This window comes from Dysgonomonadaceae bacterium zrk40 (assembly GCA_016916535.1).
Lineage (GTDB): Bacteria > Bacteroidota > Bacteroidia > Bacteroidales > Dysgonomonadaceae > Proteiniphilum.
Genome location: CP070276.1, coordinates 115,343 through 346,028 on the forward strand (window position 1 = coordinate 115,343; position 230,686 = coordinate 346,028).

The window sequence follows — 230,686 nt, forward strand, 5'->3', positions numbered from 1 at the left end:
ACTGGTATTGGTGAAGCAATCAGAGATTCAGCTCCTTTTCCACTTCTTCCATTTCTTTCGATTTGTCTACCCCCATGCTGCTAAGATTGTAATAGACATTTCTCAGTTTCAGCAGCGCCGATTCGATGTCATGTGCAGGCGCTTCACGTCCTTTAAGCAACTCCGCAAATTTTTCGAGCGAAGGTAACGCTTTCTGATAAAGTTCGACTGTTTTTTTGTCGTTTTCCATCTGCTGCTGTCTGTCGCTCATCATGGCTGTTTTTTCTTTCAAATCCTGAGCCTGGAGGATAAAGTTTACCGCGATGGCTTCGAGAGCCCTTTCACAGTTGGGATCCTGGGCCAATGCTTTCCTGTATTCTGCTTCGGCTGCATCGTAGTTACCTTGTTCAGCCAGGAGAGCTCCCTTCACGCTGTTCAGGTCGCAACTGTTTTGCGGAGTGTTCTCAATTGCTTTATCCAGATATTGCATCGCTTTTTCAGTGTTCCCTTCGCGGATGAAAACATTCACCAAATTAGGGAGGAAATAGTTGCTGGAGGGGAATTTTTCCGCTCCATCGTAAAGGATCTCGAGGAACTTGGCAGAGTCTCCCAATTGAATATATTCACTGGCCATCAATTCATAGATGTCGCTTTCCTTGTAGGCGCTGTTTTCAATGAAAGGTTCTTTGGCAGCGCGTTGCAGCATGGCAAGTGCACGCTTGTGATCTTCACCCTGAATGGCGGTGATGATGGCATAATATTTGATGGTCTGGAACGTGCTGTCGAGCACGAAAGCATCCTTCTCTCCTTCAAACATCGGCAAACTGGGAATATTCCAGTATACCTCGAAGAAGTCGGTTGCTTTTTTATAGTCACCCTGGTCGTTGTAATAAACACCACCGTTAATGTAGAAGGGATGATTGGCACGAAGGATACCACTAATATCTTTCCGTACTCTGTTTTTCACCCTCCCCTTTGCGTCTGGTAACTCAGCCAGTGAGTCAGCCTTCACATAAGGAGCGTAAGACTCCATCAATCCGTCGTACATCACTTTGTCGTTTGCACTTTTGCCAAGCATGGCATTGGTGCGTTGGAGGTCGAATGCCTTGTTCCCGATATCCCCCCAAATCTTCCAGGTTTCAGGATCGGTTGCAGTTTCAGGATGTTCGGCAGCCTGTTTGATCATTGTTCTGGCTTCATGCAGATCATCACGGCCCAATGCTCTTTTGGCATCCTTCAATGCCGATTTCTGTGCAAAGATGCTTCCGCTGGTCAGAACAGCCATCATAGTAAGGAATAGGATCTTTCTCATGTTGTTCAATTTTTATATGTGTGATTGTTGCAATTGATTGTCACTTTTTCTGTTGTACGTTTTTTGACTGAAAAAAAGCAAAAAGTTTAATCAGTTGTGTCATTCTTCCGGTTCCGGTATCATCGGATCATCAGAAATATTCTCAACAACAGCATCATCCTCAACCGATTCTTCTTCCATCCTATTCACCTTGCAAACCGATGCAATCTGATCACTTCGCTTTTCCAAATTGATGAGTCGTACCCCTTGCGTGGCACGCCCCATGGTGCGAATATCGGAAATATTCAGGCGAATGGTGATGCCTGACTTGTTAATAATCATTAAATCGTTCTCATCCGATACACTCTTAATGGCAACCAGTTTGCCGGTCTTATCGGTGACATTCAGCGTCTTCACGCCCTTGCCGCCACGGTTGGTGATACGGTATACCGGTTCACCACTCTCATCGTCGAGAAAAGTACGTTTTCCGTAACCCTGTTCTGAAACAACCAGGATGGTGTTTTCACTGCCTGGATCCATACAGATCATACCGATCACCTCATCCTGTCCATCTTCGTCGAGCGTCATACCCCTGACACCGGTGGCTGTTCGACCCATCGGACGAACTGCTTCCTCTTCAAACCGGATGGCTCTACCGTTCTTGTTTGCCAGTATCACATGCTTCTTCCCATCGGTTAGACGCACTGAAATTACCTGGTCATCCTCGCGGATGGTGATGCCGTTCACTCCGTTTTGCCGCGGACGTGAGTAGGCCTCAAGTGAGGTCTTCTTGATTACCCCCTGACGGGTACAGAAGAGCAGATAATGGGAGTTGATGTACTCCTGATCGCTCAGCGTTTCAACCCTGACAAAAGCAGTGACTGCATCATCCGGATCAATGTTCAGTAGATTCTGAATGGCCCTGCCCTTCGAATTCTTTGTGCCTTCGGGTATTTCGTAGACGCGCAGCCAGTAACATTTACCCTTTTGCGTAAAGAAGAGCATGTAGTTGTGTGTGGTGGCAGGATAGATATACTCCACGAAGTCCTCCTCACGGGTGTCGGAACCTCTCGCCCCTACCCCTCCCCTGTTCTGGGTGTGGAAATTGACCAATGGTGTCCGTTTGATGTACCCCAGGTGAGATATGGTGATTACCATCTCATCGTCGGCATAGAAATCTTCAGGATTCATCTCTTCCGAGGCGAAGATGATCTCCGAACGGCGTACATCCCCATATTTATTGCGAATTTCGATCAACTCATCCTTAATCACCTCCATGCGTAGTTCCTCATTGTTGAGAATCTCATTGAGGTGAGCAATCAGCTTCTGTATCTCCTCATACTCGGCGCGCAATTTGTCCTGTTCCAGACCGGTTAATTGCCGCAGACGCATCTCCACGATGGCGCGCGATTGGATGTCACTCAACTCGAATCGCTCCATTAACCGCTGAATTGCCTCCTGCGGTGTTGATGAGCTACGAATGATGGCAATCACCTCGTCGATGTTGTCGGAGGCAATGATCAGCCCCTCTAGGATGTGGGCCCGTTCTTCGGCTTTGCGTAATTCATAGCGGGTGCGTCGAATCACCACGTCGATGCGGTGCTCCACGAAAAGCTCGATCATTCGCTTAAGGGTCAGCAATTCAGGCCGGCCCTTCACCAGTGCGATGTTGTTCACGCTGAAAGAGGATTGTAGCGCCGTGAGCTTATAGAGCTTGTTGAGCACCACGTTGGCGTTCCCATCCCGTTTGATATCCACCACGATGCGCATCCCGTCCCGGTCGCTCTCATCGTTGATGTTGGAGATGCCTTCAATTTTTTTATCTGACACCAGGTCCGCAATATGTTTGATCATATCCGCCTTGTTGACCAGGTAAGGTATCTCGGTGATGATGATCTTGTCGTGGGTCTTTCCTGACTCAATCTCGGCACGACCACGCATCACGATGCGACCCCTTCCGGTTTCAAATGCCTCTTCCACACCTTTATATCCATAAATAAAGGATCCGGTGGGGAAATCGGGTGCCTTGATGTGTTCCATCAATCCTTTGATATCGATCTCCCGGTCGTCGATGTAGGCGATTATGCCGTTGATGCATTCTGTCAGGTTGTGTGGGGCAATGTTGGTAGCCATACCCACCGCAATTCCGGAAGAGCCGTTGATCAGCAGGTTGGGAATACGGGTTGGCAACACGGAGGGTTCCAGCAGCGTGTCATCGAAGTTGAGCTGAAAGTCTACAGTCTCCTTGTCTATGTCACGCAGCATCTCTTCTGCCAGCCTATTCAGGCGTGCCTCCGTATAACGCATGGCGGCGGGGCTGTCACCATCAACACTCCCCATATTTCCCTGACCATCTACCAGTGTATATCGCATGCTCCACACCTGTGCAAGACGCACCATCGCATTGTATACTGACGAGTCACCATGGGGATGGTACTTACCCAGCACCTCACCCACAATCCTGGCGGATTTCTTGTGTGGTTTATCGGGGGTGTTCCCCAACTCCGACATCCCGAAAAGGATGCGTCGGTGTACCGGTTTGAACCCGTCGCGCACGTCGGGCAAGGCGCGTGAAACAATCACAGACATCGAGTAATCGATGTATGACGATTTCATTTCATCTTCGATATTGATCTTGATGATTCTGTCTTCCTGATCCATCATATGAAAAAACGTGATTTTTCTCTTTTTTAAAAAAGTGTATGTAGTTTAATATCAAACGGTTCTGATTTCTACAAACAGTCCCCGTTTCAATAGACTAAGATACAACTTTTCCCGCTATTAACAAAAAAAACAGGGAGTTTATTGCCCCCTGTTTTTTTAATTGTTACTGTTTTCTTCTCACTCTTTGCCGTGACAATTTTTGTATTTCTTGCCACTACCACAGGGACAGGGTTCATTCCTGCCCACCTTCTTCTCCACCCGCACAGGTGCCAGCTTTTGTGGCTGCCGTGGCTGTGGGGTAGCACCTCCTCCCTCACCGGAAGCTGCCATGTTACCGCTCTCATCTTTCTGGGTGCGGTACTTGCTGTAATCGGTCTTCTGTTCCGGAGCAGCCTGCTTTACGTGAGCAGGATCCTGGATCGGTATCTGCCCCCTCATCAGCACCGACACCGCCTTCGAGTTGATGTCGCTTACCATGGTGCGGAAGAGATTGAACGACTCCAGCTTGTAGATCAACAACGGGTCTTTCTGTTCGTAGCTGGCGTTCTGCACCGAGTGACGCAGCTCATCCATCTCACGAAGGTGCTCTTTCCAGTCCTCGTCGATGGTATGCAGCAGAATCGTTTTCTCAAACGCTTTCACCAACGCTTTCGAGCCGGACTCATAAGCCTCTTTAAGGTTGCAGGAGACATTGTAAACCTTCTTGCCGTCGGTGATGGGAATCAGTATGTTCTGGTACATTGCTCCCTGGTTTTCGTAGACCTGTTTTATCACCGGGTTGGCAACCTCGGCCAGTCGCTCGGTTTTGCGCTTGAAGGTCTCAAATGCCTTGCGTGTGACCACGTCCATCATCTCGCTCTCCTTCATTCCTTTTGTCTCTTCCTCTTTGAAGGGGATGTCGAGGGCCATCACACGCAGGAGATCAAGTTTCATCGATTGATAATCATCCTCGTTGAGCTCCACAATGTTTTTTACCGTATCGGTAATCATGTTGGCCACGTCGTTCTCGATCCGCTCACCCATCAGTGCGTGGCGACGACGTTTGTAAATCAGCTCTCGCTGTGAGTTCATCACGTCGTCGTACTCCAACAGTCGTTTACGGATGCCGAAGTTATTCTCTTCCACCTTCTTCTGCGCACGCTCAACAGACTTGCTTAACATATTGTGTTCCAGTACATCACCCTCCTGGAATCCCATCCGGTCCATCAGTCCTGCAATCCGTTCAGTCGCAAAGAGACGCATCAGGTCATCTTCAAGCGATACAAAGAAGACCGATGAGCCGGGGTCACCCTGACGGCCGGCACGACCACGCAGCTGGCGGTCCACACGGCGTGATTCATGACGCTCTGTACCAATGATGGCGAGACCACCAGCCTTCTTCACATCGGGTGATAGCTTGATGTCGGTACCACGACCGGCCATGTTGGTGGCAATAGTCACTACCCCACTCTGCCCGGCATTTGCCACAATCTCGGCTTCCCGCTGGTGAAGTTTGGCATTCAGTACGTTGTGATTTATTTTGCGCAGCGTGAGCATGCGGCTCAGCAGTTCAGAGATCTCAACCGAAGTGGTACCCACCAACACAGGGCGCCCCCCATTGATTAGCTTTTCAATCTCTTCAATCACCGCGGTATATTTTTCCCGTTTGGTCTTGTAGATGCGATCGTTCTGGTCGTCACGTACAATCGGTCTGTTGGTGGGAATCACCACCACGTCGAGTTTATAGATATCCCACAACTCACCTGCTTCGGTCTCGGCCGTACCTGTCATACCGGCCAGCTTGCTGTACATGCGGAAGTAGTTCTGCAGGGTGATGGTGGCAAAGGTCTGGGTGGCCGCTTCCACCTTCACATGCTCCTTCGCCTCAATGGCCTGGTGCAGCCCGTCGGAATAGCGTCGACCCTCCATGACGCGGCCGGTCTGTTCATCTACAATCTTCACCTTGTTGTCAATCACCACATACTCATCGTCACGCTCAAAAAGCGTGTAGGCTTTGAGCAACTGATTGACGGTATGCACACGTTCCGACTTGATGGCATAGTTCTGCAGCAACTCATCTTTTTTGGTCGCTTTCTCTTCGTCTGTTTGCGATGAGTTCTCAAGCTCCGACAACTGTGAGGCAATGTCGGGCAGTATGAAGAAGTGAGGGTCATCCGACTTGCCGGTAAGCAGGTCGATTCCTTTATCGGTGAGCTCGATGCTGTTCATTTTCTCATCGTTCACGAAGTAGAGCGGGTCGGTGACGACGTGCATGTTACGCATTTGCTCCTGCATGTAGAATGCTTCAATCTTAAGCATTGCTGCCTTCACCCCCTGTTCGCTGAGGAACTTGATCAACGGTTTGTTCTTCGGCATCGCCTTATAGGAACGGAACAGTTGCAAGGCTCCCTCCTCTTGCACCTTGGGATCGTCGGACCCCATCTTCTGCTTTGCTTCCGCAAGAAGATGCGTGGCCAATTCCCGCTGTGCCTTCACGATCACTTCCACGCGGGGACGAAACTGGTCATAGAGTTGGTCATCTCCCTTTGGCACCGGACCGGAGATGATAAGAGGCGTACGGGCGTCATCGATCAGCACCGAATCCACCTCATCCACGATGGCATAATTGTGTTTTCGCTGCACTAGGTCTTTCGGCGATACCGCCATGTTGTCACGCAGGTAGTCGAAACCGAACTCATTGTTGGTGCCGAAGGTGATGTCGGCTTCGTAGGCCTTGCGGCGGGCATCAGAGTTGGGTTCATGCTTGTCAATACAATCCACCGAAAGTCCATGGAACATGTACATTGGCCCCATCCACTCCGAGTCACGCTTGGAGAGATAATCATTCACCGTTACCAAATGTACCCCCTGGTGGGTCAACGCGTTGAGGAAGACTGGCAGTGTGGCCACCAATGTCTTACCTTCACCGGTAGCCATCTCGGCTATCTTGCCCTTGTGGAGTACCACCCCCCCGAAGAGCTGTACATCATAGTGTACCATGTCCCAGGTGATTTCATTGCCCCCCGTAATCCAATGGTTCTGATAGATGGCTTTGTCGCCCTCTATGCGCACGAAATCGTGTGTGGCAGAAAGGTCACGGTCAAAATCTGTAGCTGTCACCACAATCTCGCTGTTCTCCGAAAATCGGCGTGCCGTATCCTTCATGATGGAGAATGCTTCCGGCAGCACCTCTTCAAGGATCTTTTCATATTTGTCTGTAATCTCCTTCTCAAGCTTATCAATCTGGTTCCAAATAGACTCCCGCTGATCCAAGTCTATTTCCTCCATACCGGTTTTCAACCGTTCGATCTCCGCCTGCTCATTGGCGACATAATCCTTTATGCGCTTTTCTATCTCCTTTGTTCTGTTTCGCAACTCATCGTTCGAGAGCTTTGCGATATCGGTATAGGCTTCCTGAACCCTTTTCACGTACGGGTTCACCTCTTTCAGGTCTCGTTGTGCCTTGTTTCCGAATATCTTCGATATGATATCGTTCAATCCCATAATTCAAATTTTGTTTATTGTGTAGCTGACCTGTTCACCGCCAATAGATTGGGAAGAGTCAGTTCTCCTATTATCTTATAAGTGTGATGTAATATCTTAATAGAGTTCTTCAAGTATCATGCCGGCGGCAGCGTTGGGTGCACGTATACGCAGGCGATAGGAGACCGAGGGTGCTATCGCAGTAGCATCAATGGTACGATTGATCTTCTGTGGTTTAATGTCGTTGCCGAAAAAGATGACAGGAGCAATGACAGCATTGCTACGCTCACGCACCTGCAGATCCGATCCGGGTTCAACAACCCTCCAGCCGGGTTTAAGTTCCAGCATCAGGTCTCCTGAGATCCCGGGGTAATAACCGTTTCGCAGAAAAAGGGTCTGTTCATTGTGACCTGCCTGTGTCATTTGGTTCGCAGTGATTACCTGCTGAATGCCGGCCGACTGTACCAGAAAGGCTGCCGCTTTCTCCTGAAAGTCAGCAAAATCAATCTTGTGGTCTTCCACCAACTTGCGATCGAAGAAGATATGACGGCCGTGATACTTTTTGATCCACTGCTCATGACCGTAGAGTGCCATCAGGTACATGTTGAGGAGTGCCTGACTCCTGTCGGGATGAAAATCGCCACCTGCAGGCAGCATCCCCTCGGGAATGATTTCCTGTTCATTGAAATAACCGGTGGAGACCAGGTAGACAAGGGTATGTTTCAAGCCAACAGTTGCTTCAATGGCATCCAACAATCGACCGATCTCCTGGTCGAGACGGTAGTAGGTATCCTGTATCTCTACTGAGTAGTTCTTGTCGAGCGCTTTTTCATAATTACCGGCGTAGAAAGTGACCGCCAGAAAGTCGGGATTCATCCGTTTCCCCAGCTGGCTACTCTCCAGCACCTTGATCGCCATGTTATTCACCTCACTGTTCACGTAGGGTGACTGCTTGAAAAGCTCGTAGCTATCCTTTTTGTCGTTACCAAAGTAATGCTGAAAACGGTATCTGTTCTTTGTATAAGGAAAAGCATCGTAGCTCTCTATCTCCCGCGAGGGACGCCATGTAATGCTGCCAATGGTGTAGGTGAGTGACTCGTCACTACGGTTTTGTTGGTCCACTGCCGGCTGTTTGTTTTTGTAGAAGGTGCTGGTGGCCCACTTGCCTTTGCTTTCCTCAATCCAGTAGGCACCGCTGGCTGCATGTCCACCCGAAGCGAACGCTTGTGAGGCGTAGGGAGCAAAAGCGTAAACATCTGATTGTCCCCCCGAGGCTATTTTGAGCTCATCAGCGAGGGTGGAGACCCTTATGGGTCGGGGTGAGAGCTTCTCGGTAGTGTAGTTACCCAGGTAACGGTCGTCGGAAAAGGAGGAGATTTCCTGTCCCGTTTCTAACTGATACCTCTTTTCACCTGTAATGCCATGGTAGGAGGGATAGGCTCCGGTAAAAAGTGTAGTGATGGCCGAAGCTCTGTCGGGATTGGGGTAGTTGTATCGTATATTGCTATATACAAGACCATTGCTTATCAGCCTATTGAACCCTTTGTTGTCAAAGCTGTGGCGGAACATCTCCAGATAGTCACCCCGCAATTGGTCCACAGTGATGGCAACCACCAGCTTGGGCACCTCTCCCGAACGGGTTTGTGCAGCGAGTGGTGCAATAGCAAAAAATGCAACCAACGAAGAAAGTATGCGAATCATATTGTTACCGCTCATCAGAATAATATTATTGCCCCCATGCTGCCTTCATCTCCCGGCTGGATGTGAAACGTCTGCTTTTCAGTTTCAGCCTCCTGACCACAAAGAGGTTTGTCGCCGAACGAATCCAGAGACTCATGGAAAAGGGTATGGTTGCCACCGGTAGTTGTTGTGGTATAAACCACCAACAGAGCAAGAACAGCGTTAAGAGTACAAAGTTAATAAAATGATAGACATAAACACCCCTTCGGGCTGATTTCACCCAAAAGAAAAGAGCGGCCAGCAGCGCAACAGGATGCAGCCACACAAGGTTCCAGTTTGGGTTCGTAGCGGGATGTGAAGAGAAGTACATCAGGAAAAAGATGATCACTCCTCCCAACCCGGCAACACCGAAGAGAAGGGTATCATAGATCCTGGAAAAGCGACTCCCGCGCATCTTGAAAACTTGCATCAGTGAGATTATCAGCGTAAAGAGCAATAATAAGAGTGCCGTCACAAGCGGCGTAAAAAGGCTCTGCTTCGCGACACCGTTGCGCACATGGTCCTGTGTGATGATCACCTCAGAATGAGCTACCAGTGGTATTGTGAGTGAATCGTTCTTTCTGATGGTTGCTTCTTCAAAGGAATCCATCAGATAGGAAGGAATGAACATCTTTTCCCGCACGCCAATGGTACTGTCCGATTCCGTACCTATCAGAAGATCAACGCCAAAACTATACCATGGATAGTGTACCAGCGATTCATGTACCAGATCACGATAAGACTGTGGTTTCCTGGTCGGGGGATAGTGAACCACTCCCTCCATATATTTCTCAACCATGTCGCGTGGACGGGTTGCACAGTTATCGTAAAAGTAATTGTAGCGATATCCTCTGTTCTCAGGGAGAGCATTCTCATAAAGGGCGTTGTAGAGCAGCTGTTTCTCCTGCTGTGAGAGGTTCAGTTGTTGTTCCACCACCTGTTGTCCCTTTGCGTTGTATTCATAGAGGAAATCAGCAAAAGAGGTTATCCCAAGGATATAATCGGTTCTACCCCTCACGAAATTATAGATGAATCCCGGTTGTGAGGAATCGAAAAAGCCATAGTTGAAAACTGCATCTATCCCGGTAGAGTCATCCTGTACCCTGATAGCAGTATGACCGAACAGGGCATAGAGGGCCCCGTTCCAGGGAGAGGCGGTAAGCAGGCTAACCGATGCACTGTCATTCAACTGCACCTGTGCATTCAGCGACTGGCTCATCAGTAGCAGGCAAACTGAAAAGAGTGGTATGAAGATTCTATTTCGGGTAAAAAGTGTTGTAACTGCTTGTTTCATCTTTCTCTGTTTGTTCTTTTCAACAATCACAGTTGCAAAAATAGGCAAAAAAAACGGCGGTCTCAACAGATCGCCGTGCAAATTCCGTTCCCAGAATCTATTTTTACTTCTTCTTGTTACGGTTTCCGTAACGGTTCATGAACTTGTCGACACGTCCTGCTGTATCAACCAGTTTCTGCTTACCGGTGTAGAACGGATGCGATGCGCTGGTGATTTCAAGTTTCACCAACGGATAGGTAACGCCATCTATTTCAATAGTTTCCTTTGCGTTGATGGTTGAACGAGAGATGAAGATCTCTTCGTTTGACATATCCTTGAAAACTACCGGACGGTAATTGTTAGGGTGAATTTCTTTTTTCATTATATCCTCTGTTTTATGTGATTCTCTTTTTTCGGATGGCAAAGATAGTACAATCTTCCAAAATAAAAAAATAAATGCTGCTCTTTTTTACCTTGATTGTCAGCACCTCTATTTCGTTGGGGTAGTAGTGGAAGCTACTATGTATCTCTATGCACAATTGCCTCTTCTACTCAATATCCTTTGGTCCGTTGGAGTGAACAAAGAGAATGTTGCCAAGTTCACCATATCCTTCAAAGAGATCGGTGTTGCCATTCCTGAAGTTATTCTCATTGAAACCAATCATGGTGAGTGCCGCATCCCGGGAGTGCTGGTTGATTACCTCTTTCACAGAAAGATTCTCCTGCCGGATGATCACCTCCACGTTATTGGGTGTGATGGGCAATCGCCCTGTTTCCACCAGTTCCCTCATCTGCTTTCTCACCTTTGGAGCATCCTCCTCCGTACAGATGTTAAAGAGCTTGATGTTTGCCCTCTTCCAGTCGGGATGGCCCAGGATAATGAAGCCAAGCAGGATCATCAGGTTGCTGTTCTCGGTATCAAAGCTTCTCACCCAAATGTGGATGCCATTGCGACAAATCAGCGGTTTTCTGCTGGAAGCCAGGATGCAGACGTCGAAACCACCGGCAGTCACCATCCGGATGTTATCGATGATATCGTGTATCTCATCCGGCTCACTCTTGGAAAATTCAAAGATCACCATGTTATTCTCCATCCCCGAGATACCCGGTATCTGTATCGACTGTGCGAAAGCGGAAGTGGTAGAGGGTGAGATGATGGTGTCGATGTAAACATGGCTGGATGTATCCAATCTGCTGAGCAGCCGTTGCAGTTCCTCTTCGGCACGAAGGTTGGTTTCCCTCGAGAAATAACCGTCGATAAGGTGGAGGTAGGTGCCGAAGCCATACTTGTATGAGATCCAGTCCAGCAGCTTCAGTGCGTTGTTGCGCCGGAAGGTGTGGCGGGAGATGCAGATCGCGCTGGGTCTCCATTCCTCCTTGATGGTTGCCCTCCCACCCTTCTTCTGAAGATAGATCTGCAGGTTTCGGTTCATCTGGAAGAGGGTGTTGGCAAAAAGGGCGGCAAAGCCACGCCGGTTGCTGTGGTAGTTGTCCAGGTAGAGGTACAGCAGGATCATGGTGGTAAAGGCAATCAGTGTGTAAAGGAGGCTGATCTGAAACATCACCCATACCGCAGCAATAAAACCGAGCAGTGAGATGTACCATCTGGAGCGGAAAGAGGGTCGATAGGATGGTGATGAGCCGAAGTGGTTCAGGAAGGAGATGAGGCAGAGCGTACCATAGGTGACCAGAAAAAACATGGTGATGATCTGCGCCACAACGTCAACTCCACCAATGGTCACAAAAACCAGTGCGATGATGCAGGTGATCACCGAAGCATTCACCGGCTCATGATCCCTGCCACGCATCTTGCTGACCCACCGGTTCGCTGATCGTATCGGGAGGGAGTTGTCCAAGGCAATCGCCTGAAGGGTACGTGGTCCCACCATCACCGATCCCAGTGCCGAGGAAAAGGTTGATGCAGCCAGTCCCAGTGGTACGATGATGCTGCCGAAAAGGGCAATGTCTCCCATGATCAGTTGGTTGGCCGACAGCTGGTCACTGGAGGCTGAAATTGATAGCTTCCAGGCGATGAAAAAATAGATTACAAAGCTGGTGAGGGTGCCTGCAATGGTGCCGAAGGGGATTGACTTGCTCGGTTTCTTCAGATCTCCTGACAACCCCACGCCGGCGGTCATCCCGGTGAAGGCAGGGAAGATGATGGCAAAGATGAGAAAGAGCTGGTCGCTGTTCTTCAGCATGGCGTTGGAGGCAAAGTAACCCACCTGATCACCCGGAACAGGCTTGCCGAGAAAAAAGAGAATCACCACCAGGATGAGCAGCCCCACCACCACGTAAAGTGCTTTCAATCCCATGTTGGCACCTTTGCTGATCACCAGTGCCGAGAGTAGCAGCATCACCGGTATGCTCACCACCTGTCGTGGCAGATCCATGCCATGCTGCAGGGACATATACTGGAAGAAGAAATCGAAAGCCTCAGTGAAGGCGATCACGTAAAAGGCGACGCTGATGGTCTGAGAGAGGTAGAGCATGATGCCGAGCGTCCCGCCGATGTTGAGTCCGAAGGAGCGGGAGATGAGAAAATATTCGCCTCCACCCTCCACCCGTTTGTTGGTGGCCAGCTCGGAGATAGCCAGTGCCGTGGGGATGGTTACCATGTTACCCACGATAATCAGGATGAAAACACCCCACAATCCCACGGTACCCACCGCATATCCGAAGCGTAGAAAAAGGATGGCACCGAAAAGAGTAGCGATGGCAGTGAAATAGACCGCCGGGGTGCCGAATTTCTTCGCAGGTTCACTCGTAACTGAATTTCTCATGATTCAAAGATATCTTTTTTTGCAATAAAAAACCGATTGATAGCAAAAAAAATGATTATGTAAATGATTATCCCTTAATTTGCACTTCATTTAAAGAAAGTGAGATGAAGATTGAAATTATCACCATTGGTGATGAACTGCTGATAGGGCAAATCACCGACACCAACTCAGCGTGGATGGCGAAGGAGCTGACGGCAGAAGGATTCACGGTAGGTGCCATCACCACAGTGGGCGATGCAGCTGACGACCTTCTCAAGGCACTCAACATTGCCTTTTCACGAGCCGATATCCTGCTGCTTACCGGCGGTGTGGGCCCAACCCGCGACGACCGTACCAAGGAGACCCTCTGCAACTATTTCGGTTGCGGGCTCATTCTTAACAATGAAGTGTTGCAACATATTGAAAACTTGTTCCTTCGCCGCAAAGCCACTCTCAACCCGCTGACACGCGACCAGGCGTTGGTGCCTGAACTGGCAACGGTGATTCCCAACAGCGTGGGTACCGCACCACTGCTCTGGTTCCGAAAGGGAGAACAGCTGCTGATATCGATGCCGGGGGTGCCTTCGGAGATGCGTACAGCCATGCGGGAGGAGATCATTCCCCGTTTAAAGAAACAATTTCAGGTGAACAGCTACCTGCGTCGTGACTACCTGGTGGCAGGCTTTACCGAGTCGGCACTGGCTTCCCATCTGGCTTTGTTTGAAGATCAGCTCCCGGCGCCTTTTTCACTTGCCTACCTACCCTCCTACGGCGGTATCAGGCTGCGCCTCTCAGCATGGGGTAAGGAGCATGCTTCAGCAATGGATCAGCAGGGCAGTAAACTTCTCGGGCTGCTCGGCAACAGCTGCATCACAGAAGGCAACAGAAAAGCAGAGGAGCTGCTTGGTGAGTTGCTCAGAGAGAAACAGCTTACCATTGCCACCGCGGAGAGCTGTACCGGTGGGTACGTAGCTCATCTGATCACCTCTCTTCCGGGGGCCTCCTCGTGGTACATGGGGAGTGTGATCGTATACAACAACAGCATTAAGGAGAAGTTACTGCTGGTAAAACAAGAGACACTGGCAAAGCATGGTGCGGTAAGTCACGAGGTAGCGGAGCAGATGGTAAGAGGAGTGGCAGCGGCAACAGGAACCAACTGCGCCATCGCAGTCACCGGCATCATGGGCCCCGAGGGTGGCACAAAGGAAAAGCCGGTGGGCACCGTGTGGATTGCCACCCTTTGCAGACAACAAATAATTACACACGAATACAGGGTAGGCAGCAGTCGTGCGCAAAACATTGAGCGCACGGCAGGGATTGCCATCTTACAGCTACTGGGAATGGTGCAGGAAGATTCTCTTAGTTGATTAGATCAAATCCGCAGTAAGGCACCAGCACCTCGGGGATGCGGATACCGTCGGCTGTCTGGTTGTTCTCCAACAAGGCAGCCATGATGCGGGGAAGGGCCAGGGCGCTACCGTTCAATGTGTGGCAGAGCTGTGTCTTGCGGTCCGCATCACGATAACGGCACTTGAGCCGGTTGGCTTGGTAGCTCTCGAAGTTGGAGACAGAACTCACCTCCAGCCAGCGTTGCTGTGCTGCAGAGTATACCTCGAAATCGAAGGTGAGAGCCGAGGTGAAGCTCATGTCGCCACCACAAAGACGCAAGATGCGCCAGGGCAACCCCAGTCTCTCCACGAGTGTCTGTACGTATGCCACCATCTCATCGAGCCGCGCATAGGAGTTCTCAGGTTTGTCAATACATACGATCTCCACCTTGTCGAACTGGTGCAGTCGATTCAACCCCCTCACATCTTTTCCATAGGAGCCAGCTTCACGGCGGAAGCATGCAGAATAGGCGGTATTTTTGACCGGGAGTTGTTTTTCATCGAGGATCACATCCCGATAGAGGTTCGTTACGGGCACCTCCGCTGTGGGAATCAGATAGAGGTCGTCGAGCCCCACGTGATACATCTGCCCCTCCTTGTCGGGTAGCTGGCCCGTACCAAAGCCGGAATCACTATTCACCACGTAAGGGGGTTGTACCTCCAGGTAACCCGCATCGCGGGCACTGTCGAGGAAGAAGTTGATCAGGGAGCGTTGCAACCGGGCTCCCTTACCCTTATAGACAGGGAAGCCGGCACCGGCAATCTTCACACCCAGTTCAAAATCAATCAGGTCATATTTCTTTGCCAGTTCCCAGTGAGGCAGTGCACCTTCGGGCAGGTGAGGCATCGCTCCCCCACTCTGTTCCATTAGATTGTCGTCCGCTCCTTTGCCTTCCGGTACGGTGATATGAGGCAGGTTGGGTATGGTAACCAGCAGGCTTTCAATCTTCTCCTGTGCCGCGCGAAGGGTCTCTTCGAGCTCTTTGGACGATTCCTTCAATCGGTTCACCTCTGCACGTGCTTCGTTGGCCTCCTCTTTCCGGCCCTCCTTCATCAAGGCACCTATGGAGCGTGAAAGGGTGTTGACTTCATTCAACACTGCATCGAGTGAGGTCTGCGTACTGCGTCTCAAATCATCCTGTGCGATGATTTCATCAATTACCGCATTGCCATCGAAATTTTTACGTGCGAGGCGATCCAGCACCTCATCCCTGTTTTCTCTGATTACCTTGAGTGTGAGCATAACAAATGGTTCAACTGTTTTCAGGATGCAAAGATATAAAAAATAGGTGCATTGAAACAGCCGGACCGGAAATTATCTGCCAAACGATGTAGTGGGATCAGAACAACTGAAAATGGAGTGTCTCACGCAATTCTTTCTCTTTTTGTTTCTTCTGTCTGTAATAGCGTGAGATATAATAGGCAAAACCGGCGAAGGTGCCCAACAGGACAATGTCTTTGATTGTATTGGTTTTCATCTGTATCTTTTATTGTTTTGAGTTAATAACAACGAATCTGCAATAAGAGTTCTATTTGTAAGACGGATTAACCGCAAAAACGTTGCATTCCAGGCCAAAATCTTTTCAACATCTTGCATTTTTCAAACGTTTTCGGGACATAGCTTAATCTGCAAACCCCTTTTCGTCTTTTCGGTGACCCGAAAACGGTTGTCGGGCCGCTCCCCCACAACCCAGACCAGATCTTCACCCGACAGCAGTACCCACACCTCTTCTTTGTCGCGCAGGTTCATCTTGCGATCTGTAAAAAAGTCACTTAGCTTCTTTCTTCCCTTCATCCCAAAGGGTATGAACCAGTCGCCCGCCTGCCAACGCCGCAAAAGCAACGGAAAGCATAACAGATCACGGTCAACCGTAAGAGTTGATTTATTTTTTTCAATCGCCACCGGCATCTCCAAAGAGCGGATCTCCATCCTCAATGGCTTTGTCAATGATGTTGTATCCTCTTCAATTGTATAAATACAGGTATTATCAGTTTCAGGAAGCGGCGTTACCAGAAAGGCTTCCCGGTCTTTGATCACTCGGTAACGGTCTCCCAGAAACTGTTTGCCCGGAGTAGCATTGAGACTTTCAGCAATGTCCCCGATCACCGAAGAGTTGAATCCAAGCGGCGTGAGGATCTCGTAGAGGAGGGAGCTTGGAGAGGGGTTCCTTTTCAACGCATCGATGTTGATTTCTTCCCCTTGAAAGAGTGACGCCGTCTGTTCGTTGATCGCGGAGGTGTAAACCTTCTCTGCCTCCGTCAGATGTTGCGAGGTGCGGTGGATGGCCTCCTTCACTGAGGGGTTGAGCTGCTCCAGCAGGGGGATTACCCGTAACCTGATGGCGTTGCGCAAAAAACGGTCATCGTTGTTGCTGCTGTCAAAGATTGCGGGAATGCCCCGTTCATCCAGGTACTGTTCAATCTCACTGCGCGTGACGCAGAGCAGAGGCCGTATCAGCCGCCCGTTCTTTGGACTGATGCCGGTAAGTCCCCTGATGCCGGTTCCACGTATCAGGTTGAGCAAGAGGGTCTCTACCGAGTCATCCTTGTGGTGTGCCACTGCAATCGCTTCGGCATTCTCCTGTTGTCGGATCACCTCAAACCAGTCGTACCGCAGTTCCCGTGCAGCCATCTCAATGGAGATCTTCCTGTCGGCGGCATATTGATGCGTATCAAAATCGACAGATCGATAAGGCACATCGATATCCTTGCACCAACGTCGCACAAAATCGGCATCCCGTTGCGATTCATCTCCCCGCAAATGAAAGTTGCAGTGTGCCGCCACACAATGATATCCCAGCAATGTGAGCAGGTCGAGCAATGCCATTGAGTCAGCACCGCCGCTCAGCCCCACGATGACCCTGCAACCCTTTGTGAGTAGCTCATTTTTCTCAATGTATCTCTGTACGGTTTCCAACATGACAATTCTTCTCTTTCATGACAAATGTACAAATTTACCGGCTGCATTCCATCCTCTCACAACAAATCTTTCCCTGAAATATGGGACAAATAGCGGGAAAAAATGTAATTTTGTGCTGTTTACAGAATCATAAGTGAAGATACAATATGCAAGAAAAGATAGAAGCGCTGCTCACCGAGATTGAACAACTGAAAGCGACCACCGCCGAAGAGGTTGAATCGATCCGCATCAAATACCTGAGCAAAAAAGGAATCATCTCCTCTCTGATGGATGAGTTCCGGAACATTCCGGCCGACCAGAAGAGAGAGGTAGGCATGAAGATAAATGCACTGAAGCAAGCTGCCGGTGATCGGTTGCAACAGCTTAAAGAAATGTTCGCACAGAACGGAACAGCTGATGTGCGGGATGACCTCTCACGAACGGCCTATCCCGTAGCGCTGGGCACACGCCACCCACTCTCGATTGTGCGTGAGGAAATTTGCGACATCTTCAAGCGTCTTGGCTTCACCATCGCCGAAGGTCCGGAGGTGGAGGACGACTGGCATGTATTCTCGTCGCTCAACTTTGCCGACGACCACCCGGCACGTGACATGCAAGACACCTTCTTCATTCAGCACGACCCACAGGTGGTGCTGCGTACCCACACCTCCTCCGTACAGACGAGGGTGATGGAACAGACAGAACCGCCCATCCGCATCATCTGCCCGGGAAGGGTTTACCGTAACGAGGCGATCTCCTACCGTGCCCACTGTTTCTTTCACCAGGTGGAAGCACTTTACATCGACAAGGATGTTTCGTTTGCCGATCTGAAGCAGGCACTGCTCTTCTTTGCCAGAGAGATGTTCGGTGCCGATACGAAAATCAGGCTCCGCCCCTCCTACTTTCCGTTCACCGAGCCTAGTGCGGAGATGGATATCTCCTGCAACATCTGCGGTGGAGAAGGATGTCCCTTCTGCAAGCAGACCGGTTGGGTGGAAATACTGGGGTGCGGCATGGTCGATCCCAACGTGCTGGAGAACTGTGGCATCGACAGCAAAGAATACACCGGTTATGCCTTGGGAATGGGTATCGAGCGCATCACCAACCTGAAGTACCAGGTGAAAGATCTGCGTATGTTCTCCGAGAACGACCTCCGTTTCCTGGAGCAGTTCAGGTCGGCACATTGATTTTAATCACAAACCAACAAGTAAACCATATGAAAAGAGCAAACACTACATTCCTGCTGATGCTGATGGTGACCTGCAGCAGCCTCTATGCACAGAAGACAATCCGTGTGAATGCTGTCAGGGCAAACGACTATGGTGTGGTTTACACCCTTCCGAAGAGTACATTTGAGATCACCCTGCTGGTAAAAAAAACAACCTACCAGCGGGGCGATTTTTACACATATGCACAGCCCTACCTGGGAATCAGTGACCCGATCACCGAGAACCAAGCGCGCTACACGCTGGAAGATCTTTCCGTTGTGAACAAGGGAATTGCCGACAAGGCTCAATCATACATGATTGAGTTCAAGGACAAGAGTTTTGAACCCTACGTCACGCTGCGTGAGGATGGCGTGATTGTAGCCGTGAACAGTGAGGGGGAGCTGAAAGGTGACAGCGAGACAACGCTTCCCGACAGTGAGACACCCGATCTCAACCCACGTCGTTTTTTTACACAGGAAACGCTGATGGCTGGTTCCACAGCCAAGCAGGCTGAACTGGTAGCACGTCAGATTCTCGACTTGCGTCGCAGCCGTACCGATATCCTCACCGGCGAAGCGGAGAGCATGCCCCCCGATGGCACCGCCTACAAGGTGGTGATGGATCAGATCGATCTCCAGGAGAAAGCGCTTACCGGTCTCTTCACCGGCACTACAGCCGTTGAGTACATGTCAGTGAGCTATAATGTGGTACCCGATTCAAACGATATCGACCGTCGCGTTGTGGCACGCTTTTCAGAACGACTGGGACCGGTGGATGCCGACAACCTGGCCGGTGAACCTATTTACCTCTCTTTAACAAACAAGACACCCAGGGTTGAGCTGATTCTCTCTGAACGGGAGCTGAAAAAACTGGAGGATAAGTTGAGCAGCGGGCTTGTGTACAATGTTCCCGGGAAGGCAGCACTGGTGATTGAGTTCGGTCACGAGAAGATCTTCGAAAATGAGGTGGATGTAGTACAATACGGTACCAAGGAGGTCCTGGCAAAACGAATGTTCGGAAACATGAAACAACCCATCAGCGTACTGTTCTATCCTGAGTTAGGTGCAATTAAACAGATCATACAATAACCCCCGATGATGCAGAAACAACAGTTCCTCTTTTTCAGCCTATCGGTGGCAGCTCTCCTGCTTATCAGTTCCTGCAATGAGATCCGCTTCGAAACGATGGTGGTGAACGAACATATTCCCCTTCTGGCGGAGAATGATACAACCCTCCCCCATGCGGAGCTGACGCTCTCCTTCACTTATCCGGAGAAGTTCCGGGACGAAGCCTCCCTGAGGCGTCTGCAGCAGATCTTCAACGGCACCTTCTTTGGTGACATTCAATATGACGCCCTTTCACCGAAGGAAGCAATCACCCTCTACACCGAGGCCTATCGTGAACGCTACCGTGCGCTCTCCAACAATTTCTACGAAGAGAAAGCAATGATGGATGGGGAGATGCCGGTATGGTACTGGCATACGCTCGATATCCGGAACGAGCTGTTGCATGTGAGCGACTCACTGATGAGCTACAGCGTCTCATACAGCGATTACGAGGGGGGAGCACATGGATCGCACAGGGTCACCTACACCAACATCGACCTGAATCGACTCACCACCCTCTCGGAAGAAGATCTCTTCCTGCCGGGTTATTACCGACCCCTTACAGAGAAGATCGTGGTGCAGCTGATGAAAGACAACGAGGTTACAGAGCCCGATTCTCTGCAGATGAAAGGATTCTTCACCGTTGAGGATATCCAGCCCAACAACAACTTCTGGCTGAGCGACAGCGCCATACACTACGCGTTCAACCAGTATGAGATTGCCCCCTACGCCATGGGAGTCATCGATGTGACGATCCCTTACAGTGAGCTTACCGAACTGCTTTCTCCCGGGGGAGTGATCACCCGTTACTTCACCACGAAATAAAAAAAGTGGCCGTCTCATGTCATATCATGGGACGGCCTCTTTTCTGATAGCAGGTTCAGCCTTGATCTTATACCGGCCGACTTGCTTTACAGTACGGCACTCTTGAACTCGAGATAGAGTGTGATCATCACCTCCTTGCCAATGCCCAATCCATCGGGGTCATAAGCCACATTGTAATCGAGTCGGTTGATGGTAGTTTTGGCAATGAAGCCTGCCGTCTCACCACCATCCTGACCCTTCACCACGCCACCGTAGATCACATCGAAGGTGACATCCTTGGTGACATCCTTAATCTGTAGCTTGCCATTGAGCTTGTACTTCTTGTCATCCACCTTCTCAACGCTGGTGCTTTCGAAAGACATGGAGGGATACTTCTCTGCATCAAAGAAATCGGCACTGCGCAGATGGTTGTCACGCATCTCGACACTCGTGTTGATGCTTCCCACCTCCACGTTGAAGAATACCCTTGCCTCCTCCATCTTGTCGAGGCTGCCGATGATGCCACCGTCGAACTTCTCGAATTTTCCATTCACAAAGGTGATGCCACTGTGCTTCACTTTAAAGTTCACCGAGGTGTGGGCAGGATCAACCTTGTAGTGCGACTGTGCCGTAACGGCGAATGCAGCAAAGAGGGTGATCAGTAGAAAGAGTCCTTTTTTCATATTGTTTGTTGCTTTAAAATGTTAAATGAGGTTGCGCTTGATTTTCTGAATGAAAAAGAGCGAACCAATTTCTTTGAAATTTGTCGATTCTTCTATCTAACAGTAGCGGAGATACATTTGTTCAACTGCCGGTATGACCATCGGTGATTGATTTAATTGATGAAAAAGGATTATCTTTGTACAACAAAAACAACCTGTTGGTTGTTACTACAAGTCGGGTGGCACCAACCGCCCTGCTTATTCATGCCGGTCGTAACGACCCGAAAATTTCACGATAACTATGCAAGAACTGGATCAGGATCAGATATTAAACGAATTAACGTCACAGGAATATAAATTTGGTTTCACAACAGATGTAGAAACCGAAGTGATTGAAAAAGGACTCAGCGAAGATGTCATCCGACTGATATCTTCAAAGAAGGAGGAACCCGAGTGGATGTTGGAATTCAGGTTAAAAGCTTACCGCCACTGGCTCACGATGGAGCAGCCGGAGTGGGCACACCTGAAGATACCTGCCATCAATTTTCAGGATATCATCTACTACGCCGATCCCACCAAACGCAAAACCCCCCAGAGCCTCGACGAGGTGGATCCGGAGCTCCTTAAAACATTTGAGCGACTCGGCATTCCACTGGAAGAACAGAAGCAGCTCACCGGTGTAGCGGTCGATGCGGTTATGGACAGCGTCTCTGTAAAAACCACTTTCAAGGAGGTGCTCGCCGAAAAAGGGATCATCTTCAGTTCCTTCAGTGAGGCGGTGAAACATCACCCCGACCTGGTGAGAAAGTATATGGGCTCCGTGGTCCCCTACAAGGACAATTACTATGCTGCCCTCAACTCGGCAGTCTTCAGCGACGGCTCCTTTGTTTACATCCCGAAGGGTGTGCGCTGCCCGATGGAACTCTCCACCTATTTCCGAATCAACACGGCCAACACGGGTCAGTTTGAACGTACCCTGATCGTGGCCGATGACGACTCTTACGTGAGTTACCTGGAGGGTTGCACCGCGCCGATGCGCGATGAGAACCAATTGCATGCCGCCATCGTGGAGATCGTGACACTCGAAAACGCGGAGGTGAAATATTCTACCGTGCAGAACTGGTACCCCGGCGACAAGAATGGTAAGGGTGGTGTCTACAACTTCGTGACCAAACGGGGAATCTGCAAGGGCAACCACTCCAAAATCTCCTGGACACAGGTGGAGACTGGCTCAGCCATCACCTGGAAGTACCCCTCCTGCATCCTCGCCGGCGACTACTCGGTGGGTGAATTCTACTCTGTGGCGGTGACCAATAACTTCCAGCAGGCTGATACGGGTACCAAGATGATCCACCTGGGCAAGAACACCCGCAGCCGCATCGTCTCCAAGGGCATCTCGGCCGGCAGCAGCAACAACAGCTACCGGGGACTGGTAAAAGTGACCAAGAAGGCTGAAAACGCCCGCAACCACTCACAGTGCGACAGTCTGTTGCTTACCGATCATTGCGGTGCACACACTTTCCCCTATACCGATATCCAGAACCCGACAGCCATTCTCGAACACGAGGCAACCACCTCCAAGATCAGCGAAGATCAGATCTTCTACTGCAACCAGCGTGGCTTGGGCGAAGAGGAGGCCATCGGTCTGATCGTGAACGGTTACGTGAAAGAGGTGGTGAACAAGCTCCCGATGGAGTTTGCAGTGGAAGCGCAAAAACTGCTTCAAATCAGTCTTGAAGGTAGTGTGGGATAATTGCTACACATTCCACTACCAGACAATCGGCTCTTTTCCATGAGCCGTGAGATAGGCGTTTGCGCTGCTGAAATGGTTGTTACCAAAAAAACCGCGGTGTGCAGATAGTGGCGAAGGATGCGGTGACTTTAAAACAAGATGCCTATTCGCATCAATACCCTCCCCTTTTCGTTGTGCATATGCTCCCCAAAGTATAAAGACAAGGTTTTCCCTTTCTTTTGCCAGCCGTTCAATAACCCTGTCGGTGAATCGTTCCCATCCCTTGCCCTGGTGTGAACCTGCGCGGTTGGCCTCAACCGTGAGGGTTGCATTGAGCAGCAGCACCCCCTGCGTGGCCCACTTTTCAAGATTGCCGGAAGCAGCGGGTGGTTTTCCTATGTCATTCTGCAGCTCCTTGTAGATATTCAGCAGAGAGGGAGGCAGCGCAATTCCGTCGTTCACCGAGAAACAGAGCCCGTGGGCTTGCCCCGGCTGGTGATAGGGATCTTGCCCCACGATGACCACCTTCACCCGCTCAAAGGGGCAGCGGTCGAAAGCCTGAAAAATCAACTTCGCCGGGGGATAGACTGTTCCTGAGCGGTATGCCTCCCGTACGAAACGGGTCAGCTCTTCGAAATAGGGCTGTTCAAACTCATTCTTTAACAGTTCCTTCCAACTCTCTTCAATTTTCACTTCCATAACAAGCAGATTAGGGATGACGAAAATACAAAATCATCTTCAGTATAAAAAGAAAAGAGTCTGTCTCAATATACAAATGAGATGTTTTTTTTATCCCATCCACTAAGAATCGCCTTAGTTGGCTTTTTACAGCGTATAAACTCACTCGTAACTGACTCTAATCTCAGTCGAATCTATTAGAACGAGATTAGAACCATATTAGAACCATATTAGAACGAGATTAGAACCAGTAACGAACGAGATAGGCTGTTTCTTCCTGAAATAGGGTCATCAAACAGTCACGTTTAAACAGAAAAAAAGCGGTCTCATCACATCAGATGAGACCGCCTCTATTATTCTATTAAGGGTAATGAGCTGAGTCAGATCAGAAATACACCCTGTTCTTTTGCTTCTTCACGCATCTGCCGGGGCCAAAGGCTTGCCTGAATCTCTCCAATGTGAGCCTTGCGCAGGTAGTACATGCAGAGGCGCGACTGGCCGATGCCGCCTCCAATGGAAAGTGGCAATTCATTGTTCATCAGTCGCCGGTGAAAGTAGAGCGAGTGACGCTCCTCCTTGCCTCGAGCCTTCAGCTGAGAGGCCAGTGCGGTGGCATCGACACGTATCCCCATGGAGGAGAGCTCCACCGATTTCTTCAGAACAGGATTCCATACAAGGAGATCACCGTTCAGGCCGGGGTAACCATCCGCAGCGATTGTGCTCCAGTCGTCGTAATCGGGTGCACGTCCGTCATGCGGCTCACCGTTACTCAGGGGAGCTCCGATCCCGATGATGAAGACAGCGCCAAATTCTTTCGTGATGGCATCTTCCCGCTGTTTGGCATCCATATCGGGATAGCGCTGCAGGAGCTCTTCAGCATGGATGAAGGTGATCTCTGAGGGAAGCTGCGGTGTGATGGAGGGAAAGAGTTCAAATACCAGGTATTCAGTGCGGAGCATGGCGGCGTAGATTCTCCTGACAACGTTCTTAAGAAATTCCACGGTTCTCTCCTTTTCACTGATCACCAGCTCCCAGTCCCACTGATCCACATAAAGTGAATGAAGGTTATCCAGCTCTTCATCGGCCCGTATGGCATTCATATCGGTATAGATGCCAAAACCCTCTTCAATTTCATAGTCGGCCAGGGTCAACCGCTTCCATTTGGCCAGGGAGTGTACGATCTCGGCATGCTTGTCGTTCATGTCCTTGATGGGAAAACGAACCGGACGCTCCACGCCGTTCAGGTCGTCATTGATCCCGGTTCCGCTCTCCACGAAAAGTGGTGCGGTCACCCTTCTCAGACGAAGCTCGGATGAGAGATTGACCTGAAAGAAATCCTTGATGCTTTTGATTCCCAACTCGGTCTGTTTGAGATTCAAGAGCGGTATGTAACCATCTGGGATTTGCAATTTTGACATATGATCTATCTAATTTAAATCAATTTGAATCGGCAAAGATAGTATAATTTTTCATTTTGTCAAAGATAATCCCAAATAAAAGTACAATTTGATATTAATGATCATGCTGTTTCCATCGCACCCACCAGGTCGGTCACCGATGCGATGTTGTGTCGTTGTAGGTAGGCCTCAATGCCCTCCACAATCTTCACCGATACCGAGGGGTCGATGAAGTTGCAGGTGCCCACCTGAATGGCGGTAGCGCCGGCCAGGATGAACTCTATGGCATCCTCCCAGTTACAGATGCCACCCATGCCGATTACCGGTATGTTGACTGCATGAAAGACCTGCCATACCATTCTCAGGGCGATGGGTTTGATGCAGGGACCGGAGAGTCCTCCCGTCACGGTGGAGAGTTTCGGCCGTCTGCTCTCGGCATCGATGGCCATTCCCAGGAAGGTGTTTACCAGAGAGACCGAATCGGCTCCCTCTGCCTCCACCGAGCGTGCAATCTCCGCAATGTCGGTGACGTTGGGAGAGAGTTTGACAATCAAAGTGCCGGGATAGACCCTGCGTACCGCTCTGGTAACCTGTGCTGCCGAGGCACAGGTGGTACCGAAAGCCATCCCTCCCTCCTTCACATTGGGGCAGGAGATGTTGAGTTCGATGGCGGGAATTTTTTCAAGACCCACCAGCTTCTCGGTGCAGGCCACATAATCTTCCACGGTGGAACCGGAAACGTTGACGATCATCCGGGTGTCGTAATCCTTTATCACCGGGTAGATCTGCTCAACGAAATAATCGACCCCCTTGTTATGTAGTCCCACCGCATTGAGCATGCCGGAAGGCGTCTCCGCCATCCTGGGGTAGTCGTTCCCCTGGCGCGGTTCCAGGGTGGTACCCTTCACGAAGATGCCGCCGAGACGACCCAGATCCATGAAATCGGTATATTCGGTACCGTAGCCGAAGGTGCCCGAGGCGGTCATCACCGGGTTGCGCAGCAGCATACTGCCTATTGTTACTTCTAATCGAGCCATGTCAATTCATTTATGTCAAATACGGGCCCCTCGGTGCAGGCACAGAGATTGCCACGGGTTGTTTTTTCCACGCAGCAGAGGCAGGCACCGAATCCACACGCCATCAGGTTCTCGAGCGATGCCTCACAAACGATCCCCCTTTCATGGGCATAGCGTGCCACCGCCACCATCATTGGCTTGGGACCACAGGTGAAGATGAAGTCATATTTCTTGTGCTGCAGCACCGGGTGATGTGTAACGTATCCCTTCTCACCGAGTGATCCATCTTCGGTAGTGCAGTAGAGCGTACCATACGCTGTGAAGTCGGATCGCTGCAGGATGTTTTTTTCCGAAGCTCCTCCCAGTAGGAAATCGCACGCTATGCCTCTCTCATGCAGCTTCTTTCCCAGGAACAGGAGGGGAGCCGTCCCCACGCCGCCACCCACCAGCAGGTAGCTTCCGGGGTTGGAGGGGATGGTGAAGCTGTTGCCCAGTGGAACCAGCATGTTGAGTCGCCCCCCGACAGCCATCTCACATAGCTTTTGGGTACCTTCACCCACTGATTGCACCAGTAGCCAAATCTCGTTCCTTTCCGGTACAATGTTATTGATGGAGATGGGTCGTCGCAGGAAGGTATGTTGCGCATTTTCAACCAAAATCTGTACAAACTGACCGGGAAGCATCTCCGGCAGCTGTTCATTGTCGCTGGGGACAACCTTTAACAGATGGTTCTGGTCGTTCAGTTTATCATTTGAGCGAACGGTGAAATCGAGTTGTTTCATCGGAATCATATCTTTGTTCGCTACAAAAGTACATCATAAATTTCAGATACAACGAATAGAAATCAAAATTGACGCTCACCCAACTTCATCTCAACCGATATGAGTGAACTACCATCTTGATTGGTTTAGCTCCTAGTGAATGGGCGGTATAAATGTCTCAAACGTGCTGTCGTCGTAGTAGATGATTATCTGTGTGATATTCTTTTCACGTTCCCTTTGCGGCGTAACTCTCTTTTCACCAGATTCTTTCATCTCAAAAGGGAGTTCCTTAAAGGCCATTTCCTGCGCATGATTTGTTTCACCCTTGCTCTTACCTTGTTCTGCGTTATCCTGGTGAAATAAATCGGGCTCTTTTGCGATGGCGTCGGGATCAATGCCCTCTTTAAAGATGGAACCGTTCCCATTGAGCAGCCAATCCGGATTGATGTAGTTCATTTCACCCAATATCTTTGTCACTACGTCCAGACTTGGATTGTTCCTGCCATTTAGTATATGGGAGATGACAGCACGGTTGATTTGCAATCTGTCGGCAAACTGTGTTGGCGACAAATGTTCGATTTCCATGATTTTTTTGATGCGATCTTTCATAGCGTCACTGTATGGGGTTGCATGAATATTTATACACCTCTCCGAGTGGTTCACAAATGTATGAATTTTATTTTACAAATGGTAAACAATGCTGTATGGATTTGTAGTTTACAAAAGAATAAATGTTGTGGTACATTTGTATCGGCACAAATCTACTTAACCACATCAAAGCCTGAACAGGTGATAAGTATAACTTAATAATATTTACTCATATAATTGATATATAAGATATTAATAACCTAAAATGATTCGTATTTAACAAATAAATGCCGTGATGAACTCCATCTCCCGATACAATCTAATCCAAAACTTGAAATAACTTATATGATGCTCTTATTGATAAGAAGTTGTTTGTTCAACCTACTCTGTCGCATTGATTGTTAAAGGACAAATATAAGAATTGTATCCTATTATGGAATTGTAACAGGCAACCGGTTCGACAAATGTATCGCGTTTTTATCATCACATTTGTAAATCGCGTTTTTATTTTACTCCATTGGGACAGCTGTGTAATTATTGAATTGTCGTTGCATAGATAACCGGGTGTTTGCTTTCGGGGAATCAATTCACTCCAGAAATATGCGTTGGGCTCGTTGCAATGAGCTCAATTCCTCCTGAGGGGCCTCTTTCCCCATACTTCCCTTGTCAGTGACACTTTATTCTGCTCCTGAGCCTTTAAAATATTCCTATCTGTATGATATTCCGTAAAATAGTATCGTTTTATCATGTTTGGAATTTCACATCAGAAAAGTGAGAAGGAAGCTGAACCCTACAGCAGCAACATTTGTTATAGTTCAATGATGATCTGCTGTTGCAATGAGACTTTAATCTCCCGACAGGTCAGATCATGCTAACAATTAAACAGAACATAGTATGGAAAAGAGATGGGGCGGCATGATGATTGCACTCCTTTTAATAATCATCACACCGGGATGCAATGGTCAGAACAGACAGCAACAGGCAGCAAAAGAGGTGACGACAGATTTACCCGGCATTGAGAGCCGAAATTCCAAAAGTACGCTGCACGACTTCAAGGTGACAGACATCGACGGGAATGAATTCGACCTGGCTACGCTGAAAGGTAAAAAGGTGTTGGTGGTGAACGTCGCCTCCCGTTGCGGATTGACTCCCCAGTATGAGGATTTGCAGAAACTATACAGCACCTATCAGGATAAGAATTTCACAATCATTGGATTCCCGGCGAACAACTTCAATGATCAGGAACCCGGCACGAATCAGGAGATCAAAGAGTTCTGCACCGGCAATTATGGGGTCACCTTCCCAATGATGGATAAGATCAGCGTGAAGGGCGATGAGATAGCACCGCTCTACAGCTGGCTCACCCAAAAGGCTGAGAACGGTGTGTTGGACCAGGAGGTGACCTGGAATTTTCAGAAATACATGATTGATGAGCAGGGACACCTGGTGGATGTGGTGATGCCCCGTGAGAGTCCCCTGAGCGATAAGATTATCGACTGGATCCGGCAGGACTAATGCATGATACGATAGACCAGTTCGCGCAGCAGTTCATACTGCGTGGCGGAAACGTTGTCCACCCCTTTTGAGGCGGCATCGAAACGTCGCAAGTAAGAGATGATCTCCATCACCTTGGCTGCACTGTAATGCCTCAGTCCGGTCATGTAATCGCGTGCAAAAAAGCTGCTCCTGATCTGCAATGCAGCCATCACCGACTGTTCATCCCTGCTCGGGAGCCAGTAGCACTCCAACAGGTTGCTGAAGTAATTGAAGAGGACAGCCACTGTAGCCATCATCGGGTATTCCTTAGGGTTTTTGCCGAAGTGATCCACAATGCGGTTTGCCGTCAGCAGATCCTTGCGGATGATTGCCTTCTGCAGTTCGAAGGTATTGAAGTCCTTGCTGATGCCCACATTTTGTTCTACCAGTTCAGCGGTCACCCTCTTGTTGCCGGCAGGAAGTGATACCATCAGTTTTTCCAGCTGGGGGATTAGTTTGCTGATGTCGTTACCCACATAATCGGTAAGCATCTGTGCCGACTTCTCGTCGATGGTGATCGACTGTTCCCTGAACCAGGAGACAATGAACGGGGGAATTTGATTGTCGTACAGTTTTTTCGATTCAAAAACCACCCCAATCCTCTCTATGTTTTTCACCAATGCCTTCCGTTTGTCTACCTTGCCGTGGCGGTAGTTGATCACCATCACGGTTGATGGCATTGGATTGCTGACATAATGATCCAGTTCCTCAAACTTAGGAAGATTCTGGGCCTCTTTCACCACGATCAGCTGATGTTCTGCCATCATGGGATATCTGCGCGCCGCCGCGATGATGGTATGCACATCGGAATCCACACCGTAAAAGGTGAGCATGTTGAAATCCTTCTCCGTTTCGGTGAGCACCTTTTCTTCCAGCAGATCGGTGAGACGGTCAATGAAGTAACCCTCATCCCCCATCAACAGGTAGACCGGATGAAAGTGTCCCTGCAGGATATCGGCACGGATGGCCTCGTAGCTGTTTTTGGTTGATGCTGCCATTGTTCAGGATTTGTAGTGGAGGTCACCAGTCGAAACGGAGGTGCTTGATGGTGGATCCGTTGTTCATGATGGAGGAGAGCGATTTGATACCTATCTTCACATGCTCTTCCACGAAGTTCTCGGTGACATGCTGGTCACTCTTCTCTGTTTTCACGCCGGTGGAGATCAATGGTTGGTCGGAGACCAACAACAGTGCTCCGGTGGAGATATGGTTGGCAAAACCACAGGTGAAGATCGTGGCGGTCTCCATATCAACTGCCAGGGCACGTACCTGCCGGAGGTATCCCTTGAAGTCATCGTCGTACTCCCACACACGGCGGTTGGTGGTGTAGACGGTCCCGGTCCAGTAGTCCCTCCCGAAGTCGCGGATGTTGGATGAGACTGCACGCAGGAGGCTGAATGCCGGTAGTGAGGGTACTTCTGGTGGGAAGTAGTCATTGGAGGTTCCCTCGCCTCTGATGGCAGCAATGGGTAGGATGTAATCCCCCAGCTCACTGCGTGCTTTCAGGCCGCCGCACTTGCCCAGGAAGAGGACTGCCGTAGGCTTCACGGCGCTCAGCAGATCCATCACCGTGGCTGCATTGGCACTGCCCATTCCGAAGTTGATGATGGTGATTCCCTCGGCGGAGGCGTTTGGCATGTTGGCATCGGCACCCAAAATGGGCACCTTGAAGTGCTCCGCGAAGATCTCCACATACTTCTGAAAGTTGGTCAGCAGGATAAAGCCGGTGAAATCGGCAAGAGCTCTTTTGGTGTACCTGGGAAGCCAGTTCTCCACGATTTCTTGTTTCGTTCTCATAAAAAAACGCTATTTTTGTTCAGAGCGAACCCTGTTATACAAACAAAGATACAATATGTACCCGTTAAATTTGCCATCCTACGATGCAAAAATCAGAAAAAAGGGCGAGTCGCAGGAGATATTTGATCCTCTGCGCAGGAAGTATGTGGTGCTGACACCTGAGGAGTGGGTTCGCCAACATTTCGTGAACTACCTGGTTCAGGTGAAAGGTTATCCTGCCTCACGCATCGCCAATGAAACTGCCATACGGCTCAATTCGCTCTCTCGCAGATGCGATACGGTAGTATATGACAAGCAGTTGGAACCGCTGATGATCCTGGAATACAAGGAACCAAGGGTGACAATCACCCAGCAGGTATTCGACCAGGTGGCGCGCTACAACAGCGTGCTGCGGGTGCCTTACATTGTAGTTTCAAACGGCATCAGTCACTTCTGTTACCGGATCGATTTCACCACGCTTGCCTACCAGTTTCTGACCGATATACCGTTCTACAGTGAGTTGTCAGAATTGAACCTTGAACTATGAAATTCAAACTTACTAACCTGCCAACTAGTAAGACTCCTTTTCTGAGGGGAAATCAGCCGTTTTAACGTCCTTAATGTAGTTTTGTACGGCAATGGTTATCTCTTCGAATAAATTGGCGTAGCGGCGCAGGAAACGGGGTGAAAAGCCCTTGTTCAGCCCCAGCATGTCGTGCATCACCAATACCTGACCATCCACATGGTGGCCGGCGCCGATACCGATGACCGGTATTGTCAGCTCATCCGCAACTTTTTTTGCCAGCATAGAAGGTATCTTCTCCAGCACCAATGAGCAGCAACCCGCCTCTTGCAGCAGGTGGGCATCGTCCACCAGTCTCATTGCTTCCACTTCATCTTCAGCTCTTACTGCATAGGTGCCATACTTGTTGATCGACTGGGGCATCAGTCCCAGGTGACCCATGATGGGGATGCCGGCGCTGAGAATCAGCTTCACCGATTCCATGATCTCCCTGCCCCCTTCCAGCTTGAGGCAATCGGCTCCCGTCTCCTTCATGATCCGTACCGCGTTGGCCACCGCTTCCCGGGGGTTTCCCTGGTAGCTTCCGAAAGGCATGTCGATCACCACCATGGCTCTCTTCACACCGTTCATCACTGACTTACCGTGGTAAATCATCTGCTCTACGGTCATGGGCAGCGTGGTGGTATTGCCCACCATCACGTTCGATGCCGAGTCGCCCACCAGGATCACATCCATCCCGGCCTGGTCGATCACAGTCGCCATTGAGTAATCGTATGCCGTAAGCATCGATATTTTCTCACCCCGTTGTTTCATTTCCATCAGACGGTGGGTGGTCACTTTTCTTTTGTCGTCTGTGGTTAGATAACCTTTCTGCTGTTCCATAGGGATACTTGTATAATTGTATTGTAAGCTGCAAAGGTACTATTTTTCGCAATACAGGTAATTCAAGTTTCGCATGTTTCTCTCTTGACGGTTTATGCGATTATTTTGATTGAAGTATTGCTTGTGAAACCTGAAAAGGTAAAAAAAAGCCGGGAGTTGAATTCCCGGCTTTTGATATTTTTTGTCAGCTTGTTCAAAACTTGTATCCCAATGTGATCAAACCTTTCAGGCTGTTGTTGTTCATCTTAAAAGGCGATGCATCAACAGAGAGTGTTGCCCCATCGTAATAGTTGGGGAAGGGATAGAGATCATCGGTCTGAGTGCTGTATACCACGGCCATATCGAGGAAGAAATTCCTGTTGAAGCGATAACCGAGTCCCCCTGTCAGGTAGTTGGTGTCTCCCTCCATCCGGTAGATGGTGTTTGATCCAACGATGGCTGCATCACCGAACTCAACCAGGTCACTGTCGTAGGGGTTTTGCATCCAGGCATAGCCGAGACGACCGGAGAACTGCTGTGTGAAGCGATATTCCATACCTGCACGGATGGTCGATGCCGGCCGGAAATCCATCGCGATATACTCATTGTCCTCTTCATACCAATCCTCCTCATCGTTGGCTCCGGAGGGGAGCGCAAGCTTCATTTTAGAGTAGTCCGTCATCTCGTAGTCGAGACTTGCAATGAAACGGCTTCCCAATACTGTAGCGATGCTGGCCACCAGCTTGCCGGGCGTTTTCAGGTCGTAATCGTTGATAAATGACTTCGAGCTGGTTACTGCCGGTTGATAATCGGGATCTGTAATATATGCTCCCATGTCGTCATCAATCTGCGCTTCATAGGTCTCGGTCAGAGCGTACCATGTAGGAGTATGGTAAGCCAGCCCCAGACGCAGCTCGTTCACCGGGCGGTAAATGGCTCCTATCTTGGCACTGACACCGGCACCGCTGGTGGTTAGCCAATTGGTTAGGGTGTAACCGCCATTGTTGAAATCTTCCAGATAATCGGATGTCAGGCTATAGGATATATCCTTGATAGAGAGTGCAAAGCCCAGGTTGAGTACGTTACCAATGGTGGTTCCCACGGTGAAGTCGTAGTTGTCAATGTATCCTCTTTCACGAAGACGGATCTCATTGATCGGACCGGGCTCTGTTGTCACCGGTTCATATTTATATTTTTTTTCTTCATCATCATACACCGGGTCAATCAACCAGGAGTTGTAGCCGAGCACTGTCAGCCAGGGCATATCATTCGAAAATGGATCGGGGAGATTGTCTCCCATCTCCAGGTAGAGGGGGTCATATCCGGCGCTGTTCCTGGCCATGTAATCGATCAACGTACCCTTGGCGGTGCCAATCGCAGAGACATTCCTGTCGAACGACTGCAGCTTGTTGTAGGAGAAGCCGAAGTTTACCACCGGCATCATGTCGTTGCGCAGCGGGAAGTAACCTACAAAGCCGAGGTTGTCCATGTTGAAGCGGGTTTTACTGGCTGTCTGTCCCCCCACAACAGATTGGTTGTTGGAGAGATTGAAAGTACCCACCACCTCTGAAGTGCGATACACCCCGATGCCGGCAGGATTGATGGCCAGGGCGCTCTGGTCGCCCCCCAGCGCACCGAAGGCACCGCCCATTGACATGGCGCGTGCCGTGCCGTAAAGTCCCTCACGTGAGAAGCGCAAGGCATCCACCTCTCCCTGTGCGAAGAGAGAGGAGGACAAGATGAGCAAAGAACTGACAAGATATGTGATTTTATTCATATTGTGCTGACATTATGTTTATTCGAAACGATTCTATTCGTACGTTACTCCTGTTTACCTACGTCCGCCACCGGAGCTGCGACCGGATGATCCGGAGCTGCGACTGGATGAACCGGAGCTGCGACTGGATGAACCGGAGCTGGATGATGAGCTGCGGCTGGGAGCCGAGTAAGTAGAACTACTTCTCGTGGAACTGTTGCTCCTCGATGGGGTGCTGTATGTTGAAGAGCGGTTCGACTGTGTACTACGGGAGGGAGCGGTGTAACTCCTGTTCCGGGTAGTGGTGGTAGAACGCTGATAGGTTGATCCACTTCTGCCGGTGGTAGTTGAACTACGTTGGTATGTTCTTTCGCTGCTGCTTCTGCCGGTTGAATAGCTTCCGGTGCGGCTGCTGGGAGCAGTACCGTAAATCGATCTGTTGCGGGTAGTCCCACTCCGATCAATGACCCTTCCTGTTCTGGAATCAAGAACCCTGCCATTGTTGTCGATGATGCGTGTTCTGGGTGTGCCTGCCACACTGCGGTTGGTTGACGTGGCATTTCTACCGGAGAGGGTGCTGCGCGTATTGCTGCTGGCACTTCTACCGGAAAGGGTTGAACGTGTTGATGCTGATGAGCGGCTTGCGAGGCCGGTTGTGCTTGCGCTGCTCCTGTTGGCTGAGCTTCTTCTGTATATCCCGCTGCTACGACCGGATCTGTTCTGTGTCAAACTGCTGTAATAGCCGTCATTAAAACCATGTGAGTAGCCGCCTCCATAACCGTAGTAGCCGTAATAGCCACCATAGCCGTAATAGCTGCCGTAACCGTAATACCATGGATCATACCATCCACCGTAGTACCAGGGGCTGTGCCAGCGACTGTAATACCAGGGACTGTGCCAGCGACTCCATCCATAGTAGGATCCGAAGCCATACCAGGGATCGTACCAGCCGCTGTAATACCAGGGATCATACCAGGGATAGTAACCCATTCCCCAGCCCATGCCGTAGTAATAATTTGATTCCCATCCGCGGTTGTTGTAGTTCTCGTAGAGATCATCCCCCACGTAAACAATCACCTCATCGGCACCGGTAATCTTGATGCTCGATTCAGGATCGTGGAAACGGACAATACGATCTGTATACTGATAATCCTCATATTCGAGTGAATCATTTTCATATGCCTCGTCACCGGCAGGTAGATCATTTGTGCTCCTCCGGTTGTATTCATCCACATCTCTGCCGTTGGCCTGTATCTCCATGCCTGTGGCATCACCCTGTACGATGACTACCTTTTTCTTCTGCGGTTCTTGCTGTTTCACCTCTGCTTTCACCCTCTCCTTTTGAGTTGGATCTGCATAGATATCATCCCATTCCTGGGCGAAACCGAAGAAAGGTATGGCTGTCAACATAACTGCCAGTAAAATTTTATTCGTTTTCATTGTTTCTCCCCATTTATTTGTGTTTACGATCTGTTTTATCTTTATTCTCTGACACCAATCAATTGAGATAGTTTAATGGTGCATCCTTTTTTTTACGTTACAACATCACCTGATCTCAGGATAGCAGGATAGGAAGTCCATTGAAAAGACGTTAGCGGCCACCAAACGCTGCGTTTCTTTTGGTTAAAAAAACAAAAATAGACAGCTCAGAGATTGATTTCCAAACCGTCATACGCCGGGTAAACACCGGCAGGAAGCTCTTCCATCAGGTCGGCATGCAACCCCATCTCATGGCTGAAATGGGTGAGATATGCGTTTGTAGGACCAATTTTTTCAATGATCTGTAACGACTCTGTGAGAGAAAGGTGTGAGATGTGTTCTGTCTTGCGAAGTGAACTGATGACCAGTGTATCCAGATCACGCAGCTTCGCATATTCCGTTTCGGGAATGCTCTTCACGTCGGTAAGGTAGGCGAAGTTGCCGATGCGGAACCCCAATATCGGAAGCTTGTAGTGTAGCACCCTGATCGGGATCACCTCCCTCTCACCTATCAGAAATGGATGGTGTGAGTCGATGCGTTGAATCCGGATATTGGGTATACCGCCGTACCTCTTTTCGGCAAAGCAATAGGGAAGCCTCTTCTTCACCGCATCTTCCAGACGCACCTCCATATAAAGATCCACAGCTCCGAACTGTGAATAGGGACGCAGGTCGTCTATGCCGCCGGTATGGTCGTAGTGCTCATGGGTAAAAAGGATACCGTTGATCTTCCGGAAGGGCAACATGAGTGCCTGCTGACGGAAGTCGGGCGAGCAATCAATCAAGATCTGCTGCTGCCCCTCTGTGATCGCCACCGAGCATCGCAGTCTCCTGTCCCGCGTGTCAACCGATTGGCAGACAGGGCAACTGCACCCAATCTGTGGTATACCGGTCGAGGTACCTGTACCCAAAAATCGTATCTTCATAGTCATCCCGTTCAAAAAAAGCTGCCGCATTGCAGACAACGGGCAGCTTTTCTAATATTTGTTCACCTCACAGGGTGAACGTGAAAGAAGTACAACCGTTCAACGGTTAATATTGTCTTTCAAGAATCCATAGATCGTTAAACGGTACCCCGTAGGTTTGTCTCAGGTAATCGGTATTGCCTTTTGCGGAATAGTTGTTGTATATCTCTTCACGCTTTGCAGCAGCAGCATCCTTTTCGTCATAACTGGCAATGATGACCCGATACATCCCCTGTTCGTTCTCTGCCAGGATTACATTATGACCCTCGTTCATCATGCGTGTCTTAAGCGATTCCGCATTCAGTTTCACACTCAGTGAGGCAATCACCACGCTGTATTTCTTCAATCCTGAAGCGTCGGTAGGATAAACCGGTTCAACCTTTTCCTTGCGCACGGAGACCTCTACGGGAGGCAGTGGGCTGGCATCCTTCACCACAGTGGTGGGTTGAGAGGCAGTTTGTTGCATCTCTCTCTCCTTGGCTGCTTCGTATACCTGTTTGTATGCACTCTGCTTCGGCTTACAAGAGGTGCCGATAACCAGCAGTGTTGCTAAAATTAGTGCAAAATGGAATTTTTTCATCAGTGTGATATTGTTAAATAGTTTTGATTCGCTTGTAAATGGCAATCATTCATGCAAAGATAATAAAGAAGCGAATCCCTTCACGATTGCAGATGTGAAATTTAATTAAATCCTCTATTGCAGCTGCAAACGTATGGGTTTGGGGGTGATCTCGGTGACCCTGCCCTGCCGGATGGTGTCAGAGAGGAAGATGGTATCACGGTACCCAGACTCCGGATTGGCAAACAGATGCACCTTCCATGCTCCCTCCTCAAGACCGGGAAAGAGGAACATCCCTTCGCTTCCCTCGGGAAGGGAGAAGAGTGAGTCCCCTTCACGGGTGATCAGTACAACCGGTGATGCCTCTATCGGGGTCACATAACCTCTCAATGAGCCTCCATAGGTCTCAGGGTAGGCTCTGGCGCGGGGGGCGAGATAATAGTTGCCATTCAAATCGTAGACAGAGAGTGCCGCATTGATATCGATCACGATGCTTACAATGAAGTTTGCAGGGAGAGCTGCGTTTACATTGTCGATGATCAGATGCTCAATCACGTTGGGCGATTTTTGAAGCGGGATAGGCTTGTCGGTGACTGTCACCATCCTGTTGTTGTTTCCCAGCGCCAGCCGAATCTTGTCGATCTTCCCTCCCGCGGGGAAGTACTGATCAGTAAGCTGCACCGTTTTACCGTTCATCAGCTTGAGCAGGTTGTACTCACCTCCGTTGAAATCAAGGGTAACCCACTCACCCTCCACCCCGGCACTGTCAACAGGCAGTACGTCGATTGTTTCTATGTGAAGATACATCTCCTTCAGCATTGGGGCTGCCGCATCGGTCAGCTTGATCCGTAGGCGGGCTGCATTCTCACTAACATCCTCTTTTCCGCAAGAGTGGAATAGCAGGGACATCAGGCCGAACAGTAGGACAGAAAGGATATATTTACCATGCATGCGATAAGCAGTTTTGATCGAACGATTCTTCTTACAGGGACTCATCAAAGCTCGCAGAGGCAGGATACCAGGTTCCTGTCGCCATGGGCATTGTCCACCCTTGCAACGTTCACCCAGAACTTGTTTTCTGCAACGAACGGCAACGGATAGAGAGCCTTGCTGCGCGGATAGGCATGCTTCCACTCGTCCGCCACAGCCTCATATTCGGGGTGAGGCGCGTTGATGAGTACATTGTCTTCGCGACTGAATGTTCCGCGTGACACCTCGATGATCTCCTCGTGAATCTGATCCATCACCGCCACGAAACGATCCAGCTCCGCCAGGCTCTCGCTTTCGGTGGGTTCTACCATCAGGGTACCATGTACCGGGAAGGAGAGTGTCGGAGCATGATAGCCATAGTCGATCAGTCGCTTGGCGATATCGGTTTCGGTAATTCCGGAGACCTCTTTCAGGCCGCGACAATCCAGGATCAGCTCATGACCTACCCTGCCGTCAGCACCCCGATAGAGGATTCCGTAAGAATTGTTCAACTTCTCTGCCAGGTAATTGGCATTGAGGATAGCTGCTTCTGTTGCTTCTTTCAATCCGTCGGCACCCATCATGCGGATATAGCCGTAAGTGATCGGGAGCACCCCTGCACTGCCGTAAGCGGCAGCTGCCACGGTGTTCGTATCCGTTGCAAGCGAAACAGGATGTCCGGGCAGGAAAGGCACCAGGTGCTCCGCCACGCAGATCGGCCCCACGCCGGGACCTCCGCCACCGTGGGGGATGGCAAAGGTCTTGTGCAGGTTGAGATGGCACACATCGGCTCCGATGGTACCGGGGTTGGTCACCCCTACCTGGGCATTCATGTTGGCCCCATCCATGTAAACCTGCCCTCCTGTCTCATGTATCAGGCGGCACATCTCACGGATCTCCGTTTCAAAGATGCCATGCGTGGAGGGATAGGTGATCATGAAGGCTGCCAGTTCATCCCGATACTGCTCCACCTTGTTGCGCAGATCATCCATGTCTACGTTGCCACGGGCATCACTGGCCACCGTCACCGGTGTATAACCTGCCTGTACGGCACTGGCAGGATTGGTGCCGTGTGCCGATGCTGGGATGAGTACCACTTTTCGTGATCCCTGCCCGATACTTTCCTGATATGCGGCAATGGTGATCAGCCCCGCATATTCACCTGCGGCACCCGAGTTGGGTTGCAGGCTGGTGGCAGCCAGCCCGGTAATCACAGACAACATCTCCTCCAGTTCATCGATCATCTCCTTGTATCCTTCCGTCTGATCTTCCGGTGCAAAGGGGTGTATGCGCTGGAAGCCTGTCAGTCCGAGCGGCAGCAGTTCCGAAGCGGCATTCAGCTTCATGGTGCAGGAGCCCAGTGAGATGATGGAGTGCGCCAGTGAGATATCCTTCCGTTCCAGTCGCTTGATGTAACGCATCAGCTCCGTCTCGGTGTGGTAACGTTGAAAGGTGGGGTGTGTCAGAAAATCGCTTTTCCTCAGTTGCTCCTCCTGCAAGGTGCTCTTTTCGGGAAGATCATCAATCATGAATACCTTGGAGCTTCCGGCAGCCATAGCAAAGAGAGCCAGCAGCTCATGCACGCGATAGTCGTTGGTAGTCTCGTCGAGACTGATGCCTATTCGTCCATCTGAATGATAACGGAGATTTATTTCGCGCATCTCGGCATGGTTGCGGATATCCTCAACGGAAATGCTTTCAGGTAGGGCTATGGTGAGGGTATCGAAGAAGCTTTCATTTAGTTGCCGGTATCCCATCGCTTGCAGCTCATCACTGACGTGTGAGGCTAGCGAGTGGATGCGGCGGGCGATACTTTTGAGCCCTTCCGGTCCATGATATACGGCATAGAAGGATGACATCGTAGCCAGCAATGCCTGCGCGGTGCAGATGTTGGAGGTGGCCTTTTCCCGTTTGATATGCTGTTCGCGCGTCTGCAGTGCCATACGTAGTGCTTCTTTTCCATAAGCATCTTTCGAGATGCCGATAATACGGCCTGGCATGGAACGCTTGTACTCGTCGCGGGTCGCGAAAAAGGCAGCAGAGGGTCCACCGAAGAACATGGGGATACCAAAACGTTGACTGCTGCCAAAGGCGATGTCGGCTCCCCACTCTCCCGGCGGAGTGAGCAGCACCAGCGCCATCAAGTCGGTTGCCACTGCCACTTTGCAGTCCACCGCATGAGCTTTCTCTGTGAAGGAGCGATAATCCTCCACGCTACCGTTGCTGTTGGGATATTGCACGATTGCACCGAAGCAGGGGGTCTCAAAAGTGAAGCTGTTGTAGTCGCCAACAACAATCTCAATTCCGGTATGCCGCATTCGTGTACGGAGCACGGCAAGTGTCTGTGGAAAGAGATGCCGGTCTACAAAGAGGGTTTCTACCTGCTGCTTCACCTGATCACGACTGCGCAGGCCATACATCATGGTGGCGGCCTCCGCCGCGGCAGTGGCCTCGTCGAGCAATGAGCTGTTGGCGAGCGGCAACGCAGTCAGTTCGCTCACCACGGTCTGGAAGTTGAGAAGTGCCTCCAACCGGCCTTGTGATATCTCTGCCTGATAGGGTGTGTAGGAGGTATACCAGACAGGGTTCTCAAACACGTTTCGGTAGATAGGGGCTGGAGTAATGGTGTCATACCATCCCATTCCGATGTAGGAAGCATGGATCCTGTTGCGAGCGGCGATGCGGGCAATCTCCTCGGCATACTCTTGTTCGGTAAGTGCTGCAGGCAACGTGAGGGGCTTTGACAGCCGTATGTCACCCGGGATGGTCTGTTCGATCAACTCATCCATGCTGTTCACTCCCAAGGTCTCGAGCATCACTTTCTTGTCTGCTTCGCTGATGCCGATGTGGCGGTATTTAAAATGTTCCATTGCTATGAATAGGCTTTAGTTGGGTTCTTTCATTGTTGATTCATGTTGACAAACGGGTTGTGCCGTTTCTCATCACCGATGGTGGTATAAGGTCCGTGACCGGGGTAGACACGTGTCTCCTCCGGCAGCAGATATAACTTGTTGCGGATGCTGGTGTTGAGTGTCTCATAACTGCCACGGGGCAGATCGGTACGTCCGATGCCGGAATTGAAAAGAGCATCACCGCACATCACTACAGCAGCTTCGGCCTCATAGAATGCGATGCTGCCGGGAGAGTGTCCCGGGACATGCAAGATTTGAAGTGTATGGTTTCCGAAGGATACCCTATCACCCTCCTTCAGGTATGCGCTCCTCACCGGTTTGTAATCGGCATGGTGGGAGGGGAATCCGAAGAGTCCCATCTGACTGGGAATATCCTCCAGCAGAAACGCATCGTCGGGATGGTACAGCAGGGGAAGATCAAACCTGTTTGCCAGCAGGTTCACTCCGAAGAGATGGTCGAAGTGGAGATGGGTGTTGATCAGATGCTTCACCACGAAGTCGTGATCCAGAAGGTAATTGAGCAAAAGTTCCTGTTCGTAGGCATAATAACATGCAGCATCAATCACCACACACTCCCCGGTTTCGTCAGAGAGTACATACGTATTGACTCCCAGAGGATTGAATTCAAAAGTCTTTATCTTCATGCCGTTCTCATTTATTTTCATCGTTCAGCCCAGGGGCACATAAACCAGTTTCTTTGTCCCGAAGAAGGGGTCGGTGAAGTAATTGGTCAGTGACACCACATCGGCCACCTGCCGGAAAGGATGAAGCTCTGCGGTCAGGTCACCCCCCTTCAGGCAGATAACACCGTTGGTCAATGAATTGATCTGTTCCTTCGCGATGTTCTTACGAATGATGCGGATCAACTCCGGTAGGGGCATCACCGCACGGCTCACCACGAAGTGAAACGTACGTTTCTCCTCTTCGGCACGTGAATGAATTGCCTCCACATTGGTCAAGCCAATGGCATCAGCCACCTCACGCACAACCCTGATCTTTTTCCCGATGCTGTCGAGCAGCAGGAAACGGCTCTCCGGAAAGAGGATCGCCAGCGGGATCCCAGGGAAGCCTCCACCGGTACCCACATCCATGACGCTGGTGCCGGGAGTGAAAGAGACATACCTGGCAATCGCCAATGAATGAAGTACATGATGCAGGTATAAGTTGTCGATATCCTTTCGGGAAATGACATTGATCTTGCTGTTCCACTCCCTGTAGAGGTCACCCAGTGCCTCAAACTGCTTTACCTGCTGTTCCGTCAGTGCGGGGAAATAATGTTTGATCTCTTTCACTTCAGGTCGGCCAGTTTAGATGCAACGCTATTTTCTCTCAACAGAGAGCGTATAGTGCCGTAGGGGATCATGATCTCCTGCGCATCAAGTTGATAAGCGGAATACTCTCCCTTGTTGAAGGTATAGACAATCCCTTTGCCATTGAGCAGGAAGTTCTTGTTGGGCAGGATCTCACGGATGCCGAAGAATCCCAATTCTTCCAGCTCCTCGATGCTCTTCACGCCATTCTGTTCCAGCAGGGAGGCGATGAGGATGTTGCGCAGCGCAGTATCATAACCGGCTTTGAAGAGCTCGTTCTCAGTGACGGGAGCTTCTTGTCTCAAGTTGAAGACATGGTTGCGGCAGAGCTGGTAGGAAGTTGCTCCCCCCTTGTTGTTCGATTGTCTCACCTGAAAGGAGAGGATGCCATGCTGGTTGTAAAAGATCGTATCAGAGATGCTTTCGTAATAGGAATAGAAGCTTTCAGCGGTGGAAAGACCCTCGTGGTCATGGTCCAGCACTTCATCCTGCATCATTTCATCGGGTGTCACAGTTGAGCCCGCATTCTCGCGATAGATGGCAGCATCACGGCTGTAGTTCTCCTCATAGTTTCTGACATACTCCTCTATGGCCGCCGTCGGTTTCAGATTGTGGTAGGCCGGTCCGAAAAGCGCCGTTACGAAGTAACGCTGCAGGGTATCCAGGTTTGTCCCTTCGCTGTCAATGGGATAGATCACATGGAGACGGATGTCACAGTAGGGATTGGCTGTGTCCCCCCCCAGGTGGCGGCGCGATTCGATGTGGATGGTGTCCAACGTCAGTTTATTGGCCGTCCGGTTCAACCCATTTCCACCTTCACCACAGGAGCTTATGAGAAACGTTGCGGCTATCATTAGTGAGCTGATCAGCAGCAGAAAAAATCTTCTCTCCATATAAGAACGATGTTATATTCTTTTGCAAAATTACACTTTATTATCGACATCAGCCCTTTTTCCAGCCGAAAATGAACTGCAGAAACAAAAAGGGGGGGCATGTAAATGCACCCCACCCTCTTGAATCATTTTGCAGTGAGCCTAATAGGCATGTCCGTCGTTGTTCAGATCATCAAGGCTTAGTTTCTTTCGCTCCAGTGCCCTCCAGGCATAGAAGATATAAGCAGCCACCACCGGTACAAGCAGTGACACCACCGCCATGGTCGAGAGTGTGAACTCGCTTGAAGATGAATTCTGCAGGGTAAGCGAACTCTGTAAATCAACCGACGAAGGGTAATAAGCGGTGTTGTTGTAACCGGCAATCAGCAATAACATGGTCACCGTGACGATAGTACCTGCACCGGCGTACCAGATCCCATTCTTAAACTCAGCACTGAATACTGTTCGTATGATACCATAAAGCACGGCAACCACCCCCAGGAGGAAGAGCACCATCACCAGCGGCATCTCGATGAAGTTGTTCAGGTATTTCATCTTCTCCAGGTATACATCTTTGGTGAGGGGATCCACGGCATAACCTTCGGAAAAGAGTGTCCAGATGAGGAAAATGAGGAAGAATACCACGAAGGGCAGTCCGTTGTACAGCACAAACTTACGGGAGCGCTTCTCCAGCACCTCATGGCTGAGCCTGTTTACGAAGAAGAGGCTGGCCTGGGTACGTGCCAGGAAGAATACGGCAAATCCAAGTGTCAGGTTGCGCAGGTTCCCCAGCAGCTCCAATCCGTGCAGCGGGTTCTGCCACTGGCTGATTATCGGTCCTGCCGTACCCAGTCCCGCGATGTTACCCTTGCCCACGGTGAACTCCGATCCGGTAAAGAAGGTAGCCACCACCACTCCCAGCAGGAAGGTGCCGAGCAGTCCGTTAATGAAGAGGAACATGCGGTAGGTTGTAGCCCCGAAGATGTTACCCGGCTTCGACTGGAACTCATAGGATACCGCCTGCAGCACAAAGCAGAAGAGCAGGATCATCCATGCCCAGTAGGCGCCGCCGAAGCTGGTGGAATAGAAGAGCGGGAAAGATGCGAAGAAGGCCCCCCCGAAAGTGACCAGCGTGGTGAAGGTATATTCCCATTTTCTGCCGAGAGCATTTACCAGCAGCCTCTTCTCATCCTCTTTCCGTGAGAGGGAGTGGAGCATCGATTGACCTCCCTGCACAAAGAGCAGGAACACCAGCAGGCCACCCAACAGTGACATGATGAACCACCAATATTGTTGTAGAAATTCGTAAGTGATCATAATATTTATCTTTAAATCCGTTCAACCTTGATACAATCACGCTTTCAGCCCTTCACTGTCGGGTCCCTTTTTGATCTGCTTCACTATGATGGTCACCTCGGCAATCAGCAAACCGGTGAACAGCACCGCGAAGAGGATGAAGGTGGTGGCCACGTTATTTGCCGAGATGGCTGAGGAGGCAGCCTGTACCGGCAGGATATCCTGGATGGTCCAGGGTTGTCGTCCCACCTCGGCAACCACCCACCCCAGCTCGGAGGCAATGTAGGCCAACGGGAGGCTCCAGAGGGCCACATATTGCAGCCAGCGGTTTGTGACCATATCTTTTTTATACAGGAAATAAAGCATCACCATGAAGAAGAGAATGAAATACATCCCAATCATCACCATCAGGTGAAAGCTGTAGAAGGTAAGCGGTATGTTGGGGATGAGATCTTCCTCTGTTTCGAGGTAGCCATATCCGAAGTGGGCATAGTTCTCGCGCAGGATGGTCTCATGGTTGGCAGCATCTGCATCACGTCCCTCCTCCTTGGCCACCTGGTAGTCGGCCAGCGCCTGAATGGCCTTGAGTCCTCTCTCCCGGCGTTCCTGAAAGGAGAGCGCCGTGGTGCCGTCTTGAAGGGTGTAGCCACCCTCTACGATGTCCATGATGCCCGGCACAAAGGCGTTGATATCCCTGTATCCCAGAAGGGAGAGCAGCTTGGGCAGCTCTATCTTGAAGATGTAGGGATCCACCTCATCGTTGTAGTTTTTCCGTGCAGGGTTGAGCATCCCCACAGCCACCAGACCGGCACCCTCTGTGCCTTCATAAAGGCCCTCCATGGCTGCCAGCTTCATCGGCTGCTTCTGTGCCACGTGGTATGCCGAACCGTCGCCGGTAACCGCCAGCATGACGAAAGCCACCAGACCGACCAGTGAACCAATCTTCATGCTCTTCACCGCAAAATCGGTATGTCTCTTTTTCAGCAGGTACCATCCGGAGATGGCCACCACGAAGGCGGCACCCACGGCCCAGCAGGAGAAGGTGGTGTGCAGGAACTTGTTGTAGGCTACCGGTGAGAAAGCCACCGCCCAGAAGTCAACCATCTCATTGCGGACCGACTCGGGGTTGAACTCCATACCGATGGGATACTGCATCCAGGCGTTGGCCACCAGGATCCAGAAGGCAGAGAGAGAAGCACCCACAAATACCAGCCAGGTGGAAGCCAGGTGCATTTTTTTGCTGACCCTGTTCCAACCGAAAAACATGATAGAGACAAAGGTGGCTTCCATGAAGAAGGCCAGAATTCCTTCAATGGCGAGAGGAGCTCCAAAGATATCGCCCACGAACCAGCTGTAGTTCGACCAGTTGGTGCCGAACTGAAACTCGAGGATGATGCCTGTAGCTATACCGATGGCGAAATTGATGCCGAAGATCTTCTGCCAGAACTTGGTGGCATTCTTCCATTTCTCATCTCCTGTTTTGACGTAGAGACTCTCCATTATGGCCATGATGAGTCCCAGTCCAATGGTGAGCGGGACGAACAGCCAGTGATAGCTGGCCGTCAGCGCAAATTGCGCTCTCGACCAATTTACTGCAGATGCACTTAAAAGATCCATAGATGTTGGTTTATTTAGTTTTTTTATATTTGATTGGGTTCATTCGGATGCCGGCACTTTTTCATAAAGTTCCGTGCGGACATGTTCAGCCTTGTCGGCATCATTGTCGTAGTTGGTTTCCAAAACGTTCGGAAAAAAGAAGGGTTTGAGGATGAAAAACATGATCACCAGCTTCACGATTGCCACGATCCAGAGTGTTTTGCTCATGCGGCTCATGCTGGTGAAACCTGACCAGAACATGGTAAACCAGTTGTATTTTTTTGCTGTGATGTCTTTTTCCTTTTCCATAATTGCTGTGAGATGTGACGAAATGGTCAGCTTCACGCCTGCCCTATACCACCGATGGGTGGCAGAAAGCCGGGATCACTTTGAATGCGAATGGGACCGTTTTGTTGTTCAAACTTGTCGATGTTTTCTTTCAGGGCATGCAACAACCGTTTCGCATGTTCAGGTGTCAATATGATCCTTGACTTCACTTTTGCTTTCTGCATGCCGGGCACCATGCGGATGAAATCGACCACGAACTCCGATGCGGAGTGAGAGATGACGGCCAGGTTGGAGTATGTTCCCTGTGCAACCTCTTCGCTCAGTTCAATTTGTATCTGGGTCTCCTTGTTGTAATCTTCCATTGCGATGCTGTGATTCTGACGCTGTATAAAAATAATCTAAATAAGGCAAACAAAGAAAAATAATTTTTCCTTATCTGCAAAGGAAAAAGGGATAATCTTTCCCGATTGATCCCTTTTTCCGTGCCTCTCTGCAGCATCCCGGTAAAAACAGGATGCAGCCATGAAGATCGCTTACCAGTGAAGCTCCCTGTAAGGCAGATTGAGTGAATCGGCCACGCTCTTGTAGACCACCTCCCCGTCGAGGATGTTGAGTCCCTGCCTAAGGTCTTCAAATCGTTTGCATGCTTCTTCCCACCCATACTCTGCGAGCCTTATCACGTAGGGCATTGTGGCATTGGTCAAAGCACGCGTGGAGGTGATGGGTACCGCACCGGGTATGTTGGCCACACAATAGTGAATGATGCCATCAACCTCGAATATTGGGTCGGCGTGTGTCGTTGGCCGCGTTGTTTCGAAGCAACCACCCTGATCGACAGAGACATCAATCATCACCGTGCCGGGAGTCATTTCCTTGAGCATCTCACGCGACACCAGGTGGGGAGCCTTGGCTCCTACAATCAGTGTGGCCCCGATCACGAGATCGGCACTCCTGAGTGATTCTCTGATCGACATCTCGGTGGAATAAAGGGTCTTCACGTTGGCAGGCATCACCTCGGAGAGATAGCGCAGGCGGTTCAGGTTGATGTCCAGCATCTTCACGTTCGCACCAAGGCCGGCAGCCATCAGTGCTGCATTGTGACCCACCACACCGGCACCGATGATCATCACTTCGGCCGGATTGACACCCGGCACACCTCCCAGCAGCACACCTTTGCCTCCCTGTGGCTTTTCAAGGTATTTTGCCCCCTGCTGTACCGAGAGCCTTCCGGCCACCTCACTCATGGGGGTAAGCAACGGGAGTGCTTCCAGCTTGTCCATCACGGTCTCATAGGCGATGCAAACAGCTCCGCTGTCAATCATTGCCTGTGTCAACTGCTTGTTGGATGCGAAATGAAAGTAGGTAAACAAAATCTGACCTTTACGAATCAGGTTGTACTCTCTTTCCAGTGGTTCCTTCACCTTCACGATCATCTCTGCCGTGGCATATACATCTTCCATGGTGTCGAGGATCACTGCTCCTGCCATTTGGTAGCGCTCATCGGGCAGATTGCTCCCCACGCCGGCACCCTTCTGCAGGTAAACAGTATGTCCTCTGCGGGTCAGCTCCATCACCCCTGCGGGTGTCATGGCTACCCTACCCTCCAATACTTTGATCTCTTTCGGTATTCCAATAATCATAATAAAAAAATGTAAAGTGTTTGAAATTAATAATATTAGCTAAGGCGACTCATTCCGGCACCAGTATGCTCATTGCGGAAATCAGAGAGCGGTTAATGACCGTAGAGTACAAAAATAGAAAAAAAATAAAAAAAACAATCGGTTTGGATGATTTTATCGACTCCTTTTTTTACCGGTTATTTCGCTCACTGCAGACATCTTTTAGCACTCTTTGGGGAAATAATTTCATAAATTGCATTTTTAATCGTATTTTTGTGATATTATTTAGGTTTAAACTCCAATTTAAAAACAATAAGATCATGGTAAGTTATAAAGAACTGGGTCTCGTGAACTCAAAAGAGTTGTTCAAGAAAGCAGTAGACGGTGGTTATGCCATCCCCGCTTTCAACTTCAACAACATGGAACAGCTGCAGGCAATCGTATCAGCCTGTGTGGAAACCAAATCGCCCGTCATCCTGCAGGTATCGAGCGGTGCCCGCAAATATGCCAACCAAACGCTGCTGCGCTACATGGCACAGGGAGCCGTACAATATGCCAAGGAACTGGGTTATGAAATCCCCATCGTTTTGCACCTTGACCATGGTGACAGCTTTGAACTTTGCAAGGATTGCATCGACAGTGGCTTCTCATCGGTGATGATCGATGGTTCGCACCTTCCCTACGAAGAAAATATAGCCCTCACCAAAAAGGTGGTGGAATATGCACATCAGCACGATGTGACAGTAGAGGGTGAGCTGGGTGTACTGGCCGGCATCGAAGATGATGTAGTGGCTGAACACCACACCTATACCGAACCCGACGAAGTGGTAGACTTCGTATCACGTACCGGTGTTGACTCACTGGCTATCTCCATCGGCACCTCACACGGTGCGTTCAAGTTCACTCCCGAGCAGTGCACCCGCAATGAAGAAGGAGTGCTGGTACCACCACCATTGCGTTTCGACATCCTCGAAGAGATTGAAAAACGAATCCCCGGCTTCCCCATCGTGCTGCATGGCTCCTCTTCTGTGCCAATGCAATATGTTGAGACCATTAACAAGTATGGCGGAAAGCTAAGTGACTCCATCGGTATCCCCGAAGAGCAGTTACGCAAAGCAGCCAAGTCGGCTGTCTGCAAGATCAACATCGACTCAGACGGTCGTCTGGCAATGACCGCTGCCGTACGTGAAGTGTTTGCCAACAGCCCTGCAGAGTTCGACCCGCGTAAGTACCTGGGACCGGCACGTGAGGAGTTGAAAAAGCTCTACAAGCACAAGACAGAAAAGGTGTTGGGCAGTGCCGGAAAGGCATAACCCTCATCTCACTACATAAAGAAAGCGGCCTTCCCAAATGGGAGGGCCGCACTTTTTTGTGGTTTTCTCAAATAACTAGATAGATGTTTACATCCTGTTGCTCATCGCGGCAACCTCTTCGTTGAACGATGTCTCCCTGAGCAGCTCTTCAATGGAGAGATGCATCCGGTAGCGCCAGTAATGCTCAGGGTTTGCCGGGATGTTGATTCGTTCGGCCGAAGCATCGGGATTGCGGAGTGCGGCATCGAGCGACATCCAATCCTGCCAGGGCAGAATCACCCACATGGCCGATGAGTGGAGGTGTGAGGTGATGATCTTGTTGCATATCGCAATGGTACATTCATCCGGAGCAGCCCCATCCTGGTGGAGCACTTCGTTGTAATATCGTTGTGTCAACTCCCGGTTTTCGCCCCACCATTGGCGTATCGGTGACATGTCATGTGTAGAGGTGGTGCAGACTGAGTGATAAGGCAACCACTGCAGGTCGGTAAAAAGCACCTTGGGATCCTTGGGCATCCGCTGTATCTCCAGGCTGAGCATCTGCAACTCATGCATCACCGAGGGAACACAATCGGGCACCATTCCCAGGTCCTCCCCACAAACCAACATAGAGGTTGAAGCTATCAGCACCGGCAATTTACGCATCGCCTGTTCACGCCAGAAGTAGTTGTGGCGGTGATAGAAAAAGTCATCATAAAGACGATTGAACGCCTCTTTTACATGATCGTCCAGGTAGCGGTAAGAATAGGAATATTGAGCCGTGATGCGGGGGTGAAAACGATGCTGATCGAGCGGATCACGTACGAAGAGCACCTCCGTGCAAAGGGAATAAAGCCCGTCGCGCACCCGTACCGACTTCTCATCCTGCTCACCTTCAAATATTTGTTTAATTTTTCGTTGGGTATCGCAACACTCCTTCAAACGGAACAGCTGCCACCCTTTCACCTCGAGGTATTTCTCCTTTACCTCATCGGCATAGGGGCCAAAAATCTCCGGCAGAAACTGTTCGTGAATGAATGGCTGCACCATACGTTCCTCATCGAAGTGGATGCCTGCGCGGTTCAGTTCTTCCGGCCAGTAGGGCAAGGCAGGACTGAAATGTCCCAGCAGCCCCTGTACGGCATCCAGCGGAATCTCCCAGATACGAAAGAAACCAAGTATATGGTCTATGCGGTAGGCATCAAAATAGTCGGCCATCTTTCGAAAGCGGTTGATCCACCAGGCAAAGCCCTCTTTCTCCATCGCAACCCAATTGTAGGTAGGAAACCCCCAGTTCTGACCAAAAAAGGAGAAGTCATCCGGAGGAGCCCCGCTTTGGGTATCCATGTTGAACAGATGGGGTGAAGTCCAGGCGTCGATGCTGTCACGATTGATCCCGATGGGGATGTCCCCCTTCAGGCTGATCCCGAACTGATGCGCGTAGGCTTTCACTGCTGAGAACTGCTTGTGCAGCAGATATTGTACGAAATACCAGTAGTTTGTTTCATCTGTCGCTGCAGCATCAGCCTCCAGCAACGCTCTCAGCTGTGACTCGCTGTAGGTGGCGTACCCGTTCCAATCCCTGAAATTGGCAGTTCCGTTCCTGTCGCGCAAGGTGCAATAGCAGGCATAGGGGAAGAGCCACTGTTTGTTGTTTTCAAAGAAACTGTTGTATTCGTCCGATGAGAGCACTTTTTTCCCCTCCTCAAGATAGAGATCACGGCTGTATGCCGATTTGAGCTGCAACACCTCTTCGTAATCGATCTCTTTAAGCCGGTTGAGGGCGGCTGCCCGGTTCAGGTATTGCTTTTGTTTTCTTTTGTTCTTCAACGGATAGTCGCTGCATCCCAGGTAGATGGGATGGAGGGCATAGATGGAGATGGCACTGTAGGGATAGGAATCCTTCCATGTTCTGGTAGTGGTGGTATCATTCACCGGTAACAGTTGAATCAGTTGTTGCCCGGTGCGCGCAGTCCACTCTATCATCTTCCGCAGATCGGCAAAGTCACCGATGCCGAAACTCTGCTCCGTTCTGAGTGAGAAAACAGGGATGGCCGTTCCGGTTCCTCTGAATGTGAAACCGGAATAGCGGTATGCAATCGACATCTCCGCCGTCACACTGTTCTCCTGCTGAGCGGAGGTTGCATCCAGCAGCCTGTTGGCGCCATCTTCCCAGTGCACCACCTCGCCGCTGCGGCGGTCTATGATCAGGAACTTGTACTCACTGATCAGTGGAAGTGACTCCGCATCAAGGAGTATCTGCCATTCGCCATTGTTCACGCAGGTGAGCGGCACTGCTTTAGCGGGATCCCATCCTCCCAACAAATCTGCTGCGCCACAGACCGCCACCACCTGGTCGCGGTTGGCATAGGGGCAGATCATGTTGAGCAACAGCGACCTGGAATAATATCTTGTCGGCAACGATGATATGGGATGATGGAAGATGCTGTCGGTGAATACCGATGAATAGAGATAAGAATGGTACGGCTTGTCGTTCCAGTGATCCTGCACGTTGAATGCCTTCTTCCCTTTAATCACGCGGAGCTGACGTCTTGCACCCCACTCCCGGCGGATGGTGCTGTTGCCCTGCCGTATCAGGTAATAATACTCGAGGGTATCGGTCACGCCCATCTTCAGCGTGGTGCTCCAGTTGTCACCGTTGCTTGTGAGCGGTAACGCCCGGGCCTCATCGAACGCTCCCAGCTCGGGCGTCGACCCACAGAGGCAGACCTGTTGCCCCCAGGTGGTATGATAGTTGAGATGAAATGCAATAAGAGCCATTCAGATCCTTTTGTTAAACCCATTCGAAGGGTGAGATCCCTTGAAATGGTCTGCGTATTAAATTATTGTCTTCGACTACAAATCTACAACGAAATGGGAACGAATGACTTTTACAAGCGGATCTTTTGCGTAGAATCGTGTGCAATCGATTGCGACAAGACTCTTCCCTGTTCAGGCTGACCCCTTCATTCAGAGAAAAATAAGAATCAACAACTGTGCCATGATCACACGGAGGAACATGGTGAGCGGGTAAACCGTCGCATAGCTCACTGCCGGCACATCATTCCCTGCGCTGGCATTGGCGTATGCCAGTGCCGGGGGATCGGTCATGCTTCCCGCAAGCAGCCCCATCAGGGTGAAATAGTTCAGCTTGCTCACCTTGCGGCCGATGAAGCCGATGATCAGCAGCGGCAACATGGTGATGATCACACCATAGCCTATCCAGATGTATCCACCGTTCACCACGGTCTCAACAAAGTTGCCCCCTGCACCCAGTCCCACGCAGGCCAAGAACAAGGAGATGCCAATCTCGCGCAGCATCAGGTTGGCACTCATGGTGGTGTAGGTAACCAGCTTGTAGCGGGGCCCAAACTTACTGATCAGAATGGCAATGATCAGTGGTCCACCCGCCAGTCCCAGCTTCACAGGCTGTGGTATCCCCGGAATCATGAAGGGAATGCTGCCCACCAGTACGCCCAGTGCGATGCCGATGAAGATGGAGATCAGGTTTGGTTCACGCAGTCGTTTCATCGAGTTGCCCAGGAATTTCTCCACGTTGGCAATCGCTTCTTCCGATCCCACCACCGTGACGCGGTCGCCCAGCTGTAGCTCCAGCCGTGTATCGGCAATCAGGTCCACACCGGCACGGTTCACCCTTGTGATGTTGACGCCGAAGAGGTTGCGCAGGCGCAGGTTACCGATGGAACGTCCATTCACTGCAGAGCGCGTGATGGAGATCCTGCGGGAGACAAGCTGTGAATCGAGCTTGGCCCACTCCTCCCTGTTCATGTCGATGCGTTTACCAATGAGTGCTTCAATCGCTTCGATGTTCTTCAGGTTGGAGACCACCAGCACCCGGTCCCCATCCTCCAGTTTCGTTTCTGTTTGGGGAACAACCAGCTCACCGCTCCGTGCATGCAGCACCCGTGAGATGACAAACTCACGATCGATCAGCTTCTTGATCTGCCTGATGTTCTTACCCATGATGGCGGGATTAAGCACATTGAGGGTGAACATCTGAGCCTCCGTCTGTTTCGAATCGTTCATCTGATCCAGACGCTTGTTCTCCTGTGTGAGGTTGATGCGAAAAATGTAACGGAACAGCACCAGTGAGAGGATGATGCCCACCACTCCCAACGGATAGGCAACCGCATAGGCAGTGGCAATGGTAGGATCGGTGCTGCCGGTGGCATCGGTAAAGGTCTGCTGTGCCGCTCCCAGACCGGGCGTGTTGGTGACGGCACCCGAGAGGATGCCTACCATCGTGGCAATAGGCAAACCGGTAAGCAGGTGAATCACGATGGTGGTGGCAACACCCAGGAAAACAACACCCGAAGCCAGCAGGTTGAGAGTGATCCCTCCCTGCTTGAAGGAGGAGAAGAAGCTGGGGCCCACCTGCATCCCTATGGAGAAGATGAAAAGGATCAAACCGAACTCTTTCAGGAAATGAAGGAGCTCAGGTTCGATGAGAAGGCCCAGGTGACCGAGAAAAATACCGAAGAAAAGGATCCAGGTGGTACCCAATGAGATCCCGAAGATCTTGAGTTTACCCAGCAGGAGTCCAATGGCAATTACCACTGCCAAGATCAGGATCGAATGCGCAATACCCGATCCGCTAATAAGTTCAACAAACCATTCCATTCTGTAATAACCTAAAATTGTGTAACAAGCTGCAAAGGTAACCCTTTTTTCACTTCTTTACAAAAGTTGTGGCCACCCAACGATCCATCTCCCTCAAATGATCAAAAGAAAGACCCAACTCATTTGCCCGTGCACGGATGGCGGGCAGGTCATCTAGGTAGAAGCCGCTCATGACAATGACTCCCCCCTTCTCCATCACTGCCTCATAGCGTGGCAGATCCTGTAACAGGATGTTGCGGTTGATGTTGGCAAAGATCACCTCATACCGCTCTGCGCCCAACAGTTCCGCTCCTCCCTGCTCAACACGTATGGATGTCATGCCGTTCAATCCCACATTCTCCACGGCATTGTGATAGGCCCACTCTTCAATGTCGATGGCAGTCACGGGGGCAGCGCCCTTCATGGCAGCCAGGATGGCCAGCACCCCGGTGCCGCACCCCATGTCGAGCACACTTTTCCCGTTCAGCTCCATCGCCAGGATCTCCTTCAATATCAGGAGTGTCGTCTGATGATGGCCTGTGCCGAACGACATCTTCGGATCAATCACGATGGGATAACGACATGCCTTGTCGGGTTGATGAAACGAACTGTGGATGCAACACTCATCCTCAATGACAATGGGTTTGAAGTAGTTCTTCTCCCACTCTTCATTCCAGTTCTTGTCTTCCAGAGTGTGGATGGAATAGCTGATCTCCACCTCCAACGGGAGGTCGGTAAGCACCTGTTGCAGCGCCGACTGGCTGAAAAGCGGCTGAGGGATGTAGGCTTCCAAAGCATCTTCACCTCTCACAAATGATTCAAATCCTATCTCTGCCAACATTGCAGATAGGATGTCGGTGATCATCTCACTGTAGGGATCACATTTGAACAGAACCTGGTTGTATTGCATCTTAACGTGAGTTCGGGATAAGAAAAGCATAAAAAAAGTTGTGATATAGGGAGATTATTTGTATATTTATAGCTGATAATCAAACAAATAACAAACATCAGCCCTATGATCACAACAGACAAAGTTATTGAAATATTTTGTATTGCCGACGATTTTTGTGCAGAATATGAGAATGAAATTCAGAATCATCAACTTCAAGCCGGGGGTACAACTAAAAGGAGAAACAGGAAAACGCAAATGTCCCAGAGCGAGATTATTGCCGTGATGGTCTGTTTCCACTGCGGAACCTTCCATAATTTCAAGAATTATTACCTGTTTTATATTTGCAAACACATGAAGAGCTATTTTCCAAATGCCGTTTCCTACAACCGTTTTGTCGAGTTGCAACCCAGGGTGATTGTACCTTTCATGCTCTTGCTCAAACTCTTTGGATTTGGTGAATGCACAGGCATTACATATGTGGATAGCACTCCCATTAAAGTATGTCATAACAAGCGTATACACTCGAATAAAGTATTCAGGGATCTGGCACAAAGAGGGAAAAGTACGATGGGCTGGTTTTTTGGATTCAAGCTTCATCTGGTCTGTAACGAAAAGGGTGAATTGCTGAATTTCTCTCTCACAAAAGGCAATGTCGACGATAGAAACCCTGACGTAATCAATGTTCTTACCAAAGATCTTTTCGGTAAACTATATGCAGACAAGGGTTACATCAGCACAAAGCTCTTCGAGATGCTGTTTGACCAGGGTGTTCATTTAGTGACCGGTATACGCTCAAATATGAAAAATTCCCTGATGTCATTCCGCGACAAGATTCTCTTACGCAAAAGATCTGTAATTGAGTCCATCAATGATGAACTGAAGAATATCTGCCAGATAGAACATTCAAGGCATCGTTCCACACATAATTTCATCATGAACATAATTGCTGCATTGGTGGCATATTGTTTCTTTCCCAAAAAGCCTTCAATCAAATTTGAAGTGGAAAAGTCAAGTCAATTAACCATTTGGGGATAATATGTTATCCCGAACTCACGTTCTTAGTCTCTTTCGGGCTTAATTTCTCCCACAAATGTACGACAATCTTTTTGATACCGGAAAATGTAAAAAAAATCTATTTGCCATTCTCATATGTTTATTAGTGTTACAAAAGATGTGAAATTTGAGAGGAAGCTATCCGCAAGCTTCATTTTTTGTTTACTTTTACCCACCAAATGAGCCGCACACATTGGCCGGAGCAGTGGTTTTGCTTCCGTTAAGCCTGTCGGCCCACTGAGAACATTCATTAGAAGATCACCTATGTATAAGATTATCATACTGCTTGCATTTTTCTCCATCACCTTGCCCAATCTGCTGCATGGGCAACAATCCAAGGCGCAGCAACTGGTTGAAGAAGGAGTGGCACTCCATGACCAGGGTGAATATGAAGAGGCGATGGCCAAATATCGTGAAGCGTTGGCATTCGATCCCGGACTGATACAGGCTGTTTATGAAATGTCACTCACCTCTCTCGAGCTGAAAGACTATGCGGGAGCAGAGAAGTACAGCAGTGAAGTGATTGCATCCGATGAGAAAAAGCTGGCCATCGGCGCCTATGCCGTCAAGAATGAAGTCCTCCTGGAAACCGATCGTGCCGATGAAGCCATCGCCTTCCTGCAGGAGGGTCTGGAGAAGTATGGCGACGATTACCTGCTCCACTTCAACCTGGCGCTCAACTATTACAAGCAGGGTGAGAGCGGGAAGGCGCTGACACATGTCAGAAGGGCTATAGACGTTGACAAGAGCCACAGCGGAGCGTTTCTACTCAATGCCTATCTGCTGAACGACCATGGCCTCTGGGTGCAGAGCATCCTCTCATTCCAGATGTTTCTACTCCTGGAACCCGACAGCGACCGTTCAAAGAACGCCTTCGAGGAGCTGTTGCAGACCATGTCCATCAGGAAGAGCGAGGAACCTGTAGAACGCTCCTTCATACAGCAACAGATGATGCGCAACAAAACCGTACAGAGCAATAAGAGTGAAGAGACACCGCCGCTCACACCCGAGGAGAACCTCGACCGCAGCCTTGTATACGGTGCCATCACTGCAACCATCGACTCACTGCAGGCGGGTGACAACGAAGCCGATCCATTCCTGTTGTTCACAACCGTGAACCGCTCCATCATGAAGGTCCTCGAGGCGGAGAGCATCGGCCACAAAGAGGGGGTCTTGTGGACCTACTACATCCCTTTTTTCACCCATATAGAGCAATCTGACTTTTTCGAAACCTACTGCCGTTACATCAGCGTCTCCTACTACCCCGAATCATTGCAATGGTGGCAGGAGAACGAAGAGGCCGCGGGAAATTTTGTACGATGGTTTGAAAATGGTGATGCAAGCTGAGCGGGTAGCGAAAAATATCTTACCTTTGTCCTGAATGCCATACCTATGGAAATGAACAACGAGGAAACCTTACTGGAAGCACTTCGGAATCCGCACACCATCAGACAGGGGTTTGCCGATCTGGTCGCCGCCTACAGCGAACGACTCTACTGGCAGATACGAAAAATGGTGCTTTCGCACGACGATGCCAACGACATCCTCCAGGATGTGTTTGTGAAGGCATGGACAAACCTGGAGAACTTCCGCGGCGACGCCAAGCTTACCACCTGGCTCTATCGGATTGCCATCAACGAAAGCATCACCTTCCTGAACAAGAAACGAAGCCAGAACAACATCTCAATTGATGAGGATGACTCTTTCCTGATCAACGTGCTGGAAAGTGATGATTATTTCGACGGTGATGAGGCAGCGCTGCAGCTGCAGAAAGCGATCCTCACCCTGCCGGAAAAGCAGCGTCTTGTTTTTCAGATGAAATATTTCGATGAGATAAAATATGATGAGATGTCAGACATTCTCGGCACCTCCGTGGGGGCATTGAAAGCATCTTATCACCATGCAGTTAAAAAAATTGAAAAGTTTTTAGGAGAAGAAGATTAAACCTTTTACAGGGCCATGCGTCTATTCAACAGTAGGCCCCAAAAAGGAACGGCATCGAAAGAGCATGAACATCAATATAGAAGTACCGTATGAAATCTCATTTCAACAAATTAGAAGAAATAGATCGCAAACGAAATCCATTTAAAGTCCCAGACAACTATTTCGCCCGATTGAATGAAGAGATCATGAATCATCTCCCGGAAAAAGAGATCTTTCCACCGCGAACGGTTCCTCTTTGGGATAAGGTGAAACCCTGGGTCTATATGGCAGCGATGTTTGTCGGTCTCTACATCACCATTCAGTTTCTCACACGGCAGGCTGACAATGACAATGTAGCATCCCGTCAGTCGGTGGTCCAGATTCAGGAAAGTTACTGGTCAACGGTGCAGGTCACCGAGGAGGAGTTCTACCAATATCTGGAGGAGCAGCTGGTGGAAGAGGGTTATTTTGATTACATGTATGATCAATATTATCTCAATTGATGATACAACGCACATACCATAGAGTTATGAAAAGAAATATCATATTGTTGATTTGTTTGATTCTGTTGCCACTGCAGGTGATGACCCTCACCGCACAGGAGAGGAAGATGAACATGGCAGATTACGAGAAACGAAAAAAAGAGTTTGTAGAGAAAGAGGCAGGGCTCAGCAAGGCGGAAGCTGTCAAATACTTCCCCCTCACCAACGAACTGACAAAAAAGAAGTTCGAACTGCATCGCAAACACAGGGAAAAGGTGCAACGCATCAAGGACAACAGCAACATCTCGGAGGCGGAGTACAGAAAATTACTGGATGACGATGTGGATTTGAAGATGAAAGAGGCAGCCCTGGAGAAGGAATATGCACCCAGATTTGAGAAGGTGCTCACCCCGGAGAAGCTCTACAGGGCACAGCAAGCCGAACGGCAGTTCATCCAGAAAGAGGTTACCAACTTCAGGAACAATAGTGAGAGAAGCCGTGGCAGATAACGCCCCCATCCAGCAACCGTCACACTACAATACAAGCAACTGCGAGCCGTAAAAAGATGCAGCAGACAGTTCACAAAATAATACCGGTCTCAAGCCGGTATTTTTTTGTGTGGAGCATGATGCACCAATCAGTATATTTAATTGCTGTCATGCATCAAAAAAGTGCTAAATTTTAAGAGTACACTACAAGATATATGTATAAATTAAGCCTACATTTGTGTCTGGTACGTATAAATGATAATAACATCATATTATGAGTTTACTTAAATCTGGCAATTTACTTTATCTTGTTCTAATACTATTTCTAGGATTAAACTCATGTGACGACACAGAAAAAGTAGTTCTGGAGCCGAAAATTGATTCTTTTACGTTGCAACCTGAATTCAATAATAGTTTAGATAAAGTTGTAGTGGGAGAAAAATATGGCATTGAAATCAAGTTAGTTATTCCACACAATGTATCACTTAAAAACCTTGTTGTTTCCTTTCAATTTGTGGGTGTCAAGGTTGAGGTAAATAATGTAGAACAAATTAGCAATATAACATCAAACGATTTCAGTCAACCTGTCAAATATAAGGTTTATGGAATTAATAGTGAACCACTGGAATACACGGTTACTGTTACGAATGAACGACTTCGACTGCCGCAAGTTTACGTAGATGTAGAAGATCATCAGGAGTACAGGGATGATGAGAAGGGAACATATAAGAATATCACTCTGAGAGTCCTGGATGCTGATAACTATTATACCAGTATCACAGATTTCAATGCTGTAGGTGAAATGAAGGGCAGAGGCAATTCAACCTGGTATGGTGTTCCAAAAAAACCTTTTAGAATAAAACTGGGAAAGAAAAGTTCTCTGCTGGGCATGAGTACCGATAAAAACTGGGCTCTTCTTGCAAATTATTACGACAAGACGCTATTGCGTAATCTAACCGCTTTCGAGATATCAAGGATTGCTGAAATGTCATGGACTCCAAATTCCATAAGCGTTGATTACTATATGAATGGCACATACAGAGGAGTATATACCCTTACTGAACATGTAAGCGTGACAGACGAAAGATTGAATATGGAGTTGGTTTCGGAAGACGATAACTCCGGAGATGCATTAACCGGTGGATATTTCCTGGAACTTGATTTTCATTTCGACGAACCCTACAAATTTAAAACAGACAGGAAGGGGCTTCCCATCATGTTTAAAGATCCGGAAGAGCCAACAACAAATCAGTTCAATTATGTAAGGGACTTTTTTAATACTGCAGAAGAAGTTCTTTATTCAGAAAATTTTACTGATCCTGTTGAAGGCTATCGAAAATATATAGATGTACCCTCGTTTATAAACTATTATATCGTTCAGGAATTGGCGAAAAATGTGGATGGCAATTTACGTGGCAGCTGCTATATGGCAATACGAAATAAGGGAAAAATAGAGTTCCCGCTTGTATGGGACTTCGATCTTGCTTTTGGAAATGCCGATTATATTACCTGGGAACAGGGTGCTACTTCCAGTGAATGGGATGGATGGTTTATAAAAACCCAATCACCCTGGTTTGATCGTTTATTCCAGGATCCTCAATTTGTAGGTGAAGTTAAAAGTCGATGGAATGAGTTGAAACCTGAATTAGACAGGATTCCGGATTATATCAGTGCACATGCAGATCTATTGGATGATTCACAGGAAAAGAACTTCAGTCCCAAGCCAATTGGCGCTGGCTGGAGTATCACAGACAAACAATGGAATACAAGTAAAATCAGAGGTTCGTATGATAAAGAGGTGGAATATCTGATTTATTTTGTTGAAAAACGTCTGGAATGGTTGGATACAAATATAAACGCTCTTAAATAGTTGCAATTCATAATCACCGGGAGGCAACAAAAAAACACACAGTCCACGCATCAATGTGCGTATAACTGTGTGCAAGTTGTGGAGCTGGAGGGAGTCGAACCCTCGTCCAAACGAGGAAGCAATCTGCTTTCTACATGCTTAGCTTCATTTGGGTTGTCGGGAAAGAGCGCGACTGAAGCCACCATACTCAATCCTTATCTTCTTAATTTTCAGAAGGGTGCCGAAGCCTCACCCAACCTATCTCCGATTTACCTGCACCACCTGATCGGAACGCTTCGAAGCCACAGCTTCCGGGTGATGTCTTGTTCCGCCACCTGGTGGCAGAATTAAGCGTTAACCTACTATACTTCGGTTACGCAGCAAGAGCGTAATTGTTGTTGCCAGTTACTTGTTTGCCTGCCGGGATTAAAGTGCCGACCGACCGCGCACTGCATGCTTACAAACCTCTTCTACCCGCTGTCAAAGCCAAACAGCCCCGGTAGAACCTGAAACACAAAAGCGCCCAGGCGATTGTAAGACGCAAAGATACCCAAAAGGTTTAACAGCCACAACTTCTCCGCTCAATTTTTTGTTGCGACCTTGCTGAGGAGCGCTCAGCCCCTCCATTCTGTCATTTTTATGCAGAAATAGCATCCCCAACCCGCAAATTTATCCTATTTTTGTAAAATAAATTACACATCGAAATCAACATCCGGAATCAAAATGAACAAGATTGTTGGGAAAGAGTATTTCTCCGATAAGGTGGTGAAGTTTGAGGTAGAGGCACCGCTCATCGCCAGGAGCCGCCGTGCGGGACACTTCGTCATCGTACGCGTGGGCAAGAAAGGGGAACGGGTCCCCTACACCATCGCCTCAGCCGACCCGCAGAAAGGAACCATCACACTGGTCATCCAACGAGTGGGCAAGTCGTCCGAAAAAGTGTGTCAGCTGGAGGTGGGTGACTATATCACCGACATGGTGGGACCGCTGGGCAAGGCCACCCACATTGAGCAATTCGGCACGGTGGTCTGTGCCGGTGGCGGTGTGGGTGTCGCCCCCATGCTGCCCATCATCGAAGCGATGAAAGCGGCGGGCAATAAGGTGATCTCCGTACTGGGCGCCCGCTCGAAAGATCTGATCATCCTTGAGGATCAGGTGCGTGCCCACTCCGACGAGGTGATCATCATGACCGACGACGGCTCCTACGGAGAGAAAGGGTTGATCACACAAGGCGTGGAGAAGGTGATCCAGCGCGAGAAGGTCGACCTCTGCGTCACCATCGGCCCGGCCATCATGATGAAGTTCGTCTCGCAGCTGACAAAGAAGTACGAGGTACCCACCATCGCTTCGCTCAACACCATCATGGTAGACGGCACCGGCATGTGTGGTGCCTGTCGTGTGACGGTGGGCGGCAAGACCAAATTCGTCTGCATTGACGGACCCGAGTTCGATGCGCACCAGGTCGATTTCGACGAGATGCTGATGCGCTTAAAAGCATATAACTAACACATTACAACAGTTCTCCAAAGCCACACTTCAACAGCGGGGCGGCAGGAGAATGAGAGAGGAACAATATGAGCGATTATTTACAGGCCGAACGGGCACAGGAGTGGCGTGAAGCGTTGCGCAAATCGATGAAGAACAAAGATCGCACCAACCTCCCTAGGGTGCAGATGCCGGAGGTAGACCCGGAGGTGCGGAGTCACACCTATGATGAGGTGAACCTGGGACTTACCGTAGAGCTGGCCACCGGCGAGTCACACCGCTGTCTCGACTGTGTGGATCCCACCTGCATCAGTGGCTGCCCTGTGGAGATCAACATCCCCAAGTTCATCAAGAACATCGAACGGGGAGAATATCTCGAAGCAGCCCGCACGCTCAAGGAGAGCAGTGCCCTGCCGGCAGTCTGCGGACGTGTATGCCCGCAGGAGAGGCAGTGTGAGAGCCAATGTTTCTATACCCTGAAACTGAAAAAAGAGCCGGTGGCCATCGGTCACCTGGAACGGTTCGCAGCCGATTATGAACGGATGAGCGGCCAGCTCTCCGTGCCGGCCACGGCACCCGCCAACGGCATCAGGATCGCCGTGGTGGGCTCCGGTCCCGCGGGACTGGCATTTGCCGGCGACATGGTAAAGTATGGCTACGACGTCACCGTCTTCGAAGCGCTGCATGAGCTGGGGGGGGTACTCCGCTACGGCATCCCCGAGTTTCGTCTGCCCAACAATATTGTCGACATCGAAATCGAGGGGCTCCGCAAGATGGGGGTGAAATTCGAAACCAACTGCATCATCGGCAAGACCATCTCGCAGGAAGACCTCCGTGAAGAGGGCTACAAGGCCATCTTCGTGGGCAGTGGTGCCGGGCTGCCCAACTTCATGAACATCCCCGGTGAGAACCTGAATGGCATCATGTCCTGCAACGAGTACCTCACCCGTGTCAACCTGATGCAGGCCGCCGACCCGGAGAGCGACACCCCCGTACACATGGGCCGGAAGGTCGCAGTGATCGGTGGTGGCAACACTGCCATGGACGCCGTACGTACCGCCCGCCGACTTGGAGCTGAGAGAGCGATGATCGTCTACCGCCGCTCGGAAGAGGAGATGCCGGCCCGCATCGAGGAGATCAAGCATGCCAAGGAAGAAGGCATCGAGTTCTACACCCTGCACAACCCGCTTCGTTACGAAGGCGATGAGCGGGGACGGGTGCAGCGCATGCTGCTGCAACGCATGGAGCTGGGGGCACCCGACCAGTCGGGCCGCCGCCGTCCCGTGCCCATCGAAGGGGCAACCGACTGGCTGGAGGTCGATGAGGTGATCGTCAGCGTGGGGGTCTCCCCCAACCCACTCATCCCACAGAGCTTCAGCGGACTGGAAGTAACCGGCTGGGGCACCATCGTGGTCAACCAGGAGACCATGCAGAGCGCCGATGAGATGATCTACGCCGGCGGCGACATCGTACGCGGTGGTGCCACCGTGATCCTCGCCATGGGTGACGGACGCAAAGCAGCCAAAGCGATGCACCAACATCTTCAACAACAAACGTCATGAGAAAATTAAGGATCCTGGCCGACGCCCACATCCCCTACCTGAGAGGCGTTGCCGAGCAGCTGGGCGAAGTGGAATACCTGCCGGGCAACCAATTTACCCGTGAGGCGATACACGACAAGGATGCCTTGATCGTGCGCACGGTGACCCACTTCGGGGAGGAGATCCTCAGCGGGAGCAACGTGCAGCTCATCTGCTCCGCCACCATCGGCTACGACCACATCGACACCGCCTGGTGCGACCAAAACAACGTCGCCTGGCGCACCGCCCCCGGATGCAACGCCGCCTCCGTGGAGCAGTACATCACCTCCTCACTCCTGTTGCTGGCGCACAAACACCGGTTCAACCTGCAGGCCATGACCATCGGCATCGTGGGCGTGGGCAACGTGGGGAGCAAGGTAGCCGCCGCCTGCCGCAAGCTGGGCATGCGGGTGCTGCTCAACGACCCTCCCCGCGAAGAGCGCGAGGGCAAGGGGCTCTTCACCGACCTCGATACCATCCGCCGGGAAGCCCATTTCATCACCTTCCACACGCCGCTCACCCGCACGGGGAAGCATGCCACCCATCACCTTGCCGGGGAGCAATTCTATGAGCACCTTCCCATGAAACCCTTCATCTTCAACGCTGCCCGCGGAGGAGTCACCTGCAACCTCTCCCTCACCAGGGCGCTGCAACAGGGCACCGTGCGGGGTGCCGTGATCGACTGCTGGGAGAACGAACCCAACATCAGTGGGGAGTTGCTTCAGCTGGTGGACATCGCCACCCCCCATATCGCCGGATACAGTGCGGACGGCAAGTGGACCGCCACGAAGATGAGCCTCGAAAACCTGATTCAGCACTTCGCAATGGATGCAACGCCCCACTATGCCGCGATACCGGCTCCGGAAGAACCCCTCATCGATTTGAAGGATATCCCCCTGGAGGCACAACTGGCACATGCCGTGTGGCACACCTACCAACCGTTGCAAGAGACCTCCGCATTGAAGGCATCGCCCCAACAGTTCTACCGTTTCCGCTCGGAGTACCCCCTGCGCAGGGAGTACCATGCCTTCACGGTCCGCCATGCCCATCCAACAATCGCAGAGACGCTTCAGCAGCTCGGATTCACCGTTGCATAGCGTGCTCCGCAAGAAGTGCATCGCACAAAATAAAAAAATTCATAAATAGTTGTGAAGGCTTTTTCTATTGCGGTAAAAGCCTTAAATTTGTCTGCAGAATATCCAAGTGGAAAAGACGATTCAAACTCACATACAAATCAACTCAAACAACATGAAAAAAAAATCCTTCTATTTGTCATTTTTACTGATGATGGGGGTGGCACTCTTCACCACCTCCTGCAGCAGTAAGCTGAAACCACTCTCTCAGAACAACTTCAACGTAACCCCCTCCCCCATGGAGACGGTGGGCAACCAGGTACCGGTAACCATCAACGGCACCTTCCCTGAAAAGTGGTTCCACAAGAACGGTATCGTCACCATCACCCCCATCCTGAAGTATGGCGACAAAGAGCTGGCCGGCACACCCTACAGTTTCCAGGGAGAGAACATCGCCGGCAACCGTACCACCATCTCCAACAGCCGTGGTGGCAACTTCACCATGAGCAGCACCTTCCCCTACAGCGAGGAGATGATCTTCTCAGAGCTCTTCCTTCGTTTCGACGGCAGCATCAAGAAGAAGAGATCACCCCTGCCCGACCTCAAGGTGGCAGATGGTGTCATCGCCACCTCCGCCCTGGCAGACGTGCGCACCACCACACCCTCGGTAGCCCCCGACGGGTTCCAGCGCATCATCAAGGAGGCACAGGAAGCAAGCATCATGTTCGTCATCCAGCAGGCCAACCTGCGTCAGAGCGAGCTCAACAAGCGTGACCTGAACGACTGGAAACGACGTGTTGAAGAAGCCTTCAACGATCCGCGTCAAAACATCAACGTGGAGGTATCGGCCTACGCCTCACCCGACGGTGGCCTCTCCCTCAACGAGCAGCTTGCCGCCAAGCGTGAGCAGAACACCTCCGGTTACCTGGAAGAAGAGCTGAAGAAGCGCAACATCGACACCGATGTCTATGCCCGCTACACCGCCGAAGACTGGGAAGGCTTCCGCCAGCTGGTATCCGCCTCCGACCTGCAGGACAAAGAGCTGATCCTGCGCGTGCTGGAGATGTACCCCGACTCAGAGACCCGCGAGCGTGAGATCAAGAACATCTCCTACGTCTTTGAAGATCTGGCCACCACCATCCTGCCGCAGCTGCGTCGTTCGCGCATCGTGGCCAACATCGAGATCGTGGGCAAGTCCGACGAGGAGATCATGACCGCCTGGAACAACAGCCCCAAGGAGTTGACGGTAGAAGAGCTGCTCTACGCCTCCTCGCTCACCGACGATGAGCAGGTGAAGGAACGCATCTACCAGTACGTTACCGCCAACTTCTCAGACGACTACCGCGGATGGAACAACATCGGCACCATGTTCTACAAGCAGGGCGATTACAGCAAGGCCGCACAGGCATTCAACCGTGCCGCCCAGGTGAACCCCTCCGCCGCCGAGGTGAACATGAACAAGGCACTGCTGGCCCTTATGGAGAACAAGACAGACGAAGCCAACGAGCTGCTGGGCCGCTCCGCCGGAGCCTCCGGTCTGGATGAAGCCATGGGCCTTTACAGCATGTTGCAAGGTAACTACAACCAGGCTGTTGGTGCCTATGGCAACTCCGTCTCCAACAACGCCGGTCTGGCCCACCTGCTGGTAAGAGACTACAACAAGGCCAAGCAAACGCTCGAAGCAATTGAGCAGCCCGATGCCACCACCGCCTACCTGCTGGCCATCATCGCCTCCAGGACCAACAACTTCAACGAGGTGGTCTCCAACCTGCGCTCCGCCATTGCGCACGACCCCGCCATCGCACAAAAGGCACTCAAGGACCTTGAGTTCGCGAAATACCTCACCAACCAGGAGTTCCGCTCGCTGCTGAACTAATATAACTGGATAATATTAAGCAGGATTCAATTCCTGTTGCACACCCCAAAAGCGCATCACCTGCCTTTTGGGGTGTGTTCGTTAAAAAAAGAGGCGATCCCTTCTGTAACCGGTGAAAAAAAACTAATTTTACACCCTGAAAACAGACAACAGCCCATTCAAGCAACAATGATCCGTTCACTACAAATAAAACTGGTACTGAGTCTCTCACTCCTCGTGGTGATGCTGCTGGCCGCAGCAGTCATGTCGATGAGGGAGTTCCGCAACATGGGCGACTCGGTGAAAGGGGTGCTCAACAACAACTTCAGCTCCATCGAAGCAGCAAAGCGGATGATGGATGCACTGGAACGGGAGGACAGCGGACTCCTGCTCTGGATCATCGGAGAGCAGGAAGAGGGATCCCAAACCATTCATGCATCACATGCCATCATCCGCAGTGCACTGGAGGATGCTGTGAAGAACATCACCGAGACCGATGAGCCTCGCCACATCTCCGACATCACCGAAAGCTATGATGCCTACCATGCCTCCGTCCTCTCCATCCTCGAAGGGGCGTTACCTCCGGCAGAAGCGAAAGAGATCTACAACAGCGAGACACAATCGCTCTTCTTCAGTGCCAAAGAGACGGTGAATGCGCTGTTGATGCTCAACCAGGAACAGATGTACCATCAGTCGGAGATCATCCAGGAACGCTCCCGCAGGGCCATGATGCCCGCCTTCATCTCGCTCGCCGCAGCAGTCCTGTTTGCCCTGCTGCTCTTCTATTTCATCAGGATCTACTTCTTCCGTCCGATAAAAAAACTGACGGAGAGCATCCGCGACTATTACCCCGAGAAAGGAAGGCTCGATAGCTGCATCGCCACACGCGATGAGTTCAATCAGCTCGAAGAGGAGCTGAACAACTTCATATCGCGCCTGTTGTGGCGAAGAGAACAACCTAAAGAATAGAAAAGATGGTACGCAATAGGGTCGTCATCAAGTATCTCGGTTATATCCTGCTGTTCAACGCACTTTTTTTGTTCATCGCCGCCCTCATCTCCCTCTACCACCGTGAGAGCTCCCTCAACGCGCTGCTGTTCAGTGCCACCATGTGTGCCGCCCTGGGCACCTTCCCCTACCTCTTCGTGGAGAAGGTAGAAGAGCTGCGCTTCCATGAGGGACTCGCCATCAGTGTGCTGGGGTGGCTGCTCACCTGCATCGTGGGGATGATGCCCTACTACATCTGGGGCGGAGAGTTCACCCTCACCAACGCCTTCTTTGAAAGCGTCTCAGGCTTCACCACCACCGGCGCCAGCATCCTCACCAACGTGGAAGCCTTGCCCATGGGACTGCTCTTCTGGCGCTCCTCCACCTCCTTCATTGGCGGTGTGGGCATCATCCTGTTCGTGCTGCTGGTACTCCCCGAAAAGAAAGGAGTGCAATCCAGCTTCTACCGTGCCGAGGTCTCCGATCTCTCCAAGATGAGCTTCCGCACCCGTTCGCGCCACATCGTGCGCATCATCGCTACCGTCTATTTCTCGCTCATCATCACCGAGACCATCCTGTTGAAACTGCTGGGCATGAGCTTCTTCGACGCCGTCTGCCACTCGCTCTCCACCATCGCCACCTCCGGCTTCTCCACCCGCAACCTGAGCATCGCCGCCTTCAACGACGCCCGCATCGAGATGGTGATCACCCTCTTCATGTTGCTCAGCAGCATGCACTTCGGACTTATCTACGCCACCATGACCGGCAAGAAGCACAACATCTTCACCTCGCGACCCAGCAGGATGTACATGATCGTTGTCGCCACCGGCATCCTGCTCATCGCCTTTCAGCTGTTCCATGAAGCCAGGTACAGCCTGGGCGATTCGTTCCGCTACGCCGCCTTCCAGGTGGTCTCGCTCACCAGCACCACGGGACTCGTCACCGCCGACACATCCCTCTGGCCCCTCTTCTCCATCGTCGTGCTCATCTACTTCTCTTTCCAGTGCGGCATGGTAGGCTCCACGGCCGGCGGCATCAAGTTCGACCGTATCTACCTCTTCTTCCACTCCGTCCGCAAGCAGCTGAAGCTCATCCTCCACCCCAACGGCATCTACACCGTGAAGATGGACAAGCGAACCATCGAGCATGAGATGGAGCTGCAAATCATGGTCTTCATCATCCTCTACTTCTTCACCTTCTTCGTCACCGCGTTGCTGCTCTCCCTCATGGGGCTCGATGGCGTCACCGCCTTCTCCGCCTCCTTCGCCACCATCGGCAACGTCGGTCCCGGTTACGGAGACGTGAGCTCCTTCGGCAACTACGCCGCCATGCCCACTGCGGCCAAGTACCTCCTCTCGGCCAACATGCTGCTGGGGCGTCTGGAGATCATGAACATCTTTGCCCTCTTCGTGATGGCAGGCCGCAAATAACGATGAAATTTATTATCTTTGCATACTTTTTTACGAACCGATAGAGACAGAAACAACATGATGAATTTTGTGGAAGAGCTCCGCTGGCGCGGCATGGTACACGATGTGATGCCCGGCACCGAGGAGCTTTTACTGAAAGGACAGACATCCGGCTACCTGGGCATCGACCCCACGGCCGACTCATTGCACATAGGCCACCTGGTGGGGGTGATGATGCTCAAGCACCTGCAGCGCTCCGGGCACACGCCCGTAGCCCTCGTGGGCGGTGCCACCGGCATGATCGGCGACCCCTCCATGAAGTCCGCCGAGCGCAACCTGCTCGACGAGGCAACGCTGCGCCACAACCAGGAAGCCATCAAGCAACAGCTTGCCAAGTTCCTCGATTTCGAGAGCGACATCCCCAACCGTGCCATCCTGGTCAACAACTACGACTGGATGAAAGACTACAGCTTCCTGAACTTCATCCGCGACATCGGCAAGCACCTCACCGTCAACTACATGATGGCCAAAGACTCCGTGAAGAAGCGGCTCAGCGGCGAGTCCAGTGAAGGAATGTCCTTCACCGAGTTCTCCTACCAGCTGCTGCAGGGATATGACTTCCTGCACCTCTACCGCGAGAAGGGCGTCCGCCTGCAGGTGGGCGGCTCCGACCAGTGGGGCAACATCACCACCGGCACCGAGCTCATCCGCCGTGTGGAGGGAGGCGAAGCCTTCGCCCTCGTCTGCCCCCTCATCACCAAGGCCGATGGCGGCAAGTTCGGCAAGACCGAGAGCGGCAACGTATGGCTCGACCGGCGCTACACCACCCCCTACCAGTTCTACCAGTTCTGGCTCAACGTGAGCGATGCCGATGCGGAGAAATACATCAAGATCTTCACCTCCCTCACCCGTGAGGAGATCGAGGCACTCGTCAGCGAGCAGCAAGCCGCACCCCACCTCCGTCCCCTGCAGAAGCGACTGGCCGAAGAGGTCACCGTGATGGTACACTCGCGCGAAGACTATGAGATGGCGGTCAACGCCTCGCAGATCCTCTTCGGGCGCTCCACCTCCGAGATGCTGCGCTCCATCGACGAAACCACCTTCCTGCAGGTGTTTGAAGGCGTACCCCAGTTCGCCGTCTCCCGCGAGAAGCTGGCCGAAGGCATCAAGGCCGTCGACCTGCTGACCGATGATGCCGCCGTCTTTCCCTCCAAGGGAGAGATGCGCAAGACCGTGCAGGCCGGCGGTGTGATGATCAACAAGGAGAAGCTGGAGCAGTATGACGAGGAGATCAACCACTCCCACCTCATTGGCGACAAGTATATCCTGGCGCAGCGCGGCAAGAAAAGCTACTTCCTGCTCATCGCAGAATAGTAACCAATCAGACCCTGAAAAAGGGGCTGAATAATTTGGTGCGTTCAATATATTGTGCTACTTTTGCACTGCTTTTCACGAAGCAAATAAGGATTGTCCCATGGTGTAACGGTAGCACATCTGATTTTGGTTCAGCCAGTTAAGGTTCGAATCCTTGTGGGACAACCATTGAAACGGCGCATTTAGTTCATAAACAACTATTTGCGGCGTTTTCAATTTTTTACAAACGCGAGAATTTTGATGGGGATGATAGGTGTTTTTCCTTAAACAGTTTATAATTGTAATCAGTTACTTCGCATGTGCAATTTTCGGCAAGATTGAATGTACAGAAATTTTACCAGTCGTCATCTGTTTCTTTGTTCTTGATGAAATTGTCATACTGAGTACAAAAATCATTGAAAAAAGACTCTAACATCTTTATTGAGTCTTTCATATTTGGTTTACCATCCTTCTTAAAAAGTGATCTTGTTGGGGTAACAATACTATTTTTCCCGTGAAGGACTAACCTTGTTTCTTTTCCATCAGAATTACCTGTACATTCAAAATTGGGAGCATTGATACGTACCCTATCATCTTTGAATTGGAAAGATATTGTATATTGTAAATCCCACACAGCTAGATAAGACCCTAGAACCTTACCAGTACCGACAGCATCTTTTTTAAAGCCACTAACGGTTATCATTTCATTTTTAACTTCGTTAATAACAGCATCAGGAATTTTGTATACAGAGTGAATAAACATTAGAGTTTGATTATACATCTCCTCAGCACTTTTCTCAGGGTAATTTAGTACAAGATATTCTTTGTCATCTTCAGTAAAAAAACCGTCAATAGTAAGTTTGAATTGAGAAAAAACGCTTGTACTAAATAATGAAATTAATAAGAAGATAAATGTCTTTTTCATAATAATTAATTTTGGTTTATTCCCAAATATAGCTAACATTTAGGAATCAAACATATAAACCAGTAATTAAAAGATAAATATCAGTAGAAATAGGACGTTTATTAACGAAAAACCATCTCACTGAAATTAAATTTTCACTGCTTCGAACTTGTAGATATCACCTTCTGAATTCCTGTAATCAATCTTAGCTTTGTTACCGGACAGTGACGTGAACTCAAAATATTCCGTTACAGAACCAGATACACCGGTCACAGTATTACCTCCGACAATGTATGTTCCGACATAGCTGTCACCTAAAAAATCAACGTAATACTTGCCATCACTTTTCAATTCAACCATTATTGCACCAGAGGTCAATTCAGTTGTTTCGCCATTCAAGGTGATTTTTGTCACATTCCATTTCCCCACCAAATCAGCCTTGGATAATTCAATATCTCCCTCTTTCTCACAAGAAAATGCCAGCAGTAACACTGCCAAAATCATTAATACTTTTTTCATCATAACATAAAATTTGGACGTAAATAAATTGATAATGGTCCAAAAGTATCTCAATCGTTTGACAACTACTGTCAATACTGAATAAATCAGATAAAATATCTACCTGACCTTCGTTGAATTCACACAATTCGCTGGGATAATCGGATGAATGTTTGAGCTACGTCATTTTCATCGGGAATGGGACGATAAGCCAGGGCGGATAATTCAGATTGGTATTGATCCTTTATCTTGCTCCATAGGGAATCAAAATTGCGAATCAAGGGTGATTCAGCTATGGACCTGCTGGTCCATCCCGTTGGTTCATCGAACATCATCTTGTCGTGTTCCAAAAGTGTGAGAAATTGCTGTTTAAATGTGTCTGACTGTATGCACTGCATACAATCATCATCCTTGGCCAGAAAATACAGATCATAGAAATGCCTGATCTTGGATGAAACAGATGGGACAGGGTCCCGGTCCAGCGAGAAGCGAATGATCGATACCAACTTCTCCAGGAGCGTTTGTTCCTTGTTCAGGATATTGATCTCGAAGGGATGCAGCTGATATGCATCAATGAACGATTGATTGTACGTCTGGTCCAGAAAGTCGAACACCATGCTTTGAATAATCCGTTTCTGAAAGGGGATAGGGTTCGCAAATGAGTTGACCTCGACAATCAGCCGGTTGTTGGGGTCGTTCTTCTGAATGGTTGGGTACCTGAAAAGCGACTTCCTGTAGCGGGAACCTTTGCTTGTGATTCCCTCCTCCTGAAATTCTGTAAGCTCTCCTGTTATCTCCTTTTCGAGATGACGAATGATCGTTTTGATTTCATTTCCTGTTTTATGGGTTGTGTTGACAATTGCCAAGTCGACATCTTCCGAGAACCGGTCAATGAGCCGGTATCCTTTGGAGAGAGAGGTACCACCTTTGAAAATCGCCTCATCGCTGTACTTGCTGCCAGACAATCTACGCAGGAGCAAAGTAATCCAATAATCCTTCTCCACAAAACCGATGTTGATCTTGAGATGCTGGGATGCCGCTCTCAGTGTTTGAGAAAAGAGTAGTGAGTCGTGATGCAGATTCATGAGAAATTCCATTTATCGGCCACCGGGAATGCAAGTTTAAGACCCGGCAGCTTGTATTTGGTAATAGGATTCAAGGAATCGTAAAGCGGCCGAGAAACAGCATCGGCCTGAATAGTGTCGAGAAGCGTACCCAATAATGCCCTGGCAGAAGGCGGATACTTCAAAGCCAGTCGGACCAGGGAAGACTTTTCAGCATCGGAAAGATCTTTCAAAATTGCTATGAAGCGTTTGCCGGATTTGCCGACTGTGGTATCGGGAATCTTTTGGATGTAACGAATCGCATCCAGGATCTGCAGCAATGGAATGTTCTCCTTGGTGATGATGTTGTTTTGTTTGATGAACGATATGGTATATTCGCCTCGTTTGAAAGCAGGACGGACCACGTTCTTGCCGATCTGAATGACATTGCTGAGCTGCGTGGTTAATCCCAGGCTGTTGTAAATGCTATAACCGGTGAGGTAACCAACCGTTTTCCCATTCTCATCCAGCAGATCCTTGACCACCTGTGACCGGTCGGGCTGCAAAGTCCCGAAAGGCGTGGTTTCCGGCTTGTAATACTTGCCTTTGGAAAGCTTGGCAATCTTACCGGCAGCCACCATTCGGTTCAGTGCTTTGATGATTGCTTCCTTCTGATTCACCTCTGCAGGAAAATCAGCATAGGTGAACACAAATCCTTTCGGAAGCCTGTCAATCGTATATGATATGTAATCAGTTATTTTCATACAATATTATCCGGGGCAAAGATAATAGAATTGTCCAGTTTTTATGCATAAATACTGGACATTTTGATATAATAATAATAATAATTATAGTTTGAACTTCTCAATTATATGTAAGCCCCCGATAAAATACCCATTTTAGCGAAAATAGTTTTTTCCGATCTTTGCCTGCAAACCTATTTTCTATGAAGCCTGTAAGCAAAGAAGAATTCCTGGCGATACTGGAACGCCAACAGAAGAGCGGGTTAAGCATCAAGGACTTTTGTGCGAACGAGTCCTATACGGTCTCCAGCTTCCACTACTGGAAAACCAAGTTCGGACTCACCCGGCCCTATAACAATCATGCGCCGGATGCACCCACGGACATGCTGGCACCAATCAACATAAACCTGCCCATAAAAGCCCCTGTATCCTCGCCGGCTTCATCCCCTCGCAGCAGTCAGGGAGAGATCAGGATCAAACTACCGGGAGGTATCCAGGTCAGCTTCATTGGTAGTGCCCAGGCAGAGATCGCGATCAATTTACTGAATCAAATCTGCTCACGCCATGTTCTGCCTGAATGACACCATGCGCTATTTCCTGTGCCCGGGAAAGACGGACATGCGAAAAGGGATGAACTCGCTCTGTGGTGTGGTTCAAAACCTGATGGGATATGATGTGCGCATGGGTGATGTCTTCATCTTCATCAATCGAAACCGTACAACCATAAAGCTTTTGCATGCGGAAGATGGCGGGTTGGTTCTGTACATGAAAAGGCTCGACGAAGGCACCTTCCGCATTCCCACGTACGATGAGAAGAGTCGTTCCTATCCCATGCAGTGGCGTGATCTGGTGATGATGGTAGAAGGGATACAGAACAAATCCGTCAGCTCACTGAGGCTAACGCGAAGCTATCTGAACAGCTCACCGGGATGCAGCAGCGGATGGATAAGCTGCTGGCACAGATCGCCTGGTTCACCCGCCAGTTCTACGGTCGTAAAAGCGAGAAACTCTCCCAGCTGCATCCGGGCCAGCTCTCCCTGTTTGAAACGATTGCAGACGAAGAGGAAAGGCTTGCCGAGATCGAAGCGGCCCGTGCTGCTGCCCAGAAGCAGATAGAAGAGCAGACGCAAACAAGGAAAGTCACAAGGCAAAGAAAGAATACTTGTGGATGGTGAGAGCGGTCATGAAGAAACTGGTTTTCTTTTATTACAACGATGGTTCCAGGTCTCAACAAACCGTAGGTACCCTGCTGAAATCCTTTACCGGTTACCTGCAAAGTGACAGGTGGCAAGCCTACAATGTCTTTGACAAGGAGGATCAGGTGTGTCTCGTTGGCTGCATGGTCCACATAAGGCGCTATTACGAGAAGGCCTTGAATGAAAATAAAGCACTGGCAGAACATGCCATCCGCCCCGTTGCCCTGTCTCGAAAGAACTTCATGTTCTGTGGCAACCACGAGGCAGCCGGTAACACGGCCATCATCTGTTCCCTGTTGACCTCATGCAAGGAGCAAGGGGTGAATCCTCGGGAGTGGCTCATCGATGTGATAGGCAAGATGCCTTATTACCAGAAACCGGGGAATGATGAAAACCTGAAGAAGCTTTTGCCGAATTACTGGAAAAACAAAGGAAACTAGCGAATCTCTAGTCAAAATCTAATAATGCTCTAATAAATGCCTATAGGCACTCTAATAATACGCTAACAATTTACTAGAGAACCCGCAGTTGTCGGAATGAATAATCAGATCAAATCCGTGGGTGCATATGCTCCGGAATAATCAAGAGGTAGTTACTCGGGTGCTTACATTACAAATACCTATACACTGTCGTTCTTCCTTCCCCAATTCTTGTTAAGATTTGGTTATCAGTTGCCTCCCGCAAATCCCTGCTTGCCGTTGCAGATGAAATATCTTTAAAGTGGCGCATATACTCTTTTCTTGAAAAAGTGTTTTCACCAATCATGTTTCGGAAAAGCTGTATTCTACCCGCTTCTTTTAATGTTACAGGTTGAGATGAAAGCAGGTCTTCCAAAGAATTGTTACCTGCTCCATTGTCAAGGTGTTACCTTCAATTTCCAATGAAGATTGAATTGTTTTAATCCGGTTGCATCTCCTGAGTTCGGCAGGTGGATGAAACAGATACGCAGTCTTTACTTCTCCAATTTTTTCGGAAATGGATGCAACCTTTGCCAATATCAAAGGCGTTATTTTATAGGGAGGCTTCATTCGATAATATCATTTGATAGCATCAAAGATATAAAATAAATCTCATACTAATTAATCTCAGCTTGTAGGCCATAGTATTGCAATATATCTACATCAACCCACTCAAATCTACTTTATAAAACTCAGGTGCTGCATAGCTCTTTTCTAAGAACATTGCCATATAGATTGGCGCGTAAGTAAATTTACCTTCTACACTAAGATTGTCATTATTGAAAACAATGGCTTCAGGAAGAATATACTCATCACAGTCCATAATGTTTGACAGGGCGCGATGTACATCATAATCTTTACCTGATTTCACCTCTATAGGGATAATTCTTCCTCCTAATTCAATAACGAAGTCAAGTTCCCCACGCTTCTTGTTGTTATAGTAGTAAGGTTCTATTCCATGCGCGACTAATTCTTGAGCTACTGCGTTTTCGTATATGGAGCCAAAATTTATATCCTTATCTCCTTTGATAATACGTAATTGTATTCCCTCGGCATATTGAGCCGCAAGCAAACCAATATCACTTTGAAAAAGCTTAAACAGACTCCTTGAGTGTGAAAGCAACAAAGGAACTTTTGGTTCTTCAATATTATATATAGGCAAAGCAACACCTGCATTCTTTAGCCACAAGAAACTATTCTGATAGCGTTCATATTTCGCATGCTCATTCAAGCGTTTCAAAATAAATCGTTTGTTTTTGGCGTTCAGTTCAGAGGGGATAAGATTAAAGATCTCCTCAATGTTCAACTTATTCTTGGGATCGTACTGTGCAATATCACGTTTGTATAGTCGAATGATATCTTGTTGTATGACCATAACCTCTTGCAGGTTGTTGCTCTCAATGTATTTGCTTACAGCTGCAGGCATACCACCCACGACTAAATAGAGACGGAAGAGTTCCATCATCTTCGAATGAATGAAATCATCTACTGGAGTCCTGTTTTCCCATGAATGGCGTAATGATTCAATAATTTGTTTATTGATACCTACACCAGATATAAATTCTTCAAAGTCGAGAGGATACATATCCTTTACACCCATATAACCAACAGGCTCTGAACGAAGATCTTTAAGTCCCACGCCAAGCAATGAACCACTTAAGATGTATCTATATGAACCCTCATCTACCAAGAATTTAATAGCTGTAACAATTTCCGGATACACTTGAACCTCATCAAAAAAGATTAATGTTTCTCCTTTAATCAACGGTTTGGTTGTTATTGCAGAAAGTCGAAGTAGAATGTCCGAGCTACTCTTTGCTCCTTTGAAAACAGATACTGCATTTGGATTTTCAATAAAGTTGATTTCAACGAAGCTCTTAAAAGTCTTGCCAAATTCGCGAATAGAATAAGTCTTACCAATCTGTCGAGCACCTGTAATAAGGAGAGCATTACGATTTGTTTCGTAATAACTACGTATAAGTGAATATATCCACTTTTCCAAGAAATATAACGATATAAACGCCGCTTTTCCAAGAAGGTAAATCCGAACGAACTTCTCTAACTCCTTATCCCTTTCGACTAGATACCAGCCTATCGCACGCAGTTATGCCGGAGCATCCCTTCTGGCGGAGCTGATGATAAACAAGTACGTGAATCACCTGCCCTTCTACCGCCAGATACAGGTGAAGAAACAGATGGGAGCCAATCTGCCACCACCTTGCCGAGGATGCTGCAGTCATGTACTCGTTGCTGGGGTGCTGCAAGGCTTCCGATGTGAACTTCCGCGACTGGATGGTGTATGTGCTGAGCCATATACACGACTATGACGAAGACTACACCAGAGATCTTGCAGAACTGCTCCCGGGTAACTACTCCAGGAGAAACTCCTAAAAACTCCACATCGACTCCGAATGTTTTGGAGGTTTTTGAAAGTCCACTTTCATATACCAGGAAATAATAAAATCAAATACGGGCATCACCGAATGCTTACCCTAAAAAGGGGTAGCTTACACAAATAGAGAAGGCTACAATCCGACTGGCCTAATTGAAATGGGTTGTGTAAATTAAACTGTGTCAGGTTGTAATTTATAAATAATTTGGCACTTTTTCCTATTGGGTAATGCTGAGACCTGAGTTTTAGTTGGTCAAAAACGGTTAGGGGCGCGCCCCTGATCGTTTTAATCTTAAATCCTGATCGATCCAAATAAGTGATTTGATGTTTTGAGATTAATGAAATCTCTCACCAATTTGATTTCCCCGTATGCTTCATCCATCTCATCCGGCAGGTAGTCAACAATTGGATTACTCACTATCTCAACAGAACTTACGGCAAGCAATTCATTATACTCTGAATCGTTCATATGCGAATAGAATCTGTCTCGCGCATCATTTAAAGCTAATTGGCTGAATTTATTGCTGTTTACAATTATCTCCGCTTTCTTCTCAATCACTTCATCAGGGAAAAGAACTTTTGACTTATTGAACATCTTGAAAATTATTGAAGAACATCTTGAATCATGCTTAAAGCGTACTTTAAAAGCTAAATCATTAAAATCTTGATCATTATGCATATTAATTGTATAGGCAGACTGCTTAACAGGTCTTGCATTGGGTTGGATTCCTATAGGATGCAAATTCCAATCATTTGTAAATGGATTACTATCCTCATATACATAGAATACCCCCTGTGGTTCTTTTTCAGAAGGGATATAGGATTCTTTCTTAACTCCGTCACCTTTGATATATTCGGTACAAGCAAAAAAAGTGGCAATCCATTTATCCGTAGTCAAATCCAGATGTTCAGTTTTGGTACCATAATGCTGTGCCAATGCAGTATTATTAATATGCATCTTACAATGTTGCACATCTCCACTCCTGGTTTGTGTTGACAGGCCCAATTGAAACAATTCTGACAAAGGGTGTTTATTCACAATTCTTGAAAATTCACACAACTTAAGCCTTTCCTTAAATATTTTATTTTTGCACTTTAGTCTATGCAAAGAGGATTGACATTTCTCATAACAGGTATTCTGTCCTCTATAATACCAATTTTTCACTCTACATCTTGGCAAGAAAAGCAACTCATTTTCATAATATGTTACTTTATCCAATTCTTTCCATTCTTCATGAAAAGGAATAGATTTACCAATTGGACTATTGTCATACATCAATGCATATTTCTCTTCATCGTAAGAAAGAACCTCAAGTAATTCAAATATATTAGGCAACTCTTCTGTATCTTTAACAGTAAAATGACCAAATTTGTGATAGAGCATGGATTCTGAAACTTTATAGTCTGGAAAATTATTCCAATACAATCCCCATTCTTCTAAGGTAGGAATGTGTTCATTGGATTCCCTAAAATGCTTTCGCAGATCATCTGATAAAACCTCTTGGACATTTGTACTTCTATTGTAGTATTTGGGTTCGTCTCTAGAAGGAATTCTCATCTTTATGTTTCCGACACTCTTGGCCTTTTCTTCAAATAACATTGCTCCATAATAGTCAAAATTCCTATAATTGAATGCTATGAGTCTGTATTGAAGTTGCCGAAAACCTTTGATAAATTCAACTGTGTTCAATCTTCCAAAATTCACAAACGACTTTTCTGCGTACCACAAAAGAGACAAAGACAAAGCAGGAAATTTAAATTGACACACAACTCCCATCATCAGGTTATCGCATGCAAATTGAAGAGCATGATCAAATTGATCGTGATATCCTTTATTTTCAGCCAACATCGATAAAACATAATAAATTTCATCCCACATCTCGTAGCATCTGATAATTTCTGCGACGTCTACCATTGCTAATACAGCGGATTCAATTTCATCACTATTTAATCTTAGCATGGCACGGTTGTAACCATACAATATCTGTAAAAAAGGGGGAGCATCTTCACGAGGCACCACCCGTTCATCGTTGCCCAGATATTTGATAAGAACAGAATCAATTGTTTTTGCTCCATCAAAATCATTCGAATCAATTGAAACTGCAAACTTATCAACTAGAATACGTAATTCATTGTATATCATTAAGCTTGTTCTTTATAAATGACCTCCCCCCCCTAAAAAGATATTTACGAGTACAATGTTTTGATGTCATACAGATTCTTGATAAGCCACGTGCTCAAAGTGTGTAATGATGTACTTGACCTTCTGTAAAAGCAATGGACTTCGTTTACTTCTCCGATTCACTGATTACTCTTTTTTCATTGTTATTCCAATGCCAAACAAAGTTAATAATTTTGTCTAATTCTGAACTGTAATGCAAATAGGGAAACGCTTCAATACCATTTTATACATTTCGGATAAATGGTATCAGATAAATCAGCATTAAAAAAGACTTTTACATTATTCTGTAATTGGCGACTAAAAAATTGAATGATACATTTTTGCTCACTGCCGTGTGTGGAATCAACAGGTATTGCCAGGGCTTTCCTCCATTTTGGGAAGTAAATTCAGTGGCATTCTTGCAGTAGGTCAATGCTGCGGATGTCTTCTGCAAAACATCGTCGTTCTTCAATTCATTTGAAGCTTTGGTTTCAACCATATAGATCGCATCGTTTGTTTCTACAACGAAATCAGGTTCGTACTTTTTTGAATTGTTGTCCCAATACATTCTGAACTGATTGGGAGCTGGCCTTAACCATTTCAACACATTGGCATCGGTCTCCAGAACAAAAGTGAGATCGAGTTCGGTTTTGCTGTCGAACTTATATTCGAAATGACACGCTTTTTCAAATCCCCTGAAAACAAGCTTTGGAACCAATGCAGGGGGAACAACCTCCCTATAGTCTTTGTAACCAAAATTGATCAACGCAGAAAAGTTCCAAGGTTCGATCTTTTGAAATGGAAGGATGCTCTTCGCCTTATAATCCGATTGTTGCAGGTTGAAATTCTCAGGCGACTTCATCTGCTGATAGATCTTCTCAGCAATTGTCGCTTTGAACTGGAATATTGTTTGCGGGAGTTCATCCTTCTTCTCGATTTTCTTCGCTACCGCTTTATATGCCTGGGTAGCCAGGTGGTGCAACAATTCCGCATTGTCGTCATAGTCGATCTCCGGATAATCGATGAGTTCCGAAATAATCATTTTTACTGGATGACCATACGAACCGCTCGATTTTGCTTTAAGCGTTTCCACGACCTTGTCTTTAAGACCGAGACGAATGATTTCCTGATCCAACGACTGGTAATTCAGGTAGGTGGTGTCCAGGTCAAAAAACCTGAATTCCGCTGTCACATCACCCTGAACCAGGTCCATCCGTGGTATTTCGATGATAATCTTTTTATATTCATTGACCAATGTATCATATACTTCAACAGCCTCTTTCAGGATATCCCCTGCAAATAGATTCAATTGCCCCTTGGTGAGGTTCTCTTCCACCTGACGTATTACCTTTCTTTTCACCTCAGGTTTATTCAAATCATTCACATTCCGCACTTCAGGCAGTGCATTAAAGCTGGGTAGTATATGAATGATGGCCATTTTGGCATCCAAGTTGTTCTGCGCTTTCTGTTTTACCACCTTGTCGGATATTGTGTTTACTTTCTCCTGTTCCTTTTCAAAGGCTATATCCACAACCGGTTTGGAAGTGACAGGGACCGACTTGTTGCTCAGATCCTCCTCGGGGATCTCGACATAGCTCATTTTATTCAGCAATGAATCCGGATCCTGGGCAGCATCTATGACAGCCTGAAAATTCTCGTGGGCGACAACCGTCAACTTATCGATCTTATCTACACCCGTCCGTTTGCCGTCATACGGCAATCGCAGGCCCCGTCCTATGGTCTGTTCAATAAGTATGGATGCATTTGCTGCTCTCAACGGAACAATCGTGTACAAGTTGGTCACATCCCACCCCTCCTTGAGCATATTCACGTGAATCACAATTTCAATCTCGTTGTCGGGACTCTCGAGCGAGACAAACTGCGATTCTATATCCTCGTCATTCCGGGTGGAAGAATCAATCTGAAGTACCTTACCCATGTACTCTCCCTCGTAAAATTCGGAAGAATTAATCAAATTGTATATCTCCGAGGCGTGGGTAATATCCTTGCAAACGACAAGAATGAACGGCTTGACCATTTTCACCTCGTTGTTCAAAGCAAAAATCTCCAGTTCCGTTTTTGTATCCTGATGGATGCTGATCGCATCTTCCAGTTTGATGATCTCAATCTCCCTGTCGGTCAAGTTACCTTTAATAAAATTCTTCCTTGTTGCAATCGCCGGATTTTTCACATATTTCCCATCAGCCAGGGCCTGAGCCAACGAATATTCATACACAATATTCCGGAACATATTCCCTGCTTCGTCGAAAGGAGTTGCCGTAAGTTCTATACCCAGTACCGGTTTTAGTTCATTGATCGCATTCTTTGAAGCATCAGCGTGATACCTATGTGCCTCATCCATCAGGATCACCAAATCATCTAATTTTGATAGATAATCCCAGTACGACTGACCTAGGTATTCAGAAAGTCGCTTTATTCTTGGGGCAAGCGAGACGCCACCTCTCCTTGTCCCTCTATTTTCCGAATTGAATTTCGCAATATTGAAGATATTGATCCTGATCTCCTCTTTCTCATACAATCGGCCTTGTTCATTGTAATTTTCTCCTGTAATTATGACCGGGCGATTGTGTACAAATTCTGAAATACCGGAAAACAGGTATTTATGATATGTAGGATTACCAAAGTCCTCGATCAGTTTTTCATAAATTGTAAGATTGGGAGCCAGTACGAAGAAGTTTCGGATGCCTTTTTCGATATACAGGTACGATACAATTGCACCCATTAATCGGGTCTTGCCCACACCAGTGGCGATAGAGAAGGCAATTGAAGGAAAGTCACGTTCAAAGTTAGTGCAAGAAGGATATTGATTTTTCACTTTCTCCAATTCTGTCGAAAGATCAACCTCTTTCTCGAGGGAAAGGATTTCTGTTAACCTGGCAACAATGTCGAGCGACTCTTGTAAAGGTTCGCGCAGAGAAAGACGCTGCTTGATATAACTTGCTGTACTGTTCATTCTGTTGAATTTATCTTGTGTTCAATAATGGTTCATACGACTGGTTAATACATATGGTCAGTCAAAAAGTCCGGGATAGTCCTTCGGCTTTTTATTGTACTTCTTTTTTTCATCCAATAATTCCTGCACTGAAACACGTTCGTCAGGAGTTTCGGAATGTTCATCTGAAAGATCTGACTCCTGGACTGGACTGTTGATTATATTAAAGCTATAATCATCTTTTCCAAACTCACATCTGCCCAACAACATCTGAGGAATTTTCTTAATCGTCATTCCGGGATACCTATTCTTGCACTCTTTCTGGTACGATTTGCAACAGATCAACAAGGTTTCATCGGGTTTCATTTCATCTTTGATCTGATCCAATGATTCCATAGTTAAGAATTGTGTGGTTGTATAGATGAAATCTCTTTCCGAGCTTTGCCCTTGTTTCCAAAAGATTGACTCGTGAGGATTGTATCTGAACCCTTCCTGTTTGGCCATGGCTGCTGCCAACATATCGGCATTGTACTCCTTGCTGATGATCCAATTGTCGAAATTATCTTTTTTCAACAAACTGGGAGCAAGGGTGTAGTATTTAAATCCTCCACCACCTTTCCAATTCACGGATTTACTGATACCACCTTGATCCTCTGCATCGACCACTCTTTTTAACCTTGGATAACAATGCGTAATAGCGTGCTCTCCAAGTTCAATCCCAATAAAACAACGATTCATTTTTAATGCTGTTGCTGCTGTTGTACCTGATCCTAGAAATGAATCCAGAACTATATCGCCTCTATTGGTTGACATTTCAATAATTCTACTGATTAAGCTTTCTGGTTTTTTCCCATTTGGAAATTGGACTCCACCTTCTTTTGTCAAATTATTAATTGTAGAGGTAGCATCCCAATAGGTTCCGAGCCTATTTTTCTTATACAAAACACCATCTATATTTTCTCCAATGTCTCTTAACCAAGCGAGTAATCTACATTTTTCACCTTTATAAAATTGCTCATATATGACACCCTTGTTTCTCCCTGTTTTGGGTATATACTCTATTGATATTAAATCTTCAGCAATATTCAATTCTTTTCTTGAGCGGATTATTCTTTGACGAATAGAAGACTGTGCATCTTTAGCTTCAAAAATTTTACTGGAGTACTTATAATATGCATCTTTTTCAGAAATATTTTCCTCTCGTATTACCTGATTAATGGATTTGAAAATTGGATTAATTCTACTATATAATTTAATTTCATTTTGATCACCGTCTGTTGTAGAACCAATATATTTTTTTTCACCTTCATAATATAGAATTGATGTGTATTTCCAACTTTTTCCTTGTTGTCTATAACCTTCAACTAATTCTGCGATAGGAGTTAAATCAAATATTCCTTTAAAATTAGGGAGTGTTCCATAATTTCTTGCATAAATATGAATATATTCGAGATTTTTTTTTAATTTTTTATCCTCCCCCCCTCCTGATGCGCCAGCAATATTCTTCATGTTTACAGAAACTGTATTAATAAAGTTATGACGACCAAACACTTCATCCATCAATACTTTCAAATAAGCAGCTTCCTCATCATCAATTTGAACAAAAATAGCGCCATCATCTCTTAATAAACTTTTCAATATAACTAGACGTTGATTCATTAGGTTAAGCCAAACAGAATGCTCCACTCCATCATCATAGTGTTCAAATGCATTTCCTGTATTATAGGGTGGGTCAATGTAAATGCATTTAACTTTGCCCGCATAATCCTGTTCCAGTGCTTTTAAAGCCAAAAGGTTGTCCCCGTGGATCAGCATATTCTCCGCATTGGGGTCACCATAAGAGTATTCGGGATTCTCTACCAGGATGCGGGGTTCAAGTTTGGGTTCATCACCCTTTCCAATCCAGGTGAGCTCGAGTTTTTGAAATGGTTTCTTTGCCATTATATTGTTTCTTTCAAATCTATTAATTGTGTTGAATTATCTTCCTATTATTCTATCATTCTGACCATTATGAATGTATCTCCCTAAAATGTATCAGATCGAAATACAGTCTCTTCATATAATACTTTTTTCCCGGATAGTATTTCATCACACATTTTGCGTTCTCGATTTCATACATTACGTGATCGATCCTCTTGGTCCAAAGGTTGAAATCAAGACCAAACCAGAAAAAAAACTCTTTGATATATCCGTATATTGATTCAGCCTTATTCAGATTGAATTCAACCGTACCATCATCCTTCATCTTAAAAATGATGGGTTCATTGTGGTACACCCGGTTCCTGAAATCGCGCACCTTATCCAGTATCTCGCAAACTTTCTTCCGATTGAATCCCTGAGGTAAATTCACAAAGATGCGCATAGGAACCCCTTTTAATATTCTCGAATGTGTAACATTAAACAGCGCAGTCCAAAAACCAAAGTTGAGATCAGCGATAATCTTGCCTTGTGAAATGGGTTTGGGAACATTTTTCATGGATTTTTCAACACTTGATTTAAGAAAGAAATTTTCCTTAATCTTTCCGGTTCGATCTCTATAAATCAAAGCATTATCCATCATAAAACCATTTACCTGATTCAAGAGCCAATCGGCGTCATTGAAATGTCGTGATAGTTCTTCATTCAATGCATTTCTTAGGATCACCTCCACCAGTGACAAAAGAGGATAGAAGGACTGGGACAATCGTACATTCGCCTGATAAAGCTTCAACGCTTTCGGGTAATTGTTCTGACTCACATCCAAGTAGTTTTGCAATCGCGCATCAGAAATATATTTCCTTATAGTGCCAATGTCCACAGAAATAAAAAGTTAATTATTCAAATAATCCTGAATTTAGTCCTCTCTTTCCTTGTAAATATCATCTTTGATATATATATTTGCATCGTAATACTTATTCAAGCCTCTTTACATAACCTGTAAACGTAAGTAAGTGAAAAGAATTAAGCCCGTTTCGACGGGCTTTTTTTTATATCACCCTCCATCTGATCGTGAACACCTCTTTCTGAAGCAGCTTCTGGTTAAGCATCTTTTCAATTTCCGTCAACAGCTTTTCCTTTCTTTCATCAATTTCATCCTGAGAAGTAAACAATGATTGCCTCTTCTCGTTGCGTTCCTTCTCCAGTTTCTTTATTTCACGTTGTGCTGCTACTTTTGATTCGAGACTGAGCATTTTCTTCGCTTCTGCTCTCCGGAGCTTTATTTCAGCATCAAGATCCTTGATTTCCTTCTCCAGGCTAATCTTCATGTCATCGGCCCACTGATCGAGCTTGTCCATCTCAATGTCAAAAAAATCTCTGTTTCGCAATGCATTGGTGGTAACAATTTCCTGCCTATATCTGGCGATGTTTTTTGACAGACGTGATTCAATTTCAGGATCTAAATATAGCAAATTTTTCTCTTCTGCCTGCAATGAAAAGAGTCTTTGGGCTATTTCGGGCTCAATCTCAGCACCCTCATCCGTAATACAGGACAACAATAAATAATCTTCGTTTTCAAACGAGTTGATGCTCAATTGTTCCACCCGCAACCATCCGGAATTGCCTATCAAACCGTTCAATGAGGATATGAGCGTAGGGGTGTCGGTATAATTGAATTCGATCATCCGCACCGGTGTGGGAAGCGACTTGCATTCCTGCAAGATGTGTTGAGCCAACTTGTGCCCTACCCTGTAGATGTTCGTATCATCCGGGACAATGATATCGCTTTTCTTCTTCCCTTCTTCTGTGCAAAGCATCTTGTAGGAGCCAGAATGAATGGTCACATCGTGAAAGGGATTCTCGGGCAGATGAAAGGAGAATTCATTGTCGTTGAAAAATGCATCGTTTTTCAGCACATACTTGGTTAGCTTCCATAACTTCTGTTCAAAAGTATTCAGGTAGGATTTTGTTTTTTCAAAATTGACCCTCAACTTATCCCGCACCTCTTCATCGAAATTTTCCAACAATGTTGAACGAACACTCTGTAATTTCTCAGAGATGGTAGGTTTCAACTCTTCCTGAAGATCATCGAAAGCACTTTGAATCTCTTCGGTAGTTCTACATTCCTGGTATATCTGGGCTATTCTCTTCTCAAAGTCGACACCGTTGCCAATAGCTCCCAGCACCTCATCGCTGGCACCAAAGACACCATCGAACAACCTGAATTTCTGTTCCAACAGTTCATATACACGCACATCGGCTTGGTTCCGTATATTGACAAAATTGACCACCACCACATCGAATTTCTGTCCATACCTGTGACAGCGACCTATTCTTTGCTCTATCCTTTGTGGGTTCCATGGCATATCGTAATTCAGCACCAAAGAACAAAATTGCAGGTTAACCCCTTCAGATGCAGCTTCGGTAGCAATCATTATGGTCGCATTGTCTCTGAAATAATCGACTATCGCTGATCGTTTATCTGCTGTGTGTGATCCGGAAATCTTGTCGGTACCTTTATGCTTTTCAAGCCACTGGTTATAGATTCGTGTTGAATGAGGATCATTATTTGTGCCATTGAACAGAACAACCTGATCTTTGTATTTTTTCTCTGTCAGGAGATTATACAAATATTCCTGGGTTCTTTTCGATTCGGTAAAGATCAATGCTTTTTGGTTTGCCCCCAACAGTTGCAACTGTTCAAAAGCCTTGTCCAGCGCAATGAAAAGGTGATCTGCTTTCGAGTTTTTCTTAATTGCCCTGGCTAGTTCGCGGAATTCTTTCAGAACTTCTATCTCTTCTTTTATTCCCTGGATATCAGCCTCTGAATATTGCTGTTCTTCTTCCACGATGTTCTCTTCTTCATTATCGACCCACTCATCTCTAGTTTCATTAAACGCCTCATATTCATCGGAGAATAAATCGGCAATATCAGTTTCATGTTTCTCAACGATGGATTCGAGCCTTCTGACCAATGTTTCGAAAGTACCAAAAATGGCATAGGTTGATGAGGCCAGCAGTTTGCGCAGGATAAGCGTCATCAACTGCCTCTGACTCCTGGGCAAAGCATACAGTTTTGGTTTCTGTAGGTATTCAGAAACGGCATCATACAATTCCTGTTCTTGATTCCGGGGAATATACTCTTCGCAGATTGCTCTCCGCTCAGTGTAACTGATGTACTCAAGCACCTGCCGGCGGAGTGTTCTCTTACAAACCGGGTGCAGTCTTTTTTTTAGCTCATAATAATCCTCTTCTTCAAGCTGCCGGCTATACTGGCTTTTGAAGCTTTTCAGATCACCAAACACGAAGTCATCGATAATGCTGACCAAACCATACAATTCAAGTACTGAATTCTGAAGAGGAGTAGCAGTAAGCAGAACCTTTTTTCTGGGCAGAAGCGATTGTCTGATTGCATTGCCGATTACGTTAGAAGCCTTGTAGACATTTCTCAACCGGTGCGCTTCATCAATGATCACCAGATTCCAGTTGGTCGATTCAACATAACTCGCTTTTGACTTGGCAAACTGGAATGAACAAATAACAATCTTGTCCTTCTGATGAAATGGATTGAAGTTTTTCTCCTTGATCTCGTTGTTAAAAGATTTCGTTTCGAGAATAACAGAGGGGAGAAAGAACTTGTCGGCCAATTCCTGGCTCCATTGTTTCCTGAGGTTGGAAGGACAAATAATCAACAGGCATCTTTTCCGTTCGGCCCATTGTTGGGAGAAAATGATTCCGGCCTCGATGGTTTTACCGAGTCCCACTTCATCGGCCAGGATCGCTCCATTCGAAAGCGGTGACCTGAACGCAAACAAGGCTGCCTCAACCTGATGTGGATTAAGGTCGACCTGCGCATCCTGAAGCGAAGCAGTGAATTTTCCCACGTCGTTGGAAGGAAGCTGCCTGGTAAGTTCGTGCGAGAAATATTTGGCGTGATATGAAGTCAGATTCATATTCCCATGAAAATTGCATCGATCGATATACTATTTACAAATATACAATTTTTTTGTTAAAAACTTTTTGCGGGACATCTTTAATCTAGTTTGAAACCGAATTGTAATATTTATGAAGCTGAAACTCCCAATACTTAAGCTGAAACGATCTTATACTCGGGTATAGAGTCTGAGCTATTTTCATTCAATTCGAGGGAGTACCCCTTGAAGTTATTTCCTGCATTCGAAACAATTATTCTTCTAAAATCGTGAGAAGTAAGCTTGACCAAGATGTTCTGATCTTTTACAGTGTATATATGAAACTTATGTTTTTCATCTTCTTCTGGATCAACATATCCATCTATCAACATACGTTTGTTTTGATCGATTTTTATGAGATGGGATGAGTTATTAAAATACGCTAACAATATATTCCAGCTTTCTTGGATATCTTTTCCCAACTTTAATCGAAGTAATTCTGATTTTATTTTTTCCAGGTTATTCATATTTGCGAGATTTAAAGTAATGACAAATTTATAAAACAATACTTCGGTAAATATTCAATTAACTAATTAAAATTCAATGATTTACGCAACATAGTTTAACATAAAAAAGATGGTTAAGTAGCTGATAATCAGTATCTTTATAGCTGATGAAAGCCTAATAAAGATGGATAAAACCAGCATACTTAACCAATATAGAGGTATCTGTAGTGATGTTCTTGGTGAACTAACTACGAAGTTAAACAAAAGTTTCAAATCATTCCTTATGGAGACGCTTATTTTGTATCTGGTCATTCCCGGGAGGATTAATTTCCTACAATTAGGGAGATATGGCAAGTCGTGTGAACAGCGATTTCGCCAGAACTTCTCGAAGGATTTTGATTGGCTGGAGTTTAACTTGTCTTTGTCTGATAGGGTATTAACCGGAGATCGCAAGGCTATTGCCATTGATCCCAGTTATATAACCAAATCAGGAAAGAATACCCCTTGGATTGGTTACTTCTGGTCGGGTGCAGCCGGTCAGGCGAAAAGGGGATTGGAAATCCTGGGAGTGGGCCTTATAGACGTCGACAATAAGGATTGCATCAGTCTACAGGCCGTTCAGACTCCGGACCGTCAAACCCTGGAGAGTCGTGATGCCAACCTGATCGACTGGTACCTGCTGGTCATTAAATCGATGCGGGATAAACTCCATCGGACAAGCCGTTACGTGGTTGCCGATGCCTACTTCGCAAAGAACAACTTCGTTATGGGTCTGCAAGAGATGAAGTTTGATCTGGTCAGCCGTTTCAGGGATGATGCCGCACTTTATTATCCAACACTGCAGAAACCAACGGGCAAGAAAGGCAGGCCTAAACTCTACGACGGAAAGATTGATATGGCCAACCTGGATACAACCAGAGTGCAAAAGATCAATATTGATAACGGTGATCTCTACACCTTGATAGCCTATTCAAAATCTCTTAAACAGATGGTCAGGCTTGTCGTCTGGTATTCCAAAGATGGGAAAAAACCAAAACTGTTCTTCTCTACCAATTCTAAGATGAGCGGGAAGGATGTCATAGAGTATTACCGCACCCGTTTTCAGATCGAGTTTTGCTTCAGGGATGCAAAAGGCTTCACAGGACTGATGCAATCGCAGGCAAGGGATGTAGCAAAGCTATCGTTCAACTTTAATGCATCTCTTACCTCGGTTAACCTGGCAAAGGTGTTGGCAAAGGAGAAAGGCATCCCCTTTTCGATGGCATCATGTAAAACAATGATACACAACGCTTATCTGCTTGAACGATTTATTTGCGTGTCTGGCATTAAACCGAACAGAAGATTAAATGATAAACTTGTTAAAGAACTCGTGGAGTTTGCAGCCATTGCTGCATGACTCATATAGTAAATTTTTAACGGACTATTGATATATAGTAAGGCACAATTATTTTATTTTAATATATATCTCTTTTCCTAATTCCGAAATGAAATTTATTGTATCACTTAACATTTGTCCATCAATCGGCCATTTACGTCCGGGGTATGATGGATCCATATCTGCTTCATGCGCAATTTTATTTCGTCGGTCAACAACAAGCTTCAATTTAATTTTCAGGTCACCTGCACTTATGTGAAAACTTGGGGCCACTTCCTCCCAAACTTTCTTATCGCTTATGAGCCTCAATGCATCAGCAATTTTAATCGGGTCATGAAATGTTAACCAAGAATGCTTTTGTCTTATATGTGAGGCAATTGTATTGGAAGTGGGTCGTCCTGATTGTGCTATAGAAATTGGAATAGGGTATTCATTAAATGAATTCGTTGCATCTCTGCGAGCATTAAATATTTCGAGCATCTCTTCTAAAACAAATGAATGAATAAAATGATCAAGGGTACTTACAACGAGTACTATTTGCGCTCTATACAAATCTGAAACATCTATGAGATTTGTAGTAAGTTTATCTACTTGTTTAATGGTTGCATTCAAATCTCTTATTCTTGAAATACCATTATTAAATTGAATTATTGAGTCATTCATTATGATGTCAAACTTTCAATTCTACTGGCTAAATTTTCAAATATTTGGTCAAATTCATCTCTTTTCGATTGATCCTGAAGTAGAACTTTCCCCACATGGCCAAATTGCTCATCACTCAACGCAAACACCGGAGTTTTATGATTTTGTGATGTTGCTATTAAGGTATTAAAGTCGGGAATTTGGACTAGGCAATAATTACGTGTGAAATCAGCACCTATTTCTAAATATTCAGTAGCGGAAAGAGCCATTCCTATTTCTTGAAGTTTCGGCACAAGACCTTCTGAAACTGCAACATTTATTCTGTCTATCCAACCTTGAAATCCTTCAGTTGCTTCCCCTTTTCTGGGTCGATATTTTTGAACTACTGTTCCAAGAAATTTGGGAAACCCTTTAGGAAAGGGATACGCAGCTTCTTCTAGTTCTTCTAAACTTTGAGCACGCGCTGACCATTGAACCCAGCGAGGGAACACCGACGTTAGTGAGTCAATGGCCATCTTGGAAAAGTAATCAGGTGCAGTCGGAACTAAAAAATAATCACATGTCATCAATATATTTTGATTTAAAGCTCCAAGGCTTGGATTCATATCAATTAAAACATAATCAAAATTATGGATTTCGATTTCTTTATTAACGAAATACGAAAATGCACCTGGTACATTTTTAAGTGCTTGTATTGAACTTGACAGTTCTTGCGCAATACCTAATGTTATTTCATATTCTGAAAAATTTATGTGACCAGGAATCAAATAGAGATTTTCGCGATTACGCACCTCAATTGGTTCAATTGCTTCAATCAAACGTGGCATAGATTCATACGCTGGCTTTAGTGCAGATTTAATATTACGATCAGGATTATCCAGATAAAATTGTTCAAAGTCATCGTCACCTGAATATCCTAATATAAGACCAGTCAAATTGCATTGCGGATCCGCATCTATCAATAGAACCTTATGTCCTTTTTCAGCTAATTTCCACCCTACATTAAAAGTTGTGGTTGTCTTACTTACTCCACCTTTGTGATTAAATAATGCAATTTTTTTTGTCATCATATTTTTATGTGATATTTTTGATATAATTGTGCTTTACAGATGAATATAAGAATAGTAGCCGTCAGCATGGCAATTTCTTTTCAAGTTACATTAAAGCAGAAACAGGCTATATCCGATGAATTTACAACTGTTTGTCTATTGTTTTTTATATTGTTAGCTCTCGTTATTCCTATTCATCAAATGCCATTTTTGTGATATGATGATTTTCATACAATAGAAAAATCGAATAAGGTTTAATCATAGAAGACACTAATTCATCCACTTCTAATGGTTTTAATTTATCATCCTCTTTTCTCATTTTCTGAAGGATGCTATATAGAAAAAGAGAATGTAAATATATTGACAAGAAATATTTGTCAGTGATATATTTTAACTCTTTTTCTGTAGTAATCCTGTTCTTTGAAACAAATTGTTTTAATACAAAAGCATCCATATTAACTACAATACCATCTACCAACAGTTCTTTTGAATCATCATCTATTGAACAGATTACTTTGACAATATCATGACCGTCCCAATTAAATTCATACCATGAAATTCCATCTTCGCTTTTAGGATTCTCATATGCCTTTTTTGGAGTAGGTAAATTTGGATACGTCTCTGTTTTTTTGTCTTCTATTTTATGAGGTGGACTTATTTTCTCGTCAACTTTAACAGTAAAGACGCATGTCAAATCATTACCCGGATTACTTAGTGTCGCTTTAATTTCAACTTCATCTCCAATTTGAGCCTGTTCAGTGGGCTTGACAATAAGTTTGATGGAACCATTTGTTGGACCCTCTCTTTCTACAGTTATTATGTCTACAACTTCGTTTGGACTAGGATTAGATGTTTTAACTACGTTGTCATTAATATTTCTTTTTTGTAATATTTCTACCTCAAATTGTCCTTTTTCATATGGTCTGAATAAATAATCATCCTCAACATCTGTTTCAAAAAATACTTTTCCCTGACTATTAATAGGTATAGTTTTGTATGTTTTGCCATGATTACTATGTTTTAAGTTAAATATTGATGGAAATCTATTAAGTTTTTTTTGTTCTTCTTTTTTTATTGGTGTTGTTTTTTTTCCTTTAGTTTTCAGAAAATTTAAAGCACCATTTTTCCTAAGTAGATTTATAACATCATCATCAACAGGAAGCTTTGACAATAAATTAGTGATTAATTCATTATCAGAATCAGAATTCTGGAATATGGCGTTTTTCCAGTCATTGTTTATTTCTTTTAATTGTTCACTTTTTCGAAGCACTTCAATGATTACATCTCGCAAGTTTTCTGTTTTAGGACCTTGTTTTAAATGAGTTCGATTTGACATAAATAAATCTTGTCGGATGCTTGTCGGGATTTTTGTGCAATCAACATGAATCAACAGATGTTTTTTTAAAAGAGAAAAACCCAAATCTTGTGAAATAAAAGACTGACCTTCAAATCCATGTACCTGACCATTTAGTGTAAAAATAATTGATTTATTTTTGATGAATTCACCATGGTCTACTACCTTGTCAAAAATAATTGCTTCAATATTCACTTCTCCTACAGCTGAATTTGGGGGGATATTAAATTGTATGATTTTTTGAACTTTATTTCTATCATCAATAGCGATTCTCGTACGATTTCCGAGAAGTGGTTTATCTGGTGTTTTACCTGCATAGTCTCTTTTTTCGAAAACAACTAAAGGTAGAGGTAAATTAAACATAAATTGATTCAAATCTCTCCACAAATCAAGTGTAATATCTGAACGAGACCCTCTTGGTAACTGGTATGAGTAAAGTTTTACAATACTACCACTGGTGAACAATCTATTTTTTAAACCAATATCAATTGAATCTATTAGAAATGAAGGTATCTTAGAATTTGGACAGAAATATTCATACCAAGTTGCTTTCCCATATTCATACTCTTCTTCCTTAGACAAAGGATGCCTTCTTACAAGGGTAAAACCTAATTCTCCATTTGATTCAAAATCAGGATGCCTTTTTGAAGCAATTAACTGGTATTTGTTTTCTCCGCAAAAAACGACTGCTCCAGTAGACCCCATATTATATTTGCCTTGGACAAAATGGATATTTGTTTTATTGTTACGATGCAGAGAAAGAAATGTGTTATAAAAATTTTCAGGATTTTGACCCTCTCCATTGTCGTAGATAACTAAAGACGGTTGTTTTTTGTCACCAAATGCTAATACTTGGATATTTTCCGCTAATTCTCTTCTTGATTTTGGGTCAAGTTCTCCTATTTCCCCATCCTTTACATTATAAAACAATTCAACTGCCTTCTTCATTGAATTTGGAGCTTCTTTTGATTTTGGATCTAATCCTTTTAATTTACATTCTTTAATAAGAATTGCATCTATTGAATTCGTTATTTTTTCAATTAAAGCAGGGACAGGATGATTTTGTTGACTTTCAAAAGTCCCGAAGTTCCCCTTATTATCTCCATATGGTCTCCAGTTTTCTGACATTTCAAAAATGGCATTTTCAGAAATAATCTTAGTTATTTCATTTTCATCGTGAGTCTTGTACAAATCCCAAAATAATTTTTCCATCATATCAGTTTCTTTATTTCAAATGAAAACTAACGGACGAACGGAAGATTTGCGAGAGATATTCACTATCACTGGTAATCTCGTAAATCCTGTGTTCAACGATGTCTCCGTGATGCGAATAATTGAATGCAGGATGTAATCCATCATTCGTTCTCCCTACTAACAGAAAGCGATATAGGGAGAAAGTGTTATTAACGCAATTAAAATCCAACTTTCGTAATTACTAGATTTACAAAATTCTATTATCCCAAAGTAAATGGAGGTGGTTACGATAGATATTAAAATGCGATTACAGTTATCTAATCATGCGTTACTCATTAGTATATGTAGTCAAAAACCCAAAGTTAATAAAAAATGTAAATTGAAAAAACAAAATTGTTAATTATTTTTTTCAGTTTCCCTCTGCACTTTGATCGCTACCTACCAACGATAATCGATTGTGAAATAAGCACCTCGTGTCAGCCCTACTATTTTGTAATTGCTCTTGCTTATATTCTTTTAAAACCTTATCCTAGGCTTGTGTTATTAAATCTGATACCTCTTTATTCCCCAAAGACCTGAGTCAAGCCGCAAAGATTGGACTAATATTTGACACCTTGTGTCATTCATCTCATTTGTTTAAATGAAAATAGGAACCTATTTGGCTAGACATGGGCAAGGACTCGGCCTCTGCCTCTCCAATTTTTATGGGAGGGGCATGGGAGGGGCTTTGGAGGGGCATTGGAGGGGCACCGGCCCAGTCCTTGTCAAATCCTTTCACAAAAGCTGCACAAAGAGTACCATATTGAACTTCTGCCGGTATGATCTGAGTGGGTTCATGCAGTTGCGTGGGGCCGCAGGAGGGCAGCCTAAAACCCCTCCAGCTCCATGAAGACGGTGGGGAGCAGCAGGAGAAAAGCGAGGAAAAAGAGCAGCAGTAGGATCTTCCAGAACCACTTAACCCACACGTCGAAGGGTACCCTGGCAATGCCGAGGGCGCCGATCAGCACGGGGGAGGTGGGGGTGATCATGTTGGTGATGCCGTCGCCAAACTGGTAGGCCATCACGGTGGCCTGGCGCGAGAGGCCGATCACATCGGAGAAGGGTGCCAGAATGGGCATGGTGAGGGCCGCCTTGGCCGACCCGGAGGGGATGAAGATGTTGATCACCGACTGCATCACGTACATCCCGCCGATGGTGAGTACCTTGCCGGCATCCTGCATCAACAGCGCCAATGAGTAGAGGATGGTGTCGATGATCCTGCCCTCGGTGAGGATCTGGATGATGCCCCCGGCCAGCGCGATGACAAGTGCCGCGGTCAGCATATCTTTCACCCCGGCGATGAACTCCCTGGTGATGGCGCCGGCGGTCATGTTGTTGGCGATGCCGGCCAGCAACCCCATGCCGAGGAAGAGTGCCGAGATCTCCTCGAGGTACCAGCCATAGCCCATCACACCGGTCACCAGGAAGAGGATGGTGAAGAGCAGCAGGTTGAGGATGAAGAGTTGTGCGGACTTCCTGATGGCGAGGAACGAGGTGACCGCGAACAGGAGGGTGATGGCCGGGATGAGCGGGAGGGTGAGTTCACTTGCCCCCGCCGAGAGGGTGGTGAGGGGATAGCGGAAGGAGAGGAACCCCAGGAGCAGCGTCAGCAGCAGGTAGAGCAGCCGGGCACTTCTCCCGGCGGGGAAGCTCAGCTGCTGCGATTCGCTCTCTGCCTCCCGCTTGCGCCAGTAGGCATCGGCACGATACATGGGGGATCGCTCCGGGTTCTTCTTTACCCTGGCAGCATAGAGCAGGGTGATGACAATCGCGACCCCTGTCAGGATGACCCAGCTGAAGAGCCTATAGCCGATGCCGGAGAAGAGGGGCAGGCCGGAGAGCCCCTGTGCGATGCCGATGGTGAAGGGGTTGAGCGTGGCACCGGTGAAGCCGATGTGGGCGGCCACATAGACCATCATCAGGCCGGTGAGCGAGTCGTACCCCATGGAGATGGCCAGCGGCACGATGATGATCACGAAGGCGAGCGTCTCCTCGCTCATCCCGAAGATGGAGCCGAAGGCGCTGAAGAGGAGCATCACCAGGATGATCACCAGGTTGTGGACCCCCACCCTGCCGAGCAACGGATGCTTGTCGAGCCGGGCGGTCACCTGCAGGAAGGAGTAGATGCCGCTGTCCACGGCACGGCTGCTGTTGAGGATCTGAAAGGCGCCGCCGATGATGAGCACGAAGGCGATGATGGCGGCCTGCCGTTCGAAGCCGGCAAGAAAGGAGGAGAAGATCTGCCAGCTCTGGGGTGACCGCTCCACGCGGTGGTAGGAGTTGTCGACCACCACCTCCCTGCTGATCCCCTCCACCTCCACGGTCTCGTAGTGGAATGCTCCCGCGGGTACAATCCAGGTGAGCAGGGCGCAGAAGATGATCAGCGAAAAGATGATCACCAGGGTATGGGGCGTCTTCTTCAGCATCTGATGGCTTTAGAAGGGAGGCTCATCGTAGTAACCGCCCGCGGGTGGGAAGGGCTCGGCGGACGAAGGGCCGTTGAATTCAGGCGGAACATCTTCCTTCGCGCCGCTTTCGGGGGTGATCTTCCAGGCTTTCACATCGGTGTACCATTTTCCGTTGAACTCGCGGCTTTCGATGTCGAACGAGATGTCGTAGTTTTGTTCGGGGGTGAGGGTGACCCCGTCGAGCTTGTCGCCCCAGATGGAGACACAGACCTTCTTGGGATATTGTCCCGGTGTCTCCACGATGATATCCTGTTTCTTCCACTCTCCGTTACGGCCTTTTCCCGTCTGCAACGGGAGTATCTCTAGCAGTTTCGCTGTTAATTGCATGCTTGTCTCTTTTTCTGATTCTCCGGGAGCAGATGGCTCCCGCATAAACGGCAAAAATAACCATTTTTCCGCTCCGGAGGGCTCTTTTTCGGGTTTAGTTTTCAACAAAAAACCCGGACCTTTCGGTTCCGGGCTTCCTGTGTGGCCAGTGACGGCTCAATTGGTGTAGCTCTCTTTTACGAATGCTGCGTTGTTGAGATAGTCGTAGCTCTCCTGAACACCTTCAAGCGGGGTGCCGGTGTAACGCTCTACCTCTACTACCATGTACTTGGCTCCGGACTGCTCTACGTTGTTGAAGATGCCTTCAAAATCTACCTTGCCGCTCTTGCCCAGCTCCAGCTCATCCTTGATGTGGAGCACCTCGAAACGACCGGGGTAGTTGGTAAAGTAGTCGACAGGGTTCTTGCCGCCCTCGCCTACCCAGTAGACGTCCATCTGGAAGAAGACCTTCTCGGGATCGGTGTTGTTGAGCATGTAATCGTACATCAGCTCTCCCTCCACTTCGGTGAACTCGAAGTTGTGGTTGTGGTAGCCAAAACGGAGGCCGGCAGCGTTGCACTTCTCACCCACCTGGTTGAAGTAGTCGCAGTATGCCTGCAGGTCGACCAGTGTCTTGGGGGTCGGGATCCAGGCCACCACCAGGTATTTCATCCCGGCATCCTTGTGTGCCTGTATGGCGGTGTCCCACCATGCCCAGGTCTCTTCCCAGTTGGTGTCGGAAGCGGGGTCGGCCAGCGGTCTGCCCGCGTGTGAGGAGAGCACCTCCATGCCGGCATCCTCGATCGATTGCTTGAATTCAGCCGGGGTCAGGTCGTAAAACAAACCGTCGTTGTATCCCGCTGCTTCCACGCCGATGTAGCCCATTTCGGCGGCCTTGGCGATGGTGCCTGCATAATCGGCCTTGATGTCGTCGCGCAGGGAGTAAAGCTGCAGGTAGATATCCTTCTTCGGCGCTGCTGCTTCCTCTTTTTTCGCTCCTTGCGTGCAGGAGGAGAACAGGAACAATCCACTCATCAGTGCGAGGGTTAAGAATTTGATTTTCTTCATTCTGTTGACTTTTAGAAACGAATCACCCGGCCCGGAGGCTAAATGATTGTTGTGTGTGTGTTTGATTAATCGAGTACTTTTAGTTTGATGTTACGGAACCATACATCATCGCCATGGTCCTGCAGGCCGATGAAGCCTTCCTGGTTTTCACCACCGGCGTTGAGGAAGTTGGGCCAATCCTTGAACTTGCTGTTGGCTACCATCTCATTCCAGTCGTCGGTCCAGAGGTGATATTCCACCACGTTCTCGCCGTTCTGCGAGTGTACCACCGTGCCCTTGTAGACCAGCACGCCGCCGGTGTTCCATTCGCCGGCAGGTTTTGCGTTCTGGGGAACGGCAGGAACAAGGTCATAGAGGGAGGCGGACTGACGGTTGCCATCCTTGCCCAGGCGGGCATCGGGGTGACGCTCGTTGTCGAGTACCTGGTACTCGGGGGAGGATTCGTAGATGGGCTTGCCTTCTACCTCTTGTGCCAGATAGAACAGGCCGCTGTTGCCTCCTTCCGAGACCTTCCACTCGAAGGTGAGCTCGAAATTCTTGAACTTCTGATCGTAAACGATGTCGCCACCATCGGCTGCACCGGCTTCACCCATGCCCGATCCGTTGATCTTGATGGCGCCCTCTTCGATGGTCCAGGCTGCCGGCATGTCGGTGCGGTTGTAACCTCTCCAGCCGGTGAAATCTTCCCCGTTGAACAGGGAGATCCATCCTTCGTCGGCAGCTGCAACTTCGGTGGCTGCCTCCGACTCACTTGTCTTTTTGTTTGCGTTGGTACATGACATAAAAATCATTCCTGATAAAATGAATAAACCAAATAGATAAAATACTTTTTTCATAAAAACGCTCTTTTTTATATGACTAAACTTGAAACGAAAATGATTATTTGGGCATCGCCGGCAGCTGCCAGCCATTCTTGTAAGTATGCTTGATCATCTCGTTGGCATAGGCTACCGCATTCACCGGGTCGGTCATGGTCTTGTTGAAGGTGGGGTGACCGTCGGTGATCTTGAAGCCATCTTCCACGATGGTCTGTAGGGTGGCATCTTGCGGGATGTTGGTGAACTGCATGTTGTTGCCGTCCCACGCCAGCTCCTGGTTGAGCGACTGCAGCCGCACGGCCAGCACGCCCATCACCACCATCTCGTTGAAGGGTCCTGCTTCCGAGAAGGGAGAGGCTGTCTCCACACGGTTCTCGGGACTCTCCTTGCAGGCACGTACCCAGTCCATCTCGTGCGAGAGGGTCACCTCACGCTGCGTCTTGGGGGAGTTGGGTGTGCGACCGGAGACCAGCCACGGGTCCTTGCCGTAGCATCCGCAGATGAGGGTGTCTTTCGAGCCGTGGAAGATGACGCCGCCACCGGCATCGTTGAGGTTCTTCCCGGCAGGGACTCCTTCGGGGCGCATGGGCTGCAGCCCGCCGTCGTACCAGAAGACTTCCACCTCGGGCATCGCCACCTTGGGCAGGTTGTCGCGCCGGGGGAAGAGATATTTCACCATCTGCGCGTTGGGGGCACAGTCGGTCAGCAGCATGGTGGAGGAACCCTGCACCTTGGTGGGGTAGCCCAGGTTGAGACCCTTGAACACGGGGTGGAGGATGTGGCAGGCCATGTCGCCCAGGGCGCCGGTACCGAAGTCCCACCAGCCACGCCAGTTCCAGGGGTGATAGATCTCGTTGAAGGGACGCTTGTTGGCCGGCCCGATGAAGAGATCCCAGTCGAGGGTGCGGGGCACCTTATGTGCTTCCTTGGGGGTCATGAGTCCCTGCGGCCAGATGGGACGGTCGGTGAAGGTCTCTACTTTTCTCACTTCTCCTATCTGCCCATCGGCAATCCAGTCGATCACCTGACGCACACCGGCACCGGAGGAGCCCTGGTTGCCCATGCTGGTGGCTATCTTGTGCTTTTTGGCCAGATTGGTGAGCAGTCGCGATTCATAGACGCTGTGGGTCAACGGCTTCTGCACGAACACATGTTTCCCCATGGTCATGGCATCGGCGGCAACGATGGCATGGGTGTGGTCGGCGGTGGCCACGACAACCGCATCGATCGACTTGCCCAGCTCTTCGTACATCTTACGGTAGTCGTAATATTTCTTTGCATTGGGGAAGTAGTCGAACACCCGTTTGCTGTATTTCCAGTCTACGTCGCACAAACCGATGATGTTCTGGCTCTCCAGGTTCTTCAGGTTGCTGAAGCCCATACCGCCCACGCCCACGCCGACAATGTTCAGCTTATCGCTTGGAGCGGTGTGTCCCAGGTTCTTCCCCAGCACGCTGGAGGGTACAATGGTCAATCCGGCAGCGGCAAAGGCACCTGCTTCCAGAAACTTTCTTCTTGAGATTTTTGATGACATAATTTTTGCAGATATTTTGTGAATATTTTAAGGGTAAATTGTGCAAAATGGGTGGAATGTTGCATCCACGCGGTAAATTTACCAAAAAAAAACCTATCTTTCACAGATATTTCTCCTATTTTTGTGAGAAACAGTAGAGAATGATGGTGCTCCCCCGCGGGGGCAGTCTCATTCTCGACGTATGTAAGGCCGACTAATTTAAAGGAATGAACTATGAACCAAAACAGCTTTTTAAACCTTATTGAGCAGAGCGTTCGCACCCACTGGGAGATGCCTGCGATGACCGATTTCCAGGGAAAAACCTATCTCTACAAAGATTTTGCACAGGAGATAGACCGGCTGCACGACTTTTTCAGGGAGGCCGGCGTGGAGCGGGGTGACAAGATCTCCCTCTGCGGGAAGAACTCTGCCAACTGGGCCATCGCCTTCTTCGCCACCCTCTCCTACGGGGCCGTTGCCGTGAGCATCCTCCATGAGTTCGACAAGGAGAGCGTGCAGTTCATCGTGGATCATTCCGATTCGAAGATCTTCTTTTCGGATGAGAGTATCTGGAAGGAGCTGGAAAGCGAAAAGCTGCCCAAGGTGGAGACGGTCTTCTCGCTCGACAACTTTGCACTGCTGACCACCACCTCCGAGAAGCTGCAATCCTTCGCGGCAAATGCGGAGAAGTTTTTCGAGGACAAGTATGCCAGGGGCTTCTTCGTGAACGACATCTCCTTCCGTACAGACAAGCCTGAGGAGCTGGCGGTGATCAACTACACCTCGGGTACCACCAGCAGCCCCAAGGGGGTGATGATTCCCTACCGCAGCCTCTGGTCGAACACCAAGTTCGCCAACGACTGCCTGGAGTTCATCCACGCCGGCGACAACATTGTTTGCATGCTGCCCATGGCACATACCTACGGGCTGGCCTTCGAGATCCTCAACTCCATCTCCATGGGTTGCCACATCCACTTCCTGGGCAAGACCCCTTCACCCAGGGTACTGCTCGACGCGTTTGCAAGGGTGAAGCCCAAGCTGGTGCTGGCGGTGCCGCTCATCATCGAGAAGATCGTGAACAAGAGCGTGCTGCCCAAGCTGCAGAAGGGTGCCGCGAAGGTGATGTCGCAGGTACCGCTGCTCAATCAGCTGGTATACGCCAAGGTGCGGAAGTCGATGATTGAGGCGTTCGGCGGCAGCCTCAACGAGGTGGTGATTGGCGGTGCCGCCATCAACCCCGACGTGGAGAAGTTCCTCCGCAAGGTACGCTTCCCCTACACGGTGGGTTACGGCATGACCGAATGTGGGCCCCTGATCTCCTACTCCTACTGGACCGCGTTCAAGGAGCACTCCTGCGGCAAGGTGGTGGACCGGATGGAGGTGCGCATCGACTCAGAAGATCCGCAGCATACAGTGGGTGAGATTCAGGTGAGAGGTGCCAACGTGATGCAGGGATACTACAAGAACGAGGAGGCCACGAAGCATACCTTCACCGACGATGGCTGGCTGAAGACCGGCGACCTGGGGGTGCTGGACAGCGAGGGCTATGTCTACATCCGCGGCAGGGACAAGAACATGATCCTGGGACCCTCGGGACAGAACATCTACCCCGAGGAGATTGAGGAGAAGATCAACGCCCTGCCCTACGTGAGCGAATCGCTGGCCATCGAGGAGAACAGGAAGATTGTGGCACTGATCGTGCCCGACATGGATGTGATGAAGGAGCATGGCATCGACAGCAAGCAGATGGAGCATCTTTTCGGGAAGCTGATCGGCGAGATCAACGGCAAGCTGCCCAATTACAGCAAGATCGCTTCCTTCCGCCTGCGGGACGAGGAGTTTGAGAAAACACCCAAGCGGAGCATCAAGCGGTTCAAGTACCAGCAGAAGAGTTGATCGTACAACCCCCTTAAACGAACTGACACTCCATAAAAAGAACTTATACCCCTTATAATGAAGAAGTCCGGGTCTTACGCCCGGACTTCTTATTTTTATGCTGGTCTCAATACTCGTTCCAGCTTCTGATCTCGATATCCTCCTCACCCATCTTGCAGATGGCGGTGATGAAGGCACTGGCCAGTCGCGAGTTGGTGATCAGCGGGATGTTGTAGTCCACCGCACCGCGACGGATGATGTATCCGTTTGTCAGCTCCCGTCGCGTCACATCCTTCGGGATGTTGATGATCAGGTCGAACCGTTTGTCGGCAATCATCTGGCGGATGTTGTTTTCACCATCTTCATCGGGCCAGTTGACATCGGTGGCGGGGATGCCGTTCTCCTCGAGGAACTTCTGCGTGCCGTGGCTGGCGTAGAGCTTGTAACCCTGTTCGCCCAGCAGCTTGCAGGCCTCCAGCAGGTCCACCTTCGACTTCACCTCGCCGGAGGAGATGAGGATACCCTTCTCTTTTTGCGGGAAGCGATAGCCCACAGAGAGCATCGACTTGAGGATGGCATCGTGGAAATCCTCGCCGATGCATCCTACCTCGCCGGTGGAGGACATGTCCACACCCAGCACCGGGTCGGTGTTCTGGAGGCGGGAGAAGGAGAACTGCGACGCCTTCACGCCGATGTAGTCTAGGTCGAACACCGAGCTGTCGGGTTTGCGGAAGGGGGCATCGAGCATGATGCGGGTGGCAGTATCAATGAAATTCTGTTTCAGCACCTTCGAGACAAAGGGGAACGAGCGCGATGCACGCAGGTTGCACTCGATCACCTTGATCTCGTTGTTCTTGGCAAGATACTGGATGTTGAACGGTCCGGAGATGTTGAGTGCCCTTGCGATCTGCTTGGAGATCTTCTTCACGCGGCGCATCGTCTCGAAGTAGAGCTTCTGCGCGGGGAAGACCAGCGTGGCATCGCCCGAGTGGACACCGGCAAACTCCACATGCTCGGAGATGGCATACTCCACCACTTCCCCGTTGCGGGCCACGGCATCGAACTCGATCTCCTTGGCGTTTTGCATGAAGGAGGAGACCACCACGGGGAACTCTTTCGAGACGTTGGCGGCCAGCTGCAGGAAGGTGTGCATCTGTTCGCTGTCGTAGCAGACGTTCATGGCAGCTCCCGAGAGCACATAGGAGGGGCGGATGAGCACCGGGAAGCCTACCTCCTCGACGAAGCTGTCGATCTCGTCGAAGCTGGTGAGCTCCTTCCAGCGGGGCTGGTCGATGCCCAGCTCATCGAGCATGGCGGAGAACTTGTGACGGTTCTCGGCCCGGTCGATGGAGAGGGGCGAGGTGCCCAGGATGGGTACCTCCTGCCGGTGCAGCTTCATGGCCAGGTTGTTGGGGATCTGTCCCCCCACGGAGACGATGACGCCCTTGGGTGTTTCGATGTCGATCACGTCGAGCACACGTTCGAAGGTAAGCTCATCGAAGTAGAGGCGGTCGCACATGTCGTAGTCGGTGGAGACCGTCTCCGGGTTGTAGTTGATCATCACCGACTGGTAGCCGAGCTCACGTGCGGTCTGCACGGCATTCACCGAGCACCAGTCGAACTCCACAGAGGAGCCGATGCGGTAGGCACCGGAGCCCAGCACGATCACGGTCTCTCCCTCCTCGCGGTGGGGGGTGTAGGCCTTGTCGGAGCCGTAGGTGAAGTAGAGGTAGTTGGTCTTGTCGGGGTGGTCGGAGGCCACGGTGTTGATGCGGCGCACCACAGGCAGCACCGACAGCTGCTTGCGTCTGTTGCGCACGCGTATCAGATCTTCTTCGAGGCTGCCTTCCGGATCTTCCACGAAGCGTGCGATCTGGAAGTCGGAGAAGCCGAGCCGCTTGGCCTCATGCAGCACCTCTGCGGGCAGCTCTTCAATCTTCTGGTAGGTGGAGAGCACCTTCGAGTAGTTGTGTATGTTCTCCAGCTTCTCCAGGAACCAGCGGTCGATCTTGGTCAGCTCTTCGATCTGAGCCACGGTATATCCTTTTTCGAGGGCATCGGCGATGGCGAAGATGCGCAGGTCGGTAGGCTTGGAGAGCGACTCTTCCACATTGTCGAAGGTCATCTCACGGTTGCCCACGAAGCCGTGCATCCCCTGCCCTATCATCCGGAGCCCTTTCTGGATGATCTCCTCGAACGACTGGCCAATGGACATGATCTCACCCACCGACTTCATGGAGGAGCCAATCTCGTGGCTCACGCCGTAGAACTTGTTGAGGTCCCACCTCGGGATCTTCACGATCATGTAGTCGACCGAGGGTGCCACGTAGGCCGAGTTGGGTGTGCCCATCTCGCCGATCTGGTCGAGGGAGTAACCCAGTGCCAGCTTGGTGGCGACGAAGGCGAGCGGGTAGCCCGATGCCTTGGAGGCGAGCGCCGAGGAGCGGCTCAGGCGGGCGTTGATTTCGATGATACGGTAGTCGTTGGTCTCCGCGTTGAAGGCGTACTGGATGTTGCACTCACCCACGATGCCGATGTGGCGTACGGTGCGGCGGGCGATATCCTCGAGTAGCGCGATCTGCTCCTTGTCCAGCGTGATGATGGGTGCCACCACGATGCTCTCGCCGGTGTGGATGCCCAGCGGGTCGAAGTTCTCCATCGGCACCACCGTGAAGCAGTGGTCGTTCTTGTCGCGGATCACCTCAAACTCGATCTCCTTCCACCCTTTCAGGCTCTCCTCCACCAGGATCTGGTTGGAGAAGGAGAGGGCGCTCTTGCAGAGCTCGACGAACTCCTCCTCGTTGTTGCAGATGCCCGATCCCTGGCCGCCAAGGGCATAGGCGGAGCGGACCATGATGGGGAACCCGATCTCATGCGCCGCTCGGAGCGCATCTGCGAGGCTCTCCACGGCGTGCGACAGGGGTGTCTTGACCTCAATCTCGTTGAGCTTCTTCACGAACAGGTCGCGGTCTTCGGTGATCATGATTGCCTCGACGGTGGTGCCCAGCACCCTCACCCCATGCTTCTCCAGCACGCCGCTCTGGTAGAGCTCGGTACCGCAGTTGAGGGCGGTCTGGCCGCCAAAGGCGAGCAGGATGCCGTCGGGCTTTTCCTTCGCGATCACCTTCTCTACGAAATAGGGGGTGATGGGCAGGAAGTAGACCTTGTCGGCCACCCCTTCGGAGGTTTGTATGGTGGCGATGTTGGGGTTGATCAGGATGGTTTCGATCCCCTCCTCGCGCATTGCCTTCAACGCCTGCGAACCGGAGTAGTCAAACTCACCCGCCTGTCCGATCTTCAGGGCTCCCGAGCCCAGTAATACTACTTTCTTGATTGATTGGTCCATTCTTAATCTATTTCTTTGCTTTATAATTTTTCTATCTTTTTTCCCTTGTTCAGCTGATCACTGACAACTGATTGCTGACAACTGATCAATACTCCCCCCAGTGCCTGATGCCGATCTCCTCTAACGTGATGCGGCAGAAGGCCTTGATGAAGGCGCTGGCCAGACGCGCGTTGGTGATGAGCGGGATGTTGTAGTCGATGGCGCCCCGCCGGATGCGGTAGCCGTTTGTCAGCTCCCGCTCGGTAAGGTTCTTCGGGATGTTGATCACCAGGTCGAACCGCTTCTCCGCGATCATGTCGTTCACCTTCAGCGCTGCTTCCTCATCGTCGGGCCAGGCTACAAAGGTGCTCTCCACGCCATTCTCCGCGAGGAAACGCTGCGTGCCGCCCGTGGCGAAGAGGTTGTATCCCTTTTGCTGCAGAAGGCGGCAGGCGTCGAGCAGGTCCACCTTCGAGCGGGTACCGCCGGAGGAGACCACGATGTTCTTCCGGGGGATGCGGTAGCCGACAGCCAACATGGCGGTGAGCAGTGCATCGTCGAAATGGGTGCCGATAGCCCCCACCTCTCCGGTTGAGGCCATATCGACTCCCAGCACGGGGTCTGCCTTTTGCAGGCGGGTGAAGGAGAACTGTGAGGCTTTGATTCCCACGTAGTCGAGGTCGAAGGCGGACTTCTCGGGTTGCTCTACGGGGATCTCGAGCATCACTTTCGTAGCAAGCTCTATAAAGTTTATTTTCAATATCTTCGATACGAACGGGAACGATCTTGACGCTCTCAGGTTGCACTCGATCACCTTGATGTCGTTCTCCTTTGCCAGGAACTGGATGTTGAAGGGTCCCGAGATGTTGAGTGCCCTCGCAATCTCACGTGTGATCTGCTTGATGCGCCGGATGGTCTGCACATAGATCTTCTGTGCCGGGAAGAGGATGGTGGCATCGCCCGAGTGGACACCGGCGAACTCCACGTGCTCGGAGATGGCGTAGACCACCAGCTCTCCGTTTTGCGCCACGGCATCCATCTCGATCTCCTTGGCCTCCTCCACGAATTCGGAGACCACCACGGGGTAACGGGCCGATACCTCGGTGGCGAGCGTCAGGAACCGTTCCAACTCATCCTTGTTGGAGCAGACGTTCATGGCTGCCCCGGAGAGGACGTAGGAGGGGCGTACCAGCAGGGGGAAGCCCACCTCATCCACGAAGCGGTGGATCTCGTTGAGGGTGGTGAGCTCCTGCCAGCGGGGCTGGTCGATCTGTAGCCGGTCGAGCATGGAGGAGAACTTGTGGCGGTCTTCGGCGTTGTCGATGCTCTTGGCGGAGGTGCCCAGCAGCCGCACGCCGGCGTTGTCGAGCTTCACCGCCAGGTTGTTGGGTATCTGCCCCCCTACGGAGACGATGACGCCATGGGGGTTCTCCAGCTCGATGATGTCCATCACCCGCTCATAGGAGAGCTCGTCGAAGTAGAGCCGGTCGCACATGTCATAGTCGGTGGAGACGGTCTCGGGGTTGTAGTTGATCATCACCGAGCGGTAGCCCTCGCTGCGCACGGTGTTGAGGGCGTTCACCGAGCACCAGTCGAACTCCACCGAGGAGCCGATGCGGTAGGCCCCGGAGCCCAGGACGATCACCGAGCGGTGGTCACCCAGGTAGTGGACATCGTTCTCGGTGCCGTTGTAGGTGAGGTAGAGGTAGTTGGTTTGTGCGGGGTACTCAGCCGCGAGGGTGTCGATCTGCTTGACCACGGGGAGCAGCCCGCGCTTTTTGCGGTAGCTGCGGATGGTGAGGGGTGCCTCGTCGCTGATCTGCTCCTTCCAGAGGGCGCGTGCCACCTGGTAGTCGGAGAAGCCTTGTTGCTTGGCAAGTTGCAGCAACTCGTCGAAGCCGTTGTTGTGTGCCGCCCCGAAGTCGATCGCTTCGGGCCGGTATGCTTCGAGCTTTTCGGCCGTCTCAACGATATGATGGAGCTTGCGCAGGAACCACTTGTCGATCTTTGTCAGCGCATGGATCTCATCTACTGTGTATCCCTTGCGGAATGCTTTGCTGATGACGAAGATGCGCTGATCGGTAGGCTCGTGCAGAGCCTTGTCGATGTCATCGATCTTCAGCTCCTTGTTCTCCACGAAGCCGTGCATGCCCAGACCGATCATGCGGAGCCCTTTCTGGATGGCCTCCTCGAAGGTGCGCCCGATGGCCATGATCTCGCCCACCGACTTCATGGAGGAGCCGATCTCCTTGGAGACGCCGCTGAACTTGCCCAGGTCCCAGCGGGGGATCTTCACCACGATGTAATCGAGTGCGGGCTCGAAGAAGGCGCTGGTGGAGCGGGTGACCGAGTTTTTCAGGTCGAACAGCCCGTAGCCGAGTCCCAGCTTGGCAGCCACGAATGCCAGCGGGTAGCCTGTAGCCTTGGAGGCGAGGGCCGAGGAGCGGCTCAGGCGGGCGTTCACCTCAATGACACGGTAGTCTTCCGACTCGGGGTCGAAGGCGTACTGCACGTTGCACTCACCCACGATGCCGATATGGCGGATGATGCGGATGGCGAGCTCGCGCAGCTTGTGGTACTCGCTGTTGGTGAGGGTCTGCGAGGGGGCCACCACGATGCTCTCACCGGTATGGATGCCCAGCGGGTCGAAGTTCTCCATGTTGCAGACGGTGATGCAGTTGTCGTAACGGTCGCGCACCACCTCATACTCGATCTCCTTCCATCCTTTGAGCGACTTCTCGATGAGCAGCTGGTCGGAGTAGTTAAATGCCTTGGTGGCGAGGGCATGCAGCTCCTCCTCGTTGTTGCAGAAGCCGGAGCCCAGTCCCCCGAGGGCATAGGCGGCACGTACGATGACGGGGTAGTTGAGCGTGCGCGCAGCCGTCAGCGCCTCCTCCATGGTGGCGGCGGCGAAGCTCTTGATGCTCTTCACCCCTATCTGGTCGAGCTTCTTCACGAAGAGGTCGCGGTCTTCGGTGTCCATGATGGCCTGCACCGGTGTGCCCAGCACTGCGACGTTGTATTTCTCGAAGACACCCGACTTGTAGAGCTCCACGCCGCAGTTGAGGGCTGTCTGGCCGCCAAAGGCAAGCAGGATGCCGTCGGGTTTCTCGCGGGCGATCACCTTCTCCACGAAGAGGGGTGTCACCGGCAGGAAGTAAATCTTGTCGGCGGAGCCTTCGGAGGTCTGCACCGTGGCGATGTTGGGGTTGATGAGGATGGTCTCCACCCCCTCCTCGCGCAGTGCTTTCAAGGCCTGCGATCCGGAGTAATCGAATTCGCCCGCCTCACCGATCTTGAGGGCCCCGGAGCCGAGGATCAGCGCTTTCTTGACCTGCAAGGGCCCGGCCGGTGCCGTCTCGTATGGGGTTGTGATTGTTTTGTCGTGGGGTTGTATGCTGTTGTTCATCTTATTCCTCACTTTTAAAGCATTTGTACAAAATCCTGGAAGAAGAAGCGGGTGTCGGTGGGTCCACCGGTCGCCTCGGGATGGAACTGCACCGAGAAAAAGGGTTTGCTCTTGTGGCGTATTCCCTCGTTGGTGCCGTCGTTCATGTTCACGAAATAGGGTTCCCATTCGTTGTTCAGCAGCGACTCATCCACGGCGTAGCCATGGTTCTGCGAGGTGATGAAGCATTGGTTGCTGCCCACCTTGCGTACCGGTTGGTTGTGGCTGCGGTGTCCATACTTCAGCTTGTAGGTGTCGGCGCCGGCCGCCTTTGCCAGCAGCTGGTTGCCCATGCAGATGCCGAAGATGGGTTTCTCCTGCTGCATCGCCTCACGTATGTGTGCCACCGTGGGGCCGCAGTGGTCGGGGTTGCCCGGCCCGTTGGAGATGAAGAGTCCGTCGTAGTGGAGGGTGCTGAAGTCGTAGTCCCACGGCACGCGTACCAGCCGTACCTGCTGTTTGAGCAGCTCACGGATGATGTTGAGCTTCACGCCGCAGTCGACCAGCACCACTGTCTTCTCTCCCTTTCCATATTCAATCACCTCGCTGCAGCTCACCTTCGCCACCAGGTTCTCCTGCTCGGGATCGTAGAACGCCACCTCATCGTCACTGTCGTAAACGATCTTACCCAGCATGGAGCCCTTTTCGCGCAGCACCTTGGTGAGCATGCGGGTATCGATGCCGCTGATGCCGGGGATGCCCTCCGCGCGGAGCCACTGGCCCAGGCTCTCCACGCTGTTCCAGTGTGAGTGCTCCTCGCAGTAATCCTGCACGATGAGCCCACTGACATGGATGCGGTGGGATTCAAAAAAATCGGAAATTCCGTCTGTTGCGCTTTTGGCGGCAACTCCGTAATTTCCGATGATGGGGTATGTGAGTGTTAAAATCTGTCCTTCGTAGGAGGGGTCTGTGAGGCTCTCGGGGTAACCGACCATTGCGGTGTTGAAAACAACCTCTCCCGATGTGGCCTTTTCAGCTCCAAACGATTGTCCATGAAAAACCATCCCGTTTTCAAGGATCAATCGCACCGGCTTGTATCTGTGCATAGTGCCTAAAATGTTATGTTGAATTGAACCTTATTGATATCGGAATACAAAGGTAGCAAAAAAAAGCGAAAAGAGAAACAAACAATCAGCAATCACCCGTTATTTTTAACAAAATGACAACGATTGCTCCTATTGCCTTGTTCCTGTTCACTCCTCCGGGTGCTCCCTCTGCTCCTTGCTGAAACCGAGGATCCACAACACCACCCCCACGATGATCACCACGATGGTGATGATGGGGAAGAATCCGAGCAGGTACTCCCACCCCATCAGGTATCCGAAAAGCAGAAATGCGGCGGCTACGAGTATCGCGGCAAGGGTTGCCAGCAGCTGTGCCGTGCTCTTTTTGAGTCGTGCCATAACCTGTAATTGTATCTGTTTTGATTTTTGGAAGCCAAATATAGCATATTTTTCTGAAAACGCCACTTTTCCGCAAAGATGATTATCTTTGCATGCAAAGGGATTCAATAAAAAATTGCACGTATGAAAAACAGGATCATTGAAGCAGCGATCATAGCCGTGGGTATCACCCTGCTGGGTTACATGATTCGCTCGGGAATTGACAGTTTCAAGGAGAGAGACCGCGTGGTGAGCGTGAAGGGGCTGGCAGAGATGGAGGTGGCGGCCGACAAGGTGGTATGGCCCCTGATGTACAAGGATATCGGAAACGAGCTGCTCTCACTCTACAACAACATTCAAACGAAGAACAACACCATTGTCTCCTTCCTGAAAACCAACGGTATCACTGATGAGGAGATCAGCATCTCACCACCGGAAATCATTGACATGGAAGCGGAGCGTTATGCGGCGCAGGCACCGCAGTACCGTTACAACGCCACCTCGGTGATCACCGTCAGCTCTGGTGATGTGGAGAAGGTGCGAAAGCTGATAGCCGAACAGACGGAGCTGCTGAAGCAGGGGGTAGCCATCACCGGCGGTGATTATCGTTACAGCATCCTCTACGAGTTTACCGGATTAAATGCGATCAAGCCCAATATGATAGAGACGGCCACAAAGAATGCACGAGAAGCTGCCGAGAAGTTTGCAGTGGACTCGGGCAGCAAGCTGGGCAAGATACGCGATGCATCGCAGGGTCAGTTCACCATCACCGACCGTGATGCCAACACCCCATACATCAAGAATGTACGGGTGGTGACCACGGTGAATTACTACCTGAAGAATTAAGGATCTCCTCTGTCAGAGAGAGAATCGTTTACCTTTTTCAAGGAACAGCGCATATTTGTCGGGGTTGAAGGTGTAGTAGTAGGCTCCCCGTTTGGAACTCTCCTTGTCTTTGTCCTCCAGCTTGTCCAACAGATCCATCGTGGTGAGCTTCTTCCGAAAGTTGCGTTTGTCGAGCGGCATCTGGAAGATTGCCTCATAGAGCTCCTGCAACACCGGCAGTGTGAACTTCTCCTTGAAGAAGTTGAAGATCACCGGCTCTGTGGAGACTTTGTAACGAAGGAGTCGCAGGGCATCGTCCACCATCTTGTTGTGGTCGAACACCAGCTGCGGCAGCTCATTGATATTGGTCCACCTGGCATCATACTCCCTGGCAAGTGAGGTATCGAACTGTTCCATCTTCACCAGCCCGAAGAAGGCAACAGAGACGACCCTGTCGCCGGTATCCCTGTGGAGATCACCGTAAGCTCCTACCTGCTCCATGTATATATTTTTCTGCCGGGTGAAATTGAACAGGATATTCTCGGCGGTTTCATTCAGGGTTTCCTGTTCATCCATAAAACCTCCCATCAGCGACCATTCGTTCTTCATCGGCTCCACAGGACGACGGGTCAACAACAGATGCAGCTCTTTGTTGCGGAAACCGAGGATGATGCAATCGACGGCAATCAGGAAACGACTTTTGTTGGAGTAGTATGCTGGTATCATCTCACAGTAAGGTGAAAAATAAAAAAAAAGAGAAAAGTTGGGAGGAGACCCTCTTTGCGATGAATCTCAACTCCCAACCCTGAATTATGTTGTCTGTTCTCAGAGCTTACGGGCACCGTCGCTGATCACCACGTCGTATACCTTTGGCTCATGTCCATATTTGGCCTTGAACTGTGCCTTGGCATCGCTGATGAAGGAGTCGTAGAGTGTATCTTTCACCAGGTTGATGGTGCAGCCGCCAAAGCCTCCACCCATCACACGAGAGCCTGTGACACCATGTGCACGGGCTACATCGTTGAGGAAATCGAGTTCTTCGCAACTCACCTCGTAGAGCTTGCTCATGCCGTGATGTGTCTCGTACATCTTCTGACCTACGGTTTCATAGTCGCCCCGTTGCAGTGCATCGCTCACATCTCTCACCCGTTGTGTCTCTTCGATCACATATTCGGCACGCATGAAGTCTTCCGCAGAGATCTCATCCTGCACCTCTTTGAGCATCTCCATCGATGCATCACGGAGGAATTCGACTTCGGGGTGACGCTTAGCGATGGTACGGGCTACGTACTCGCACGACTCACGTCGTTTGTTGTAGGCCGAGGAGGCCAGTTCATGTTTCACCACCGTGTCGAGCAGCACCAGCTTGTATCCTTTAGGGTCAAACGGGTAGTAGGCATGCTCCATCGACTTGGTATCGAGACGGATGAGATGGCCCTTCTTGCCAAAGATGGAAGCGAACTGATCCATGATGCCGCACTTCACACCCACGTAATTGTGTTCGGTGCTTTGACCGATGCGGGCCAGCTCAAACTTGTCGATGCCCAGTTGCAACAGGTCGTTCAGTGCAAAGGCATAGGTGCTTTCCAGTGCGGCCGATGAGGACATTCCGGCACCCAGGGGCACATCGCCCGAGAAAGCGGTGTCGAACGTTTTCACGCTGCCACCCCGCTTGATGATCTCACGGCAAACGCCAAAGAGAAATTTAGCCCATCCCTGGTTGGGGAGATCCTCCTCGTTGAGTCCGAACTCGGCGTACTCATCGAGGTCGACGGCGTAGGCTCTCACCTTGTCGCCATCATTGAAACGGATGGCGGCAATCATGCCTTTGTCGATGGCACCGGGAAAGACAAAGCTCCCATTGTAGTCGGTATGTTCACCGATCAGGTTGATGCGTCCCGGTGAGGTGTATACTTCGGGGCTATCCTGACCGAATTTTTCCTGAAAGATATTGATGATTTCGTTTTTGGTCATAATGTTGATAGAAATGTTGAATACTCTTTTTAGTTTTCTGCAGGCATGCTCTGCGATGCTGTTTCTACTGGAAGCTCATCTTCGTCTGCCACAGAGATGTTACGATTGACATTCTTCGAGCCAACGACGGCATAAAAGAAGAGATAAGCAAGACAGATCAGTATTACCCAGTAGCTGGGGAGGTAACCGGCAGCGTCGGCCATGCCTCCCTGAATGGCGGGAACGATTCCCCCACCGGAGACAAGCACCATAAAGATTCCGGAAGCAGCAGCTGTGTATTTGCCCAGACCTTCCACGGCGAGGTTAAAGATGCCACCCCACATGATTGAAGTACAGAGGCCAACCAATACGATGTACATGGCATTGATGGGAACCTCAGCAAATCCGAACGAGAGAGAACCGGCATTGCGTTCCAGCACCGGCAGGGAGACCATGGTAGAGGTAGAAGAGAAGATGGCCAGCAGAATCAATACCATCCCAACAAAAGAGGTGACGGTAAGCATGGCTTTGCTGGAAACCTTACTGCCAATGGAGGCACCGATGAGACGGCCTGCAAGCATCAACAGCCAGTAGGTTCCTGCTACAACACCGGCAATGGTTTTACCCACTTCGGGATGATCGGACAACCAGTAGATCATCACACCGGGTGTTCCCACTTCCACACCAACGTATACGAAGATGGCAACAGCACCCAGCACAAAATGTCTGAACTTGAGGGCTCCGGTCATCAGCTGTTTGAGAGACTCCTTGTTTTTGGTTACGTAGGGTTCGGGAATGTTCACCGCAAGCAGCACAAAAAAGACCACTGCGAAGACACCCATTGCAATGTACATTACGGGAAATACATCTTTGATGTTGGCCTTGGCCGCTTCACCAATCAACACTCCCACAAAAGCAGGGGTAAAGGTAGCCATCACCGAATTGAAAGAACCTCCCACCTGTATGAGCTGATTCCCTTTGTTGCCACCACCACCGAGCGTGTTGAGCATCGGGTTGACCACGATGTTGAGCAGACACATGGAGAAACCGGCGATGAATGCACCCAGGAGGTAAACACCAAAAGCGGAGCTTTGAGGAGAGTGGCCTGAGAGATATTGAACAAAGATGCCCAGGAAACCAACGGCAATGGCAATAAGCGCTGTTTTCTTATACCCCACACGCTGCAACAGGATACCACCCGGTATTCCCATCACGGCATATGCAATGAAGTTGGCTGCATTACCCAGCAACCCCTGAAAGTTGGAAACGCCGAACTGTTCTTTCAATACCTGTCCCATTGGTGCGGCCAGATTGGTCACGAATGAGATCATTCCGAACAGTGCAATCATCATAATGATGGGCACGATTCGAGTTGTAGACTGATTTGTTTTAGTGTTCATTACAAAAAAATTAATTTAGCTATTCGCTTGCTTTGTTGATAACTGTTATATAGAGAATTTATAAGTTGTGCGTGACTCAAACTCCTCACCGGGACGAAGGATGGTGGTCGGATAGTCCGGTTTGTTGATGCTGTCGGGATAATGTTGTGTCTCGAAGCATACTGCCGATCGGCAGGGATAATGCTTGCCCTGCTTACCGGCGAAGTTACCGGTCATCCAGTTGCCGGTATAGAGCTGGAGACCCGGCTCAGTGGTGTAGATCTCCATCTTGATCCCTGTTTTGGGTGATTCGCAGATGCCGGCATAAGCATATTCTCCCGGCGCTGGTTTCTCCAGCACGAAGGTGTGGTCATATCCATTGCCAAAGCGGAGTTGTTCAAAATCATCGTTGATGCGTTCACCAATGCTGAAGGGTTGTGTAAAATCCATCGGGGTGCCTTTCACCGGCTGCGGATCACCATAAGGGATGGCGGTCTCATCGGTGGGCAGATAGGTTTCGGCATTGAGCATCAGCAGATGATCTCCGATAGAGGGATCACCCTGTCCGGAGAGATTGAAGTAGGTATGGTTGGTGAGGTTGAGAATGGTGGTCTTGTCGGTTTCAGCCTTGTAGATGATGTCCAGTGCATCGTCCTCGGTGAGTGTGTAGATAATGGTGACCGAAAGATTGCCCGGATAACCCTCCTCCTCGTCGGGTGAGCGGTAGAAGAGCTCTATGCTGCTTTCACTCACCCTTTTCACTTCCCACACCAGGGCATTGAATCCCTTTAATCCGCCGTGCAGGTGGTTAGGGCCGTTGTTGACAGCCAGCTGGTAACTGACACCCTCGAGGGTAAACTGTCCTTTGGCTATTCGGTTTCCGACCCTGCCGCAAACAGCCCCAAAATAGGGCTCCTCGGAGGTGAGATAATCATCGATAGAGGGATGTCCCGTCACCACGTCGGTCAGTTGACCCGACTTGTCGGGAACCATCAGCGAAACGATCTTTGCACCGTAGTTGGTTACCGTGACCTCACAGCCTCTCTTGTTTGTCAAAGTGTATAACCCGGTTTGCCTGCCATCCACACTTTTTTCAAATGCTTCCGCAAGCAAACCGGATTTGCTATACATTGCTTTCATGTAATTCTCCTGGTTTTAAAGATAAGATTGAGATGAAGATTGATCTTTTGTAAAAGTGATGTAAAATTAACACAGTTTTTATTTATGGCCTAAACAAAAAGTGTGTTGTATAACATATAACCAATAATTAACATTTGATCTTACCGGTTGCACCATTCAAAAAACCTTGCTTTTTCAATCTTATCTGGTTTATATCAATTATTCAAAAATTCAGTATGTATCTTATTCTTTCTGCTGACCAACACCTTGTCGATACGGTTACCGTCGAGATCAACGATTTCGAAATGCAGGTTGTCATAGTCAAAGGTGTCACCCACGACAGGCATCTTGTTGATGCATGCGAACACGAAACCGGCCACGGTGGCGTAATCGATCTTGTCGAAATCGACAATGAACTCTTCGTCGATGCGGGTCAGGGTCTCTATGGGAGCCTCACCGCTCACCAGCGCCGAGTGTTCGTCACGCTGAAAATAGAGTGGATCGGCCGTCGACTCATCACTCTCCTCGGGGATGGTACCCACCAGGTTTTCAAAGATGTCATGTATGGTGATGATGCCATCGAGGCTGCCATACTCGTCAACCACCACCGCCACGAACCTGCGTATGTTCTTGAAGTTCTCCAACACCTTTTGTGCGCGCAGGGTACTGGGCACGATGATTGGCTCCATGATGAGATCTTCAATCCCGAAGGCTTCGCGGTTGTAAAGACGCAGAAGCAAATCGCGCACGGTGATGGTCCCCACGAACTCATCGATGGAGCCGTGACAGGCAAGTATCTTGCTGTGCCTTGTCTCCAGCAGATCATGTATGATCTCGTCCCTCCCCTTGTCGATGTCTACCCACTCCACATCGGTGCGGTGTGTCATCAGGTGTATCGCCTTCTTGTCGGAGAAATAAAACACCTGCTCGTGGATGATGTTCTCCTCCGCATCGATCACACCCTCACGGGATGCGGTCTTCAGCATTGCCCGCAGCTCCATCTCCGAAACCACCTCACTTCGGGGTCTGATGCCAATCAGCCTGTTGATGAGATTTGTGGAAAAGGAGAGCACCTTCACGAATGGGTAGAAGACAATGCTCACCAGGTGAATGGACGGGGCCACAGCGATTGCCAGCTTCTCCGGGTTGTTCAGTGCCATGGTCTTGGGCACCAGCTCGCCGATCACAATGGAGAGATAGGTGATAAGGACCACCACCACCACCATGGCAATGACATCGGCAAATGGGGCCAAGGGCGCGAACTGTTGGAAGAAAGGTACCAGGTATTGGGCAAAAGCTTGTCCACCGTAAGCACCATTGATGATGCCAATCAGGGTAATCCCCACCTGCACCGACGACAGGAAGTTATCCGGTTGGGCGCGCAGTGAGAGGGCACGTCGTGCGCCCTTGCTTCCTTTTTTACGTTCTGACTCCAGCTTGTTTTTTCTGGCCGACACGATGGCGATCTCAGAGAGTGCAAAGAAGCCATTGAGCAGGATCAGCAGGAAAATGATGATGATGTCTAACCACATAATCTGTTGGTTCGGGAAGAGTGTTCCCTATGTTTTACCAGAGGGGAGAGGGATAGCGGCCCTCATCTACCAGCTCTTTCAGTCGTGCCACCACTGAGGGCCGATCTTCGGCATAGGTAACGCCGAACCAGCTGGAGGGTGTATCAAGCACCTTCACACTTACGCTGCCCTCAACAATGAGGTGATTCACCAGCAGCGGAATGAAATATTCAGCCTTGATGTTCTCTGCATTCTCATTGAGGAACCGCACGAAATAATCGTCTGAATAGCGGAAGTAGTCGGGGGTGAAACCCCACATGTTCATTGATACAGGTGTATGATCGTCAATGGCCACCCATTGATCGTGTTCATCCTTATAGCTGACACGACCCTCTACACGCATCACCTGGGTACGTTCCACCACACCGGTGAGGTTACCCTCTGCATCGGTCTCGCAGACACCGCGTGCCACGGTACCACTTTCGGAGAGGGTGTTGCCCACACGGTAGCCCACCATGCAGTAAAGGTTTTCGCTCTCAGCCAATTTTTTCAGGTAATCACCCAGGATGGAAAAGCTCTCACGCCCGTAGAAATCGTCGGCGTTAATTACGGCGAAGGGTTCATGGATCACCTCCTTGCCCATCATCACCGCGTGGTTGGTACCCCACGGCTTCACCCTGTCGGGATGGGGGGTGAATCCTGCCGGCAGGGCATCCAGTTCCTGGAACACCAGCTCTACCGGTATCTTTTTCTCGTACTTTTTAACGATCTTATCCCTGAAATCAGCTTCGAATGATTTGCGGATCACGAAGACCAGCTTACCGAAACCGGCGTTCACCGCATCATAGATGGAATAATCCATGATAGTCTCACCCGACGGACCCACTCCGTCCATCTGTTTCAGGCCACCGTAACGGCTGCCCATCCCTGCTGCCAGTACAAATAATGTAGGTTTCATTCGCTTTATTTTCTTTGGTTGTTGTTTGAAGCACAAATGTACACTATTTTAGGCAAACAGTCGGAACGAAAAACGATAAAAATCGGCAACAATGGTGCATCATTACAGGAGGTGAATGCAAAAAAGCTATCTTTGCTTGTCAGTTCTTATAAAAACGTGATATGCCGATTGACTTGAACAAACTGGTAGCCGAATGTACCTTTCAGACTGCACGCAGCAGCGGTAGCGGGGGGCAGAACGTGAACAAGGTGGAGACGAAAGTGATCCTGCTGTTTGATGTATCAGGCTCTCAATCGCTCACCGATGAGCAAAAGCAATTGTTATCGGAGCGAATGAAAAACAGAATTACGAACGGTGGGATCCTGCAGCTCTCATGCGAAAGAGAACGCAGCCAGCTGATGAACAAGAAAAGTGTGGTTCGTCAGTTTGAAAATTTACTGCTGAGTGCACTCAAACCGGTCAAAAAGAGAAACAAGACCAGGCCTACAGCAGCCTCGGTGCGAAAACGACTGGAGAAGAAAAAGCAAATTGGGGAGAAGAAAAAAAGACGCAGCGATATTGATTATTGAAGCCGGCAGCTCACGATGGGTTGTTCACTTGCTCAAAAGCCTTCCAGAGATTGTCATCCATCAAGGGTGCCGTAACGTTGATCAGCTCTTTTGATACCGGATGGACAAAAGAGATGCTCCGGGCATGAAGACTGATGCTGCCATCAGGGTTGGAACGTTCTGCCCCATATTTCAGATCTCCCTTGATGGGACACCCTATTTTCGCCAGCTGACAACGTATCTGGTGATGTCTACCGGTTTCCAGTTTTATTTCCAACAGGTGATACTTCTCTGAGGATGCGATCAGCTTATAACGCAAAACCGCCTTTTTCGTATTGGGTTTCTCACTGAGGTAAGCAGTCGACTTGTTGTTCTTTTCGTTCTTGATCAGGTAGTGAACCAAGATATCCTCCTCCAGCGGTGGTCGTTTTTTCACCACTGCCCAGTAGGTCTTGTCCACCTCCCCTTTACGGAACAGCTCATTGAGCCGCGACAACGCCTTGCTGGTGCGGGCAAACACCACCACCCCACTGGTAGGCCGGTCGAGACGGTGTGTCACCCCGCAAAAGACGTTGCCGGGCTTGTGGTACTTCTCCTTTAGATACTCCTTTACAATATCAGAAAGAGGCTTGTCACCGGTCTTGTCGCCCTGGACAATCTCCCCCGGTAACTTATTGACAATGATGATGTGATTGTCCTCGTACAATACGGTCATACCCAATCAGGTATTCATCCCGCCGCAGACGTTGATCACCTGACCGCTCACGTACGAAGAGAGGTCGGACGCGAGGAAAACCGCTGTATTCGCAACATCTTCAGGCGTACCTCCACGGCGCAGCGGGATCTGCTTGGCCCACTCGTTGCGCACCTCTTCCGAAAGGGCACCGGTCATCTCGGTGATGATGAATCCCGGGGCGATGGCGTTGGCACGGATGCCTCTCGAGCCAAGCTCCTTGGCAATCGATTTGGCCAATCCGATCATCCCTGCCTTGGATGCGGAATAGTTGGACTGTCCGGCATTACCTGAGACACCCACCACTGAGCTCATGTTGACGATGCTGCCTGATTTCTGACGCATCATGATGGGGGTGATGGCATGAATGAAGTTGAATGCCGATTTCAGGTTCACGTTGATCACCGCATCCCACTGCTGCTCGCTCATACGCATCATCAGGCCATCTTTGGTGATGCCTGCATTGTTGATCAGGATATCGATGCGTCCAAAATCCTTCATGATCTCCTCCACCACGCGGTGGGTATCATCAAAGTCGGCCGCGTTGGAGGCGTATCCCTTGCATTTCACACCCATGGAGGCGATCTCATGTTCGGTAGCTTCTCCCGCTTCGTCGATCTTCAGGTCTGTGAATGCAATATTTGCACCTTCGGATGCGAACCTGAGTGCGATGGCTTTACCAATACCCCTGGCTGCTCCGGTGATGACTGCTGTTTTTCCTTCCAGTAACTTCATATAAATATTCATTTTTTTGTGTAAATTCCCTTGAAGAGGATACCGGCAATGATTTCCCTGTCCTCTTTCTTGTTGTAATCGAGTCGCATGGCTCCTCGTATGGTTGGTACTTCCAATCCTTTAAAGGCATAATGAAGGATCTCGGCGGTCTGACGGGCATCTTCAAGCTGGAAGATACCCTTGTCGAGGCCATCTTGTATGATCAATTCCAGGAAATGGATCTCTTTTCGGTCGAATTCTTTCCGCACGTTTTCCACCTGCCAAATATCGCGAAAGAAATCGGCCCGCAGGGTACCGTTGCGGGTTACTACCTCCTTGATGGCACTCAACCGGGTGAATGCCATCAGGATCAGCTTCTCATCCGCCGGAATGTCACGCAAGAGCACCTCCTCCAGCTTACCGTAGAGGACATTCAGTTCCGACTCAATCACGGCCTTGAAGATGTCATACTTGCTGCTAAAATAGGTGTAGAGGGTTCGTCTGCCACGGTGTGAAGCTTCAGCAATGTCATTCATCGTGGTATTCTCGAGTCCTTTTTTTGCGAAAAGTTGTCGAGCCACATCTATAAGATTCTTTTTGGTTTTAGAAATAGCTGATGTCACGTTGTTTGCACATTAATAGTATATATGTGTAAAAATAGTACAAAGATTTCAGAAAAAGAAAGCAAAGACAAAAAAAGTTATTTTTTCGCTTTCTCAAGGAGCGTGGTAGCTTCACACACTTCTCTGTACCAATCTTCGCCGAACCTCCGTATCAGTGGCTCCCGCAGGAAGCGGTAGAGGGGCACCCCCTCCTTGCGTCCCAACTTCACAGCAGGGCGGCAGACCGACCACTGGTGGTAATTGACGGCAGTATAATCGGCATACTCTGTCAATCGTATCGGATAGAGATGACAGGATATCGGTTTTTGTACCGTTGTTCTACCCTCTCGGTAAGCGGTATCGATGGCACACTTGCAGATACCGTTTTCATCGAAGTAGGTAAAGACACACTCCTCTCCGTTTATGATGGAGGTAACCAGCTCACCATCGGTGTCGGTGTAGGAGATCCCCTGTGTTGATATCAGCTCCTGCGCTTTGGGTGAGAGATCATCCCAGATTTCGGGCAGTATTTCCTGTATCTGATCATGCTCCTCTCTGGTGAGAGGTGCGCCCGATTCGCCATCCACACAGCATTGACCTTTGCACTTACAGAGGTCACAGATGAACTGTGCTTCAAATATATCGTTCGAGAGAAGTGTATTTGCGATTTGTATCATTGTTGTTGGGTTGTTGTCTGTTGTTGGGTCGTTCTACTCCTTTTCATCAATAGGTGAAACAGCAGCAGCGTGCCCAGTGCACTCATCACTGCTGTGATCAGGAAAGGCAAGGTGAGCGGTAACTCATCCAGCTTCCGGAACCAGGATGCATCACCCCAGAAATAGTGGAGGAGGATCACCGAGGCGTTGTTGACAAAGTGAAAGAGAATGGGAATCCAGAGATTGCGACTGTAAAGAAAGAGGTAGCCCAGCAATGCCCCCAGCAGCATCCTGGGCAGAAAGCCGTAGAACTGGAAGTGCACCAGGCTGAAGATGGCCGCCGTGATCCAGACAGCGGCATGACCGCTTCTGAGCCATTCCCCCAGCAGTTGTTGCAGTGCTCCCCGAAAAAAGAGCTCTTCGGAGAGCGCTGCCAGCAGCGCCACCACCAGCAGGTTTAGCAGCAAGCCCCCCACACTGTTGAGCGAGAGGATCTGTTGTGTGGTCTCCATCGCTGCATCTTCCATTGCACGCATGGTTTTTTCCAGTTCACTGAACGCTTCCGGCAGCACCATCTGACTGTTCCATTGTGAAAGAAAAGAGGTAAAGGGGTAAGAAATGAGAAAAATGGCCAGCGTGTAGAGGATGTGACCTCCCCAACTAACGTTGTCTCTCATCCCGAGGTAACCGGTTCCATTTCTATCGATGCTGTAGGCGAGCAACATTGCAGGCACCACAAAGACTAAAAAAGACTGTACCACGGTACCGATGTAGATCATCTTCACAGCATCCCCGTCACCACCATTCGTCACCGTTCCTATGAGCGTGATCAGGCCACCCGCAAGGATCAAGCCTATCAGCATCAGCAAGAAAAGGAAAATGATCCGGGTGCCCGTGGTCATTGAATGAAGGGGGTTGTACATGAATCGATATCTTTTTGCGGCAAAGATAGGGATTTTTTGGGAGATGGGTGCAGGAGGCTGGAAGTGGGATACGGGAGAGATACAAAATATTTTTTGCAGATTGGAAGAATAACACTATTTTTGCACTCTTATTTCAAAACTATATCAAACGGTTGAAATATACCTACTTTCAACTTAAAAAAATCATTCATCCCAATGAAGTCAACACTGAATAAAACGAGCGATGTAAACGGAACCATCGTCATAGAACTGGAAAAAGAGGATTATCAGGAAAAGGTGGAAAAATCGCTGAACCAGTACCGTCAGCGTGCCAACATCCCCGGCTTTCGCCAGGGCAAGGTGCCCAAGAGCGTGATCCGCAAAATGTATGGTAAAGCGGTGCTGGTAGACGAGATCAACAAAATAGTCTCAGACGAGCTGGGCAATTTCATCCGCGAGAACAAGCTGAAGATCCTGGGTGAACCGATGGCTGACGACAGCGAAGAGAAACAGGTGGACCTGGAGAAGGATGAGACTATGAGCTTCTACTTTGATGTAGCCCTCACCCCGGAGTTTGAGCTGACGCTCGACAAAGAGACCGAGCTGACCTGGTACAACGTGAAACTGGAGGCAGACCTGCTCGACAAACAGATGGATGGCTACCGTCAAAACTACGGCACCTACGAAGCCGTTGAAGAAGAGGCCAAGGATACCGACCTGATTAAAGGCACCCTCACCGAGATGGAAGGGGAGCAGGTGAAAGAAGGAGGAGAGGTGATTGAAAATGCCATCCTGATGCCCTCCTACGTGAAAGATGAAACCACCAAAAATAGCTTCATCGGCGCCAAGGTGGGTGACAGCATTGTTTTCAACCCGTTGAACGCCTACGACAACAACAAGGCCGAGGTAGCCTCTCTGCTGCAGACCACCAAGGAGCAAGTTGGTGAAATCACTTCCGACTATCGTTTCGACATCAAGGAGGTAACCCGTTACAAGGAAGCCGAGATGAACCAGGAGCTGTTCGACAAGGTGTTGGGAGAAGGAGTATCCACATCGGAAGAGGATTTCCGTGAGAAGGTATCCGCAGAGCTGACACGTCAGTTCAAGCCAAGCGTGGACCACCTATTCATTCACCAGGCAAAGGATCTGATCGTGGAGAAGATGAAGGATGTCGCTTTCCCCGATGAGTTCCTGAAACGTTGGCTGCTGGAGAGCAGTAGTGAACGCACCGAGGAACAACTGGAAGAGGATTACCCCAGGATCCTGGAAGACCTCAAGTTCCACATCGCCAAGCAGAAGATCGTAGATGAGAACGAACTCAAGGTAGAGTATCAGGATATCGAGGCACTGGCAGCCGAAGTAGCCAAAGCTCAATTTGCACAGTATGGCATGAGCAACCTGCCGGCCGATGTATTGCAGAACTACACCAAGAGCCTGCTCGAAAAAGAGGAAACGGTTCAGAACCTGGTGGAAAGAGCCACAGAGGACAAGGTGATCGAATGGCTGAAGGCCAACGTGACCGTAGTGGAGCAAGAGATTGAATCAAAAGCATTCAACGATCTGATGAGCGAGCATTCCCATACACACCATGAAGAGGTGGAGGATGAGACGGCCGCAACAGATGCATCAGAAGAATAAACTGATAGAACAGATCTACATTCAACAAGTTGAATTAAAAAAAGAGCTATATGCAAGACGATTTCAGAAAATATGCGGTGAAGCACCTGGGCATGAACGGCTCCAGGCTTGACAGCTACATCAATATCACCAGCCAGGGTGGCGGTTACATCTCCCCTACCATCATTGAGGAGCGTCAATTAAACGTGGCACAGATGGATGTCTTCTCACGACTGATGATGGACCGCATCATCTTCCTGGGGACAGCCATCGACGACTATACAGCCAATGTGATTCAGGCACAGCTGCTTTACCTCGACTCGGCCGACCCGGGTAAAGATATCTCAATCTACATCAACTCACCCGGAGGATCGGTATATGCCGGTCTGGGGATTTACGACACCATGCAGTTCGTATCGAGCAACATCTCCACCATCTGTACCGGTATCGCTGCCTCTATGGCGGCCGTATTGCTGGTGGCCGGGAGTGAAAAGAAACGGTTTGCCCTCACCCACTCGCGCGTGATGATTCACCAGCCACTGGGTGGCGTTCAGGGCCAGGCTTCTGACATCGAGATCACGGCACGTGAGATCGCAAAGATCAAGCAGGAGCTCTACCAGATCATCTCCTCCCACTCGGGCAAGTCGGTTGAAGATGTGGCACGCGACTCCGACCGTGACTTCTGGATGACCGCAGACGAGGCTAAGGCCTACGGCATGGTAGATGATGTGCTGGTAAGAAAATAACAACACCCGGATGGCTAAAAAAACAAACAGCAGCAACCATTGCAGTTTCTGCGGAAGAAGTGAACAGGAAGTCAACCTCTTGATCTCCGGAGTGACCGGTTACATTTGCGATATGTGTGCCGAGCAGGCTCATGAGATCGTAAACGAAACCTTCAAGGGTAACAAAAAGAACGACCCGGGGATCAACCTCGCATCGCTACCCAAACCGGCACAGATCAAGGAGTTTCTCGATCACTACGTGATCCGCCAGGAGAATGCAAAACGTTTTCTTTCGGTAGCGGTCTACAATCACTACAAACGAATCCTGCAAAAGAATTTGAAGGATGAAGTAGAGATTGAGAAATCGAACATCATCATGGTGGGTGCCACCGGTACGGGCAAGACATTGCTGGCTCGCACCATTGCCAAGTTATTGCATGTACCCTTTACCATTGTCGACGCCACCGTACTCACCGAGGCCGGTTATGTGGGTGAAGACATTGAAAGCATTCTCACCCGTCTGCTGCAGGTAGCAGACTATGACGTGAATGCGGCTGAGAGGGGAATCGTTTTCATTGATGAAATCGACAAGATCGCACGCAAGAGCGACAACCCCTCCATCACCCGTGACGTGAGCGGTGAAGGGGTACAGCAGGGACTGCTGAAGCTGCTTGAAGGATCGGTGGTCAACGTACCACCCCAGGGAGGACGCAAGCATCCGGAGCAACGGATGATCGCGGTCAACACCAAGAACATCCTCTTCATCTGCGGTGGTGCCTTCGATGGCATCGATAAGAAAATCGCACAGCGCCTCAACACACGGGTGGTGGGGTATGCTGCAAGTAGCCAAAAAGCCAACATCGACCGGGACAACATGCTGCAATACATCACACCGCTCGACCTGAAATCGTTCGGCCTGATTCCCGAGATCATTGGCAGGCTCCCCATCCTCACCTACCTGGAGCCGCTCGACAGGGAGGCGCTGCTGCGCATCCTGGTAGAACCGAAGAACTCAATCATCAAGCAGTATCAGAAGCTGTTCGAGATGGATGGTGTGGCACTCAGCTTTGAGCAGGAGGCATATGAATATATCGTCGACAAGGCGATCGAATTCAAACTGGGGGCACGTGGTTTGCGCTCCATCGTGGAGGCGATTATGATTGATGCCATGTTCAGCACCCCCTCGGAAGAGAAGAAGAAACTGCATGTCACCCGTAAATATGCCGAGCAGCAGCTTGAAAAATCTGACCACCATCATCTGAGGGTGGCCTGAGGCTCTTGATGTTCGACGGATAGAACAAAACCCGCTGATTCACAAACAGCCGGTTCCCGACAGATAAAAAACGCATGGTCTCCCTGCGTTTTTTTCGTGCATTCCCCGTTTTGTTATTGTATATATGAAATACTTTTTTAATTTTGTATCAACCTTTCGGTGACAACCTTCTTATCGCAGGGACACGGGCACAATGGGAAAACAAGATTCAATACACAAGGGTTTAAAGAAATATTTTGGCTTTGATACTTTCAAAGGCAATCAGGAAGCCATTATTGCAAGCATCCTCTCCGGCAAGGACACCTTTGTGCTGATGCCGACGGGAGGAGGCAAGTCGTTGTGTTACCAACTGCCTGCCCTGCTGATGGAGGGTACCGCCATCATCATCTCCCCACTGATCGCGCTGATGAAAAATCAGGTGGATGCCATGCGCAACTACAGTGAAGAAGACGGCATTGCCCATTTTCTCAACTCCTCGCTCAACAAGCAGGAGATTGAAGAGGTGAAACGGGATATCCTTTCCGGCAAAACCAAGATGCTTTACGTTGCGCCAGAGTCACTCACCAAGTTGGAGAATGTGGAGTTCCTGCGCTCCGTACCCATCTCCTTTTACGCGGTGGATGAAGCCCACTGTATCTCTGAGTGGGGACATGACTTCAGACCCGAATACCGGCGCATCAGACCTATCATAGCAGAGATATCCCCCCGTCCCATCATCGCACTTACCGCCACGGCAACCCCCAAGGTGCAACATGACATACAAAAGAACCTGGGAATGAGCCATGCAGCCGTCTTCAAATCGTCCTTCAACCGTCCCAACCTGCATTATGAAGTAAGACCCAAGACGGAACATATAGACAGGGAGATCATCAAATACATCCTCTCACAGGGAAGAAAATCGGGAATCGTCTATTGCCTAAGCCGAAAGAAGGTGGATGACTTTTCCAAGATCCTGCAGGCAAACAATATCAGGGCACTCCCATACCACGCTGGCATGGATGCAGCAACACGCAGCTCCAACCAGGATGCCTTCCTGATGGAGAAAACAGATGTGATTGTCGCAACCATCGCCTTTGGCATGGGGATTGACAAACCAGACGTACGATACGTCATTCATTACGACATCCCCAAGAGCCTGGAGGGTTACTACCAGGAAACCGGGCGTGCCGGACGTGACGGAGGTGAAGGCAGATGCATTGCTTTCTACTCCAATAAAGATCTGCAGAAGCTGGAACGCTTCATGCAGGGTAAGCCCGTCTCTGAACAGGAGATAGGCAAACAACTGCTGCTGGAGACAGCAGCATATGCCGAGACATCGGTATGCCGGAGAAAGATGCTGTTGCATTACTTCGGCGAAGAGTATGATGAAACAAACTGCGAACATTGTGACAATTGTTTAAATCCAAAGAAGAAAGTGGAAGCGAAAGAACTATTGATTACGGTATTGGAAGCAATTTCAGTATTGAAAGAGAAACAGAAAGCCGATTACCTGACCGATTTCCTGACCGGAAAAGAGACTTCTGATATTGAAACATACGGACACAACGAACTGGATGAATTTGGTTCCGGTTCAGATGAAGAGTCCGATACCTGGGAGACCGTGATCCGACAGGCCCTTCTGGACAACTACATCAAGAAGGACATCGAAAATTACGGCATCCTCAAGATTACCAAGAAAGGGAAAGATTTCCTGAAGAACCCGGTCTCATTCAAGGTCACCAGAGATGATGAAGATGAGGACGATATCTCAGATCTGGAAAGTGACGATTCAGATGTGCTCGGTGCAGCTGCCGGCAGTGGCGGTGCAGCCGACCCGGTGCTTTTCTCCATGATGAAGGACCTGAGGAAAAAGTTGTCGAAGAAACTGAATGTACCCCCCTATGTAATCTTCCAACCTTCCTCGCTGGAAGCGATGGCCACCTCCTATCCCATCACACTGGATGAGTTGCAAAATATTCCGGGAGTGGGTGCCGGCAAAGCAAAGCGTTACGGCAAAGAGTTTGTAGACCTGATTCGCAAACATGTGGAGGAAAATGACATCACCCGTCCCGAAGACCTCCGCGTGAAAACGGTCGCCAATAAATCGAAGCTAAAAGTATCGATTGTGCAGGCCATCGACCGCAAGGTGGCTCTCGACGACCTGGCAGAATCGAAAGGCATTGATTTTAACGAGATGCTCGCTGAAGTGGAAGCGATTGTCTATTCGGGTACCAAGATCAACATCGACTACTTTCTCAATGAGGTGATGGATCAGGATGTGCTGCAGGACATCTATGCCTACTTCAAAGAGGCGGAGACAGATAACCTGGAAAGCGCACAGGAAGAGTTCCCGGATTATACCGATACTGAAATCAGACTGGTACGGATCAAGTTCTTCTCCGACATGGCCAACTAATCAGTTTGCAACAATTTAAACATATTCACACCAGTATCGTTATGATAGAAAGACGAAAGGTGTTTGGATCATGAAATATTTACAAGAGATAAATAGTCCCGACGATCTTAAGAATCTCAAGATAGAACAACTGGAAGAGGTTTGTGCAGACCTGAGGGAATTCATCATCGATCATCTCTCCCACAACCCGGGACATTTTGGTTCCAGCCTGGGCACCGTTGAGCTGACCGTTGCGTTACACTATCTGTACAACACCCCCTACGATCGCCTGGTATGGGATGTGGGACATCAGGCTTACAGCCACAAAATCCTTAGCGGGAGGCGCGATCGCTTTCATACCAATCGGAAACTGGGAGGCATCTCAGGATTTATCAACCCATCCGAAAGCGAGTATGATACCTTCTCGGTGGGACATGCTTCCACCTCCATTTCAGCCGCGCTGGGCATGGCTGTTGCTGCATCGTTGCGCAAGGAAGAAGATCGCCACGTGGTGGCCGTGATTGGTGATGGCTCAATGACCGGCGGTTTGGCGTACGAAGGACTCAACAACGCCTGCTCACAACCCAACAACCTGTTGATCATCCTTAACGACAACAACATGTCGATTGATAACAACGTGGGCGGGTTACAGGATTACCTGGTGAAGCTGACCACCTCATCGAAGTATAACAAGGTAAGACATGATGTCTACCAGGGGTTCCGTCGTCGCAACCTGATCTCCGAGCGCGACAAAAACAGGGTGCTGCGTTTCAGCAACAGCATCAAGTCGCTGCTCACCAAAGAACAAAACCTCTTCGAGGGATTCAACATCCGCTATTTCGGTCCGGTAGATGGACATGACCTGCCCGGGCTGATCCGCATCCTCTCCAACATCAAGGAGATGAAAGGTCCCAAGATGCTTCACATCAAAACCGTAAAGGGTAAAGGTTATGAGCCGGCTGAGCGCTCGGCCACTGAATGGCATGCTCCCGGCCTCTTCAACAAGGAGACCGGAGAACGCAAGGTGAAGAAGTGTCTGGACCAACCGCAGGCCTACCAGGATGTCTTCGGTCATACCCTAGTGGAGATGGCCAAGGAAAACGATTCAATTGTGGGGGTGACCCCCGCCATGCCTACCGGTTGTTCCATGATTTACCTGATGAAGGAGATGCCGGAACGGGCATTCGATGTGGGAATCGCCGAAGCACATGCGGTAACCTTCTCCGCCGGCATGGCCAAAGAGGGGATGATTCCCTTCTGCAACATCTACTCTTCCTTCATGCAGCGTGCCTACGACCAGGTAATCCACGACGTGGCACTGCAGAAGCTGAAGGTGATCATGTGCCTCGACAGGGCGGGTCTGGTAGGTCCCGACGGCCCCACACACCATGGTGCGTTCGACCTGGCTTACCTGCGTCCTATTCCCAACCTTGTGATCTCTGCACCATACAATGAGCATGAGTTACGCAACCTCATGCACACCGCCGTATATGGCAATGACGGCCCCTTTGTAATCCGTTATCCCCGTGGCCAGGGACAGCTTTCCGACTGGCAAAACAAACCCGTGATAGTTCCCATTGGCAAGGGAAGAAAATTAACTGAGGGAAACGATGGGGCACTGCTCTCCATCGGTGCCATTGGCAACAGCGGTGCCAAGGCGATCGAGATGGCGGGAGAAAAAGGGATCAGCCTGGCCCATTACGATATGGTATTCCTCAAACCGATCGACCAGGAGTTGTTGCATGAGGTGGCTTCCCGCTACCCCGTGGTGATCACGCTGGAAAATGGTACGGTAAACGGTGGCCTGGGAAGTGCTGTTTCTGAGTTCCTCTCAGACCACAACTACACAAACGTCAGGCTGCTCAGAATCGGAATCCCCGACACGTTTATAACCCACGGATCCATCAGTGAGCTGCAACAAATCGCAGGCATCGATGTAGAAGGGATCCTGAGACAGATTGAGTCTTTCTGCCTATCTACATCCGACTCACACAATCCGTCAGAGAGAGGGTACAGACACCTTGTTGATTAACAATATTGAAACATCTTCAATGAAAATACTTATTGCCGGTGCAGGCGCCGTTGGTACACACCTTGCGAAGTTGCTCGGACAGGAAAATCATGACATCACCCTGATGGACGAAGACAAAGATCGGCTTGCCATCATACGGGACAACTCCGACGTGCTCACCTATGTAGGGAAATGCACTTCGCTCAAAGATCTCACCGATGCCGGCACCGGAGGTGCCGACCTTTATATCGGTGTGACACCCGAAGAGTCGAAGAACATCACCTCCTGTATGCTGGCCTCCAACCTGGGAGCGAAGAAAACACTGGCCCGTATCGACAACTACGAATACCTGCTGCCTAAGAACAGTGATTTCTTCGAGAAGCTGGGCATCCACTCCATGATCTATCCGGAGCTTATTGCAGCCCGTGAGATCGCCATGTCGCTCAAGAAGCCCTGGACACGCTTCTGGTGGGAGCTATGCAACGGCACCGTGATTCTGGCTGCTGCCAAGGTGCGTGAGAATGCCCCCATCGTCAGCAAATACCTCTATGAGTTGATGGAGGAAAACAAGCGCTTTCACCTGGTTGCCATCAAACGCAACAACACTACGCTGATCCCCAGAGGGAATGATCAGGTGTTGCCCAACGACATCATCTACTTCACCTCACTGCGCAAGCATATCGATACCCTTTCGGAACTGCTGGGCAAGAAATCGTTCGAGACAAAGAAGATCATGTTCATGGGAGGCAGCCGCATCACCATGCGCACCATCCAGCAGCTGCCGCAGAACATCAGTGTCAAGATCATCGAGAAAGACCGCGAGCGGGCGGAGATGCTGGTGGAGATGGCTCCGCCAAACGTCACCGTCTTCGTGGAGGATGGTCGTAACAGTGAGTTTTTGCTGCGGGAGGGGATCACCGAGACCGATGCCTTCCTTGCCCTTACCGCCAACTCGGAAGCCAATATCCTGGGCTGCATGATGGCAAAGCAGTATGGTGTAAAGAAAACAGTGGCAGAGGTGGAGAACCTCGATTACATCTCCATGGCGGAACGGTTTGACATCGGCACGGTGATCAACAAAAAGCTGATTGCCGCCAGCAAGATTTACGAATTGCTGTTGAAGGCGGATGCCTCCAACATCAAGAGCCTCAACATCGCCGATGCCAACGTGGGTGAGGTGACCGCTAAGCCCAACTCAAAGGTGACCAAGAAACTGATTAAAAACCTGAACCTACCCTCCGACATCACCTTCGGAGCCCTGATCCGCAACGGTGAGCCAATGCTTGTGGATGGTGACACCCTGATAGAGCCCTACGACCAGGTGGTGGTTTTCTTCCTTAACAAATCACTCAAAAGCATCGAAAGCCTCTTCAACTGATCCTGATCAGAGGCTACAACACTGAAGCAAACAACATTTGAAGTCGGCAGGATAACAGGAATCTGAACAAAGAAATATGCGGAGATTCAACTATCGGTTTGTTCTGAGCAGCATCGGACTGCTGCTGATGATTGAAGCGCTCTTCATGCTCTTCTCCGCGTTCGTGGGCGAATATTTCCGGGAGAGAGCGGTCACAAGCATCTACCACTCCACGTTGATCACCTTCCTCTCCGGTGCCCTTTTCACCTTCCTGGGCTGGAAGAGAAACCGCAAGCGGGGCAGCATCAGTAAACGGGAGGTATACCTCACCGTGACACTCTCCTGGGTCATCCTGGCTCTCTTCGGAACGCTTCCCTTTCAGCTGAGCGGTGCCATACCCTCCTTCACCAACGCCTTTTTTGAGAGCATGTGTGGTTTCACCACCACCGGCAGCTCTACATTGCTCAACATCGAAGCCTTTCCCAAATCGCTTCACTTCTGGCGCAGCTTCACCCAGTGGATCGGCGGCTTCGGCATCATCATCTTCGTGATGTCATTCATGCCGGTGTTCGGGGGGAGCTCCGGGCAGTTCTTCGATGCTGAAGCTACCGGCATCGCCGAGGATATGTTCCGTCCCCGCATCACCGAGGTGGCACAGCGCATGGCTCTCACCTACCTCACCCTCACCCTTGTTGGCTTCCTCTTTCTATGGGCGGGCCCGATGGATGCGTTCGATGCTGCCTGTCATACCCTCTCGGCGGTCTCCACCGGCGGCTTTTCCACGCGGCAGGCCAGCATTGCCTTTTTCAACTCTCCCTACACCGAGTATGTGATCACCCTGCTGATGTTCTTCGGCGGCACCAACTTCATGCTGCTCTACACCTTCTTCACCCGGTTCAAACTTTCAATCTTCAGGGAAGAGGAGTTTCGCTGGTACCTGGCCATCATCCTGCTTTTCACCCTGCTCATCACCTTCCTGCTCCTCACCACGGGTGAGATGAGCGGACTGGAATCCACCTTCCGCACGGCGCTCTTCCAGGTGGTGGCGGCGGTCACCACCACCGGCTATGCCACCATCGATTTTCAAATGTGGGGACATGTCTACTGGCTCCTGCTGCTTGCCATGATTCTCTTCTGCGGCAGCGAGGGATCCACCTCCGGAGGCATGAAGATCTCGCGACTGGTGGTCCTCTTCAAGAGCACCATGCTGGTGTTCAAAAAGCAGGTGCACCCCGACGCGCTCTACCGGGTGAAGCTCAACGGCAATGTGATCACCGGCAGCGTTTCCGCCAAGGTGCTGGCCTTCGTCTTCCTCTACCTCTCACTGGCAGCCTTCAGCGCGCTGGTGCTGAGTTTCACCGGCATGACCTTCGACGAGTCGATCGGCGTCTCCATCTCCACCATCAGCAGCTATGGCTTTGGCCTTGGCTCCTACGGCCCCAGCGGCAATTTCGAGTCGGCAACTCCCTTTGCCAAGTACTACCTCACCTTCCTGATGCTGGTGGGGCGCCTCGAGGTCTTTACCGTGCTCTCCCTCTTCATCCCGGGATTCTGGAAGAGGTAGCTGAAAGCTGTTAGTTTGTAAAGAATACAGTGTCATCGACGGCGTCGATGGTGATTGGTTGCGACTTATCCACCGAGCCTGCCAACAGCTCCTTCGAGAGTTGGTTCAACACCTTGCGCTGGATCACCCGCTTCACGGGGCGTGCCCCGAACTCGGGATCGAAGCCGGCCTGCGAGATGCTCTTTACCGCCTCCTCACTGTAACGCAGCTCGATACCATTCTCTGCAAGCATCCTGCGCACACCCTCCAGCTGCAGGCGGACAATCTGTGTGATCTCCTCCTCCTTCAGCGGGGCAAACATGATGATGTCGTCGATACGGTTCAGGAATTCGGGCCGTATGGTCTGTTTGAGCATCCCCAGCACCATGTTCTTCGTATTCTCCACGATCTCCTCACGGTTGACGGGTGTAATCCGCTCAAAGTTTTCCCTGATCACGTTTGATCCCATGTTGGAGGTCATGATGATGATGGTGTTCTTGAAGTTGACCACCCTCCCCTTGTTGTCGGTCAGCCGACCGTCATCGAGCACCTGCAGCAAGATGTTGAACACATCGGGGTGTGCCTTCTCAATTTCGTCGAACAGCACCACCGAGTAGGGCTTGCGGCGGATCGCCTCGGTGAGCTGTCCTCCCTCGTCATATCCCACATATCCCGGAGGGGCACCAATCAGGCGCGTGGCACTGAACTTCTCCTGGTACTCGCTCATGTCGATGCGGGTCATCATGTTCTCATCGTCGAAGAGGTACTCCGCCAGCGCCTTGGCCAGCTCGGTCTTCCCCACCCCGGTGGTGCCGAGGAAGATGAAGGAGCCGATGGGCCGCTTGGGGTCGCTCAGCCCGGCACGGTTGCGCCGCACGGCATCAGAGACTGCCGTGATCGCCTCCTCCTGGCCGATCACCCGCCGGTGCAGCTCCTCCTCGAGGTGCAACAGTTTCTCCCGCTCGCTCTGCAGCATCTTGCTGACGGGGATGCCGGTCCAGCGTGATACCACGTCGGCGATATCCTCGGCATCCACCTCCTCCTTGATCATTGCGCTGGCACCCTGCCGCTCGTGCAGTTGTTGCTGCAACGCTGCAATCTCATTCTCCTTCTCCTTGATCCTGCCGTAGCGCAGCTCGGCCACCTTGCCGTAGTCACCTTCACGCTCCGCTTTCTCCGCTTCGAAACGGGCATCTTCAATCTCAATCTTGGCCTGCTGGATGCGGTTGATCAGCTCCTTCTCCGACTGCCACTTGGCTTTGTAGTCTGCCTCCTCGGCCTTCAGCTCCTCAATCTGGCGGGTGAGCAGCTCCTCCTTGGGTGCATCATTCTCACGCCGGATCGCCTCCCGCTCTATCTCCAGCTGCTTCACGCGGCGCATGATCTCATCCAGCTCCTCCGGTACCGAATCCACCTCCATGCGCAGCTTGGCTGCTGCCTCATCCATCAGGTCTATTGCCTTGTCGGGCAGGAAGCGGTCGGTGATGTAACGGTGCGACAGCTGCACGGCGGCGATGATCGCCTCATCCTTGATCCGCACCTTGTGGTGGTTCTCGTACCGCTCCTTCAGTCCCCGGAGAATGGAGATGCTGTCCGACTCGGTCGGCTCGTCCACCATCACCGTCTGGAAGCGGCGCTCCAAAGCCTTGTCCTTCTCGAAGTACTTCTGATACTCATCGAGGGTGGTGGCACCGATGGCACGTAACTCACCACGTGCCAGCGCAGGCTTCAGTATGTTGGCCGCGTCCATCGCTCCATCGCTCTTGCCGGCTCCCACCAGGGTGTGAATCTCGTCGATGAAGAGGATGATCTCTCCCTCTGCCTTCACCACCTCGTTGACCACCGCCTTGAGCCGTTCTTCAAACTCACCCTTGTACTTGGCACCGGCGATCAGCGCCCCCATGTCGAGCGAGTAGATCTGCTTGCTGCGCAGGTTCTCGGGCACATCGCCCCGCACGATGCGGTAGGCCAGCCCTTCGGCGATGGCTGTCTTACCGGTACCCGGCTCTCCAATCAGGATGGGGTTGTTCTTAGTGCGGCGGCTCAGGATCTGAAGCACGCGGCGGATTTCCTCATCGCGACCGATCACCGGGTCCAGCTTGCCGTTGCGGGCCCGCTCGGTGAGGTTGACAGCATACTTGGCGAGCGACTGATAGCTCTCCTCGGCACTCTGACTTGTCACCTTCTCTCCTTTGCGCAGTTCCTCCACTGCCTTGCGCAGCTCACCGGGCGTGATACCGGCATCCTGCATCATCCGTGAAACGTTGCTCTTCACCTCGGTGAGTGCCAGCAGCAGGTGCTCCACCGATACGAACTGATCGCCCATCTTCGATGCGAAATCGGTCGCCTTCTGTAAGACCGCGTTTGTCTCACGTCCCAGCATCGGTTCACCCCCCGACACGCGGGGATAGGATTCAATCTCCCTGTCGAGCACCTTCTCCAGCTGCGCACCGTTCACGCCCAGCTTCTGAAAGAGGAATCCTGTTACATTGTCAGCTGTCATCATCACCCCCTTGAGCAGGTGCGACGGTTCAATCATCTGCTGGTTGTTGGCCTTGGCCAGGTCGATCGCCTTCTGCACCGACTCCTGCGCCTTTATGGTAAAATTGTTGAAATTCATATGCTTTATCCTTTTATAGATGATGGTCAAAATCTTTGCCATTTGTAAAAGCGTGACTTTTTGTCAGATTATTGTGCTACCTTTACGCTTCAATCAACCAGATTATATGTCAAAAGAGAAATTTTACACCGCCAGGGAAGAGAAGGCCAATTGGCTGACCCACGGGCTGGGAGTGCTGATGGGACTCGCGGGATCGCTCCTGCTGATCGGAAGAGCTGTTGTAGCGGGTGACCAAAGGGCGGTGGTGGCCTTTGCCCTCTTCGGCGTGGGGATGATCGGATGCATGGGTGCCTCCACCCTTTACCATTACGTGCAGGAGCCACTGCGCAAAGCCATGCTGCGTCACTACGACCATGCAGCCATCTACCTGCTCATCGCGGCAAGCTATTCACCTTTCACGCTGATCCTGCTGCGGGATGAACCGTTCTGGGGCTGGTTTATTTTCGGGGTTGTATGGCTGATCGCACTCACCGGCATCCTCATCAGCTTCCGTCCGCTGAAACGCAACAGTCACCTCAAGACCGCCTCCTACGTGCTGATGGGACTGATCGTGCTGATCGCCTTTAAGCCGCTGCTGGAAGTAGCACGTGCTGCGGATGCCATGAACACGGTGCTCTGGCTGCTCGTGGGAGGAGTCTTCTACATTGTGGGGGCAGTGATCTACGCCACCGCGAAGCGGGAGTTCGTTCACACCATTTTTCACCTCTTCGTGCTGCTGGGACTTGCCAGCCATATCTATGCCGCCTGGCTGATACCAATGTAAACAATTGCGGGAGGAGTTGCCGCTAAATTCCGGGGGATTTTGCCCTCTTTCCTCCGTTACTCGTTCTAATCTCGTTCTAATCTCGTTCTAATATGGTTCTAATATGGTTCTAACAGATTCGAACCAGTAAAGAGTCAGTTACGAGTGAGATTACACGCTGTAAAAAGCCAAATAAGGCGATTCCCTGTGGATGGGATAATAAAAAAGCCATCTCATTTTGTTGATGAGATGGCCTCTTTTTTGCCTCTGGCTTGAACGGTTACATTTATTAAACATTCACCGCCCTAAGGGTAAGCTGAATATTTTCAGTTTACAAACATTCTACGATTGAATGTTCGGCATCTCCAGCCCGTATCCCTTCTTTTTGTCCTCCGCTTTCAGCAGGAAGGCGAAGATGAGTGCCAGCACACCGAAGCTGGTGAAGATGAGCATGGGGAGCGTGTAATCGTAGGTGTTGACGGTGAGACCGTCGCGCACGGTTTGCCCGGTGATGCAATATTTCTCCAGCACCCAGCCAATCAGGAGGGGTACCCCCATCAGGCCCCAGTTCTGCACCCAGAAGATCAGCGAATAGGCGGTACCCAGTCGCTTTTCCGGGATGATCTTGGGCACGGAGGGCCACATGGCCGACGGTACCAGCGAGAAGGCGATACCAAGCACCACCACCAGCACCATGGCGAAGATCCAGCTGTTGAGGCCCGGCACCGAGAAGAGTGCATGCACGAAGATCAGCAACACGGCACCGATGATCATGATGGAGGCTCCTTTCCCCTTGCGGTCGTAGATGCCGCCGAAGAGGGGGGTCAGCAGGATGTTGCCGAAGGGGAGCAGCATCGGGATCAGTCCCGCGAGGTCCTCCTTCACACCGAACTTATTCACCATCAGATCGGTGGCATATTTCAGGAAGGGGAATACCGCCGAGTAGAACAGCACGCAGAGGATGGCGATGTACCACCACCCCTTGTTGGTCAGGATCTTGCCGATGTCGGCGATCTTGAACTCCTCTTCCGGTACGCTTACTTCACCCTCTTCCAGTGCTTCTGAGGCATCCAGCTTCTTGTCCATCATCACGTAGACGATAAAGGAGATCAGGCCGATACAGAGACCGATCAGCGCCACCAGCACGGGACGGGATACATCCACCACGCCGGTAGCCTTGGCGATGGGCACCGAGAATCCGAGTGCCATGGCCGTACCGATACGGGCCATCGCCATCTCCATACCCATGGCCATGGCCATCTCCTTCCCCTTGAACCATTTCACGATGATCTTGGAGACGGTGATGCCGGCCACCTCAACGCCCACGGCGAAGGTGGCAAAGCCGATGCTGGCCCAGAACACCTGTGCATCAAGTCCGAAGAGGGTGGTGCCACTCAGTGAAGGAGTCGATACGGCCCAGTACTTGATGGCGGTGCCGGCCACCATCACCCCGGCGGCACCCAGCCCGGTGAGGCGCACTCCCAGCTTGTCAAGGATGATCCCGCCGAAGATCAGCATCAGCAGGAAAACGTTGAACCAGCCATAGGAGCTGGTGAAGGTGCCGTAGTCGGCGCGGGACCAGCCCAGCTGTCCCTCCAGCAGGCCCGCCAAGGGGGCCATGATATCGGTTAAAAAGTATCCGCACATCATCGTGAAGGAGACAATGACCAGTGCTGTCCATCGTGCCGCTGCAGAATCCCTGAGCGATTTCCTCAAATTCTCTACCATTTTGTCTTTTGTTATAGGTTTGTAGTTAACTCTGATTGTCCATGTGAAGGTGCAAAGATACACAAAGAGATCATTTTGACCTTTTTTTTAACATTTAAATTGACTCTCAGAGTCCATCCACGTCGAGCCGGTTGAGGAAGGAGACCGTCTTGCGGATCTCCTTGTACATCACGATATCCTCATCGATGAAGGGTACCTCCTTGCGGTAGGCCTTCACCACCTTCTCGATGAGAGGCGAGGAACGTAGGGGACGGCGGAAGTCGAGCGCCTGCACAGCGTTCATCATTTCAATGGAGAGGATGGTGTCGAGGTTGTCCAACAGCGGCAGCAGCTTGATGGCGGAGGTGGCCCCCATGCTTACATGATCCTCCTGTCCGTTGGAGGAGACGATGGAGTCGGTGCTGGCGGCGTAGCTGTACATCTTGTTCTGACTCACCACCGATGCGGCGACGTACTGCGGGATCATGAAACCGGAGTTGAGGCCGGGACTGGCCACCAGGAACTCGGGCAGTCCCCGCTTGCCGAGGATCAGCTGCGCCGTGCGCCGTTCGGAGATGTTACCCAGCTCCGCCAGGGCGATGGCCAGGAAGTCGAAGGCGATGGCCAGGGGCTGACCGTGGAAGTTGCCCCCTGAGATGATCTCATCATCGTCGGGGAAGATGGTGGGGTTGTCGGTCACCGAGTTGATCTCGGTCACCACCACCTGCTCCACATAGTCGATTGCATCCTTGGTGGCACCATGCACCTGCGGTACACAGCGGAAGGAATAGGGATCCTGCAGGTGTTCCTTCTTGCGTGAGATGAGCTCACTCCCCTCCAGGAAGCGGCGGAAGTTGCGGCTTGTTTCCTGTTGACCGCGATGGGGACGGAGTTTATGAAGCCGTTCATCGAACGGTTCAAGGTGGCCGTCATAGGCGTCGAGCGAGAGGGCGGCGATCAGGTCGGCCCGCTTGGAGAGTCTCTTCGCTTTCATGATGGCGTAGACACCGTGTGCCGACATGAACTGGGTACCGTTGAGCAGTGCCAGCCCCTCCTTGCTCTTGAGACGGATAGGGCTCCACCCGAACTCATCGAGCACCGCACCGATATCACGTTTCTGCCCCTTGTAGAAGACATCCCCCACCCCGATCAGCGGCAGGAAGAGGTTGGCCAGCGGCGCCAGGTCGCCCGACGCGCCCAGCGATCCCTTGTCATAGACCACCGGCAGGATGTCGTTGTTGAACAGGTCAACCATCCGCTGCACGGTGGCCACCTGCACCCCGCTGTAACCCAGTGAGAGAGCATGCGCCTTTAGCAGGAACATCAGCTTGACGATCAACGGTGCCACCTCGTTGCCCACGCTGCAGGCGTGCGATTTCACCAGATTCTCCTGCAGGGTGTTCAGATCCTCCCCCGAGATGTTACGGTCACAGAGTGATCCAAAGCCGGTGGTGATGCCGTAGATCGGTTCCTTCTGTGTTTCCATTTTGCGATCCAGGTGAACGCGGCATCGTTGTATCCGCTCTATCGCCTCAGGAGCCAGCTCCACCTTGATGTTTTCAGTGATGATCTTCTCCAGGTCGCTGATGGTGAGCTCTCCCCGGCCGATCAGAAAGATGTTTTTCATTTAGATTCTTGATTTAATCAGTTCAATCGCTTTGGCTTCTATCTGCATGGTATCGTTTTCCAGTCGGTCGCACTTCGCGTTCATCTCCTCGACAAACGACTGATCCGTGATCCCCCCCAGGTTGACACGCACGTTGAGCAGTGCGCTCAGGATGGCGGTACGGCAGTTCATCAGCCCCACTAACCCATCGGTAGTCGCGTTGGGGTTTCCTGTCTGCAACGTCTCCCACATGGTCTCCAGCAGGGAGAAGGCTCTCTCTGCCACCTCCATCGGCACCAGCGATGCCCATTTGGTTGCCTCCAGGATTTTCGCCTCGCGTTGCTCTTTTTCTTTCTCCGTCTCTTTGGGGAGCCGGTAGGCCTCCATCACCCGGCGATAAGCCTCCGCATCACGGTCGATATCTTCCAGGAAGTGGCTTCGTTGTGCCGACATCTCAGCTGCGATCTCCCGCATCCGTTCATCTGCATCGGCATACTTCTTCCTGCCGATGGTGAGGTTGGCCACCATCTCGGTGAGCGCTGTCGCCATGGCGGCATTCAGTGCGGCACTGCTGCCGCCGCCCGGTACCGGTTCATTGGCTGCGGTTTTCTCGAGAAATTCTTTCAGTAAAAGATCTTGTAGTTTCATATTGCTATATTTTAGCTTTCAGATTTCAGTGGTCAGTTGTAAGCTTTTCTGGTAGAATGTACTCTCATTCAATGGTCTTGGAATTCAAACATCGAAACCGTTAACTTTGAGCCTACTAATTAACTTACTAACTTACCTACTTTCCAACTTACGAACCAGTTAATTTTCAAATAAAGTACATCGAACATCAAACAAAGAACTATTTTATACCACAACTTCCCCTTTCTTGATCACCCGCTCCACGATGTTCATCCCTACATGGTAAGGCAGGAACTTGTAGGAGGGGAACTGCAGCAGCAGCAGGTCGCCCTGCTTGCCCGGATCAATGCTGCCGATGCGGTCAGCACGTCCCAGTGCTGCCGCACTGTTGAGGGTGAAGGCGGTGACTGCCTCCTCGGGTGTGAGTTGCATGTAGATGCAGGCCAGGGCGAAGAGCAGCGGCACCGAGGCGGTGAAGGAGCTGCCCGGGTTGAGGTCGGTGGCCATCGCCACGATGCAGCCGGCATCGATCATTGTGCGGGCACGGGCGTAGGGCTCACGCAGTGAGAAGGCGGTCAGCGGCAGCAGCGTGGCCACCGTTCCTGTTGCCGCCAGGGCAGCAATCCCCTTGTCGGAGGCCTGCAGCAGGTGATCTGCCGAGAGGCAGTGCAGTTCCGCTGCCAGCTCGGCACCTCCCAGGGGGATGATCTCGTCGGCATGCAACTTGGGTTTCAGTCCGAGCGAGGCAGCTGCCTGCAGGTAACGGCGCGACTGTTCGATCGAGAAGACCCCTTTCTCACAGAAGATATCTGCCGCTTCGGCCAACCCCTCTCCCGCCACCAACGGAAGCATCTCCGCGATCTGAAAATCAATAAAAGCATCCTCCCTGCCCTTCCATTCCTCCGGAATGGCGTGTGCACCCATATAGGTGGAGACAATATCTGCAGGATGGAGATCATTTAATTGATGCATCACCCGCAGCTGCTTCAGCTCTGTCTCCCGGTCCAGCCCGTAGCCACTTTTCCCCTCCACGGTGGTGATGCCCAGCCGCAGCATCGCATCCAGCCGTTGTCGCCCTGAGTCGATCAGCTCCTCTTCCGTGGCATTGCGGGTGGCACGCGTGGTGTTGACGATGCCGCCGCCCCGCTCCATGATCGCCATGTAGCTGTCGCCCCTCATCCGCCAGGAGAACTCCTCCTCTCGATAGCCGCCGAAGACGAAATGGGTGTGGGGATCCACAAAACCCGGCAGCAATGCCTTGCCGGTGGCATCAATCACCTTGTAGTCAGCCTCGGATACCGGCAGCGGTTCACCCTGTTGCAAGACATGTGAGATGATGCCCCCGGTGACGATCACAGTTCCGTTTTCGATCACACCCAGGTTGTTCATCTCCCTGCCTCTTTTTCCTTCGAAGCCGCTGCAGGTTACCACCTGTGCGGCATTTTTGATGATCAGGTTATGCATGATTTCTTTTGGCTTTTGCGTTCCACTCCCGCAGTCCCATGATGGCCAGCACCAGGAAGACGGTGTACTGACCCGAAGTGAAGTAGAGACCCTGCGAGGCATATATCGGTATGGATACAATGTTGCCGATGATCCAGAAATGCCAGTTTTCAAGCCTCTTCACCGCCATCAGAACGGTGGCGACCAGGAAGAAGGAGGTGTTGAAGGCATCGATCCGGGGAAGCCATGATGCCAGGTAGGCAGCATCCTCCCTGTTCACCCATCGCAGCAGGAAATATACAGCCAGGTAAATCAGCAGCACGCTGCTCCAGGTGATAACCTGCTGTCGGGGTGTATTGCGCCTGATCTGCAGCTTCTGGTTGTCGTCGCCGGTGCGGGACCACATGTACCAGCCGAAGATATTGGATGCCAGGTAGACCATGTTGATGCCTGCATTGGCATAGAGGCGTGCCTCAAAGCAGATGTAGATATAGATCGCCACGTTGATGATACCAAAGGGAAAGACTAGTATCTTCTCCTTGCGGGCATACCATACGCTGATCACTCCGAAGATGGCGGCAGTCAGTTCAATCCAGTTCATCTATTCCATCAGTTTTGCCTCGAGCACCTGGCTCATTGAGAAGTTTTCCAATCCGAGGTAGTAGGCAGCCGCATCGACAAGGGCCTCCATAGGTACCAGTCCAATCACCTCGGCACCTACAACCGGTACACCATAGCGCTGCGCTTCAATCCGTACCAGTTCATGGGCGCGATAGATTGCTGTTTTGGTGAAGTCGGTCAGGTTCATCGAGACCTGGGTGATGCCCCGCTCACCGAGGGTCACTCCCATTGCCTTGCAGTAGCGGAGTCCGCCCCCCACGAAGCGCACCTTTTTGGCGATGGCGGTAGCGATCTCCAGGTTGTCGGTGCCCAGGTTGACATTGTAGGCCACCAGCGGCATGCGTGCCCCAATGGCCACCGCGCCGGCGGTGGGGTGCGGTGCGGCGGGACCGAAATCGGGCTGCCACTCCGGCAACAGCATCTTCTCCTGCAACCCTTCGAACTCCCCCTTGCGCACTGTGGCCAGGTTCTCACGATGGGTTGCCGTGGCCGACTTCTCATAGAGGAAGACCGGCAGTTTAAATTGTTCGCCTACCGCCTCAGCCACCTCCTTAGAGAGTGCAACCGCCTCCTCCATCGTCACGTTTCGGATGGGAATAAAGGGCACCACGTCGACCGCCCCCATGCGGGGATGCTGTCCGTTGTGCCGTGTCAGGTCGATCAGTTCCACTGCCCTGCCGATGGCATCGATCACGGCTGCCTTCAACGCCTCCGGCTCACCTACCACGGTGATCACCGACCGGTTGTGGTCTGCATCACTGCTGTAATCCAGCAGCTTCACTCCCTCTCTGCCGCGGAAGGCATCCGCAATCTGCTCCACTTTTGCTTTGTCGCGTCCCTCGCTGAAATTGGGTACGCACTCCATGATTCTGTTCATTGATATCAATCTGTTTTCTGCTTTATTAAATTGCTTTGATGCAAATGTATCGTTATATTTCTGGAATTGACTCTTTTTGGATGATGATTTTCATTGCTCTCTGTTCGGGAAGTAATCCCCGCTTAGAGATCTGTCAGCAGATTCTCCAGCATCTCTCTGTCTGCCACATAGGGTTCAGTAATGTTGTAATCCTCTGCATGTGAGCGGTTAAAACCCTGCAGGGTTTCGATGGCATGGGGGTTGCGGGCCCAGGCACGGCGTGCCACGCCGCCCATCACATCCCACAACATGGCACTGCGGAGGATCTCATCCACCCGCTCGCTGCCGTCGAGCACCATGCCGAAGCCACCATTCACCGCCTTGCCAATACCCACACCGCCTCCGTTGTGCAGCGCCACAAGGCTCATGCCACGGGCAGCGTTGCCGGCGAAGCACTGCACAGCCATGTCGGCCATCACATTACTACCGTCGCGGATGTTGGCCGTCTCCCGGAAGGGGGAATCGGTGCCGCTCACGTCATGGTGGTCACGTCCCAGCATCACAGGGCCGACCTCCCCGTTGCGCACCATCTCATTGAAGCGCAATGCTATCTTCAACCGTCCCTCGGCATCCTGGTAGAGGATGCGTGCCTGGCTGCCCACCACAAGTTGGTGTTTCTCCGCATCCCGAATCCAAATCCAGTTGTCACGGTCCTGCGCACGCCGGTGCGGGTCAATGCAGGCCATTGCCGCCCGGTCGGTTTTCATGAGATCCTCCGGCATCCCGCTCAGACAAACCCAGCGGAAAGGACCGTAGCCATAGTCAAACAACTCTGGACCCATGATATCCTCCACATAGGAGGGCCAGATAAACCCATCCTTCTCATCGATGCCGTTGCGTGATATCTCTTTCACACCGGCATCGTAAACTGCCTTCATGAAGGAGTTGCCGTAGTCAAAGAAATAGGTGCCCCGCTCAGTCAGGCGGGCAATCACCCGGTAATGACGTTGCAGCGACAGATCGACCAGCTCCCTGAACTTATTCCGTTCATCATGCAGCAACCGGGTGCGCTCCTCATAACTGATCCCCACAGGGCAGTAACCGCCGCTGTAGGGTTCATGGCAGGAGGTCTGGTCGCTCAGCAGGTCAATTGCTATCTCCTGGTCAGCCGCATACTCCAGCAGATCGACGATGTTGCCGTGATAGGCAACCGAGAGGGGTTTTTTTCGATTCATCGCCTCCCCTGCCCAATGGAACGCCTGCCGGAGATCACCGGTGACACGCTGCACCCATCCCTGCCTGCTGCGGGTCTCAATGCGGGAGCCATCCACCTCGGCGATGACCGACACTGCCCCGGCGATATCAGCCGCCTTGGGTTGTGCACCGCTCATGCCACCGAGGCCGGAGGAGACGAAGAGGTGCCCCCGCAGGTCGCCATCCTGCGGTATTCCCAGACGAAGGCGTCCCGCGTTGAGCAAGGTATTGAAGGTGCCGTGGACAATGCCCTGGGGACCGATGTACATCCACCCACCGGCGGTCATCTGCCCGTAGTTGGCCACTCCCAGCTGCGCCGCCACCTCCCAGTCGGCCTGGTTGTCGAACAGGCCCACCATCATCGAGTTGGTGATGATCACCCGCGGTGCATCGGGACGGGAGCGGAAGAGCCCCAGCGGATGTCCGCTCTCCACCACCAGCGTCTGCTCACGCGTCATCACTTCCAGGTAATGCTTGATGAGGCGGTACTGCATCCAGTTCTGACACACCTGTCCCGTCTCGCCGTAGGTGACCAGCTCGTATGGGTAAAGCGCGATGTCGAAGCTGAGGTTGTTGTCGATCATCAGTTGAAACGCTTTTCCCTCGAGGCAGTTTCCCTTGTATTGATCCACCGGCTTGGCTTTCAGATCTCCTTCGGGTCGGTAGCGATAGCCGTAGATGCGTCCGCGGCTGCGCAGCTCTTCCAGGAACTCGGGTGCCAAGGTTTCGTGCAGGGCAGGAGGGATATAGCGCAAAGCATTTTGCAGCGCTGTCAGGGTCTGCGCTTTGGTAAGCCGGTATCCCCTGTCGGGGGCACGACGGATTGACTCATCGAAGACCGGGGAGGGTGGCAGCTGATTGGAGAGTGATAATTTCATAAGCAGCTAATTCATCTCAAGGTTATGAAAGCAAAAATAGCAAATTTTATCCAAAATCAGTCAAAGATAGTGATTATTCAAGCGTTGAATTGAAGGAAGTTTTAATGCGGACGAAAGACTTTAAGGTATTTGAAAAAGGGATATACAACATTTATGACAATTTTAATGGATTGAATCACGATATCCTTCCGTTTTTTCTTGTAAATTATTACTTTTGTTAATTAATTTATTAAACTTTTTGATTAACCACCTGCGTATCGGTAATATCGATTGCAGGTAGAGCGTTATCAGGATGAAAAAAGATTACAAACTGGAGATCTGTGCCAACTCAGTGGCCAGCTGCCTGGAAGCAGAGAAGGGAGGTGCTTACAGGGTAGAGCTCTGTGCAGGTATTCCGGAGGGGGGCACCACCCCATCCTACGGAGAGATGGCTTTGGCCCGTAAGCTGCTTCATATCAAGCTCAACGTAATCATCCGTCCACGGGGAGGTGATTTTCTCTACTCTGACCTGGAACAGCGAATCATGCTTGAAGATATCCGCATGGCCCGCGATGTGGGGGTAGATGGTGTTGTAATCGGCTCCCTGACACGTGAGGGAGAGGTGGACATGCTCCGCAACCGGGAGCTGATGGAAGCAGCCAAAGGGATGAGTGTCACCTTCCACCGTGCCTTCGACATGTGCCGTGATCCCTTTGATAGCCTGGAGCGCATCATTGAACTGGGATGCGACAGGATTCTCACCTCAGGCGGTCAACCCAGGGCAGAGCAGGGTATTCCCCTCCTTCGGCAGCTGGTAGAGCGTGCCGGCAACCGGATCATCATCATGCCGGGTAGCGGTGTGAACGCATCGAACATTGCCCAGCTGGCTCTGGAAACAGGGGCAGAGGAGTTTCACCTCTCAGCACGGGAGCAACAGGAAAGCGGCATGGTCTATCGCAATCCAAACGTGAAGATGGGAGGAGAGAGCATTGTGATAGACGAGTACGCCATCCCGGTCACACAGGCACACAAGGTAGCGCAGACCCTTCAAGCACTAGACAACAACCCTAAACAACATATTCAATAAACTAACAGAAAACGAAATGATCAAAAGATTACAACTACTGATGACTGCGGCTATCCTTCTTATTTCCTGTGAAAAGGGAGGTAACGGCAGCACCGAAGCTGACTACAGGGTGGTTCCTTTACCCGATCAGATTGAAATGACCGAAGGTGAGTCGTTCCCTCTCACCGGCAGCACAAAAATTGTTTATCCCGAAGGGAATGAAAAGATGGAACGCAATGCAGCCTTTCTGGCTGATTACCTGGAGCTCTCCGCCGGCATCAAACCAAAGTTAACGATTGATGCAGGTGAGCAGGATGCAGTCATCCTCTCATTGGGCCTGCAACATGAGAATCCCGAAGCCTATCGCATCCGGATCGACGGTCAGACCATACAGATTGAGGGAGCCAGCGAAGCGGCCGTCTTCTATGGCATCCAGACCCTGCGTAAGTCGGTACCGGTAGGGAACTACAAGGCTATCAACTTCACCCCTGCCACCATCAGTGATGCCCCCCGCTTTGCCTATCGCGGCATGATGCTCGATGTGGCCCGTCACTTCCAGTCGGTCGATTTCGTGAAGAAGTACATCGACCTGTTGGCACTGCACAACATTAACCGTTTTCACTGGCACCTCACGGAAGACCAGGGATGGCGCATCGAGATTGAATCCTATCCCAAATTGACGGAAGTGGGCTCCATGCGCAGCGAGACGGTGATTGGCCGCAACACGGGTGAGTATGACGGCACTCCCCACGGTGGTTTCTATACCAAGGATGAACTTAAAGAGGTGGTTGCTTACGCCGCCGAGCGTTACATCACCATCATCCCCGAAGTTGACCTTCCGGGACACATGCTGGCGGCACTTACCGCATACCCGGAGCTTGGTTGCACGGGAGGTCCCTATGAAGTTGCACGTGAATGGGGTGTTTTTGACGATGTGCTCTGCCCCGGCAAGGAGGAGACCTTCACCTTCCTGGAAGCGGTGCTCACCGAGGTGATGGAGATTTTCCCGTCGGATTACATTCACATCGGTGGTGACGAATCTCCCAAGACACGCTGGGAAGAGTGTCCCGATTGTCAGGCACGTATCAAAGAGTTGGGGTTGACCGATCACGATGGTCATATGGCAGAACACTACCTGCAGAGCTATGTGACGGCACGCATCGAGAAATTTCTGAACGATCACGGCCGGAGAATCATCGGCTGGGATGAGATCCTGGAAGGGGAGCTGGCACCCAATGCCACGGTTATGTCATGGCGCGGCATGGCAGGCGGCATACAGGCTGCACAGATGGGGCACGATGTAATCATGACCCCCACCACCTATTGCTACTTCGACTACTACCAAACAGACCAAACAGACGATGAGCCCCTGTCTATCGGTGGTTACGTACCACTGGAACTGGTTTATAGCTTTGAACCGGTACCCGATCAGCTGACCGCAGACCAGAAAGGCCATATTCTGGGAGCACAGGCCAACCTCTGGACAGAGTACATCCGCGAGGAAGAGCATGTGGAGTACATGACACTGCCACGTCTGGCAGCCATGAGTGAGGTACAGTGGATGCAACCAAAGAATAAGGAGTACGCAGCGTTCCTGGAACGTTTGCCCCGTCTCCTGGCTCTTTATGATAAGATGGGCTACAATTATGCCACCCATGTATTTGATGTAAAGGCTGAGCTGACACCCAACTTCGACACCAACGCACTTGATGTCACCTTCAGTACGATCGACGATGCACCGGTCTACTACACACTGGACGGCAGTGAACCCAGTGAATCGTCACTCCGCTACGAGGGCAAGATCTCAATCAACGAGGAGTGCCAACTGAAAGCGGTAGCCATCCGCGAGGGAAAAATGAGCAAGATATTCAGCGAGCAAATCCTCGTCAGTAAATCCAGCTTCAAGCCTACAGAGCTGCTCACCACTCCAGCACCCAATTATGGCTTCGAAGGTGCTCCCATGCTGGTGGACGGGCTACAGGGCAACAGCACCAACTACCGTTCCGGTCGATGGATAGGCTTCCAGGGTGAGGAGCTGGTGGCGGTGATCGACATGCTGGAAGCTACAGAGATCAGCAGCGCTACCATCCGCAATGCCGTGGTTACCGGCGACTGGATCTTCGATGCCGCTGAAATCCTCATCGAAGGTTCTGACGACAACCAGCAGTTCACACAGGTAACCTCCCAAACCATCACCGACGAGAAGCAGGAGCACTGGTCCGACATCTCTGAACACAAGCTCACTTTCGAACCGGTCACGGCCCGCTACTACAAGGTCACCGTGAAACCCTCGTTGATGCCAGAATGGCACCCCGGCAAGGGCAATAGGGCTTTCTTCTTCTTGGATGAAATCCGTCTCGACTGAGTGCAGAAGCGGTAGTTAGAAAAAGCTTGAATGATTGAAAGAGCGCCGTAACCTTTAGAAGGTACGGCGCTTTTAACTTTTCATCAATACCATGTTGATCTCAGTGAATCAACAAAAATGTCAAAATACCTGCAACATAACCCAACAAAGCGAGGGGTGTGAACCGCTTCAGGTAATAACCAAAACTGATTTTTTCAAGTCCCATCACCGCTACACCTGTGGCAGAGCCGATAATCAGTATACTGCCACCGGTTACGGCACAATAGGCTAGGAGGGTCCAGAACCCACCGTCTGCAATAAAGTATTGCATATAAGAAGTCAGGTCTGCAGAGCTATCGGGTAGTGGGAACATACCCATTGTTGCAGACACCAGAGCCACATTATCGACCAGCGAAGAGGCGGCACCAATCAACACACCAATCAGATAGGGTTCGGTAATCAATGAAGTAAGATAGCCGGCAATTTGCAATAGCTGACCGCTTACATTCAACGCGGCTACCGACATCAAGATACCAAAGAAGAAGAAGATGGTCGGCATGTCCACCGAGCGGGACAATGCCGGAATACGCATTTTATCGGAGTCTCTTATTTCGCTTATCCGGCCATATATGAGATCTGTATAGATCCAAAGAAGAGACAATCCAAACAATACACACATAAAAGCCGGGAGATGAGTCACCGTTTGAAACAGAGGCACCAACGCAAGAGAAAGGGTACCGATCCAGAAAATCAGAATTCGTGACCGCAACCGAATCTTATCGATAAAAACATTACCAGCAGAGATATCCCGGTTTTGCCGCAACACAGCTCCTTTTTTGAACAGCCAAAAGTTGGCAATCACCAATATGACCATGAGATTGATAAATGCCGGTAGAAAAAGATGGGTGATCTGGTGCATCGCTGTGATGTTTCCACCGTTCCAAAGCAACAAAGTAGTCACATCACCTATTGGAGACCAGGAACCGCCTGCATTTGCTGAGAGAACGATCATGCTGGCATATTTCAGCCTGTCTGTTTTGTCAGGAACGAGTTTACGCAAGACAGCTATCAACACAAATGCGGCAGCCAGGTTATCGAGCAATGCCGAAAACAGAAAGGAGGAGATACTAATCAGCCACAACAACCTTCGTTTATTGTTGGTTCGCAACGAATGCGTAATGGCGAGAAATCCACCATACTTATCCACGATATTTACGATGAGGAGGGAACACATCACGAAAAAAAGTGTCTCAGACACATCACCCAGATGAGGCAGAAAAGTTCTCTCGGTGAGGTAGGAAATACTTTGCTGCTTTGGGCTGAGAAGGGCAATCTCTACGCGCTGAATATATCGCTGGAAATCATCATGCAATACACTGTCCAGTAACTGAGTGGAATTGAGCATGACCATCAACCAAAGCAGTACAGACATAAAAAGGGCTGTTGCCGATTTGTTGATGTGAATTTTATCTTCCAGTGTAATGAGTACGATACCCATTACAAAAATTATCGGCATCCAGATATCCATTGGAGTATCGAGACTTTAAGTATTATTTTTGCAGCGAGTAGAGCACCTGAATCTCTTCTGCCCATAACGCTTCATCGGGTGTCTCAAGGATCAGTGGCATGTTGTCGAAGCGGGGATCGTTCATGATGAAGCCGAAAAGATCCATGTTCATCACACCCTTTCCGAGGCTGTCGTGGCGGTCCACACGTGTAGCCAGCTCTTTTTTGGAGTCGTTGATGTGCATCCCCTTGAGGTATTGAAAACCAATGACCTCCTCAAATTTTCGGAAGGTATCTTCAAAACCCTCGCCTGTTCTGATCTCGTAGCCGGCAGCGAGCGTATGAGCCGTGTCGAGGCAGACCCCCACCCTGCTCTTATCCTCCACCTTATCAATGATATGGGCTATTTGCTCGAAGGTATGTCCCAGGTTGGTTCCCTGTCCCGCGGTGTTTTCAATCACTGCGGTGACACCTCTTGTCTTCTCCAGGGAGAGGTTGATCGACTCGGTGATGCGGTCGAGACAACCATCTACTGATATCTTGTTCAGGTGGCTCCCGGGATGGAAGTTAAGCCGGTTGATGCCCAGTTGTTCACACCGTTTCATCTCATCGTTGAAGGCGGCACGCGATTTCTGCACCTCCTCCTCGCCCGGGTTTCCCAGGTTGATGAGGTAGCTGCTGTGCGGCAAAATCTGATCTGGGGTGTAGCCATATTCCTTGCAGCGTGAACGGAACAGTTCAATGTTCTGTTCACTATAAGCAGCGGCAAACCACTGCCGCTGGTTCTTGGTAAAAAAAGCAAACGCCTTGGCCCCAATGGCATGAGCGTTGACCGGTGCATTCTCCACACCGCCTGATGCGCTGATATGAGCTCCTACATATTTCATAAGATATAATTCAAATTATTCAGTGTGAAACCAGACGAAACATCTGTCGATCATCCACTTTCGCACGAATGAAAAACCGTTTCGTGCTGAACCTCACACACAATCTCACTTTGTTCTAAAAACAAAGATACAATGTTTTTCCCAAAAAGTGTGTCCGGATGCAATTGTATTGCAAGAATAGGCTAACTGCGTTTTTTGGGAAAAGTGATCAGGAAGGAGAGTCCCCCTTCGGGCCGGTTGCGGGCAAGGATGCTGCCCTTGTGAAAGAGCACCGCGTTCTTCACGATGGAGAGACCCAGCCCCGAGCCCCCTGTGGTGCGGGTACGCCCTTCATTCACCCGGTAGAACCGTTCAAAGATCCGCACCAGGTGCTTCTCTTCCAAACCGGGACCGTTGTCATGAAACTCGAAGAAGTAAGCATCTTCATTCTCGTTGTGGCAGCGTATCACGATCTCTATTCCCTCACCAGCATAAGCGATCGCATTCTCTGTCAGGTTGCGGAAGATGGAGTATAGCAACGTGCGACTCCCGTAGAGCACAACATCCTCATCCACCTCCACCATGAATCGGTCACCTTTCTCCCTGAGTTTTTCAGACAGGTCGCCCTCCATCTCCTGCAGCAACTCCCCTATGTTCACCGGTTCCATTTCAAAGCGGTCGGAAGCCTCCTCAATCTTGGTAAGCATGCTGATGTCCTGAATCAGTTCCGATAGACGGATGGTCTGCAGGTAGGCTCTGTCGAGAAAACTGCGCAGGCGCACATCCACATCCTCACCGGCAAGTCCCAATATGGTCTCCAGGTAACCTCGGATACTGGTGACAGGCGTCCGCAACTCATGCGCGATGTTGTTGGTCATCTCCTGCTTAAGCAGCCGACGCTTCTCCACGCGGGTGATGTCGCTGATATATAGCTCGAAGCTGTGGTCTTCAAAGATGATCACCCGTACGTTGAACATCTTGCCACTCTTCTCCATGCGCACCGAGAAAACGTTCTCCTCTGCATCCTTCCGGTCGAGGAAACCTACCACCTCCTTGAATGCGGGATCAGCAAACAGGTTCTCCGTGACCAGCGTGGGTGACTCGAGGATCAGGTTGAGATATTGCAGAAAATGGGAATTGGCGTACACCTCTTTTCGTTCTTCCGAGAAGATGGCAATACCCTCTTCTGAGAACTGAAAGTGCTGCAGCAGCTTCTCCCGCTCGGCAGCCAGACGGCGTCGGTTCTCCTGCAGCAGGTTGTAGTTCTCGACAATGGCGGCACTCACCTCTCCCACCTCATCATCGGCAAAGACAAATGAGGGTGGGATTGCGGCACCGCTCTTCACGTTCTGTGAGAAAGCTCTCAGCTCCCTTATGGAGCGGGAGAAGCGGTCGGAGAAGTAAATCACCATCAGCACCGAGACGATAAAGAAAAGCAGGATGTAGTAGGCAAACGAGTTACCGGAATGAATGAATGAGCGTAGCTCTACATCGTAGGGCAGTGCTACACGTACAAAGAGGTTGTCACTGTATCGCACATGGTAAAGATACTCCAGCTGGTTGCTCGCTGAACGGCGTATATCCGACCCGCTGCCTTCGACAATGCTCTCCTGCACCTCCGGTCGCAACAGGTGGTTCTCCATGCTGTCTGCTTCCAACCGGTTGTCATACAACACCTCCCCTTTGTGATCGATCAGGGTGAGCCTCACTTCCGGCTGCATGTATTGCAGCAGTTCCTTCAGCCTGGTGGTATCCATCTCGTGAAGAATCTGATTCTGCTCCAAATAGCGGGCAATCAGGAGTGCATCATTGTCCAGCATCCGCTGCAAGCTCTCGGTACGTTCTTTTCTCAGCTGCTGTTGTTCAAAGTAGATGATGCCTGCGGTGAAAAGAGCGATGATCAGTGAAAAAGTGAGCAGGATACGACTCTTAAAGGAGAACTTTATGCGCATAACTACTTCTCATTGTCCAGGTTCAGCCAATAGCCGAAGCCGGAGCGATTGACGATGATGCCGGCATATTCACCCAGTTTCTTTCGCAAACGGGTGATATGCACGTCGACGGTACGGTCAAGTACATATTCATTCTCACCCCAGACGCTTCCAAGGATTTCCGCACGAGTGAGCAGGTTGGGTGATACCTGTGCCAACAGTGAGAGGATCTCGAATTCTTTCTTGGTAAGAGACACCTCAGACCCGTCGATGGTCACCCTGTTGGAAGGAATGTCAATGGTGAGCCCCCGGTAATTCCAGTGTGTCGCCGGCGGCATCCGCACCAACGTGGTACGTTTCAACAGTGCCCGCACGCGAGCCAGCAACTCCTTCACCGAAAAAGGTTTGGCAACATAGTCATCGCCACCCAGAGAGAAGCCGGTGAGCTTGTCGTTCTCACTGTTCTTGGCCGTGAGAAAGATGATTGGGATTGTATTTCCCTCTTTCCGGAGTGTCTCTGCCATCTTAAAGCCTGACATGCCTCCCATCATCACATCCAAAATCAACAATTGATGCACATCGGTTAGCACTGCCAGCGCCTCTTCTGCTGAAGTAGCCACATCCACGATGTACCCTTCCTGTTCCAGGTTGAACTGCAGGATATCACAGATATCCTTCTCATCATCCACCACCAGTATCCTCTCTTCCATTGTACAGTTGTAATTGGTTTCCAGCCCGACTGTGAGAGGGCCAATCTCTTTGCAAATGTACGACATGCATGTTACATTCCTGTTACAAATAGATTACTTTTTTGTTAAGATGGTTTTAAATACCCTATCAGACAATGAGACAAATAAAGGGAAATATGTTATCTTTGTATCCGGAAGCCAACAGCTTCCTGTGTAGCTTAGGAAACCACATAAAAAACAAAGAAAGATGAAAGATTACCATCAGGAGGATGCACTTGTCCTCTTCTCCGGTGGTCAGGACTCCACCACCTGCCTTTACTGGGCCAGGCAACAGTTCCGTCAAGTCCATGCACTCTGTTTCACCTACGGTCAGCGCCACTCGCAGGAGGTGGAGAACGCTCGCCGCATTGCAGAGATGGCCGGCACACCTTTCCGGGTGCTCGATGCCTCCATCATTTCGCGGCTGGCACCCAACTCGCTGACCGATCTCTCCATGACGATGGATGAGACACAACCCAAAGACTCCTACCCCAACACCTTTGTTCCCGGCAGGAATCTCTTGTTCCTCACCTTCGCTGCCACGCTGGCTTATGCACAGGGAATCCGCCACATGGTCACCGGTGTCTCGGAAGCAGACTACAGCGGCTACCCCGACTGCAGGGATACCTTTATCCACTCGGCCAATACCACTCTGAACCTGGCAATGGACAGGCAGTTCGTGATCCACACACCACTGATGTGGCGCAACAAGAAGGAGGTATGGCAACTGGCCGACGAACTGGGGGTATTTGAAATCATCCGCAACGAGACGCTCACCTGCTACAATGGTATTCTGGCCGGGGGTTGTGGCCATTGTCCTGCCTGCCTGCTGCGCAACAAAGGGCTGGAGGCCTACCTCGCCGAAAAAGGAGGATAACAGTTATTATTCGTTCATCAACTACAATAGAGATATCCCATATGGAAAAAGATCAACTCACCCTATTGGGTAGCCAAACCGTCTACCGGCAGGATTATGCACCCGAGGTGCTGGAGGCATTCACCAACAAACACCCTGAGAACGACTATTGGGTGACCTTCGACTGTCCCGAATTCACCAGCCTCTGCCCCATCACCGGACAACCCGACTTTGCCACCATCCGCGTCGATTACATTCCGGATGTGAAGATGGTGGAGAGCAAGAGCCTGAAGCTATACCTCTTCAGTTTCCGCAACCATGGGGCCTTTCATGAGGATTGCGTGAACATCATCATGAAAGATTTGATCCAACTGATGGATCCCAGGTACATCGAGGTGACAGGCATGTTCACCCCCCGGGGCGGCATCAGCATCTACCCTTACACCAACCATGGCCGTAAGGGTACAAAGTATGAAAAGCTGGGCGAAGAGCGCCTCTTCGCCCATTCTGTCCCCCTGAAATAAACTGACAGGGTAGAAACAAAAGACATCCGGCAGGGGAATTCCCGACCGGATGTCTTTTTCTTGAAAGATAAAAAGTTACAGCTTGTTGCCAATCACTTATTCCTCTTCGCCCACTTTTGGCTCATAGACCCTCACCCAATCAATCAACATATCGGCAGGCAATTGCTCAGGATCGGTATCCTTGTTGAGACGGATGCCGAGGAAGAGATCAAAATCCTGTTCGTCGTATGGGTATTGTCCAGCCATGTCGGTAAGCACACGGGGATACTTCCGCGTGCGGATGTCATCCACGAAAAAGACCAGGCTGTCCGGATACTTCTCAACACCGTAGATGCGGTACTCCACCGGATTGACTCCTACCAGCGAGCTTGAGGGTGGATTTTCTGCCATCCCCTGCGATGTAGTATATTCAGAAGTTACCGACTGGTAAACAAACTCATCCATGCCGTAATGTTCCATGAAGTCGATCGAGATATGATTTTCCGATGGATCAACCGGCAGCAATGAGAGATAATGGGTGGCACCCTCAGCAGGGTTCACCCGGACCTTCACCTCGATCCGGGATACCTTCCCACTCTTCATACCTTCACGGGTGATGCCACCGGTGAGAAATGGCATCGTATCATTCGGCACCGAATTGGGCATTGCTCGCAGCACCAGGTTGCCCTCCTGTGAGAGATACAACGCATCATGCGTACTGGCATAACGGTTCATATGTTGTTTTCCCTTTGAGATTTTTGACCATTCATTCCCGTTCAGACCATCGTCAAAATCATCTTCCCATACCAGTTCCCATCCCTTGCGGAACTTCTCGTCACTCTCCTCCTTCTGGCCCGTACAGGAAACTATTCCACCAACGAGTGCCAATGTGAGGATCAGTAAAGTAGTTTTTTTCATGCAATAAAGTTTGTTGTTTCATTCATATTGTTCTGCAAAAATAACAATAAGAGGTGGTAGAGAGGTTCAATTGGAACACAATAAGTGTTAAACGAGGGGGCTGGCTTATCATTTTTATCAGAAACGGGGGAATCAAATATCGATTTCACACCAACAATAAGCTAAATAAAACAATTGAAAGGAAACTTTTATTACCTTTGCCCCTTGCATCTACATAGAAAAAGATCAACAGAGGTTACAATCAACGCAATCAATATGCCGGAAATTTCTCAGCGGGGATTTGAGATGCCCGCTTCACCCATACGCAAATTAGCCCCCCTCTCCGATGCTGCCAAAGCACGTGGCACCAAGGTGTACCACCTCAACATCGGGCAGCCCGACCTGCCCTCACCACAAGCTGCCCTGGAGGCAATCCGCAACATAGACCGCACTACGCTTGAGTACAGTCCCAGCGACGGTTACCGCTTTTACAGGGAGAACCTGACGGAGTACTACAGAGAGTACAACATTGAACTGACACCCGAAGAGATCATCGTCACCGCGGGGGGATCGGAAGCGGTGCTCTATGCCTTTATGGCCTGCCTGAACCCGGGTGACGAGATCATCGTCCCGGAGCCGGCCTATGCCAACTACATGGCCTTTGCCATCTCCGCCGGAGCAGTGATCCGCTCCCTGCCCTCAACCATTGAATCGGGATTCGCACTACCCCATATCGATGACTTTGAACAACTGATCAACGAGCGCACCAAGGGAATCCTGATCTGTAACCCGAACAACCCCACCGGTTATGTCTACACGCCCCAGGAGATGGAGCAGATACGCCAGTTGGTGATGAAGCACAACCTCTATCTCTTCTCCGACGAGGTATACCGGGAGTTCATCTACAATGACACGCCATACGTCTCCGCCTGCCACCTGGAAGGAGTGGAAGAGAATGTGGTGCTGATCGACTCGGTTTCGAAACGATACAGTGAGTGCGGCATCCGCATCGGGGCATTGATAACCAGGAACCGTAAGGTGCACGACACCGTGATGAAGTTCTGCCAGGCGCGTCTCAGTCCCCCGCTCATCGGCCAGATTGCTGCCAACGCATCGTTACAGGAGAACGGCAGCTACATGCAGCATAACTTTGAAGAGTACAAGAGCCGCCGTGATTACCTGATGGAACGACTCAACAACATTCCGGGTGTCTTCTCCCCCATGCCGCAGGGTGCCTTCTACACGTTGGCACGACTGCCCATCGACGATGCCGACAGATTCTGTGCCTGGTGTCTTTCAGATTTCTCCTACGAGGGTCAGACCATCTTCATGGCACCTGCAACCGGTTTTTACGTGACTCCGGGCTTGGGTAAGAACGAAGTACGCATCGCTTATGTACTGAACAAGACTGAGCTGGGAAAAGCACTGACGGTGTTGGAGAAAGCACTGGAGGCATATCCGGGAAGAAGATAAAGCGTTGAGATGAGTACCGAACTTTTCATAGCCAGACGTATCTACAGAGGAGAGAAGCAAAACGACAAGCGTGTCTCCTCTCCCGCCATACGCATCGCTATCACCGGCATCGCACTGGGACTGGCCGTGATGCTTGTATCGGTTTGTATCATCGTAGGGTTTAAAAAGGAAGTACGTGCCAAGGTGGTGGGTTTCGGATCCCATATCCAGGTCACAACCTTCGACAACAACAACTCATACGAACAGACTCCCATCGCCTTCTCCGACACACTGAGGGAGCTGCTCACCTCCAATCCAGACATCTCCCATCTTCAGGAGTACATCTCCAAGCCGGGCATCATCAAGACCGAGGAAGACTTCCTGGGTGTCATCCTCAAAGGTGTCTCTGAAAGCTACGACTGGGAGTTTTTCCGAAAGAACATGGTGGAGGGAGAGGTGATTCATCCGGATGACACCACCGCCGGCAACCGGGCCATCCTCTCCCGTGAGATCGCAGACAAGCTGCAACTGAAGCTGGGTGACAGTTTCACCTGCTATTTCGTGCAGGAGCCGGTACGTGCCCGTCGGTTTACCATCACAGGCATCTACGAGACCAATTTCGAGGATTACGACAAGCTTTATGTCATCACCGGGAAAGGAGTGCTTGCCTCCCTCAACGGGTGGGATGACGATATGGTGAGCGGTATCGAACTGCTGGTAAAGGATTACGAGAACCTCGACCGCACCACGCAAGATCTCTTCTTTACCATGGCATCCTACAAAGACCGCCTCGGCAACAACCTGTACACACGTTCCATCAAGGATATCAACCCCATGATATTCAACTGGCTCAACCTGCTTGACATGAATGTCTGGGTGATCATCATCCTGATGTTGGTGGTATCCGGCTTCACCATGATCTCGGGACTGCTGATCATCATCCTTGAACGCACCAATATGATTGGCATGCTCAAGTCGATGGGTGCCCGCGACTTCAGCATCCGCAAGGTGTTCCTCTACCTCTCCGCCTTCCTGATTGGTCAGGGGATGCTTTGGGGCAATGTGATCGCGCTTCTCTTCTGCATCCTGCAGGATCGCTTTCACCTGCTGAAACTGGATCCTGCCACCTACTACCTCTCCTCGGTGCCGGTAGACCTGAACCTGCTTTACATCCTGCTGCTGAATGCAGGCACGCTGCTGGTCACCCTGCTGATGATGCTGGGACCCTCCTATCTCGTTGCCCGCATTACCCCTGCCCGCTCCATCCGTTTTGAATAGCGTTTCCAAAAAGTAACTCCCGTAGTCAACCCGTCGACTGAAAAATATTGGTTATATTTGACAGCAAAAAGAGGGTATGCGCATATTACACACTGCCGACTGGCATCTGGGGAAACGGCTCGATGATTTCCCGCGGCTGGAAGAGCAACGGGAAGTGATGGAGGAGATCTGCGAAATTGCAGACAGGGAAGCAGCCGATGTGGTACTGGTTGCAGGTGATCTCTTCGACACCTTCAACCCTCCCACCGAGGCAGTCGACCTACTCTACCAAACACTCAAACGACTCACCGCAGGGGGTCGCCGTCCCGTGATCGCCATCGCCGGGAACCATGACTCACCCGACCGGATAGAGTCTCCCGACCCGCTGGCGCGGGAGTGTGGCATCATCTTCGCCGGTTATCCCCATACGGTGGTACCTCCCTATCTGCTCGAGTCGGGATTAAAAGTACTACAGAGCGACAGGGGTTTTCTGGAGCTATCGTTGCCGGGTTCATCCGCTCCTTTACGCATCCTTTTCACACCCTATGCCAACGAGTACCGTCTCAAAACCTTTCTCGGTAGGGAGGATAGCGAGGAGGAGTTACGGTCTCTTCTGCAGGAGCGATGGCAGCAGCTGGCCGACCGTTACTGCGACCATACGGGTGTCAACATCCTCCTCACACATCTCTTCGTGGCAAGAAGAGGTGCCACTCTTCCCGAAGAGCCGGAGGAGGAGAAGCCGATCCTGCAGGTAGGCGGTGCACAGGCGGTTTACACGGACAATATCCCCGCACAGATACAATACACCGCGCTGGGACATCTCCACCGGATGCAGTTCGTGGAGAAAGGGCCGTCGCCGGTCTGCTACAGCGGGAGCCCCCTCTCCTACAGCTTTGCCGAAGCAGGTCAGCAGAAACAGCTGCTGCTGATCGACCTTGAGCCCCGTGAAGCAGCCGTTGTACGAGAGGTACCCCTTACCCGGTCGAGGCTGCTGCTGCGGAAAAAGGCGGAGGGTGTGGATGAGGCACTGCAGTGGCTCAGCGAGCACAGGGATGCACTGGTAGAACTGACCATCGTCACCGACAGCTTTCTCACCGCCATGGAACGGAAAGCCCTTCTGGCAGCTCACCCCGGCATCGTGAGCATCATTCCCGAGGTTGCGGATGCTGAGACACTGAGGAAGGGAGGAAAACAGCAGATAGACCTCTCCAAGGGTATGGAAGCGCTGTTCCGCGATTATTTCCTGCATGAGAAGGGGCAGGAACCCAACGAAGAGATCATGCAATTGTTTCACGAAATAGTGGCAGAAGAGGAATGATACCAATAAAACTTACTCTGCAGGGACTTTACTCCTACCAGGCAAAACAGACCATCGACTTCACCCGGCTCACCTCCTCCGGCTTGTTTGGCATCTTCGGCATGGTGGGCAGCGGCAAGTCGTCGATCCTGGAAGCGATCACCTTCGCCCTTTACGGACGTACCGACCGCCTCAACCTCTCGGGCGACAACCGCAACTACAACATGATGAACCTGAAATCGAAGGAGCTGCAGATCGACTTCATCTTCGAGGCCGGCAGCGAGCATACGCTCTACCGCTCCACAGTGAAGGGCAGGCGCAACAGTAAACGGTTTGAGGAGGTGAAAACGCTCGATCGCACTGCCTACAGGAAGGTCGACAGCGAATGGATTCCAATTGAGCAGGAGGCTCTGCAGGCAGCCATCGGGCTGAGCTACGAGAACTTCAAACGCACCATCATCATCCCCCAGGGCCAGTTTCAGGAGTTCCTGCAACTGGGCAACAAAGATCGCACCCAGATGCTGAAAGAGCTGTTCAACCTGGGGAAGTATGAGTTTTATTATAAGGTGGCGGCACTCGAGACAAGGAACAACGAAAAGAAACATATCCTGGAAGGTGAACTGAAAGCACTGGGCGACATCGATGAAAGTCAGCTTGATCAGTACGAGTCAGGGCTGGATCAGCTGGAGAAAATCATATCTGAACACAAAAGCAGGCTCATCGAACTACAGCGTAAGGAGGAACAACAGCGGAAATTAAGGGAGTTGCAGCAGAAGAGCAGTGAGGCTGAGCGTGAGCTGCGGAAGCTGGAAAATGAAGAGCCGTTTTTTCGTGCCCTCGAAAAGAGCATCAACCGTTACGAGCAGTGTCACTACCGGTTCAAACATCGGCTTGAACTTTTGGAGGAGTGGAGCAGCAAGAAGAAGAAGAGAGAAGAGCTGATGTCTCTTGACAGAAAGCACCTGAAAGAGGTGGAGCAGACGATTGAAGAGATTGGGAAGCTGCTCACTGAGGTCAGACCGGCATACGAGAAACGGGAAGAGTTGCAGAAAAGGGCGACAGATCTGTCTCTGCTGCTGCAGATGAAAGGTGCCGAAGAGATCATCACCAAGGAAAAGAGACGTTCAGAAACAGGAAAAGGTTTTCTTGAGGAAGCCACAAAACAGCTAGAGCGTCTGAAATCGGAGAAGCAGCGCCTCGGGGATCTGATCAGTGAGTTGCGCGCGAAGATGCCCGATCTCATGTTGCTCTCTGCCATCAGAAGCTGGCATGCCGAAAAGAAGACCCTAGAGAAACAACTGGGCGACATCGGTGGGGAAACAGAGCGATATGCCCGTGAGGAGGAGGAGATCAAGCAGGAGAGAGCGCTCCTACGGCACAACAAGCTGTTTGAAGGAGTGTCGCTCGATGCAGCCCCTACAGCACTGGAGGATTGCCTGAGACAGGAGGTTGACACGTTGAAAAACCGGCAGCGTAAGATGGGTGAAGAGGAACATCATCTGCTGGTAAAAGAGCAGTTGAAAAGCTACGCCAGCGAGCTGGAAGAGGGACACCCCTGCCCGCTCTGCGGATCCAGACAGCATCCGGAAATATTCCGGAGTGATGATCAGGAAAAGCAACTGCTGCAGCTGACGGAAGAGAAAAGAGTTCTAGAGCAGCAACTCAACCAGCTTGCATCGCTCAGCGAGCAGCTCCTGCTGCTCAGGAGCCGTGAACGACAGGCATGCAAGCAGAAGGAAGAGTGGATTGGCAAAGGCAGCCTGGTAAAGCAACAGCTTGAGATGCACGAAGGGCAGTTTCAGTGGGAGAAGTACCACGATGAAGCGGCGCTGAACAACGCTTTCCTGGAAGTGAAGAAACTCCAGGATGAACTCAGGATACAAGAGGACTCACTTGCCGAAAAAGTGACCCAGCTGGAGCAGGAGGAGAAGAACAGGGAACGCTACCGTGCAGCGCTGGATCAGATACGGACCACGCTCACGGTCCAGGAGACCACTTTGGCCACCCTTCAGGAGCAACTTGAAATCATCGACCCCAGTCACTACCGGGAGTCCGGCAGCGAGGAGATTGAAAGGGAAAGGCAGCAGCTGCTCGAGAAGCATCAGCATGTGGTGAAGCAGTTCGAAGAAAAGAGCGGACTCCTGCAGGAACAGACCCGGGAGAAGGATGCCCTCATGGGTGCATTGGTGATCAACAACCGGGAGCTGGAACAGCAGCAGGCGGCCATCGACAGTTTGCAGGAACAGCTCAAGGAGGAGCTGGCAAAATCTACCTTCAGCAACATCGGCGAGGTGAAGGAGATCCTCTCCGCAGCGATGGATCCTGAAACAGAAAAGAAAAAGCTGGCAACGTTCCGTGACGCGATGATGCACTACAGATCTGCTTTCGACCAGTTCCAAAAGGAGATGGAGGGGAGGGTGTACGATGCACGGGCGCATGAGATGCTGATAGACGAAATGAACAGGATCAGTGAGGAGGTGACAGCCAAAAACCAGGAACATGGAAGTATCACCGGATTGCTCACGAAGCTAAAGAGTGATCTGCATAAAATGTCAGAACTGAAGGAGACAATGGAGAAGCTACTGGCAAGGGGTGAAAATATCCGAACAATGAAATCGCTCTTCACGGCGAGTGGATTCGTGAACTACATCTCCACCGTCTATCTCCAGAATCTCTGCAATGCCGCCAACGACCGATTCTTCCGGCTCACGCGACAGAAGCTGAGCCTCGAGATCACCCCCGACAACAGTTTTCAGGTGCGTGACTTCATGCACGAGGGGAAGGTAAGGAGCGTCAAAACCCTCTCCGGTGGTCAGACCTTTCAGGCATCCCTATCACTGGCACTGGCACTGGCCGACAACATCCAGCAGATCACCCGCTCCAGTCAAAACTTCTTCTTCCTCGACGAAGGGTTCGGCTCACTCGACAAAGAGTCACTCGGAATTGTATTTGACACGTTGAAGACACTGCGCCGGGAGAACCGCATCGTGGGAGTGATCTCACACGTGGAGGAGATGCAGCAGGAGATTGAGGCACACCTCCGCATTGAGAACGACCCGGAACGGGGCAGCCTGATCCGTCGCAGTTGGGAAGAGTAACTCTTGAAAATGATTATTCCCTGATCATTTGTGTGAGATTAGATTTAACCCCACGATTGACATGATTAAGGTACACAGGAAGACAATCTTTAACACCGATACCGGTTCTTTTAAAATAAATATTCCAGCCAGTACTGTGAATGTCGCACCCAATCCCGACCAGACAGCATATCCAACACTCACGTTGATGCCGTTGTCTATGGCCTTGTAGAGCATCAACATGCTCAATGAAACCGATCCTATAAAAACCAGTACCCATAAAATCATCTCCCTGCCGTTGGATACAGAAATTTTGGAGAGGCTGAACGCAAACAGAGCTTCAAACAACCCACCTATCAGTAACAAGATCCAGTTCATCATTTCAATCTTTACCTGCAAAGATAACAGATTATTGGTTGAGTATCCCCTTGATTATAATTTACGTTTAGTGTAATCCTATTTAAGAATTGAACACCTTTACCGCTCTGAGCGCCATTTAGGGGTGCTGTTCATAACTTGTTGATATCCTGTTCGTATGTTGTTCACAACAACAGCCAAAAATATTTGCTTATTCTGTGTCACTATTGTTATATTTGCAAACAACGATAACGAAACAATTCCGCATAAGGCGGTAAAAAAGTTATAGGAGTTCATTGACATTTTGTACACAACCGAAAAGAATTGCATTCAGGAGAAGAACGGACTTGTCCGATGAAGCTCCGTGTGTTTGTTGATGATGGCTTCCCGCTTTTTATCACTGCACAGGATGACAATTTTGCCACATGCACGTATCCGCTGCCTCTGCACATTGTATGCTCTCGGGCAACAGTGTTTTCAGCGAAAAAGCGTGATGGAACAGTGAAACAAATGGTAAAACGGATGTTTCATACCCCATTTCGTCCAGTTTAGACGGAGATCATCTTTCGGGTTCTCGGAATTTTTCAAGGTAATGATGAAGCCTGGTAAATGATTGACAGATACAAACAGGTCGTTGAAGAGTGATAGGCCGGTTTCGGGAAAAAGGATGTTCTACTACATCAACTCACCTCGTTCGCGGGGGAGAGGGAGATGGTAAGAATGTTCGGGGCTGAATACCCTTACACGAAAAACGCTTCTTGCATGCATTACCCAAAAGCAGGTTCGCCTGTTTGAAGTGAAGGCATTGCAGAAAAACGTTTGTGTATCTATTCTGCTTCACAGTTCGGAAAAAACGTATCAAACGATTGAATGTTATCGAAACGAATGATATTGTGACTTCCCTGGACAGCTTTAACAGCTTCAAACACTGTTCCAGATGTTTATCGAAGTATCTGTACTCTGAAGTATTTTGCCTGCAGCACGAAAAAGATAAACCTCCAAGTCTATTGGCTTCAAACTGCGTTTCTCAGAAACATGGCACACACGGCACTGCAACAGCAGTTTAACGATGTGACCGTTTGGTACAAGACGATTTGAACTCCTACCCACAAGAAGCCCCGGTCATCCGGGGCTTTTTTTTGCACTTAAGTGAGGCTCAGGATCATTTGGTGATCAGCAGCCAGCCTGCGCATGTTGAGGATGGCATAACGCATGCGGCCCAATGCCGTATTGATACTTACGCCCGTGATGTCAGCAATCTCCTTGAAGCTCAATTCTTCGTAATATCGCATCTCCACCACCTCGCGTTGCGTGTGGGGCAGGTGTTTCACCAGTTTCTTCACATCACTGTGTACCTGCCTTCTCACCAGTTCACCCTCCACAGTTTCTTCACAAAGGGTAGGATTGTTGAGCAGATCTATGCCCCATTCATCGTTTGAGAGGGTCTTCTCGTTCTTCTTCTGCCGGAAATAGTCGATCATCAGGTTATGTGCAATGCGCATCAGCCAGGAACGGAAACGACCGCTCTCGGTATAACGCCCTTGCCGGATGGTGGTGATGGCCTTGCAGAAGGTTTCCTGAAAGAAATCGTCCGCGAGATTCTTGTTTCGTACCGTGTAGAGGATATAACTGAATACCACCTGCTGGTGTCTCTCCAGTAACAGGTCAAACGCGTCATCGTTGCCACCGGCATACATGACGACCAACTCCTCATCGGTCATCGTGCTGAGAATATCCATAGCTTTACTGCTTCAATTGTTATGTGCAATGTTCGGAGTAAAGTGGACTTATAGGCAATCGATTTTAGCGTTTGTTATTTTTCAGTAACAAAGTAAAACAAAAAAGTGAGAACGAGCAACTCTGAATAGTTAAATGCGTAGCGGCATTGGCGAAACCATCAGACGTTGATCGATTATTTTAAAATTTAAGATGTTCTTTGCAAAGTTTGTTACCTTTGCAAACATAGTATTCATCTCAAAGCGTCAATTCTTATGAGACAGTTTTATTTCCCGCTGCTAATGCTGTTCATTTGCTCAACCCTGAATGCGCAGGATATCCCGGTGAAGCAGGACAGCCTCAAACTGGAGGGAGGAAAATCATCTGAGGTGACAATCGATTCATTGGCAATTGAACGCAACGAAACGGTGCCACTGCGGCTGCCCCGTCTCAATCCGGCAGAGAACCTGGCGCCGCAGTTCACCCCCTACGAGCGCCACAGGATTAGCCTGAAGAGGGAAAGAGGCTCCTCCCTGCTACCCCCTATTCATTGGTCCGGTGCCGCTTCCGATTTGATCAACACAAAAAGCCGCACCGCTGTTGCCAGCATGATGCCCGCACGCAACACGCTGATATATGGTGCTGCCACGCTGGGATTGGTGGAGACTCCTTACTTTGGCAAGGCTAATTACTACAACCTGAACGCAGGGGCAAGTTATCTCTTTTCACCACAACTCTCTCTGGGTGTGAGTGGCAGTTACCAATCCGACTTTGGCTACCTGCCCCACTGGAGCACGGGGCTGGATGCGAGCTACCAGATCAACAGGAATTTGATGTTCGAAGGTGGTCTCACCTACATGCAAACGGCAGGCAACATGTTAGGCCTTTCTCAGAACGCCGTGACGATGGATCTGCACGGTCGCTACCGGTTGAACGACGACTGGTTTCTGAACGCCTACGGCGGGATGCCGGTGATGCAGCAGAACAACCTTCCCGCAGCACCCATGATGCCGGTGATGAACACCCCCTACTACGGAGGGTCGGTGGAGCACTGGTTCAACTCAACCACCGGTGTGGAGGCGGGCGTCATCTGGATGCGTGACATGTTCAGCGGGAAGATGCGTCCCCAGCCCAAGCTGGAGCTGCTCTTCCGACCGGGCAGATAGGATGATCCGGAACGGCACACACAAAAGAGAGACTGTCTCAAAACAGAGGCAGTCTCTCTTTTGTGTAGAATATGCCTCATCCTGAAAATGTGTCTGTGTCTCGTCCTGTTTTTGGAAGCTTATCCTATATTCTAAGTTAATACCACCCTTATACCCACTCCAATAATTATTGGAGTGGGTATAAGGGTGCAATAAGGGTGCAATAAGGCTAGAGGCTCCGAGAACCCTTCAAGGAGGATTGGGTTGCGGTCTCAAATGGCCCGGTGGCTTCTATGTTTCTTTGTTTTGTACTAGTTAAAAAGAACGGTAAGTTCTCATTCCTACCAGTGATAATCTGCTACTTCCACCCAGTTTTTGGGGAAATGATTCCGCAAAACGATCCTGGAGGAAGAAGGTTTCGTTAGCCTGGAAAAAGTAAGAAAGAAAAAAAGGCCATCTCACTACAATTATGAGACGGCCTCTTTTTGTGTCATTAATGTGATTTATTACTCAGCAATTGCCGGCTTGTAGTAGGCCATATCCTCAATGCCCAGGCGGGTGATGAAGTTGTAATTCTTCACAACCTCCACCTCTCCATAATGGATATATACCTCCGCGCTGCGGCGGAAGAGGGCGGCATCCTTGTTTGCATCCTGCAGCAGCAGGTGGCCCATCACGAGGTGACCGGCGCACTCCACCAGACGGCGGGCGTGGAAATCGAGATAATCTTCCTCCTTCTGGTTGGTGACCAGCTCCACAAGCTTCTCGTACATCTCAGCCATCTGTTTCAGCACCTTTTTAAGCTGTTCCAGCTCGGGTGTCACCGGCATCGCTTCATACTCTTTGATGCGTTGCAAGTAGGTACCGGTGGTGACATGGCGGATGGCAGCCACCACCTGGAGTTGCGTGGTCCCTTCGTAGATGTTGGTGATGCGGGCATCGCGGTAAAGCCGCTCGCACTTGTAATCCTTCATGTAGCCTGAGCCTCCGTGCACCTGGATGGCATCATAGGCGTTCTGATTGGCATACTCGCTGCTCATAGCCTTGCCCAGCGGTGTGAAGGCATCGGCCAGGCGGGAGTAGCGTTTCATCTCTTCACGTTCTTCGGGAGTCAGCTTCCTTTCGCGAGCGATATCCTCGAGCGTTTTGTACATATCGACAAATCGACAAGTTTCATACAGCATGGTGCGCGATGCATCGGCCTTGGCACGCATGGTGGCCAGCATCTCATAGACCGGCGGGAACTCGATGATCGCCTTGCCGAATTGGCGGCGTTCCAACGCATAGCTGTTGGCTTCCCTTACAGCCGCTTCACAGAGACCTACCGACTGGGCGATGATGCCAAGGCGGGCACCATTCATCAGCGACATCACATACTTGATCAGACCCATGCGGCGTGTGCCCACCAGCTCCGCCTTCGCGTTCTTGAAGACCAGTTCGCAGGTGGGGGCTCCCTTGATTCCCATCTTGTTCTCGATGCGGCGTACGTTTACTCCGCCGTTTTTCTTGTCATAGACAAACATGGAGAGACCCCGGGCATCCTTGGTCCCCTCCTCTGAGCGTGCCAGCACCAAGTGGATGTCGGCATCGCCATTGGTGATGAACCGCTTCACCCCGTTCAGGTACCACTGCTTCTCCTCCTCGTTGTAGGATGCCTTGAGCATCACTGCCTGCAGGTCGGAACCGGCATCCGGCTCGGTGAGGTCCATCGACATGGTCTCCCCCTGTACGATGCGCGGCAGAAAACGCTCTTTCTGCTCATCCTCAGCAAACTCATAGATGGTCTCGCCGCAATCCTGCAGCATCCATATATTCTGGAAGCTGGCATCGGCACGGCTCACAATGTCGGCACTCATCATGTAGGGGACCATGGGGAAGTTGAGACCACCGAACCTGCGGCTCAGCCCCATCCCCATCAGCTCAGCCTTGTTGAGCGCATCGAGGTTCTGCTGCGTGGGGGCGGCATAGGTCACCCGTCCGTTCTCCACGGTGGGTCCACTGTGGTCCACCTCCTCGGCATTGGGTTCGATGATGTCGGCACAGATCTCGCCCACCACCTCCAGCACCTTGTCGTAGCTGTCCATGGCATCCTCGAAGTCCATCGGGGCGTAATCATACTTTTCCTTGTCTGCGTAGTTTCTCTCTTTCAGTTCCACGATCCTCTTCATCAGCGGATGTTGCAGGTGGTGACGGAACTGTGGTGTATCGGTATAAAAGTTGGCCATAATTGTTTTCTACTTGGTATTTTTCCTGTAATATTTGATCATCCTCGGGATCACGGTTTCAATGTCACCCGTGATGACATAATCGGCGATGGTGTTGATGGGTGCGTTGGGATCGTTGTTGATGGAGATGATCAGTGAACTCTCCTGCATGCCGGCGATATGTTGTATCTGACCGGAGATGCCGCAAGCGATGTAGAGTTTGGGACGAACGGTGACACCTGTCTGACCGATCTGACGTTCATGTCCGGCATAACCGGCATCAACGGCGGCACGGGAGGCTCCCACCTCGGCACCCAGCACGTCGGCAAGCTGATAGAGCAGGTCGAAGTTCTCCTTCGAACCTACGCCATAGCCACCGGAGACGATGATGGGCGCATTCTTGATGTTCACCTTCGATTTTTCGATGTGACGGTCGATGATGGCAACCACGTAGTCCTCCTCACTGACAAAGTCGGCCACCTGGTGTTCTACCACTTCTCCCTTGTAATAGGGATCGAGAATCTCCTTCTTCATCACCCCCTCGCGCACGGTGGCCATCTGTGGCCGGTGGTCGGGGTTGATGATCCAGGCTACGATGTTGCCGCCAAAGGCGGGACGGATCTGATAGAGCAGGTTTTCGTACACCTTACCCGCCTTCTTCTCTTCATGATCTCCGATCTCGAGCGAGGTACAGTCTGCCGTCAGTCCGCTGCCCAATGCTGATGAGACACGGGGACCCAGGTCGCGGCCGATGATGGTGGCACCCATCAGGCAGATCTGCGGTTGCTCCTGTTTGAACAGCTCGACCAGGATGGAGGTATGGGGTAATGTGGTGTAGGGGGAGAGGCGATCATCCCGGAAGATGTGCAGCCTGTCTACACCATAGGGAAAGACCTGTTCCGCTACACCCTCCGTTTGAGCAGCTGCAGCGATGGCTTCCAGGCGACAATTCAACTGTGTGGCCAGTGACCGTCCCTTGGTAAGGAGCTCCTGGCTCACCTCGGCCACCCTACCCTCTTCTATTTCCAGATATACAAATATATTGTTCATGTTCAATGTGTAATTGTGTTAACCAATAGTGTGATTTTCAATCAGTTCACGCATCAAATCGTCGATCTCGGCATCACTGCCCGAGAGCTGCTTGCTCTCTTTGGCCTGGAACACCACGTTCTCGATCTTCTTCACCTTGGTGGGAGAACCAGAGAGCCCGCACTGTTGGGGATCTGCATCGACATCAGCCACACTCCACTCGGTGAGGTTCAGATAGGGACGGCTGCTGTAGATATCGATGTAATCGATGTGTTCCACCTGTCGCTCGGTGATGGTTTTCGCATGCTTGTACTGCTGCAGCAGTTTGGCGTTACGCGGCCTGCAGGTTGCCGCAGAGCTGTTCACGGTAATCACTGCGGGAAGCGGACATTCCACCACTTCAACACCATGTTCCAGACGACGCTTCACCTTTATATGACCGGGGGTCACCTCTTCAATGGCTTCGGCATAGGTAATCTGGGGGATCCCCAGTTTCTCAGCAATCTGAGGTCCCACCTGGGCGGTATCGCCGTCAATGGCCTGTCGTCCGGAGATGATGAGATCGTAGTCTGCCAACTTGCGTACTGCCATGGAGAGGGCGTAGGAGGTGGCCAGTGTATCGGCACCGGCAAATGCTCTGTCGGTAAGCAGTACCCCGTCATCGGCACCGCGAAAGAGGCCTTCGCGCAAGATCTCCGCAGCCCGGCCGGGTCCCATGGTGAGCACTGTTATTTTACTGCCCGGATGGCGGTCTTTGATCTGCAGTGCCTGCTCAAGTGCGTTCAGGTCCTCAGGGTTAAAGATGGCGGGCAACGCCGCCCTGTTGACTGTTCCGTCGGCTTTCATCGCGTCCTTCCCCACATTGCGGGTATCGGGAACCTGCTTCGCCAACACAATAATGTTAAATGCCATGTTCTTCAATTGTTACGAAGTGTTTGTTTCAAAGAGAGCAACAAATATACACAAAAATGAATAATATGTGCTGTTTTCAGGCCATTTTTCAGAAATAAAAAAATGTTACCATTCATTAAACCAATGGGCGGCTCGTTAGTCAGAAAAATGCGAAAGATGCTATTCCGTAAAACATATCTGAATGATAAATGTTAATTAAGCAGATGCTCAACACAGAGAACACCATTCTATCATCAGCAAAAGAAGGGGAATAGCCGTATAGTCATTTGTATAAATTGAAAAACAGATATGAAACATCTCACACTGATTCTTACCCTCCTTTCCCTCATGTTGCTTGGCAGCTGTTCAGGGATCAAGTACCTTACAGTGGAAACCAGGGAGCCGGCACAGGTCACATTGCCTTCTGAAGTGCTTTCAATAGCCATTGTAAACAATGTGGTCAAACAACCCGATGAGGTTGGCCACACCATTCAGAAGATCGGACATTCCACAAGTGACAAGACAGAAGCATCAGCCGACAGCATGGCACTCTTTTATACAGAGGCACTGGCTCAGTTCTTAGAGGAAGAAGATTATTTTCACCGTGTACATTTTATAGCCGAGGGTCTGCGGAAAGACAACAATTTTTTCAGAGAAGAACCTCTGACTCCTGAGAAAATGAACGAGATTAGAAGTAGTACAGCTGCTCAAGCCGTGGTTTCACTCGACAAACTGATTCTTGAAACTCACACAAAGGAGCATTACCGTCAGCAGGGTTATAGCTACGGTCAGATGACTGGCAGGATCATATCGCTTATCAGGGTTTATCTGCCTACAATGGAGGGTAAGATACCGGTGGTGCACTTTAGCGACAGTCTTGTATGGGAAGGGTTTGACATACGTGACGACAAGGCATATGCTGAGTTGATGCTTCCATCGCGTGAAGAAGCGATGAAGCAGTTGGTTGTGCGGGCTGCTGAGAAAATGACCTATGTCTTTGCACCACATTGGGAGATGCAGGACAGGTGGTACTACACGCTTCCTTCCTCCTTGATGAGAGAAGGTGAGACTTATGCGAAAGCAGCCGACTGGCTTCTTGCAATTGAGAAATGGGAAGCATTTTACAACAGGAGTTCCAAAAAAACAGATCGGGCAAAGGCTGCCGCTAACATCGCGTTGGCCTACGAGATGCTGGATGAGATGCAGCAATCGTACGAGTGGGCAACAATCGCCAACGATTTATTCGTTGAATCCACTTCGCCCAATTCACTCGAACGGAGGAGATCCCTTCTCTACAAGAATGAGATTGCCAGGAGGATGAACACACTCAACCAGATCAACATGAACGAGATGTAAACAAACAATGATTGAAAGAGCGTTTTGCATGATAAAAGAGAGGTTTCCAGCCTCTCTTTTTCATTTTTTTGTTACCCGCTAGAAAAAAAAAGGAACAAACCTCATTGGTTCTCAAAAAAAAGATTACCTTTGCAACAGAATCTTCAACAGTACATTGACTCACTACTGTTATTCATTAGCTTTTATTTCAATTTAGATATATCCGGTCGTTTTGCCAAAGAATGAAATGGATCATCCGCATCCGTTGCGCAATTCTGACACAATTCTAACAACATTTCATACAGAAACCATAACGTATTTTTTAATCCAAATGGCTTATAATATCATTGAGCTCAATGAAAAGCTCACAACCGAATTGCGGGTACTTGCAAAAGAGATGGGCATCAGACGCCCCGACGCATACAAAAAAGAGGAACTGATTTACAAGATCCTGGATGAACAGGCAATAGCCGAAACCAAGAAACTGGGTCCTGAACCGGGTCCTAAACATGGCAGCAACGGCAGAAATCGTTCAGAGAACAGTCGCAATCAAAAGAGTAGAACTGCCGACAGAAAGACAGCGCCTGCAGCCAAGGGCTCCTCTACCCGGCAAAAGTCTAAACCTTCCAAAGCTTCATCAGGAGCACAACCAATTCAGACAGAGCAAAATGCCCCGACGAAGCAGGTTGCACAAAATGCTCCAACGAAGCAGGCTGCACAAAATACTCCCATGAAGCAGGCTGCACAAAATGCGCAGCCCAAAGCGCCGGAGAAGGCACCTTCTGCTGAAAAACAGCCCCAGGCCGAAAGACCGAGGTTAATCAAAAAAGAGGAGGTTAGTGTTAAAAAGACAGAAGAGCCAAAACAGGAAGAGCAAACTGTTGCAACTCCACAACAAACGGTCTCCGTCGACGCAGAAACAAAGAACACGGAGAAAGTTGCAACAAAGAGTGTAAGCACAGAAAAGAGTGCAAACACAGAAAAGAAAGAAGAATCAACAACTCCCTCACAGGCAAAAGCTCCTGAAAAACCAACCCAACTGGTCTTTCGCTCTTCCAAACATCGCAACGACGAGAAAAAGAGCACTCCCGCACCTGTGACACTCCCACCGGTAATCGCTGAAGACCCATCGGTAGAGGTAGCAACACCGGTCGAAAAGGAGACTCCTGTTTCAGGCGGTAAGATGTCACTGCAGGATCTGATTGCTCCTTCACCACTGCAAGCAAAACAACAAGCATCTCAAGGAAAAGGGCACAATCAGGGACAACCTCAGCAACAACGGGAACAGCAGAAAGAAAAAGAGAAGGAGCCTGTCTACGATTTCGACGGCATACTCACCGCTACTGGCGTACTGGAGATTATGCCCGACGGCTATGGCTTCCTCCGTTCCTCCGACTACAATTATATGTCTTCTCCCGATGACATTTATGTATCGCAATCGCAGATCCGTCTCTTTGGTCTGAAAACAGGCGATGTGGTAGAAGGCCCTATTCGCCCTCCAAAGGAGGGTGAAAAGTTCTTCCCGCTGGTGAAGGTGGACAACATCAACGGCCGCAAGCCGGACGATGTGAGAGACCGGGTACCGTTTGATCACCTGAAACCGCTTTTCCCCGACGAGAAGTTCAACCTCACAAAGGGACACAACGACAACCTCTCCTGCCGCGTAGTGGATATGTTCTCCCCCATCGGCAAGGGACAGCGTGGGTTGATCGTGGCGCAACCCAAGACCGGTAAGACAATGCTCCTCAAGGATATCGCCAACGCAATTGCCGACAATCACCCTGAGGTATACATGATCATACTGCTCATTGACGAGCGACCCGAAGAGGTGACCGACATGGAGCGGAGCGTGAACGCCGAGGTGATCGCCTCCACTTTCGATGAACCTGCCGACCGCCACGTGAAGATTGCCGAGATCGTGCTCAACAAAGCACGCCGCCTGGTGGAATGCGGTCACGACGTGGTGATCCTGCTCGACTCCATCACCCGCCTGGCACGTGCCTACAACACCGTACAACCTGCATCCGGCAAGGTGCTCTCTGGAGGTGTTGATGCCAACGCACTGCACAAGCCCAAGCGCTTCTTTGGTGCCGCCCGTAACATTGAGCATGGCGGCTCACTCACCATCATCGCCACGGCACTTACCGAAACGGGATCCAAGATGGATGATGTGATCTTCGAAGAGTTCAAGGGTACCGGTAACATGGAGCTGCAGCTCGACCGCAGGCTCTCCAACAAGCGAATTTTCCCCTCGGTCGACATCATCGCTTCCAGTACGCGGCGTGACGATCTTTTGCTTTCGGAAGAGACACTCAACCGGATGTGGGTACTACGCAACTTCCTCTCCGACATGAACTCGGTAGAAGCGATGGAGTTCCTGCTGAACCGCTTGAGACGAACCTCCAGCAACGAGGAGTTCCTGATCTCAATGAACGATTGACAATAATATCAACTGACTCCGCATCTGTGGAGAAAGATATGGACAAAAACGCAACGCAGCGGTCACTATTAAGTGCCGCTGCGTTTTTATTACCCAAAAACTGTCACAAAAATATCTTATCAATCAGGTGATGTCATAACCATATCTCGTCAGGATACATCACATCCTCCAGGAAGAGGGCATGTCCCGGCACCGAGTCACCGGCCACATTGCGGTCTCGGGCTTCTATGATCCGGCGGAAGCCACGCTCATCCAATCTTCCCCTGCCCGCTTCGAGCAGCGTGCCGATGATGGCACGTACCATGTTGCGCAAAAACCGGTCGGCGGTAATGGTAAAAATATAGTGATCCTCCTTCTTGATCCATCCTGCTTTGGTTATCCGACAGATATTGGTCTTCACGTCGGTATGCAACTTGCTGAAGCTGGTAAAATCGTCATACTCCTTCAATACTTCACACAATACATTCATCTTTTCCAGATCGGGATTGAAATGAACCCTGTAAGTCATTTCATGTTGAAAGGGATCCTTTCGGGTGGTGAGATGGTAGCTGTAGGTGCGTGAAAGGGCACTGAACCGTGCATGTGCATCAGCAATAACCGGACGGATTTCCTGCACAGCAATATCTTTCGGAAGGAAATTGTTGAGTTTGTGAACCAGATCTGCTTCACCAAATGAATCTCCCTCCCAGTCGAAATGGGCAATCATCTTGCGGGCATGTACCCCCGCATCTGTTCTACCTGCACCGGTGATCACCGTCTCGTGGCGCAGGATGACTGATAGTGATTCCTGCAGCACCTGCTGAACACTTGTACCGTTGGGCTGGACCTGCCAGCCCACGTAATTACTTCCATTGTATGAGAGGGTGATAAAAAAGCGAGGCATCGTTCGTGTTACAAGAAAGGATGTTTACTTCAGTATGTAAAAGATATTTTTCTGATTCCTTGACGTAGAAACAAGTCCTAAAGTACGCTCTTTGCTCTTGGTTACATGTGAGATATAAAACGCATCTCTGATGACTCTTTCAGAATGATCCTTTTCGTTAACGATGGTCAGATAACTCCGAAACACCAGAGGTGAGTCCTCTTTCGTAAACTGAGCTCTCTTCACAATAGAAACACCAATGTATCCTTTTTCGAAAGAGGATTTGGGTATAGAATTAAGATTAAAAATCTGAGACAGAGCAATGGGAGTATAAGTTGTTTTTTCACCTGGTGGGATAAACAATCTCTCATTTGGGAGCTCGACCTTTCCGCTGAAGGATCCGGTAGAAACGTAGGCATTGTTTTGACTACTCATGCTTCCGCTAATTCTACCACGGTTGACATCCTGATACACTTTATCATCCACACTAACCACCGATTTGTTCCAATCCACACTGATCGGATCATCCGAACGGTTTTCAATCTGATAGACAAACTCTCCGTTACGATCACTGAATGAATAGGTAACCACAACAGTTGTATCATTGTGAATAAAGCTACCATCCTCAGCCTGAACCAAGGTATCATTGTATGCGTTCACATTGGAGTAATAATAAGTGGAACAACCTGATAGGGCAAAAACCATCAGTAACAAAGAGAATGAATGTTTCATATCTTTATCTTATCCGTTTAACCCCTTGAGACGAATTTTTGTTAATACCTGCTTGGTGTTGAGCGGGAAATCGCCCTCCATCATCCAGGAATAGTAGCTAGGCTCTTTGGCCAACACTTCCATAACCGGCTTTCCCCTGTGTTTGCCAAAGTTGAACACCTCTACACCCTTGTCGTTGTAAATGATTCTGCCGGCAAAATCGACATTGTTGTTAAAGCTGGAATACTCTTTCGAAAGGGATTCCACATCGTTTGTAAGATCGGGATAACGGTCCAGTTGTGATTTGAGCACCTCATAGGTGGCAATGGTGTCTGCTTCTGCCGAGTGGGCATCATCGAGCTTCTTGTTACAGTAAAAGGCGTAGGCGGCCTCCAGGGTGCGTTGTTCCTTTTTGTGAAAAATGATCTGCACATCCACAAACTTTCGTTTGCTCATATCAAAGTCAACTCCTGCACGCAAGAACTCCTCTGCCAGCAATGGCACATCGAAGCGGCTCGAGTTGAACCCGGCAAGATCACATCCCTCCAGCTGTTCAGCCAGTGAGCGAGCCACCTGTTTGAAAGTGGGGCAATCCTTCACATCCTCATCGGTGATACCATGAATGGCTGTTGCCTGTGGCGGGATGGGCATCTCAGGGTTAATGCGGCGCGATTTGATCTCTTCTTTGCCGTTGGGATGAACTTTCAGAAAAGAGATCTCAACGATACGGTCGTGTGTGATGTTGATCCCTGTTGTTTCAAGGTCGAAGAAAACAATTGGATTTTTGAGGTTTAACTGCATCATCAACAATTTAATCGTTCAACATCATGGGCATCAGCAGCGTCAGCATCTCCTCATTCTCTTCTTTCTCTACTGGAAGAATCAACCCTGCCCGCGAAGGATCAGAGAGTTCAATCCGCACATCGGAAGAGGGGATGTTGTTGAGGATGTCAATCAGGAATGCAGCCTTGAACCCGATGTTCATCACATTCCCTTCGTAAGCGCAGGGAATCATCTCCTCCGCAGCGGTGAGGAAATCAATGTCCTGTGCAGAAACAACAATCTTCTCTTCCGAAAGCTGGAATTTCACCAGACTGCTGGCAGGATTGGAGAAGACTGCGACACGCTTGAGCGCATTGAGCAAAGCCAACCGGTCGAGAATAAATTGATTGGGGTTGTTTTGCGGGATTACGGAGTTGTAGTTGGGATAACGCCCCTCAACAAAGCGACATACCATCTTGTATTCGCTCATGGTGATATAGGCATTGTTCTCGTCGAAGCGTATTTCAACCTGGCCGCTCTCCTTGGGGAGGAGGGCTTTGAGCAGGTTCGCAGGTTTCTTGGGCAGGATAAAGGAGGAACGTCCCTCACCTTTCGCCTCAGTTGTGGTAACCCGAACAAGCTTGTGTCCGTCAGATGCCACAAATGTGAGGTCATCGGCTGTGATATCGAAATAGATACCGTTCATCACGGGACGTAACTCATCATCGGCAGTGGCGAAGACAGTACGGTTGATGCCGGAAAAGAGGGTATCAGCCTCCAGTGTGATTGTCATGAAATCTTCCTTCAGCGGTTTCGGCTCGGGATACTCATCTCCCTTCAATCCCACAAAGTTGTATTTACCATTGTGATAGTAGATAAACACCTCCAGCGTTTCGTCGTTGATATCAATTGTCAACGGCTGATCAGGCAGTTCACGCAAGGGGTCCAGCAGGTTGCGGGCATTGATAGCCAGGCTACCCTCACCTTCGGCACTGTTCACTTCAACGGTTGTTTCCAGCCTTGTTTCATTGTCGGCAGCCGTGAGTGAAAGCATGTTGCCCTTCAGGTCCAGGAGAAAACAGTCCAGTATGGGTAGGGTATTCTTGGAGTTGATCACCCTGCTGATGGCTTGCAGGTGATTCAGCAATGTTGCGCTAGATACTACAAATTTCATGATGCTATTTTTTTTGAACAAATATAGGAAATAATCTTGGAGCGGAACTCATTTTCCATATTAAATTTAACGTTCATAGGTCAGAAGTCAGCTACAGGTGATAAGCCCTATGCTTTGTTTCGCGGATGGTGTTCAATAATCTCTTGCCGAAGAAAGTTGCGGTCAAGGTGGGTATAGATCTCGGTGGTGGTGATCTTCTCGTGTCCCAGCATCTCCTGAATCACCCTTATGTTGGCACCCCTCTCCAAAAGATGAGTGGCAAAAGAGTGGCGCAACACGTGCGGACTGATTACCTTCTTCAGTTCTGCCATCTCAGCAAACAGTCTCAGATAATAAAATATGGTGATACGGGAGATGGCTTTGCCACGGGAACTGATAAACACAACATCCTCATGTCCCTTTTTGATGTCGATCTGGGAACGGTATGGAAGCCAGTTGCGAATAGCTTGCAGCGCCGAGTCAGAGATAGGTACAAGCCGTTGCTTGCTCCCTTTACCCTCCACACGGATGAACCCCTCATCGGAGTATAGATCTGAAAAACGAAGGTTGGTCAGTTCAGAGATCCGCAAACCGCAACTGTAAAGTGTTTCGATGATGGCATAATTGCGTGTACCTTCGGCAGTTGACAGATCAATCACGCCAAGGAGTTTGTCGATTTCTTCCACGGTGAGCACCACTGGCAGCTTCAGTCCAATCTTGGGTGTCTCCAACAACTCTGCGGGATTGTCTTCACGGAACTGATCCATCAACAAAAAACGAAAGAAAGATTTCATTCCCGAAATGGTACGGGCAATTGAACGTGGCGCGATGCCACTCTTGTAGAGTTGGGCCAGGAATAATTCCAGATGATGCTGTTCAATGTTGATGAAACTAAGATCCTGTTCATCAACAAAAACAATCAGCTTCTGAAGGTCGCTCATGTAGGCCTCGATGGTGTGAGGTGAAAGACCTTTCTCCAGCAGGAGGTGTCGTCGGTAAGATGCAATGATTGATGGTTGTGTCATTGTTTAATCGACAGATAACTTTTCCACCATCACAGAAGCTTCTACCACGCTTTCTTTCAACATATCCAGCAACTCATCTGTCTCCTGTTTGGAAAGATTCTTTTTCTTTTCAAGCTGTTGCAAATAGAAGACAACCATCTTGTTACGCATCATCCGATATAGCGGTAACATTTTATGTGACAGTTTCGAGGCCGCATTGGTATCGTTGTCCTCCAGATAGCGTTTCAGCTCTTCAATGTTGTCGCTTGTCTCATCGATAAACGACTGAAGAATGGCCTTTGAAACGACAGGATCATCCTTCACAAAATCAATCAAGGTGGAAACACCTGTAAGATGGTTCGATGTATGTATCTCTGGGATTGTCAGGTTTTCTTCAATACCCGGCAAATAGGCAAAAATGGTTTCACGCAACTCATTCAAGGTGAATGGCTTTCCCAAAAAGCCGCTGAAGCCGGCATCGCGAAAATCAGCATCTGTTATTTCCGCCTGAGCAGTGAGTGCTATGAGTGGTATCTCATTATCCTGCAAGGCTGCCTTCACCTTCTCCAGCACCGTAAATCCATTGGTGTGCGGCATTTGTATATCGATGAAAATGATGTTGAATGAATGATTTTTCAAATGAGGAATAACCTTCTCCATATCCCGCTCAGTGATACAATCCATACCCAACTTCTGCAACATCTCAGAGATCATTGTCAGTTGAACGACATCGTCATCGACAACCAGGACGGATGGCTTCACCTGAAGGCTTGTAGGCGATACATCAGTCAAATTCTCCTGTGAAGGAATATTGTTTTTAAGCGGCAGACCAATGATAAATGTCGATCCCTTTCCTATTTCAGAGATTAGTTCAATCTCTCCCCCCAGCACATCCACAAATCCTTTTGTGATGGCAAGCCCAAGGCCGCTCCCCTCTATCGGCTCACTTTTTTCGCCATGTGAGTCAAGTTGTTGAAACTCCCTGAAAATAAGTTGCTGATCTGTTTCTTTGATTCCCTCTCCGGTGTCCGATACAGTAAAAATGAACCAATCGGATTGCTCCCTGATCTCTTCCTGCATCACTACCGATATTTCACCATGCATGGTATACTTGATGGCATTTGAGAGTAAATTTCCCATGATTTGTCTGATCACGTAAAGATCACCAAATCGATAACTCTTCTCGGGAATCCTGTTTTCAACGGTATACATCAATTCTTTCTGCATTGCCAATGGCCGGAAGCTCTCCACAGTCTCTTCAGTCAGCGTGTGCAGGTCAAAACGGCTTTCTTTCAGTTGCCACCTCCCCGACTCAATGCGATGGTAATCCAACAATGTAGATACGAGGCGCAGTACATGCTCACCCGAATGTTTCATGTGATATAGAAAACGCCCCCTCTTTACCGGGTCCTCTTCCTCCTCAATTAGCTCCACGTAGCCCATGATGGAGCTCATTGGCGCCTTGATGTCGTGCGAGATGGTGAGCATCAGCTTCTCACGCGCGGCAAGCAGATCTGAAATTCGTTTATGGGATTGCTCCAGCTCCCTGCGGTATCGACGACTTTTGTTCAGATCAATCAGAAACAGGAGTCCAAAGAGCAGGGCTATCAATACAGCCAAAGTGGAAGCAATTAAAAGCGTCTGCTGTGAACTGCTGATCGCCTTTTGTCGGTCCATCACCAATCGGATCGACTTCGCTCTCTCCTCCTGTTCAACACTCTTCAACAGTCCGTCTATCCGCGCGGTCAGCATGCGGTTGGTCACGCTTGCCACTTCCAGTTGTTGCAGAAACTCCAACTCCAGCTGTTTGTAACGTTTCAGATCCAGCTTCTCAGAGGTACGGATCTTGTTGATCAGCGTGTCTACCATCACCTTGAACTGATTGGCAGTGACCACCGATTGCTTTTCTATCACCAGGGTGGAGTCTTCTGAGGCAACAAAGACGTTGCGTACTCTTTCCATGAAACCTTTACGCTCTCCCTTCACCACACTGGTGTCGCTATTCTGTTCGAGTGAGGGATTCATATTTCTGCTGGTCAGATACCTGGTTATTTCCCTGTTGAGGGCAGGTGGCACATAACTGCTCTCCATTGTGGTTGTGATTTCGGGGGCAGTACGCATCGAATCGAGCAACATGGCAGCCTTTTCCAGGATATCCCGCTTCTGATTGACCAGCATAATGATGCTATCTAACTTATTGATTCGCAAGGAATCTTCACTCATCATTTTCAGCGAATCGAGTCCTTTTGCAATCTGCGGAACGATTGAATCATATTTCCGGAAATAAGCCGTGGCATTTTCAGCGGTGAACAGGTTCTGTTCACTTTCAATTTCATACAACCTGGAAAGTGTGTTGCCGACAATCAGCAACTCACGATGCTCTTCATTTTTAATCCTGCTGTCGGAGAAGGCTACCAGGTTTCGGTACAAGATAAAGAGTCCGGCAAGCATAACCATCACAATCAGCAGGTAGCCTGCGATTACCTTGAAACCAGTTTTTGGTGCTACATCATTTTTCATGGCGAGAATCCTTATCCATGCATTGGTCTAATTTGATATGTCGTAAAGCTTCATTTTGTTGTAAAGTGTCTTCCGGTCAATGTTAAGAATGGAGGCAGCCATGGTCTTGTTCCCTTTGGCAAGTTGAAGCGCTTCCATAATTTTCTCCTTTTCGTAGTTCTCTTTCCGCAGTTTGTACATCGAACTGATTGGTTGAGAGACCTGTTCTTTTTTGGTCTCAGTTTTGCCAAACAATTCCGGTACAAGTGCTGTAGTAATCCGGTTACCATCAGTCAGCAACACCGCTTTCAATATCGTGTTCTTCAATTCCTGGATATTCCCTTTCCAGGAATACCCATAGAAATGTTGCATCATCCCCGGTTCAATTCCTTCTATCTCCTTGTTCAGAATATAATTGGAGAATGTGAGAAAATGGTTTGTAAATGCATCAATCACCTCTCTCTCACCTCTCAGATTGGGGAGTACTACACTACTCTTCTCGAGAAGTGTATACAGCTTGGGAATCAACAATCTCTGCAGTTCTTCTTTCTTCTTCTCCGAACTGATCACTACCTGTACAAAATCATCATCCCGGCATTGACGGGTAAGAATGCTCAACAGTTCGTTTTGTTGATTCAGATCCAGTAACTCTGCATTGCGGATGTGCAGAATACCTCCACGCGCCTCACCAAATCGTTCCATCAGCAATGATGCATCGTCGGAAGATCCTGTGAAATGACGTCTCAGTTCACTGTCACTTTCAATCTGCTCCATATCAATGACCACCAGCGGCCTGCTCAGATCGTATCCCTTGTCGTGTAAGTATCTCACCACCGATGATTTACCAGTGCCACTGTTCCCTGAGATCAGCAGATGACTTTTCGTTTCCACCACGTTGTCCAGATATTGCAACAACTCGGCATATCTCTTACCCGGCGGCTTGATCATCTCATTGCATCGGATCTCTTTCCGTTGCCTGTTCAACTGCGTTTGGAAGGCCTCATCGATTTTCTGAAAGAGTTGTTCAGGTTCAATGGGTTTTGATATATAGTCTGATGCACCTGATTTCATCGATGCAATGGCCGATTCAATATCTGCATAACCGGTCATCATGATTACCAGTATCTCGGAATCGAATTTTTTTACCCACGATAAAAAAGTGAAGCCGTCAACATCGGGCATTTTAATGTCAACCAGGATCAAGTCGAAAGGCTGATCACGCACCAATTGCTTGGCAGTATTCACATCTGAAGCTGTTTCGGCATGGTATCCTTTCTTCACCAACCATGACTTCAGCATCAGACAAACAGTCAGATTGTCATCTACAACTAGAAAATTTCTCTTCATCTCATACATAAAATAATGAACGAATCAGTACACAGATCCAGTCTGTGTTCACGCTTTGTCGTTCTTATCATCTGTTTCACTTTCCAATTCACGGGGTATCATCACACCTGCGTACAACATGAAAACAGCCCCGCACAACATGACAAGTGCCCATTCGTTCCTTTGTCTGAACATCAGATAGGTTGCCACGATCATTAACACAGTGGAGAAAACCTGAAAATGAAAAAGTCTTTTTCCTCGAATGCTTTTCCCGGGATAGGGAGAAGCAACCGTGCGTACTGCGAAAAGAGCTACCGAAACAGCCATGATCCAGGGGGCCACGGTGGGGATCACTAGGTAAAGGGCAGCTGATAGCAAAATAAACAGTGCAGATATTCGCAGCAACATATCATTTGGGTATTGCGTCATTTTTTTTATATGGTGTGGCTCAAATTCGTCCTTTGTCAACAGTTGAAGGACCCTGTTACAGGTATGAAAGTGCCTTTATAGTTGAACAAGAAATGATTTTCCGGTATAAACACAGTTATTCTGTTGCTGATCAGATGAGGATCTTTCAATCTATGATGAAAACATCCTCATTCTCTTTTTTCATGAGATAATTCTCACGCGCAAATTTCTCTAAATCTTCATCATTGGAACGAAGCTCGTGCAACTTATCCATATCGGAAGCTGTTTGCTGTTGATAATAGTCAATCTGGGTTTCCAGTTCTCTGATCTGTGTATCGTAGCGAATCCTTTTAATCAAACTACTGTCACTCAGAAAAAACAACATCACTATCAACACTACAACAATCGCAACCTGATAGGCTGTAAGTCCGAAAAAACGTTTCAAGCCAAGCATATTTGCGATTCGGTTCATTGCTTTCGTTGTCACAAAATAGTTTTATATATACTGACAAAAGTAAAACTATTTTTCTATTTATACGAACCATTTCATGGAAATAAATGAAAATATCGTTGTCAGCAGCTATTAGATTGAACAAAAAAAAGTACCTTTACGCTGTATAGTTTTGTTTTAATAATTGTTCACGCTAAATTGTAATGAGAAAACTTTTTTTAACCACAACCCTGCTGGTCGGTTATGTGATTGCCTCATTGGCCTGTACCAATTTGCTGGTCGGCAAAAAAGCATCAACCGACGGCTCCACCCTTATTTCTTATGCTGCTGATTCCTACGGTCTTTATGGAGAATTATACCACTGGCCTGCACGACAATACCGACCCGGAGAGATGTTAAAGGTCTATGAGTGGGATACCGGCAAATACCTGGGTGAGATACCCCAGGCACTCCGAACATACAATGTGGTGGGCAACATGAACGAGCATCAGCTTGCCATCGGCGAGACCACCTTCGGCGGCCGCAGTGAACTGGTTGACAGCACCGGAATCATGGACTACGGAAGTCTCATTTACATCACCCTCCAGAGGGCCAGAAACGCCCGTGAAGCCATCAGTGTGATGACAGAACTGGTCAGGGAGCATGGCTACTACAGTTCCGGTGAGTCGTTCTCCATTGCCGACCCCAATGAGGTATGGATGATGGAGATGATTGGAAAGGGAGCTGGTAATAAGGGAGCTGTATGGGTTGCCGTACGCATTCCCGACGACTGCGTATCAGCACACGCCAACCAGGCTCGCATCCAACAGTTCCCGCTTAACGATCCTGAAAACTGCATCTACTCACCCGATGTGATCTCTTTTGCCCGTGAAAAAGGCTACTTCACAGGTGATGATGTCGACTTCAGCTTCGCACAGGCCTACGCACCCATCGATTTTGGGGCACTCCGCTTCTGTGAAGCCCGTGTGTGGTCATTCTTTAACAAGGTCAACAGTGAGATGGCACAGTATGTTACCTACGCACAGGGCAAGAGCACCGATCCCATGCCGCTATACATCAAACCAGACAGGAAACTCAGCGCACAGGATATACAGGAGATGATGCGTGACCATTACGAAGGTACCGAACTGGACTGGCGATTCGACGTGGGTGCCGGTCCCTTCAACTCACCCTATCGCTGGTCCCCCCTCACCTTCGAGGTCGATTCCGTGGAATACTGCAACGAAAGGCCTATCGCTACCCAGCAGACCGGCTTCTCCTTTGTGGCACAGATGCGTTCGTGGATGCCCGACGCGATAGGTGGCATCCTCTGGTTCGGCATCGATGATGCAGCACAAACGGTCTACTATCCCATTTACAGCGGTCATACCGAGGTGCCTCATGAGATGGCTCCAGGCAATGGTGACCTGCTCAATTTCTCCTGGACATCAGCCTTCTGGATTCACAACTGGGTATCCAACATGGTTTACAACCGCTACAGCGACATGAGTGTGGATATGAAAAAAGTGCAATCCACCCTGGAAACACAATTCAGGAACTCCCAACCGGACGTGGAAAAACAGGCTCTGGCTCTTTATGAAAAGTCTCAACCGGAGGCGATTCACTACCTTACCCAATACTCCAACAACCTGGTGAAAGAGGGTGTGGCTGAATGGAAGAAGCTGGGAGAGTACTTGATGGTGAAATACATCGACGGTGTGGTCAAGAAAGAGGAAAACGGACAGTTCAAGCGAAACGAACATGGTCTACCCGCATTCCCCACCCGACCCGGATACTCAAACGAATATTACAGGAAAATTGTCGACCAGACCGGCGACAAATACAAGGTACAACCGATTGAAAATTGAAAAAGCTGATAGCTTTTCACTAAACATAGACTCATAACTTACACAACGAATATGGAAGAAGCAACTTTACTTGCACAGGTGACCGACAAAGCAATGTCGTGGTTGAATGGAAACTATGATGTGGAAACGAAGGCAGAGGTACAACATCTCCTCGACAACGAAGACAAAAGACCGTTGATCGATGCCTTCTACAAAGATCTGGAGTTTGGTACCGGAGGGCTGCGCGGCATCATGGGTGCAGGCAGCAACCGCATGAACAAGTACACTGTAGGATCGGCTACACAGGGCCTTTCCAATTATCTTCGTAAAGAGTTTGACAACCTTGAAGAGATCAAGGTGGTGATTGGGCACGATTGCCGCAACAACAGCCGCCGTTTCGCAGAGATCGCCGCCGGCATCTTCAGTGCCAACGGCATCAGGGTCTATCTCTTCGAGGATCTGCGTCCCACTCCGGAGGTATCCTATGCCATCCGTAAGCTGGGGTGCCAGAGCGGAATCATGATCACCGCATCGCACAATCCGAAGGAATATAACGGTTACAAGGCTTACTGGAACGATGGGGCCCAGGTTCTGGGACCGCACGACAAGAACATCATCGCTGAGGTGAACAGAATCTCTTCCGTTGATGAGATCCATTTCGAAGGAAAGAGCGACCTGATTGAAATCATAGGCAAGGATATGGACAAGGCATTCATTGAAGAGGTGAAGAAGTTGGTGCTCTCACCCGAAGCCATTGCCCGCCACCACGACATCAAGATGGTATACACCCCCATACACGGTGCCAGCAGCACCCTGGTACCCGACGCGATGAAAGCGGTTGGGTTCACCAACGTCATCCGTGTCCCTGAGCAAGATGTGATCAGCGGCGACTTCCCCACGGTAGTCTCCCCCAACCCGGAGGAACCGGCAGCCCTCGACCTGGCCATCAAGAAAGCTATTGAAACGGGTGCGGAGCTGGTGATGGCGACCGACCCTGACGGCGACCGGATTGGGACTGCCATTCGCGACAATGATGGCAACTTCATCCTGGTAAACGGCAACCAAACCATGCTGATCTACCTCTATTACATCATGACCCGCCGGGAAGAGCTGGGACTCCTCACAGGTAAAGAGTTCGTGGTGAAGACCATTGTCACAACTGAGCTTGTGAAGGATATCGCCGAAAAGAAAAGTATTGAGATCTTCGATTGTTATACCGGCTTCAAGTGGATTGCAGACATCATCCGCAAGAATGAGGGTAAGAAGAAGTACATCGGCGGTGGTGAAGAGAGCTATGGTTTCCTGGCGGGTGACTTTGTCCGCGACAAGGACTCGGTTTCGGCCTGCACCCTCTTCGCTGAGATTGCCGCATGGGCAAAGGACAAAGGCAAGAGCATGTACCAGTTGCTGGAAGACATCTACCTCGAGTATGGTTACTCGAAAGAGGTGGGTATCTCCCTTGTGCGCAAGGGAAAAGAGGGTGCCGATGAAATTGAAGCGATGATGAAGAAATTCCGCATCAACCCCATGGAAACTCTGGGTGGTTCACCGGTCACACTGATTAAGGATTTCGCCCGGCTGGAGGCGACCGATTTCATTCGGAACGAACAGGTAGCCCTGGAGATGCCCACCACCTCCAATGTATTGCAATACTTCACCGAAGAGGGCACCAAGCTGTCCATCCGACCCTCCGGCACAGAACCAAAGATCAAGTTTTACATCGAAGTGAAGGGATCTGCAAAAACAAATGAGGAACTGACACATGCAGAAGCAGAAGCTGACGCCAAGATCAATGCCATCCGTCAGGAATTGGGTATTTAAGTTACCTGGTTTGCAAGTTCATGGTTCATGGTTAACTACTCACTAACTGACAACTGATAACTAAAAAAATGAGACGAAAACTAACGATAGCGCTTGTGGCGCATGATCACCGGAAAGCCGATATGGTGGAATGGGTGATCTTTAATTCCGACTTCCTGGCAGAGCACCATCTGGTCTGTACCGGCACTACCGGCAGTCTGGTAAGGGATGCCCTGAAAAACGAAGGAGTCCATCCTGACTTTACAATTATGAACTCCGGCCCCATGGGGGGAGATGCAGAGATTGCCGCCATGGTGGTACGCAAGGAGATCGACCTGGCAGTGTTCCTGATCGACGACCTCAATGCCCAACCGCACGAGGCGGACATCATGATGTTGCTCCGGCAGTGCCGTGTGCACAACGTGCCCATCGCCTGTAACCGGTACAGTGCTGACCTGATGATCACCAGCAACCTCTGGGATGATGAGGAGTACAAACCCTCCCCCCCGCGCTACGAGAAATTTGACAGGGAGAAAATGGGTTTCTGAACCATACCCTCCACAATAGTTAAGGCTGTCTCATCATATTACATGAGACGGCCTTTTTCTGTTTATACGTTTCAGTTTGAGTAGCCCTGTTACAGGAAGAAACAACCTACTTTCTTCGTTACTGGTTCTAATCTCGTTCTAATATGGTTCTAATATGGTTCTAATATGGTTCTAATAGATTCGAGCCAGATTAGAGTCAGTTACGACTGAATTGATACGCAGTAAAAAGCCAACTAAGGCGAATCTTAGTGGGTGGGATGAGAAAAGGCCATCTCATTTGTATATTGAGACAGCCTCTTCTTCTTGTCAGGGGCATTTCCCCTTTTGTCTTTCACATTATTCGGCCACAACCAGCTCTTCCACAATATGGGGCGCACCCATCACCTTGTCAATGACAAAAAGTACGTAGCGGATGTCCACACTGATGGTGCGCTGCATTTCCGGCTCAAAGAGGATGTCACCGCTCAGCGACTCCCAGTTGCCATCAAAGGCAAGCCCGATCAGCTCGGCGTTGCCGTTCAACACGGGGCTTCCGGAGTTACCTCCGGTGATATCGTTGGTTGAGAGGAAGTTCACACGCAGTCCCCCCTCGTTATCCACGTAGGGACCGAAGTCACCGGAGCGGATCACATCAAGGATATTCTCCTGCACGTTGAACTCGGGATCACCCGGCTTCTGTTTGTCGAGGATACCCTGAGAGGTGGTGTAATAGTCATACCACACCGCATCACGTGGCCAGTAACCCTTCACCGTGCCATAGCTCATCCGCTGTGTGAAGTTGGCATCGGGATAGAAGGTGCGATCGTTGTCCATCTCCATCAGGGCAGCCATGAACTCGCGTTCGCCACGCAACATCTGCTCATAGAAGGGCATCATCTTCCCGGAGAGCTCGTACCCCATGTCGGTGGTCGACAATGCAAGCTCCATGGCAGGATCCTTGGTCAGCACCTCTGTATCGGCGCTTTTCAGCAGTTTCAGCAATTTCTCCATTGAGGTGAACTGCGAATTGGCAAAGAGCCAGTCGGCATATTTTGTGTAGTCTCCCCCGAAAAGAGAGTCAATCTTCTGGTAGATATCGGGGTGATACTCCGCGGGAACCCTCTCGGCATATAGCTTCATCACTACCGGCAACACCTTTTTGTCGAGTGCCGGATCGTAGTTCTTGTACGATTCAACCAGGCGGTCGTTGATGAAAGCCTGCTTCTCCTCTTCTGTACCATCGCTGTCGAAACGGAGGATGGTGCTGGCAAAGCGAATCAGCTCGATGCCATTGTTGAAGGTCTCCAGGAAGTAGGTGGTATTGCGCGCCAACTCATCGGAAGTGCTGTAGGCTTCCTTGAGGGTAGCCAGCGTACCTTCATATTTCTTTCCCTGTTCCGGGTTGTTCTTGATCCACTCAGCCAGCTTTGACTCCAGATCTTCCTTCTCTGGCAGCACCCCAAGGCGGGTCAGTGCCTCGTTCATCCCCATCGAGTTCTTCCAGTAGTTAGAGCTGCCGGCATGCTTGCTGGCATACTTGATGCGGATGGTATCGTTCTGCGTCATCGCATCCCACCAGATAGCCTGCTTGGCACCCCGCACCTCAATGCGTGGTTTGTTCTCCGACTCCATGCGCTGGCGAATGCCCCATGAGGAGAGATAGCGTTGAGTGCTTCCAGGGTATCCCACAGTCATTGCGTAATCACCTTCCGTCGCCCCTGCCAGCGATACCGGTACCACATATTTGGGCTGATAGGGTACATTATCGGCACTGTAATTGGCCGGTTGGTTGTCCTTGCCGGCATAAACACGGAACACCGAGAAATCGCCTGTGTGGCGTGGCCACATCCAGTTGTCGGTATCCCCGCCGAACTTACCTACAGAGGAGGGAGGAGCTACAACCATGCGCACGTCACGGAACAGATCGTAGAGCACAACATAATATTTGTTGCGAGAAAAGAAGGGTATCACCCGTGCACGGGTAAAAGGATCACTTTCATACTCACTGATCAATTCGTTTGAAATGGAGTCAATGGCCAGCTCACGCTGAATCTCGCTCATTACCAGCGGCACATGGGGTGCAATGCGGTCTGTTACATCCTCCATCGAACGGAGAAAGGAGACTGTAAGACCGTCGGCATAGAGTTCATCGCTCTTGCTGGCAGCCGCAAAGCCGTCACGCAGGTAGTCATGCTCCACAGCACTCAGCTGCTGTATGGCTCCATAGCCGCAATGGTGGTTGGTGAAGACAAGTCCTTCTTCCGATACTACCACGCCCGTACATCCTCCGCCGAAGATTACGACGGCATCTTTGAGCGATGGGTTCTGTTCACTGTAAAGCTGGTCAGCAGGAAAAGTGAATCCCAGCTCCTGCATGCGAGCGATATTCTCACGGTTAAGCTCCTTCAGGAGCCACATTCCTTCATCTGCTCTCGCAGTGAATGCCACAAATAAAATTGTGAGCGATAAGAAAAGTTTTTTCATAGGTTGGTGTAATTAGCAATAAGCCATAAGCGACAAGCTATAAGCTGTTAGCTTTGATAATGATTGTATAATTTATTAATATTCATTTTAATTACTTGAAATATTTCCCGATAAATGGCCATTGTCTCAGCGGCAGTTCCCTCTTTATCATCACAATAAGATATATTGCCACCAGCAAGGTGCTGACAGCCAGTCGTAACGGGAGGCTCTCAATCTGTAGATAGCTTATCCTGATGCCTGCATAGAGAATGAGTGTGAGCAGAAAGAAGGTTGATGCAGATCGGAGATTGTAAGGGATGGGGTAATGTTTCTGTCCCAACCCGTAGGAGATTGCCATCATCGCCAGGTTGGCGATAAACGATGCCCAGGCGCAGGCCATGTATCCAAAGCGGGGGATGAACAGAATGTTGATCAGCAAGGTGATGATGAAACCGAAGACAGACATATAAGCTCCCCAGCGGGTCTGATCGGTAAGTTTATACCAGAGCGACAGGTTGAAGTAGACACCAAAGAAGAGCTCACCCATCAGCACGATCGGCACCACCTTCAGCCCCTCGTGATAAGCTGTTGGTATCAGGAACTTGATGACATCAATGTAACCGGTGGTCAGCAGGAAGATGAGTAGCCCGAAGAGAATGAAATAGCGGGTGGCGTCGCTGAACGACTGCCGGTCGTCGGCAGCCTCCCTGTTGCGTGCAAAGATAAAGGGTTCGAAGGCGTAGCGGAACGCTTGGGTGAACATCACCATGATGATGGCGATCTTGAAGTTCTGCCCGTAGATGCCCAGTTCCCGGAAAGCGTTCGCCTTGTCGGGATAGAACCAGGGGAAGAGAATCTTGTCCACCGTCTGGTTGAGAATACCTGCAATCCCCAGGATCAGTATCGGGAAGGAGTAGCGCAGCATCCTCTTCAGCAGCGCCTTGTCGAAGGTGAAGCGAACCCTCAGTTCCGGTGCGACCATCAGCAGCTGCACCACCGAGGCGGTAAGGTTTGCGATCAGGATGTAATCGACGCCCCTGCTCAGATCGAACCAGGCAAAAGCATCGGGGAACCGCTCCTGCAAGAGAGGACAAGCCAGGAAGAAGAAGAGGTTGATCAGGATGGTCAGCCCCACGTTGACCAGCTTGATGGCTGCAAAGCGGATGGGTCTCTTTTTGAAACGCAGGTTGGCGAAGGGGATGGCTCCCACCACGTCGAAACAGAGGATCAGTACCATCAGCAGCAGGTAGTGCGGCTTCATCTCACTGCCGCCCAGCGCAAATGCCACCGGGTTGAGGAAGAGAAGGGCCACCGTAAAGAAGAGAATCGTACTGGAGAGGATGCTGGTAAAGGCGGTGGAAAAGACTTTTGTAGGATCTGACTCCTTGTTGGCAAAACGGAAGAAGCCTGTTTCCATCCCATAGGTGAGGATCACCTGCAGCAGTGCCACCCAGGCATAAAAGTTGGTCAGTACGCCTATGTCGTCCACCCGCGGCAGGGCAAAGGCCCAGTAGAGGGAGAGGAACCAGCTCAGGAGTCTGGGCAGCACGCTGCCCATTCCGTAAAAGAAGGTCTCCTTTGCCAACGATCTCATTCCCCCTGCCATCTAACTCCTGTTCTTTGTTTGTAGAATTGTCAGTGTAAGATGCAAAAATACAATTTTTCCCTGATGTCGGCTTCAAATTGGCATCATTATTTATCTTTAAGCATTTTGGTGGCCCGAATCTCAAAAAAAACCTTTTACTTTGCAGGTTGAAAAAAGTGAACAGATAGCAATCAGAAACAAATACATGCAGGCGCATGATGAACTGCGCCGAAGGTATGATTCCCTAAATTGAATATGGCACAACAGGAAGAGGTATTTAAGAAACTGGTATCACACTGCAAGGAATATGGATACGTGTTTCAGTCGAGCGAGATCTATGACGGGCTGGGCGCTGTGTATGACTACGGTCAGATGGGCGTGGAGCTCAAGAACAACATCAAGAAATACTGGTGGGACAGCATGGTGCTGCTGCACGAAAACGTGGTGGGCATCGACTCCGCCATCTTCATGCACCCCACCATCTGGAAGGCATCGGGACACGTGGATGCATTCAACGACCCGTTGATCGACAACAAGGAGAGCAAGAAAAGGTATCGCGCCGATGTGCTGATTGAGGATCACCTGGCGAAGTACGACGACAAGATAGAGAAAGAGGTGCAGAAGGCGGCCAAGCGCTTCGGCGATAGTTTCGACGAGCAGATGTTCCGCGACACCAATCCCCGTGTACTGGAAAACCGCCAGAAGAGGGATGAGATCCATGCCCGCTTCGCCAAAGCACTCAACGACAACAACCTGGAAGAGCTGCGGCAGATCATCATCGACTGCGAGATCGCCTGCCCCATCAGCGGCACCCGCAACTGGACGGAGGTGCGTCAGTTCAACCTGATGTTCTCCACCGAGATGGGCTCAACTGCCGACGGTGCCATGAAGGTGTTCCTCCGTCCCGAGACGGCACAGGGCATCTTCGTCAACTTCCTAAACGTCCAGAAAACAGGCCGCATGAAGATACCCTTCGGCATCGCCCAGATCGGCAAGGCGTTCCGCAACGAGATCGTAGCCCGTCAGTTCATCTTCCGCATGCGGGAGTTCGAGCAGATGGAGATGCAGTTCTTCGTGGCACCCGGTGAGGAGCTGAAGTGGTTCGAACACTGGAAGGCGTTCCGCATGAAGTGGCACCAGTCGCTCGGCTTTGGTGCCGACAAGTACCGCTTCCACGACCACGACAAGCTGGCGCACTATGCCAACGCGGCTACCGACATCGAGTTCGAGATGCCCTTCGGCTTCAAGGAGGTGGAAGGAATCCACTCCCGCACCGACTTCGACCTGAGCCAGCATGAGAAGTACTCCGGTAAGAAGCTGCAATACTTCGATCCGGAACAGAACAAATCTTACGTACCCTACGTGGTGGAGACCTCCATCGGCGTAGACCGCATGTTCCTCTCGGTGATGGCTGCCTCCTACTGCGAGGAAACGCTCGAGGGGGGTGAGACCCGCGTGTTGCTCAACCTGCCGCCCGCCCTGGCACCGGTGAAGCTGGCCATCCTGCCGCTGGTGAAGAAAGACGGTCTGCCGGAGAAAGCACGTGAGATCATGGATGAGCTCAAGTTCAGCTTCGCCTGCCAGTACGACGAGAAAGACAGCATCGGCAAGCGCTACCGCCGCCAGGATGCCATCGGCACCCCTTTCTGTGCCACCATCGACCACCAGACGCTGGAGGACAACACCGTCACCATCCGCTATCGCGACACCATGGCGCAAGAGAGAGTGACAATCGATTCGCTGCAACGGGTGATCGCCGAAAAGACCGATTTGAAAAATCTCCTGAAAAAAATCTCCTGATCATGAAGAAAAATTATCTACAATCCATCATATTGCTTACCGGGCTACTTTTCCTTGCCGTCTCCTGCGACAAGACCGAGACCTTCGACGACAAGTGGCAGCTCGACAACGAGGCACAGTTCGCCAGGGTGTCCGCCAACACGGAGTTTACAAAATTGAACTCTCAATCGGGTAAAGGGTTCATCATGTACAAAGAGCTGGAACAGGGGGATGGTACAACCCCTTACTTCACCGATCAGGTGAAGGTGCTTTATACCGGCTGGTACAAGAACAACTGGTCGCAGCCCGACAGCTATAACGATGACAAGGGAAACCTTATTCTGAACAAGATCATTTTTGATTCTACCGCCAACCGGAATGACATTCCCAGCACCTTCTCGGTGAACGGCGTGGTAGATGGCTTCTCCACAGCGTTGCAACACATGCAGGTAGGCGACAAGTGGGAGATCTGGATCCCCTGGAAGCTGGGATATGGAGAGGCGGGGAACAACTCTATTCCGGGTTACACCACGCTGGTCTTTGAAATCGAACTGGTCGATATCGTAGAGTAAGAAACCTACAATCCCAACAACAAATGTTCAATGGCACTCCTCACTTGTGGGCGGGTGCCATTGAATTTATTCACCATCACGGTGAAGGCATATTTTTTGTTGCCGTCAATCAAATAACCCGCATAACACTGTACGCCGCCAATGCTGCCGCTTTTGGCGGCAATCCTGCCACTCAGCCTTGTGTTCCTCAGAAAGGATGCTAGCGTCCCCTCCAGCCCCGCTTTCGGCAATGAATTGAAGAAGAGGGGTGCGTAATTACTCCGAGTATGCATATATACCAGCAGATCGGTCAGCAGCTGCGGGCTCACCGCGTTCTGCGGTGCCAGGCCACTGCCGTCATGCATCTGTAGGGAAGAAACCACAATACCCCTGCTTTTCCAGAAATCCAATGTTGCTGCACTTCCTGCTTCCAGAACATCCCCCTCCTGTGTCATGTTGCTTTTTATGCCGAGGGTCCGAATCAGATGCTCCGCGAAGTGGTTGTTGCTCTCCACGTTCACCTCGCGGATGATATCCTTCAGTGGAGGTGACACCTGTGTTAAAAGCACTTTTCCCACCCGGTAGTTGACACCATGGCCGAATCCGCACACCCCTGAGAGATAATCCCCGCGTGCTGTCTCCACCTTTTTAACTTGTATGCCTGCCGCTTTCAGATATGTGGCCAACGTCTCACCCAGCAACAAGCCCGGATCGGGAATATCCCCCTTGATGCTGAACGCCTTCCTACCAGCCGGGATGTTTCCCCGTAAAATCCGCTCGTTCGAGAAGGGGGCACCATAGATATAGCCGTTGTCGCGACCGGTGGTGTTCAGCGTCAGTTCGTTCTGGAAAGTGAGTTGTTCCATCTCCGGTTCGGTGCGCAGGATTTTGGGACAACTGCTCCGATCGGTGGTATCAAAGAAAAGCTTGTAGCTGTTGTCGAAGATGCTGATGCCGTAGGCACCCGCGGCATAGTAATTTCCCATGTCGATCCAGGTCCACTCGGGCGAGATGCCGTTGTAGCCGAAGAGATCATCCACCACGTAGATGCTGTATTCCCTGCCGGAGGGGAGCGCTCTTCTGAGGGCATCTGCCGCCACGGTAAAGAATGTCTCGGGATGATCGCCAAAAGCCTCGCTACCCAGGGTGGGATCGCCTGCCCCAATCACCAGGATGCGGGTGGGATCATTGGCGTCGAGTGCCACCTCCGTCTTATAGCGGTAATGCTCTCCCAACATCTCCAGTGCCGTGGCAGTGGTGATCACCTTCAGCACCGATGCCGGTGTGAGCGATCGTTCGTTGTTGTACGACAGAATGCTCCTGCCTGTTACCATGTCGGTCACCGATACCCCCACGGAGGCATGTCTCAGCGCAGGGTGATTGACAAACTGTTCAAGTGCAGGTTGTGCAAAGCTGAAGCTGGCCGCAAAGAGTAAAACAACTAAATAGAGATGTCTTTTCATTTGTTCGGGAGATGATGGTTTCTACAAAAATAACAAAATTAAATTTTGTCCATGAAAAAACCCTGCAAGAAATGTTGCAGGGTTCTCTATCAGAAGGGTTGGCTGTTAAAACTTGTAGCCCACCGAAAGATATGCGTTCTGGTTTTTGGTGTTCCCGTTGTCACGGTTGGATATATTCACCATTCCCATATCCCATCCAAGGTCGATCAGGAAGGCACCCATCTCGGCACCCACACCAAGACCGAGTCCGGCATCGAAGGGTTTGTACTGTCCGTTGGCATCACCGAAGATCTTGTCCACATCCCATTCTCCGCTCAGGCTACCCACTTTGGCTTCCCTGCTTCCGCCTACGCCATAGGCTGCATAGGGACCGGCGTGAAATACGATGCGTGAGCCTGGAGTAACATCCACCTTGTAAGCAAGGTGCAGCGGCAGCTGCAGGTACATGAGGTTTTCGGTGTACTCAGTATCCATGGCATCGTTGACAGACTTAAATCCCTTCGTGCTTAAGAACAACCCGGTCTGGAGGGCCATATTGGGTGCAAAGTCCACATCAGCGGCCAGTCCGATATTGAATCCAATCTTCGGGTTCTTGTCATCCACCTCATCGTCATATACCAGGTTTGACATGTTCACACCTCCCTTGATACCCAAGCTCACCTGTGCACTGACGGCAGTTACGATGGCAAGCATGGCAATGACTGCTGTTAATCTCATTTTTTTCATAATTTCATTCATTAAGTTGTTAATCCTAATCTTATTCTTTGGGTTTCAAAGATGACTTCTCTAAAACCAGCAATAAAACAGTTTGCCGCAGTGATTTGTTCGCAAACGTGGTACTTTGAACTGTAACAGGTTGGATTATCGGCTATAGGTAAGTAAGCTCAACAGGCTCGGCAACAAAGAGTTCCCGTGCTGTGACATGCAACTCCTCTGCCGTGATGGCATCGATACGATCAAACATATCGTTTAGGGAGAGATAGCGGCCGGTGTGCAGGTAACGTTTCGCCATGGCCAGGGTATAGTTCTCATTCTGTTCTGCGGCGATACCCAGCTGTCCTTTCCACTGTCGTTTGGCCAGATTGAGTTGCAAGGGTGTCAATTCCTTTTCCAGAAGACGATTGACCTCCTTCCTGACCAGACGGATGCAGCGTTCACGCTGTTGTGGGTCGCCGGCAAAATAGGCGACAAACAGACCGGTGTCGCTGTACAGGGTCACGTTCGACTCCACATGATACACCAGTCCGTGTTTCTCCCGGAGAGAGGCATTGAGGCGGCTGTTGAGGCTGCCGCCGCCCAGGATGTTGTTCAGCAGTAGCAGGGCATGTCGTTGGGGGTGATGCATCGAAAAAGCCGGCAACCCGATCATCACATGGCTCTGTGCAGTGTTCTTCTCCATTTGCTGTTTCACCGCCCGGGGGAACTCTACGGGTGCTCTCCGCACCTTCGCATCAACCCGGGACGGGGCTACAGAAAAATGCCGCTCCAGCTGACGCATCACCTTGTGAAAGGGTGTTCTTCCACTGGAAAAGAAAACCATCTGTGATGGCTGATACTGTCGCTCCATAAAACCAAGGATCTGTTCATGCGTAAAACGGTTGAGGGTCTCCGGCTCCCCCAGGATGTAATGCCCCAGGTCATGACCTGCAAACAACATGTTTTCGAAATCATCCCAGATCAATTCCGCAGGGTCATCCCGGTAGGAGTTGATCTCGTCGAGGATCACCTCCCGCTCCCGCTCTATCATTGCGGGGGAACATTCAGAATGAAACAACATGTCGGCCAGCAGCTCCACGGCCCTGGGAAAATAGGCACCCAGGAAAGTGGCATAATAGAAGGTCTCCTCCTTCGAGGTGTAGGCATTCAGCTCTCCCCCCACACTTTCCATTCGTGCGGCTATCTGATGTGCCCGCCTCCTGTGGGTCCCCTTGAAGAGCATATGTTCCACGAAATGGGCCATGCCGGCTTCCCCGGGGTACTCATCGCGTGAGCCTGTATTTACAACAATGCCACAATGGGATATTTCGGATGGCGCCTCGCGATGGATGATACGCAATCCGTTTGATAAGGTATCTGTATGAATCATCTTCTTCGTTTATTTGGGACGCTGCATGTAACAAGCTTTCTGTTCCGCTGTCAACCGTTCAATGGCATAGCGCAGCATGGTACGGGGCATCACCCGGTGAAAGCGATCCAGAAAATCGGTCAGCGACTGCTCATCGCGTTTGCCCACCTCCCGCAGCATCCAGCCTGTGGCCTTGTGCATCAGGTCATGTCGGTGTGTCAGGAATAGCTCCGAAAGACGAAGGGTATCGCCAAAGTCGTTGTGACGGATAAAGGCAAGGGTGGAAACCATCGCTATCCGCTGGTCCCAGAGCAGTTCACTCTCTGCCAACCGGTAAAGTAGTGAACGATCTTCTTTATCCTTCAACCACTCCCCAACGATATGGTAACAAGAGAGATCCACCAGATCCCAATTGTTGACCCTCTCTGTGTGCGAAAGATAAAAATCCACCATCTCCCCGCGGGTCGCTTCATCCGCTTTCCGAAACTGATCGGCAAGGATCACCAGCGCACAGAGACGACATTCATGCAGCGGATCAGCCAGCAACTTCTCCAATTCGTGCAGGGGAGTAGCCCGATAGAGGGATGCCACCTTCCTGGTTTCGGGTACCGTACATCCAATGAAGCGGTCTCCTTCACCATAGGCTCCTTTTCCGGTCTTGAAGAAATAGGAGGAGTGTTTTGCTCTTTCGGGACTGCCCAAGGCGAGCAATGCTTTTTTAATCTCTGTGGCCTCCATTTGAATGTTCAGTTTACTTTGGATATGGAATAAGCTCCTTCGTAGTAGCCGATGATGTTGCGCACCATCTCCTCCGACATGAGGATCCGATCTTCCAGGGTCTTGGTACCTGCATGGGGAGCCAGCACCACGTTGTCAAGTGTCAGCAGTTCCGGCAGGATGTGCGGCTCCTCTTCGTAGACATCCAGAGCGGCCGCCCAGATGCGTTTATCACTGAGTGCTGTCGCCAGTGCCCGTTCATCCACCATGTTGCCACGTGCGGTATTGATGAAAACGGCGGTGGACTTCATCATGGCCAACTCCCTTTCACCGATCATGTGATAGGTCTCGGGGGTGGAGGGTGCATTCAACGAGATATAGTCGGAGCTGCTCAGCAGCTCATCCAGGGTGAGCCATCGTGCCTGGTATAGCTTCTCTATCGACTCATCCAGCCGATTGCGGTTGTGATAGACAATCTCCATGCCGGAAGCCAGGGCACGGCGCGCGAGCGACTGACCGATACGCCCCATGCCAATGATGCCCAAACGCTTGCCGTAGACCGGCAAGCCTGCCTCGGCATAGACTCCCCAGCTGACACCCTCCGGACTCCGCAGCTTACGGTCGTAATAACCGATGCGGCGGCCCGCGGCCAACAATAGGCCAAAGGCGAACTCGGCTGTCGGTTCACGCGTGGTGTTGGGAATGTTTGTCACTACGATCCCTTTCTCGGTGGCACATGCCACATCAATGTTGTTATACCCCACCCCATAGTTGGCGATCAGCTCCAGCTTTACCCCTCTCTCCATGATCTCACGGTCGGTAAAGAAGCCAAAGCTTGGAACCAGCACCTCATAGTCCGGAATCATCTCCAGTACCTCTTCCCTGCTGAAATGAGACTTATCTGTGGGAAGGGTCACCTCATAGCGCCCCTCCAGCTCTTTCAATCCCTCCGGCTTCAATCGATAGGCTATCAATATTTTTTTCATCACTATTCGTTTTGTTGGATTCTTTCACGGGATGTGCATGCAAACATCTTGTCTCTTCTAACGGAGTGGTGCGGAGAAATGTTCTGACCCAAACCGAATGAACGGGACTAAAACAAAAAAACGAGCCTGTTGACTCGTTTCTTTGCTCTTCAGGTTGGACTTGAACCAACGACCCTCTGATTAACAGTCAGATGCTCTAACCGACTGAGCTACTGAAGAATTTATTCACCCATTATCTTATTTACCTTTCCGCTCTTCAGGTTGGACTTGAACCAACGACCCTCTGATTAACAGTCAGATGCTCTAACCGACTGAGCTACTGAAGAATTTATTCTCTTACTTTTAGAAAAGTGATGCAAAAGTAGTACAATTATCCCAATTATCCAACAACAGTACGGAAAAAGTTATGGTTAATTTGGAATGAAACAACTAAAGCTAACCGTTGGTCACTGCTCCCTCTCCAACAATGACGATGCCAATTCCAACACATCCTGCTCCTTATCAGTGAGGTTCACCCAGTGAACCGCATTGTCTCGCCTGAACCAGGTGAGTTGCTTGCGGGCATAGTTGCGTGAATGTTGCTTGATCTTGTCGATCGCCTGTTCCAGGCTCCAGTCGCCATCGAAATAACGAAACAGCTCTTTATATCCTACCGTGTTGAGTGCATTGAGATGACGCATCGGGTAAAAGCCCCGCGCCTCCTCAACCAGCCCCTCCAGTACCATCGCATCCACACGCCTGTTGATCCGATCGTACAAATCCTCCCGATCGCGGGTGAACCCGATCTTCACAATCCTGAACGCTCTCTTTTTATCGGGATTCGTTCGCAGCGATGAGTAGGGTTTACCGGACATCAGACAGATTTCAAGGGCATGAATCACCCGCTGCGGGTTTTTCAGATCTACCTGGCTGTAGAACACCGGATCAACTATTTTCAACTGTTGGCGAATGGGATCCAGACCCTCCCGCTTGTATTGTTCCTGCAGTTCCTGTCGCAAGGTCTCATCCACCGTGGGCAACTCATCCATCCCTTTGCATACCGCATCGATATACATCATCGACCCACCCGAGAGAATCACCACCGGGTGTTGCATGAAGAGCTCCTCAAGGAGCGTGAGCACCTCCTGCTCATAGACGCTTGCACTGTAATAGGTTTCCGGGGATAGGGTTCCCACAAAGAAATGTGGAACCTGTTGCTGCTCTGCAGCTGTTGGTGCTGCCGTGGCAATCTGCATGCCGCGGTAAATCTGCCGTGAGTCGGCGGACACTACCGGCGTCCGGAAGGCTGCTGCCAGGCGGATGCTCCATTCAGTCTTTCCCACGCCCGTGGGGCCAAGCAGCACGAGCAGGGTGTTCATGATGTGTGAATGCTAATAAAGATCCCCCTCACCCAAATCGCTGTTCAATCCTTCCAGACCTTCAAAACCCTCCTTGTCCAGCTCTTCCATGTCGAAGCTCTCATCGCCGTAAAAGCTCTCACCAATGTCAATCGAGCCGGTCTCTGCCTTTATCTCCTCAGCAGTCAGCACCTGTTTCGGGGCTTCCCCCACAGCCAGTGTACAAAGCGGTTTTTTCTGGTTCTTCCCGGTGATGATCTCCGACAATTCAATGTAAAGTGCCCTCTCGGTCAGGTAATCGAACACATACATCATCTTCTGTTTCTCATCTTCCAGAAAATCACTCAGGATACACTCTTCCATCACGAAGGAATCCTCATCAGAATAGGTGTCCATCTCTACAAGTGTGATCTCCTTCTCTTTACGCCATTTGTCGTCGCACAGAAAAAAGGAGGACATCTCCTTGTCGCTGAACCCCGTAGAAGATACTATCACCTTGTACAAATCAAGGAATGTGGCATCTGCGTCGATGGTTATTTCTCTTCTGAAGTCCTCCACTTCATCCGAAAGTATAAGAAATTTGAATATCATTGCTCTCTTCGTTTAGTGATTCAAAGGTAAGAAAAAGTTTTAAATTTGTAAAAAGCGGCCCAATTTTAACCAATCCTCTTTGCAAATCATGATGCACACCCTGAAAGGAGGATTCGATTTTTTAATTAGAAATCTATATCTTTGCTTTTAAATTATCCCATCTATTATGGCGCTGAAACAGCAACAGGAACTAAAACAAACGCAGCGGCTTTCTCCCCTCCAGATGCAGGTGATCAAGCTGGTGGAGCTCAACACCGTGGAGGTGGAAGATCGAATCAAACAGGAGGTGGAGGATAATCCCGCTCTGGATACAGGAAATGATGACTCGTTGAACGATAAGGAGCAGGATGAGCAGGAGCCGGGCGATGAGATCACGCAGGATGAGATCATGCTGGGTGATTACCTCTCGGAGGAGGAGATCCCCGATTTTCACATCAATCAGCGGGATCGTAAGAATGAACCCAATTTCGTGGAGATCAGCTACTACGACGACATGTCGTTGATCGACTCCCTCCAGGAACAGCTCAGCCTTCTCGATCTGGACGAGAGACGCCACACCATCGCCACCTACATCATCGGCAATCTCGATGAAAACGGTTACCTGCAACGCGAACTGCAGGCTATTGCTGACGACCTGCTGTTTCAGCAACAGATGGAGGTGACAACACTGCAACTGGAGGACCTGCTCTACGAAATACAGGAACTGGATCCCGCCGGCGTGGGGGCACGCAACCTGCAGGAATGCCTGCTGCTGCAACTGGCAAGAAAAGAACCCACCCAGGCGGTGAAACTGGCAGAAACCATCCTATCCGATTATTTTGAAGAATTTTCCCGGAAGCATTACGACAAGATCATCCAGCTGCTGAGCATCTCACAGGATGAGCTCAGGGATGCCATTGAGGAGATCACCTCTCTCAATCCCAAACCGGGAAACTCCATGGGGGGTGCCTTGCAGACTGCCATGAACAACATCACACCCGATTTTCTGGTCGACACCTTCAACGGTCAGGTCACCATTCACCTCAACAACAGCAACATCCCGAGCCTGAAAGTGAACAACAGCTTCTCCGAGATGCTCAAAGGGTATCAGGAGAACAGGCAGAGCATGTCGGCCGACAACAAACAGGCGATGCTCTTCATGAAGCAGAAGGTCGATTCGGCAAAATGGTTTATCGATGCAGTGAAGCAACGCCAGAATACCCTGGAGCGAACCATGGAGGCTATCGTGAAACTACAGTATGATTTCTTCCTGAACGAAGATGAATCGCAGCTCAAACCGATGGTGCTGAAAGATGTGGCGGAACGAACAGGTTTTGATATCTCCACCGTCTCACGGGTGAGCAACAGCAAGTATGTGCAGACCAACAATGGCATTTACCCCCTGAAGTATTTCTTCTCAGAAGCAATGCAAACAACTGAAGGTGAAGATATATCATCGAGAGAAGTAAAGAAGATACTCAAAGAGAGCATCGAGGCGGAGAACCCCGGACGACCGTTGACCGACGACCAGCTCACGCAGATCCTGAACGAAAAAGGGTATCTGATTGCCCGCCGCACCGTGGCAAAATACCGTGAACAATTGAACATTCCTGTCTCACGTTTGCGAAAAAAAATATAACTTTGTCGGTTTATCACCAGGAAACCCATTGAAAGGATACCCATCAGGATGAAAACAATCGCCCATCTCATATCTACCATATTCCAACCCTTGCTGATGCCCACTTATGGGGTGATGCTCATCTTTGTATACACCTACTTCGGCATGATCTATCTGCCGCAGTTCTGGAGGATCCTGCTGCCGGTGATGCTCTTCTCCTTTGCAATCCCGGGACTCCTCATCTACATGCTCTTTCGCATGAAAATCATATCCGACCTATCACTGAAACATCGGCGCGAACGCTTTTTCCCATACCTGATCACGCTCATCTCCTACTCCGCAATGATCGTCTACTATTTCAGGATGGGCATGCCGATGTGGTTCCTGATGATCATGGCCGCTTCGGTCGCCATCATGGTGATCGCCATCCTGATCACCCTCACCTGGAAGATCAGTGCCCACATGTTCGGTGTGGGGGGACTCATTGGCGGTGCCATGGCGGTGACCTATTTCGTGGAACGCTCTAATCCCTATTTCATGTTCATGGGTCTGTTTATCATTGCCGGACTGGTGGGCACCTCCCGACTCATCCTGCGGCGTCATACACTCTACCAAGTGATCGCCGGCTTCCTACTCGGGTTCCTAGTCTCCTTCCTCTTCGTGTGGGGCGGAACAATGGCATAGGAGAAATCGCCAAAAGGCTCTTTGACAATCAAAATTATTGTCGTACATTTATCCCGTCAAACAACTAATTTAAAATATAACTGCTATGAATTTTCCCGACAACCTGAAGTATTCCTCCGACCATGAATGGGTGCGCGTGGAAGGAAATGAAGCCTTTGTTGGCATCACCGATTTTGCACAAGATGAACTGGGCGAGATCGTTTACGTGGATGTATCTTCCGAAGGTGAGAACCTTTCGCAAGGCGAGGTCTTTGGCAGCATCGAAGCTGTGAAAACCGTTTCAGACCTGATGATGCCTCTTTCAGGGGAAGTGCTGGAAGTGAATGCCAAGCTCGACAATGCTCCGGAACTGGTCAACAGTGATCCCTTTGGTGAGGGATGGATTATCCGGGTAGCCATGAAAGATGCTGCTGAGCTCGATCAACTGATGAGTGCCGCCGCCTACAAGGAGTTCACAGGCAAGTAACCAACGCATAAACAACAGGAATCACTTTCACCAAAGTGGTTCCTTTTTATTCATCCCTACATTCTGAAAAAATATGAAACCATTGGTAAGCATCATCATGGGCAGCACTTCCGACCTGCCCGTCATGGATAAAGCAGCACAGTTCCTCAACGAGATGGAGATTCCTTTCGAGATCAACGCCCTCTCTGCACACCGCACACCCGAAGAGGTGGAGAAGTTTGCCAAGGGTGCCGCAGAAAGAGGCATCAAAGTGATCATTGCCGCTGCAGGCATGGCAGCACACCTCCCGGGTGTGATTGCCTCGATGACCACACTCCCGGTGATTGGGGTACCCATCAAAGCCTCACTGGAGGGTCTCGATGCCCTGCTGGCCATCGTGCAGATGCCTCCCGGCATCCCCGTAGCCACCGTAGGCATCAACGGCTCACTTAATGCGGCCATCCTGGCACTGCAGATCATCGCCACCGGTGAGGAGACGGCACAACAGAAGCTGACAGCCTACAAGGAGAACCTGAAGAAGAAGATCACACAAGCCAACGAGGAGCTGGCGAATGTCTCTTACAAGTACAAAACAAACTGAATATGAAGAAAATAATCTACATGCTCACATCACTCTTCCTGCTGGGTGCCTGCAACCAGGGCAACCAGACCGGCAGCACGCCGGTCGACGACGGCATCGATTCCACCTTCGAGTACAAGGTTGATCGCTTCGCCGACATCGAGATCCTGCGTTACCCCGTACCGGGATTCAACAGCCTCTCCCTTCAGCAGAAGGAGCTGATCTATTATCTCTCACAGGCTGCCCTGGAGGGACGCGACATCCTCTGGGACCAGCACAACCGCTACAACCTCACCATCCGCCGCGTCTGCGAGGGGGTGTATGAAAACTACATGGGCAACAAGTCGTCCGATGAGTGGAAACAGTTCGAGACCTACCTGAAACAGATCTGGATGGCAAACGGCATCCACCACCACTACTCGGAAGACAAGATCATGCCGCAGTTCACACAGGACTACTTCGTCACACTTGTCAAAAGCGTCGACCCGGGGCGGATGCCCTTCCGCGACGGGATGGCTGCCGATGAGACCCTCAACGAGATCCTACCGGTGATGTTCGACCCGGCAGTGATGCCCAAACGAATGAGCCAGACTCCCGGCAGCGACATCGTGGCCACCTCGGCGGTCAACTTCTACGAGGGGGTGACCCAGCAGGAGGTGGAAGCATTCTATAATGCGATGAAGGATCCGGCGGACGAGACGCCGATCTCCTACGGACTCAACAGCAAGGTGACCAAGATCGACGGTCAGGTGACCGAACAGGTCTGGAAGCTGGGCGGCATGTACGACAAGGCGATTGAACGGATCATCGGATGGCTGGAGAAAGCGGCTGCCGTGGCCGAGAACGACCACCAGAAGGAGGTAATCACCCTGCTGATCGACTACTATCGCAGCGGCGACCTGCAAACGTTCGACGACTACTCGGTGAAATGGGTGACCGACACCCACTCGCGCGTTGATTTCATCAACGGCTTCATCGAGAACTATACCGACCCGCTCGGCCTGAAAGCCTCCTGGGAGGCGATGGTCAACTTCAAAAGCGAGGAGGCTTCCAAGCGAACCCAAACCATCAGCGACAATGCCCAGTGGTTCGAAGACAACTCTCCCATCGACGACCGCTTCAAGAAGGAAGAGGTGAAAGGGGTCTCCGCCAAAGTGATCACAGCCGCCATCCTCGGCGGCGACACCTACCCTGCCACTCCCATCGGCATCAACCTGCCCAATGCCGACTGGATCAGACGTGACCATGGCTCCAAGTCGGTCACCATCGACAACATCACCTACGCCTACACCAAGGCTGCCGAAGGCAACGGCTTCAACGAGGAGTTCATGTGGAGCGACAGCGAACGGCAGTTGGCAAAGCAATATGGCTCCCTGACCGACAACCTCCACACCGACCTGCACGAGTGCCTGGGCCACGGCTCCGGCAAGCTGCTGCCGGGCGTCAGCAGCGACGTGCTGCAAGCCTACGGTTCTCCGCTCGAAGAGACACGTGCCGACCTGTTCGCACTCTACTACCTGGCCGACCCGAAGCTGGTGGAGCTGGGGCTGCTGCCCGACGGTGAGGCCTACAAGGCTGAGTACTACTCCTACATCATGAACGGGGCGATGACACAGCTCACACGCATCCAGCCGGGTAAAGACATTGAACAGGCCCATATGCGCAACAGGGCGCTGATCTCCCGCTGGGTGATCGAGAAGGGCAGCAATGAGAAGGTGGTCGAGCTGACACAAAAGGAGGGTAAAACCTATGTGGTGGTGAACGACTACGAGAAGCTTCGCGCACTGTTCGGCGAACTGTTGGCCGAGGTGCAGCGGATCAAGTCGGAAGGCGACTTTGAAGCCGGCAAGCAGCTGGTGGAGAGCTACGGCGTGAAGGTAGACCCCACGCTGCACCAAGAGGTGCTGACCCGCTATGAGGCGCTCAACCTGGCCCCCTACAAAGGGTTTGTAAACCCGGTATACAAGCTGGTGACCGACGACGAAGGCAAGGTAACCGATGTCACCATCTCCTACGATGAGAACTATGTGAACCAGCAACTGCGCTACTCACGCCAGTACTCGGTGCTACCGCTGAAAAACTAATTCTTCTGCAAATCTTTTTCAAATAAGCGTTTCGGTACACCCGAAACGCTTATTTTTGTATCGCTCCAACAACAAAGATAACACATGACCTACGAAGAGACCCTCGATTACCTTTACAACCAGATGCCCGAATACCAGCGCATCGGTGAACGGGCCTACAAGGTGGGGCTGGACAACAGCCTCGCCCTCGACCGCATTTTCGGACACCCCCACAGGCAGTACAAAACCATCCACGTGGCCGGCACCAACGGCAAGGGCTCCACCTCGCACCTGCTGGCTGCGATCCTACAGGAGTCGGGATACAGGGTGGGCCTCTACACCTCACCCCATCTGACCGACTTCCGCGAACGGATCCGCGTGAACGGTGAGATGATCGACAAAGCCTTTGTGGTCGATTTCACCGAACAGTACCGGGAGCAGTTCGAGCCGGTGATGCCCTCCTTCTTCGAGCTGACCATGGAGATGGCCTTCCTCTGGTTTGCCAAACAAAAGGTGGATGTCGCCGTGATCGAAACGGGACTGGGGGGACGGCTCGACAGCACCAACATCATCACGCCGGTACTGAGCATCATCACCAACATCGGCCTCGACCACATGAAATTCCTGGGCGATACGCTCCCCCAAATCGCAGCTGAAAAGGCAGGCATCATCAAGCCGGGAGTGCCGGTGGTGATCGGTGAGAAAGGGAATCAGGAGGTGGAGAGGGAGTTTCGTAACAGGGCGGCTTCGGTGCAGGCTCCCATTCACTTTGCGGAGGAGGAAATCAATGATCTTTCCGCTGTGAGAGCAGGTTCCCGCTGGATCTTCAACGCCCGCGAATACCCCTCAATAGTTTGTGATCTGGGGGGATTCGCACAACAGAAGAATGCCCGCACCCTGCTTACAGCAGTCGCATTGCTGCAGGAAGGCGGATTGTCCATCCCACGCGATGCAGTGTACCGCGGGTTCTCGAAGGTGATCTCCCTTACCGGCTTGCGGGGACGCTGGCAGCAACTGCAGGAGAAGCCGAAAATAATCTGTGACATTGCCCACAATGCCCATGGACTGCATGATGTGAAGGAACAACTGGAATCGGAACAATATAAACAACTGCATATGGTGTTCGGGATGGCGAACGATAAGGATACCGGAAGTGTATTGTCGTTGCTGCCCACAGAGGCACGATACTATTTCACCCGTGCATCAGTGGAGCGGGCACTCGACGAACAGCTGCTGCGGGAGCAGGCAGTTGGATATGATTTGAAGGGTGAGTGCTTCGGGAGTGTGGCGGAAGCGGTGGCGGCGGCCATGAAAAACGCCGATGAAAATGATCTCATCTTCATCGGCGGCAGCTCCTTTGTGGTGGCAGATACACTGCCACTCTTCGACTGATTACCAGATCATCACAAGACGGAAATTGTAGGTCTGGGGGGCATTTGCATCCTCAAAGACATCCGATGACTGGATGAAGAATGCCACATCACTGTTGCCACCCGATTGATACATCACGTCGTAGCTGATGGTCTCGGTAAACGTTTCGGTGATGTTCCCCTCTGTATCGGTACCGTAGTAGGTATGCACATAGGGCAGCATCTTCTGCACCTCGTTCACACCCTGCTCTCCCAGGAAGAGATAACCCAGCACAGCACCGCTTTCATAGATGAACTCGGTCAACTCCGGCAGCGAGTAGACAGCCTCAAAACGTCTTTCCTGATCATTCCACTCCCAGTCGTTCTGATTGGCCTGTATGTTCACAATCTCCCACTGCGTAAACTCCAGGTTGGCATTGTTCTCCTGAAGGGCCTCCTCAATCATTCTCCTTACCTCCAGTTCACTCAGGGTGTCATCTGTGGCACAGGAGGAACCGCCAAGGAGGATGGATGCAAAAAGTGCGGATGCCAGCAGGATTTTCGTGATGTTTCTCTTCATATCTGTTTCTGTTAATTGGTTTCTTAATTCGGCCTTGCGCATTAAAACAATAATTATCTCTATGACCGGAAAAGAGATGATTCGTTTAAATGAAACAAAAAATAAATTGAAAAGTTTAAAACCGGCAGCTAAAAAAAAGTCCGCCGGAGCGGACTTTTGTCGTTGGTTGCAGATAAAAAACAACGATTCTGCTATCTTCTGCTACCCAGGAAGCCTCCCAGCAGATCATCCAGCGGGTTGCCGTCGCCATCCTTGTCCAGGATGCCTCCCAGCATATCCATCAGGCCGCCGCCGGTAGAACTGCGCTGTTGTGTGGCTCCGCCCAGCAATCCGCCCAGCAGGTCACCCAGGCCGCCGGCACCGGTGTTGGTCTGTCGTTTCTCTTTCCCCAGGTAGGCCATCACGATGGGGGCCACGATCGCCAGCAGCGGCCCGATCTTGCTCAGGCTGATGCCCGATTTCTGCGCGATACCCTGCTCCACGGCGGTACGGTTCTTACCGAATACATGTCCCAATATGCCGTCACCGTCCGATTGCAGTTCTGATGTGTGGCCCTGCAGCATCCCCGATAGGTTCTCCAGCAGAGAACCATCATGCTTCTTTTCCAGCGCGTTGTTGAGGCTTACGGCACCATCCTGCGACCGTGCATTGCGTGTCATCCCGGCCAGGATAGCCGGTATGGCCATGTTGACAGCGCTGGAAGCCTGGTTTTCATTTACGCCGAGCTGACCGGCTACATTGCGCACGATCGACTGACCGATGGCGCTGTTCAGCAATTCTGATAAATCCATATAGCAAATTGTTGGTGATATTGATTCAAATATATGGATTAAAACAGAAGATTGTGCTGTCGCACCAAAAAAAATGAAGGGTGAGGAATTACACCCCAACGGGATTTCAGGGAACAGCTGCCCGAATTACGGCTTCTTTCAAATTGGACCCACAGGATGGTTGATTCCAGCAAAAAAAAGGTTATTTTTGCCTGATCACAACAACGACCAGACAAAACGAAAAATGAAACAATATCACGATTTATTGCGGCGGGTGCTCGATGAGGGAGTGGAAAAGGAGGATCGCACCGGCACCGGTACCATCAGCATATTCGGTCACCAGAGCCGCTTCCGGATGAGCAACGGCTTTCCGGTGCTGACCACCAAGAAACTACACCTCAAGTCGATCATCCATGAACTGCTCTGGTTCCTGAAGGGTGACACCAACATCAAATACCTGAACGACCATGGCGTGCGCATCTGGAACGAATGGGCCGGCGAGGATGGGAACCTGGGACATATCTACGGTTACCAGTGGCGCTCCTGGCCCGATTACAACGGCGGCCATATCGACCAGATCAGCGAGGTGGTGGAGACGCTGAAAAAGAACCCCGATTCGCGGCGCATCATCGTCAGCTCCTGGAATGTGGCCGATATCCCCCACATGAACCTCCCCCCCTGCCATGCATTCTTTCAGTTCTACGTGGCCGAGGGGAAGCTGAGCCTCCAGCTCTACCAGCGCAGTGCCGACATCTTCCTGGGGGTTCCCTTCAACATCGCCTCCTACGCGCTGCTGTTGAAGATGATGGCACAGGTCACCGGGTTGCAGGAGGGCGACTTCGTCCACACCTTCGGTGATGCCCACATCTACCGCAACCACCTGGAGCAGGTGAAGTTGCAGTTGAGCCGCGAGCTACGCCCGCTGCCGCAGATGATGATCAACCCCGACGTGAAGGATATCTTCGGCTTCCGCTACGAGGATTTCGAGCTGACAGGCTACGATCCCCATCCCCATATCAGAGGAGAGGTTGCCGTATGAAGATGCATCCACGCAAACCCATCGCACTGATCGCTGCACTGGACGAAGAGAACGCCATCGGACGCAACGGTGATCTGCTCTGCAACCTGCCCAACGACCTGAAGCATTTCAAACAAATCACCCAGGGCCACAGGGTCATCATGGGGCGCAGGACCTACGAGTCGCTGCCCAAGGGAGCACTCCCCAACCGCACCAACATCGTCATCACATCCGATCAGGCAGAGAATTATCCCGGTTGCATCGTGGTCCGCTCGCTGGAAGGGGCACTCGATCATTGCCTTGAAGATGAAACGGCATTTGTGATCGGCGGGGGGATGCTCTATCGTGCCACCCTTCCCCTGGCAGAGAGACTTTACATCACCCGCATCCACCATACCTTTCCCGATGCAGATACCTTTTTCCCGGAGATCACCGCAACTGCGTGGGAAACAACCACAAAGGAACATCATGCGGCAGATGAGAAACATCCTTTTCCCTATACCTTCATAACCTATGCGAAGCGAGGATGATCATCAATGCCACAAACAATGCCCTCAGGCGGGAAACGACCCTTATTGACCCCCTACTGAGAGACACATGGGTAGGTATTGGGCGCCTGCCTCTCCAAAAAAATTTGGAGAGGCTTTGGAGAGGCTTTGGAGGGGCATTGGAGAGGCATAAGCCCTGTACCTGCGAATGAATCTTCCTTCTTTACCCTACAACCAACACAAAATGAAAAAAATAGACGCATTCATCCTCTTCACAGAACCTGCACAGGCAATGCAAACCGTGGCAGAGCTCAGGCAATCGGAATCAGTGGGCAGGATCTTCCTGCTGACGCCTGAAGGCATCACGGAACAGATCGAAGGATGCCTTACCATCCCCATCGACAGGCTGCAGAGCAGTGCCACCGTGCTAAAAATCGCACAGCATGCCGCTGCACCCTACACGCTGATCTACCAGAAGCCGACGCGGTTACAGCCGGGCTACTTCGCACCGGAGCGGATGACACGCATCGCGGAGGATAGCAGCGCCGGGATGGTCTACTCCGATTATTGGGCCATCCGCAACGGGGTGAAGAGCAACCATCCGGTGATCGACTACCAGGAGGGGAGCCTGCGCGACGATTTCAACTTCGGCTCGCTGTTGCTTTACCGCACAGCGGCACTCAAAGAGGCTGCCGGAAGAATGGCCGCGAGTAGCTACCGCTATGCAGGTCTCTACGACCTCCGGTTGAAGGTGTCGCAGCAGCATTCGCTGGTGCACATCAATGAGTACCTCTACAGCGAGATCGAAGAGGACAACAGGGCCTCGGGCCAGAAGATCTTCGATTACGTGGATCCCAAAAACCGGGAGCTGCAGCTCGAGATGGAGCAGGCCTGCACGGAGCATCTCAAGGATGTGGGTGGCTGGCTGGCGCCCACCTTCGAGCCCATCGCATTCGACGGGGGGGAGTTTCCCTGTGAGGCATCGGTGATCATCCCGGTGCGCAACCGCATCAAGACCATAAGGGATGCCATCTCGTCGGTGTTGAGCCAGCAGACCTCCTTCCCCTTCAACCTGATCGTGGTGGACAACCACTCCGACGACGGCACCACCGAAGCGATCCGCGCGTTTCAGGATGACAAGCGACTGATCCACCTGATCCCCGAAAGGGAGGACCTGGGCATCGGCGGCTGCTGGAACATGGGGGTACACCACCCGGAGTGCGGCAAGTTCGCCGTGCAGCTCGACAGCGACGACATCTACAGCGGCAACGACACCCTGCAAAAGATCATCGAGGCCTTCTACGCACAACAGTGCGCGATGGTGGTGGGCACCTACCGGATGACCAACTTCGCAATGGAGATGATCCCCCCGGGCATCATTGACCACCGGGAGTGGACCCCCGACAACGGGCGCAACAACGCGCTCCGCATCAATGGCCTGGGTGCTCCCCGCGCCTTCTATACCCCTCTGCTGCGGGAGATCAAGCTGCCCAACACCAGCTACGGCGAAGATTACGCCCTCGGACTTTCCATCTCGCGCCGTTACCGGATCGGACGGATCTATGAGGTGCTCTACCTCTGCCGTCGCTGGGAGGAGAACAGCGATGCCTCGCTCGACATCGAAAGGATGAACGCACACAACCTATACAAAGACCGGATCAGAACATGGGAACTACAGGCACGAAAGAGATTGAACGAAGTGAACCGCTGATTGCGGTAGGCATTCTACCGGAACAGGCCGCCATAAGCTTTTCACTCCTTTCCGGTTACACGCTGAACGGAAAGCCGCTTCCTGCGGGAGATTACCGGGTGGAAGCCGGTGCGGCGGGTGTCACCTTTCAGGGCGAACAATACCCTGAACTCACCTTCGAACCGGTGGAGATGCACCGTGAGAGCTTCGAGCTGAAGGAGGTGATCATCGGCCGCAACTTCCACTGGGAACGCAGGGAGAACCAGCGTTTTCAGGGAGCGTTGAAGTTCATCGCCGAAGAGAAGGGGATCACCGCCATCAACATCGTCGCCCTGGAGGATTACCTCAAAAGCGTGATCTCCTCCGAGATGAGCGCCACCAGCTCTAAAGAGCTGCTCAAGGCACATGCCGTCATCTCCCGCAGCTGGCTGCTGGCACAGATGGAGAAAAACAGAGTGATCGATGCGGGGTATCAAACCTCTTTTGTCACGCCGACAGAGATCATCCGCTGGTACGACCGCGAAGAGCACGCCCGCTACGATGTCTGCGCCGACGACCATTGCCAGCGCTACCAGGGCATCACCCGGCAGACCACTGACCTGGTGAACAAGGTGATCGATGCGACACGCGGAGAGGTGATCACCTATCGCCATGCCATCTGCGACGCCCGCTTCTCGAAATGCTGCGGTGGCGTGATGGAGCGCTTTGAAAATGTATGGGAACCGATTGTCCATCCCTACCTGCAGGGGATGGCCGATTGGACCGAAGACACTGCCTTCCCCGACCTCACACGGGAAGAGCAGGCCGACCAGTGGATTCGCTCCGCTCCCCCTGCCTACTGCAACACGCAGGATGCTGCGATACTGAGGCAGGTGCTCAACGACTACGACCGGGAGACAGCCGACTTCTACCGCTGGAAGGTGACCTACACACAGGAGGAGCTGTCGACCCTCATCCGGGAGCGCTCCGGCATCAACTATGGAGAGATCGTCGCCCTGGAACCGCTGGAGCGGGGCAGCTCGGGTCGGATCATCCGACTGAAGGTCATCGGCACGGAACGGGTGATGATCATCGGCAAGGAGCTGGAGATACGACGCACCCTCTCCCCCTCACACCTTTACAGCTCCGCCTTCGTGGTCGACGCGGAAGAGGAGAACGAGGAGGGGATTCCACAGCGGTTCATCCTCACCGGTGCCGGCTGGGGTCACGGCGTAGGACTCTGCCAGATTGGTGCGGCCATGATGGCGGCAGAGGGGCAGGACCACAAGGCAATCCTCCGCCACTATTTTCCACACACTACCATCGAAAAGAGATACTAAACAACCCAACAGGATGAAGAAAACAACGCGCTCTCCCTGGAGCTGGATTCCCACCCTCTACTTTGCCGAAGGTCTCCCCTACGTAGCGGTGATGACCGTCTCGGTGATCATGTACAAACGGTTTGGGCTCTCCAACAGCGATATCGCCCTCTATACCAGCTGGCTCTACCTACCCTGGGTGATCAAGCCCTTCTGGAGCCCCTTCGTCGATATCCTCAAAACAAAACGGTGGTGGATCGTCTCGATGCAGCTGCTGATTGGTGCGGGACTGGCCGGCATCGCCTTCACCCTGCCCACCCCCTTCTACCTGCAGGCATCGCTCGCCTTCTTCTGGCTGATGGCCTTCAGCTCCGCCACACACGACATCGCCGCCGACGGCTTCTACATGCTGGCACTCGACGAGTCGCAGCAATCCTTCTTCGTGGGCATCCGCAGCACCTTCTACCGCCTGGCAATGATTTCCGGTCAGGGACTGCTGATCATCCTGGCGGGATTCCTCGAAAAATCGACAGGGCAAATCCCGCTCGCGTGGAGCATCACCTTCTTCGTGATGGCGGGGCTCTTCATCGCCTTTATGGTCTACCACCGCTTTCTCCTGCCCTACCCGGCGCAAGATAGCGGGAAAGCAGTGACCACCCCAAAGATGGTGCTGATCGAATTCGGAAAGACATTTAAATCATTCTTCACCAAGAAGGGTATCGGCCTGGCCATCGCATTCATCCTGCTCTACCGGCTGGCAGAAGCGATGCTGGTGAAGCTGGCATCACCCTTCCTGCTTGACAGTCGCGAGGTGGGAGGACTGGGACTGAGCACTTCCGAGGTGGGCATCACCTACGGCACGGTCGGTGTGATTGCCCTCACCCTGGGTGGCATCATCGGCGGCATCGTCGCCTCACGCAACGGGCTGAAGTACTGGCTCTGGCCCATGGCACTGGCCATCACCCTGCCCAATGCAGCCTACCTCCTGCTGGCCACGTTTCAACCGGAGAACCTTCTCTGGGTGAATGTAGCCGTAGCGACCGAGCAGTTCGGTTATGGATTCGGATTCACCGCCTACATGCTTTACCTGATCTATTTCTCACAGGGTGAGCACAAGACAGCCCACTACTCCATCTGCACCGGCTTCATGGCCCTGGGGATGATGCTGCCCGGCATGGCGGCGGGTTGGATTCAGGAACAGATGGGCTATGAGCAATTCTTCGTCCTGATCATGCTCCTAACGATCCCCACCCTGCTGTTGATACCCTTTATGAAAGTAGACAGCAATTTCGGGAAGAAGAAAGCTACTGTATCTGCCGGTGAGCAATCGTCAGAAGCCTGAACCAACAACGGGTAAAAAAGAGATTTTACATTTGTCGAATGATAAGCAAAAAGATGAAACAATCCCTGACAACTACACAATCGTCCCGGCTCCTCTCGCTGGACATCCTGCGCGGCATCACCATTGCCGGCATGATCATGGTCAACAATGCCGGCTCAGGTCAATATGTCTACGAACCACTGCGCCATGCACACTGGCACGGGCTCACACCCACCGACCTGGTCTTCCCCTTCTTCATGTTCATCATGGGGGTCTCCACCTACCTCTCGCTGCGCAAGTTCAATTTCGAACCCTCCAGAAATGCATTGTGGAAAATTGCACGACGCACCCTCCTCATCTTCGGGATCGGGGTGGCCTTGGGATGGTTCGGTCAACTGATGTGGGGAGTGGCTTCGGGGGAGTCGCTGGCCGTGGCAGCAACTCACTTTGAGACCCTCCGCATCCTGGGGGTGCTGCAACGACTGGCACTGGCATATGGTCTTGCAGCATTCACAGTCCTTCTGGTGAAGGGAAGGTTTTTGCCCTGGCTGATCGGCATCCTGTTGTTTGGGTACTACCTGATTCTTCTCCTTGGAAATGGGTTTGAGATGTCGGAGGAGAATGTGATTGCGGTGGTGGACAGGGCACTCTGGGGTACAGCACACATGTACAAGGACACCACACCGGAGGGGGTGCGCATTGCCCTCGATCCGGAAGGGTTGCTCAGTACACTCCCCTCCATCGCCCACGTGCTGATCGGCTTCCTCTTCGGCAAGCTGATTGCGGAGAACAGAGACAACCACAAGCGGGTGGAGAAGCTGCTGATCTGGGGAACGCTCCTCGCCTTTTCCGGCCTGTTGCTGCAGTACGGATGCCCCATCAACAAGAAGATATGGAGCCCCACTTTCGTGCTCACCACCACCGGTTTTGCAGCACAGCTGCTCGGGCTGTTGATCTGGATTATCGACATCCACAAGAAAAAGCGATGGAGCCGTTTCTTTCACGCTTTCGGTGTGAACCCGCTGATCATCTATCTCTTCGCGGGGGTGATGGCCAGTCTGGTCTCCAACATCCGGTTTGGGTGGCAGGGAGAGACCATCTCTGTTAAAGAGTTCGCCTATCAGGTGATTTTGCGCCCATGGGCAGGCGACTATTTTGGGTCGCTGCTCTACGCCTTGCTGTTCATCAGCCTCTGCTGGCTGTTTGGATATAAGCTGCACAAAAAAAAGATTTACATCAAACTATAAGGGGCGGCTGGTGGTTAATAGAACAACAACACATGAGATTGATGAATAAACCTTCAGCGAGAAACATATTGATTGCCGACAGCGGAGCGACCAAGACCGACTGGTGCCTGGCACGTGGCGGAGAGATCCTGCAGCGCTTCTCCGGGAACGGGATCAGTCCCGTTTACCAGTCGCAAGAGGAGATAGCGGTGGAGATCAGGGAGCAGGTACGGCCACGTCTGAAGGATCATAAGATCCATTTGATACACTTTTATGGCAGCGGTTGCATTCCGGGGAAAACGGTGCTCGTCGAGAACGCGCTCCAGCACTCATTTCCAATAGGATCAATCCATGTCTACAGCGATCTGATCGCAGCCGCACACAGCCTTTGCAACCATGAGGCGGGCATCGCCTGCATCCTGGGCACCGGCAGCAACTCCTGCCAATGGAACGGCAGTGAGATCACCGCTCAGGTATCACCCCTCGGTTTCATCCTGGGTGACGAGGGTAGCGGTGCCGCCCTGGGCAGGCAGCTGGTGGGTGACGCACTCAAGAACCAGCTCACTCCGGGATTGAGGGAAAAGCTGCTGGAGGAGCAGCAGCTCACACCTTCCCTGATCATTGACAAGGTCTACCGCCAACCCTTTCCAAGTCGTTTCCTTGCCGGATTGGCACCTTTCCTGCTTAACAATATTGCCGACGAGAGCATCCGAAGGATTGTGAACCGCAGCTTTACCGATTTCTTCGAACGCAATGTAATGCAGTATGATTACCGGAATCATAAAGTTCATTTCGTCGGTTCCGTTGCCTGGCATTTTGCCGGAATCCTGCGAGAGGTTGCCACATCCAAAGGAATTGCGATTGGCAGGATTGAGCAATCGCCCATGCCCGGGTTGATCGATTATTACAAATGACTCCAAGTAACCACATCCCAAATAGAACAACGACATGACACACATCAGCATTACCGAGCAGGAATCAAACCACAACCACCTGGAGAAAAAATCGGTGCATGAGATACTCACCGGAATCAACAGGGAGGATCAGACGGTAGCACTGGCGGTAGAGAAGACGATCCCTGATATTGAACGTCTGGTCACAGGCATCGTGGAACGGATGCGCCGCGGCGGTCGCCTCTTTTACCTGGGTGCCGGCACCAGCGGGCGACTGGGGGTGCTCGACGCCTCGGAGATACCTCCCACTTTCGGCATGCCGGGCAGTTACGTGATCGGCCTGATTGCAGGAGGAGACGAAGCCCTTCGGAACGCGGTAGAAGATGCTGAAGATGACTTTGACAAGGGATGGGAGGATCTGATGGAGCATAAGATCGGCAGGGATGATGTGTTGGTGGGCATCGCTGCTTCCGGCACCACTCCCTATGTGATCGGTGCGCTGCGACGTGCCCGCGAGAAAGGGATCCTCACCGCCGCCATCAGCTGCAATCCCGGATCGCCGGTGGCAGCAGAGGCAGAGATCAAGATTGAACCGGTGGTGGGACCTGAGTATGTGACCGGCAGCACCCGCATGAAATCGGGGACGGCACAGAAGATGGTGCTGAACATGATCACCACCGCCACCATGATCAGGCTGGGCAGGGTGAAGGACAACCGGATGGTCAACATGCAGCTTACCAACCAGAAGCTGGTGGACAGGGGTACCCGCATGATCGTCGATGAGCTATCGCTGAACTACGAACAGGCGAAGAACCTCTTGCTGCTGCACGGTTCTGTGAGAAAAGCGATTGAGCAATACAAAAACGGAGCGTAAACAATCACATATGGCAATCATCATACATACTTATCATCCTGATCTGTTGCTAGACAAGATTTACGAGGCGATAGATGGGAAGAAAGCAGACAAATGGAGCCGCACCAACGACGGACGGCTGACCTATGGAGCGCTCTTGTGGAGAAACGAAGCCTTTTTCAAGCCCGAGATATGGGTAGATGAAAACGAACTGCGATTTGGACTGATCAAGCGTAAAGACCGGAGGCATATCACCACGAAACTTTACACCACCTTTCATGCAAAACTGATTGAGACGCTGCTCAGCCATTTCGACAGTTATTTCAGGAGTATCACGGCCACCGCCGCAAGAGCTGAACCGGATCAGTTCTGATCCTTTCATTTCAGGAGCAATCAATAACAAGTATCAAATTCAATAAAAGCATTTACCACTCTATTATTGCTCATTCTGTTTATACAGACCTCCTACCCACAGGATGAAGCATACATAACCCTCAGGGATATTCCCTATTACAAAGGCAGTGAGAAACAAATGGATGAGTACATCCGGTAGCGCTGCCAGCCGGACATCACCTACCCGAAAGAAAAAACAGGATTTGCAACGGTGGTCTGGTTCCACGGTGGCGGACCCGTTTTTTTATCCCGGCAAGAATGGCTACCTTTGCAGGTTTAAACTGTTATTGGTATGTTATCGAACATTCGTCCCAAAGAGACCGATGAGCTATACGCCACCCCCATCTTACAACAAACTGCCTTCTGGTCCGAAGTGAAAGCCTCACTGGGAGCAGAGACCATGGCTGTCAACTTCGCAGCCCAGAGCGAGGGACTGTATGGAGCAGCCGATGAAAAGCAGCTGATTCACTCCGATCTGCTGATCATCCTGCGACAAATTGACCGTGATCATTCAGTAGCCTATGTCCCTTACGGTCCCGAGCTGGAACCTGCCGACGAGTTTCAGGGCATCTTCCTGGAAGAGCTCTCGGAGTCGCTACGTTCTCAACTCCCCCACAACTGCATTCTGATTCGTTACGATCTTTGCTGGGAGTCCTACTGGGCCAAAGAAAATGATCATTTCGATGAAAACGGTCTCTGGAGAGGTGAACCGGAACAAACCGCCCAGGAGTTCCGCTTCAACTACAACACGCAGCAGTGGAACTTCCGCAAAGCTGCAACCAACATCCTCCCCGCCCACACCATCTTCCTGGATCTGACAGCTGAAAGGGAGATCCTGTTGAAGAAGATGAAGCCGAAGACACGCTACAACATCGGACTGGCGCGTCGCAGGGGGGTAACGGTGCGGACCATGGGACAGGAAGGAATGGATATTTGGTATGAGCTCTACCGTGAGACCGCTGAACGAAACCATCTGCTGATCAACGAAAAGAAATATTTCGAGGCGGTGCTCACTGCACGGGCCGACGACAGCCGCTCTCCGGCCGACGTGCGGCTTCTTGTCGCCGAGAAGGATGAGAAGCCACTGGCAGCCATGTTCCTGGTGATCACCCGGAACCGGGGCTCCTATCTCTATGGAGCCTCCTCCTCTGCTGAGCGCAACCTGATGGCCCCCTATGCACTACAGTGGGAGGCCATCTGCCAGTCGCAGGAGGCGGGCTGCACCGAGTATGACATGTTCGGCATCTCACCCAACCCTGACCCTCATCACCCGATGTATGGGCTCTACAAGTTCAAGTCGGGCTTCGGCGGCGACATCCACCACAGCCTCGGCTGTTGGGACTACCCGCTTGACGAGGAGATCTACACCCTCTTCCGCGCCTCAGAGCTGCACAGTCAGGGATATCACCTGGTCTGACAAGAAAAGTTAAACTAAAAACCTTTTTTTCCTACAGCTGTTTCATCTTGTCAAAACCACCATAATCTGTATGTGCAGGTTATTTTTTTCGCATCGGGCAACAGAGCCCGTGATATAAACGGCCCCAACAATGAACATCATAGAACCACTGCAGTGGCGCTACGCCACCAAACGAATGACCGGCGGGAAGATTCCGGAGAAGGAACTTGAATCGATACTGGAGGCAATCCGTCTGGCCCCCTCCGCCTATGGCTTGCAGCCCTACCGGGTGATTGTTACCGAAAACAGGGAACTGATAGAGCAGATATATGAGCAATCCTGCCCTCAGGTAGTGCTGCAGCAATGCTCACACCTACTGATCTTCAAGGCGAAGAAAAGACTCGATGAAGTCTATGTGGAAGGATTCCTGGAGGAGTTCAGGAGCGTCAGAAATGCCACCGACACCCATATCGACAGTTATCGGGAAAAGATACACCGCGTGATCAATGATCCGGCGATCAACACCTTCAGCTGGACCACCCACCAGACCTACCTGGCCCTGGGGTACGCCACCTATGCGGCGGCACAGCTGGGCATCGATGCCACTCCCATTGAGGGATTCAACCCGAAAGCACTCAACCGGCTGCTCGCGCTCAACGAGGAGGAGGAGGAAACGGTGCTGATGCTCGCCCTCGGCTACCGTGATGCCGGAGAGGACAGGCTTGCACATCAGCCCAAAGTAAGAAAACCGCTCCACAAACTTGTAGAGCGGTTGTAAAAAACCCTGTCTGTAAGGGCTTACTTATTAGGGAATCCGGTAGACAATGCTGTTGATGTTCATGCCTGCACCTACTGAGGCGAGGCTGATGATGTCTCCGCTTTTCAGGTCGTGACCATCCATCTCCTGACGGGTGAGCAGGTCGAGCAATGTGGGCACCGTGGCCACCGATGAATTGCCCAGCCAGGAGATGGTCATCGGCATGATGCTCTCCGGCACCTCTTTGATACCGTAGAGCTTGAACAAGCGCTGCAGGATGGCATCATCCATCTTGCCGTTGGCCTGGTGGAGCAACACCTTGCGGATATCGGTGATCTCTAGCCCCACTCTATCCAGACCCGCCTTGATCGTCTTCGGCACATTCTCCAGTGCGTACTGGTAGAGACGACGTCCCTGCATCTTCAGGTAATAATCTTTCTTCTTCGCCAGTTCGGGATTGTAGGAGTAGCCCATCTGAAGCATCTGCACGTAATCGAGGGCATCACTGCGTGAGTTGTGTCCCAGGATGCCGAGCGGTGTGTCGCTCTCACGACCCTCCATGATGGCAGCTCCGGCACCATCGGCATAGATCATGCTGTCGCGGTCGTGCGGATCGGCTACACGCGACAGGATGTCGGCACCCACCACCAGCACCTTTTTCGCATCACCCGAGCGGATGTAGTAGTCGGCCTGGATCACCGCCTGCACCCATCCGGGACAGCCGAAGAGGATGTCATAAGCCACCGCGGAGGGATTGACGATACCCAGTTTCTGCTTGAGCCGTGAGGCAAGCGAGGGAACCACGTCCATCCGCATGTTATCCGCCATCGTCTCGCCGAAGTTGTGGGCAAAGATGATGTAGTCAAGCTCCTCCTTCTCCACGCCGGCAGCTGCAATCGCACGTTGTGAAGCAATCAGGGCCAAATCGGAGGTCACCTCATGTTCCCCGGCATAACGCCGTTCAGAGATGGTGGTGATCTCTTCAAACTTCTGAACGATTGCCTCGTTGGGAGTGTCGATCTTCTCACCGGATGATTCATAAAACTCGTTCTCAAGAAAAGCATCGTTCTTTACTTGTTTGGTCGGCACATAGCTGCCGGTACCGGTAAACACGCTGTAAATTTTGCTCATATAAAGTAATTCGGTTGAAGTATGGATGTGGTCGTATCACTGATACATACGGACTGACAACCATGCTTTTATCTAACAATCTTTAAATTCTGACAATGGGTGTTACCCCGTGCAAAGATAAAAATTTATTTTATAATATCATCATCTTCCCGGGCGATTCCTGCAAACAACGAAAGAGGAAGACCACAATTACGTTGTCAAATCACAGCGAGCTCACGGCTCCGGGTTGATCCCTGCAGAGAGCACCGGATTGGAAATATCCTCGAACAACTCCAGGTTAAAAAACCTTGCAGCCGCGGTCACATGATCAAACACATCGGAAGTAATATCCTCATATCGCTCCCACTCGGTGGTGGCAGTGAAGAAGTAGAGTTCCAGCGGAAGTCCTTTCGAGGTGGGTTGCAGCTGACGCACCATCAACATCAACTCCTTGTGCACATCGGGATGATGACTCAGGTAGTTCTTGATGTATTCCCGGAAGAGTCCCATGTTGGTGAGGTTACGGCCGTTGAGGGGCAGCGATTTGTCGGCACCGACGGATTGGTTGTAAGCTTCGATCTCACGGCTCCTCGTGGAGATATACTGGTTCACAGCCTGCACCTTCAACAACTTCGTCACCTCTTCGTCGCTGAGAAAACGAATCGATGATTGTTTCACGTAGATGCTTCTTTTCACGCGTCGTCCACCGGCTTCAACCATCCCCCGCCAGTTCTGAAACGAGTCTGAAACAAGCGAATAGGGCGGTATGGTGGTGATGGTCTTGTCGAAGTTGCGGATCTTGACGGTGGTGAGCGTGATCTGGATCACATCACCGTCGGCACCATACTTGGGCATGGTAATCCAGTCGCCGATCCGCACCATGTCGTTGGCCGACACCTGCATACTGGCCACGAAACCGAGGATGGTATCCTTGAAGATCAACATCAGGATGGCCGATGCGGCACCCAGCCCCCCGAGGATCACCCCGGGCTTTTGACCTGTGAGGATGGAGAAGAGGATGATGAAACCAATCGCGTAAAGGATGATCTTCACCACCTGGACGTAGCTATCCAGCGGCTTGTCGGCCATGCTGGGGCGGCTGCGCAGGGTATCGGAGAAAGCGTTCACGATCGATGAGATAAGCCATATCACATAGAATATGAGAAAGATATCCACCAGTTTGTCGACCATCACCATGGTACGGGGGAAAAGATCGAAGATGATGGGGATGGATCCTTTCACCAGGCTGAAGGGGATGATCATCGCCAGGTAATGGGGAAAGCGTCGTTCGGAGAGATGTCGCAGGAATTCGATTCCGGTGATCCTGGACACACGGTTCAGGACAGCATGCAGGATGCGGCGGGTGAGGTATTGTACCATGAACACCAACACAACCAGTACCGACAGTAGCAGCAACAGGTTGATATATTTCACCCAGTTTTCGGGGATACCGATATTGGTCAGCAGCCGGATGCTCCATTCACTGATGGCGTTGGTTGAGCGGGATATTTGTTCAATCTTTTCTTCGTCCATTGTTGTGCAGTTGATTTTTTTTTAACAAAAGACAAATATACACATTTAAAACCTCGCCTCAAAACTTCCATTTTTTTGATCAGAAACCGGGGCCGTTTCCGGGAATCATTGTATATTTGTAGACAACAGCAGACAACGCCCCTGTCAGGCGGAGGCTGCGGTAACCGGATGTTCTTCACTGCCGCAGGGTGATGAGAGCAGCTGTTATAAATTGAATTATCAACACAATAAAAAAAAAGTAATATCTATGGGAAAAGTACTGATCATTGGCGCCGGTGGCGTCGGTACGGTGGTAGCCAACAAGGTAGCGCAAAACAGCGACCTCTTCACCGGTATCATGCTGGCCAGCCGTACCAAAAGCAAGTGTGACGCCATCGCGGAGGATGTGAAACGACGTACCGGTGTCGCCATCGAAACTGCCAGGGTGGATGCCGACAACGTGCCGGAGCTGGTGTCGCTGATGAATGAGTTCAAACCGGAGCTAGTGATCAACGTGGCACTCCCCTACCAGGATCTGACCATCATGGATGCCTGCCTCGAAGCGGGGGTACATTACCTCGACACGGCCAACTACGAGCCGAAGGATGAAGCCAAGTTCGAATACAAATGGCAGTGGGCCTACCGGGAGAAGTTCGAGAAGGCAGGACTCACCGCCATCCTGGGATGCGGCTTCGACCCGGGGGTGACCAGCATCTTCACTGCCTATGCGGCCAAGCATCACTTCGATGAGATCCACCACCTCGACATCGTGGACTGTAACGCGGGAGACCATGGCAAGGCGTTCGCCACCAACTTCAACCCGGAGATTAACATCCGCGAGGTGACACAGAAAGGAAAGTACTGGGAGAACGGTGCGTGGGTAGAGACGGAACCGCACGAGATCCACCAGCCGCTCACCTACCCGGAGATCGGTCCCAAGGAATCTTACGTGATCTTTCACGAGGAGCTGGAATCGCTGGTGAAGAACTTCCCCACCCTCAAGCGGGCACGCTTCTGGATGACCTTCGGGCAGGAGTACCTCACCCACCTCAGGGTGATCCAGAACATCGGCATGGCACGCATCGACGAAGTGGAGTACAACGGTCAGAAGATCGTACCCATCCAGTTCCTGAAAGCAGTGCTGCCCGACCCGGGTGAGCTGGGAGAGAACTACACCGGACAGACCTCCATCGGCTGCCGCATCCGAGGCATCAAGGATGGCAAGGAACGGACCTACTATGTGTACAACAACTGCAGTCATGAGGCAGCCTACAAGGAGACAGGTGCTCAGGGCGTCAGTTACACCACCGGTGTGCCGGCCACCATCGGCGGCATGATGTTCATGAAGGGTCTCTGGAAGAAACCGGGGGTCTTCAACGTAGAGGAGTTTGATCCCGATCCGTTCATGGAGCAGCTCAACAAGCAGGGACTGCCGTGGCATGAACTTTTCGATGTAGATCTGGAAGTCTGAAGATTTTTTTTAACCTTGCAATCAGATTGCAAGGTTTTTTTCTACTTTTGCTGTGCACAACTCATTTAATGAAAATATCACCCATGAGTCCCAAAAGTCTGGTCAATATCGGCGATTACAGCAGAGAGGATATCCTGCGCATCCTGCAAACCGCCTCCCGATTCAAGGAGAACCCCAACCGTGATCTGTTGAAAGGAAGGGTTTGCGCCACCCTCTTCTTCGAGCCCTCCACCCGCACGCGTCTCAGCTTCGAGACTGCCGTCAACAGGCTGCGCGGACGCATCATCGGCTTCTCCGATGCGGCCACCAGCAGCTCCACCAAGGGTGAGTCACTCAAGGACACCATCATGATGGTCAGCAACTACGCCGACCTGATCATCATGCGCCACCACCTGGAGGGGTCGGCACGCTACGCCTCCGAGATCTCACCGGTGCCGTTGATCAATGCAGGTGACGGCTCCAACCAGCACCCCACGCAGACGCTGCTCGACCTGTTCACCATCTACGAGACGCAGGGCACCCTCGAGAACCTCTCCATCACCGTGGTGGGCGACCTCAAGTATGGCCGTGCCGTGCACTCCCTCATCCAGGGACTGTCACACTTCAAACCCTCCTTCCACTTCGTGGCACCGGAGGAGCTTGCCATCCCCGAGAAGTACAAACTCTTTTGCGATAGACAGGGAATACCCTATCGTGAGTATACCGATTTCTCGCCCGCGGCGATCAACGGCTCCGACATCCTCTACATGACTCGTGTACAGAAGGAGCGGTTCACCGACCTGATGGAGTATGAGAAGGTAAAAAACGTCTACGTATTACACAACGACATGCTCAGTGACTCGAAAGAGAGCCTGAGGGTGCTCCACCCGCTTCCCCGAGTGAAGGAAATCAACCAGGATGTGGATGACAATCCCAAGGCCTACTATTTCCAGCAGGCAAAGAACGGCATCTACGTGCGCCAGGCGGTGATCTGCGATCTGTTGGGCATTGAGGTAGCATAACCCATTAAATGAATAAAGATGATGAGAAAAGAATTGCAGGTGGCCGCTCTCGAAAATGGGACAGCCATTGACCACATACCCAGTGATGCTGTTTTCAAGGTGGTAACGCTCCTGCAGCTGCAGAAGCTGAACAACCGCATCACCATCGGCAACAACCTGAAGAGCAGCAAGATGGGTTCGAAAGGGATCATCAAGGTCTCCGATAAATTCTTCCGCGAGGATGAAATCAACCGTATTGCACTGGTTGCACCCAACGTGAACCTCAACATCATCCGAAACTTCGAGGTGGTGGAGAAAAAGAAGGTGGTGTTACCTGATGAGATCATCGAGATTGTGCGTTGCAACAATCCCAAGTGCATCACCAACAACGAGCCGATGAAAACCCGCTTTCACGTGATCGACAAGGAGTTGGTGGAGCTGCAATGCCACTACTGTGAGCTCAAGATCCGGAAGGAGGAGATTGAATTGATATAAATAAGTTGATTCATTTGAGGTTTATGGTATATAGTTCAAAAAATAAACTGAGAACTGACAACTGAAATAAATGAAACAAGACTGGAAACCGGGAACGATGATTTATCCGCTGCCGGCGGCAATGATCAGCTGCGGAAACAGCCCCGAAGAATATAACATCATCACCGTAAGCTGGGTGGGTACCATCTGCTCCGATCCCCCTATGTGCTACATCTCAGTGAGACCGTCGCGTCACTCGTATGAGATCATCAAACGCACCGGTGAGTATGTGATCAACCTCACTACCGAGGCATTGGCACGGGCCACCGACTGGTGTGGGGTGCGATCGGGAAAAGATTACAACAAGTTCGAAGAGATGAAACTGACGGCCGGAAAAGCGACACTGGTAGGGGCACCGTTGATTGAAGAGAGCCCTGTCTGCATCGAGTGCCGGGTGAAAGAGATCATCCCGCTTGGTTCGCACGACATGTTCATCTCGGAGGTAGTCAACGTGAAGGCCGACGATCAGTACCTCGATCCGGTTACCGGTCGCTTCGACATGCAACTGGCGGGACTGCTTGCCTACTCCCATGGTCATTACTATGGGTTGGGAAGGAAAATAGGCAAGTTTGGCTGGAGCGTAGCGAAGAAAAAGAGAAAGAAGAAGAAATAACAACCGATTGTTTACACAATCTCATTCATAAACGACCATTTACATCATGCCTGTCAATTTACCCGACAAACTGCCGGCGGTAGAGATACTGAAGAAAGAGAACATCTTTGTGATGGATGATTTGCGTGCATCCACACAGGACATCCGCCCCCTGAAGATACTGGTGCTGAACCTGATGCCACTCAAGATCACCACCGAGACCGATCTGATACGGCTACTCTCTAACTCCCCGTTGCAGGTGGAGATTGAGTTCCTGGGGCTCTCTTCACACACCCCCAAGAACACCCCCATCGAGCATCTGATGTCGTTTTACACCACCTTTTCAAAAGTGAAGAAACGATATTACGACGGCATGATCATCACCGGTGCACCGGTGGAGATGATCCCTTTCCGGGAGGTGACCTACTGGGATGAGATCACCCGCATCTTCGACTGGGCCCGCACACATGTCACCTCCACCTTTTACATCTGCTGGGGAGCGCAGGCTGCACTGTACCATTTTTACGGCATCAACAAACATCCGCTGGAAAAAAAGCTGTTCGGTGTATTCCGCCATCAGCTCAACGACCCCTCCTTCCCACTCTTCCGCGGCTTCGACGACACCTTCTTCGCACCGCACAGCCGCCACACCACCATCCTCGGGGATGAGATCCGGCAGCAACCGGAGCTCTCCATCCTCTCCGAATCGGAGGATGCCGGTGTCTACATTGTCTCCTCAAGGGGTGGTCGCGAATTCTATGTAACAGGTCATTCGGAATATTCTCCCCTCACCCTGCACAACGAGTACCTGCGGGATATGGAAAAAGGGATGGACTCCGTGGAGATTCCCCTGAACTATTACAGAGACAACGACCCGAATCAACCGCCTTTTGTGCAGTGGCGCTCGCATGCCAATCTACTCTACATCAACTGGCTGAACTATTTCGTGTACCAGGCCACTCCCTACAAACACGAAGAGATCGCCCAGCTGGGTGATCTCTAAGGGGAAATGCCATTTTTTGTTGAGTAGGAAGGTGTCAGCGTGTCAAATGCTCTTTGCAAACTTCAGACATACCGGCTTGCTCAAAAGGATATCCTGTTTTGTGTCATTGAGTAGGCCAGTGACCTCATCTACTGAGAAAACCTGAATCCTGTTTTCATCCCTGCTGGCAACCAGCAGGTATTTTCCATTGGGGGTGAATACAAAATTGCGGGGATGCGTTGCGGTGGGTTGATACCCCACCTTGGTGAGCGTACCCTCGTCGGGATCGATCGCGAAGATGGCAATGCCATCAGCCTGCAGACGGTTGGAGGCATAGAGATAGCGACCGTCGGGTGATACATGAATATCGGCACTGCCGCGTGCGCCCACCGTATCGGCTTTGATCACCTGCTTCTCAGTCAGCTCACCATTGTGATGGTCATAGACCACCACCTCGCCTGACAACTCACCCAGCAGGTAGAGGTATCTGCCTCCATCGGGGTGGAAGTCAAAATGACGGGGACCGGTGCCTGCGGGAGTCTCTATCGCAGTCATGCTGCTCTCCCGGATCACCGGCTGTCCCTGAAAGGGGGTCTCCTGCACCTTGAACCGGTAAAGCTTATCGCTTCCCAGGTCAGCAGCAAAAAGGGAGAGTCCGTCAGGCGAGTAAGCCACACTGTGCAGGTGAGGCTGACGCTGCCGGGAGCTGTCGGGACCGGATCCGCTGAATTGAATCAGGGAGAGCAGTGGCGAAAGGCTGCCATCATCGTTCACCTGGAAGGAGGAGATGCTCCCCCCGCCGTAATTGGCAGTATGAAGGTTACGTCCCTTCGCGTCGATGGTAACGTAACAGGGTCCGCTACCCCTCGTCTCCTGCGTATTGATCTTCTGCAGCGTTCCTTTCGCCTTGTCGAAAGAGAATGCATGCACGGCACCCTGCTCTCCATCGTTCTCTCCCACGGCATAGAGAGCTTGCTCATCGGGGCTGAAGGTGAGATAGGAGGGGTTGGACACCTCCGCCATGCTCACCGAGTCACTCTTCCCGGTGAGGGCATCAAAGTGATAGAGGTAGATTCCCCTGCTGCCCTCCTCTGAGGTGTAGGTCCCCACGGCAAGATATAGCATGTCGTGGCTGCCCATTGCCGGTGAATCGGCGGCGGCAGGTTGATCATTTGACTTACGTGCATCTGCACGATTTCCGTTACAGGATATAAAGAGTGAAGTAGCCAGGGTTACAATAGTCATCAATCGGTACATTGTTTTTCGTTTATGGGTAAATACAGTTGCGAAAATAACCCTTTTTTACTGTAGTCAGAGCCACAGATCGAAAAAACATCACATTTTCCCTGAAAAGTTGCGAATATGGGAGAGTCTGCGTACTTTTGCACCTTGAAAAAACAATTTTGTAACAAAATCGCAAATTACACTGTTATGCTATCCAAGATATTATCGGTTACGGGGCGTCCCGGTCTTTATAAGCTCATCTCTACTGGAAAGAACCTGAACATCGTTGAATCACTTGGTGACGGCAAACGTTTGCCTGTCTACGCGCATGAGAAGGTGGTGGCGCTGAGTGATGTCTCCATCTACACCAACGACGGGGATACCCCCCTGCGGGATGTGTTGAAGCGGATGAAGGAAAAAGAAAACGGCGGCAAGGCATCGGTGAGTAGCAAGGCATCGGGCAATGAGTTGTTCACTTATCTGAAAGAGGTGCTTCCCGACTACAGCCGTGAAAGTGTCTATGCCTCTGATGTGAAAAAGATCATCTCCTGGTATAACATTCTGATGGAAAACGGGGTGGAGCTGGAAGAGGATGAAAACGACGTGACGGAAGAGACCGCCTCACCCTCTGCAGACAAAGCTGAACAAGAATAAAGCAGGTGATGTGTGATGGTTGTTAACGCATCAGCATAAAACAACTATCTTTATCCCTTCACATAAAAAGAGGCGAATTGAATCTGAAAAACTTACTGACTCGTGCCGGGGCAGGTATCATCTATATCCTGGTGATCCTCGTGGGACTTCTGGGGGGACGCTACTCCTTTCTGACCGTATTCGGAATCATCCTCGCCATGGGATTGTTTGAGTTCTACCGTATGGTAGAAAAAGATACATCGCATGCCATCAGCAAGATATTCAACATCACACATGGTCTGATTCTCTTTGTCTCGGTATATCTCTACCTTGAAAAGATCTCATTGGTGGCACTGCCGGTATTTATATTGATATACCTGCTCATCCTTATTGCCTCGGCAATGTTTATCAGGCGTCAAGACATCCTGCATGGCATCATCTATTCGGTGTTCGGTCAGATATACATCACCATGCCTCTGAGCCTTCTGATGATGCTCTCCTATTCATATCAACAGGTTTTCACCGGCATCGGTTACAACTGGTCTCCCTTGCTGGCCCTCTTTGTATTTATCTGGGTAAACGACACCGCTGCCTATTTCTTCGGATCGCTCATCGGCAAGCATAAGCTCATCCCCCACATCTCACCCAAGAAATCGGTTGAGGGTTTCATTGCAGGTATCCTGTTCACAATGCTCTCATCGCTCATCTTCGCACGCCTCTTTCCGGAATTGTCGACACTCCATTGGATTGGATTATCCCTGGTGAT

The 230,686-nt window shown here is 50.4% G+C and carries 188 protein-coding genes, 3 tRNA genes, 1 other RNA gene and 2 pseudogenes (1 of these 194 only partly in view); 79 read left to right on the plus strand and 115 right to left on the minus strand.

Translation table 11 applies throughout. The features are described from left to right. Positions 1-19: 19 nt before the first annotated feature. The 7 genes from JS578_00535 to JS578_00565 form a co-directional block, all read right to left on the minus strand. A complete protein-coding gene (locus JS578_00535; protein QRX64871.1) occupies positions 20-1,267 on the minus strand; it encodes a tetratricopeptide repeat protein in 1,248 nt (415 codons plus the stop codon). Between the two features lie 123 nt (positions 1,268-1,390). Continuing rightward, positions 1,391-3,934, minus strand: coding sequence for a DNA gyrase subunit A (gyrA, locus tag JS578_00540; GenBank protein ID QRX63790.1), 2,544 nt, complete (start codon positions 3,932-3,934; stop codon positions 1,391-1,393). Between the two features lie 177 nt (positions 3,935-4,111). Further along, positions 4,112-7,417: a preprotein translocase subunit SecA gene (gene secA, locus JS578_00545; GenBank protein ID QRX63791.1), complete on the minus strand. Its 3,306-nt coding sequence runs from the start codon at positions 7,415-7,417 to the stop codon at positions 4,112-4,114. 96 nt (positions 7,418-7,513) lie between these two features. Further along, entirely contained in the window at positions 7,514-9,097 is a 1,584-nt protein-coding gene (locus JS578_00550; GenBank protein QRX63792.1) for an alkaline phosphatase family protein, read from the minus strand. A gap of 25 nt (positions 9,098-9,122) precedes the next feature. Further along, positions 9,123-10,409, minus strand: coding sequence for a DUF4105 domain-containing protein (locus tag JS578_00555; protein ID QRX63793.1), 1,287 nt, complete (start codon positions 10,407-10,409; stop codon positions 9,123-9,125). Between the two features lie 103 nt (positions 10,410-10,512). Continuing rightward, complete coding sequence (locus tag JS578_00560) at positions 10,513-10,770, minus strand: type B 50S ribosomal protein L31 (GenBank protein ID QRX63794.1); 258 nt, start codon at positions 10,768-10,770, stop codon at positions 10,513-10,515. Positions 10,771-10,936: 166 nt separating this feature from the next. Next, a complete protein-coding gene (locus tag JS578_00565; protein ID QRX63795.1) occupies positions 10,937-13,171 on the minus strand; it encodes an amino acid permease in 2,235 nt (744 codons plus the stop codon). A 104-nt stretch (positions 13,172-13,275) separates the two neighbouring features. Between JS578_00565 and JS578_00570 the strand changes: the two genes are divergently transcribed. Next, a complete protein-coding gene (locus JS578_00570; protein QRX63796.1) occupies positions 13,276-14,517 on the plus strand; it encodes a CinA family nicotinamide mononucleotide deamidase-related protein in 1,242 nt (413 codons plus the stop codon). Here the strand turns inward: JS578_00570 and serS are convergent. The 3 genes from serS to tilS form a co-directional block, all read right to left on the minus strand. Then, the gene (gene serS, locus JS578_00575) at positions 14,510-15,781 is read right to left on the minus strand and encodes a serine--tRNA ligase (protein QRX63797.1); all 1,272 of its coding nucleotides are present in this window, start codon (positions 15,779-15,781) and stop codon (positions 14,510-14,512) included. The genes JS578_00570 and serS overlap by 8 nt on opposite strands. Before the next feature lie 97 nt (positions 15,782-15,878). Further along, entirely contained in the window at positions 15,879-16,016 is a 138-nt protein-coding gene (locus tag JS578_00580) for a hypothetical protein (protein QRX63798.1), read from the minus strand. Positions 16,017-16,138: 122 nt separating this feature from the next. Then, positions 16,139-17,458, minus strand: coding sequence for a tRNA lysidine(34) synthetase TilS (tilS, locus tag JS578_00585; GenBank protein QRX63799.1), 1,320 nt, complete (start codon positions 17,456-17,458; stop codon positions 16,139-16,141). Between the two features lie 146 nt (positions 17,459-17,604). Between tilS and pheS the strand changes: the two genes are divergently transcribed. Genes pheS through JS578_00600 form a run of 3 tightly spaced genes read left to right on the plus strand, consistent with a single transcriptional unit; the run spans position 17,605 to position 20,576 of the window. Continuing rightward, the gene (pheS, locus tag JS578_00590; protein QRX63800.1) at positions 17,605-18,624 is read left to right on the plus strand and encodes a phenylalanine--tRNA ligase subunit alpha; all 1,020 of its coding nucleotides are present in this window, start codon (positions 17,605-17,607) and stop codon (positions 18,622-18,624) included. Between the two features lie 29 nt (positions 18,625-18,653). Continuing rightward, a complete protein-coding gene (locus JS578_00595; protein QRX63801.1) occupies positions 18,654-19,733 on the plus strand; it encodes a DUF4831 family protein in 1,080 nt (359 codons plus the stop codon). 6 nt (positions 19,734-19,739) lie between these two features. Further along, positions 19,740-20,576 carry a DUF3298 domain-containing protein gene (locus JS578_00600; GenBank protein QRX63802.1) on the plus strand — a complete coding sequence of 279 codons (837 nt, stop codon included), beginning with the start codon at positions 19,740-19,742 and terminating at the stop codon, positions 20,574-20,576. 86 nt (positions 20,577-20,662) lie between these two features. Here the strand turns inward: JS578_00600 and JS578_00605 are convergent, their stop codons facing one another. After that, a complete protein-coding gene (locus tag JS578_00605) occupies positions 20,663-21,238 on the minus strand; it encodes a YceI family protein (protein ID QRX63803.1) in 576 nt (191 codons plus the stop codon). 280 nt (positions 21,239-21,518) lie between these two features. On the opposite strand from JS578_00605, the gene sufB reads away from it, so the two are divergent. Continuing rightward, complete coding sequence (gene sufB / locus JS578_00610; protein ID QRX63804.1) at positions 21,519-22,970, plus strand: Fe-S cluster assembly protein SufB; 1,452 nt, start codon at positions 21,519-21,521, stop codon at positions 22,968-22,970. A gap of 15 nt (positions 22,971-22,985) precedes the next feature. Here sufB and ung read toward each other — a convergent pair whose 3' ends face one another. From ung to JS578_00635, 5 genes are all read right to left on the minus strand, one after another. Further along, on the minus strand, positions 22,986-23,648 hold the full coding sequence (gene ung, locus JS578_00615) for a uracil-DNA glycosylase (GenBank protein QRX63805.1): 663 nt from the start codon (positions 23,646-23,648) through the stop codon (positions 22,986-22,988). Between the two features lie 359 nt (positions 23,649-24,007). Next, positions 24,008-25,045 (minus strand): aspartate--ammonia ligase, encoded by a 1,038-nt coding sequence (locus JS578_00620; GenBank protein QRX63806.1) that lies wholly within the window; start codon positions 25,043-25,045, stop codon positions 24,008-24,010. Positions 25,046-25,146: 101 nt separating this feature from the next. Next, positions 25,147-26,061, minus strand: a complete 915-nt coding sequence (locus tag JS578_00625; GenBank protein ID QRX63807.1) for a dihydroorotate dehydrogenase — start codon at positions 26,059-26,061, stop codon at positions 25,147-25,149. Next, the gene (locus tag JS578_00630) at positions 26,049-26,822 is read right to left on the minus strand and encodes a dihydroorotate dehydrogenase electron transfer subunit (GenBank protein ID QRX63808.1); all 774 of its coding nucleotides are present in this window, start codon (positions 26,820-26,822) and stop codon (positions 26,049-26,051) included. The genes JS578_00625 and JS578_00630 overlap by 13 nt, the downstream gene beginning before the upstream one ends. A 132-nt stretch (positions 26,823-26,954) precedes the next feature. Next, positions 26,955-27,410 carry a helix-turn-helix transcriptional regulator gene (locus JS578_00635; GenBank protein ID QRX63809.1) on the minus strand — a complete coding sequence of 152 codons (456 nt, stop codon included), beginning with the start codon at positions 27,408-27,410 and terminating at the stop codon, positions 26,955-26,957. A gap of 897 nt (positions 27,411-28,307) precedes the next feature. Here JS578_00635 and JS578_00640 point away from each other — a divergent pair. Further along, positions 28,308-28,904 (plus strand): glutathione peroxidase, encoded by a 597-nt coding sequence (locus tag JS578_00640; GenBank protein ID QRX64872.1) that lies wholly within the window; start codon positions 28,308-28,310, stop codon positions 28,902-28,904. Here JS578_00640 and holA read toward each other — a convergent pair. Together holA and JS578_00650 are read right to left on the minus strand one after the other, a co-directional pair. After that, complete coding sequence (gene holA, locus JS578_00645; protein QRX63810.1) at positions 28,901-29,923, minus strand: DNA polymerase III subunit delta; 1,023 nt, start codon at positions 29,921-29,923, stop codon at positions 28,901-28,903. The two genes, JS578_00640 and holA, sit on opposite strands and share 4 nt — an antisense overlap. Positions 29,924-29,945: 22 nt before the next feature. Further along, positions 29,946-30,722, minus strand: a complete 777-nt coding sequence (locus tag JS578_00650) for an AMP nucleosidase (protein ID QRX63811.1) — start codon at positions 30,720-30,722, stop codon at positions 29,946-29,948. Between the two features lie 55 nt (positions 30,723-30,777). Here JS578_00650 and JS578_00655 point away from each other — a divergent pair, with 55 nt between their 5' ends. Beyond that, complete coding sequence (locus JS578_00655) at positions 30,778-31,248, plus strand: type I restriction enzyme HsdR N-terminal domain-containing protein (GenBank protein ID QRX63812.1); 471 nt, start codon at positions 30,778-30,780, stop codon at positions 31,246-31,248. A gap of 24 nt (positions 31,249-31,272) precedes the next feature. On the opposite strand, the gene panB is transcribed toward JS578_00655, so the two are convergent. The 15 genes from panB to ald all read right to left on the minus strand — a co-directional run bounded on the left by panB (position 31,273) and on the right by ald (position 47,727). Then, a complete protein-coding gene (gene panB / locus JS578_00660) occupies positions 31,273-32,106 on the minus strand; it encodes a 3-methyl-2-oxobutanoate hydroxymethyltransferase (protein ID QRX63813.1) in 834 nt (277 codons plus the stop codon). Between the two features lie 193 nt (positions 32,107-32,299). Beyond that, complete coding sequence (locus tag JS578_00665) at positions 32,300-33,862, minus strand: outer membrane protein transport protein (GenBank protein ID QRX63814.1); 1,563 nt, start codon at positions 33,860-33,862, stop codon at positions 32,300-32,302. Between the two features lie 54 nt (positions 33,863-33,916). Continuing rightward, a complete protein-coding gene (locus JS578_00670; GenBank protein ID QRX63815.1) occupies positions 33,917-35,281 on the minus strand; it encodes a hypothetical protein in 1,365 nt (454 codons plus the stop codon). A gap of 206 nt (positions 35,282-35,487) precedes the next feature. Then, a complete protein-coding gene (locus JS578_00675) occupies positions 35,488-36,246 on the minus strand; it encodes an MBL fold metallo-hydrolase (protein QRX63816.1) in 759 nt (252 codons plus the stop codon). A gap of 106 nt (positions 36,247-36,352) precedes the next feature. Further along, positions 36,353-36,865 (minus strand): SPOR domain-containing protein, encoded by a 513-nt coding sequence (locus JS578_00680; protein QRX63817.1) that lies wholly within the window; start codon positions 36,863-36,865, stop codon positions 36,353-36,355. 114 nt (positions 36,866-36,979) lie between these two features. Beyond that, the gene (locus tag JS578_00685) at positions 36,980-37,795 is read right to left on the minus strand and encodes a DUF4382 domain-containing protein (GenBank protein QRX63818.1); all 816 of its coding nucleotides are present in this window, start codon (positions 37,793-37,795) and stop codon (positions 36,980-36,982) included. A 44-nt stretch (positions 37,796-37,839) separates the two neighbouring features. Continuing rightward, a complete protein-coding gene (gene gcvP / locus JS578_00690) occupies positions 37,840-40,683 on the minus strand; it encodes an aminomethyl-transferring glycine dehydrogenase (GenBank protein ID QRX63819.1) in 2,844 nt (947 codons plus the stop codon). Between the two features lie 29 nt (positions 40,684-40,712). After that, positions 40,713-41,369 carry an MBL fold metallo-hydrolase gene (locus tag JS578_00695; GenBank protein ID QRX63820.1) on the minus strand — a complete coding sequence of 219 codons (657 nt, stop codon included), beginning with the start codon at positions 41,367-41,369 and terminating at the stop codon, positions 40,713-40,715. A 24-nt stretch (positions 41,370-41,393) separates the two neighbouring features. Continuing rightward, positions 41,394-42,017 (minus strand): 16S rRNA (guanine(527)-N(7))-methyltransferase RsmG, encoded by a 624-nt coding sequence (gene rsmG, locus JS578_00700; GenBank protein ID QRX63821.1) that lies wholly within the window; start codon positions 42,015-42,017, stop codon positions 41,394-41,396. Next, positions 42,014-42,928, minus strand: a complete 915-nt coding sequence (locus tag JS578_00705; protein ID QRX63822.1) for a DUF3298 domain-containing protein — start codon at positions 42,926-42,928, stop codon at positions 42,014-42,016. The genes rsmG and JS578_00705 overlap by 4 nt, the downstream gene beginning before the upstream one ends. A gap of 141 nt (positions 42,929-43,069) precedes the next feature. Then, positions 43,070-44,224, minus strand: a complete 1,155-nt coding sequence (gene cydB / locus JS578_00710) for a cytochrome d ubiquinol oxidase subunit II (protein QRX63823.1) — start codon at positions 44,222-44,224, stop codon at positions 43,070-43,072. Between the two features lie 36 nt (positions 44,225-44,260). After that, positions 44,261-45,820: a cytochrome ubiquinol oxidase subunit I gene (locus tag JS578_00715; GenBank protein QRX63824.1), complete on the minus strand. Its 1,560-nt coding sequence runs from the start codon at positions 45,818-45,820 to the stop codon at positions 44,261-44,263. Between the two features lie 39 nt (positions 45,821-45,859). Then, the gene (locus JS578_00720) at positions 45,860-46,060 is read right to left on the minus strand and encodes a DUF4492 domain-containing protein (protein QRX64873.1); all 201 of its coding nucleotides are present in this window, start codon (positions 46,058-46,060) and stop codon (positions 45,860-45,862) included. Positions 46,061-46,140: 80 nt separating this feature from the next. Next, positions 46,141-46,449, minus strand: a complete 309-nt coding sequence (locus JS578_00725) for a DUF3467 domain-containing protein (GenBank protein ID QRX63825.1) — start codon at positions 46,447-46,449, stop codon at positions 46,141-46,143. A 171-nt stretch (positions 46,450-46,620) separates the two neighbouring features. Further along, positions 46,621-47,727, minus strand: a complete 1,107-nt coding sequence (gene ald / locus JS578_00730) for an alanine dehydrogenase (protein ID QRX63826.1) — start codon at positions 47,725-47,727, stop codon at positions 46,621-46,623. Between the two features lie 299 nt (positions 47,728-48,026). Here ald and JS578_00735 point away from each other — a divergent pair, with 299 nt between their 5' ends. Next, a complete protein-coding gene (locus JS578_00735; GenBank protein ID QRX63827.1) occupies positions 48,027-49,019 on the plus strand; it encodes a class II fructose-1,6-bisphosphate aldolase in 993 nt (330 codons plus the stop codon). 87 nt (positions 49,020-49,106) lie between these two features. On the opposite strand, the gene JS578_00740 is transcribed toward JS578_00735, so the two are convergent. From JS578_00740 to prmA, 3 genes are all read right to left on the minus strand, one after another. Continuing rightward, positions 49,107-51,779: a 4-alpha-glucanotransferase gene (locus JS578_00740; GenBank protein ID QRX63828.1), complete on the minus strand. Its 2,673-nt coding sequence runs from the start codon at positions 51,777-51,779 to the stop codon at positions 49,107-49,109. Between the two features lie 189 nt (positions 51,780-51,968). Further along, on the minus strand, positions 51,969-53,639 hold the full coding sequence (locus JS578_00745; GenBank protein QRX63829.1) for a putative transporter: 1,671 nt from the start codon (positions 53,637-53,639) through the stop codon (positions 51,969-51,971). A gap of 49 nt (positions 53,640-53,688) precedes the next feature. Then, positions 53,689-54,528 (minus strand): 50S ribosomal protein L11 methyltransferase, encoded by an 840-nt coding sequence (gene prmA, locus JS578_00750; protein ID QRX63830.1) that lies wholly within the window; start codon positions 54,526-54,528, stop codon positions 53,689-53,691. 105 nt (positions 54,529-54,633) lie between these two features. Between prmA and JS578_00755 the strand changes: the two genes are divergently transcribed. The 6 genes from JS578_00755 to JS578_00780 all read left to right on the plus strand — a co-directional run bounded on the left by JS578_00755 (position 54,634) and on the right by JS578_00780 (position 60,326). After that, positions 54,634-55,545, plus strand: coding sequence for an IS982 family transposase (locus tag JS578_00755; protein ID QRX63831.1), 912 nt, complete (start codon positions 54,634-54,636; stop codon positions 55,543-55,545). 282 nt (positions 55,546-55,827) lie between these two features. Then, complete coding sequence (locus tag JS578_00760; GenBank protein ID QRX63832.1) at positions 55,828-56,910, plus strand: tetratricopeptide repeat protein; 1,083 nt, start codon at positions 55,828-55,830, stop codon at positions 56,908-56,910. Positions 56,911-56,955: 45 nt separating this feature from the next. After that, entirely contained in the window at positions 56,956-57,507 is a 552-nt protein-coding gene (locus JS578_00765; protein QRX63833.1) for an RNA polymerase sigma factor, read from the plus strand. A gap of 185 nt (positions 57,508-57,692) precedes the next feature. Continuing rightward, positions 57,693-57,989 (plus strand): hypothetical protein, encoded by a 297-nt coding sequence (locus JS578_00770; GenBank protein QRX63834.1) that lies wholly within the window; start codon positions 57,693-57,695, stop codon positions 57,987-57,989. A gap of 26 nt (positions 57,990-58,015) precedes the next feature. Beyond that, positions 58,016-58,477, plus strand: a complete 462-nt coding sequence (locus JS578_00775) for a hypothetical protein (GenBank protein ID QRX63835.1) — start codon at positions 58,016-58,018, stop codon at positions 58,475-58,477. 253 nt (positions 58,478-58,730) lie between these two features. Beyond that, complete coding sequence (locus JS578_00780; GenBank protein ID QRX63836.1) at positions 58,731-60,326, plus strand: CotH kinase family protein; 1,596 nt, start codon at positions 58,731-58,733, stop codon at positions 60,324-60,326. Positions 60,327-60,402: 76 nt separating this feature from the next. Here the strand turns inward: JS578_00780 and ssrA are convergent. Then, positions 60,403-60,803: a transfer-messenger RNA gene (ssrA, locus tag JS578_00785) on the minus strand. A 225-nt stretch (positions 60,804-61,028) separates the two neighbouring features. Between ssrA and JS578_00790 the strand changes: the two genes are divergently transcribed. The 8 genes from JS578_00790 (at position 61,029) to JS578_00825 (ending at position 70,236) form a co-directional block, all read left to right on the plus strand. Continuing rightward, positions 61,029-61,811, plus strand: coding sequence for a sulfide/dihydroorotate dehydrogenase-like FAD/NAD-binding protein (locus tag JS578_00790; GenBank protein QRX63837.1), 783 nt, complete (start codon positions 61,029-61,031; stop codon positions 61,809-61,811). A gap of 68 nt (positions 61,812-61,879) precedes the next feature. After that, positions 61,880-63,352 carry an NADPH-dependent glutamate synthase gene (gene gltA, locus JS578_00795; protein ID QRX63838.1) on the plus strand — a complete coding sequence of 491 codons (1,473 nt, stop codon included), beginning with the start codon at positions 61,880-61,882 and terminating at the stop codon, positions 63,350-63,352. After that, complete coding sequence (locus JS578_00800; GenBank protein QRX63839.1) at positions 63,349-64,467, plus strand: 4-phosphoerythronate dehydrogenase; 1,119 nt, start codon at positions 63,349-63,351, stop codon at positions 64,465-64,467. The genes gltA and JS578_00800 overlap by 4 nt, the downstream gene beginning before the upstream one ends. A 151-nt stretch (positions 64,468-64,618) precedes the next feature. Further along, a complete protein-coding gene (locus JS578_00805; GenBank protein QRX63840.1) occupies positions 64,619-66,319 on the plus strand; it encodes a tetratricopeptide repeat protein in 1,701 nt (566 codons plus the stop codon). Between the two features lie 168 nt (positions 66,320-66,487). Continuing rightward, on the plus strand, positions 66,488-67,267 hold the full coding sequence (locus JS578_00810; GenBank protein ID QRX63841.1) for an MCP four helix bundle domain-containing protein: 780 nt from the start codon (positions 66,488-66,490) through the stop codon (positions 67,265-67,267). Between the two features lie 5 nt (positions 67,268-67,272). Then, positions 67,273-68,715, plus strand: coding sequence for a TrkH family potassium uptake protein (locus JS578_00815; protein ID QRX63842.1), 1,443 nt, complete (start codon positions 67,273-67,275; stop codon positions 68,713-68,715). A 60-nt stretch (positions 68,716-68,775) separates the two neighbouring features. After that, positions 68,776-70,068, plus strand: coding sequence for a tyrosine--tRNA ligase (locus tag JS578_00820; protein ID QRX64874.1), 1,293 nt, complete (start codon positions 68,776-68,778; stop codon positions 70,066-70,068). A gap of 94 nt (positions 70,069-70,162) precedes the next feature. Continuing rightward, positions 70,163-70,236: transfer RNA gene (locus JS578_00825), tRNA-Gln, on the plus strand. A 166-nt stretch (positions 70,237-70,402) separates the two neighbouring features. Here JS578_00825 and JS578_00830 read toward each other — a convergent pair. From JS578_00830 to JS578_00845, 4 genes are all read right to left on the minus strand, one after another. Then, positions 70,403-70,972: a DUF4468 domain-containing protein gene (locus JS578_00830; GenBank protein QRX63843.1), complete on the minus strand. Its 570-nt coding sequence runs from the start codon at positions 70,970-70,972 to the stop codon at positions 70,403-70,405. A gap of 126 nt (positions 70,973-71,098) precedes the next feature. Next, positions 71,099-71,473: a hypothetical protein gene (locus JS578_00835; GenBank protein QRX63844.1), complete on the minus strand. Its 375-nt coding sequence runs from the start codon at positions 71,471-71,473 to the stop codon at positions 71,099-71,101. Positions 71,474-71,589: 116 nt separating this feature from the next. Beyond that, positions 71,590-72,534, minus strand: coding sequence for a nucleotidyl transferase AbiEii/AbiGii toxin family protein (locus JS578_00840; protein ID QRX63845.1), 945 nt, complete (start codon positions 72,532-72,534; stop codon positions 71,590-71,592). Next, positions 72,531-73,256 (minus strand): hypothetical protein, encoded by a 726-nt coding sequence (locus JS578_00845; protein QRX63846.1) that lies wholly within the window; start codon positions 73,254-73,256, stop codon positions 72,531-72,533. Before JS578_00845 ends, JS578_00840 begins: the two co-directional genes overlap by 4 nt. 182 nt (positions 73,257-73,438) lie before the next feature. Here JS578_00845 and JS578_00850 point away from each other — a divergent pair, with 182 nt between their 5' ends. The 4 genes and pseudogenes from JS578_00850 to JS578_00865 all read left to right on the plus strand — a co-directional run bounded on the left by JS578_00850 (position 73,439) and on the right by JS578_00865 (position 74,871). Continuing rightward, positions 73,439-73,816 (plus strand): IS66 family insertion sequence element accessory protein TnpB, encoded by a 378-nt coding sequence (locus tag JS578_00850; GenBank protein ID QRX63847.1) that lies wholly within the window; start codon positions 73,439-73,441, stop codon positions 73,814-73,816. Continuing rightward, positions 73,800-74,105: pseudogene (tnpB, locus tag JS578_00855) on the plus strand (IS66 family insertion sequence element accessory protein TnpB). Before JS578_00850 ends, tnpB begins: the two are co-directional and overlap by 17 nt. A 71-nt stretch (positions 74,106-74,176) precedes the next feature. Then, on the plus strand, positions 74,177-74,410 hold the full coding sequence (locus JS578_00860; GenBank protein QRX63848.1) for a transposase: 234 nt from the start codon (positions 74,177-74,179) through the stop codon (positions 74,408-74,410). Beyond that, positions 74,404-74,871 (plus strand): transposase, encoded by a 468-nt coding sequence (locus tag JS578_00865; protein QRX63849.1) that lies wholly within the window; start codon positions 74,404-74,406, stop codon positions 74,869-74,871. Before JS578_00860 ends, JS578_00865 begins: the two co-directional genes overlap by 7 nt. A gap of 169 nt (positions 74,872-75,040) precedes the next feature. Here JS578_00865 and JS578_00870 read toward each other — a convergent pair whose 3' ends face one another. Continuing rightward, entirely contained in the window at positions 75,041-75,265 is a 225-nt protein-coding gene (locus JS578_00870; GenBank protein QRX63850.1) for a hypothetical protein, read from the minus strand. 282 nt (positions 75,266-75,547) lie between these two features. Beyond that, positions 75,548-76,891 (minus strand): ATP-binding protein, encoded by a 1,344-nt coding sequence (locus JS578_00875; protein ID QRX63851.1) that lies wholly within the window; start codon positions 76,889-76,891, stop codon positions 75,548-75,550. Positions 76,892-77,109: 218 nt separating this feature from the next. Here JS578_00875 and JS578_00880 point away from each other — a divergent pair. Next, positions 77,110-77,280: pseudogene (locus JS578_00880) on the plus strand (transposase domain-containing protein). Positions 77,281-77,573: 293 nt separating this feature from the next. Here JS578_00880 and JS578_00885 read toward each other — a convergent pair. The 6 genes from JS578_00885 to JS578_00910 all read right to left on the minus strand — a co-directional run bounded on the left by JS578_00885 (position 77,574) and on the right by JS578_00910 (position 88,750). Further along, positions 77,574-79,424, minus strand: a complete 1,851-nt coding sequence (locus JS578_00885; GenBank protein ID QRX63852.1) for an FRG domain-containing protein — start codon at positions 79,422-79,424, stop codon at positions 77,574-77,576. 313 nt (positions 79,425-79,737) lie between these two features. Then, complete coding sequence (locus JS578_00890; protein ID QRX63853.1) at positions 79,738-82,416, minus strand: DEAD/DEAH box helicase family protein; 2,679 nt, start codon at positions 82,414-82,416, stop codon at positions 79,738-79,740. A 57-nt stretch (positions 82,417-82,473) separates the two neighbouring features. Then, complete coding sequence (locus JS578_00895; protein QRX63854.1) at positions 82,474-84,336, minus strand: site-specific DNA-methyltransferase; 1,863 nt, start codon at positions 84,334-84,336, stop codon at positions 82,474-82,476. A gap of 67 nt (positions 84,337-84,403) precedes the next feature. Then, positions 84,404-85,132 (minus strand): Abi family protein, encoded by a 729-nt coding sequence (locus tag JS578_00900; protein QRX63855.1) that lies wholly within the window; start codon positions 85,130-85,132, stop codon positions 84,404-84,406. Between the two features lie 229 nt (positions 85,133-85,361). Continuing rightward, positions 85,362-88,265, minus strand: a complete 2,904-nt coding sequence (locus tag JS578_00905; GenBank protein ID QRX63856.1) for a DEAD/DEAH box helicase family protein — start codon at positions 88,263-88,265, stop codon at positions 85,362-85,364. Between the two features lie 134 nt (positions 88,266-88,399). Then, positions 88,400-88,750, minus strand: coding sequence for a hypothetical protein (locus JS578_00910; GenBank protein QRX63857.1), 351 nt, complete (start codon positions 88,748-88,750; stop codon positions 88,400-88,402). 163 nt (positions 88,751-88,913) lie between these two features. Here JS578_00910 and JS578_00915 point away from each other — a divergent pair, with 163 nt between their 5' ends. After that, a complete protein-coding gene (locus tag JS578_00915) occupies positions 88,914-90,125 on the plus strand; it encodes a transposase (GenBank protein ID QRX63858.1) in 1,212 nt (403 codons plus the stop codon). 48 nt (positions 90,126-90,173) lie between these two features. Here JS578_00915 and JS578_00920 read toward each other — a convergent pair whose 3' ends face one another. From JS578_00920 to JS578_00955, 8 genes are all read right to left on the minus strand, one after another. Then, on the minus strand, positions 90,174-90,767 hold the full coding sequence (locus tag JS578_00920; protein QRX63859.1) for a hypothetical protein: 594 nt from the start codon (positions 90,765-90,767) through the stop codon (positions 90,174-90,176). After that, complete coding sequence (locus tag JS578_00925; protein ID QRX63860.1) at positions 90,767-91,816, minus strand: AAA family ATPase; 1,050 nt, start codon at positions 91,814-91,816, stop codon at positions 90,767-90,769. The genes JS578_00920 and JS578_00925 overlap by 1 nt, the downstream gene beginning before the upstream one ends. Before the next feature lie 169 nt (positions 91,817-91,985). Continuing rightward, positions 91,986-94,364, minus strand: a complete 2,379-nt coding sequence (locus JS578_00930; protein ID QRX63861.1) for a hypothetical protein — start codon at positions 94,362-94,364, stop codon at positions 91,986-91,988. An 845-nt stretch (positions 94,365-95,209) separates the two neighbouring features. Further along, entirely contained in the window at positions 95,210-96,808 is a 1,599-nt protein-coding gene (locus JS578_00935; GenBank protein QRX63862.1) for a YfcC family protein, read from the minus strand. 9 nt (positions 96,809-96,817) lie between these two features. Further along, positions 96,818-97,177 (minus strand): DUF3127 domain-containing protein, encoded by a 360-nt coding sequence (locus JS578_00940; protein QRX63863.1) that lies wholly within the window; start codon positions 97,175-97,177, stop codon positions 96,818-96,820. A gap of 156 nt (positions 97,178-97,333) precedes the next feature. After that, on the minus strand, positions 97,334-98,224 hold the full coding sequence (locus JS578_00945) for a sugar phosphate isomerase/epimerase (protein QRX63864.1): 891 nt from the start codon (positions 98,222-98,224) through the stop codon (positions 97,334-97,336). Between the two features lie 65 nt (positions 98,225-98,289). Then, a complete protein-coding gene (locus tag JS578_00950; GenBank protein QRX63865.1) occupies positions 98,290-99,060 on the minus strand; it encodes a DUF1080 domain-containing protein in 771 nt (256 codons plus the stop codon). A gap of 43 nt (positions 99,061-99,103) precedes the next feature. Next, on the minus strand, positions 99,104-100,576 hold the full coding sequence (locus tag JS578_00955) for a Gfo/Idh/MocA family oxidoreductase (protein QRX63866.1): 1,473 nt from the start codon (positions 100,574-100,576) through the stop codon (positions 99,104-99,106). A gap of 213 nt (positions 100,577-100,789) precedes the next feature. Between JS578_00955 and JS578_00960 the strand changes: the two genes are divergently transcribed. Continuing rightward, a complete protein-coding gene (locus JS578_00960) occupies positions 100,790-102,451 on the plus strand; it encodes an AMP-binding protein (GenBank protein ID QRX63867.1) in 1,662 nt (553 codons plus the stop codon). A gap of 106 nt (positions 102,452-102,557) precedes the next feature. Here JS578_00960 and carB (JS578_00965) read toward each other — a convergent pair whose 3' ends face one another. From carB (JS578_00965) to JS578_00980, 4 genes are all read right to left on the minus strand, one after another. Beyond that, entirely contained in the window at positions 102,558-105,776 is a 3,219-nt protein-coding gene (carB, locus tag JS578_00965; GenBank protein QRX63868.1) for a carbamoyl-phosphate synthase (glutamine-hydrolyzing) large subunit, read from the minus strand. A gap of 85 nt (positions 105,777-105,861) precedes the next feature. After that, positions 105,862-109,164, minus strand: coding sequence for a carbamoyl-phosphate synthase (glutamine-hydrolyzing) large subunit (gene carB, locus JS578_00970; GenBank protein ID QRX63869.1), 3,303 nt, complete (start codon positions 109,162-109,164; stop codon positions 105,862-105,864). Positions 109,165-109,178: 14 nt separating this feature from the next. After that, positions 109,179-110,249, minus strand: a complete 1,071-nt coding sequence (gene carA, locus JS578_00975; protein QRX63870.1) for a glutamine-hydrolyzing carbamoyl-phosphate synthase small subunit — start codon at positions 110,247-110,249, stop codon at positions 109,179-109,181. Positions 110,250-110,396: 147 nt separating this feature from the next. Further along, positions 110,397-110,606 carry a hypothetical protein gene (locus JS578_00980; protein ID QRX63871.1) on the minus strand — a complete coding sequence of 70 codons (210 nt, stop codon included), beginning with the start codon at positions 110,604-110,606 and terminating at the stop codon, positions 110,397-110,399. 123 nt (positions 110,607-110,729) lie between these two features. Here JS578_00980 and JS578_00985 point away from each other — a divergent pair, with 123 nt between their 5' ends. After that, a complete protein-coding gene (locus tag JS578_00985; protein ID QRX63872.1) occupies positions 110,730-111,431 on the plus strand; it encodes an SIMPL domain-containing protein in 702 nt (233 codons plus the stop codon). Positions 111,432-111,443: 12 nt separating this feature from the next. On the opposite strand, the gene JS578_00990 is transcribed toward JS578_00985, so the two are convergent. From JS578_00990 to JS578_01015, 6 genes are all read right to left on the minus strand, one after another. Then, entirely contained in the window at positions 111,444-112,136 is a 693-nt protein-coding gene (locus JS578_00990) for an NUDIX hydrolase (GenBank protein ID QRX63873.1), read from the minus strand. 99 nt (positions 112,137-112,235) lie between these two features. Continuing rightward, positions 112,236-113,384 carry a galactokinase gene (gene galK, locus JS578_00995; protein QRX63874.1) on the minus strand — a complete coding sequence of 383 codons (1,149 nt, stop codon included), beginning with the start codon at positions 113,382-113,384 and terminating at the stop codon, positions 112,236-112,238. A gap of 29 nt (positions 113,385-113,413) precedes the next feature. Further along, entirely contained in the window at positions 113,414-114,763 is a 1,350-nt protein-coding gene (locus JS578_01000) for an MFS transporter (GenBank protein QRX63875.1), read from the minus strand. 45 nt (positions 114,764-114,808) lie between these two features. Further along, the gene (locus JS578_01005; protein ID QRX63876.1) at positions 114,809-115,882 is read right to left on the minus strand and encodes a galactose mutarotase; all 1,074 of its coding nucleotides are present in this window, start codon (positions 115,880-115,882) and stop codon (positions 114,809-114,811) included. 194 nt (positions 115,883-116,076) lie between these two features. Then, positions 116,077-117,393, minus strand: coding sequence for an HlyC/CorC family transporter (locus tag JS578_01010; protein QRX63877.1), 1,317 nt, complete (start codon positions 117,391-117,393; stop codon positions 116,077-116,079). 34 nt (positions 117,394-117,427) lie between these two features. Further along, entirely contained in the window at positions 117,428-118,330 is a 903-nt protein-coding gene (locus JS578_01015; protein ID QRX63878.1) for a nucleotidyltransferase, read from the minus strand. Positions 118,331-118,491: 161 nt separating this feature from the next. On the opposite strand from JS578_01015, the gene arfB reads away from it, so the two are divergent. Further along, a complete protein-coding gene (gene arfB / locus JS578_01020; protein ID QRX63879.1) occupies positions 118,492-118,899 on the plus strand; it encodes an aminoacyl-tRNA hydrolase in 408 nt (135 codons plus the stop codon). A gap of 10 nt (positions 118,900-118,909) precedes the next feature. Here arfB and JS578_01025 read toward each other — a convergent pair whose 3' ends face one another. From JS578_01025 to JS578_01045, 5 genes are all read right to left on the minus strand, one after another. Beyond that, positions 118,910-119,593 (minus strand): RNA pseudouridine synthase, encoded by a 684-nt coding sequence (locus JS578_01025; protein ID QRX63880.1) that lies wholly within the window; start codon positions 119,591-119,593, stop codon positions 118,910-118,912. 6 nt (positions 119,594-119,599) lie between these two features. Further along, positions 119,600-120,346 (minus strand): 3-oxoacyl-[acyl-carrier-protein] reductase, encoded by a 747-nt coding sequence (fabG, locus tag JS578_01030; protein QRX63881.1) that lies wholly within the window; start codon positions 120,344-120,346, stop codon positions 119,600-119,602. An 8-nt stretch (positions 120,347-120,354) separates the two neighbouring features. Continuing rightward, complete coding sequence (locus JS578_01035) at positions 120,355-120,948, minus strand: TetR/AcrR family transcriptional regulator (protein QRX63882.1); 594 nt, start codon at positions 120,946-120,948, stop codon at positions 120,355-120,357. Positions 120,949-121,025: 77 nt separating this feature from the next. Then, entirely contained in the window at positions 121,026-121,604 is a 579-nt protein-coding gene (locus JS578_01040) for a DUF3109 family protein (protein QRX63883.1), read from the minus strand. Next, positions 121,601-122,506: a CPBP family intramembrane metalloprotease gene (locus tag JS578_01045; GenBank protein ID QRX63884.1), complete on the minus strand. Its 906-nt coding sequence runs from the start codon at positions 122,504-122,506 to the stop codon at positions 121,601-121,603. Before JS578_01045 ends, JS578_01040 begins: the two co-directional genes overlap by 4 nt. Positions 122,507-122,701: 195 nt before the next feature. Between JS578_01045 and tig the strand changes: the two genes are divergently transcribed. The 7 genes from tig to JS578_01080 all read left to right on the plus strand — a co-directional run bounded on the left by tig (position 122,702) and on the right by JS578_01080 (position 133,406). Next, positions 122,702-124,123 (plus strand): trigger factor, encoded by a 1,422-nt coding sequence (gene tig, locus JS578_01050; GenBank protein QRX63885.1) that lies wholly within the window; start codon positions 122,702-122,704, stop codon positions 124,121-124,123. 50 nt (positions 124,124-124,173) lie between these two features. After that, positions 124,174-124,848, plus strand: a complete 675-nt coding sequence (gene clpP, locus JS578_01055; GenBank protein ID QRX63886.1) for an ATP-dependent Clp endopeptidase proteolytic subunit ClpP — start codon at positions 124,174-124,176, stop codon at positions 124,846-124,848. 10 nt (positions 124,849-124,858) lie between these two features. Then, positions 124,859-126,100, plus strand: a complete 1,242-nt coding sequence (gene clpX, locus JS578_01060) for an ATP-dependent Clp protease ATP-binding subunit ClpX (GenBank protein ID QRX63887.1) — start codon at positions 124,859-124,861, stop codon at positions 126,098-126,100. Positions 126,101-126,293: 193 nt separating this feature from the next. After that, positions 126,294-128,495, plus strand: coding sequence for a DNA helicase RecQ (gene recQ / locus JS578_01065; GenBank protein QRX63888.1), 2,202 nt, complete (start codon positions 126,294-126,296; stop codon positions 128,493-128,495). Positions 128,496-128,565: 70 nt separating this feature from the next. Continuing rightward, positions 128,566-130,506 carry a 1-deoxy-D-xylulose-5-phosphate synthase gene (locus JS578_01070; protein QRX63889.1) on the plus strand — a complete coding sequence of 647 codons (1,941 nt, stop codon included), beginning with the start codon at positions 128,566-128,568 and terminating at the stop codon, positions 130,504-130,506. A 19-nt stretch (positions 130,507-130,525) separates the two neighbouring features. Next, on the plus strand, positions 130,526-131,863 hold the full coding sequence (trkA, locus tag JS578_01075) for a Trk system potassium transporter TrkA (GenBank protein ID QRX63890.1): 1,338 nt from the start codon (positions 130,526-130,528) through the stop codon (positions 131,861-131,863). 76 nt (positions 131,864-131,939) lie between these two features. After that, positions 131,940-133,406 (plus strand): TrkH family potassium uptake protein, encoded by a 1,467-nt coding sequence (locus JS578_01080; GenBank protein QRX63891.1) that lies wholly within the window; start codon positions 131,940-131,942, stop codon positions 133,404-133,406. A gap of 10 nt (positions 133,407-133,416) precedes the next feature. Here JS578_01080 and clpB read toward each other — a convergent pair whose 3' ends face one another. After that, complete coding sequence (gene clpB, locus JS578_01085) at positions 133,417-136,005, minus strand: ATP-dependent chaperone ClpB (GenBank protein QRX63892.1); 2,589 nt, start codon at positions 136,003-136,005, stop codon at positions 133,417-133,419. A 106-nt stretch (positions 136,006-136,111) separates the two neighbouring features. Here clpB and JS578_01090 point away from each other — a divergent pair, with 106 nt between their 5' ends. Further along, entirely contained in the window at positions 136,112-136,768 is a 657-nt protein-coding gene (locus JS578_01090; protein ID QRX63893.1) for a hemolysin III family protein, read from the plus strand. 321 nt (positions 136,769-137,089) lie between these two features. Here JS578_01090 and JS578_01095 read toward each other — a convergent pair whose 3' ends face one another. The 7 genes from JS578_01095 to JS578_01125 form a co-directional block, all read right to left on the minus strand. Then, positions 137,090-138,475, minus strand: coding sequence for an MFS transporter (locus JS578_01095; GenBank protein ID QRX63894.1), 1,386 nt, complete (start codon positions 138,473-138,475; stop codon positions 137,090-137,092). A 106-nt stretch (positions 138,476-138,581) separates the two neighbouring features. Beyond that, a complete protein-coding gene (hutH, locus tag JS578_01100) occupies positions 138,582-140,081 on the minus strand; it encodes a histidine ammonia-lyase (GenBank protein QRX63895.1) in 1,500 nt (499 codons plus the stop codon). Further along, positions 140,082-140,708, minus strand: a complete 627-nt coding sequence (locus tag JS578_01105; GenBank protein QRX63896.1) for a cyclodeaminase/cyclohydrolase family protein — start codon at positions 140,706-140,708, stop codon at positions 140,082-140,084. Between the two features lie 204 nt (positions 140,709-140,912). Beyond that, complete coding sequence (locus tag JS578_01110; GenBank protein ID QRX63897.1) at positions 140,913-142,151, minus strand: imidazolonepropionase; 1,239 nt, start codon at positions 142,149-142,151, stop codon at positions 140,913-140,915. Then, the gene (locus JS578_01115; protein ID QRX63898.1) at positions 142,144-142,731 is read right to left on the minus strand and encodes a nicotinamide mononucleotide transporter; all 588 of its coding nucleotides are present in this window, start codon (positions 142,729-142,731) and stop codon (positions 142,144-142,146) included. Before JS578_01115 ends, JS578_01110 begins: the two co-directional genes overlap by 8 nt. After that, on the minus strand, positions 142,732-143,628 hold the full coding sequence (gene ftcD, locus JS578_01120) for a glutamate formimidoyltransferase (GenBank protein ID QRX63899.1): 897 nt from the start codon (positions 143,626-143,628) through the stop codon (positions 142,732-142,734). Between the two features lie 122 nt (positions 143,629-143,750). After that, entirely contained in the window at positions 143,751-145,739 is a 1,989-nt protein-coding gene (locus tag JS578_01125; protein QRX63900.1) for a urocanate hydratase, read from the minus strand. Positions 145,740-146,031: 292 nt separating this feature from the next. Here JS578_01125 and JS578_01130 point away from each other — a divergent pair, with 292 nt between their 5' ends. Both JS578_01130 and JS578_01135 read left to right on the plus strand, forming a co-directional pair. Further along, positions 146,032-146,805, plus strand: coding sequence for a copper homeostasis protein CutC (locus JS578_01130; protein ID QRX63901.1), 774 nt, complete (start codon positions 146,032-146,034; stop codon positions 146,803-146,805). Positions 146,806-146,821: 16 nt separating this feature from the next. Continuing rightward, positions 146,822-149,149: a family 20 glycosylhydrolase gene (locus tag JS578_01135; GenBank protein ID QRX63902.1), complete on the plus strand. Its 2,328-nt coding sequence runs from the start codon at positions 146,822-146,824 to the stop codon at positions 149,147-149,149. Positions 149,150-149,249: 100 nt separating this feature from the next. Here the strand turns inward: JS578_01135 and JS578_01140 are convergent, their stop codons facing one another. The 4 genes from JS578_01140 to JS578_01155 form a co-directional block, all read right to left on the minus strand. After that, positions 149,250-150,656, minus strand: a complete 1,407-nt coding sequence (locus JS578_01140) for a sodium:proton antiporter (protein ID QRX63903.1) — start codon at positions 150,654-150,656, stop codon at positions 149,250-149,252. Positions 150,657-150,678: 22 nt separating this feature from the next. Next, positions 150,679-151,521: a deoxyribonuclease IV gene (gene nfo, locus JS578_01145; protein ID QRX63904.1), complete on the minus strand. Its 843-nt coding sequence runs from the start codon at positions 151,519-151,521 to the stop codon at positions 150,679-150,681. A 182-nt stretch (positions 151,522-151,703) separates the two neighbouring features. Next, complete coding sequence (locus JS578_01150; GenBank protein QRX64875.1) at positions 151,704-153,446, minus strand: two-component sensor histidine kinase; 1,743 nt, start codon at positions 153,444-153,446, stop codon at positions 151,704-151,706. A gap of 8 nt (positions 153,447-153,454) precedes the next feature. Continuing rightward, positions 153,455-154,141, minus strand: coding sequence for a response regulator transcription factor (locus JS578_01155; GenBank protein QRX63905.1), 687 nt, complete (start codon positions 154,139-154,141; stop codon positions 153,455-153,457). Between the two features lie 226 nt (positions 154,142-154,367). On the opposite strand from JS578_01155, the gene queC reads away from it, so the two are divergent. Both queC and queF read left to right on the plus strand, forming a co-directional pair. Beyond that, the gene (queC, locus tag JS578_01160; GenBank protein QRX63906.1) at positions 154,368-155,036 is read left to right on the plus strand and encodes a 7-cyano-7-deazaguanine synthase QueC; all 669 of its coding nucleotides are present in this window, start codon (positions 154,368-154,370) and stop codon (positions 155,034-155,036) included. Between the two features lie 41 nt (positions 155,037-155,077). Then, on the plus strand, positions 155,078-155,539 hold the full coding sequence (queF, locus tag JS578_01165) for an NADPH-dependent 7-cyano-7-deazaguanine reductase QueF (protein QRX63907.1): 462 nt from the start codon (positions 155,078-155,080) through the stop codon (positions 155,537-155,539). A 96-nt stretch (positions 155,540-155,635) separates the two neighbouring features. On the opposite strand, the gene JS578_01170 is transcribed toward queF, so the two are convergent. Next, complete coding sequence (locus tag JS578_01170; protein ID QRX63908.1) at positions 155,636-156,436, minus strand: glycoside hydrolase family 16 protein; 801 nt, start codon at positions 156,434-156,436, stop codon at positions 155,636-155,638. Positions 156,437-156,691: 255 nt separating this feature from the next. On the opposite strand from JS578_01170, the gene JS578_01175 reads away from it, so the two are divergent. From JS578_01175 to JS578_01190, 4 genes are all read left to right on the plus strand, one after another. After that, entirely contained in the window at positions 156,692-157,888 is a 1,197-nt protein-coding gene (locus tag JS578_01175) for a pyridoxal phosphate-dependent aminotransferase (protein QRX63909.1), read from the plus strand. Positions 157,889-157,897: 9 nt separating this feature from the next. Beyond that, a complete protein-coding gene (locus JS578_01180) occupies positions 157,898-159,145 on the plus strand; it encodes an ABC transporter permease (GenBank protein QRX63910.1) in 1,248 nt (415 codons plus the stop codon). Positions 159,146-159,221: 76 nt separating this feature from the next. Next, positions 159,222-160,442, plus strand: a complete 1,221-nt coding sequence (locus JS578_01185) for an exonuclease SbcCD subunit D (GenBank protein ID QRX63911.1) — start codon at positions 159,222-159,224, stop codon at positions 160,440-160,442. Then, positions 160,439-163,519 carry an AAA family ATPase gene (locus JS578_01190; GenBank protein QRX63912.1) on the plus strand — a complete coding sequence of 1,027 codons (3,081 nt, stop codon included), beginning with the start codon at positions 160,439-160,441 and terminating at the stop codon, positions 163,517-163,519. Before JS578_01185 ends, JS578_01190 begins: the two co-directional genes overlap by 4 nt. Positions 163,520-163,543: 24 nt before the next feature. Here JS578_01190 and JS578_01195 read toward each other — a convergent pair whose 3' ends face one another. Both JS578_01195 and JS578_01200 read right to left on the minus strand, forming a co-directional pair. Further along, positions 163,544-163,879, minus strand: a complete 336-nt coding sequence (locus JS578_01195; protein QRX63913.1) for a QacE family quaternary ammonium compound efflux SMR transporter — start codon at positions 163,877-163,879, stop codon at positions 163,544-163,546. 1,121 nt (positions 163,880-165,000) lie between these two features. Then, positions 165,001-165,594: a sigma-70 family RNA polymerase sigma factor gene (locus JS578_01200; GenBank protein QRX63914.1), complete on the minus strand. Its 594-nt coding sequence runs from the start codon at positions 165,592-165,594 to the stop codon at positions 165,001-165,003. Positions 165,595-165,846: 252 nt separating this feature from the next. On the opposite strand from JS578_01200, the gene JS578_01205 reads away from it, so the two are divergent. Next, positions 165,847-166,737 (plus strand): hypothetical protein, encoded by an 891-nt coding sequence (locus tag JS578_01205; GenBank protein QRX63915.1) that lies wholly within the window; start codon positions 165,847-165,849, stop codon positions 166,735-166,737. A gap of 485 nt (positions 166,738-167,222) precedes the next feature. Here the strand turns inward: JS578_01205 and JS578_01210 are convergent, their stop codons facing one another. The 3 genes from JS578_01210 to JS578_01220 are packed head-to-tail and all read right to left on the minus strand — an operon-like array spanning position 167,223 to position 170,861. Further along, positions 167,223-168,941, minus strand: coding sequence for an acyl-CoA dehydrogenase family protein (locus tag JS578_01210; protein ID QRX63916.1), 1,719 nt, complete (start codon positions 168,939-168,941; stop codon positions 167,223-167,225). A 9-nt stretch (positions 168,942-168,950) separates the two neighbouring features. After that, positions 168,951-169,970 carry an electron transfer flavoprotein subunit alpha/FixB family protein gene (locus tag JS578_01215; protein QRX63917.1) on the minus strand — a complete coding sequence of 340 codons (1,020 nt, stop codon included), beginning with the start codon at positions 169,968-169,970 and terminating at the stop codon, positions 168,951-168,953. An 18-nt stretch (positions 169,971-169,988) separates the two neighbouring features. Then, on the minus strand, positions 169,989-170,861 hold the full coding sequence (locus tag JS578_01220; GenBank protein QRX63918.1) for an electron transfer flavoprotein subunit beta/FixA family protein: 873 nt from the start codon (positions 170,859-170,861) through the stop codon (positions 169,989-169,991). 288 nt (positions 170,862-171,149) lie between these two features. Here JS578_01220 and JS578_01225 point away from each other — a divergent pair, with 288 nt between their 5' ends. After that, a complete protein-coding gene (locus tag JS578_01225; GenBank protein QRX63919.1) occupies positions 171,150-172,196 on the plus strand; it encodes a hypothetical protein in 1,047 nt (348 codons plus the stop codon). A 310-nt stretch (positions 172,197-172,506) separates the two neighbouring features. Further along, positions 172,507-174,615: a transcription termination factor Rho gene (gene rho, locus JS578_01230; protein ID QRX63920.1), complete on the plus strand. Its 2,109-nt coding sequence runs from the start codon at positions 172,507-172,509 to the stop codon at positions 174,613-174,615. 133 nt (positions 174,616-174,748) lie between these two features. Here rho and truA read toward each other — a convergent pair whose 3' ends face one another. The 9 genes from truA to JS578_01275 form a co-directional block, all read right to left on the minus strand. After that, positions 174,749-175,498 (minus strand): tRNA pseudouridine(38-40) synthase TruA, encoded by a 750-nt coding sequence (truA, locus tag JS578_01235; GenBank protein ID QRX63921.1) that lies wholly within the window; start codon positions 175,496-175,498, stop codon positions 174,749-174,751. Between the two features lie 24 nt (positions 175,499-175,522). Then, the gene (locus JS578_01240; GenBank protein QRX63922.1) at positions 175,523-176,209 is read right to left on the minus strand and encodes a hypothetical protein; all 687 of its coding nucleotides are present in this window, start codon (positions 176,207-176,209) and stop codon (positions 175,523-175,525) included. Positions 176,210-176,218: 9 nt separating this feature from the next. Next, positions 176,219-176,989 (minus strand): 3'-5' exonuclease, encoded by a 771-nt coding sequence (locus JS578_01245; GenBank protein ID QRX64876.1) that lies wholly within the window; start codon positions 176,987-176,989, stop codon positions 176,219-176,221. 10 nt (positions 176,990-176,999) lie between these two features. Beyond that, positions 177,000-178,124, minus strand: coding sequence for a DNA polymerase III subunit beta (gene dnaN / locus JS578_01250; protein QRX63923.1), 1,125 nt, complete (start codon positions 178,122-178,124; stop codon positions 177,000-177,002). 107 nt (positions 178,125-178,231) lie between these two features. Further along, complete coding sequence (xerD, locus tag JS578_01255; GenBank protein ID QRX63924.1) at positions 178,232-179,128, minus strand: site-specific tyrosine recombinase XerD; 897 nt, start codon at positions 179,126-179,128, stop codon at positions 178,232-178,234. Positions 179,129-179,131: 3 nt separating this feature from the next. Continuing rightward, on the minus strand, positions 179,132-181,627 hold the full coding sequence (locus tag JS578_01260) for a response regulator (protein QRX63925.1): 2,496 nt from the start codon (positions 181,625-181,627) through the stop codon (positions 179,132-179,134). Positions 181,628-181,654: 27 nt separating this feature from the next. Further along, positions 181,655-182,953, minus strand: coding sequence for a sigma-54-dependent Fis family transcriptional regulator (locus tag JS578_01265; GenBank protein QRX63926.1), 1,299 nt, complete (start codon positions 182,951-182,953; stop codon positions 181,655-181,657). 48 nt (positions 182,954-183,001) lie between these two features. Next, positions 183,002-183,361, minus strand: a complete 360-nt coding sequence (locus tag JS578_01270) for a hypothetical protein (GenBank protein QRX63927.1) — start codon at positions 183,359-183,361, stop codon at positions 183,002-183,004. A 145-nt stretch (positions 183,362-183,506) separates the two neighbouring features. Beyond that, the gene (locus JS578_01275) at positions 183,507-183,794 is read right to left on the minus strand and encodes a septum formation initiator family protein (protein QRX64877.1); all 288 of its coding nucleotides are present in this window, start codon (positions 183,792-183,794) and stop codon (positions 183,507-183,509) included. A gap of 200 nt (positions 183,795-183,994) precedes the next feature. Here JS578_01275 and JS578_01280 point away from each other — a divergent pair, with 200 nt between their 5' ends. The 3 genes from JS578_01280 to JS578_01290 all read left to right on the plus strand — a co-directional run bounded on the left by JS578_01280 (position 183,995) and on the right by JS578_01290 (position 187,965). Then, a complete protein-coding gene (locus JS578_01280) occupies positions 183,995-185,638 on the plus strand; it encodes a C69 family dipeptidase (protein QRX63928.1) in 1,644 nt (547 codons plus the stop codon). A 51-nt stretch (positions 185,639-185,689) separates the two neighbouring features. Further along, entirely contained in the window at positions 185,690-187,438 is a 1,749-nt protein-coding gene (locus JS578_01285) for a phospho-sugar mutase (GenBank protein QRX63929.1), read from the plus strand. Between the two features lie 68 nt (positions 187,439-187,506). Further along, entirely contained in the window at positions 187,507-187,965 is a 459-nt protein-coding gene (locus JS578_01290) for a methylglyoxal synthase (protein QRX63930.1), read from the plus strand. A 336-nt stretch (positions 187,966-188,301) separates the two neighbouring features. Here the strand turns inward: JS578_01290 and JS578_01295 are convergent, their stop codons facing one another. Further along, on the minus strand, positions 188,302-190,428 hold the full coding sequence (locus tag JS578_01295) for a S46 family peptidase (protein ID QRX63931.1): 2,127 nt from the start codon (positions 190,426-190,428) through the stop codon (positions 188,302-188,304). 91 nt (positions 190,429-190,519) lie between these two features. Then, positions 190,520-192,013, minus strand: coding sequence for a polysaccharide biosynthesis protein (locus JS578_01300; GenBank protein ID QRX63932.1), 1,494 nt, complete (start codon positions 192,011-192,013; stop codon positions 190,520-190,522). A 234-nt stretch (positions 192,014-192,247) separates the two neighbouring features. On the opposite strand from JS578_01300, the gene JS578_01305 reads away from it, so the two are divergent. Both JS578_01305 and JS578_01310 read left to right on the plus strand, forming a co-directional pair. Continuing rightward, positions 192,248-193,792, plus strand: coding sequence for a glycine--tRNA ligase (locus JS578_01305; protein ID QRX63933.1), 1,545 nt, complete (start codon positions 192,248-192,250; stop codon positions 193,790-193,792). Between the two features lie 2 nt (positions 193,793-193,794). Beyond that, a complete protein-coding gene (locus JS578_01310) occupies positions 193,795-194,343 on the plus strand; it encodes an FKBP-type peptidyl-prolyl cis-trans isomerase (protein QRX63934.1) in 549 nt (182 codons plus the stop codon). A 5-nt stretch (positions 194,344-194,348) separates the two neighbouring features. On the opposite strand, the gene dacB is transcribed toward JS578_01310, so the two are convergent. The 9 genes from dacB to JS578_01355 form a co-directional block, all read right to left on the minus strand. Further along, entirely contained in the window at positions 194,349-195,785 is a 1,437-nt protein-coding gene (dacB, locus tag JS578_01315; protein ID QRX63935.1) for a D-alanyl-D-alanine carboxypeptidase/D-alanyl-D-alanine-endopeptidase, read from the minus strand. Positions 195,786-195,890: 105 nt separating this feature from the next. Continuing rightward, positions 195,891-196,502 (minus strand): PorT family protein, encoded by a 612-nt coding sequence (locus JS578_01320; protein ID QRX63936.1) that lies wholly within the window; start codon positions 196,500-196,502, stop codon positions 195,891-195,893. A 151-nt stretch (positions 196,503-196,653) separates the two neighbouring features. Continuing rightward, the gene (locus JS578_01325) at positions 196,654-197,871 is read right to left on the minus strand and encodes an insulinase family protein (GenBank protein ID QRX63937.1); all 1,218 of its coding nucleotides are present in this window, start codon (positions 197,869-197,871) and stop codon (positions 196,654-196,656) included. A gap of 9 nt (positions 197,872-197,880) precedes the next feature. Beyond that, a complete protein-coding gene (locus tag JS578_01330) occupies positions 197,881-198,588 on the minus strand; it encodes a DNA alkylation repair protein (GenBank protein ID QRX63938.1) in 708 nt (235 codons plus the stop codon). An 8-nt stretch (positions 198,589-198,596) separates the two neighbouring features. Continuing rightward, positions 198,597-199,553 carry an NAD(P)-binding domain-containing protein gene (locus JS578_01335; protein ID QRX63939.1) on the minus strand — a complete coding sequence of 319 codons (957 nt, stop codon included), beginning with the start codon at positions 199,551-199,553 and terminating at the stop codon, positions 198,597-198,599. 145 nt (positions 199,554-199,698) lie between these two features. After that, positions 199,699-199,772, minus strand: a tRNA-Asn gene (locus tag JS578_01340). 33 nt (positions 199,773-199,805) lie between these two features. Next, positions 199,806-199,879, minus strand: a tRNA-Asn gene (locus JS578_01345). A gap of 120 nt (positions 199,880-199,999) precedes the next feature. Next, positions 200,000-200,911 (minus strand): tRNA (adenosine(37)-N6)-dimethylallyltransferase MiaA, encoded by a 912-nt coding sequence (miaA, locus tag JS578_01350; protein QRX63940.1) that lies wholly within the window; start codon positions 200,909-200,911, stop codon positions 200,000-200,002. A gap of 12 nt (positions 200,912-200,923) precedes the next feature. Then, a complete protein-coding gene (locus JS578_01355) occupies positions 200,924-201,481 on the minus strand; it encodes a hypothetical protein (GenBank protein ID QRX63941.1) in 558 nt (185 codons plus the stop codon). Between the two features lie 166 nt (positions 201,482-201,647). Between JS578_01355 and rpoN the strand changes: the two genes are divergently transcribed. The 6 genes from rpoN (at position 201,648) to JS578_01385 (ending at position 208,242) form a co-directional block, all read left to right on the plus strand. Further along, positions 201,648-203,099, plus strand: coding sequence for an RNA polymerase factor sigma-54 (gene rpoN / locus JS578_01360; protein QRX63942.1), 1,452 nt, complete (start codon positions 201,648-201,650; stop codon positions 203,097-203,099). Between the two features lie 48 nt (positions 203,100-203,147). Next, positions 203,148-203,762 carry a hypothetical protein gene (locus JS578_01365; protein ID QRX63943.1) on the plus strand — a complete coding sequence of 205 codons (615 nt, stop codon included), beginning with the start codon at positions 203,148-203,150 and terminating at the stop codon, positions 203,760-203,762. An 85-nt stretch (positions 203,763-203,847) separates the two neighbouring features. Next, positions 203,848-204,228: a glycine cleavage system protein GcvH gene (gene gcvH / locus JS578_01370; protein QRX63944.1), complete on the plus strand. Its 381-nt coding sequence runs from the start codon at positions 203,848-203,850 to the stop codon at positions 204,226-204,228. Positions 204,229-204,301: 73 nt separating this feature from the next. Then, on the plus strand, positions 204,302-204,808 hold the full coding sequence (gene purE, locus JS578_01375; GenBank protein ID QRX63945.1) for a 5-(carboxyamino)imidazole ribonucleotide mutase: 507 nt from the start codon (positions 204,302-204,304) through the stop codon (positions 204,806-204,808). Positions 204,809-204,810: 2 nt separating this feature from the next. Next, positions 204,811-206,871, plus strand: coding sequence for a dihydrofolate reductase (locus JS578_01380; protein QRX63946.1), 2,061 nt, complete (start codon positions 204,811-204,813; stop codon positions 206,869-206,871). Positions 206,872-206,955: 84 nt separating this feature from the next. Next, a complete protein-coding gene (locus JS578_01385; protein ID QRX63947.1) occupies positions 206,956-208,242 on the plus strand; it encodes a bifunctional folylpolyglutamate synthase/dihydrofolate synthase in 1,287 nt (428 codons plus the stop codon). Here JS578_01385 and JS578_01390 read toward each other — a convergent pair whose 3' ends face one another. Further along, the gene (locus JS578_01390; protein QRX63948.1) at positions 208,243-208,779 is read right to left on the minus strand and encodes a hypothetical protein; all 537 of its coding nucleotides are present in this window, start codon (positions 208,777-208,779) and stop codon (positions 208,243-208,245) included. 191 nt (positions 208,780-208,970) lie between these two features. Beyond that, positions 208,971-209,570 carry a DUF937 domain-containing protein gene (locus JS578_01395; protein ID QRX63949.1) on the minus strand — a complete coding sequence of 200 codons (600 nt, stop codon included), beginning with the start codon at positions 209,568-209,570 and terminating at the stop codon, positions 208,971-208,973. 223 nt (positions 209,571-209,793) lie between these two features. Here JS578_01395 and JS578_01400 point away from each other — a divergent pair, with 223 nt between their 5' ends. From JS578_01400 to JS578_01450, 11 genes are all read left to right on the plus strand, one after another. Then, positions 209,794-210,588 carry a thymidylate synthase gene (locus JS578_01400; protein QRX63950.1) on the plus strand — a complete coding sequence of 265 codons (795 nt, stop codon included), beginning with the start codon at positions 209,794-209,796 and terminating at the stop codon, positions 210,586-210,588. Positions 210,589-210,590: 2 nt separating this feature from the next. Beyond that, a complete protein-coding gene (locus JS578_01405) occupies positions 210,591-211,097 on the plus strand; it encodes a dihydrofolate reductase (protein ID QRX64878.1) in 507 nt (168 codons plus the stop codon). A 202-nt stretch (positions 211,098-211,299) separates the two neighbouring features. After that, positions 211,300-212,766, plus strand: a complete 1,467-nt coding sequence (locus tag JS578_01410) for a glycosyltransferase family 2 protein (GenBank protein QRX63951.1) — start codon at positions 211,300-211,302, stop codon at positions 212,764-212,766. Continuing rightward, entirely contained in the window at positions 212,721-214,064 is a 1,344-nt protein-coding gene (locus JS578_01415; protein QRX63952.1) for a SpoIID/LytB domain-containing protein, read from the plus strand. The genes JS578_01410 and JS578_01415 overlap by 46 nt, the downstream gene beginning before the upstream one ends. Positions 214,065-214,077: 13 nt before the next feature. Continuing rightward, entirely contained in the window at positions 214,078-215,385 is a 1,308-nt protein-coding gene (locus JS578_01420) for an MFS transporter (protein ID QRX63953.1), read from the plus strand. A 65-nt stretch (positions 215,386-215,450) separates the two neighbouring features. After that, positions 215,451-216,611, plus strand: a complete 1,161-nt coding sequence (locus JS578_01425; protein QRX64879.1) for a DUF1624 domain-containing protein — start codon at positions 215,451-215,453, stop codon at positions 216,609-216,611. Positions 216,612-216,652: 41 nt separating this feature from the next. Next, positions 216,653-217,504, plus strand: coding sequence for an ATPase (locus JS578_01430; GenBank protein QRX63954.1), 852 nt, complete (start codon positions 216,653-216,655; stop codon positions 217,502-217,504). Between the two features lie 34 nt (positions 217,505-217,538). After that, positions 217,539-218,357: an N-acetylmuramic acid 6-phosphate etherase gene (murQ, locus tag JS578_01435; protein ID QRX63955.1), complete on the plus strand. Its 819-nt coding sequence runs from the start codon at positions 217,539-217,541 to the stop codon at positions 218,355-218,357. Between the two features lie 10 nt (positions 218,358-218,367). Beyond that, on the plus strand, positions 218,368-218,709 hold the full coding sequence (locus tag JS578_01440) for a hypothetical protein (protein QRX63956.1): 342 nt from the start codon (positions 218,368-218,370) through the stop codon (positions 218,707-218,709). 312 nt (positions 218,710-219,021) lie between these two features. Then, complete coding sequence (locus tag JS578_01445) at positions 219,022-220,146, plus strand: peptidoglycan bridge formation glycyltransferase FemA/FemB family protein (GenBank protein QRX63957.1); 1,125 nt, start codon at positions 219,022-219,024, stop codon at positions 220,144-220,146. A gap of 130 nt (positions 220,147-220,276) precedes the next feature. After that, the gene (locus JS578_01450; GenBank protein ID QRX63958.1) at positions 220,277-220,903 is read left to right on the plus strand and encodes an NAD(P)H-dependent oxidoreductase; all 627 of its coding nucleotides are present in this window, start codon (positions 220,277-220,279) and stop codon (positions 220,901-220,903) included. 27 nt (positions 220,904-220,930) lie between these two features. Here JS578_01450 and JS578_01455 read toward each other — a convergent pair whose 3' ends face one another. Continuing rightward, a complete protein-coding gene (locus JS578_01455; protein ID QRX63959.1) occupies positions 220,931-222,013 on the minus strand; it encodes a ketoacyl-ACP synthase III in 1,083 nt (360 codons plus the stop codon). 213 nt (positions 222,014-222,226) lie between these two features. Then, the gene (locus JS578_01460; protein ID QRX63960.1) at positions 222,227-223,525 is read right to left on the minus strand and encodes a mechanosensitive ion channel; all 1,299 of its coding nucleotides are present in this window, start codon (positions 223,523-223,525) and stop codon (positions 222,227-222,229) included. Positions 223,526-223,772: 247 nt separating this feature from the next. On the opposite strand from JS578_01460, the gene JS578_01465 reads away from it, so the two are divergent. From JS578_01465 to metA, 5 genes are all read left to right on the plus strand, one after another. Next, positions 223,773-224,975 carry a saccharopine dehydrogenase family protein gene (locus JS578_01465; protein ID QRX63961.1) on the plus strand — a complete coding sequence of 401 codons (1,203 nt, stop codon included), beginning with the start codon at positions 223,773-223,775 and terminating at the stop codon, positions 224,973-224,975. Positions 224,976-225,058: 83 nt separating this feature from the next. Beyond that, positions 225,059-225,976, plus strand: coding sequence for an aspartate carbamoyltransferase (gene pyrB, locus JS578_01470; GenBank protein ID QRX63962.1), 918 nt, complete (start codon positions 225,059-225,061; stop codon positions 225,974-225,976). A gap of 18 nt (positions 225,977-225,994) precedes the next feature. Next, on the plus strand, positions 225,995-226,450 hold the full coding sequence (locus JS578_01475) for an aspartate carbamoyltransferase regulatory subunit (protein QRX63963.1): 456 nt from the start codon (positions 225,995-225,997) through the stop codon (positions 226,448-226,450). Positions 226,451-226,520: 70 nt separating this feature from the next. Further along, positions 226,521-227,102, plus strand: a complete 582-nt coding sequence (locus JS578_01480; protein ID QRX63964.1) for a flavin reductase family protein — start codon at positions 226,521-226,523, stop codon at positions 227,100-227,102. 46 nt (positions 227,103-227,148) lie between these two features. Then, positions 227,149-228,084: a homoserine O-succinyltransferase gene (gene metA / locus JS578_01485; protein ID QRX63965.1), complete on the plus strand. Its 936-nt coding sequence runs from the start codon at positions 227,149-227,151 to the stop codon at positions 228,082-228,084. 42 nt (positions 228,085-228,126) lie between these two features. Here metA and JS578_01490 read toward each other — a convergent pair whose 3' ends face one another. Then, complete coding sequence (locus JS578_01490) at positions 228,127-229,302, minus strand: lactonase family protein (GenBank protein ID QRX64880.1); 1,176 nt, start codon at positions 229,300-229,302, stop codon at positions 228,127-228,129. A gap of 192 nt (positions 229,303-229,494) precedes the next feature. On the opposite strand from JS578_01490, the gene JS578_01495 reads away from it, so the two are divergent. Both JS578_01495 and JS578_01500 read left to right on the plus strand, forming a co-directional pair. Then, positions 229,495-229,941: a DUF5606 domain-containing protein gene (locus JS578_01495; protein QRX63966.1), complete on the plus strand. Its 447-nt coding sequence runs from the start codon at positions 229,495-229,497 to the stop codon at positions 229,939-229,941. Positions 229,942-230,018: 77 nt separating this feature from the next. Then, a protein-coding gene (locus JS578_01500; protein QRX63967.1) for a phosphatidate cytidylyltransferase crosses the window boundary here: on the plus strand, positions 230,019-230,686 show its 5' portion. The gene runs 172 nt beyond the window's last position; the window shows 668 of its 840 coding nt (coding positions 1-668); the start codon lies at positions 230,019-230,021; its stop codon lies beyond the right edge, outside the window.

Bases quoted from the DNA above. Each gene is read 5' to 3' on its own strand.
- JS578_00535 (QRX64871.1), bottom strand. From the start codon at position 1,267: ATGATGGCTGTTCTGACCAGCGGAAGCATCTTTGCACAGAAATCGGCA.
- gyrA (QRX63790.1), bottom strand. From the start codon at position 3,934: ATGATGGATCAGGAAGACAGAATCATCAAGATCAATATCGAAGATGAA.
- secA (QRX63791.1), bottom strand. From the start codon at position 7,417: ATGGGATTGAACGATATCATATCGAAGATATTCGGAAACAAGGCACAA.
- JS578_00550 (QRX63792.1), bottom strand. From the start codon at position 9,097: ATGATTCGCATACTTTCTTCGTTGGTTGCATTTTTTGCTATTGCACCA.
- JS578_00555 (QRX63793.1), bottom strand. From the start codon at position 10,409: ATGAAACAAGCAGTTACAACACTTTTTACCCGAAATAGAATCTTCATA.
- JS578_00560 (QRX63794.1), bottom strand. From the start codon at position 10,770: ATGAAAAAAGAAATTCACCCTAACAATTACCGTCCGGTAGTTTTCAAG.
- JS578_00565 (QRX63795.1), bottom strand. From the start codon at position 13,171: ATGAGAAATTCAGTTACGAGTGAACCTGCGAAGAAATTCGGCACCCCG.
- JS578_00570 (QRX63796.1), top strand. From the start codon at position 13,276: ATGAAGATTGAAATTATCACCATTGGTGATGAACTGCTGATAGGGCAA.
- serS (QRX63797.1), bottom strand. From the start codon at position 15,781: ATGCTCACACTCAAGGTAATCAGAGAAAACAGGGATGAGGTGCTGGAT.
- JS578_00580 (QRX63798.1), bottom strand. From the start codon at position 16,016: ATGAAAACCAATACAATCAAAGACATTGTCCTGTTGGGCACCTTCGCC.
- tilS (QRX63799.1), bottom strand. From the start codon at position 17,458: ATGTTGGAAACCGTACAGAGATACATTGAGAAAAATGAGCTACTCACA.
- pheS (QRX63800.1), top strand. From the start codon at position 17,605: ATGCAAGAAAAGATAGAAGCGCTGCTCACCGAGATTGAACAACTGAAA.
- JS578_00595 (QRX63801.1), top strand. From the start codon at position 18,654: ATGAAAAGAGCAAACACTACATTCCTGCTGATGCTGATGGTGACCTGC.
- JS578_00600 (QRX63802.1), top strand. From the start codon at position 19,740: ATGATGCAGAAACAACAGTTCCTCTTTTTCAGCCTATCGGTGGCAGCT.
- JS578_00605 (QRX63803.1), bottom strand. From the start codon at position 21,238: ATGAAAAAAGGACTCTTTCTACTGATCACCCTCTTTGCTGCATTCGCC.
- sufB (QRX63804.1), top strand. From the start codon at position 21,519: ATGCAAGAACTGGATCAGGATCAGATATTAAACGAATTAACGTCACAG.
- ung (QRX63805.1), bottom strand. From the start codon at position 23,648: ATGGAAGTGAAAATTGAAGAGAGTTGGAAGGAACTGTTAAAGAATGAG.
- JS578_00620 (QRX63806.1), bottom strand. From the start codon at position 25,045: ATGTCAAAATTGCAAATCCCAGATGGTTACATACCGCTCTTGAATCTC.
- JS578_00625 (QRX63807.1), bottom strand. From the start codon at position 26,061: ATGGCTCGATTAGAAGTAACAATAGGCAGTATGCTGCTGCGCAACCCG.
- JS578_00630 (QRX63808.1), bottom strand. From the start codon at position 26,822: ATGAAACAACTCGATTTCACCGTTCGCTCAAATGATAAACTGAACGAC.
- JS578_00635 (QRX63809.1), bottom strand. From the start codon at position 27,410: ATGAAAGATCGCATCAAAAAAATCATGGAAATCGAACATTTGTCGCCA.
- JS578_00640 (QRX64872.1), top strand. From the start codon at position 28,308: ATGATTGCACTCCTTTTAATAATCATCACACCGGGATGCAATGGTCAG.
- holA (QRX63810.1), bottom strand. From the start codon at position 29,923: ATGGCAGCATCAACCAAAAACAGCTACGAGGCCATCCGTGCCGATATC.
- JS578_00650 (QRX63811.1), bottom strand. From the start codon at position 30,722: ATGAGAACGAAACAAGAAATCGTGGAGAACTGGCTTCCCAGGTACACC.
- JS578_00655 (QRX63812.1), top strand. From the start codon at position 30,778: ATGTACCCGTTAAATTTGCCATCCTACGATGCAAAAATCAGAAAAAAG.
- panB (QRX63813.1), bottom strand. From the start codon at position 32,106: ATGGAACAGCAGAAAGGTTATCTAACCACAGACGACAAAAGAAAAGTG.
- JS578_00665 (QRX63814.1), bottom strand. From the start codon at position 33,862: ATGAATAAAATCACATATCTTGTCAGTTCTTTGCTCATCTTGTCCTCC.
- JS578_00670 (QRX63815.1), bottom strand. From the start codon at position 35,281: ATGAAAACGAATAAAATTTTACTGGCAGTTATGTTGACAGCCATACCT.
- JS578_00675 (QRX63816.1), bottom strand. From the start codon at position 36,246: ATGAAGATACGATTTTTGGGTACAGGTACCTCGACCGGTATACCACAG.
- JS578_00680 (QRX63817.1), bottom strand. From the start codon at position 36,865: ATGAAAAAATTCCATTTTGCACTAATTTTAGCAACACTGCTGGTTATC.
- JS578_00685 (QRX63818.1), bottom strand. From the start codon at position 37,795: ATGCATGGTAAATATATCCTTTCTGTCCTACTGTTCGGCCTGATGTCC.
- gcvP (QRX63819.1), bottom strand. From the start codon at position 40,683: ATGGAACATTTTAAATACCGCCACATCGGCATCAGCGAAGCAGACAAG.
- JS578_00695 (QRX63820.1), bottom strand. From the start codon at position 41,369: ATGAAGATAAAGACTTTTGAATTCAATCCTCTGGGAGTCAATACGTAT.
- JS578_00705 (QRX63822.1), bottom strand. From the start codon at position 42,928: ATGGAGAGAAGATTTTTTCTGCTGCTGATCAGCTCACTAATGATAGCC.
- cydB (QRX63823.1), bottom strand. From the start codon at position 44,224: ATGATCACTTACGAATTTCTACAACAATATTGGTGGTTCATCATGTCA.
- JS578_00715 (QRX63824.1), bottom strand. From the start codon at position 45,820: ATGGATCTTTTAAGTGCATCTGCAGTAAATTGGTCGAGAGCGCAATTT.
- JS578_00720 (QRX64873.1), bottom strand. From the start codon at position 46,060: ATGTTCTGGTCAGGTTTCACCAGCATGAGCCGCATGAGCAAAACACTC.
- JS578_00725 (QRX63825.1), bottom strand. From the start codon at position 46,449: ATGGAAGATTACAACAAGGAGACCCAGATACAAATTGAACTGAGCGAA.
- ald (QRX63826.1), bottom strand. From the start codon at position 47,727: ATGATTATTGGAATACCGAAAGAGATCAAAGTATTGGAGGGTAGGGTA.
- JS578_00735 (QRX63827.1), top strand. From the start codon at position 48,027: ATGGTAAGTTATAAAGAACTGGGTCTCGTGAACTCAAAAGAGTTGTTC.
- JS578_00740 (QRX63828.1), bottom strand. From the start codon at position 51,779: ATGGCTCTTATTGCATTTCATCTCAACTATCATACCACCTGGGGGCAA.
- JS578_00745 (QRX63829.1), bottom strand. From the start codon at position 53,639: ATGGAATGGTTTGTTGAACTTATTAGCGGATCGGGTATTGCGCATTCG.
- prmA (QRX63830.1), bottom strand. From the start codon at position 54,528: ATGCAATACAACCAGGTTCTGTTCAAATGTGATCCCTACAGTGAGATG.
- JS578_00755 (QRX63831.1), top strand. From the start codon at position 54,634: ATGATCACAACAGACAAAGTTATTGAAATATTTTGTATTGCCGACGAT.
- JS578_00760 (QRX63832.1), top strand. From the start codon at position 55,828: ATGTATAAGATTATCATACTGCTTGCATTTTTCTCCATCACCTTGCCC.
- JS578_00765 (QRX63833.1), top strand. From the start codon at position 56,956: ATGGAAATGAACAACGAGGAAACCTTACTGGAAGCACTTCGGAATCCG.
- JS578_00770 (QRX63834.1), top strand. From the start codon at position 57,693: ATGAATCATCTCCCGGAAAAAGAGATCTTTCCACCGCGAACGGTTCCT.
- JS578_00775 (QRX63835.1), top strand. From the start codon at position 58,016: ATGAAAAGAAATATCATATTGTTGATTTGTTTGATTCTGTTGCCACTG.
- JS578_00780 (QRX63836.1), top strand. From the start codon at position 58,731: ATGAGTTTACTTAAATCTGGCAATTTACTTTATCTTGTTCTAATACTA.
- JS578_00790 (QRX63837.1), top strand. From the start codon at position 61,029: ATGAACAAGATTGTTGGGAAAGAGTATTTCTCCGATAAGGTGGTGAAG.
- gltA (QRX63838.1), top strand. From the start codon at position 61,880: ATGAGCGATTATTTACAGGCCGAACGGGCACAGGAGTGGCGTGAAGCG.
- JS578_00800 (QRX63839.1), top strand. From the start codon at position 63,349: ATGAGAAAATTAAGGATCCTGGCCGACGCCCACATCCCCTACCTGAGA.
- JS578_00805 (QRX63840.1), top strand. From the start codon at position 64,619: ATGAAAAAAAAATCCTTCTATTTGTCATTTTTACTGATGATGGGGGTG.
- JS578_00810 (QRX63841.1), top strand. From the start codon at position 66,488: ATGATCCGTTCACTACAAATAAAACTGGTACTGAGTCTCTCACTCCTC.
- JS578_00815 (QRX63842.1), top strand. From the start codon at position 67,273: ATGGTACGCAATAGGGTCGTCATCAAGTATCTCGGTTATATCCTGCTG.
- JS578_00820 (QRX64874.1), top strand. From the start codon at position 68,776: ATGAATTTTGTGGAAGAGCTCCGCTGGCGCGGCATGGTACACGATGTG.
- JS578_00830 (QRX63843.1), bottom strand. From the start codon at position 70,972: ATGAAAAAGACATTTATCTTCTTATTAATTTCATTATTTAGTACAAGC.
- JS578_00835 (QRX63844.1), bottom strand. From the start codon at position 71,473: ATGATGAAAAAAGTATTAATGATTTTGGCAGTGTTACTGCTGGCATTT.
- JS578_00840 (QRX63845.1), bottom strand. From the start codon at position 72,534: ATGAATCTGCATCACGACTCACTACTCTTTTCTCAAACACTGAGAGCG.
- JS578_00845 (QRX63846.1), bottom strand. From the start codon at position 73,256: ATGAAAATAACTGATTACATATCATATACGATTGACAGGCTTCCGAAA.
- JS578_00850 (QRX63847.1), top strand. From the start codon at position 73,439: ATGAAGCCTGTAAGCAAAGAAGAATTCCTGGCGATACTGGAACGCCAA.
- JS578_00860 (QRX63848.1), top strand. From the start codon at position 74,177: ATGGATAAGCTGCTGGCACAGATCGCCTGGTTCACCCGCCAGTTCTAC.
- JS578_00865 (QRX63849.1), top strand. From the start codon at position 74,404: ATGGTGAGAGCGGTCATGAAGAAACTGGTTTTCTTTTATTACAACGAT.
- JS578_00885 (QRX63852.1), bottom strand. From the start codon at position 79,424: ATGATATACAATGAATTACGTATTCTAGTTGATAAGTTTGCAGTTTCA.
- JS578_00890 (QRX63853.1), bottom strand. From the start codon at position 82,416: ATGAACAGTACAGCAAGTTATATCAAGCAGCGTCTTTCTCTGCGCGAA.
- JS578_00895 (QRX63854.1), bottom strand. From the start codon at position 84,336: ATGGCAAAGAAACCATTTCAAAAACTCGAGCTCACCTGGATTGGAAAG.
- JS578_00905 (QRX63856.1), bottom strand. From the start codon at position 88,265: ATGAATCTGACTTCATATCACGCCAAATATTTCTCGCACGAACTTACC.
- JS578_00910 (QRX63857.1), bottom strand. From the start codon at position 88,750: ATGAATAACCTGGAAAAAATAAAATCAGAATTACTTCGATTAAAGTTG.
- JS578_00915 (QRX63858.1), top strand. From the start codon at position 88,914: ATGGATAAAACCAGCATACTTAACCAATATAGAGGTATCTGTAGTGAT.
- JS578_00920 (QRX63859.1), bottom strand. From the start codon at position 90,767: ATGAATGACTCAATAATTCAATTTAATAATGGTATTTCAAGAATAAGA.
- JS578_00925 (QRX63860.1), bottom strand. From the start codon at position 91,816: ATGATGACAAAAAAAATTGCATTATTTAATCACAAAGGTGGAGTAAGT.
- JS578_00930 (QRX63861.1), bottom strand. From the start codon at position 94,364: ATGATGGAAAAATTATTTTGGGATTTGTACAAGACTCACGATGAAAAT.
- JS578_00935 (QRX63862.1), bottom strand. From the start codon at position 96,808: ATGCTGAAGAAGACGCCCCATACCCTGGTGATCATCTTTTCGCTGATC.
- JS578_00940 (QRX63863.1), bottom strand. From the start codon at position 97,177: ATGCAATTAACAGCGAAACTGCTAGAGATACTCCCGTTGCAGACGGGA.
- JS578_00945 (QRX63864.1), bottom strand. From the start codon at position 98,224: ATGAAGAAAATCAAATTCTTAACCCTCGCACTGATGAGTGGATTGTTC.
- JS578_00950 (QRX63865.1), bottom strand. From the start codon at position 99,060: ATGAAAAAAGTATTTTATCTATTTGGTTTATTCATTTTATCAGGAATG.
- JS578_00955 (QRX63866.1), bottom strand. From the start codon at position 100,576: ATGTCATCAAAAATCTCAAGAAGAAAGTTTCTGGAAGCAGGTGCCTTT.
- JS578_00960 (QRX63867.1), top strand. From the start codon at position 100,790: ATGAACCAAAACAGCTTTTTAAACCTTATTGAGCAGAGCGTTCGCACC.
- carB (QRX63868.1), bottom strand. From the start codon at position 105,776: ATGGACCAATCAATCAAGAAAGTAGTATTACTGGGCTCGGGAGCCCTG.
- carB (QRX63869.1), bottom strand. From the start codon at position 109,164: ATGAACAACAGCATACAACCCCACGACAAAACAATCACAACCCCATAC.
- carA (QRX63870.1), bottom strand. From the start codon at position 110,249: ATGCACAGATACAAGCCGGTGCGATTGATCCTTGAAAACGGGATGGTT.
- JS578_00980 (QRX63871.1), bottom strand. From the start codon at position 110,606: ATGGCACGACTCAAAAAGAGCACGGCACAGCTGCTGGCAACCCTTGCC.
- JS578_00985 (QRX63872.1), top strand. From the start codon at position 110,730: ATGAAAAACAGGATCATTGAAGCAGCGATCATAGCCGTGGGTATCACC.
- JS578_00990 (QRX63873.1), bottom strand. From the start codon at position 112,136: ATGATACCAGCATACTACTCCAACAAAAGTCGTTTCCTGATTGCCGTC.
- galK (QRX63874.1), bottom strand. From the start codon at position 113,384: ATGACCAAAAACGAAATCATCAATATCTTTCAGGAAAAATTCGGTCAG.
- JS578_01000 (QRX63875.1), bottom strand. From the start codon at position 114,763: ATGAACACTAAAACAAATCAGTCTACAACTCGAATCGTGCCCATCATT.
- JS578_01005 (QRX63876.1), bottom strand. From the start codon at position 115,882: ATGAAAGCAATGTATAGCAAATCCGGTTTGCTTGCGGAAGCATTTGAA.
- JS578_01010 (QRX63877.1), bottom strand. From the start codon at position 117,393: ATGTGGTTAGACATCATCATCATTTTCCTGCTGATCCTGCTCAATGGC.
- JS578_01015 (QRX63878.1), bottom strand. From the start codon at position 118,330: ATGAAACCTACATTATTTGTACTGGCAGCAGGGATGGGCAGCCGTTAC.
- arfB (QRX63879.1), top strand. From the start codon at position 118,492: ATGCCGATTGACTTGAACAAACTGGTAGCCGAATGTACCTTTCAGACT.
- JS578_01025 (QRX63880.1), bottom strand. From the start codon at position 119,593: ATGACCGTATTGTACGAGGACAATCACATCATCATTGTCAATAAGTTA.
- fabG (QRX63881.1), bottom strand. From the start codon at position 120,346: ATGAAGTTACTGGAAGGAAAAACAGCAGTCATCACCGGAGCAGCCAGG.
- JS578_01040 (QRX63883.1), bottom strand. From the start codon at position 121,604: ATGATACAAATCGCAAATACACTTCTCTCGAACGATATATTTGAAGCA.
- JS578_01045 (QRX63884.1), bottom strand. From the start codon at position 122,506: ATGTACAACCCCCTTCATTCAATGACCACGGGCACCCGGATCATTTTC.
- tig (QRX63885.1), top strand. From the start codon at position 122,702: ATGAAGTCAACACTGAATAAAACGAGCGATGTAAACGGAACCATCGTC.
- clpP (QRX63886.1), top strand. From the start codon at position 124,174: ATGCAAGACGATTTCAGAAAATATGCGGTGAAGCACCTGGGCATGAAC.
- clpX (QRX63887.1), top strand. From the start codon at position 124,859: ATGGCTAAAAAAACAAACAGCAGCAACCATTGCAGTTTCTGCGGAAGA.
- recQ (QRX63888.1), top strand. From the start codon at position 126,294: ATGGGAAAACAAGATTCAATACACAAGGGTTTAAAGAAATATTTTGGC.
- JS578_01070 (QRX63889.1), top strand. From the start codon at position 128,566: ATGAAATATTTACAAGAGATAAATAGTCCCGACGATCTTAAGAATCTC.
- trkA (QRX63890.1), top strand. From the start codon at position 130,526: ATGAAAATACTTATTGCCGGTGCAGGCGCCGTTGGTACACACCTTGCG.
- JS578_01080 (QRX63891.1), top strand. From the start codon at position 131,940: ATGCGGAGATTCAACTATCGGTTTGTTCTGAGCAGCATCGGACTGCTG.
- clpB (QRX63892.1), bottom strand. From the start codon at position 136,005: ATGAATTTCAACAATTTTACCATAAAGGCGCAGGAGTCGGTGCAGAAG.
- JS578_01090 (QRX63893.1), top strand. From the start codon at position 136,112: ATGTCAAAAGAGAAATTTTACACCGCCAGGGAAGAGAAGGCCAATTGG.
- JS578_01095 (QRX63894.1), bottom strand. From the start codon at position 138,475: ATGGTAGAGAATTTGAGGAAATCGCTCAGGGATTCTGCAGCGGCACGA.
- hutH (QRX63895.1), bottom strand. From the start codon at position 140,081: ATGAAAAACATCTTTCTGATCGGCCGGGGAGAGCTCACCATCAGCGAC.
- JS578_01105 (QRX63896.1), bottom strand. From the start codon at position 140,708: ATGAAACTACAAGATCTTTTACTGAAAGAATTTCTCGAGAAAACCGCA.
- JS578_01110 (QRX63897.1), bottom strand. From the start codon at position 142,151: ATGCATAACCTGATCATCAAAAATGCCGCACAGGTGGTAACCTGCAGC.
- JS578_01115 (QRX63898.1), bottom strand. From the start codon at position 142,731: ATGAACTGGATTGAACTGACTGCCGCCATCTTCGGAGTGATCAGCGTA.
- ftcD (QRX63899.1), bottom strand. From the start codon at position 143,628: ATGAACAGAATCATGGAGTGCGTACCCAATTTCAGCGAGGGACGCGAC.
- JS578_01125 (QRX63900.1), bottom strand. From the start codon at position 145,739: ATGAAATTATCACTCTCCAATCAGCTGCCACCCTCCCCGGTCTTCGAT.
- JS578_01130 (QRX63901.1), top strand. From the start codon at position 146,032: ATGAAAAAAGATTACAAACTGGAGATCTGTGCCAACTCAGTGGCCAGC.
- JS578_01135 (QRX63902.1), top strand. From the start codon at position 146,822: ATGATCAAAAGATTACAACTACTGATGACTGCGGCTATCCTTCTTATT.
- JS578_01140 (QRX63903.1), bottom strand. From the start codon at position 150,656: ATGGATATCTGGATGCCGATAATTTTTGTAATGGGTATCGTACTCATT.
- nfo (QRX63904.1), bottom strand. From the start codon at position 151,521: ATGAAATATGTAGGAGCTCATATCAGCGCATCAGGCGGTGTGGAGAAT.
- JS578_01155 (QRX63905.1), bottom strand. From the start codon at position 154,141: ATGGAAGAGAGGATACTGGTGGTGGATGATGAGAAGGATATCTGTGAT.
- queC (QRX63906.1), top strand. From the start codon at position 154,368: ATGAAAGATTACCATCAGGAGGATGCACTTGTCCTCTTCTCCGGTGGT.
- queF (QRX63907.1), top strand. From the start codon at position 155,078: ATGGAAAAAGATCAACTCACCCTATTGGGTAGCCAAACCGTCTACCGG.
- JS578_01170 (QRX63908.1), bottom strand. From the start codon at position 156,436: ATGAAAAAAACTACTTTACTGATCCTCACATTGGCACTCGTTGGTGGA.
- JS578_01175 (QRX63909.1), top strand. From the start codon at position 156,692: ATGCCGGAAATTTCTCAGCGGGGATTTGAGATGCCCGCTTCACCCATA.
- JS578_01180 (QRX63910.1), top strand. From the start codon at position 157,898: ATGAGTACCGAACTTTTCATAGCCAGACGTATCTACAGAGGAGAGAAG.
- JS578_01185 (QRX63911.1), top strand. From the start codon at position 159,222: ATGCGCATATTACACACTGCCGACTGGCATCTGGGGAAACGGCTCGAT.
- JS578_01190 (QRX63912.1), top strand. From the start codon at position 160,439: ATGATACCAATAAAACTTACTCTGCAGGGACTTTACTCCTACCAGGCA.
- JS578_01195 (QRX63913.1), bottom strand. From the start codon at position 163,879: ATGATGAACTGGATCTTGTTACTGATAGGTGGGTTGTTTGAAGCTCTG.
- JS578_01200 (QRX63914.1), bottom strand. From the start codon at position 165,594: ATGGATATTCTCAGCACGATGACCGATGAGGAGTTGGTCGTCATGTAT.
- JS578_01205 (QRX63915.1), top strand. From the start codon at position 165,847: ATGAGACAGTTTTATTTCCCGCTGCTAATGCTGTTCATTTGCTCAACC.
- JS578_01210 (QRX63916.1), bottom strand. From the start codon at position 168,941: ATGGCCAACTTTTATACCGATACACCACAGTTCCGTCACCACCTGCAA.
- JS578_01215 (QRX63917.1), bottom strand. From the start codon at position 169,970: ATGAACAATATATTTGTATATCTGGAAATAGAAGAGGGTAGGGTGGCC.
- JS578_01220 (QRX63918.1), bottom strand. From the start codon at position 170,861: ATGGCATTTAACATTATTGTGTTGGCGAAGCAGGTTCCCGATACCCGC.
- JS578_01225 (QRX63919.1), top strand. From the start codon at position 171,150: ATGAAACATCTCACACTGATTCTTACCCTCCTTTCCCTCATGTTGCTT.
- rho (QRX63920.1), top strand. From the start codon at position 172,507: ATGGCTTATAATATCATTGAGCTCAATGAAAAGCTCACAACCGAATTG.
- truA (QRX63921.1), bottom strand. From the start codon at position 175,498: ATGCCTCGCTTTTTTATCACCCTCTCATACAATGGAAGTAATTACGTG.
- JS578_01240 (QRX63922.1), bottom strand. From the start codon at position 176,209: ATGAAACATTCATTCTCTTTGTTACTGATGGTTTTTGCCCTATCAGGT.
- JS578_01245 (QRX64876.1), bottom strand. From the start codon at position 176,989: ATGCAGTTAAACCTCAAAAATCCAATTGTTTTCTTCGACCTTGAAACA.
- dnaN (QRX63923.1), bottom strand. From the start codon at position 178,124: ATGAAATTTGTAGTATCTAGCGCAACATTGCTGAATCACCTGCAAGCC.
- xerD (QRX63924.1), bottom strand. From the start codon at position 179,128: ATGACACAACCATCAATCATTGCATCTTACCGACGACACCTCCTGCTG.
- JS578_01260 (QRX63925.1), bottom strand. From the start codon at position 181,627: ATGAAAAATGATGTAGCACCAAAAACTGGTTTCAAGGTAATCGCAGGC.
- JS578_01265 (QRX63926.1), bottom strand. From the start codon at position 182,953: ATGAAGAGAAATTTTCTAGTTGTAGATGACAATCTGACTGTTTGTCTG.
- JS578_01270 (QRX63927.1), bottom strand. From the start codon at position 183,361: ATGACGCAATACCCAAATGATATGTTGCTGCGAATATCTGCACTGTTT.
- JS578_01275 (QRX64877.1), bottom strand. From the start codon at position 183,794: ATGCTTGGCTTGAAACGTTTTTTCGGACTTACAGCCTATCAGGTTGCG.
- JS578_01280 (QRX63928.1), top strand. From the start codon at position 183,995: ATGAGAAAACTTTTTTTAACCACAACCCTGCTGGTCGGTTATGTGATT.
- JS578_01285 (QRX63929.1), top strand. From the start codon at position 185,690: ATGGAAGAAGCAACTTTACTTGCACAGGTGACCGACAAAGCAATGTCG.
- JS578_01290 (QRX63930.1), top strand. From the start codon at position 187,507: ATGAGACGAAAACTAACGATAGCGCTTGTGGCGCATGATCACCGGAAA.
- JS578_01295 (QRX63931.1), bottom strand. From the start codon at position 190,428: ATGAAAAAACTTTTCTTATCGCTCACAATTTTATTTGTGGCATTCACT.
- JS578_01300 (QRX63932.1), bottom strand. From the start codon at position 192,013: ATGGCAGGGGGAATGAGATCGTTGGCAAAGGAGACCTTCTTTTACGGA.
- JS578_01305 (QRX63933.1), top strand. From the start codon at position 192,248: ATGGCACAACAGGAAGAGGTATTTAAGAAACTGGTATCACACTGCAAG.
- JS578_01310 (QRX63934.1), top strand. From the start codon at position 193,795: ATGAAGAAAAATTATCTACAATCCATCATATTGCTTACCGGGCTACTT.
- dacB (QRX63935.1), bottom strand. From the start codon at position 195,785: ATGAAAAGACATCTCTATTTAGTTGTTTTACTCTTTGCGGCCAGCTTC.
- JS578_01320 (QRX63936.1), bottom strand. From the start codon at position 196,502: ATGAGATTAACAGCAGTCATTGCCATGCTTGCCATCGTAACTGCCGTC.
- JS578_01325 (QRX63937.1), bottom strand. From the start codon at position 197,871: ATGATTCATACAGATACCTTATCAAACGGATTGCGTATCATCCATCGC.
- JS578_01330 (QRX63938.1), bottom strand. From the start codon at position 198,588: ATGGAGGCCACAGAGATTAAAAAAGCATTGCTCGCCTTGGGCAGTCCC.
- JS578_01335 (QRX63939.1), bottom strand. From the start codon at position 199,553: ATGAAAAAAATATTGATAGCCTATCGATTGAAGCCGGAGGGATTGAAA.
- miaA (QRX63940.1), bottom strand. From the start codon at position 200,911: ATGAACACCCTGCTCGTGCTGCTTGGCCCCACGGGCGTGGGAAAGACT.
- JS578_01355 (QRX63941.1), bottom strand. From the start codon at position 201,481: ATGATATTCAAATTTCTTATACTTTCGGATGAAGTGGAGGACTTCAGA.
- rpoN (QRX63942.1), top strand. From the start codon at position 201,648: ATGGCGCTGAAACAGCAACAGGAACTAAAACAAACGCAGCGGCTTTCT.
- JS578_01365 (QRX63943.1), top strand. From the start codon at position 203,148: ATGAAAACAATCGCCCATCTCATATCTACCATATTCCAACCCTTGCTG.
- gcvH (QRX63944.1), top strand. From the start codon at position 203,848: ATGAATTTTCCCGACAACCTGAAGTATTCCTCCGACCATGAATGGGTG.
- purE (QRX63945.1), top strand. From the start codon at position 204,302: ATGAAACCATTGGTAAGCATCATCATGGGCAGCACTTCCGACCTGCCC.
- JS578_01380 (QRX63946.1), top strand. From the start codon at position 204,811: ATGAAGAAAATAATCTACATGCTCACATCACTCTTCCTGCTGGGTGCC.
- JS578_01385 (QRX63947.1), top strand. From the start codon at position 206,956: ATGACCTACGAAGAGACCCTCGATTACCTTTACAACCAGATGCCCGAA.
- JS578_01390 (QRX63948.1), bottom strand. From the start codon at position 208,779: ATGAAGAGAAACATCACGAAAATCCTGCTGGCATCCGCACTTTTTGCA.
- JS578_01395 (QRX63949.1), bottom strand. From the start codon at position 209,570: ATGGATTTATCAGAATTGCTGAACAGCGCCATCGGTCAGTCGATCGTG.
- JS578_01400 (QRX63950.1), top strand. From the start codon at position 209,794: ATGAAACAATATCACGATTTATTGCGGCGGGTGCTCGATGAGGGAGTG.
- JS578_01405 (QRX64878.1), top strand. From the start codon at position 210,591: ATGCATCCACGCAAACCCATCGCACTGATCGCTGCACTGGACGAAGAG.
- JS578_01410 (QRX63951.1), top strand. From the start codon at position 211,300: ATGAAAAAAATAGACGCATTCATCCTCTTCACAGAACCTGCACAGGCA.
- JS578_01415 (QRX63952.1), top strand. From the start codon at position 212,721: ATGGGAACTACAGGCACGAAAGAGATTGAACGAAGTGAACCGCTGATT.
- JS578_01420 (QRX63953.1), top strand. From the start codon at position 214,078: ATGAAGAAAACAACGCGCTCTCCCTGGAGCTGGATTCCCACCCTCTAC.
- JS578_01430 (QRX63954.1), top strand. From the start codon at position 216,653: ATGAATAAACCTTCAGCGAGAAACATATTGATTGCCGACAGCGGAGCG.
- murQ (QRX63955.1), top strand. From the start codon at position 217,539: ATGACACACATCAGCATTACCGAGCAGGAATCAAACCACAACCACCTG.
- JS578_01440 (QRX63956.1), top strand. From the start codon at position 218,368: ATGGCAATCATCATACATACTTATCATCCTGATCTGTTGCTAGACAAG.
- JS578_01445 (QRX63957.1), top strand. From the start codon at position 219,022: ATGTTATCGAACATTCGTCCCAAAGAGACCGATGAGCTATACGCCACC.
- JS578_01450 (QRX63958.1), top strand. From the start codon at position 220,277: ATGAACATCATAGAACCACTGCAGTGGCGCTACGCCACCAAACGAATG.
- JS578_01455 (QRX63959.1), bottom strand. From the start codon at position 222,013: ATGAGCAAAATTTACAGCGTGTTTACCGGTACCGGCAGCTATGTGCCG.
- JS578_01460 (QRX63960.1), bottom strand. From the start codon at position 223,525: ATGGACGAAGAAAAGATTGAACAAATATCCCGCTCAACCAACGCCATC.
- JS578_01465 (QRX63961.1), top strand. From the start codon at position 223,773: ATGGGAAAAGTACTGATCATTGGCGCCGGTGGCGTCGGTACGGTGGTA.
- pyrB (QRX63962.1), top strand. From the start codon at position 225,059: ATGAGTCCCAAAAGTCTGGTCAATATCGGCGATTACAGCAGAGAGGAT.
- JS578_01475 (QRX63963.1), top strand. From the start codon at position 225,995: ATGATGAGAAAAGAATTGCAGGTGGCCGCTCTCGAAAATGGGACAGCC.
- JS578_01480 (QRX63964.1), top strand. From the start codon at position 226,521: ATGAAACAAGACTGGAAACCGGGAACGATGATTTATCCGCTGCCGGCG.
- metA (QRX63965.1), top strand. From the start codon at position 227,149: ATGCCTGTCAATTTACCCGACAAACTGCCGGCGGTAGAGATACTGAAG.
- JS578_01495 (QRX63966.1), top strand. From the start codon at position 229,495: ATGCTATCCAAGATATTATCGGTTACGGGGCGTCCCGGTCTTTATAAG.